This is a genomic window from Actinoplanes sp. HUAS TT8 (assembly GCF_051380535.1).
GTDB lineage: Bacteria > Actinomycetota > Actinomycetes > Mycobacteriales > Micromonosporaceae > Actinoplanes.
Window position 1 is genome coordinate 6,891,371 of sequence record NZ_CP195646.1, and the last position, 230,686, is coordinate 7,122,056.

General features: G+C 70.9%; 199 protein-coding genes (2 of these 199 cut by a window edge). 92 read left to right on the forward strand and 107 right to left on the reverse strand.

Annotation, left to right across the window (positions count from 1 at the left end; genetic code table 11):
- From ACSHV8_RS30445 to ACSHV8_RS30455, 3 genes are all read right to left on the reverse strand, one after another.
- A protein-coding gene (locus ACSHV8_RS30445) for a hypothetical protein (RefSeq protein ID WP_436521220.1) crosses the window boundary here: on the reverse strand, window positions 1-971 show its 5' portion. Its footprint begins 397 nt before the window's first position; 971 of the gene's 1,368 nt are visible here — the first part of the coding sequence; its start codon is at window positions 969-971; the stop codon falls past the left edge of the window.
- Window positions 972-1,109: 138 nt separating this feature from the next.
- The gene (locus tag ACSHV8_RS30450) at window positions 1,110-2,063 is read right to left on the reverse strand and encodes a sulfotransferase (RefSeq protein WP_436521221.1); all 954 of its coding nucleotides are present in this window, start codon (window positions 2,061-2,063) and stop codon (window positions 1,110-1,112) included.
- Between the two features lie 311 nt (window positions 2,064-2,374).
- Window positions 2,375-2,965: a TetR/AcrR family transcriptional regulator gene (locus ACSHV8_RS30455; RefSeq protein WP_436521223.1), complete on the reverse strand. Its 591-nt coding sequence runs from the start codon at window positions 2,963-2,965 to the stop codon at window positions 2,375-2,377.
- 121 nt (window positions 2,966-3,086) lie between these two features.
- Here ACSHV8_RS30455 and ACSHV8_RS30460 point away from each other — a divergent pair, with 121 nt between their 5' ends.
- A complete protein-coding gene (locus tag ACSHV8_RS30460) occupies window positions 3,087-3,965 on the forward strand; it encodes an alpha/beta hydrolase fold domain-containing protein (protein WP_436521225.1) in 879 nt (292 codons plus the stop codon).
- On the opposite strand, the gene ACSHV8_RS30465 is transcribed toward ACSHV8_RS30460, so the two are convergent.
- Entirely contained in the window at window positions 3,962-5,113 is a 1,152-nt protein-coding gene (locus ACSHV8_RS30465) for a serine hydrolase domain-containing protein (protein WP_436521227.1), read from the reverse strand. The genes ACSHV8_RS30460 and ACSHV8_RS30465 overlap by 4 nt on opposite strands.
- 226 nt (window positions 5,114-5,339) lie before the next feature.
- Here ACSHV8_RS30465 and ACSHV8_RS30470 point away from each other — a divergent pair, with 226 nt between their 5' ends.
- Window positions 5,340-6,230, forward strand: coding sequence for a Midasin (locus ACSHV8_RS30470; protein ID WP_436521229.1), 891 nt, complete (start codon window positions 5,340-5,342; stop codon window positions 6,228-6,230).
- Between the two features lie 75 nt (window positions 6,231-6,305).
- Window positions 6,306-6,782, forward strand: coding sequence for an NUDIX domain-containing protein (locus ACSHV8_RS30475; RefSeq protein WP_436521231.1), 477 nt, complete (start codon window positions 6,306-6,308; stop codon window positions 6,780-6,782).
- Window positions 6,783-6,896: 114 nt separating this feature from the next.
- Here the strand turns inward: ACSHV8_RS30475 and ACSHV8_RS30480 are convergent, their stop codons facing one another.
- Complete coding sequence (locus tag ACSHV8_RS30480; protein WP_436521233.1) at window positions 6,897-7,700, reverse strand: polysaccharide deacetylase family protein; 804 nt, start codon at window positions 7,698-7,700, stop codon at window positions 6,897-6,899.
- Window positions 7,701-7,853: 153 nt separating this feature from the next.
- Between ACSHV8_RS30480 and ACSHV8_RS30485 the strand changes: the two genes are divergently transcribed.
- Together ACSHV8_RS30485 and ACSHV8_RS30490 are read left to right on the forward strand one after the other, a co-directional pair.
- Window positions 7,854-8,399 (forward strand): GNAT family N-acetyltransferase, encoded by a 546-nt coding sequence (locus ACSHV8_RS30485; RefSeq protein WP_436521235.1) that lies wholly within the window; start codon window positions 7,854-7,856, stop codon window positions 8,397-8,399.
- Between the two features lie 64 nt (window positions 8,400-8,463).
- Window positions 8,464-8,955: a DUF1707 SHOCT-like domain-containing protein gene (locus tag ACSHV8_RS30490; RefSeq protein WP_436521237.1), complete on the forward strand. Its 492-nt coding sequence runs from the start codon at window positions 8,464-8,466 to the stop codon at window positions 8,953-8,955.
- On the opposite strand, the gene ACSHV8_RS30495 is transcribed toward ACSHV8_RS30490, so the two are convergent.
- Window positions 8,952-9,536 carry an SDR family NAD(P)-dependent oxidoreductase gene (locus ACSHV8_RS30495; protein ID WP_436521239.1) on the reverse strand — a complete coding sequence of 195 codons (585 nt, stop codon included), beginning with the start codon at window positions 9,534-9,536 and terminating at the stop codon, window positions 8,952-8,954. The two genes, ACSHV8_RS30490 and ACSHV8_RS30495, sit on opposite strands and share 4 nt — an antisense overlap.
- Window positions 9,537-9,722: 186 nt before the next feature.
- Here ACSHV8_RS30495 and ACSHV8_RS30500 point away from each other — a divergent pair, with 186 nt between their 5' ends.
- Entirely contained in the window at window positions 9,723-11,738 is a 2,016-nt protein-coding gene (locus tag ACSHV8_RS30500) for a methyl-accepting chemotaxis protein (protein WP_436521241.1), read from the forward strand.
- Between the two features lie 3 nt (window positions 11,739-11,741).
- Here ACSHV8_RS30500 and ACSHV8_RS30505 read toward each other — a convergent pair whose 3' ends face one another.
- Complete coding sequence (locus tag ACSHV8_RS30505) at window positions 11,742-12,911, reverse strand: GAF domain-containing sensor histidine kinase (RefSeq protein WP_436521244.1); 1,170 nt, start codon at window positions 12,909-12,911, stop codon at window positions 11,742-11,744.
- Window positions 12,912-13,169: 258 nt separating this feature from the next.
- Here ACSHV8_RS30505 and ACSHV8_RS30510 point away from each other — a divergent pair, with 258 nt between their 5' ends.
- Window positions 13,170-15,773: an alpha-amylase family glycosyl hydrolase gene (locus ACSHV8_RS30510; RefSeq protein WP_436521246.1), complete on the forward strand. Its 2,604-nt coding sequence runs from the start codon at window positions 13,170-13,172 to the stop codon at window positions 15,771-15,773.
- 35 nt (window positions 15,774-15,808) lie between these two features.
- Here ACSHV8_RS30510 and ACSHV8_RS30515 read toward each other — a convergent pair whose 3' ends face one another.
- The 6 genes from ACSHV8_RS30515 to ACSHV8_RS30540 form a co-directional block, all read right to left on the reverse strand.
- The gene (locus tag ACSHV8_RS30515) at window positions 15,809-16,351 is read right to left on the reverse strand and encodes an alpha/beta hydrolase (protein ID WP_436521248.1); all 543 of its coding nucleotides are present in this window, start codon (window positions 16,349-16,351) and stop codon (window positions 15,809-15,811) included.
- A 45-nt stretch (window positions 16,352-16,396) separates the two neighbouring features.
- Entirely contained in the window at window positions 16,397-16,798 is a 402-nt protein-coding gene (locus tag ACSHV8_RS30520; RefSeq protein WP_436521250.1) for a type II toxin-antitoxin system HicB family antitoxin, read from the reverse strand.
- A gap of 133 nt (window positions 16,799-16,931) precedes the next feature.
- The gene (locus ACSHV8_RS30525; protein WP_436521252.1) at window positions 16,932-17,876 is read right to left on the reverse strand and encodes a PfkB family carbohydrate kinase; all 945 of its coding nucleotides are present in this window, start codon (window positions 17,874-17,876) and stop codon (window positions 16,932-16,934) included.
- Complete coding sequence (locus tag ACSHV8_RS30530; protein WP_436521254.1) at window positions 17,863-19,038, reverse strand: aminotransferase class I/II-fold pyridoxal phosphate-dependent enzyme; 1,176 nt, start codon at window positions 19,036-19,038, stop codon at window positions 17,863-17,865. The genes ACSHV8_RS30525 and ACSHV8_RS30530 overlap by 14 nt, the downstream gene beginning before the upstream one ends.
- A gap of 45 nt (window positions 19,039-19,083) precedes the next feature.
- On the reverse strand, window positions 19,084-20,205 hold the full coding sequence (locus tag ACSHV8_RS30535) for an AI-2E family transporter (RefSeq protein ID WP_436521256.1): 1,122 nt from the start codon (window positions 20,203-20,205) through the stop codon (window positions 19,084-19,086).
- Window positions 20,206-20,237: 32 nt separating this feature from the next.
- Entirely contained in the window at window positions 20,238-22,622 is a 2,385-nt protein-coding gene (locus tag ACSHV8_RS30540; protein ID WP_436521258.1) for a DUF3616 domain-containing protein, read from the reverse strand.
- Window positions 22,623-22,835: 213 nt separating this feature from the next.
- On the opposite strand from ACSHV8_RS30540, the gene ACSHV8_RS30545 reads away from it, so the two are divergent.
- From ACSHV8_RS30545 to ACSHV8_RS30555, 3 genes are read left to right on the forward strand one after another with little or no spacing between them, the layout of a single operon-like run.
- Window positions 22,836-23,837, forward strand: a complete 1,002-nt coding sequence (locus ACSHV8_RS30545; protein WP_436536956.1) for a serine/threonine-protein kinase — start codon at window positions 22,836-22,838, stop codon at window positions 23,835-23,837.
- Complete coding sequence (locus ACSHV8_RS30550) at window positions 23,834-24,910, forward strand: hypothetical protein (RefSeq protein ID WP_436521260.1); 1,077 nt, start codon at window positions 23,834-23,836, stop codon at window positions 24,908-24,910. Before ACSHV8_RS30545 ends, ACSHV8_RS30550 begins: the two co-directional genes overlap by 4 nt.
- A complete protein-coding gene (locus ACSHV8_RS30555; protein WP_436521262.1) occupies window positions 24,907-26,484 on the forward strand; it encodes a substrate-binding and vWA domain-containing protein in 1,578 nt (525 codons plus the stop codon). Before ACSHV8_RS30550 ends, ACSHV8_RS30555 begins: the two co-directional genes overlap by 4 nt.
- Here ACSHV8_RS30555 and ACSHV8_RS30560 read toward each other — a convergent pair.
- The gene (locus ACSHV8_RS30560) at window positions 26,478-26,984 is read right to left on the reverse strand and encodes an ArsR/SmtB family transcription factor (protein WP_436521264.1); all 507 of its coding nucleotides are present in this window, start codon (window positions 26,982-26,984) and stop codon (window positions 26,478-26,480) included. The two genes, ACSHV8_RS30555 and ACSHV8_RS30560, sit on opposite strands and share 7 nt — an antisense overlap.
- 57 nt (window positions 26,985-27,041) lie before the next feature.
- Between ACSHV8_RS30560 and ACSHV8_RS30565 the strand changes: the two genes are divergently transcribed.
- Window positions 27,042-27,962, forward strand: coding sequence for a S41 family peptidase (locus ACSHV8_RS30565; RefSeq protein WP_436521266.1), 921 nt, complete (start codon window positions 27,042-27,044; stop codon window positions 27,960-27,962).
- A gap of 313 nt (window positions 27,963-28,275) precedes the next feature.
- Here ACSHV8_RS30565 and ACSHV8_RS30570 read toward each other — a convergent pair whose 3' ends face one another.
- Complete coding sequence (locus tag ACSHV8_RS30570) at window positions 28,276-28,866, reverse strand: TetR/AcrR family transcriptional regulator (RefSeq protein WP_436521268.1); 591 nt, start codon at window positions 28,864-28,866, stop codon at window positions 28,276-28,278.
- Window positions 28,867-29,066: 200 nt separating this feature from the next.
- On the opposite strand from ACSHV8_RS30570, the gene ACSHV8_RS30575 reads away from it, so the two are divergent.
- Genes ACSHV8_RS30575 through fahA form a run of 3 tightly spaced genes read left to right on the forward strand, consistent with a single transcriptional unit; the run spans window position 29,067 to window position 32,268 of the window.
- Window positions 29,067-30,242, forward strand: coding sequence for a homogentisate 1,2-dioxygenase (locus tag ACSHV8_RS30575; protein WP_436521270.1), 1,176 nt, complete (start codon window positions 29,067-29,069; stop codon window positions 30,240-30,242).
- Window positions 30,243-30,280: 38 nt separating this feature from the next.
- Complete coding sequence (locus ACSHV8_RS30580) at window positions 30,281-31,075, forward strand: hypothetical protein (RefSeq protein ID WP_436521272.1); 795 nt, start codon at window positions 30,281-30,283, stop codon at window positions 31,073-31,075.
- Window positions 31,072-32,268: a fumarylacetoacetase gene (fahA, locus tag ACSHV8_RS30585; RefSeq protein ID WP_436521274.1), complete on the forward strand. Its 1,197-nt coding sequence runs from the start codon at window positions 31,072-31,074 to the stop codon at window positions 32,266-32,268. Before ACSHV8_RS30580 ends, fahA begins: the two co-directional genes overlap by 4 nt.
- A gap of 425 nt (window positions 32,269-32,693) precedes the next feature.
- Here the strand turns inward: fahA and ACSHV8_RS30590 are convergent, their stop codons facing one another.
- From ACSHV8_RS30590 to ACSHV8_RS30610, 5 genes are all read right to left on the reverse strand, one after another.
- The gene (locus ACSHV8_RS30590; RefSeq protein ID WP_436521276.1) at window positions 32,694-32,996 is read right to left on the reverse strand and encodes a hypothetical protein; all 303 of its coding nucleotides are present in this window, start codon (window positions 32,994-32,996) and stop codon (window positions 32,694-32,696) included.
- A 635-nt stretch (window positions 32,997-33,631) separates the two neighbouring features.
- The gene (locus ACSHV8_RS30595; RefSeq protein ID WP_436521278.1) at window positions 33,632-34,792 is read right to left on the reverse strand and encodes a nitronate monooxygenase; all 1,161 of its coding nucleotides are present in this window, start codon (window positions 34,790-34,792) and stop codon (window positions 33,632-33,634) included.
- Window positions 34,793-34,988: 196 nt separating this feature from the next.
- A complete protein-coding gene (locus ACSHV8_RS30600; RefSeq protein ID WP_436521280.1) occupies window positions 34,989-35,633 on the reverse strand; it encodes an RDD family protein in 645 nt (214 codons plus the stop codon).
- 15 nt (window positions 35,634-35,648) lie between these two features.
- Window positions 35,649-36,053: a DUF2752 domain-containing protein gene (locus ACSHV8_RS30605; RefSeq protein ID WP_436521282.1), complete on the reverse strand. Its 405-nt coding sequence runs from the start codon at window positions 36,051-36,053 to the stop codon at window positions 35,649-35,651.
- 88 nt (window positions 36,054-36,141) lie between these two features.
- Window positions 36,142-41,322, reverse strand: a complete 5,181-nt coding sequence (locus tag ACSHV8_RS30610; protein WP_436521284.1) for a diguanylate cyclase — start codon at window positions 41,320-41,322, stop codon at window positions 36,142-36,144.
- A 156-nt stretch (window positions 41,323-41,478) separates the two neighbouring features.
- Between ACSHV8_RS30610 and ACSHV8_RS30615 the strand changes: the two genes are divergently transcribed.
- From ACSHV8_RS30615 to ACSHV8_RS30630, 4 genes are all read left to right on the forward strand, one after another.
- Window positions 41,479-42,111 carry a hypothetical protein gene (locus tag ACSHV8_RS30615; RefSeq protein ID WP_436521286.1) on the forward strand — a complete coding sequence of 211 codons (633 nt, stop codon included), beginning with the start codon at window positions 41,479-41,481 and terminating at the stop codon, window positions 42,109-42,111.
- 57 nt (window positions 42,112-42,168) lie between these two features.
- Window positions 42,169-42,966, forward strand: a complete 798-nt coding sequence (locus ACSHV8_RS30620; protein ID WP_436521288.1) for a M15 family metallopeptidase — start codon at window positions 42,169-42,171, stop codon at window positions 42,964-42,966.
- Window positions 42,967-43,049: 83 nt separating this feature from the next.
- Window positions 43,050-43,703, forward strand: a complete 654-nt coding sequence (locus ACSHV8_RS30625; RefSeq protein WP_436521290.1) for a hypothetical protein — start codon at window positions 43,050-43,052, stop codon at window positions 43,701-43,703.
- 198 nt (window positions 43,704-43,901) lie between these two features.
- Entirely contained in the window at window positions 43,902-44,645 is a 744-nt protein-coding gene (locus ACSHV8_RS30630) for an MBL fold metallo-hydrolase (RefSeq protein WP_436521292.1), read from the forward strand.
- 32 nt (window positions 44,646-44,677) lie between these two features.
- On the opposite strand, the gene ACSHV8_RS30635 is transcribed toward ACSHV8_RS30630, so the two are convergent.
- Window positions 44,678-45,799, reverse strand: coding sequence for a hypothetical protein (locus ACSHV8_RS30635; RefSeq protein ID WP_436521294.1), 1,122 nt, complete (start codon window positions 45,797-45,799; stop codon window positions 44,678-44,680).
- A gap of 408 nt (window positions 45,800-46,207) precedes the next feature.
- Here ACSHV8_RS30635 and ACSHV8_RS30640 point away from each other — a divergent pair, with 408 nt between their 5' ends.
- Together ACSHV8_RS30640 and ACSHV8_RS30645 are read left to right on the forward strand one after the other, a co-directional pair.
- On the forward strand, window positions 46,208-48,718 hold the full coding sequence (locus tag ACSHV8_RS30640) for an HAD-IC family P-type ATPase (RefSeq protein ID WP_436521296.1): 2,511 nt from the start codon (window positions 46,208-46,210) through the stop codon (window positions 48,716-48,718).
- A gap of 64 nt (window positions 48,719-48,782) precedes the next feature.
- A complete protein-coding gene (locus tag ACSHV8_RS30645) occupies window positions 48,783-49,601 on the forward strand; it encodes a hypothetical protein (RefSeq protein ID WP_436521298.1) in 819 nt (272 codons plus the stop codon).
- Here ACSHV8_RS30645 and ACSHV8_RS30650 read toward each other — a convergent pair.
- From ACSHV8_RS30650 to ACSHV8_RS30660, 3 genes are all read right to left on the reverse strand, one after another.
- Complete coding sequence (locus ACSHV8_RS30650; protein WP_436521300.1) at window positions 49,550-50,236, reverse strand: hypothetical protein; 687 nt, start codon at window positions 50,234-50,236, stop codon at window positions 49,550-49,552. The genes ACSHV8_RS30645 and ACSHV8_RS30650 overlap by 52 nt on opposite strands.
- Window positions 50,237-50,313: 77 nt before the next feature.
- The gene (locus ACSHV8_RS30655) at window positions 50,314-50,541 is read right to left on the reverse strand and encodes a helix-turn-helix domain-containing protein (RefSeq protein WP_436521302.1); all 228 of its coding nucleotides are present in this window, start codon (window positions 50,539-50,541) and stop codon (window positions 50,314-50,316) included.
- Window positions 50,541-51,068, reverse strand: coding sequence for a DUF2975 domain-containing protein (locus ACSHV8_RS30660; protein WP_436521304.1), 528 nt, complete (start codon window positions 51,066-51,068; stop codon window positions 50,541-50,543). The genes ACSHV8_RS30655 and ACSHV8_RS30660 overlap by 1 nt, the downstream gene beginning before the upstream one ends.
- 116 nt (window positions 51,069-51,184) lie before the next feature.
- On the opposite strand from ACSHV8_RS30660, the gene ACSHV8_RS30665 reads away from it, so the two are divergent.
- Window positions 51,185-51,733 carry a hypothetical protein gene (locus ACSHV8_RS30665; protein WP_436521306.1) on the forward strand — a complete coding sequence of 183 codons (549 nt, stop codon included), beginning with the start codon at window positions 51,185-51,187 and terminating at the stop codon, window positions 51,731-51,733.
- On the opposite strand, the gene ACSHV8_RS30670 is transcribed toward ACSHV8_RS30665, so the two are convergent.
- Together ACSHV8_RS30670 and lpdA are read right to left on the reverse strand one after the other, a co-directional pair.
- On the reverse strand, window positions 51,702-52,691 hold the full coding sequence (locus ACSHV8_RS30670) for a lysylphosphatidylglycerol synthase transmembrane domain-containing protein (RefSeq protein ID WP_436521308.1): 990 nt from the start codon (window positions 52,689-52,691) through the stop codon (window positions 51,702-51,704). The genes ACSHV8_RS30665 and ACSHV8_RS30670 overlap by 32 nt on opposite strands.
- Window positions 52,692-52,790: 99 nt before the next feature.
- Window positions 52,791-54,170: a dihydrolipoyl dehydrogenase gene (gene lpdA, locus ACSHV8_RS30675; RefSeq protein ID WP_436521310.1), complete on the reverse strand. Its 1,380-nt coding sequence runs from the start codon at window positions 54,168-54,170 to the stop codon at window positions 52,791-52,793.
- A gap of 154 nt (window positions 54,171-54,324) precedes the next feature.
- Here lpdA and ACSHV8_RS30680 point away from each other — a divergent pair, with 154 nt between their 5' ends.
- Entirely contained in the window at window positions 54,325-55,365 is a 1,041-nt protein-coding gene (locus tag ACSHV8_RS30680; RefSeq protein ID WP_436521312.1) for a TerC family protein, read from the forward strand.
- On the opposite strand, the gene ACSHV8_RS30685 is transcribed toward ACSHV8_RS30680, so the two are convergent.
- Window positions 55,297-56,871, reverse strand: a complete 1,575-nt coding sequence (locus tag ACSHV8_RS30685; protein ID WP_436521313.1) for an amidohydrolase — start codon at window positions 56,869-56,871, stop codon at window positions 55,297-55,299. The genes ACSHV8_RS30680 and ACSHV8_RS30685 overlap by 69 nt on opposite strands.
- Window positions 56,872-56,880: 9 nt before the next feature.
- The gene (locus tag ACSHV8_RS30690; protein ID WP_436521315.1) at window positions 56,881-57,489 is read right to left on the reverse strand and encodes a TetR/AcrR family transcriptional regulator; all 609 of its coding nucleotides are present in this window, start codon (window positions 57,487-57,489) and stop codon (window positions 56,881-56,883) included.
- 73 nt (window positions 57,490-57,562) lie between these two features.
- On the opposite strand from ACSHV8_RS30690, the gene ACSHV8_RS30695 reads away from it, so the two are divergent.
- On the forward strand, window positions 57,563-58,978 hold the full coding sequence (locus tag ACSHV8_RS30695; RefSeq protein ID WP_436521317.1) for a purine-cytosine permease family protein: 1,416 nt from the start codon (window positions 57,563-57,565) through the stop codon (window positions 58,976-58,978).
- 141 nt (window positions 58,979-59,119) lie between these two features.
- Here the strand turns inward: ACSHV8_RS30695 and ACSHV8_RS30700 are convergent, their stop codons facing one another.
- From ACSHV8_RS30700 to ACSHV8_RS30710, 3 genes are read right to left on the reverse strand one after another with little or no spacing between them, the layout of a single operon-like run.
- On the reverse strand, window positions 59,120-59,968 hold the full coding sequence (locus ACSHV8_RS30700) for a hypothetical protein (protein ID WP_436521319.1): 849 nt from the start codon (window positions 59,966-59,968) through the stop codon (window positions 59,120-59,122).
- 53 nt (window positions 59,969-60,021) lie between these two features.
- Complete coding sequence (locus ACSHV8_RS30705; RefSeq protein ID WP_436521321.1) at window positions 60,022-61,137, reverse strand: glycosyltransferase; 1,116 nt, start codon at window positions 61,135-61,137, stop codon at window positions 60,022-60,024.
- Window positions 61,134-62,090: a glycosyltransferase family 2 protein gene (locus tag ACSHV8_RS30710; protein ID WP_436521323.1), complete on the reverse strand. Its 957-nt coding sequence runs from the start codon at window positions 62,088-62,090 to the stop codon at window positions 61,134-61,136. The genes ACSHV8_RS30705 and ACSHV8_RS30710 overlap by 4 nt, the downstream gene beginning before the upstream one ends.
- 296 nt (window positions 62,091-62,386) lie before the next feature.
- Between ACSHV8_RS30710 and ACSHV8_RS30715 the strand changes: the two genes are divergently transcribed.
- The 3 genes from ACSHV8_RS30715 (at window position 62,387) to ACSHV8_RS30725 (ending at window position 66,856) form a co-directional block, all read left to right on the forward strand.
- Window positions 62,387-63,541 (forward strand): LCP family protein, encoded by a 1,155-nt coding sequence (locus ACSHV8_RS30715; protein WP_436521325.1) that lies wholly within the window; start codon window positions 62,387-62,389, stop codon window positions 63,539-63,541.
- Window positions 63,542-64,477: 936 nt separating this feature from the next.
- A complete protein-coding gene (locus ACSHV8_RS30720) occupies window positions 64,478-65,407 on the forward strand; it encodes a diacylglycerol/lipid kinase family protein (protein ID WP_436521327.1) in 930 nt (309 codons plus the stop codon).
- Window positions 65,408-65,599: 192 nt separating this feature from the next.
- Window positions 65,600-66,856, forward strand: coding sequence for a diaminopimelate decarboxylase family protein (locus ACSHV8_RS30725; RefSeq protein WP_436521329.1), 1,257 nt, complete (start codon window positions 65,600-65,602; stop codon window positions 66,854-66,856).
- Window positions 66,857-66,931: 75 nt separating this feature from the next.
- On the opposite strand, the gene ACSHV8_RS30730 is transcribed toward ACSHV8_RS30725, so the two are convergent.
- The gene (locus ACSHV8_RS30730) at window positions 66,932-67,264 is read right to left on the reverse strand and encodes a SelT/SelW/SelH family protein (RefSeq protein WP_436521331.1); all 333 of its coding nucleotides are present in this window, start codon (window positions 67,262-67,264) and stop codon (window positions 66,932-66,934) included.
- 57 nt (window positions 67,265-67,321) lie between these two features.
- The gene (locus ACSHV8_RS30735) at window positions 67,322-67,564 is read right to left on the reverse strand and encodes a hypothetical protein (protein WP_436521333.1); all 243 of its coding nucleotides are present in this window, start codon (window positions 67,562-67,564) and stop codon (window positions 67,322-67,324) included.
- 134 nt (window positions 67,565-67,698) lie between these two features.
- Between ACSHV8_RS30735 and ACSHV8_RS30740 the strand changes: the two genes are divergently transcribed.
- Together ACSHV8_RS30740 and ACSHV8_RS30745 are read left to right on the forward strand one after the other, a co-directional pair.
- Window positions 67,699-68,355, forward strand: coding sequence for a hypothetical protein (locus ACSHV8_RS30740; RefSeq protein WP_436521335.1), 657 nt, complete (start codon window positions 67,699-67,701; stop codon window positions 68,353-68,355).
- Window positions 68,352-69,452 (forward strand): calcium:proton antiporter, encoded by a 1,101-nt coding sequence (locus tag ACSHV8_RS30745; protein WP_436521337.1) that lies wholly within the window; start codon window positions 68,352-68,354, stop codon window positions 69,450-69,452. The genes ACSHV8_RS30740 and ACSHV8_RS30745 overlap by 4 nt, the downstream gene beginning before the upstream one ends.
- A 328-nt stretch (window positions 69,453-69,780) precedes the next feature.
- Here ACSHV8_RS30745 and ACSHV8_RS30750 read toward each other — a convergent pair whose 3' ends face one another.
- The 3 genes from ACSHV8_RS30750 to ACSHV8_RS30760 all read right to left on the reverse strand — a co-directional run bounded on the left by ACSHV8_RS30750 (window position 69,781) and on the right by ACSHV8_RS30760 (window position 71,673).
- Window positions 69,781-70,308, reverse strand: coding sequence for a pyruvoyl-dependent arginine decarboxylase (locus ACSHV8_RS30750; RefSeq protein ID WP_436521339.1), 528 nt, complete (start codon window positions 70,306-70,308; stop codon window positions 69,781-69,783).
- A 71-nt stretch (window positions 70,309-70,379) separates the two neighbouring features.
- Entirely contained in the window at window positions 70,380-70,808 is a 429-nt protein-coding gene (locus ACSHV8_RS30755) for a MarR family winged helix-turn-helix transcriptional regulator (protein WP_436521342.1), read from the reverse strand.
- Between the two features lie 4 nt (window positions 70,809-70,812).
- Entirely contained in the window at window positions 70,813-71,673 is an 861-nt protein-coding gene (locus tag ACSHV8_RS30760; protein ID WP_436521344.1) for an alpha/beta hydrolase family protein, read from the reverse strand.
- A 23-nt stretch (window positions 71,674-71,696) separates the two neighbouring features.
- Between ACSHV8_RS30760 and ACSHV8_RS30765 the strand changes: the two genes are divergently transcribed.
- Window positions 71,697-72,578 carry an endonuclease/exonuclease/phosphatase family protein gene (locus ACSHV8_RS30765; protein WP_436521346.1) on the forward strand — a complete coding sequence of 294 codons (882 nt, stop codon included), beginning with the start codon at window positions 71,697-71,699 and terminating at the stop codon, window positions 72,576-72,578.
- On the opposite strand, the gene ACSHV8_RS30770 is transcribed toward ACSHV8_RS30765, so the two are convergent.
- The 6 genes from ACSHV8_RS30770 to ACSHV8_RS30795 all read right to left on the reverse strand — a co-directional run bounded on the left by ACSHV8_RS30770 (window position 72,545) and on the right by ACSHV8_RS30795 (window position 80,351).
- On the reverse strand, window positions 72,545-72,985 hold the full coding sequence (locus ACSHV8_RS30770) for a hypothetical protein (protein ID WP_436521348.1): 441 nt from the start codon (window positions 72,983-72,985) through the stop codon (window positions 72,545-72,547). The two genes, ACSHV8_RS30765 and ACSHV8_RS30770, sit on opposite strands and share 34 nt — an antisense overlap.
- 11 nt (window positions 72,986-72,996) lie before the next feature.
- On the reverse strand, window positions 72,997-75,762 hold the full coding sequence (locus ACSHV8_RS30775; protein ID WP_436521350.1) for an AbfB domain-containing protein: 2,766 nt from the start codon (window positions 75,760-75,762) through the stop codon (window positions 72,997-72,999).
- An 8-nt stretch (window positions 75,763-75,770) separates the two neighbouring features.
- On the reverse strand, window positions 75,771-76,736 hold the full coding sequence (locus ACSHV8_RS30780) for an ABC transporter permease (RefSeq protein WP_436536958.1): 966 nt from the start codon (window positions 76,734-76,736) through the stop codon (window positions 75,771-75,773).
- Between the two features lie 2 nt (window positions 76,737-76,738).
- Window positions 76,739-77,698, reverse strand: a complete 960-nt coding sequence (locus ACSHV8_RS30785) for an ABC transporter permease (RefSeq protein WP_436521352.1) — start codon at window positions 77,696-77,698, stop codon at window positions 76,739-76,741.
- Window positions 77,688-79,199, reverse strand: coding sequence for a sugar ABC transporter ATP-binding protein (locus ACSHV8_RS30790; protein WP_436521354.1), 1,512 nt, complete (start codon window positions 79,197-79,199; stop codon window positions 77,688-77,690). Before ACSHV8_RS30790 ends, ACSHV8_RS30785 begins: the two co-directional genes overlap by 11 nt.
- Before the next feature lie 81 nt (window positions 79,200-79,280).
- Window positions 79,281-80,351 carry an ABC transporter substrate-binding protein gene (locus ACSHV8_RS30795; protein WP_436521356.1) on the reverse strand — a complete coding sequence of 357 codons (1,071 nt, stop codon included), beginning with the start codon at window positions 80,349-80,351 and terminating at the stop codon, window positions 79,281-79,283.
- A 419-nt stretch (window positions 80,352-80,770) separates the two neighbouring features.
- Here ACSHV8_RS30795 and ACSHV8_RS30800 point away from each other — a divergent pair, with 419 nt between their 5' ends.
- Genes ACSHV8_RS30800 through ACSHV8_RS30845 form a run of 10 tightly spaced genes read left to right on the forward strand, consistent with a single transcriptional unit; the run spans window position 80,771 to window position 90,501 of the window.
- Window positions 80,771-81,139, forward strand: a complete 369-nt coding sequence (locus tag ACSHV8_RS30800; RefSeq protein WP_436521358.1) for a response regulator — start codon at window positions 80,771-80,773, stop codon at window positions 81,137-81,139.
- Complete coding sequence (locus ACSHV8_RS30805; RefSeq protein WP_436521360.1) at window positions 81,039-81,536, forward strand: TadE/TadG family type IV pilus assembly protein; 498 nt, start codon at window positions 81,039-81,041, stop codon at window positions 81,534-81,536. The genes ACSHV8_RS30800 and ACSHV8_RS30805 overlap by 101 nt, the downstream gene beginning before the upstream one ends.
- Entirely contained in the window at window positions 81,524-82,867 is a 1,344-nt protein-coding gene (locus ACSHV8_RS30810) for a pilus assembly protein TadG-related protein (RefSeq protein WP_436521362.1), read from the forward strand. The genes ACSHV8_RS30805 and ACSHV8_RS30810 overlap by 13 nt, the downstream gene beginning before the upstream one ends.
- Before the next feature lie 23 nt (window positions 82,868-82,890).
- Window positions 82,891-83,751 (forward strand): RcpC/CpaB family pilus assembly protein, encoded by an 861-nt coding sequence (locus tag ACSHV8_RS30815; RefSeq protein WP_436521364.1) that lies wholly within the window; start codon window positions 82,891-82,893, stop codon window positions 83,749-83,751.
- Complete coding sequence (locus ACSHV8_RS30820; RefSeq protein WP_436521366.1) at window positions 83,752-84,921, forward strand: AAA family ATPase; 1,170 nt, start codon at window positions 83,752-83,754, stop codon at window positions 84,919-84,921. It begins immediately after the preceding gene.
- Entirely contained in the window at window positions 84,918-86,285 is a 1,368-nt protein-coding gene (locus tag ACSHV8_RS30825; protein WP_436521368.1) for a CpaF family protein, read from the forward strand. The genes ACSHV8_RS30820 and ACSHV8_RS30825 overlap by 4 nt, the downstream gene beginning before the upstream one ends.
- A 3-nt stretch (window positions 86,286-86,288) precedes the next feature.
- The gene (locus ACSHV8_RS30830) at window positions 86,289-87,263 is read left to right on the forward strand and encodes a type II secretion system F family protein (RefSeq protein WP_436521370.1); all 975 of its coding nucleotides are present in this window, start codon (window positions 86,289-86,291) and stop codon (window positions 87,261-87,263) included.
- A 1-nt stretch (window position 87,264) separates the two neighbouring features.
- Window positions 87,265-88,182: a type II secretion system F family protein gene (locus ACSHV8_RS30835; protein WP_436521372.1), complete on the forward strand. Its 918-nt coding sequence runs from the start codon at window positions 87,265-87,267 to the stop codon at window positions 88,180-88,182.
- A gap of 41 nt (window positions 88,183-88,223) precedes the next feature.
- Window positions 88,224-89,981: a sensor histidine kinase gene (locus tag ACSHV8_RS30840; RefSeq protein WP_436521374.1), complete on the forward strand. Its 1,758-nt coding sequence runs from the start codon at window positions 88,224-88,226 to the stop codon at window positions 89,979-89,981.
- A gap of 10 nt (window positions 89,982-89,991) precedes the next feature.
- Window positions 89,992-90,501 (forward strand): GAF domain-containing protein, encoded by a 510-nt coding sequence (locus ACSHV8_RS30845; RefSeq protein ID WP_436521376.1) that lies wholly within the window; start codon window positions 89,992-89,994, stop codon window positions 90,499-90,501.
- Here the strand turns inward: ACSHV8_RS30845 and ACSHV8_RS30850 are convergent.
- The 7 genes from ACSHV8_RS30850 to ACSHV8_RS30880 form a co-directional block, all read right to left on the reverse strand.
- The gene (locus tag ACSHV8_RS30850; protein WP_436521378.1) at window positions 90,488-90,892 is read right to left on the reverse strand and encodes a VOC family protein; all 405 of its coding nucleotides are present in this window, start codon (window positions 90,890-90,892) and stop codon (window positions 90,488-90,490) included. The genes ACSHV8_RS30845 and ACSHV8_RS30850 overlap by 14 nt on opposite strands.
- A gap of 10 nt (window positions 90,893-90,902) precedes the next feature.
- Window positions 90,903-91,346 (reverse strand): helix-turn-helix transcriptional regulator, encoded by a 444-nt coding sequence (locus ACSHV8_RS30855; RefSeq protein WP_436521380.1) that lies wholly within the window; start codon window positions 91,344-91,346, stop codon window positions 90,903-90,905.
- Between the two features lie 120 nt (window positions 91,347-91,466).
- The gene (locus ACSHV8_RS30860; RefSeq protein ID WP_436521382.1) at window positions 91,467-92,036 is read right to left on the reverse strand and encodes an Rv1733c family protein; all 570 of its coding nucleotides are present in this window, start codon (window positions 92,034-92,036) and stop codon (window positions 91,467-91,469) included.
- A gap of 396 nt (window positions 92,037-92,432) precedes the next feature.
- Window positions 92,433-93,761 carry a HupE/UreJ family protein gene (locus ACSHV8_RS30865; protein ID WP_436521384.1) on the reverse strand — a complete coding sequence of 443 codons (1,329 nt, stop codon included), beginning with the start codon at window positions 93,759-93,761 and terminating at the stop codon, window positions 92,433-92,435.
- A complete protein-coding gene (locus ACSHV8_RS30870; protein ID WP_436521386.1) occupies window positions 93,761-94,999 on the reverse strand; it encodes a DUF3500 domain-containing protein in 1,239 nt (412 codons plus the stop codon). Before ACSHV8_RS30870 ends, ACSHV8_RS30865 begins: the two co-directional genes overlap by 1 nt.
- Window positions 95,000-95,179: 180 nt before the next feature.
- Complete coding sequence (locus ACSHV8_RS30875) at window positions 95,180-96,637, reverse strand: alpha-amylase family glycosyl hydrolase (protein WP_436521388.1); 1,458 nt, start codon at window positions 96,635-96,637, stop codon at window positions 95,180-95,182.
- Between the two features lie 4 nt (window positions 96,638-96,641).
- Window positions 96,642-96,782 (reverse strand): hypothetical protein, encoded by a 141-nt coding sequence (locus ACSHV8_RS30880; RefSeq protein WP_436521390.1) that lies wholly within the window; start codon window positions 96,780-96,782, stop codon window positions 96,642-96,644.
- A 118-nt stretch (window positions 96,783-96,900) separates the two neighbouring features.
- Here ACSHV8_RS30880 and ACSHV8_RS30885 point away from each other — a divergent pair, with 118 nt between their 5' ends.
- The gene (locus ACSHV8_RS30885; RefSeq protein WP_436521392.1) at window positions 96,901-98,151 is read left to right on the forward strand and encodes a pyridoxal phosphate-dependent aminotransferase; all 1,251 of its coding nucleotides are present in this window, start codon (window positions 96,901-96,903) and stop codon (window positions 98,149-98,151) included.
- 171 nt (window positions 98,152-98,322) lie between these two features.
- On the opposite strand, the gene ACSHV8_RS30890 is transcribed toward ACSHV8_RS30885, so the two are convergent.
- Both ACSHV8_RS30890 and ACSHV8_RS30895 read right to left on the reverse strand, forming a co-directional pair.
- Window positions 98,323-99,309 (reverse strand): aldo/keto reductase, encoded by a 987-nt coding sequence (locus tag ACSHV8_RS30890; protein WP_436521394.1) that lies wholly within the window; start codon window positions 99,307-99,309, stop codon window positions 98,323-98,325.
- 37 nt (window positions 99,310-99,346) lie between these two features.
- Window positions 99,347-100,438: an ion transporter gene (locus ACSHV8_RS30895; RefSeq protein ID WP_436521396.1), complete on the reverse strand. Its 1,092-nt coding sequence runs from the start codon at window positions 100,436-100,438 to the stop codon at window positions 99,347-99,349.
- Between the two features lie 511 nt (window positions 100,439-100,949).
- Here ACSHV8_RS30895 and ACSHV8_RS30900 point away from each other — a divergent pair.
- Window positions 100,950-101,222, forward strand: a complete 273-nt coding sequence (locus ACSHV8_RS30900; RefSeq protein ID WP_436521398.1) for an excalibur calcium-binding domain-containing protein — start codon at window positions 100,950-100,952, stop codon at window positions 101,220-101,222.
- A 143-nt stretch (window positions 101,223-101,365) separates the two neighbouring features.
- Here the strand turns inward: ACSHV8_RS30900 and ACSHV8_RS30905 are convergent, their stop codons facing one another.
- From ACSHV8_RS30905 to ACSHV8_RS30915, 3 genes are all read right to left on the reverse strand, one after another.
- Entirely contained in the window at window positions 101,366-102,220 is an 855-nt protein-coding gene (locus tag ACSHV8_RS30905) for a geranyl diphosphate 2-C-methyltransferase (protein ID WP_436521400.1), read from the reverse strand.
- Window positions 102,217-103,200 (reverse strand): family 2 encapsulin nanocompartment cargo protein terpene cyclase, encoded by a 984-nt coding sequence (locus ACSHV8_RS30910; protein ID WP_436521402.1) that lies wholly within the window; start codon window positions 103,198-103,200, stop codon window positions 102,217-102,219. Before ACSHV8_RS30910 ends, ACSHV8_RS30905 begins: the two co-directional genes overlap by 4 nt.
- 176 nt (window positions 103,201-103,376) lie before the next feature.
- Complete coding sequence (locus tag ACSHV8_RS30915) at window positions 103,377-104,786, reverse strand: family 2B encapsulin nanocompartment shell protein (RefSeq protein WP_436521404.1); 1,410 nt, start codon at window positions 104,784-104,786, stop codon at window positions 103,377-103,379.
- Window positions 104,787-104,981: 195 nt separating this feature from the next.
- Between ACSHV8_RS30915 and ACSHV8_RS30920 the strand changes: the two genes are divergently transcribed.
- From ACSHV8_RS30920 to ACSHV8_RS30950, 7 genes are all read left to right on the forward strand, one after another.
- A complete protein-coding gene (locus ACSHV8_RS30920) occupies window positions 104,982-105,965 on the forward strand; it encodes a hypothetical protein (RefSeq protein ID WP_436521406.1) in 984 nt (327 codons plus the stop codon).
- A gap of 96 nt (window positions 105,966-106,061) precedes the next feature.
- The gene (locus ACSHV8_RS30925) at window positions 106,062-106,625 is read left to right on the forward strand and encodes a hypothetical protein (protein ID WP_436521408.1); all 564 of its coding nucleotides are present in this window, start codon (window positions 106,062-106,064) and stop codon (window positions 106,623-106,625) included.
- 116 nt (window positions 106,626-106,741) lie between these two features.
- Window positions 106,742-108,454, forward strand: coding sequence for an ATP-binding protein (locus tag ACSHV8_RS30930; protein ID WP_436521410.1), 1,713 nt, complete (start codon window positions 106,742-106,744; stop codon window positions 108,452-108,454).
- The gene (locus ACSHV8_RS30935; RefSeq protein ID WP_436521412.1) at window positions 108,451-109,644 is read left to right on the forward strand and encodes a GAF domain-containing sensor histidine kinase; all 1,194 of its coding nucleotides are present in this window, start codon (window positions 108,451-108,453) and stop codon (window positions 109,642-109,644) included. The genes ACSHV8_RS30930 and ACSHV8_RS30935 overlap by 4 nt, the downstream gene beginning before the upstream one ends.
- Window positions 109,645-109,675: 31 nt before the next feature.
- On the forward strand, window positions 109,676-110,242 hold the full coding sequence (locus ACSHV8_RS30940) for a hypothetical protein (protein ID WP_436521414.1): 567 nt from the start codon (window positions 109,676-109,678) through the stop codon (window positions 110,240-110,242).
- A gap of 232 nt (window positions 110,243-110,474) precedes the next feature.
- Window positions 110,475-111,191 (forward strand): TetR/AcrR family transcriptional regulator, encoded by a 717-nt coding sequence (locus tag ACSHV8_RS30945; RefSeq protein WP_436521416.1) that lies wholly within the window; start codon window positions 110,475-110,477, stop codon window positions 111,189-111,191.
- Window positions 111,192-111,294: 103 nt separating this feature from the next.
- Window positions 111,295-112,434 (forward strand): FAD-dependent oxidoreductase, encoded by a 1,140-nt coding sequence (locus ACSHV8_RS30950; RefSeq protein ID WP_436521418.1) that lies wholly within the window; start codon window positions 111,295-111,297, stop codon window positions 112,432-112,434.
- Window positions 112,435-112,441: 7 nt separating this feature from the next.
- Here ACSHV8_RS30950 and ACSHV8_RS30955 read toward each other — a convergent pair whose 3' ends face one another.
- The 3 genes from ACSHV8_RS30955 to ACSHV8_RS30965 are packed head-to-tail and all read right to left on the reverse strand — an operon-like array spanning window position 112,442 to window position 114,417.
- On the reverse strand, window positions 112,442-113,323 hold the full coding sequence (locus ACSHV8_RS30955) for a shikimate dehydrogenase family protein (RefSeq protein WP_436521420.1): 882 nt from the start codon (window positions 113,321-113,323) through the stop codon (window positions 112,442-112,444).
- An 18-nt stretch (window positions 113,324-113,341) separates the two neighbouring features.
- Window positions 113,342-113,563 carry a DUF397 domain-containing protein gene (locus ACSHV8_RS30960; protein ID WP_436521422.1) on the reverse strand — a complete coding sequence of 74 codons (222 nt, stop codon included), beginning with the start codon at window positions 113,561-113,563 and terminating at the stop codon, window positions 113,342-113,344.
- Window positions 113,560-114,417: a helix-turn-helix domain-containing protein gene (locus ACSHV8_RS30965; RefSeq protein WP_436521424.1), complete on the reverse strand. Its 858-nt coding sequence runs from the start codon at window positions 114,415-114,417 to the stop codon at window positions 113,560-113,562. Before ACSHV8_RS30965 ends, ACSHV8_RS30960 begins: the two co-directional genes overlap by 4 nt.
- A gap of 385 nt (window positions 114,418-114,802) precedes the next feature.
- On the opposite strand from ACSHV8_RS30965, the gene ACSHV8_RS30970 reads away from it, so the two are divergent.
- The 4 genes from ACSHV8_RS30970 to ACSHV8_RS30985 all read left to right on the forward strand — a co-directional run bounded on the left by ACSHV8_RS30970 (window position 114,803) and on the right by ACSHV8_RS30985 (window position 118,491).
- The gene (locus ACSHV8_RS30970; RefSeq protein WP_436521426.1) at window positions 114,803-115,090 is read left to right on the forward strand and encodes a hypothetical protein; all 288 of its coding nucleotides are present in this window, start codon (window positions 114,803-114,805) and stop codon (window positions 115,088-115,090) included.
- Complete coding sequence (locus ACSHV8_RS30975; RefSeq protein ID WP_436521428.1) at window positions 115,087-115,464, forward strand: helix-turn-helix transcriptional regulator; 378 nt, start codon at window positions 115,087-115,089, stop codon at window positions 115,462-115,464. Before ACSHV8_RS30970 ends, ACSHV8_RS30975 begins: the two co-directional genes overlap by 4 nt.
- A 96-nt stretch (window positions 115,465-115,560) precedes the next feature.
- A complete protein-coding gene (locus ACSHV8_RS30980; protein ID WP_436521430.1) occupies window positions 115,561-117,900 on the forward strand; it encodes a sensor histidine kinase in 2,340 nt (779 codons plus the stop codon).
- Between the two features lie 84 nt (window positions 117,901-117,984).
- Window positions 117,985-118,491 (forward strand): FBP domain-containing protein, encoded by a 507-nt coding sequence (locus ACSHV8_RS30985; protein WP_436521432.1) that lies wholly within the window; start codon window positions 117,985-117,987, stop codon window positions 118,489-118,491.
- A gap of 293 nt (window positions 118,492-118,784) precedes the next feature.
- On the opposite strand, the gene ACSHV8_RS30990 is transcribed toward ACSHV8_RS30985, so the two are convergent.
- Window positions 118,785-119,579 (reverse strand): isocitrate lyase/PEP mutase family protein, encoded by a 795-nt coding sequence (locus tag ACSHV8_RS30990; protein WP_436521434.1) that lies wholly within the window; start codon window positions 119,577-119,579, stop codon window positions 118,785-118,787.
- A 10-nt stretch (window positions 119,580-119,589) separates the two neighbouring features.
- Window positions 119,590-120,573, reverse strand: coding sequence for an NAD(P)-dependent alcohol dehydrogenase (locus tag ACSHV8_RS30995; RefSeq protein ID WP_436521436.1), 984 nt, complete (start codon window positions 120,571-120,573; stop codon window positions 119,590-119,592).
- A 93-nt stretch (window positions 120,574-120,666) separates the two neighbouring features.
- On the opposite strand from ACSHV8_RS30995, the gene ACSHV8_RS31000 reads away from it, so the two are divergent.
- On the forward strand, window positions 120,667-121,350 hold the full coding sequence (locus tag ACSHV8_RS31000; protein ID WP_436521438.1) for a TetR/AcrR family transcriptional regulator C-terminal domain-containing protein: 684 nt from the start codon (window positions 120,667-120,669) through the stop codon (window positions 121,348-121,350).
- A gap of 141 nt (window positions 121,351-121,491) precedes the next feature.
- Here the strand turns inward: ACSHV8_RS31000 and ACSHV8_RS31005 are convergent, their stop codons facing one another.
- Both ACSHV8_RS31005 and ACSHV8_RS31010 read right to left on the reverse strand, forming a co-directional pair.
- Window positions 121,492-122,721 (reverse strand): GAF domain-containing sensor histidine kinase, encoded by a 1,230-nt coding sequence (locus ACSHV8_RS31005; RefSeq protein WP_436521440.1) that lies wholly within the window; start codon window positions 122,719-122,721, stop codon window positions 121,492-121,494.
- A 66-nt stretch (window positions 122,722-122,787) separates the two neighbouring features.
- Entirely contained in the window at window positions 122,788-124,803 is a 2,016-nt protein-coding gene (locus ACSHV8_RS31010) for an ATP-binding protein (RefSeq protein WP_436521442.1), read from the reverse strand.
- A gap of 144 nt (window positions 124,804-124,947) precedes the next feature.
- Between ACSHV8_RS31010 and ACSHV8_RS31015 the strand changes: the two genes are divergently transcribed.
- The 7 genes from ACSHV8_RS31015 to ACSHV8_RS31045 all read left to right on the forward strand — a co-directional run bounded on the left by ACSHV8_RS31015 (window position 124,948) and on the right by ACSHV8_RS31045 (window position 132,266).
- Window positions 124,948-125,379, forward strand: coding sequence for an RrF2 family transcriptional regulator (locus tag ACSHV8_RS31015; protein WP_436521444.1), 432 nt, complete (start codon window positions 124,948-124,950; stop codon window positions 125,377-125,379).
- Window positions 125,380-125,382: 3 nt separating this feature from the next.
- Window positions 125,383-126,564, forward strand: a complete 1,182-nt coding sequence (locus tag ACSHV8_RS31020; RefSeq protein WP_436521446.1) for a globin domain-containing protein — start codon at window positions 125,383-125,385, stop codon at window positions 126,562-126,564.
- Window positions 126,565-126,642: 78 nt separating this feature from the next.
- Window positions 126,643-127,056, forward strand: coding sequence for a response regulator (locus ACSHV8_RS31025; RefSeq protein WP_436521448.1), 414 nt, complete (start codon window positions 126,643-126,645; stop codon window positions 127,054-127,056).
- A 36-nt stretch (window positions 127,057-127,092) separates the two neighbouring features.
- Entirely contained in the window at window positions 127,093-129,279 is a 2,187-nt protein-coding gene (locus ACSHV8_RS31030) for an ATP-binding protein (protein ID WP_436521450.1), read from the forward strand.
- A gap of 82 nt (window positions 129,280-129,361) precedes the next feature.
- A complete protein-coding gene (locus ACSHV8_RS31035) occupies window positions 129,362-130,606 on the forward strand; it encodes an ABC transporter substrate-binding protein (RefSeq protein WP_436521452.1) in 1,245 nt (414 codons plus the stop codon).
- A complete protein-coding gene (locus ACSHV8_RS31040; RefSeq protein ID WP_436521454.1) occupies window positions 130,603-131,469 on the forward strand; it encodes a carbohydrate ABC transporter permease in 867 nt (288 codons plus the stop codon). The genes ACSHV8_RS31035 and ACSHV8_RS31040 overlap by 4 nt, the downstream gene beginning before the upstream one ends.
- On the forward strand, window positions 131,466-132,266 hold the full coding sequence (locus ACSHV8_RS31045) for a carbohydrate ABC transporter permease (RefSeq protein ID WP_436521456.1): 801 nt from the start codon (window positions 131,466-131,468) through the stop codon (window positions 132,264-132,266). Before ACSHV8_RS31040 ends, ACSHV8_RS31045 begins: the two co-directional genes overlap by 4 nt.
- Here ACSHV8_RS31045 and ACSHV8_RS31050 read toward each other — a convergent pair.
- The 12 genes from ACSHV8_RS31050 to ACSHV8_RS31105 all read right to left on the reverse strand — a co-directional run bounded on the left by ACSHV8_RS31050 (window position 132,241) and on the right by ACSHV8_RS31105 (window position 143,997).
- A complete protein-coding gene (locus ACSHV8_RS31050) occupies window positions 132,241-132,573 on the reverse strand; it encodes an STAS domain-containing protein (protein WP_436521458.1) in 333 nt (110 codons plus the stop codon). The genes ACSHV8_RS31045 and ACSHV8_RS31050 overlap by 26 nt on opposite strands.
- Before the next feature lie 102 nt (window positions 132,574-132,675).
- Window positions 132,676-134,154 (reverse strand): PstS family phosphate ABC transporter substrate-binding protein, encoded by a 1,479-nt coding sequence (locus tag ACSHV8_RS31055; RefSeq protein ID WP_436521460.1) that lies wholly within the window; start codon window positions 134,152-134,154, stop codon window positions 132,676-132,678.
- A gap of 186 nt (window positions 134,155-134,340) precedes the next feature.
- Window positions 134,341-135,159, reverse strand: a complete 819-nt coding sequence (locus ACSHV8_RS31060; RefSeq protein ID WP_436521462.1) for an SDR family oxidoreductase — start codon at window positions 135,157-135,159, stop codon at window positions 134,341-134,343.
- Complete coding sequence (locus ACSHV8_RS31065) at window positions 135,152-135,730, reverse strand: dephospho-CoA kinase (RefSeq protein WP_436521464.1); 579 nt, start codon at window positions 135,728-135,730, stop codon at window positions 135,152-135,154. Before ACSHV8_RS31065 ends, ACSHV8_RS31060 begins: the two co-directional genes overlap by 8 nt.
- 71 nt (window positions 135,731-135,801) lie before the next feature.
- Entirely contained in the window at window positions 135,802-136,692 is an 891-nt protein-coding gene (locus tag ACSHV8_RS31070) for a sulfurtransferase (protein ID WP_436521466.1), read from the reverse strand.
- Between the two features lie 49 nt (window positions 136,693-136,741).
- Complete coding sequence (locus ACSHV8_RS31075; protein ID WP_436521468.1) at window positions 136,742-137,668, reverse strand: ABC transporter substrate-binding protein; 927 nt, start codon at window positions 137,666-137,668, stop codon at window positions 136,742-136,744.
- On the reverse strand, window positions 137,665-138,408 hold the full coding sequence (locus ACSHV8_RS31080; RefSeq protein ID WP_436521470.1) for an ABC transporter ATP-binding protein: 744 nt from the start codon (window positions 138,406-138,408) through the stop codon (window positions 137,665-137,667). Before ACSHV8_RS31080 ends, ACSHV8_RS31075 begins: the two co-directional genes overlap by 4 nt.
- On the reverse strand, window positions 138,401-139,150 hold the full coding sequence (locus ACSHV8_RS31085; protein WP_436521472.1) for an ABC transporter permease: 750 nt from the start codon (window positions 139,148-139,150) through the stop codon (window positions 138,401-138,403). The genes ACSHV8_RS31080 and ACSHV8_RS31085 overlap by 8 nt, the downstream gene beginning before the upstream one ends.
- A complete protein-coding gene (locus ACSHV8_RS31090; RefSeq protein ID WP_436521474.1) occupies window positions 139,147-140,151 on the reverse strand; it encodes an ABC transporter substrate-binding protein in 1,005 nt (334 codons plus the stop codon). Before ACSHV8_RS31090 ends, ACSHV8_RS31085 begins: the two co-directional genes overlap by 4 nt.
- A 73-nt stretch (window positions 140,152-140,224) precedes the next feature.
- Window positions 140,225-142,489 carry an FdhF/YdeP family oxidoreductase gene (locus tag ACSHV8_RS31095; protein WP_436521476.1) on the reverse strand — a complete coding sequence of 755 codons (2,265 nt, stop codon included), beginning with the start codon at window positions 142,487-142,489 and terminating at the stop codon, window positions 140,225-140,227.
- Between the two features lie 102 nt (window positions 142,490-142,591).
- Entirely contained in the window at window positions 142,592-143,791 is a 1,200-nt protein-coding gene (locus ACSHV8_RS31100; protein WP_436521478.1) for a hypothetical protein, read from the reverse strand.
- A 32-nt stretch (window positions 143,792-143,823) separates the two neighbouring features.
- Window positions 143,824-143,997, reverse strand: a complete 174-nt coding sequence (locus ACSHV8_RS31105) for a hypothetical protein (RefSeq protein WP_436521480.1) — start codon at window positions 143,995-143,997, stop codon at window positions 143,824-143,826.
- A gap of 332 nt (window positions 143,998-144,329) precedes the next feature.
- Here ACSHV8_RS31105 and ACSHV8_RS31110 point away from each other — a divergent pair, with 332 nt between their 5' ends.
- Window positions 144,330-145,337, forward strand: a complete 1,008-nt coding sequence (locus ACSHV8_RS31110) for an SDR family NAD(P)-dependent oxidoreductase (protein WP_436521482.1) — start codon at window positions 144,330-144,332, stop codon at window positions 145,335-145,337.
- A gap of 8 nt (window positions 145,338-145,345) precedes the next feature.
- On the opposite strand, the gene ACSHV8_RS31115 is transcribed toward ACSHV8_RS31110, so the two are convergent.
- Window positions 145,346-145,891, reverse strand: a complete 546-nt coding sequence (locus tag ACSHV8_RS31115) for a TetR family transcriptional regulator (RefSeq protein WP_436521484.1) — start codon at window positions 145,889-145,891, stop codon at window positions 145,346-145,348.
- A gap of 118 nt (window positions 145,892-146,009) precedes the next feature.
- Between ACSHV8_RS31115 and ACSHV8_RS31120 the strand changes: the two genes are divergently transcribed.
- A complete protein-coding gene (locus tag ACSHV8_RS31120; protein WP_436521486.1) occupies window positions 146,010-146,363 on the forward strand; it encodes a hypothetical protein in 354 nt (117 codons plus the stop codon).
- A 6-nt stretch (window positions 146,364-146,369) separates the two neighbouring features.
- Here ACSHV8_RS31120 and ACSHV8_RS31125 read toward each other — a convergent pair whose 3' ends face one another.
- The 7 genes from ACSHV8_RS31125 to ACSHV8_RS31155 form a co-directional block, all read right to left on the reverse strand.
- Window positions 146,370-146,666, reverse strand: coding sequence for a MoaD/ThiS family protein (locus ACSHV8_RS31125; RefSeq protein ID WP_436521488.1), 297 nt, complete (start codon window positions 146,664-146,666; stop codon window positions 146,370-146,372).
- Complete coding sequence (locus tag ACSHV8_RS31130; protein WP_436521490.1) at window positions 146,663-147,778, reverse strand: WD40/YVTN/BNR-like repeat-containing protein; 1,116 nt, start codon at window positions 147,776-147,778, stop codon at window positions 146,663-146,665. Before ACSHV8_RS31130 ends, ACSHV8_RS31125 begins: the two co-directional genes overlap by 4 nt.
- A gap of 25 nt (window positions 147,779-147,803) precedes the next feature.
- On the reverse strand, window positions 147,804-149,342 hold the full coding sequence (locus ACSHV8_RS31135) for a GAF domain-containing protein (RefSeq protein WP_436521492.1): 1,539 nt from the start codon (window positions 149,340-149,342) through the stop codon (window positions 147,804-147,806).
- Between the two features lie 72 nt (window positions 149,343-149,414).
- A complete protein-coding gene (locus ACSHV8_RS31140; RefSeq protein ID WP_436521494.1) occupies window positions 149,415-150,086 on the reverse strand; it encodes a response regulator in 672 nt (223 codons plus the stop codon).
- A 73-nt stretch (window positions 150,087-150,159) separates the two neighbouring features.
- Window positions 150,160-152,637, reverse strand: a complete 2,478-nt coding sequence (locus ACSHV8_RS31145; protein WP_436536960.1) for a DUF4118 domain-containing protein — start codon at window positions 152,635-152,637, stop codon at window positions 150,160-150,162.
- A 126-nt stretch (window positions 152,638-152,763) separates the two neighbouring features.
- Window positions 152,764-153,228, reverse strand: coding sequence for a universal stress protein (locus ACSHV8_RS31150; protein ID WP_436521496.1), 465 nt, complete (start codon window positions 153,226-153,228; stop codon window positions 152,764-152,766).
- 39 nt (window positions 153,229-153,267) lie between these two features.
- Window positions 153,268-153,939: an alpha/beta fold hydrolase gene (locus ACSHV8_RS31155; RefSeq protein ID WP_436521498.1), complete on the reverse strand. Its 672-nt coding sequence runs from the start codon at window positions 153,937-153,939 to the stop codon at window positions 153,268-153,270.
- A gap of 54 nt (window positions 153,940-153,993) precedes the next feature.
- Between ACSHV8_RS31155 and ACSHV8_RS31160 the strand changes: the two genes are divergently transcribed.
- The gene (locus ACSHV8_RS31160) at window positions 153,994-154,959 is read left to right on the forward strand and encodes a helix-turn-helix transcriptional regulator (protein WP_436521500.1); all 966 of its coding nucleotides are present in this window, start codon (window positions 153,994-153,996) and stop codon (window positions 154,957-154,959) included.
- A 19-nt stretch (window positions 154,960-154,978) separates the two neighbouring features.
- Here ACSHV8_RS31160 and ACSHV8_RS31165 read toward each other — a convergent pair whose 3' ends face one another.
- A complete protein-coding gene (locus ACSHV8_RS31165; protein WP_436521502.1) occupies window positions 154,979-155,893 on the reverse strand; it encodes an SDR family oxidoreductase in 915 nt (304 codons plus the stop codon).
- 59 nt (window positions 155,894-155,952) lie between these two features.
- Between ACSHV8_RS31165 and ACSHV8_RS31170 the strand changes: the two genes are divergently transcribed.
- Window positions 155,953-156,519, forward strand: a complete 567-nt coding sequence (locus ACSHV8_RS31170) for a TetR/AcrR family transcriptional regulator (protein ID WP_436521504.1) — start codon at window positions 155,953-155,955, stop codon at window positions 156,517-156,519.
- Here ACSHV8_RS31170 and ACSHV8_RS31175 read toward each other — a convergent pair.
- The 3 genes from ACSHV8_RS31175 to ACSHV8_RS31185 all read right to left on the reverse strand — a co-directional run bounded on the left by ACSHV8_RS31175 (window position 156,505) and on the right by ACSHV8_RS31185 (window position 159,878).
- Window positions 156,505-157,740 (reverse strand): SLC13 family permease, encoded by a 1,236-nt coding sequence (locus ACSHV8_RS31175; protein ID WP_436521506.1) that lies wholly within the window; start codon window positions 157,738-157,740, stop codon window positions 156,505-156,507. The genes ACSHV8_RS31170 and ACSHV8_RS31175 overlap by 15 nt on opposite strands.
- 89 nt (window positions 157,741-157,829) lie before the next feature.
- Entirely contained in the window at window positions 157,830-159,128 is a 1,299-nt protein-coding gene (locus ACSHV8_RS31180) for a hemolysin family protein (RefSeq protein WP_436521508.1), read from the reverse strand.
- A 114-nt stretch (window positions 159,129-159,242) separates the two neighbouring features.
- Window positions 159,243-159,878 (reverse strand): hypothetical protein, encoded by a 636-nt coding sequence (locus ACSHV8_RS31185; protein WP_436521510.1) that lies wholly within the window; start codon window positions 159,876-159,878, stop codon window positions 159,243-159,245.
- Between the two features lie 171 nt (window positions 159,879-160,049).
- On the opposite strand from ACSHV8_RS31185, the gene ACSHV8_RS31190 reads away from it, so the two are divergent.
- A complete protein-coding gene (locus ACSHV8_RS31190) occupies window positions 160,050-161,060 on the forward strand; it encodes a DUF2278 family protein (protein WP_436521512.1) in 1,011 nt (336 codons plus the stop codon).
- Between the two features lie 84 nt (window positions 161,061-161,144).
- Here the strand turns inward: ACSHV8_RS31190 and ACSHV8_RS31195 are convergent, their stop codons facing one another.
- On the reverse strand, window positions 161,145-161,813 hold the full coding sequence (locus ACSHV8_RS31195) for a hypothetical protein (RefSeq protein WP_436521514.1): 669 nt from the start codon (window positions 161,811-161,813) through the stop codon (window positions 161,145-161,147).
- A gap of 33 nt (window positions 161,814-161,846) precedes the next feature.
- Complete coding sequence (locus tag ACSHV8_RS31200; RefSeq protein WP_436521516.1) at window positions 161,847-173,375, reverse strand: ricin-type beta-trefoil lectin domain protein; 11,529 nt, start codon at window positions 173,373-173,375, stop codon at window positions 161,847-161,849.
- 109 nt (window positions 173,376-173,484) lie between these two features.
- Here ACSHV8_RS31200 and ACSHV8_RS31205 point away from each other — a divergent pair, with 109 nt between their 5' ends.
- The gene (locus tag ACSHV8_RS31205) at window positions 173,485-174,003 is read left to right on the forward strand and encodes a hypothetical protein (protein ID WP_436521518.1); all 519 of its coding nucleotides are present in this window, start codon (window positions 173,485-173,487) and stop codon (window positions 174,001-174,003) included.
- Between the two features lie 57 nt (window positions 174,004-174,060).
- Here ACSHV8_RS31205 and ACSHV8_RS31210 read toward each other — a convergent pair whose 3' ends face one another.
- The 3 genes from ACSHV8_RS31210 to ACSHV8_RS31220 all read right to left on the reverse strand — a co-directional run bounded on the left by ACSHV8_RS31210 (window position 174,061) and on the right by ACSHV8_RS31220 (window position 178,341).
- Complete coding sequence (locus ACSHV8_RS31210) at window positions 174,061-175,170, reverse strand: hypothetical protein (RefSeq protein ID WP_436521520.1); 1,110 nt, start codon at window positions 175,168-175,170, stop codon at window positions 174,061-174,063.
- 71 nt (window positions 175,171-175,241) lie between these two features.
- A complete protein-coding gene (locus ACSHV8_RS31215) occupies window positions 175,242-177,695 on the reverse strand; it encodes a sensor histidine kinase (RefSeq protein ID WP_436521522.1) in 2,454 nt (817 codons plus the stop codon).
- 73 nt (window positions 177,696-177,768) lie between these two features.
- Complete coding sequence (locus ACSHV8_RS31220) at window positions 177,769-178,341, reverse strand: TetR/AcrR family transcriptional regulator (RefSeq protein WP_436521524.1); 573 nt, start codon at window positions 178,339-178,341, stop codon at window positions 177,769-177,771.
- A 148-nt stretch (window positions 178,342-178,489) separates the two neighbouring features.
- Here ACSHV8_RS31220 and ACSHV8_RS31225 point away from each other — a divergent pair, with 148 nt between their 5' ends.
- On the forward strand, window positions 178,490-180,025 hold the full coding sequence (locus ACSHV8_RS31225; RefSeq protein ID WP_436521526.1) for a CocE/NonD family hydrolase: 1,536 nt from the start codon (window positions 178,490-178,492) through the stop codon (window positions 180,023-180,025).
- A 216-nt stretch (window positions 180,026-180,241) separates the two neighbouring features.
- Here the strand turns inward: ACSHV8_RS31225 and ACSHV8_RS31230 are convergent, their stop codons facing one another.
- From ACSHV8_RS31230 to ACSHV8_RS31240, 3 genes are all read right to left on the reverse strand, one after another.
- Entirely contained in the window at window positions 180,242-181,330 is a 1,089-nt protein-coding gene (locus ACSHV8_RS31230) for a hypothetical protein (RefSeq protein WP_436521530.1), read from the reverse strand.
- Between the two features lie 187 nt (window positions 181,331-181,517).
- On the reverse strand, window positions 181,518-182,030 hold the full coding sequence (locus ACSHV8_RS31235; protein WP_436521532.1) for a class F sortase: 513 nt from the start codon (window positions 182,028-182,030) through the stop codon (window positions 181,518-181,520).
- Between the two features lie 91 nt (window positions 182,031-182,121).
- Complete coding sequence (locus ACSHV8_RS31240) at window positions 182,122-183,501, reverse strand: hypothetical protein (RefSeq protein WP_436521534.1); 1,380 nt, start codon at window positions 183,499-183,501, stop codon at window positions 182,122-182,124.
- Window positions 183,502-183,661: 160 nt separating this feature from the next.
- On the opposite strand from ACSHV8_RS31240, the gene ACSHV8_RS31245 reads away from it, so the two are divergent.
- From ACSHV8_RS31245 to ACSHV8_RS31285, 9 genes are all read left to right on the forward strand, one after another.
- Complete coding sequence (locus tag ACSHV8_RS31245) at window positions 183,662-185,002, forward strand: serine/threonine-protein kinase (protein ID WP_436536962.1); 1,341 nt, start codon at window positions 183,662-183,664, stop codon at window positions 185,000-185,002.
- Window positions 185,003-185,017: 15 nt separating this feature from the next.
- Window positions 185,018-186,013 (forward strand): 3-oxoacyl-ACP synthase III family protein, encoded by a 996-nt coding sequence (locus tag ACSHV8_RS31250; RefSeq protein WP_436521536.1) that lies wholly within the window; start codon window positions 185,018-185,020, stop codon window positions 186,011-186,013.
- Window positions 186,010-186,744: a glycosyltransferase family 2 protein gene (locus ACSHV8_RS31255; protein WP_436521538.1), complete on the forward strand. Its 735-nt coding sequence runs from the start codon at window positions 186,010-186,012 to the stop codon at window positions 186,742-186,744. Before ACSHV8_RS31250 ends, ACSHV8_RS31255 begins: the two co-directional genes overlap by 4 nt.
- A gap of 6 nt (window positions 186,745-186,750) precedes the next feature.
- Window positions 186,751-188,187, forward strand: a complete 1,437-nt coding sequence (locus ACSHV8_RS31260; RefSeq protein WP_436521540.1) for a class I adenylate-forming enzyme family protein — start codon at window positions 186,751-186,753, stop codon at window positions 188,185-188,187.
- Window positions 188,184-188,936 (forward strand): glycosyltransferase family 2 protein, encoded by a 753-nt coding sequence (locus ACSHV8_RS31265; RefSeq protein ID WP_436521542.1) that lies wholly within the window; start codon window positions 188,184-188,186, stop codon window positions 188,934-188,936. Before ACSHV8_RS31260 ends, ACSHV8_RS31265 begins: the two co-directional genes overlap by 4 nt.
- Window positions 188,933-190,009, forward strand: coding sequence for a cytochrome P450 (locus tag ACSHV8_RS31270; protein ID WP_436521544.1), 1,077 nt, complete (start codon window positions 188,933-188,935; stop codon window positions 190,007-190,009). Before ACSHV8_RS31265 ends, ACSHV8_RS31270 begins: the two co-directional genes overlap by 4 nt.
- Window positions 190,006-190,896 carry an NAD-dependent epimerase/dehydratase family protein gene (locus ACSHV8_RS31275; RefSeq protein ID WP_436521546.1) on the forward strand — a complete coding sequence of 297 codons (891 nt, stop codon included), beginning with the start codon at window positions 190,006-190,008 and terminating at the stop codon, window positions 190,894-190,896. Before ACSHV8_RS31270 ends, ACSHV8_RS31275 begins: the two co-directional genes overlap by 4 nt.
- A 232-nt stretch (window positions 190,897-191,128) precedes the next feature.
- Window positions 191,129-191,749 (forward strand): TetR/AcrR family transcriptional regulator, encoded by a 621-nt coding sequence (locus ACSHV8_RS31280; RefSeq protein WP_436521548.1) that lies wholly within the window; start codon window positions 191,129-191,131, stop codon window positions 191,747-191,749.
- Window positions 191,750-192,117: 368 nt separating this feature from the next.
- Complete coding sequence (locus ACSHV8_RS31285; RefSeq protein WP_436521550.1) at window positions 192,118-193,104, forward strand: GtrA family protein; 987 nt, start codon at window positions 192,118-192,120, stop codon at window positions 193,102-193,104.
- Window positions 193,105-193,356: 252 nt separating this feature from the next.
- Here ACSHV8_RS31285 and ACSHV8_RS31290 read toward each other — a convergent pair whose 3' ends face one another.
- From ACSHV8_RS31290 to ACSHV8_RS31320, 7 genes are all read right to left on the reverse strand, one after another.
- Entirely contained in the window at window positions 193,357-193,923 is a 567-nt protein-coding gene (locus ACSHV8_RS31290; protein ID WP_436521552.1) for a TetR family transcriptional regulator, read from the reverse strand.
- 829 nt (window positions 193,924-194,752) lie between these two features.
- Entirely contained in the window at window positions 194,753-196,174 is a 1,422-nt protein-coding gene (locus ACSHV8_RS31295) for a hypothetical protein (RefSeq protein WP_436521554.1), read from the reverse strand.
- A gap of 126 nt (window positions 196,175-196,300) precedes the next feature.
- Window positions 196,301-198,058, reverse strand: coding sequence for an aa3-type cytochrome oxidase subunit I (gene ctaD, locus ACSHV8_RS31300; protein ID WP_436521556.1), 1,758 nt, complete (start codon window positions 198,056-198,058; stop codon window positions 196,301-196,303).
- A 179-nt stretch (window positions 198,059-198,237) separates the two neighbouring features.
- Entirely contained in the window at window positions 198,238-198,426 is a 189-nt protein-coding gene (locus ACSHV8_RS31305) for a hypothetical protein (protein ID WP_436521558.1), read from the reverse strand.
- 34 nt (window positions 198,427-198,460) lie between these two features.
- Window positions 198,461-199,072 carry a hypothetical protein gene (locus tag ACSHV8_RS31310; protein WP_436521560.1) on the reverse strand — a complete coding sequence of 204 codons (612 nt, stop codon included), beginning with the start codon at window positions 199,070-199,072 and terminating at the stop codon, window positions 198,461-198,463.
- 64 nt (window positions 199,073-199,136) lie between these two features.
- Entirely contained in the window at window positions 199,137-203,936 is a 4,800-nt protein-coding gene (locus ACSHV8_RS31315) for an RHS repeat-associated core domain-containing protein (RefSeq protein ID WP_436521562.1), read from the reverse strand.
- Between the two features lie 353 nt (window positions 203,937-204,289).
- Window positions 204,290-205,834, reverse strand: a complete 1,545-nt coding sequence (locus ACSHV8_RS31320; RefSeq protein ID WP_436521564.1) for a DNA polymerase IV — start codon at window positions 205,832-205,834, stop codon at window positions 204,290-204,292.
- A 46-nt stretch (window positions 205,835-205,880) separates the two neighbouring features.
- Here ACSHV8_RS31320 and ACSHV8_RS31325 point away from each other — a divergent pair, with 46 nt between their 5' ends.
- Window positions 205,881-207,149 (forward strand): alpha-hydroxy-acid oxidizing protein, encoded by a 1,269-nt coding sequence (locus tag ACSHV8_RS31325; RefSeq protein ID WP_436521566.1) that lies wholly within the window; start codon window positions 205,881-205,883, stop codon window positions 207,147-207,149.
- On the opposite strand, the gene ACSHV8_RS31330 is transcribed toward ACSHV8_RS31325, so the two are convergent.
- A complete protein-coding gene (locus tag ACSHV8_RS31330) occupies window positions 207,146-208,120 on the reverse strand; it encodes a pectinesterase family protein (protein WP_436521568.1) in 975 nt (324 codons plus the stop codon). The genes ACSHV8_RS31325 and ACSHV8_RS31330 overlap by 4 nt on opposite strands.
- A gap of 164 nt (window positions 208,121-208,284) precedes the next feature.
- On the opposite strand from ACSHV8_RS31330, the gene ACSHV8_RS31335 reads away from it, so the two are divergent.
- The 3 genes from ACSHV8_RS31335 to ACSHV8_RS31345 are packed head-to-tail and all read left to right on the forward strand — an operon-like array spanning window position 208,285 to window position 213,289.
- Window positions 208,285-210,372: a sigma-70 family RNA polymerase sigma factor gene (locus ACSHV8_RS31335; protein ID WP_436521570.1), complete on the forward strand. Its 2,088-nt coding sequence runs from the start codon at window positions 208,285-208,287 to the stop codon at window positions 210,370-210,372.
- Between the two features lie 59 nt (window positions 210,373-210,431).
- Complete coding sequence (locus tag ACSHV8_RS31340) at window positions 210,432-211,475, forward strand: AAA family ATPase (protein ID WP_436536964.1); 1,044 nt, start codon at window positions 210,432-210,434, stop codon at window positions 211,473-211,475.
- An 11-nt stretch (window positions 211,476-211,486) separates the two neighbouring features.
- Window positions 211,487-213,289, forward strand: a complete 1,803-nt coding sequence (locus tag ACSHV8_RS31345) for a vWA domain-containing protein (protein ID WP_436521572.1) — start codon at window positions 211,487-211,489, stop codon at window positions 213,287-213,289.
- Here the strand turns inward: ACSHV8_RS31345 and ACSHV8_RS31350 are convergent.
- Window positions 213,276-213,758, reverse strand: coding sequence for a hypothetical protein (locus ACSHV8_RS31350; protein WP_436521574.1), 483 nt, complete (start codon window positions 213,756-213,758; stop codon window positions 213,276-213,278). The two genes, ACSHV8_RS31345 and ACSHV8_RS31350, sit on opposite strands and share 14 nt — an antisense overlap.
- A gap of 90 nt (window positions 213,759-213,848) precedes the next feature.
- Between ACSHV8_RS31350 and ACSHV8_RS31355 the strand changes: the two genes are divergently transcribed.
- The 4 genes from ACSHV8_RS31355 to ACSHV8_RS31370 are packed head-to-tail and all read left to right on the forward strand — an operon-like array spanning window position 213,849 to window position 215,778.
- Window positions 213,849-214,238, forward strand: a complete 390-nt coding sequence (locus ACSHV8_RS31355) for a YccF domain-containing protein (protein ID WP_436536966.1) — start codon at window positions 213,849-213,851, stop codon at window positions 214,236-214,238.
- A gap of 16 nt (window positions 214,239-214,254) precedes the next feature.
- Complete coding sequence (locus ACSHV8_RS31360; RefSeq protein ID WP_436521576.1) at window positions 214,255-214,524, forward strand: GlsB/YeaQ/YmgE family stress response membrane protein; 270 nt, start codon at window positions 214,255-214,257, stop codon at window positions 214,522-214,524.
- Between the two features lie 46 nt (window positions 214,525-214,570).
- Window positions 214,571-214,981: a hypothetical protein gene (locus ACSHV8_RS31365; protein ID WP_436521578.1), complete on the forward strand. Its 411-nt coding sequence runs from the start codon at window positions 214,571-214,573 to the stop codon at window positions 214,979-214,981.
- The gene (locus ACSHV8_RS31370; RefSeq protein WP_436521580.1) at window positions 214,900-215,778 is read left to right on the forward strand and encodes an NYN domain-containing protein; all 879 of its coding nucleotides are present in this window, start codon (window positions 214,900-214,902) and stop codon (window positions 215,776-215,778) included. Before ACSHV8_RS31365 ends, ACSHV8_RS31370 begins: the two co-directional genes overlap by 82 nt.
- Here the strand turns inward: ACSHV8_RS31370 and ACSHV8_RS31375 are convergent.
- Window positions 215,775-216,374 (reverse strand): TetR/AcrR family transcriptional regulator, encoded by a 600-nt coding sequence (locus ACSHV8_RS31375; RefSeq protein WP_436521582.1) that lies wholly within the window; start codon window positions 216,372-216,374, stop codon window positions 215,775-215,777. The two genes, ACSHV8_RS31370 and ACSHV8_RS31375, sit on opposite strands and share 4 nt — an antisense overlap.
- Window positions 216,375-216,472: 98 nt before the next feature.
- Between ACSHV8_RS31375 and ACSHV8_RS31380 the strand changes: the two genes are divergently transcribed.
- Window positions 216,473-218,641: a glycoside hydrolase family 3 C-terminal domain-containing protein gene (locus ACSHV8_RS31380; protein WP_436521584.1), complete on the forward strand. Its 2,169-nt coding sequence runs from the start codon at window positions 216,473-216,475 to the stop codon at window positions 218,639-218,641.
- Window positions 218,642-218,904: 263 nt separating this feature from the next.
- On the opposite strand, the gene ACSHV8_RS31385 is transcribed toward ACSHV8_RS31380, so the two are convergent.
- Window positions 218,905-219,129: a hypothetical protein gene (locus ACSHV8_RS31385; RefSeq protein ID WP_436521586.1), complete on the reverse strand. Its 225-nt coding sequence runs from the start codon at window positions 219,127-219,129 to the stop codon at window positions 218,905-218,907.
- Between the two features lie 190 nt (window positions 219,130-219,319).
- Here ACSHV8_RS31385 and ACSHV8_RS31390 point away from each other — a divergent pair, with 190 nt between their 5' ends.
- Window positions 219,320-219,694: a response regulator transcription factor gene (locus ACSHV8_RS31390; protein WP_436521588.1), complete on the forward strand. Its 375-nt coding sequence runs from the start codon at window positions 219,320-219,322 to the stop codon at window positions 219,692-219,694.
- A gap of 9 nt (window positions 219,695-219,703) precedes the next feature.
- On the opposite strand, the gene ACSHV8_RS31395 is transcribed toward ACSHV8_RS31390, so the two are convergent.
- Window positions 219,704-220,678, reverse strand: a complete 975-nt coding sequence (locus tag ACSHV8_RS31395; RefSeq protein ID WP_436521590.1) for a permease prefix domain 1-containing protein — start codon at window positions 220,676-220,678, stop codon at window positions 219,704-219,706.
- The gene (locus tag ACSHV8_RS31400) at window positions 220,678-221,043 is read right to left on the reverse strand and encodes a PadR family transcriptional regulator (RefSeq protein WP_436521592.1); all 366 of its coding nucleotides are present in this window, start codon (window positions 221,041-221,043) and stop codon (window positions 220,678-220,680) included. The genes ACSHV8_RS31395 and ACSHV8_RS31400 overlap by 1 nt, the downstream gene beginning before the upstream one ends.
- Window positions 221,044-221,278: 235 nt before the next feature.
- Here ACSHV8_RS31400 and ACSHV8_RS31405 point away from each other — a divergent pair, with 235 nt between their 5' ends.
- From ACSHV8_RS31405 to ACSHV8_RS31420, 4 genes are all read left to right on the forward strand, one after another.
- A complete protein-coding gene (locus ACSHV8_RS31405; RefSeq protein ID WP_436536968.1) occupies window positions 221,279-222,271 on the forward strand; it encodes an IS481 family transposase in 993 nt (330 codons plus the stop codon).
- A gap of 309 nt (window positions 222,272-222,580) precedes the next feature.
- Entirely contained in the window at window positions 222,581-224,383 is a 1,803-nt protein-coding gene (locus tag ACSHV8_RS31410) for an anthranilate synthase family protein (protein ID WP_436521594.1), read from the forward strand.
- A 175-nt stretch (window positions 224,384-224,558) separates the two neighbouring features.
- On the forward strand, window positions 224,559-225,191 hold the full coding sequence (locus ACSHV8_RS31415; protein WP_436521596.1) for a type IV toxin-antitoxin system AbiEi family antitoxin domain-containing protein: 633 nt from the start codon (window positions 224,559-224,561) through the stop codon (window positions 225,189-225,191).
- A 138-nt stretch (window positions 225,192-225,329) separates the two neighbouring features.
- Window positions 225,330-225,602, forward strand: a complete 273-nt coding sequence (locus ACSHV8_RS31420; protein ID WP_436521598.1) for a hypothetical protein — start codon at window positions 225,330-225,332, stop codon at window positions 225,600-225,602.
- Between the two features lie 196 nt (window positions 225,603-225,798).
- Here the strand turns inward: ACSHV8_RS31420 and ACSHV8_RS31425 are convergent, their stop codons facing one another.
- Window positions 225,799-228,438: an MGH1-like glycoside hydrolase domain-containing protein gene (locus tag ACSHV8_RS31425; protein WP_436521600.1), complete on the reverse strand. Its 2,640-nt coding sequence runs from the start codon at window positions 228,436-228,438 to the stop codon at window positions 225,799-225,801.
- A 114-nt stretch (window positions 228,439-228,552) separates the two neighbouring features.
- Here ACSHV8_RS31425 and ACSHV8_RS31430 point away from each other — a divergent pair, with 114 nt between their 5' ends.
- Complete coding sequence (locus ACSHV8_RS31430) at window positions 228,553-230,376, forward strand: amylo-alpha-1,6-glucosidase (RefSeq protein WP_436536970.1); 1,824 nt, start codon at window positions 228,553-228,555, stop codon at window positions 230,374-230,376.
- Between the two features lie 101 nt (window positions 230,377-230,477).
- Window positions 230,478-230,686, forward strand: the 5' portion of a protein-coding gene (locus ACSHV8_RS31435; protein WP_436521602.1) for a GGDEF domain-containing protein. It continues 1,270 nt past the right edge of the window; the window shows 209 of its 1,479 coding nt (coding positions 1-209); the start codon lies at window positions 230,478-230,480; its stop codon lies beyond the right edge, outside the window.

A 230,686-nucleotide genomic window follows, 5' to 3' on the forward strand; every position in this document is an offset into this window, starting at 1 on the left:
GCGGCGACGGTCCGATACGGATTCGGTCGCGCGATCCGGCAGCTGTTGTCGGTGGCGCAGACCGTTATGTAGTGACTCGTCCGGGGGTCCCAGACGATCCGGGACGTCCAGGCGTGACTGCATCCGACCTCGAACGCGTCCTTGTTCCCGGTGGCCAGGGCGCCCGACGAGCTCACGACCTGCATCCGGTCGCCCTCGTGGATGTCGACGCAGCTGCCGTTCTTGACCGTGATGGCGACCCCGAAGTACGCGGCGTACGTCTTGCCGTCCGACGCCAGCCGCCCGTGGTGCTGGTACCACCAGACGAACCGGGCGCCGTCGTCGTACCCGGTCCGGCTGCCGGTCAGGTTCGTGACCTGGCGTTCCCAGACCAGCTTGCCGGACGTGTCGAAGCGGATCATGTGCATGGTGTTGCACGGGCTCGACGTTCCGCCGCAGAGCGGGGTGTCGCCACAGTTGCCCTTGCGGGTCAGCAGCAGCACGCCGCCGGTCTTGTCGGCCTGCACGTCCTGCAGGTCGATGCCGGTGAAGCTGGTCGGGGTGCCGATCAGCTTGTCGTCGCAGCCGAGGTGGCCCAGGTAGACCTTGCCGTCGGTGCCGAGCCAGGCCAGCCACGAACCGCCGTCGGGCCGGGCCGCGATCGCCATCGGCAGTTTCTCGGTGTCGCCCTCGCCGCCGTATCCGGTCACCTTGGACGGCAGCTTCACCTCGGTCACCCGGGTGACCGGTTTGGCCGACTTGACGCGTCCGCACGCGCCGGTCGCGGCCGTGGTGGCCGACGGTGGGGCCGGGGCCGACGCGCTCGGCGCGACCGATCCGGAGGGGGCGGCGGCGGCCGGAGCGGCAGCGGCGCCCGAGGCGGCGGAGGTTTCCGGGGCGGCGGCCGCGGCGGCGGCGACCGGATCGACGGTCTTCGACGACGAACAGGCGCCGGCGGTCAGGGCGAGGGCCACGGCCATTGTCGCCGTCACCCACCTCATGCTGGTTTTCCGCATCGTCTTAAACATTTCCTAAGGGGGATTTAAATCGCCTTTTAACCGCGACGGGGAATTCTCGCGGGAGGCGGACTTTACCGGTTCACCCCTGGACCGGCGACACGCGGGTCTTTATTAAAGAAAGCTCCTCGAATGGCGGGCCGGACGGTTCGGACGGCTGGTCCGGGTGCGGTATCCGTAGCGGTGCAGCAGCGGCAGGGCCAGTGCCGTCGCGGTCAGGCGCGGACCGGCCGTCTGCTCGTCGCGCCAGCGGTCGTCGGCGCGCAGCTCGACCTGGCCGGTGCGGAACCGCCCGGGGTTCCCGGCGATCGTGTGGTTGGCCTCCAGCGTCACCGTGGTGTCGCCGGTGAACGGGCCGCCGCCGGCGTCCGCCCCGGTGAAGTCGAGCAGGCCCTCGATGATGTCCCGGGGCGCGGCGACGAAGTCCTCGTAGCGCAGCAGACGGTACCGGCCCTCGTACGCGCCGGCCAGCCGCTCGGCCAGCGCGTTGCGGACCAGCCAGTGCATGGTGCTGGCGGCCGGGGCCTCCTGGTTGGTCATCGCCGACCGGCGGTCGGCCGGCGGGGCCGCGCGCATCCAGGAATGGGTGACCGCCCGCGGGTCACGGATCATGTGCAGGAGGTACGGCTCGATCCCGGCCATGCCGGGCAGCAGCGCGGCCGCGGACGGCACCTTCGACGAGTCGACGATCAGCCGCGCGCCCGTGACCTCGGCGATCGCGTGGTAGAGGCGGTTCGTGACCTGCCGGTACTCCTCGGCCTCGGGCGAGGTGGCGGCGCCGGTCAGCCCGGGCGTGTGCCGCACCCGGATCGCCTCGCGCTGCAGCTGGGAGATGTGCTCCGGGCACGGCCGGTCGGCGCCGAAGGCCACGTCCAGAATGGTGATCCACAGCTCGCAACGGGTGAAGAGCTGACCACATCCGCATTTGCGATTCTCGATGAGACCGCGGCTCCACAGGTAGAAGAGCTCGCCGGTGGAGAAGACCCCGTCGTACGAATTCAGGATGTTGTCGACGATGGTGGTGCCGCTGCGACCCCACCCGGCGATATACATAACCTTTAACGACATGTTGCAGAATCGTTCACAGATCGGGTTAACGGTAGGTGAACGAAGACCGAACGAGAGGTATCCTCGCCCTCGGAGGTCTCTATGCCTTCCTGTGCTTTCTGAGAACGGTTTTCCGGTGACCCCGGGAAGCGCGCGAGCTTCCGGGAGCACGTGGTCACACGCGGCATCGGCTTCCTCCACATCGGTACGGGCCTCTGCTCAGTATCACTTATTGCACAACTTTAAACGGACATTTCCGTTTTATCGCTGCACATCCCGAGCTGTAGGGGGTAACGCGTGGCATCGCCGGAAGACGCGGCCCGGAAAGGGAACTACGCGCGCAGGTAATTCATGAATGCGGACAAATGCCCCGCCACATCCACGGTCTCGTCATAGAGCCACTGTGCCTGAAGTCCCTCGATCAACGCGACCAGCTGCCAAGCCACCACGTCCGGATCCAGGCCGGCCCGCAACCGGCCCCGATCGCGCTCGCGCACGAGCAGTTCCCGTACGTCCTGATGGAACGACCGCTCACGGCGCCGGACGAACTCGTGCACCGGGTGATCGGGCGCGATCCCCTCGGCCAGCAGCGTCGCGTCCAGGTGCACCACCCCGCGCCGGGTCGCGTTGCGCCGGATCACCTCGGGCACCCCGTCGAACAGCCCGCGTTCCCGCAGCACCTGCTCCCGCCACGGCCGATCCCGCTTCTCGCGCTCCTGAAGGACGGCCTCCAGCAGCGCGTCCTTGGTGCCGAAGTGGTAGCGCAGCGACACGTGCGTGGTCCCGAGCTCCTCGGCGATCTGCCGCAGCGAGAACCGCCGGAACCCCTTCTCGGCGAACACGGCCAGCGCCGCGTCGACGATCTCGGCGCGCTTGCGCTCGCCGTTCGCGTAGGCGGCGCGTTTCCGCGCGGTCTCGGACATCGGCCCTGCCAGGCTCACGGTTGCGGTGGCCGACACGCTAGCAGAACCACAAGACCCTTTCCGGTACGGTCATCGACGTCCGGCCACGCGTCCAAGGTCATTTCTGGTACGAGGTGAGATCGTGACCGTTGAATTCGCCGATCCGCAGCGCCACCGCCCTCCGACCCCGGTGACGGAGGGTGATCGCGTGGCCTGGCGCGACGCCGTCGTCGCCGAGGTGCCCGGGTTCCGGCCGCTCACCCTGGACCTGTTCCGCCCGGTCGCCGCCGCCGGGCCGGCGCCCCTGATCATCTGGGTCCACGGCGGGGCCTGGCGCTTCGGCGACAACAAACGCGAGTCCCCGCAGCTGGTCGCCGGCCGGATCACCGAGCGTGTCCTGGCCGCCGGCTTCGCGCTGGCCCGGGTGACGTACCGGCTCAGCGGCGAGGCCCGGTTCCCGGCTCAGCTGCACGACGTCAAGGCCGCGGTCCGCTGGCTCCGGCGCCACGCGGCCGGACTGGCCCTGGACCCGGCCCGGTTCGGCGTCTGGGGCGAGTCGGCCGGCGGTCACCTCGCCTCGCTGATCGCCCTCACCGGCGACGACCCCGACCCGGTGCTGTCCGGGCCGGACCGTCTGCGGGGCGGTTCGGACGCCGTACGCTCCGCGGTGATCTGGTACGGCCCGAGCAACCTGTCCACCATGGGTGGCAGCCACGACGACCCCGGCTCACCGGAGAGTCTTCTGATCGGCGGCCCGGTCCCGGACCGGCCGGTCGAGGCCGAGGCGGCGAGCCCGGTCACCTACGTCTCGGCCGAGGCCCCGCCGATCCTGCTGGCCCACGGCCGGGACGACCGCGTCGTCCCGGCCACCCAGAGCGAGGAGCTGCACGAGCGGCTGGCCGAGCTGGGCGCCCCGGTCACGCTGCGGCTGGTCCCCGGCGCCGACCACTGTTTCGTCGGCGCCGACCTGGACCCGCCGGTGACCGAGGCCCTCGACCACTTCCGGGTGACGCTGGGCTAACTCATCGCGGCCACGATGATCTTCTGGGCGGTGAGCGGCTGCTCGCCGCCCATGGTCAGCGTGTTGACCGAGAAGGTCAGCCGCCGGCTCAGGTCCAGGGTCGAGCCCATCGCGTTGTTGTAGCCCGGCCGGTCGCCGGTCTTGCCCCAGATCTCCATCTCGCCGAACCGGATCTGCATCAGGCCGGCGCTGTACCGGGCCGGGGCCCCGTCCTCGTCCGGGTCGTCCGGTGCCCAGATCGGCGCCTTCGGGAGCGTCAGCATCTCGGCCAGCTGCCGCTTCGGCAGCAGATGCCCGCCGAGCAGCGCGACCAGGAAGTCGTCCAGGTCCCCGGTGGTCGAGATGATCTCCGCGGCGGCCCACTGCAGGGTCGGGTTCGACCTGGTCACGTCCACGTAGCTGGTCTTCCCGCCGGTGACGATCCGCTCGTAGCCGTGCGCGTGCGGCCCGGGGACGTCCAGCCGTGTCCCGGGCAGCGACGTGCCCCGCAGGCCGAGCGGCCGGATGATCCCGCGGCGGATCGCGTCCGCGTACGGCCGCCCGGTGACCCGCTCGATGACCAGCCCGGCCACGATGTAGCCGGTGTTGCTGTACGCCTGCCGGGTGCCCGGCTCGAACGGCGGCTCCACGTCCCACAGCACCTGCGAGCCCGGGGTGAACGTGTCGTACCGGTGCGCGAGGAACCAGTCCCGGTCCTTGTTCGGGATCGGTGCGCCGCTCAGCCCGTGCGTGTGGTTCAGGGCGTCCCGGACCGTCCCGGGGTAGCCCTCCGGCAGCAGGTCCGGCAGGTAGCGGCGCAGCGGCGCGTCGATGTCGACGAGTCCGGCCGCGGCCAGCTGCAGCACCGCCGTCGCGGTGAACGCCTTGGTCATGCTGCCGATCCGGAAGCGCCCGTCCCACGGCACCGGCTCGCCCGTGCCGATCCGCGCCTCGCCGGCCCGTCCGTGCCAGCGGCCGGCCGACCCCTCGACCCGGACCAGAGCGCCACTGACGTCGTCCCCCAGGGGGTCGATCGCGCCGGCCAGGGCCGCCGGATTCAGGGTGGGCACCGTCGAGGTCAAAGGCTTCTGCGCGTACGCCGGAGCCCCGCCCACCACCGCAAGCGCCCCGCCCGCCAGCACCCCGCCCAGCAGCGCACGTCGATTCATTCCGCACCTCCACGATGGACTCAAGATCGAGGTCAACCTTTCCCGACCGGGCCCGGCAAACCATCGGGGTCGATCCCGGACGCTCCCCCGAGTCCCGACCCGTAAGGCCGGCTCAGTAGCGGATCGGGAGCGGCTCCGGGGCAGGTCAGGTCGCAAACCACCACGGCGTCACCGAGCGCCCTACGGTGGTGACTCCCCGTACCGGTCGATCGGAAGGACCCCCCACGTGAACTACCGCCGTTCCGTCTCCGTCGCTGTCGCCGCGGCCACCGCAACCGTGACCATGCTGGCGATGTCCGGCGCCGCGCAGGCCGCGAGCTCGCAGAACGCGCTCAAGTCGAAGCCCGGCAACTCGGCTACCAAGGACACCGACAAGGACGGGATGCCGGACAAGTGGGAGTCGGCCAACGGCCTGAACCCCAAGAAGAACGACGCCAAGGCCGACAAGGACCGGGACGGGCTGAGCAACAAGGCCGAGTACAAGGCCGGCACCAACCCCCGGGTGGCCGACACCGACCGGGACGGCATGACCGACGGCTGGGAGGTCGGCAACCACCTCAACCCGCGTAAGGACGACGCCGACGACGACGCGGACGACGACGGGCTGACCAACGGCCAGGAGTTCGACCTCGGCTACAACCCGCGGGACGACGACAGCGACGGCGACGGTGTCTCCGACGGCGACGAGGACATCGACCAGGACGGGCTGACCAACGCGCAGGACTACCAGCTCGACTACGACCCCGAGGAGGCCGACTCGGACAGCGACGGGGTGAACGACGGCGACGAGGACATCGACGGCGACGGTCTGACCAACGCGCAGGAGTTCACGCTCGGCGACGACCCGGAGAGCACGGACAGCGACGACAACGGGACCCCGGACGGCGACGAGGACCACGACGGGGACGGGGTGAGCGACCTGGACGAGTTCGCCGCCGGGACCGACCCGCTGGACGGCGACGACTCCCCCGCGCCCTCGGACGACGACACTCCGGGCAGCGACGACAACGGGAGCGACGATTCCGGTGACGACAATTCCGGCACCAGCGGCATGTCGGTGACGGTCACCCCGGCCGCCACCGGATCAGGCCTGGGCCGGGTCAGCCAATGGCGGTGAAAAGCACAGCTCCCGCATTACTTCTCGTAACATTGCCGTCTCCCAATGCCTGAGGGTGGGGGCTAATCTGGCCCGGTGACCGCGAGCGACTACATCGCGACGCTCCCGTCGAAACGCATGGGCGCCGGCGCTCTGCTCTCCGACCAGTTCGGACGGGTCCTGCTGGTCGAGCCGGCCCACGGGTCGCACTGGGAGCTTCCGGGCGGCGCGGTGGCCGCCGGCGAGTCACCCCACGCGGCGACGATGCGCGAGCTCCGGGAGGCGCTCGGCGTGCTCGTCCGGGTCGGCCGGCTCCTGGTCACCGACTGGGTGGCGGCCCTCCCGGAGACGGCCGAGGGCCTGATGATGATCTACGACGGCGGGGTGATCACCCCCGACCAGACGGCCCGGATCCGGCTCTCCTACGCCGAGCTGCGCCAGTGGGGGTGGTGCACCCAGCAGGACGCGATCGACCTGCTGCCGGAGCACCTGGCCCGCCGGGTGATCGCCGCGGTGCGCGCCCGGGCCGACGGCGCCTGCTACTACCTGGAGAACGGCTACTTCGTGGCCTGACCGCCCCGGAACAGGCCCGGGGGCGGGCGCTTCAGGCCGTACGCCAATCGCGGTGTTGATCGGAAAATCGGACCGGCAGAGCCCTGGCCCGGGCTTCACCGCCGATGCCGCCCGTCAGTGCGGCGCGGCTCCGGATTTCTGGCCGGCCGCGATCAGGTCGGGCACGGTGACCATCCGGAAGCCGCGCTTGCGCAGGCCGTCGAACATGGCGGCCAGACCCCGGATGGTCACCAGGCGCCGGTCGTCGCCCTCGTCGTGGGCCAGGATGATCGAGCCCGGCCGGACCGAGTCGACGATGTCCTTGGCCTGGCCCATCGGGTCGTCGTGGAACATCTTCTCGCGCATCGCCTTGGACCAGAGGACGACGTCGTAACCCATCCGGTCGGCGGCCAGCATGGTCGACCCGCCGATGTGCCCGAACGGGGGACGCAGCAGCTCGACCGGGCGGCCGAACTGCTTCTTGATCTCGTCCTCGGTGCGGCCCAGCGACTGCAGGACACCGTTCAGGTCGAGGGTGGCCAGGTCGTCGTGGTTCCACGAGTGGTTGCCGATGGCGTGCCGGTCCATCCGGCCGCGGACCAGGTCGGCGTTGCGCTCCAGCCGGTTGCCGACCATGAAGAACGTGGCCGGGACGTCGGCGGCGTCCAGCGCGTCGAGGACCATCGGCGTCCAGTGCGGCGCCGGGCCGTCGTCGAAGGTGAACGCGACGAGCGGCTCGGTCGTCTCCACGTAGTAGCGGACCGCGACGTTGGCGTGGTGCACGGCGTCGAGCACGTCGGCCGCGGCCGCATACCCACCCGCGACCGGCGGCCGGTCCCAGCCGAGCCAGTGCGGGATCTCCCGGGCCCCGACCACGCCCGCGGCGATCCCGGCGGCGCCGGCCACGGCGGTGCGCAGGACCGCCCGGCGGCTCACCACCGGAACGACTTCGGAGTACGGACACACTCCGTATCTGGCGCCATGGTCAAACCCCCGTAAGCCCGGCATTGAGTCATCGGATTCTGTCTGACTGTGTCAAGTCCGCGGGGTTAACGACTGGCTACATAACCCCCGGCCTGGTACGAACTGGACGTGCCCGAGTCACCCAGATCACCAAAAGCAACCGTTCTGACGACCCCGCGAGTGGTCCTGCGCCCCTGGCGGGACGACGACCTCGACGCGATGGCCGCGATCACCGCCGACCCGGAGGTGATGCGCTACATCCACGACGGCCGCCCGCTCGACCGGGCCGCCACCGCCGAGCGGCTGGCCCTCTGGCGGCGGCACTGGGACGAGCACGGCTTCGGCCTGTACGCGGTGGAGCTGCGGGAGACCGGCGAGCTGGCCGGGTTCACCGGGCTCGCGGTGCCCACCTTCCTGCCCGAGATCATGCCCGCGGTGGAGATCGGGTGGCGCCTGGGCCGGCCGTACTGGGGGAAGGGTCTGGCCACCGAGGCGGCCCGGGCCGTGGTCAGCCGCGCGGGCACCGATTTCGGTCTGAAACGGCTGGTCAGCGTCCACATCGTGGGCAATGAGGCGTCGGCCCGGGTGATGGTGAAACTGGGCATGCGGCTGGAGCGGGAGACCGTGCAGCCGGACACCGGCCGGCCGTTGCGGGTGTACGCCCTGGACCTGTGACGGCGCCGCCGATACGCCCGACCGGAGGACGCGACGCCCGGCGACCGGCGGTAGCCTTCCGGACATGTACCCCTCGCCGCATGTCCGTGTCTCGGACGCCGAGCGTGAGGCGATCGTCGCCCGGCTGAGCACGGCCACCGCCGAGGGCCGGCTGACGGTCGAGGAGTTCAGCGAGCGCTCGCGGTATGCCTACGCGTCGCGGACCTGGGGCGAGCTGTCGGCCGTGCTGTACGACCTGCCCGTCGGCGACCTGACCGGCCCGCAGCAGCCCGTCGCCCCGCCGGCCGCGTCGGAGAGCAAGCTGCCGGTGCTGGCACTGCTGGCCGGCGCCCTGCCGGTGCCGCTGTTCCTGTGCGGGGGCGGGTCGCTGCTGGCCCCGGTCAGCTCGATCGCCGCCATCGTGCTCGGCGTCACGTCGCTGCGCGGGCCGGCCCCATTCGTCCATCGCGGGCGCGCGATGGCGATCACCGGGATCGTCCTGGGCTCGCTCGGCCTGCTCGGCGTGGGCCTGCTGGTCGCCGGCATGATCGGCGGCTGGTGGTTCTTCTTCGACTAGGGGCGTGACCGGCCCAGCAGCCGGTCGAGCAGGCGGACGTCGGAGCCGACCAGCACCCGGTACGAGTCCCGGGCCATCCCGTCCAGCACGTCCCGAGCCGCCCGATACGGCGCGGCGACCGCGTCGTCGACCGGGAACACCATCGCGACCAGCACGTTCGTCCCGGCGTGGGCCGACGTGAACCGCTTCGCGGCGGCCTTGGCCGCGTCCGGCTCCGGCGGTAGCGCGCGGGAGTCGCCGATGCTGACGAGATGCGCCTCCCGGCGGGCGCCGAGCAGCGGCAGGAACGTCCGCACGACCTGCTCGCCCGCCCCGGCACAGTGGATGACCCCGTCGACCGCGCTCCAGCGTTCGATCACCGCGGGCGGCAGCGCCTCGACCTCGGCCGCGTCGGTCACGTCGGCCAGGTGGGTGGAGAGCAGCAGCGGCGCGACGACCTGGCGGGCGGTCTCGGTCAGGGCGTCCGGATCGGCGTCGACCGCCGCGACCCGGGCCCCGCGCCGGATGGCTTCCAGGGTGACGGCCCGGCCGAGCTCACTGCCCGCTCCGGTCACCACCAGGGTCTTGCCCGCAACCCGCATGCCACAGCTCCCTTGGATAGTGACCGTGATCACGCTACTGCGGCCCGGTAAAGAAAGGCAACGGTCCGGTTTCGGGCTTTCTGCCGTACGGACGGCGAAAACCGGGAAGATACCGACAGGTGGTGTGAACGCGACGAGGGAGGCCGGACCCTGACCCCGAAACTGCCTCCCGCCCTGCTGCGCCCGGTGCTGGCCGTCACCGACCGGCTGCGTACCGGCATGCGGCTCGGCCTGGTCGTGCTCGCGCTGCTGGTGCCCGGCGCGCTGGCCACCGGCATGTACGCCACCGAGAAGGCCAAGGACCTGAACTTCAGCTCCAAGGAACGGCAGGGCGTCGCCGTGCTGAGCCCGATGCTCACCGCGCTGGCCGACACCGCGGCCGGGCGCAAACCCGACCTGGAGGCGATCCGCACCGCCGTCGCGGCCCACCCGGAACTCGACCTGGGCGACGCGATGACCGCGGTGCCGGACATCGGGGACGGCTCGGGCGACGCGCGCATCGCCACCGCGAACGGGCTGGTCGCGCTGATCACCACGGTCGGCGACAGCTCGAACCTGATCCTCGACCCGGACCTGGACTCGTTCTACGTGATGGACGCGCAGATCGTCCAGGTGCCGCAGGCGCTGCTCGCGGCCCTGCAGGCCGCCCACCCGGACACCAAGCTGACCACCCGGCAGGCCATCGCGGCCAAGGCGGTGCTGGCCGGGCGGCTGGAGGCGGCCGCCGACTCGCTGCGCCGGGACGTCACCACCGCGGCCAAGAACACCGACAGTTCCGGGCTGGCCAACCGGCTCACCCCGGTGCAGACCCTGGCCGACGCGATCAGCTCGCTGGACAAGCAGATCACCGAGACGCTGAGCACGCCGTCCGCGTCGGCCGAGCCGGTCGAGGTGGCCGACGCCGCCACGGCCACCGTGCGACCGCTGACCGGCACCCTCACCGACCTGCTGACCGGGCGCATCGACGACAACGCGATGGAGCGCAGCCTGGTCGTCGGCATCTCGCTCGGCGGGTTCCTGATCGCCCTGTGGTGTGCGGCCGGTGTCGTCTGGCGGACCAGCCACGACGTGCACCAGACGGTCGAGGCGGTGACCGCGATCGCCGGCTCGGACCTGGCGCCCCGGCCGCTGCCCGAGGGCCGCGACGAGATGGGCGACATCGGGCGGGCATTGATCGTGGCCCGGACCCGGCTGGCCGATCAGGAGGAGGCGCTGGCCCAGGCCGAGGTGGCCCGGGAACAGCAGCTGCGGGCCGGATTCCTGCACCAGCGGCAGGCCGAGGTCCAGTTCCGCCGGCGCACCCAGGACATCATCGACGAGTCGACCACGGTGATCGCCGAGGAGCTGCGGCAGGTGACCGACAAGGTCAGCGAGGTACGCACCGCGGCCGACGTGATCGACGACCGGATCAGCGTGGCCGACGCCGCGACCAGCGCCATCGTCGGTCAGGCGCATGACGCCGAGCAGGTCATCGCGTCGCTGGAGCACAGCCTGCGCCGGGTCGCGTCGACCGCCGAGCTGGTCACCGGGATCGCCCGGCAGACCCGGCTGCTGGCGTTGAACGCGACGATCGAGGCGGCCCGGGCCGGTGAGCTGGGCTACGGCTTCACCGTGGTCGCCGACGAGGTCAAGCAGCTGGCCATGCACACCGCCGAGTCGACCGACCAGATCCTGCGGACCATCGACGACCTGCGGCGCGACACCAACGCGATGTCCGAGACGATCACCACCATGATCGAGGGCATCGGCGGGGTGGGCAACGCGGCCACGTCACTGCGCACGGTCGCGACCGATCAGGGCACGCTCGTCGAGCGGCTGGCCGCGCAGATGACGTTCACGCTGGGCCGGGTCGACGAGATGACCGACCTGGCCAGCCGGCTGGAGCGTCGCGAGCACGACCGGATCGCCGCCGCCGGGCGGGTCACCCTGCACCGGCCCGGTCAGAGCAGCGCCCAGGCCACCCTGATCAACTTCAGTGCGGGCGGCCTGCGCTGCATCGTCAGCGGCGAGCGGCTGTTCACCGAGGGCGCCACCGTGGACGCCGAGTTGACCAGCGGCTCGGAGGGGACGATGACCGTGCACGCCCGGGTGGTCAACGTGGTCGACTCGCCCGGCCAGCAGGAGCTGGGCCTGCAGTTCCTGGTCACCGACGACGCCATGGCGCAGCGCCTGGTCGCCTTCTCCGAGCAGATGGTGGGGTAGGACTCACAGGGGACGGGCGGCCGGCAGAAGAATCCGGGCGGTGAGGCCCGCGCCCGGTGCGCTGTCCAGTCGCAGGACGCCGCCCTGGGCCTCGACGATGCGCCGGCTGATGGCCAGGCCCAGCCCGAGTCCCGGGGCCTGGGCCACCCGGGCCTCGTCGCCGCGCATGAACGGCGCGCCCAGCATCGCCAGCTCGGACGGGTCCAGCCCGGGACCGTGGTCACGGACCACGATGGCCGGCTGCGGGTGGGCCACCAGCGTCACCTCGACCGGCTTGCCCTCGCCGAAGCAGAGCGCGTTGCTGAGCAGGTGCCCGAGCGCGACCTCGATCAGCCGCGGATCGGCGGTGGCCCAGACCGGTCCGTCCGGACGGGTCACGTGCACCCGGTCGCTGCCGATCGCGGCGACCACGCCCGGGACGATCGAGCCGAGGTCGATCAGGTGGCGTTCGCCGACCGGCTCGTGCATCTGCTGGTTGACGGCGCGCAGCAGGTTCTCGACGGTCCGGCAGAGGCGGTCGGCGTTGCGGGTGATCGCGTCGACCCGGCCCTCGAAGCCGGTCGCGATCGCGCCCATCTCGGAGAGCAGTTCCAGGTTGCCGCGGATGCTGGTCAGCGGCGTACGGATCTCGTGGGAGATCGCCGAGACCACCTCGTCCTGATCGATGCCGGCCGGGAACGGCTGGGTGGTGACCAGGTGCCGCAGACCGGTCTCGGCGTCGACGCGGCGGGCGATCCGGGACAGCAGCCGGATGGTCGCCTCGGTGTGGCGGCGGCGCGGGGTGTCGTCGAAGACGCAGAGCGCGCCGACGATCTGCCCCTCGTGGTGCAGCGGCGCCGCACCCAGGAAGCGGACGTGCTCGCTGCCCCGGACCAGCGGATGGGTGGAGAGCCGGGGGTCGCAGGTGGCATCGTCGATCACCATGGTGTCGTTGGCGGCGGCGACCGCGTCGCACAGGGACATGGACTGCGGCACGTCGACCACGGTCTGGATGCCGAGCGTGGCCGCGAAGTGGGCGGCCCCGCCGCCGATCACCTTGAGCGCGGCCATCGGCGCCTGGCAGGCCTCGGCGGCGAGTTCCAGGACCTCGGGCACCTCGGCCACCGCGGCCCGGTAGCGTTCGGCGGCCGCGAAACGGTCCTCCGTCGGGCGGGTCCTCATCGGGACGGTCATCGCCTCTACCTCCGCTGGCTTCCACGTGCGGCCACGCGCCGTGGTCGCTTTCCTCTGCCTGGCGAGAATCGGCGGGCGGCCGGCCGGCCTGCGGGATCCCGGGGTTGCCATCGGGGAGCCGCATGTCTTTGCATATTGACGGAAAGCTCTTTCAAGACATGCAAGAACTTGCTACCTTCCGTTCACACGTGAACGCCGGATTTCCGGCTTGTCACGTCCTTGCTCAGCCCCGTCCCCCCGTGTTCCGGAGGCTCCGCCGTGTCCCGATTTCTCCGACGAGTACTGGCCGTACTCTGCGTGATCCCCCTGCTGGTGCTCGATGCACCGGCAGCACGCGCGGCCAACTCGGCCACCGTCTACTACAAGACCGCCTGGAGTCCGACCTACCTGCACTGGGCGCCGACCGGCGGCTCCTGGACCACGGTCCCCGGCGTGGTCATGGACGAACCGGCCTGCACCGGCTGGGTCCGCGAAACGGTCGACCTCGGCACGGCCACGACCTGGCAGGCCACGTTCAACAACGGCTCCGGGACGTGGGACAACAATTCCTACAAGAACTATTCCCTGGGTACGGGCGTGATCACGGTCAACGCCGGTGTGGTGACCGCGAACGCCGCCAGCCCGTGCGTCACCGCGCCCGCCGACACGACCGCGCCGAGCGCCCCCACCGGGCTCACCGCGACCGCGTCGAACACCACGGTGACGCTCGCCTGGACCGCCTCGACCGACGACGTGGGCGTGGCCGGCTACCAGATCATCCGGGGCTCGACCACGCTGACCAGCTCGACCAACGGATATTCCGACCGCGGACTCGCGGCCAACACCTCGTACACGTACGTGATCAAGGCTTTTGATGCCGCGGGCAACGTCTCGGCGGCCGGCGCGTCCGCGACCGTGACCACCGGCGACGCCGCGCCGGTCACCCAGGGCACCATGCTCGGCGGCGATCCGCGCAAGGACAGCATCTACTTCGTGCTGACCGCGCGGTTCTACGACGGCGACACGACCAACGACCGCGGCGGCAGCCAGAACGTGTCGTCCGGGAACGCGGCCGACAACGACCCGATGTTCCGGGGCGACTTCAAAGGGCTGGTCGACAAGCTCGACTACATAAAGGCGCTCGGCTTCTCGGCCATCTGGATCACGCCGGTCGTGATGAACCGCTCCGATTACGACTACCACGGATATCACGGCTGGGACTTCTACCGGGTCGACCCGCGGCTGGAATCGACCGGCGCGTCGTATCAGGATCTGATCGACACCGCGCACGCCAAGGGCCTCAAGATCTATCAGGACGTGGTCTACAACCACAGTTCCCGCTGGGGCGCCAAAGGGCTTTTCACCCCGACCGTGTACGGCGTCCGGGACAGTCAATGGAGCTGGTACTACCAGGAGAAGGTGGCCGGCAAGGAGTACAACCCGCTGGAGGAGAACAGCGCCGGATACCCGTACAACGGGGATCTGTGGAGCAGCACGGCACCGGCCGGGAACACCTGCCCGAACTACGGCACGCCGACCGGGGCGAAAAGCAAAGAGGGTTACACGCTCTACAACTGCCAGTGGCCGTCGCCGACCGCCTCGATGTTCCCGTCCACGCTCTACCACCAGTGCTGGATCGGGAACTGGGAGGGCGAGGACTCCCGGTCCTGCTGGCTGCACGAGGATCTCGCCGACTTCAACACCGAGAACGCGACCGTGCAGAAATACCTGATCGACGCGTACAACAAATACATCGACATGGGCGTGGACGGCTTCCGGATCGACACCGCCGTGCACATTCCCCGGGTCACCTGGAATCGCCGCTTCCTGCCCGCCCTCCACGACCATCTGGTGCAGAAGTACGGGGCGGCCAAGGCCGACGAGTTCTACGTCTTCGGCGAGGTCGGCGCGTTCGTCAACGACAAGTGGAACCGGGGCTCGGTCAACCACTCGGCGCAGTTCTTCACCTGGAAAGAGCGCAAAACCTACTCGGACGACGATGTGGCCGCGGCCCTCGAACAGTTCAACTACGAGAACAACCTGGGCACCGCGAACCAGCCGACCAGCACCAACGCGTTCCTCAACGGGAACAGTTACCACACGCCCGACCACAGCCAGTTCTCCGGCATGAACATCATCGACATGCGCATGCACATGAACTTCAGCGACGCGCAGAACGCGTTCAACAACGGCAAGGACTCCGACGACTCGGTCAACGACGCCACCTACAACGCGGTGTACGTGGACTCGCACGACTACGGGCCGAACAAGTCCCCGACCAGGTACTCCGGCGGCACCGAGGCGTGGGCCGAGAACATGTCACTGATGTGGACGTTCCGCGGGATCCCCACGCTGTACTACGGCTCGGAGATCGAGTTCCAGGCCGGCAAGCAGATCGACTGCGGTCCGTCCTGCCCGCTCGCCACCACCGGCCGCGCCTACTACGGCGACAACCTCACCGGCAGCGTCACCGCCGCCGACTACGGGGTCGTCTCCTCGGCCTCCGGCAACGTCGCCACCACGCTCTCGAAACCACTGGTCAAGCACCTGCAACGACTCAACCAGATCCGCCGCGCGGTCCCGGCCCTGCAGATGGGCCAGTACTCGACCGACGGCGTCTCCGGGAGCATGGCCTACAAGCGCCGCTACACCTCGGGCAGCGTCGACAGCTTCGCCCTGATCACGGTCTCCGGCGGGGCCACGTTCACCGGCATCCCCAACGGCACCTACGTCGACGCCGTCACCGGCGACCGCCAGGTCGTCACCGGCGGGACGCTGACCGTCTCCCTGAACGCCAAGGGCAACCTGCGCGTCTACGTCCTCGACCAGACCGGCAACCCGGCCCCGGGCAAGGTCGGCGCGGACACCACCTACCTCAAGTAGGAGACCCCGAGGCCCGGCGGTCCCACCGCCGGGCCTCACCCCTGAGCGGGCCAGCCGATCGTCTCCAGGAAGTCGTCGATCGCGCCGACGATCCGGCCGAGGACCGCGATCGAGTCGGCGACCGGGCCGGGAACGTACATACCGTGGTCGGCCTGGTCGATCTCCAGCACGTGCGGGGTCAGGCGCCGGGCCGCGGCGCCGTCCCACATGGTGTCGCCGGTGCCGCCCACCAGCAGGAACGGGGCGGTCGCCCGCTCCAGGGCGGCGACCACCCACGGGCTGTCGAGAATCGGCGTCAGCCACACCGCCGGCAGGGACCGCTCGGCGGCCAGGGCGGCGGCATTCGACCCGAGCGACTTGGCGATCAGCAGCGGGGAACCGCCCACGGCGTCGAGCACCGGTGTCACCTCGCCGACGACCCACGACTCGGCCGACGGATCAGCCGCCCACGGCGGCTCCCCGGACCACGCGTGCCGGTGCACCGTCGCCCCGCGCTCCTCGGCGACCGTCCCGGCATACATCAGCATCCCTGCCGCCGGCCCGAACATTCTCCCCGGAACCACGATCACATCAGGCATGCCGCCGACCCTATCCAAGATCGCGAATGCCTTCGCGAGCGGCTTCTATGCCGCGGCCGATCGGGAGGTGGCCCGGCCGCGGGCCGCGATCTGCGAAATGCGCTGGGGCGAGAGCCCGAGGAGAGCGCCCGCGTCCCGGACCGTGTAGCCGTCGCGCAGGAGCGCCCGCACGGCCGATTCGGTGGCCCGCTCCGCCTTCTCGCCGGCTTCCCGCGCGGCCTGCGGGGCGTGAAGGGCCTCGGCGACCGGGCCGGGAGACTCGGGGTGCACCTCGACCTCGATGGTCGCCGGGTCGACGCCGAGCATCAGCGCGATCGCCTCGCGGGTCATCGCGGCGACCTGATCGAGCCGCCGGGCCTGCGTGTGCACGCCCTTGAGCTCCGGCACGCTGACGGCCCACCAGTTGCCGACCCGCTGACACGTCGCGGAGTAGGTCTTCACTTCCACCAGTCCTCCCCGAGCTGCTCGTCGAGGTCTCGCATGATGCCTCGCGCGGTGATCTCGTTGATCTCCCTATGGCGCGGTATGACGCCTAGGCCAGCCCGCTAGACAATTCGAGTAAAGCGCACTAGACAGTCGCCTACGCCCTTCCGAGGAGATCAGCAAAGCCCGGAAGTGCGACGCCGCGGTGCTGGAGTTTGTGGCGGGCCATGCGGAGGCCGAGGTCGCAGGCCAGATCGAGCCGGTCGGGGCGGCGGGCCAGGACGGTCAGGAAGCCGGCGGCGAAGACGTCGCCCGCGCCCGTGTCGTCGACGATCTCCGCGGCCGGGAGCGGCTTATGCGGGAAGAACCGGCCGCCGGCCTCCACCCCGTCCGGGTGTTTGACCACCGCGCGACGCGGGTCGGGGTTCAGATTCGTCTGTTCGCGACGGTTCACCAGGACGTAGTCGGCGAGTGCGGCGATCTCCCGGATGGCGGTGGCCGCGCTGAGTGACCAGACGTGCCCGGGGTCGAAGCTGATCCGGGCCTCCGAGTTTGCCCCCTTGACCGCGCTGAGCAGCGCCGACAGCCGCGGAGCGGTGTGGTCGTCGAGGAACGACGTGACATGGACGATCCGGGTCGCGGCCAGGTAGGCCACCAATGCGCCGAAGTGCCGATCGAGGTGCTCGACGAAGTGGTCGTTGGCGCCCGCGTGGGTGAGCAGCGTCCGCTCGCCGTCCGCCGAGAAGGAGAAGCAGGTCCCGGAGAGCCGCCGCTCGTCCCGGAAGACCAGGCGCTGGTCGACGTCGCGGGGCAGTCCCGTCACCGGCGTACGGCCGGCCACCCCGACGAAGCCGAGGCGCAGCGGCGCACCGGTGCAGGCGATCGCCAGCACGGTGTTCAGCGCCGACCCGCCGATCGTGGTGGTCAGGCGGTTCGCCCCCACGGCGTTGATCGCCGTCTCGATCGTGGCCGCGTCGACGTGGTGCTCGGTCCCGGTTTCCCAGGTCAGGCCGGCTTCGCGCAGGGCGCTGGAGGCGGAGGGGCCGGCCAGGTGGTCGACGTTGATCGCGCCGATCCCGGTGACGTCCCTATCGAAGTGCACGGACGAACGTGCCGAGGCGCGTGAGGCCCTCGCGCAGGGTTTCCCGGGACGCCGCGTAGGAGAGGCGGACGTGGGTGTCCGCGGTGGCGGCGCCGAAGTCGCGGCCGGGGGTGACCGAGACGTACGCCTCCTCCAGGGCGCGGCGGCAGAACTCCCAGGCGGTCAGCCCGGTCGCGCTGACGTCGAAGTAGACGTAGAAGGCGCCGTCCGGCGGGACCGGTACCGGGAGGCCGATGCGGGCCAGACCTTCCAGTGCGATGGTGCGGCGGGCCAGCAGTTCCCGGCGGCGGTCCTCGCAGACGGCCAGGGATTCCGGAGTGAAGCATTCCAGGGCGGCCATCTGGGCCGGGGTGGACGCGCAGAGGAAGTAGTTCATGGCCAGGCGTTCGGCCGCCGGTACCAGTTCCGGAGGCAGGACGCACCAGCCCAGGCGCCAGCCGGTCATGCCGAAATACTTGGAGAAGCTGTTGATGACGATGGCGTCCGGGTCGGCCGACAGGATGCTGCGCGGCGGGTGGCCGTCCGGGGACGGGTCGGCCAGGTCCAGGTAGATCTCGTCGACCAGCCGCCAGGCGTCGCGGGCGCGGGCTTGGGCGCAGACCGCCACCAGTTCGTCGAACGGGATGGACGTGCCGGTCGGGTTGGACGGGCTGGCGACCATGACCGCGCGGGTGCGATCGGTCCACACCCGGTCGACGGCGGCGGTGTCGAGCTGGTAGCGGGACTCCGGGGTGGTGGCGGCGGTGACGACCCGGCCGCCGAACGTCTCGACCAGCGCCCGGTTGCAGGGGTACGACGGGTCGGCGACGATCACCTCGTCGCCGGGGTCGGTGGTCGCGGCGGCGGCCAGCAGCAGCGCGCCGGAGGCGCCCGGGGTGACGGCGATGCGGGCCGGGTCGACGGTCACGCCGTGGCGGTCGCGGTAGAAACCGGCGATCGCCTCGCGCAGGGCGGGCAGGCCGAAGGCCGGGGTGTACGGCAGTGGCCGCCCGTCCATGGCCTCGCGCATCGCCGCGCGGACGGCCGGGGGCGCACCGAAGTCGGGCTCGCCCAGGCCGAGCCGGGCGATGTCGTGCCCGGCCGCCTCCAACTCGCCCGCCCGCCGGCCGAACGCCATGGCGTGGAACGGTTCGACCGCCTGGGCCCGCTGCGACAACCTCATCGGCGCAGCATGACATCCGGCCCCGGCCGGGCGGTCGCCGACTCGCTACTCCACGGCCGGCTCGGGGACCGGATCGGGCAGCGGCTCGGGATCGGGTTCCGGGTCGGGGTCGCTGAGCTGCTCGCGGATGTACGCCCAGATCACCGAGATCAGAGCGGCCACCGGCACGGCCAGCAGGCTCCCGACGATCCCGGCCAGGTTGCCGCCCAGGGTCACCGCGAGCAGCACCACCCCGGCGTGCAGCCCGAGGCCCCGGCTCTGGATCATCGGCTGGAAGACGTTTCCTTCCAGCTGCTGCACCAGCAGGATGATGCCGAGCACGATGAGCGCCTTCACCCACCCGCTGAACACGAGCGCGATCAGGACCGCGACGAGTCCGGCGAAGACCGCGCCGACGATCGGGATGAACGCGGTGACGAACGTCAGCACGGCCAGCGGCAGCACCAGCCGCACGCCGACGATCCACAGGCCGAGCCCGATGAAGACGGCGTCGAGCAGGCCGACGAACGCCTGCGAGCGGACGAACGAGCCGAGCGTGTTCCAGGACCGGCCGGCGATCTCGGGCAGGTCGGTGGCCAGCCGGCCGGGGAGCTGGCGGCGCAGCCAGGGCAGGAAGCGCGGCCCGTCCTTGAGGAAGAAGAACATCAGGAACAGCGCCAGGATCGTGGTGACCAGGCCGTTGACGATCGTGCTGACCCCGGTCAGGGTGGCGTTGGCGATGCTGCCGACGCTGGCCTGCAGTTTGTCGATGGCCGTGTTCAGACCGCTGTTGACCTGGTCGTCGCTGATGTTCAGGGGCGGGCCGGAGGCCCAGTCGCGGACGGTCTGGATGCCGCCGACCACGCCCTGACCGAGCTCGCCGGACTGTTCCGAGACCGGCACCACGATCAGCACCACGATGCCGGCGACCAGGGCCAGGAACAGGAGCGTGACCAGGGACGCGGCCAGGGCCGGAGGCCAGCCCTTGCTGCGCAGCCAGCGGACCGGCGGCCAGGTCAGGGTGGTCAGCAGCAGGGCCACGACCAGCGGCCACAGCACCGACCAGGCCATCCCGAGCAGTTCCAGCACCACGTAGGTCAGCAGGAGGATCAGCAGGGTCTGTGCGGAGACCCGGGCGGCGTCACGCATCGCCGACCGGGTCTTCGCCGTGCTCAAGGTGCGCCCCATGTGGATCACCTTACGGAACGTGCGCTCCCTGATCAGCTCAGGGTGAACCACACGTCACGGGACTTCTTCCACTCCGCGTGGGTGAGGTCCTTGGCCTCGGTGCCGTCGCCGTACAGGTCGGCCGCGCCGGCATCGGTGAGCAGTTGCGCGCGGGCGCCGGCCACGGTCAGGTCGGGCACCGCGACGATCGCCTCCCACGCGCCCGCGTCGGCGGTCGGCAGGGACCGGACCAGCACCGGGGCGTGCGCGGCGACGCCGTCCCAGGAGTAGAGCGCGTACGGGTCACTGTTGTCGTCGGCCGCCCACGAGCCGGCGATGATCAGGTACTGGTCGTTCGCGTTCTTGCGGATGTCCCGGATCGTCAGGCCACCCAGGTCCATGGTGATCGGGGTGCCGAACGTCGCCTTGGTGAGCTTGTCCAGGTTGGTCACGGTGACGACGACCGCCTTCCCGCCGACGAGCGGGGCCCGGAAGCCGAGGTAGGCCGTCGAGGTGCTGCCCGGCGCGAACTCCAGGCCCTCCAGGTTGAAGCCGTCGATCTGCTTCGGGATGTTGCCCGCGGCGGCGCCGGCCGCGAAGCCGTACCGGTTGCCGTTGGCCTTGTCCCAGGCGATCAGGTCGTCGCGCAGCCCGTGGTAGACGCCGCCGAAGGTCAGTTGGGTCGACGCACCGGTTCCGGTGATCTTCGTGGTGAACAGTGCCGTGCGGTCCGGGCGCAGCTCGCCGCTCTTGCTGTTGCCCTGCGACCCGGCCCAGTAGACGGTGTCCCCGGCCCGGGCCGCGACCTCCAGGTCCATCTCGATGCTGACGCCCGCCTGGCTGCTGAAGTCCCAGGTGCGCACCGGCGCGCCCGAGGCGTCGCGGCGGTAGAGGCGCAGCACGTTCGTCTCGTCGTCGGCGGCGATCAGGTAGCCGTCGCCGGCGTCGATCGCGGCCGACGAGTCGCTGGCCCCGGTCAGGTAGCGGGTGTTCGCGGCGTCCTGCACGGCCGCCGACGCGGCCAGGTGCAGGGTGGTCGTCGCCGACTTGCCGTTGGGCGCGGTGACCTTGACGGTCAGGTCGGTGTAGCCGACGCCGCGCGGCGCGACGGCGATCTGCCGGGTGCCGCCGGTGCCGCTGACCGTGACGTCGGCGGTGGTCGCGACCGACGTCTTCGAGCTGGCCGATGCGGTGACGGTCAGGAGGTTCGCGTCACCTGCGCTCTGCGCGACGGTCGCGGTCACCGTCGGGTCACCCACACCCCCGACAGCACTTGAGAGGTACGTCGTGGAGAGCGCGATGGTCGGCGTAGCCGTGGACTGGCCGGCCGACGGGCTGACCGAGGCGCTCGCCGACGGGCTGGCCGACGGGGACGGGCTGCTCGCGGTCCCGCCCGGGGCGAACGCGACACCGCGGAACGCGATCCCGCTCGGGGCGGTGGCCACCGTCGTACGCGAAGAGGCCGAAGGCGACGAGGTGGACCTGGCCGAGTCGGTGACCTGCACCAGGGTGTTCTTGGCGCCGTCCCCGTTGATGCCGTAGAGGCGGGCGCTCGTGCCGTCGACCACCCCGGTCAGCCCGGTCCATCCGGAGGTGCTGGAGATCTTGCCCCGGCTGGTCCAGGTCGTGCCGTCCGAGGAGTACTTGTAGACCCCGACCGTCTCCTGCAGCACGTAGAGCGTGTCCGCGCCGGGCACCGAGGCGTCCCGGTCCAGGAGCGTGAACGAGATCGGCCCGGATCCGTCCGACCCGATCGCCACCACCCGGGTCGTGCCGCGGTAGAGGCCGGCCGACCCCTTCTCGCTGCCGAACCAGAGGTTGCCGTCGACGAGCTGCACGGTCCGCGTGTTGTCGAGCGCATCGGTGCCGCCGGCCAGCACGGTTCCGCTGCTCGCGCCCAGGTCGGCCTGGACCAGGCCACCCTTCGGACTGGCGGTGGCGCCGTGCCCGGTGACCCAGAAGCGGGTGCCGTCGGCGGTGACCGCGCCGCGCACCTTCTCCTGCGTGAACGACGTGCCGAGCGTGGTCGAGGTGTCCACCGATCCGGCGGCGTCCACGCGGGCGACGACCCGCGGCGCGGACGCCGTGGCCGCGCCCGGGACGGCCGAGTAGCCGGCCAGCGTCACGTAGCGGCCGTCGGACGAGCGGGCCAGGGCGCCGACCGCGGCCGAGTCGCCCTCCAGGGTGAACGGCCGGTTCGCGCCGGACGCGGCGACGGGCAGGGCGATCGCGGTTCCGTCGGCCGCGCCCGCGCCGGTGAGCCGGGTCAGCGTGACCGCGGTGGCCGACGAGGTGACCTTGACCTGCGAGATCAGGAGGTGGTCTGCGGCGGCGCCGGTGGCCGCCCACGCGCTGGTGGTGACCGCGACGGCCGAGCCAACGACGATCGCGGCGGCGGACGCGGCGGCCAGGCGGCGGCCTGTGTGCTGGGGGAGCAAAATTGTTGCCTTTCTTCACAGAGCAGTCGCCGCAGTGGATCGGCACTTCAAAAATTCAAATTCAAAGATTTCCATACGGAGGATGAACAGCACCGGACGCATCAAGATCGCCGATTGTTCACACGTTCGTGGCCTGGTGGGAGGGCGCGACGGTCCTACCATGACGGCGTCCCGCACCTACCTGCTGACTCTCCGGAGTGGAATGTGTCCGACATGGTCGGCCCGTACCAGAAAGTCACCCTGCTCGGGAAGGGTGGCATGGGTGAGGTGTGGGAGGCCGTCGACACGCGCACCCAGCGCACCGTCGCCCTGAAGATCCTCACGTCGGCCGCGCTGGCCGACCCTGACCTGCAGGGACGTTTCGTCCGCGAGATGCGCCTGGCCGCCGAGATCGAGAACCCGTACGTGGTGGCCGTCTACGACTTCAGCGTCGGCCCGCCGCCGTACATCGCGATGCGTCTGATCCGGGGCCGCAACCTGGCCACCGAGATCCGCACCGCGCCGCTCTCCCCCGAGCGGGCCGTCGACATCATCCAGCAGATCGGCACCGCGCTGTCGGCCGCGCACGACAAGAACCTGCGGCACCGGGACGTGAAGCCGTCCAACATCCTGCTCGACGCCGGGCACCGCAGCGGCTCCGACCACGCGTACCTGATCGACTGGGGCATCGCGCACCGGCTCGACCCGCAGGACCCGAACATCACGCGCGTCGGGCAGCTGGTCGGGACGCCGGCCTACATCGCGCCGGAACGCCTGCTGGGCGGCAACGCCGACCACCGCGCCGACATCTACTCCCTGGCCGTGGTGCTCTACGAGTGCCTGACCGGGCGGGTGCCCTACGGGCCGACCGGCATGTCGTTCCCGCTGCACGCGCATCTCACCGACGAGCCGAAGGACCTGCCCGACACGGTTCCGGACGCGCTGCGCGAGGTCGTCGAGAAGGGACTGGCCAAGGACCCGGACGAGCGGTATTCGAGCGCGACCGAGTTCGGCGAGGCGGCCTACCTGGCCGTGCACCCGGCGCCGGTCACCGCCCGTACGGGAAAAGGGTCTGGATCCTGGTGGCCTGTGGCCGGTGCCGGCATCGGCGCCGCCGCCGGCGGGATCCTGCTCGCCGCCGATCTGATCGACGCCCTCTGGGTGGTGCCCGCCCTGGCCGTCGCCGGAGCCGGGCTGATCTGGGGTTTCACACCGAACAGGGAAGGTAGGGCATGAAGGGGTTCGTGCGCGTGCTGGCGGTCGCGGTGAGCGTCGCGCTGATCCTGGTCGTCGGCTGGAAGCTGGGCCAGGGCCGCACCGGGACGGACGCGGCCACGTGTGCGGCCAAGGTGACCGAGGTGCGCGGGATCGTCGGCTCGGAGAAGGAGCCGTTCCTGCGCGACTCGCGGGTCACCGAGATCTTCAAATGCGCCGGGCTGCGGCTGCGGATCGACCCGACCGGTTCCCGGGAGATGGTCGACCTGCTGGCCGGGGACTCGGTGAAGTACGACTTCGCGTTCCCGTCGAGCACCCCGGCCGCCGAGAAGATCAAATCGGTGCTGAACGTGAAGGAGTCGTACAAGCCGTTCTCGTCGGTGATGGGCGTGGCCACCTTCAAGGACACCGCCGAGGTGCTGCGCCGGGCCGGGGTCGTGCAGACCGTCGGCGGCCAGGACGTCATCTCGGTGAGCAAGCTGATCGACCTGGACCGGGCGGGCACCAGCTGGAAGAAGCTGCCCGGCAACGAGTCCTCGGCGAACGGCAACGTGGTGCTGATGCGCACGACCGACCCGGCCGACTCGAACTCGGCGATCATGTTCCTGTCGATCGTGTCGGCCGTGCTCAACGGCGACAAGCCGGTCGCCTCGGCCGCCTCGGTCACGAAGGTCCTGCCCGACATGTGCCGGCTGATGGCCGACCAGGGGCTGAAGCCGGACACCAGCGGGGTGCTGTTCGAGGAGTACCTGACCGGCGGCCCGACCCGGACGCCGATCGCGCTGGTCTACGAGTCCCAGTTCCTGGACAAGGTGTCCACCCAGCGGGTGCCGCCGGACGGGCAGCACGTGCTGCTCTTCCCCAGCCCGACCGTGTACGCCTGGCACGAGCTGGTGCCGCTCAGCGACGGCGGCCGCAAGGTCGGCGAGATGCTGCGCGACGACGACACCCTGAAGGACCTGGCCGCCGAGTACGGGTTCCGGCCGCAGGGCCGCACCCTGGCCGACCGGCCCAATCCGCCGGTGGTGGTGGAGCCGCCGGCCTACAAGATCCTCGAAACGATGCTGGACCGGGCGGCGGGGTGTGCGGAGTGAGGCTGGTTCCGGTTTTCCTGGCCGTCGCCCTGCTCGCCGGCTGCACCTCCGCCAAGCCGGACGTCTCGCCCAGCCCGGGTCCTCCGACGACCCTGCGGGTGCTGGCCGGCAGCGAACTCGCCGACATGCAGCCGATCCTCGACGAGGCCGCGAAAGCCACCGGCGTGACCGTCAAGATGGACTTCATCGGCAGCCTGGAAGGGGCCGAGGCGGTCGCCACCGGCAAGGCCGACGGGAAGTACGACGCGGTCTGGTTCTCCTCCGACCGCTACCTGGAGACGATCCCGGAGGCGAAGAAGCGCCTCGGCACCGCGACCCGGATCATGGGCTCGCCGGTCGTGCTCGGCGTGCGCGCCGAGGCCGCCCGGCGACTCGGCTGGACCGGGGCGGTGACCTGGAAGGACATCGCCGCGGCGGCCGCCCGGGGCGACTTCACGTTCGCGATGACCGACCCGGCCAGTTCCAACACCGGATTCTCGGCGCTGGTCGAGGTGGCCACCGCGCTCGACGGCAGCGGGCGGGCGCTCGACGACGCCGCGATCAACCGGGTGGCCGCGCCGCTGACCGGCTTCTTCAGCGGGCAGCGGCTGACCGCCGGATCGTCCGGGTGGCTCAGCGACACGTTCGTGGAGCAGGGGTCGGCGCTGGACGCGCTGGTCACGTACGAGGCGTCGCTGGTCGAGCTGAACAGGTCCGGCAAACTCAAGGAACCGCTGACCATCGTCTACCCGGCCGAGGGCGTGGTCAGCGCCGACTATCCGCTGACCCTGCTCACCGGCGCGACGACCGCCGTGCGGGACGCGCACGAACGGCTGGGCGACTATCTGCGGACGGCCGCGGTGCAGCAACGGATCGGGGAACTGACCGCGCGCCGGCCCGCCGTGCCCGGGATCGCGCTGCCGTCCGGGCTGCCGGTCACCCCGGTCGAGCTGCCGTTCCCGTCGACCCGGCCGGCCGTCGACGGGCTGCTCACGGCGTACCAGGATCGGCTGCGCCGGCCGTCGCGGACCGTCTACGTGCTCGACGTGTCCGGCTCGATGAAGGGGACCCGGATCGCCTCGCTGAAAACCGCGCTGGCCGGGCTGACCGGGGTGAACACGTCACTGACGGGGACGTACTGCCGGTTCCGCAGCCGCGAGGAGGTGACCCTGCTGCCGTTCAGCGACCGTCCGAAGGCACCGGTGACGGTCACCGTGGACGCCGCGAACCCGCAGCCGTCCCGCGACCGGCTGCGCGGCGCCGTCGACCAGCTCAAGGTCGGCGGGGGCACGGCCGTCTACGACTCGTTGGTGGCCGCCTACCAGAGCCTGGACGCCGCCCGGGACAAGGATCGGTTCGTCAGCATCGTGCTGATGACCGACGGGGAGAGCAACCGGGGCAGCGATCTGGCCGCCTTCAAGAAATACCTGAGCTCGCGCGGGGCGGCGCAGCGTGTGGCCGTCTTCCCGATCATGCTCGGCGAGGCGGCCGAGGCGCAGATGAACGACCTGGCGACGGCGACCGGGGGCGCGGTGTGGGACGCGCGCAACGCCGATCTGACCAAGGCGTTCTGCCAGATCCGCGGCTATCAGTGAGGCTGTCCCTCTTCCACGGCCCGCCCTGATGCCGGCCGGTACACCGTCACCACCACGGTGTGCCGGTCGGCCTGCTCCTCGTCGATGCCGTCGACCAGCTCCTCCAGCGTCGCCGCGATCGCCCGCGCCTGCTCCCCGGTCAGCCGCACGTTGCGGATGCGGAAACCGAGCACGTCCTCGGCCGCGGCCATCTCGTCGGCCACCGCCCGCATCGCGATCGGGTCGGACTCCGGGCCGGAGAAGATGAAGCGGCGGGCGCTGCGCAGGTACCGATGCTCGGTGCCGCCGCGGACCGTCCGGGTCTCGGCGATGTGCACGAGACCGGCCTCCTGCAGCACCCCGAGGTGGTGCGCGATCGTGCCTTTGCGCTGGTCGAGAGCCCGGGCCAGCCGGCTGATGGTCGACGCCTCCCCGCCCAGCGCGAACAGGATCCGGTGCCGCAGCGGATGCCCGAGCGCCTTGTACTGCGCCGGCTCGGAGATCTCCAGTTTCTCGTCCACGAGCTAAGTGTCCGTGTTTCTTGACGCTTGGTCAAACGAGGTGATTGACTGCCCTCCATGCGTGAGGACGAGATCACCGAAGTCGTGACCAAGGTCGTGGACCTGGTCACCGAGCACTACGTGTTCCCCGAGGTCGCCACGAAGATCAACGCCGTGCTCACGGCCGCTCTTCAGCCGGCCGGCGCCGGGGCCGTCCGCTACCCGGACGGCATCGACGCGGCCGAGCTGGCCGCCCGGGTCACCGAGGACCTGCAGTCGATCAACGGGGACAAGCATCTGCGGCTGCTCCACAGCGAGGAACCGCTGCGCGACAACCACGGCGACGACGAGGCCGAACTGGCCGAGCTGACCGCGTGGGCGGCCCGCACCGGCGGCGGCATCGGCCGGGTCGAGCGGCTGGACGACAACATCGCCCTCATCGAGATCACCCCGATCTTCTTCCCGCCCACCGCCGCCGGCGACGCCATCGCGGCCGCGATGACCCTGGTCTCCGGCGCGTCGGCGCTGATCGTGGACGCCCGTCGCTGCCGCGGCGGCGTACCCGAGACGGTCGCCCTGTTCAACAGCTACTTCTTCGGCCCGGAACCGTTCCAGCTCGGCGGCCTCTACTTCCGCGCCGACGACACCGTCCACCAGTACTGGACCGTCCCCCACCTGGCCGGCCCCCGCTTCGGCCCGGACCGCCCGGTCGCGGTCCTGACCAGCGCCACCACCTTCTCCGGCGGCGAGGACCTGGCCTTCACCCTGCAGGAACGCCGGCGCGCCACAATCATCGGCGAGGTCACCCGGGGCGGCGCCCACCCCCGCGAGGCCTTCGCCGTCCACCCCCACCTGGAGACCACCATCCCCATCGCCCGCTCGGTCAGCCCCCTGTCGGGCACCAACTGGGAGGGCACCGGCGTCCACCCCGACATCCCCACCCCGGCGGCCGACGCGCTCCCCCGGGCCCTGGCCCACTTGCGCTCGGCTCTCCCCTGAAACCCCATTCCCGCCGTACGTCGTGAGCCCCCGCCCCGGCGTCGGGGCCGCAAGGTCCGCACCACTCGGCCCCCAGCCGCGCCACCGGATCTCGGCTGGTGCTCACGGTCGTAAAACAGGCCCGGAACAGCCGTGAGCACCAGCCGGGACCCGGCGCCCGCGGCCGGAGCCCTGACCCGGGACCAGGTCGCGAACCATCCGCTTTCGCCGGACGGGCGCCGGACGGCCCGGCACCGGGATCAGCTCGCGGCCGTGGACCAGCGCGGGGACCCTGCGGTTGGGGGCCGGGCTAGGACGTACGGGAAAAGTGGGTTTACGGGTTTTTGAGACGCCAGGGGCGGAGGCAGTGGTCGACCATGGCGAGCAGGCGGCTCGGGTCGACCATGGTCATGACGGCGTTGACCTGCTGGCCGAGGCAGATCGTGAGAAGCGTGTCGATGACGTCGGGGATCGGGAAGTCGGGGCGCAGTTCGCCGTCGGCGATCGCCTCGCGGAAGTGGTCGGCCATCTGGGTGGCCCAGACGTCGCCGAGCTCCGGCGCCTCCTCGATCTTGGAGTTGGCGGCGAGGCGGCCCCAGAAGCCGACGACCACGAACGCCTCGTCGAGCGTCTCCTTGGTCAGGGGCAGGATCTCGCGGATCATCGCGTAGAACGCGGCGAGCCCCCGCAGCCCCGAGGTGACCGCGGCGATCCGGGCGTTGGTGCGGTCGGTGATCCGCAGGTAGGCCCCGGCGGCGACCTCGTCGAAACCGTCGAAGTAGTGCCAGAGCGCGCCGGTGCCGATGTTCAGCTCGGCGGCGATGGCCCGGCTGGTGGCGGCGGCCAGCCCGTCGCGGGCGACGACTGTCAGGTAAGCCTCGATGATCTCGGAACGTCGCTGGTCGTGATCGACGATCTTCGGCACGTGATCCCCTTCCCGGCGTCAGGTTACCGGGATTTGTTCACAGTGCGAACCGGCCGGAACACTTGTGCGGTCTGTTACGGCTCCGTAAATTCCGTAGCACACGGAGTCGCCACCACCACCCCTGGTGACGACTGCATGTCCAGGGACCACTGCGGCGCGATCCGCCGGAGTGGTCCGCAGGAGGACCGGGAGGTCATCGCGTGGCGTTCTACCGGCAGGTGGGCAGTATCCCGCCGAAGCGGCACACCCAGCACCGCCGTCCCGACGGCGGGCTGTACGCCGAGGAGCTGGTCGGCGAGGAGGGTTTCTCCTCCGACTCGTCGCTGCTCTACCACCGCGGCATCCCGTCGGCCATCGTCGATGCGCGCCCGTGGACGCTGCCCGATCAGAGCCTGACCCCGAACGCGCCGCTCGTCCCGCGCCACCTGCGCCTGCACGACCTGGACTTCAAGGAGGCCGACCCGGTCACCGGCCGCCGGCTGGTGCTGGGCAACGCCGACGTGCGGATCTCGTACGCGGTCTCGACCGAGATCTCGCCGTACTACCGCAACGCGATCGGCGACGAGTGCGTCTACGTCGAGCGCGGCGACGCGACGGTGGAGACGGTGTTCGGCGCGCTGACCGTCGGCCGCGGCGACTACGTGATCATCCCGCGGATGACCGCGCACCGGTGGATCCCGACCGGGGCCGAGCCGCTGCGGACGTATGCGATCGAGGCGAGCTCGCACATCGCCCCGCCCGCGCGTTACCTCTCGCGTTTCGGCCAGTTCCTGGAGCATGCGCCGTACTGCGAACGTGATCTCCGCGGGCCGGTCGAGCCGCTGCTGGCCGAGGGCTCCGACGTCGAGGTCTACGTGAAGCATCGCGGCGGCGGGACGATCCACGTGGTGCCCGAGCATCCGTTCGACGTGGTCGGATGGGACGGCTGCCTGTATCCGTACGCGTTCAACATCGCCGACTTCGAGCCGATCACCGGCCGGGTCCACCAGCCGCCGCCGGTCCATCAGGTCTTCGCCGGGCAGAACTTCGTGATCTGCAACTTCGTGCCGCGCAAGGTCGACTACCACCCGCTCGCCGTGCCGGTGCCGTACTACCACTCGAACGTCGACTCCGACGAGGTGATGTTCTACGTGGACGGGGACTACGAGGCCCGCAAGGGTTCCGGGATCGGCAAGGGGTCGATCTCGCTGCACCCGGGCGGGCATTCGCACGGGCCGCAGCCGGGGGCGGTCGAGCGGTCGCTCGGGGTCGAGTTCTTCGACGAGACGGCGGTCATGGTGGACACGTTCCGCCCGCTGGATCTCGGCGAGGCCGGGCTCGCCTCGGACGACGGGCGTTATGCCTGGTCCTGGTCCGGCCGCGGCCCCGCCGCATGACCACTGACCTGGGTGCACATCTAGGCCTTTTTGCGCATATGTTCGACGATGCGGCGCTCTTCCCGCCCGGGAACGCGCCCATGGCCGCCGCCGTGCCCGCCCATCGCCGCGCACTCTCCGCGGCCCACGGCGAGCTGCTCGGACCGTTCGTCATCCCGGCCGCCCGCTTGGCCGAGATCGATCCGCATCTCGATCCCGACCGGCCGCCGCTGGACATCACGCTGATCGCCGCCCCCGCCGACCTGCCGGCCGCCGCCGGCCGGATCGCCGACAACCCGGGCCTGCGATTGGTCGCGGTCGAGACATCGGTCACGGTTGATGCAGATCAAACCCGATTTGCCGTACGGACATTGGCCGCGACCCTGCCCCCGGACATCCCGCGCGCTGTCGAGATCCCCCGCACCGACCGGCGCGACGAGGTCCTCGACGCGCTCGCCCACACCGGCTGCCGCGCGAAACTCCGCACCGGCGGCGTCCGCGCCGACCTGTTCCCGCCGCCCGCCGAACTGGCCGCGACCATCCGGGCCTGCGTCGAACGGGACATCCCGTTCAAGTGCACGGCGGGCCTGCACAACGCGGTCCGGCACACCGACCCGGCGACCGGTTTCGATCACCACGGGTTCCTCAACGTGCTGCTGGCCGCCCTCGACCCGTCCGAGGCCCCGCTGCGACGCACCGACACCGCGGCGATCGCCGCCGACCTGCGCGGCTGGTCACCGTCGGACGCCGCCCGCGCCCGCTCGATCTTCACCTCGTTCGGCACGTGCGACGTCGCCGAACCCGTCCACGACCTCGTCCGTCTCGGCCTGCTCCCGGAGAGAATCACAGCATGACCTGGCTCGACCTGCCCGAATCCACGGGATTCGGGATCACCAACCTGCCGTACGGCATCTTCACCTCGGCCTCCGGCCCGGATCGGCCGCGGACGGGGGTGGCGATCGGTGATCACGTGCTGGATCTGGCCGGGCTGACCGGGGATCCGGTGCACGCGACCGGGACGCTCAACGCGTTCATGGCCCAGGGCCCCGAGTCGTGGGCGTCGTTGCGATCCATGATCACCGCCTGGCTGACCGATCCGGCCCATCAGGAGCGGGTCACCCCGCATCTGCTGCCGCGGGACTCGGTGAGCCTGCGGATGCCGTTCGAGGTCGCCGACTACGTCGACTTCTACAGCTCACGGGACCACGCGGAAAACCTCGGGCGGATGTTCCGGCCCGGATCGCCCGCACTCACCCCGAACTGGAAACACCTGCCGATCGGCTACCACGGCCGGGCCGGAACGGTACAACCGTCGGGGACACCCGTGGTCCGCCCGCAGGGCCAGTACCGCACCGACGACGGCCCGCGATTCGGCCCGTCCCGGCGACTCGACATCGAAGCCGAGGTCGGATTCGTCGTCGGCGTGCCCTCGACCCTCGGGACGCCCGTGCCGGTGCACGATTTCTCCGCGTACGTCTTCGGAGTCTGCCTGGTCAACGACTGGTCGGCGCGGGACCTGCAGGCGTGGGAGTACGTGCCGCTCGGCCCGTTCCTGGGCAAGTCGTTCCTGACGTCGGTGTCCCCGTGGGTGGTCCCGCTGGCCGCCCTGACCGCCGCGCGCACCAAGCCCCCGGTCCGCGACGAGCCGCTGCTGCCGTACCTGGAGGACGGCGACGAGCCGTGGGCCCTGGACCTTTCCCTCGAAGTCCGCCTGAACGGTACGGCCGTGAGCCGACCGCCGTTCCGCGGCATGTACTGGACCGCGGCCCAGCAGCTGGCGCACATGACGGTGAACGGCGCTTCGCTGCGCACCGGCGACCTGTTCGCCTCCGGAACCGTGAGCGGCCCGGACCCGTCCGAGCGGGGCTCCCTGATCGAACTGTCCTGGAACGGGGCGGAGCCGCTGGCCCTGCCGGACGGCTCGACCCGCACTTTCCTCGAGGACGGCGACGAGGTCACCATCACGGCCACGGCGCTGGCGGTGGACGGCGGGCGGATCTCGTTCGGTGAGGTGGTCGGGCGGGTCCGGCCCGCGCCCTCGGCCTGATCTGCCCCTAGTCGCTCGCCCCCGCTGCCCCTCATCCACCCCTTCGCCGGCACCGCTCCTCACCCCAGCCGGCCGCTTCTGGCCCCCATCGAACCCCGCCTCAAAATAGGGGCCGCAGAAGTGGTCGACCGCAAATACCGGAGATAAGCTAGAGCCCGGTTCCCGCCACCTCAAAAAGGCGACGGAAACCGGGCCCACCCCCAGCAAAGTTATTGTTTCCGAGATCTATTCGCGGCCCTCATCATAAAGCCGATTCCGCGTCGACATCGAAGCCCCGATACGGTCAGATCCGGCCAAGGAAAACGCAGCCTCGCGGCGGCTAGTGTTTGCCAGCCGGCCAGGGCCCGGGTTCGACCTTCTACTGGTCATCGGATCGGTGTTGATCACAGATGGCCACGGCAGGTCGTCGGGCCCGTCGAAGGGGATCACCGGACCAGCAGCGTGTAGTTGGGCGCCACGCCGGTGCGGCACCGATAGGAGACCCAGACGCGCATGGCCACGCCGTCAGCTCCGACCCGGTCGCACTCAGCCTGCGGATACGCAACCTGGTTGTACAGCGCGGTGTAGACCACCCGCTCCCTCGCCGCCTGCACAAACCTCGGCGTATAGGTGATCACCAGGTCGTCACCGGCGAACCCGGACCGGGTCGAGGCGTCCACCCAGACCCCAGCCGCCTCACCACCGGTGCCGATCACCGCCGCCCGCCCGACCCCGTAGGTTCCGAGCACACCGGTCACCGTCACCGACCCGGCAGGCGCCCCGGCACCGGCTGTCGCCGCCGACCCGGCTGACACTCCTGCGCTGCTCACGCCATTTAGCCCGGCAGGCGCCCCGGCACCGGCCATCGCCGCCGACCCGGCTGACGCTCCTGCGCTGGTCACGTCGCTCAGCCCGGCAGGCACCCCCGCGCCGACGGGAGACGCAGCATCGGGCACCGCCCCCGGCCCGGCAGCTGCCCTGACACTGACTGCCGCCTCTGTCCCGGCGGACGCGCCGGCCGGGACGGGCGCGGCCTGGGCGACGCCGGGGATGAGCACGGCCGGGATGATGCCCGCGAGGAGCATACTGCGCATTTTCGTGAGTCCTTTTCACCAATTGCGCCGCGGGGATCTCCCGCACGCGATCGGGCGGCCGACCGGATGGTTCTTCACCCGGCCGACCTGAATCCCAGAAACGAACCTACACCGAGAATATGACCCAATGTCGCGCAGGGACGAGAACAACCTGTGAAGTATTAACGGTCGTTAATGTTGACAATTTTTCGACCCGCCCTGAACATCTCGCACGGTGCGGCCGGCGGCCCTGAGGAAGCGACAGAGCGCCGGCACCAAAGCGGCCGGACGACGCCGGTCGGGAGCCGGGTTCAGCTCTGGAGGTCGTCGATCAGGGCCGCGACCGGTGCCGGGCGGGCCGACGCGTAGCCGACGCCGGCCCACAGGTTCAGCGCTTCCGCGTCGCCTGCACGAGCCGCCGCCGCCCGGATCGGGGCCGTCAGGTGGTGGATCGCCGGGTAGCCGACCGGCGCCACCGCCGAATACGTGTCCACGAAGCGGTTCCGCAACGCCCGCGCCGGCTGGCCGGTGAACGCGCGGGTCACCACCGTCCCGCGGCCCTCGGCCGAGAGCGCCGGGTCCCCTGAGCGAGCCGAGCGCGCCGAATCCGCCGGGCGAGACGAGGGAGGCGGGAGAGCCGAGGACGGTGAGGACGGTGAGGTGGCCGCGAGCATTGCGGCGCGCTGGGCGGGGCGGGTTCCGGCCTCGTCGGCCAGCAGGAACGCTGTCCCGCACTGGACCGCCGCCGCGCCCGCCGCCAGCAACGCGGGGACGGCGCCGCCCACGGGAACGACACTGCCCACGGGAACCGCGCTGCCCGCGGCGACGGCGCTGCCCGCGGGCACGGCACCGCCCGCGGCGACGACAGGGCGGTCGGTGACGGACAGGACCTCGGCCAGCACCTCGGCCGTGTCGCGTTCTCCGCGATAAGTGTCCGGGCTGAACGTGGACGAGTGCCCGCCCGCTCCCCCGCCCTGGGTGATCAACCCGTCCGGCGCCACGGCCAGCGCCCGGCGGGCCTCGTCGCCGCTGGTCACGGTGATCAGCACTGCCGTTCCCGCGGCCTGCAGCGCGCGCACGACCTCGGCCGGTGGTACGCCGAACGTGAAGCTGACCAGCGGCACCCGATGGGCCACGGCGAGTTCGACCTTGGCCGTGAAGTGGTCGTCGTCGGTGGCCCGGACCGGTGGCAGTTCGACCTCGTAGCGTTCGGCTTCGGGGCGCAGCACTTCCCGGTAGCGTTCCACGGCGGCCGGGTCGGTGAGCGGCGGCATCGGGACGAAGATGTTCAGGCCGTACGGGAAGGGGAAAGCCCGCACCGAGCGGACCTCGACCTCGACGGCTTCCGGGGTTTTGTAGCCGGCGGCGAGGAAGCCGAGTGCGCCGGCCCGGCCGGCGGCGATGACGAGTTCCGGCGTGGTGGGCCCGCCGGCCATCGGCGCGACGACGACCGGCCGCAGCAGCTCCCGCATACCGCCAACCTACCGCCCGCACGACCGCACACCGCCGACCTACCGCCCGCACGACCGCACACCGCCGACCTACCGCCCGCACGACCGCACACCGCCGACCTACCGCCCGCACGACCGCACGCTGCCCGCCTACCGCGCGCACGACAGAGGGCCCCGCCCGGCGTGATCGCCGGGCGAGGCCCCCGAGGTGTCGTTGTTACTTGACGACGACCGTGCTGACGATCTTGTCGGCCAGCGTCTGCTTCTTGGCGTCCCAGAGCGGGAACAGGTAGCCGATGAGGCAGATGATGCCGTCGACGATGTGCGCGAGGTCACGCAGGAACGCGAAGCCACCGCCGATGGGCTGGCCGGTGTTGGCGTTCACCAGGCGGATGCCGAGCGCCTTCTTGCCCCAGCTCTGCCCGGTCTTGCCGGCCTGGTACCACCGGTTGTAGCCGGACACGACGAACGCGATCAGGGCGAAGATCCAGTACAGCCCGTTGTACGTCGGCAGGCCGGTCACCGGGTCGGTGTCCCGGCCGATGATCTCGCCGATGATGGTGATCGGCGCCACGGCGAAGCCGTCGATCAGGTACGCGCCGACGCGCTGGAGCCAGCTGGCGTAGCCGGAGACGCCCGGCTGGCCGTAGCCGGGCGCACCGCCGTAGGGCGGCTGCTGACCGTATCCGGGCTGACCGTAACCGGGCGGCTGCTGGCCGTAGGGCGGCGGCTGCTGACCGTACGGCTGCTGCGGCTGCCCGTAGGGCTGCTGGGGCTGCTGGCCGTAGGGCTGCTGCGGCTGGTCACCCTGGCCGTAGGGCGGCTGCTGACCGTACGGGTCGCCGGGCGGAGGATATGTCATCTCGAAGTCCTTTATTCAGGCCCAGCTCACGCCGAGCCGGTGCAGTTGGAAGGCCCAGCTTGCCGCGGCCAGTAGTCCGGCCAGCCACCCCGTCCGCCGGCGCCCGGCAGGCGAGAAAGGCTTCGGGGGAGCCAGCACACCGGTGGCGCGTAATGCCACCAGCGGCCCGACCGCGACCGCGAGGGCGGCCAGACCGAAGATCACGGGGTTGGCCTGGAACGCCGCTCCGAGATCGCCGCGCACCAGCGCGACGGCCGCGGTGGTCAGACCGCAGCCCGGGCACGGCACGCCGGTCAACGTCCGCAACATGCAGGGGACACCTACACCGGTACGGGTCGTGAAGGCGGGCCACAGCGCGGCGGCCCCGGCCACGAGCACGCCGAAGCCACCTATCCGTTCCGGGACGGAGAAGACTCGCAACGGCACACCTCGTGATCAAGGGAAGGGCGCACCGATGATAAGGGGCGACGTCGATGCCTGGCGACCCTGTTCACCAGCACTTCTCTCCTCAGTCGGCCATGACGCGGTTGCGGCCCGCCTCCTTTGCCCGGTACAGGGCGTGATCGGCCCGAGCGAGAAGATCGTCCAGCGCGGTGTCGTCGTCACCCAATCGAGTCAGGCCGATGCTGATGGTAATCGGGAGCGGGCCCGCCTGGGTGGGGATCGGCTCTCCTCCGACAGCGACGCGGACCCGTTCGGCGAGCACGGTGGCCTCACCCTCGTGGTCGGGCAGGACGATCGCGAACTCCTCGCCGCCGTAGCGGCCGAGCACGTCGGAGTGCCGCAGGACGGCCCGGATGCGCCGGGCCACGGTGCGGATCACCTCGTCGCCGACACCATGGCCGTACGTATCGTTGACGTTCTTGAATTTGTCGATGTCCAGCATGGCCGCCGCGAGCGGACGCCCGTTGCGGGCCGCGGCCTGGACCAGCGCCCCGGCGACGGCGTAGAAGTGCCGCCGGTTGTGCTGCCCGGTCAGTTCGTCGGTGGTGGCCAGCTCCTGCACCCGGCTGAACAGGCGCGCGTTGTCGTAGGCGGTCATGCCCTGCGAGGAGAGCGCGGCCGCCACCTGCCGGCTGGTGTCGTCGAGCGCAGTGCCCCCGAGCAGCGCCAGCCCGGCCCGCCCGTCGCGGCCGTCGAGCGGCACGGCCAGCGCCGCCGGGTCGCCCGCGAGCAGGCGTTCGCGCAGCTTGCCGGTGCTCGCCGGGTCGAGCAGGGCCGGTTCGGTCAGGCCGGCGAGCAGGGCGACCTCGTCGTCGGTCAGGCGCAGCCCGGCCAGCTCGGCCGGTTCCAGGACCTCGCCGTCCGGGGTCACCAGGCAGCCGGAGGTGGCCCCGAGTGAGCCGCGCAGGGTGCTGCCGAGCCGGCGCAGCAGCCGGTCCGGTTCCAGGATCCCGGTCAGCTCGGCCAGGCTGGCCCGCAGCATCTCGGCCAGGGCCTGCTGCTGTTGCGCGGCCTGCACGGCCAGGTGCAGCTGGGCCGCCCGGGCGGTCTCCAGGGAGATCGCCACGTGGCTGCTGACCGCGGTCAGCACCTCGACGTCGTCGTCGGTGAAGATGCCCCGGGCCAGGCGGCTGTCCAGGTAGACGACGCCGACCAGGCGGCCCTTGAACTGTACGGGCGCGATCAGGATGCTGCGCAGGCCGTGCACGACGGCGCTGCGGGAGCCGAGCGCGGCGCCCTGCTCGGTGCCGGTGACCACGACCGCCTCGCCGGACTCGGCGACCCGGCGGACCAGGGTGGCGCCGTAGTCGATGGTGTCGGTGAGGTCGCCCTGGGCGTCGCGCCCGGCGAACCGGACCGGCTCGCCGGCCTCGTCGAGCAGGAAGAACAGCGCCCGTTCGGCGCCCAGGATGCGCAGCATCTCGTCGAGCGCGACCTGGGCAAGCTGTTGCGGGTCGAGGACCGTGGCGGCCGCGGTGCTGACCTGCTGCAGGGCTTCCAGCCGGCGGTTGCGGCCGTTGCCGGAGCCGCGGCGCTCGGCGACGGTACGCCGATGCGTGCTCGCCCCCTCGTCGACCCCGAACTCGGTGCGGGTCTGCCGTCGCCGCTGCTCCCAGCCGTGGAAGACGGCCAGGCCGAGCGCCGCCCGGGCCTGCCGGTCGGCCTCGTGGCTCTGCCCGAGCGCGCGCATCGCGCGGGCCCGGATGCGGTGCAGCTCGTACTGGGCCATCGGGGCGTCCAGGACGCGGGCCTGCTTCTCGGCCTCGTCGGCCAGCCGGATGCCGCGCTCGTGGTCGCCGGTGAGCTGGCAGAGCGAGGCCTGGCACATCGCGTACGAGAGTTTGATCAGCGGGGTGCCCCCGGCCCGGCCCAGGTCCCGGATCGCCTGGACGGTCTCGGCCAGCCGCGCGGCCCGGTCCTCGTCGCTGCTGTAGCGCAGCCGGATGAGCCGGGAGTGCGCGTAGAACACCAGGATCCACTTGTGCTGGGCCATCAGGTCCCGGTGGCGGAAACCGAGCTCGGTGAACTCCTTCATGACGGCGTCGAACGGCTCGCCGACCTCGCCCTGTTCGAGCAGGACGCTGGCGTTGGCGGTGAGGATGTTGGCGCGCTGCACGCGGGTGCCGGTGCCGGGCGGGAACGCCTCGCGCAGTTGCTTGAGGGCGGTCGCGGCCTCGCCGAACCGGCCCTGGTAGGCCGGGATCATCGCGCCGAGCATGGCCAGTGACGTGCCGTAGGCCATCTTCGGGTCGGCGACGCCGCGCAGGCCGCGCTCGTACTCGCGGGTGGCGTCGGCCGGGTAGCCGCGCAGCAGCTGCCGCAGCCCCTGGGAGGCGTGGCCGGGGACCAGCTGGGCCGGCTCGTACCAACGGGCGTGCTGGGTGATCGCCTTCTCCCAGGCGGTGCCGTCGTCGTAGCCGCCGAGCAGTTTCGAGCAGCCGCGGATCCACTCGACGTAGGCGATGAGCGCGGGATCGCCCAGCCCGGCCGCGACCTCGGTGGCCCGGCGCAGGCAGCGTTCCCCGGTGCCGCGCAGTTTGGCCAGCGACATGACGTAGCCGACCAGGGCGTACACGCGGGCGTACTCCGGGCTGGGGCCGAGGCGGTTGACCGCGTACATGGCCCGCAGCGCGAGGACCCCGGCCTCTTTCAGCTTCAGCCCGATCGCGGCGGCGTATCCCCCGGCGTCCAGCACGGCGGTCAACGCGGCGAGCGCTTCGCGCCGCCGGCCTTCGGCATTTCCGAACCCGATTCGCGTACGGCGGACCGCCCCGCCCGCGAACGCCGACCCGAGCGTCGACACGACGAGCGCCAGGCTGTTGCCGGGCAGCGGACGGCCCAGCTCGCGCAACGCGTCCTGGACCGTCTCCAGCGCCCGGGTGTCGTTCCAGAGCGTGTGGTCGAGCTCGACGCGGGTGATGAACATCCGGGCTCGCAGCAGCCGGTCCGGTTCCCCGGCCAGCGCCCGTTCCAGCATCGCGTCGGCCTCGTCGAACCGGCCGGCCCGCAGGTACGCCTTGGCCAGCGGGTGCAGCAGCCGGGTGCCCGGCGCCGGGTCGCCCTCGACGGCGTCGGTCAGGTAGCCGATCGCGTCGGCCGGGGCCTGGTCGGCCAGCGCGCGCAGACCGGCGTCGGCCGCGGCCCGGCGGCGGGCGGCTTCCGGGGCGGCGTTGCCCGCACCCTGGTAGTAACGCGCGAGGGTGTACGCGTGGGCCTCGTCCCGCAGTTCGGCCGGCAGCCGGTCGTAGGCGGCGGCCAGCGTCGCGTTGCACCGGCACAGCTCGCCCGGGGTGAGCCGGTCGAGCAGGTTCTCCCGCAGTTGCGGGTGGACGAACGCGTACCAGCCGCCCGGGCGCACCTCCAGCACGTGCCGGTCCAGTCCGGCCGCGAGCGCGGTCAGGGTCGCCGCCTCGGTCGCGCCGGGCAGCCCTTCCGGCCGGAACCGGACACCGGCCACCGCGGCCGTGGTCAGCAGGTCCAGGACCGGCACGGACAGGCCGTCGAGCCGGGCCGCGAGCAGGTCACGGACCCCGGCCGCGGACGGCAGCGCGTCGGCGCCGGCGCTGTCCAGCCGCCACGTGCCCCAGAGCGGGCCGAGCAGTCCGGCGTCGAGCAGCCGCATCAGGTAGCTGACGACGGCCAGCGGGGTGCCGTCGGTGCGGACCGTGACGTGCCGGGCCAGCTCGGCCGGCACCTGGGCGCCGGGCAGCCGGGAGGCGACCACCTCGGCCACCACCGCGGGCGGCAGCGGGGTGCAGGTCAGCTCCAGCGTGCCGGGCACGCCCAGGTCCACCTCGCCGGGGCCGGCGGCGTCCGGGCCGACGTCGGTGAGCAGCACCAGCAGCGGCAGGGCGGGCAGGTCGGGGGCGAGCGCGGCCAGCAGCTGCCGGGTCGCCGAGTCCAGCCGGTGGGCGTCGTCGATGACCAGGATCATGCCGTCGGCGCGGCGGGCCAGTTCGCCCAGGAAGACCGCGCCGGCCCCGAAGACGTGCTCGTCGCCGGCCGCGGCCTGACCGGACGCGTCGAGCAGGCCGAGGTCACCGAAGAGCTTGACGACCTGGGCGACACCGGCCGCGGTGGCCGCCTCGACGATGTTCTTCTCGGCGTACGCGCGGGCGTCGGCGGGCAGCCGGTGGATCCGCGCCATGGACGCGCTCACGGCCTCGCGGAGCACGGCCAGCGGCGCCGGCTCGTCCGGGCGGCACGTGCCCGAGAGCACCGGGCAGCCGTCCTCGGCGGCCAGGGCGGCGGCCTGCTCGGCCAGCCGGGTCCGGCCGGAACCGGGCGTGCCGTGGATCAGCACGACACCACCGAGGCCGGCCCGGGCCCGCTCCCAGCGCCGGGCCAGACGGTCGGCCTCGGCGTCGCGCCCGCACAGCGGCCAGCGACTGGCCGCGGGCTCCTCGGCGGCCGCCCCGCCGGGGCAGTGCCGCAGCGCGGCGAGCAGGCCGGCCGCGTCCGGATAGCGGTCGTCCGGATCCTTGGCCAGGAGTCGATGCACCACGGCGGCCAGCGCGGGATCGATATCAGGACGCATTTCCCGTACGTCGGGAACGGGCGCCGCCAGGTGCAGGCGCAGCAGTTCCCCGACGTCCTCGGCCTCGAACGGCAACCGCCCGGTCAGGCACTCGAAGAGCACCACCCCGAGCGAGTACAGGTCGGAGCGGCCGTCGACCGGCCGGCGCAGCATGCCGGACTGCTCCGGCGAGGTGTACAGGAACGTCCCGACGGCCTGGTCGGAGTCCTCCCCGGCGTCCCGCCCGAGTTGGGCCAGACCGAAGTCGATCAGCTTGGCCCGGCCGTCCTTGTCGATCATGATGTTGTCCGGCTTGATGTCCCGGTGGACCAGCCCGACCCGGTGCGCGGCGGCCAGGCCGCGGGCCAGCTGGGCGGCCAGCCCGACCGACCGTTCCTGATCGAGGACGCCGTAGACCAGCAGCTCGGACAGGGCGCCGCCGGACAGGTGCTCCAGCACCAGGCCGGGCACACCGTCCACCTCGCCGACCGCGTGCACACCGACCACGCCCGGGTCGTCGATGCAGGCCAGCAGGGCGGCCTCACGCTGGAAGGCGGTACGGATCTCGGGCAGCTCACCGGCGTCGGCGAGCGGGCGCTTCAGCGCATAATCGCGGTCGCCGCGCCGTACATGGTGCACCATGGTGAACGCGCCGCGTCCGAGCTCGTCGACCAGCTCGAGACCGGTCAGCTCAGCGCTGCTGGGGTGCGACTGGGGGGTTTCCGTCACCGAAAGCACTCATTCCGTAGCCGTCTGCACTCCTGCTGATCGACCGGCTCCTCCGGAACCTGAACGTTCCCGCCGGGGCTCCCACCCCGTACGTCGAAAGGATTTTGATTTTCTCCTCCTAGCCGCCGCACAGGCGGTGTGCCGAGCATCGAAGGCATGACGATTCTGCTTCTCCTTCTGCTGATCGGCGCCGGCGCGACGCTCCTGCTGGCCGCCGGCGGGCGCCGCGGCGCGACCGTCCGGGAGGACACCGCGCTGTCGGACGCGCGCGCCGACGCCGGCCGCTGGTACGAACGGCTCGGCGGCCAACTGGTCAACCTCCGCGACGACGGCGGACTGGCCCGGCAGGCACTCGTCGACGCGACCGAAAGACATCAGGCCGCCGGCGGTCAGCTGGCCCAGGCCCGCACCGTGACCCAGTTCCGTCTCGCCCGGGAGACCGCGCTCGAAGGCCTGGCCTACGTGCGGGCCGCGCGGATCACCATGGGCCTCGACCCCGGCCCGGAACTACCGCCGCCGGACCTGGCCCGCGGCGCCGGCGTGGTCACCGCCGAGCAGGACCTCTACGGCGGATACCGGGTGGCCCCGCGAGCGAGCACGGCAACCCCGCACTACTACCCGGGCGGATTCCGGGACGGCATGCCGATGCCGGCCGGCTGGTACGCGACCCCGTGGTGGAAGACCGCCCTGGCCGCGGGCGCGGGCACACTCGGCGGGATGCTGCTCCTGGATTCGATCATGGGAATGGGGCACCACCACGGGCCCGGCCCCGGCCCGGACTTCTTCTGAGTTGGTGTCCGGGCGTTCGGCTGCGGCACCGACGTTCCGGACCCGACCCTGAAAAGCGTGCTGAAACCCCTTCTCGCCGCGCTTCTCGCACTGCCCCCACTCGTCGCATCCCCGCTGTCGGCCCGGCCCACCCCGCCCGCGTCCCCGATCCCGGCGGCCCACATCATCCGGCCCGGCGACACCCTCACCGCGATCGCCCGGCAATATCACCTCACCGTCCGTGACCTGCGAACCTGGAACAACCTTGAGGACGACATCCTGCGGCCCGACGGCGCCCTGCTCCTGTCCGACACTCATCAGATCCGGCCGACCTGGAGCACCTGGTCCGAGACGCTCACCCCGGCCCCCGCCCCGGCCGCCGCGAACTGCCCCGTGCCCGCCTCGGAACTACGGCGCGTCTGGGTCAAGTACATGGACTTCGACGGCGCCATCCACGACGGCAGCCTGATCGTCAACCGCACCATCGTCCCGGCCACGCAGAAGGCGTTCGCCCTCCTCTACGAATGGCGCTTCCCGATCATGGTGATGGAGCCGATCGCCCAGAACATGCCCGGCCTCACCGACAAGTCAGTCCTGACCGGCGGCTACGAATGCCGCACGGTGGCCGGCACGACGAGGTGGTCCCAGCACGCGTACGGCCTGGCCATCGACATCAACCCCCGCCAGAACCCGATGATCCGCGGCACCTACCTCGACCCACCCCACAGCGAACCCTGGATCCCCCGCGCCCCCTACCGCACCGGCATGATCCACCCGTCCGGCGCCGAGAAGGCCTTCACCACCAACGGATTCGCCTGGGGCGGTCGCTGGAACACGCTGAAGGACTACATGCACTTCAGCCCCAACAACCTCTGACCGGCCCGACCGTCACGCCGGGCCCGGCGGCCCCGATCGGCAACCGCGTCCGGGCGAGCCTCACCGCCCCTAGCGTGAGAGCCATGCGACGAATCACGACGTTCGGACTGGTCACGGCCTTGATCGCGGCCTTCGGCACCCCGGCCGTGGCCGGCCCGCCCACCGCCGAGCAACTTCAGGGTGCCCTGCTCACCGCCGCCGAGGTACCGGCCGGTTACGTCCTCGACGGACCGCCGCGGACCGAGACCAGGCAGTTCGGGTACGGCCGGCCGTGTGACGACGACGACGGCAACGGTCCCGAGGTGCCGGAGGTGACCGCGGTCGAGCAGTCCTACGATCTCGACAGTATCCGCAGCGTGGAGATCACCCTGGCCGCGCCGGGCTCGCACTCGGCCCGGGAGTTCGTCCGCGGCCTGGCCGACCGGGCCGTCCGCTGCCCGCACGACTACCTCGGCATGTACGACGTCGACAAGTCCTACACCGGCCTGCCGCTGCCCGCGCTCGGTGACGCCGCGGCCGGCCTCGCCACCGTCATCAACGGGCAGGTCAGCGGCTCGGACGACGTCACCCCGATGCCCCCGTCGCACGAGCTCTCGGCCGCGGTCGCCGTGGGTGACCTGGTCGCGTTCTTCGACATGACGAATCCGGCCACCGCCGACGTCGCCGTTTTCGTGGAGCTCGTCTCCCGGAGCGCGGCCAAACTTGTCCGGGTCAAGGACCGGTTCCCGGCGGGTTAGGCAGTGACCTGGGCGAACCGGATGTGGGCCGGGAGTTCCCCGGTCAGCGGACCGCCGGCCACAGCGCCACCGAGAAGAACCACGCGTTGGTGCTGAGCAGCTGGAGCCGCTGGTCCGGACAACGGGACAGGCATTCTCGTAACGATGAAGGCCGATTTCAGGATCCCGCGACCACGCTGTGTGGGGTAGGTATGGAACATGACCGTCTTCCGGATCAGCCGCCGACGACTATTCGTGACCGCCGGGGCCGGCGTCGTGAGCCTGGCCGTGGTCAACACCGTGAGCGCGTGCTCGACGTCCTCGCCACCGGCCGAGCCCGTCCTGACCTCGGACGCTCCTCTACCGCAGTCCACCGCCCTGCCGACCGGCTGGCACCGCGTCGACCGCAGCTACGTGTCGGCCTACCTGCTGCTCCGCGGCAAGGAGGTGGCGATCGTCGACACCGGGACGCAGGGTTCGGCGTCCGCGATCGAGGACGGGCTGAAGGCGGCCGGCAGCGGCTGGTCGGCGGTCAAGCACGTCATCCTGACGCACTACCACGACGACCACATCGGCGGCCTTGAGGGAGTCGAACCGCAGGTCAAGGCCACGATCTACGCGGGCGAGTTCGACTACGGCAACATCATCTCGGACAAGCCGATCAAGCCGGTGCGCGACGGCGAGGAGATCTTCGGGCTGCGGGTCGTCAACACGCCCGGGCACACCCGCGGGCACATCTCGCTCTTCGAACCGGACACCGGGACGCTCGTCGCCGGGGACGCGCTGCGCACGCAGAACGGGCTGGAGGGCTCGGACCCGCAGTTCACGACCGACCCGACCACGGCGGTCGCCTCGGTCAAGATGCTGGCCGCGCTCGACGTCAAGGCCATCCTGCCCGGCCACGGCGAGCCGCTCACCTCCGGCGCCAAGGAGGCCTTGCAAAAACTGGCGGCGTCCCTCTGACTCGAGGTCCGCCGCCAGGTCACGGTCGCTTCTTATCGCCGCCGATTAAGTTTTTGTACGGCGGTTCGCGTGATCGCCACGAGTTCGCGCTGATCCGGCTGTTCCAGGTTGGCCAGCAGGACGGTGAGCGCTACGCCCCGCACCGACACCGCGATCATCTTCCCGTGCACGGTGACGCGCGGGCTGTTGAGGTCGACCTCGAAGCGCACGCCCGCGGTCCGGTTCCCGAACCTCGGCACCGTCAGCGGGTAGGTGGCCATGTGCAGCGCGTCCGGCGTGCCGGGCCGTCCCTCGTCGTAGGTCGGGCAGCGCCGCGGCGCCTCGGCCACCGCGGCGACGACGTCGGCGGCGGCGCGGTCGCCGGCCGGGTTGAGCGCCTCGATCAGGACCGGCCCGGTCTCGCCCTTCATGTAGGCGACCCGAACCGTGTCCCCCTGGCCCCCGGCCTGGGGGTTCGGGTGCCCCGGCGGCGGGGTCGGGTCCACCAGCGGCCCGGTCGGGTCGGCCCGCGGCCCGGTCGGCGGCGTGGCCGGATTCGTGCGCGGCCCGGTCGGCGGCGTGGTCGGAGTCGTGCGCGGCGCGGCCGGGCTGGTGCGCGTCCCAGTCGGGTTCGCCTGCGGTCCAGTCGGGTTCGCCTGCGGTCCGGGTGGCGGGGTGACGGCGATCCGCGGGCTCGGGTGCACCGGAAGCCCGGGACCCTCCGGGGCACCGGACGCGACCGGCCGGTTCAGCGCCGACGGCTGGTCCGGCTTCTTGTCGCAGGCCCCGATCTGGGATCCGGTGTCCGCGAACGCCTTCAACGCGTCCGGCACCGGCACGTACCCGCGGGGCAGGTCACCGGTCGCGAGCAGGGCATCCGTGAGCCCGCCGGGCCCGGGGTCGCCGGTCGTGACGAGAAGCCGGGCCGCACCCGGGAACGTCGCGCCGCCGCCCGTCTCCCCCACGGCCAGCGACGGCGCGGCCGCGTCGGCCATCAGCTGTGCCAGTGCGGTGTTCCTGGTCGGCGTCCAGGTCGACCTCGGCGCGGTGTCCGATGCCGTTGTCCGGGTGGCGGCGACCGCCGCCTGACAGGTGAGGCCGAACCCGGCCGTGACCGCGAGAGCCAGCGGCACCCCGACCGCAATTTTGACCGTTTTATGCCGAATAATCTGCATTTGACCACACTAGCCGCGCCCGCTCAGCCCAGGCGCCGTATTACGCGAGAACCAGCCACCGCGCCCCACCCGCCACGGGAAGCCGCAACGGCCGCCACAACCCGAGCCGAGCCAACCGAGCAGGGCCGGGTCCGGAGCAGGGGCCGGAGCAAGCCACGCCGAGCCGGAGCAAGCCCGGCCGGGCCGCCGGGGCCGGCCGGGCCAGGCCCCGGCTGGCGGTCAGGGCTGTTTTGGCCCGGAAATACAGCCCTCAGCGCCAGCTGGGGACCGTGAGCCGCGATGCCCGGCGGAACCGGGCTGGGCCTGGCGGGCGGGCCACGGTCGGGACGCTGCAAACCACGGCGGGTCGCGACCCCACGTCGTACCGAAATGGGGTTTTTGAATGGTTTGGGGTGGGACGATCCCAGGATGGAGCAGGACGTGCTGGCGGCACCGGTCAGCGGGCTGACCGCGGGCGAGGCGGCGGCCCGGAAGCGGCGGGGCGAAGCGAACACGCAGGTCAAAGGCGGTTCGCGCAGCTACGTGGAGATCCTGCGGACGAACGTCTTCTCGTTCTTCAACATCATCCTGTTCGTGATCGGCGTCGCCCTGCTGGCGCTGCAGCGGTACAGCGACGCCCTGATCAGTGTCGGACTCGGCCTGATCAACGCGGTGATCAGCGCGGCCCAGGAGATCCGGGCCAAGCGCAAGCTCGACCGGCTCCAGCTGCTCGACCGGGGTGCGGTCGTGGTGATCCGCGACGGCGCCGAGCTGGCCGTGCAACCGGACGAGGTCGTGCGGGGCGACGTCCTCAAGGTGGGCGCGGGCGATCAGATCGTGGTCGACGGCCCGCTGCTGGACGGTGGGCGGGTCGAGGCCGACGAGTCTCTGCTGACCGGCGAGTCCGACCCGATCGCCAAGGAACCCGGTGATGATTTGCGGTCAGGCAGCCTCTGCGTCTCCGGTGAGGGGCGGCAGTTGGCCCGGGATGTCGGGGTGAACAGTTACGCCGGGCGGCTGACCGCGGAGGCGCGCCGCTCGACCACCGACCGCACGCCGTTGCAGCGCCGGATCGAGTTCATCGTCCGGCTGGTGATGGTCCTGACCGCGCTGATGAGCGGCGCCATCCTGGCCCAGGCGGCGATCGAGGGGTTCACGCTGCTGCGGGTCGTGCAGATCACCGCGGTGCTGTCCGGGCTGGTGCCGTACGGATTGTTCTTCCTGATCGCCCTCGCCTACACCGCCGGCGCGGTCCGGATCGGCCGCGACGGCGCCCTGGTGCAGCAGGTCAACGCGGTCGAGTCGGTGAGCAACGTCGATGTCGTGTGCACCGACAAGACCGGCACCCTGACCACCGGGCACCTGGCCGTCGACGAGATCCTGCCGATCGGCGAGCGTGAGTACGCCGAGGTCGCGGACGCTCTGGGCGGCGTCGCCCACAACGTGACGACGCCGAATCTGACCGCCCTGGCGCTCGCCGCCGAGCTGCCCGGGCCGGCCTGGGAGGTTCGCGACGAGGTGCCGTTCGCGTCGTCGCTGCGCTGGTCCGGCCTGGTCACCGACGAGGACACCTGGGTGCTGGGCGCCCCGGACGCGCTGGCCCCGCGACTGCGGAAACCGCTGCCGCCGGACGTGATCGCCCAGCGGACCGGGCGCGGCCTGCGCGTGCTGCTGCTGGCCCGGGCCGAGGAGTCCGGAGCGCCGCTGCGGGACGCCGATCAGAAGCCCGAACTTCCCATGCTGGAGCCGTACGGCCTGGTCGCGCTCGGCGACGAGCTGCGTCCCGAGGTCACCGACACGGTCCGCAAGTTCCGGAGCGGCGGCGTCGACCTGAAGGTTCTCTCCGGGGACGACCCGCGGACCGTCGCGGCGATCGCGGACCGGGCCGGCATGGACGCCGGCGAGCCTGTGCCCGGCGCCGACCTCGACGGTCTGGACGACGCCGAGCTGGACGCGGTGGTCGCCCGGACCACGGTGTTCGGCCGGGTCGCGCCCGAGCACAAGGAGCGCATCGTCCGGTCGCTGCGCCGGCAGCGGCGGTACGTCGCGATGATCGGCGACGGCGTGAACGACGCCCGCGCGCTCAAGCAGGCCCACGTCGGGGTCGCCATGCGCAGCGGCAGCCCGGTGACCCGCGACGTCGCCGACATCGTGCTGGTCGACGACTCGTTCGCGGTGCTGCCCCCGGCCCAGGAGGAGGGCCGCCGGATCATCAACGGGATCGGGATGTCCCTGTACGTGTTCATGGCCCGGGTCGCCAGTCAGGGCCTGGTCATCCTGGCCGTGACGATGCTGGGGCTGGGTTTCCCGTACTCGCCCACCCAGGTCGGGCTGACCCTGTTCACGGTCGGCGTGCCCACGTTCTTCCTCACGTTCTGGGCCAAGCCGGTCCCGCCGGACAAGCGGCTGTTCGTGAGCATGGCCCGGTTCGTCCTGCCCACCTCGATCATCACGGCCGGTGTCGGCACGGCCGTCTACACCGCGCTCTACGAGGCGATCTCGCACGGGTTCGGTTCCGGTCGCACGCCGGCCGAGGTGATCGACCAGTTCGAGCGTTACACCGGTCTGCAGTACGGCGTCGACACCGATTTCGCCACCGCCTCGGCCACGATCGCCGCGCAGACCGGCCTGTCGACGTTCTTCTGCTTCGCCTCGTTCATCATGATCCTGTTCCTGGCCCCGCCGAACCGGGTCTTCGCCGCCTGGACGCCCCCGACCGACGACAAACGCCCGGCGCTCCTGGTCGGCGGCCTGGTCCTGGCGTTCCTGATCGTCATCAACGTCCCGGTCCTGTGGACCTACTTCGGCCTGATCGGGCCGGCCCGGCCGGTCGCCTCGATCGTGCCGCCGGCGCTGCTGATCTGGTTCCTGTCCCTGAGCGCGGCGTTCCGCTTCAAGCTCCTGGACCGGGCCCTCGGCGTCCACCACCTTCACCGCTGACATTCAAGAACCCGATTTTCCCGTACGGCGACAGAACCGCGCCCGGGCCGGGTAAAGCGTCACCATGACTCCCCGCCCGGTCCGCGCCCTCACGGCCCTGCTGATCGCCACGGCCGTGGCCACCCTCGTGGTCGAGCTGCTGAACTTCTGGTACGCCCCGGACCACGGCGTCGGTTTCGCGGTGCGGACGGGCTGGGCTCTCGTCCGCACCCTCGGCTGGTTGATCTTGATCGCTCAGGTCCGCCGGTCGCGGGCCACCGCCAAACCGCTCGGCCTGATCCTGGCCATGACCACCCTGTTCGCCGTCGGCCGTCTGATCGTGCCGACCTCGGGCCGGCCGGCGCTGCCCGGCCTGATCAGCTTCGGGGTGCTCACCGTTCTCTGCGTGACCGTGGTGACCCTGCTCTACCGGCACCCCGGCATCGACGCCCATCTGGTCAACCAGCCGCGCCGGCCGGTCCTGACCCGGGAGGGGCTCAGCTTCCGCGAGGCGCCGCCGGGCGACCCGTGGGTGCTGACCGCCCGGCTGGCGTCCTTCAGCTACAGCCCGTTGATGCTGGTCCCGGCCCTGGTCGCGGTCGGCACCCTGCGACACCGGCTGGAGTGGACCTTCGCGGTGATCCTGTGGATCCTGGCCGGCATCGCGGTCAGCTACGCGGCCCTGCTGTGCGCGTTCTTCCTCGGCCGGGGCAGTCACCGGGCCCGCACCACCCTGGTCGGGGTGACCCTGGCCGTGCTCGCCTTCGACCTGCCGCTGTGCGCCGTCCTGCTGGGCCTCGACGGCCTGATCCGCGACGGCGCCCCTTTGGTCGTCGCGGCCGGGTTGACCCTCTACGCGCTGCGGCGGACCGCCCGGCCCCGCACCTGCACCACCGCGAGCTGATCCTTGACCCGGACGAGTTTCGCCCCGCCCGCGGTGACGAGCTCCATGAACCTGGCGTCGTCGGCCGTGGTGGCATCGTCCAGCTGGTAGAGCTCGACCAGGTCACCCACGACGACCACGGCCGAAAGGTCCCGCGACGGGGGCCTCCGGGTGACGTCGGCCGAGCCGCCGACCTGCCCGCTGATCACCGTGACGATGCCGGTCGACGCGTCACCCACCGCCGGCAGCTCCAAGCGGGTGTAGTCCTGGTGGACGCCGTACGTGTCGATCCAGTCCGGGCACTGGACGGGCTGGTCGGCCCAGCCCCGGAAGAACTCGGCGGCCAGGTACCAGCCCGGTGCGGCAACCGTGACCCGCACACTGCGCAGCCGGTCGAGAGCGTATGACCGGCTGACCGCGGGCACCTCCGGCCGGTCGGGGCCGTCGCCGCCGTCGGGGTCACACGCACGTCCGTACCCGAACGCCCTCGTCACCGTCTGCGGCGGCCCGGCCAGGGTGTAGCCGGCCGGCGTCTCGGCCGCGGTGAGCAGAGCCCCCTGAAGTTGCCCGGCCGTCGGCGCCCCGGCCACGGCCGGCCCCCCGAGGGCCGCAATCAAGGCCGTGACCAGGACCGACGTCGTGATGATTCGTCGCATGACGTCCACGCTAGGCGGCGGGCGGCATCGCCCGGGCCCAGTTGCCGTTCGAGCCCGGGGCGACCGTTCGAACCCGCCTAGGCCGGGTCACGGACGGTGAACAGGTCGCCGGGGCGGCACTGCAGGGCGTCGCAGAGGGCGGTCAGCGTGCTGAACCGGATCGCCCGCGCGCGGCCGTTCTTCAGGACCGAGAGGTTGGCCAGGGTGATCCCGACCCGGTCGGCGAGCTCGGTCAGGGTCAGGCCACGGTCGGCGGCCAGCTTGTCGATGTGGACCTCGACCCGGTGCGACTCCTCCGGGGGCATCAGATCACCTCGTCCAGTTCGGCCCGCAGGTCCTGCCCGCGGCCGATGATCTCGCCGACGGCCAGCATGCCGAAACCGGTGACCATCCAGATGGCGATGCGGGCCGGGTCGAACTCGGCGTAGTTGCCACCGGTGCCGACCGTGCCGCTGAGGGCGAACCGCGCCAGGAACTCCAGCAGACTTGCCGCCGGGCCGCCGACGAGCAGGAGCCATCCGACGGTACGGAGTTTGCGCACGGTCCCGCCGCTGAACAGCGGGTCCCCGCGCCGCGCCCGCCCGACGAGCCGGTGCAGCAGCACGAGCATGGCGGTGGCCAGCAGATAGGTGGGCAGGGCGCCGGCCGCGGAGAGCACGAGCTGGGTGACGGTCGGGTCGGTGACGATCACGTCGGCGGACGTCGCGTCGGTGGTGACGGCGACCGCGTCACGCGCGACGGTGGCGACGGTGCCGAGGACGCAGACGGTTCCGGAGCCGAGGGCGGCGATCAGCAGGACGCGGTGGAACTCGGTGAGCCAGTCGGTCTTCACGACGTACCCCCTTATCGTTTTTCGATACATCGATAATCGATAAGCCATCGTCGATTGTCAAGGGCCACGCCTACGCGGGATTGACTCGTGTCAAGGGGCGCTGGTAGGCACAGACTGTGCCCTTCCTGTGGTCCTACACCGACACTCTGGCCGCCGGCGACGACGGCTGGTGGCGGGCGGCGACCCGGCACGCCGCCGATCTGCTGGAGGCCGACCACTGGTGGCTGGACCCGCCCGCGCTGGTCCCGGTGCAGCATCTGCTGGTGGAGACCACGGCGCTGCTGTCCTACGCGCTGGCCCGCAGCCGGGACGCCGATCCGGGCACGGTGACCGGCCGGCAGCTGGCGGCGTGGGCGGCGGCCCGGCCCCTGCCGATCCTGGACGAGACGGTGCCGGACACCGTCGAGGGCTCGATCTCGCTGCTGCAGTGGAGCAAGATCTTCGAGGAGCAGCGGCTGCGCCAGCAGAACGACCTGGCCAAACTCCTGCGGGCGGCCGGTCACCGGCTGCCCGGCACCGACGATCCGGTCACCGAGCTCTGGCAGGATCTGGTCGATCGGGAGAACCCCGGGCGACGGTACGGACTCGGCTCGCGCCTGCCCGGCCCGGCCCTGACCCTGGGGCTCGGCGCCGTCATGCAGCAGTTCGACCGCGGCGCAGCGTGAGGTGGGCGGCCAGTCCGGCCGGCAGGATCAGCCAGAACGAGATCACGCGGTAGATCAGGACGATGCCCGCGGCGGTGGCCTGCGGAGCCCCGGCGGCGATCAGCCCGGCCAGCATGCTGGTCTCGATCAGGCCGATGCCACCGGGGGTGAGCGGGATCTGCCGGACGACCTGGACGGCCAGGTAGATCAGGGCGAGCCGGCTCCAGCCGATCTCGGCGTGCAGTGCGTCGGCCGCGAAGAGCAGGCACGACATGTCCAGCAGCCAGTTGATCACGCCGGCCAGGGTCACGGTGAGCCACGTCCGCAGGGGAACCGAACGGGCGTCCCGGAGCGCCCGGGCCACCGCGGGCCGGCGGAGCAGCCGGGCCGGCCGGCGGGAACGCTCACCCCCGGCGGGACGACGGGCCGGGACCGGACCCCGGACGGCTCGATAGATCCCGTAGAGGACAGCGGCCGCGACGACGGCCGCGGTCACCGCCGGGGACCAGGTCGCGGCGTACAGCAGCGTGAGCGACAGGACGGTGACGACGGTGGAGATCAGGGTCGCGGTCGCCGAGATCGCCGTGGTCGCGCCGTGCCGCCGATAGACCTGGAAGGCGTACGCGGCCGACGCCGCCGACCCGGCCGGCAGGGCCATGCTGAGCGCCGACCGCACGTACGTCATGGCCACCGCCCGCCGCGGCGGCACCCGCACCCCGAACGCGGCCAGCAGCCGGCGCTGCTGCTCGGCGTACGCGACCTGGGACAGCACCCCGGCGGCCAGGGCCGACGCCGCCCACCACCAGCCGGCCGCCCGCAGCGCGTCCAGGAACTCCCCCGGATCGGGCAGCCGGCCCCGCAGCGTCCCGACGGCGACGACCGTGACCAGCCCGAACGCCAGGTAGCCGAGCCACCGCCGCCGGGCTCGCGCCGGCGCCGGAGCGGTCGCGGGCGTCACGGGCTCGGCAGTCAGGGTCACCCGTTCAGCGTTCCCGACCGACGAGCCCGAGTCGTCATCCCCCGGTAGGTATTACCGGATACCGCGGGCGCGGTACATACTTCCGGCGGCGTAGGCCGATCAGAAGTTGATCATGTGGCCGGCCAGGCCGTGGATCGCTTCCTTGACCGCCTCGCTCAGGGTCGGGTGGGCGTGCACGTTGCGCCCGACCTCGTTGACCGTCAGGTCCCACTGCTGGGCCAGGGTCAGCTCGGGCAGCAGCTCGCTCACGTCCGGCCCGATCAGGTGGGCGCCGAGCAGCTCGCCGTACTTGGCATCGCTGATGATCTTCACGAAGCCGGTCGGGTCGCCGATGCCGTGGGCCTTGCCGTTCGCGGTGAACGGGAACTTGGCCACCTTGACGTCGAAGCCCTGCTCGCGGGCCTGCGCCTCGGTCCACCCGAAGCTCGCGACCTGCGGCTGGCAGAACGTCACGCGCGGGATCATCCGGTAGTCGAGCGCCATCGTCTCGGCCCCGGCGATCGTCTCGGCGGCGACCACGCCCATCGCCTCGGCGGCGTGGGCGAGCATCAGCTTGGCGGTGACGTCACCGATCGCGTAGATGCCGGCCACGTTCGTCCGGCCGAACTCGTCGATCTCGACCGCGCCCCGGTCGGAGACCTTGACCCCGGTGTTCTCCAGACCGTAGCCCTCCACGTTGGGCTTGAAGCCGATCGCCTGCAGCACCTTGTCGGCTTCCAGGACCTCGGTCTTGCCGTTCTTGGAGATGGTGACGCGGACCGCGTCCGAGCCCTCCTCGATACCCTCCACCTTGGTGCCGACGCGCACGTCGACGCCGAGCTTGCGGTACTGCCGGGCCAGCTCCTTGGAGACCTCCTCGTCCTCGAGGGGCAGCATGCGGTCGAGGAACTCCACGATGGTCACGTCGACGCCGTAGTTGCGCAGCACGTATGCGAACTCGACGCCGATCGCGCCGGCGCCGACGATGACGACACTGTCCGGCAGGACCGGGTCGAGGATCTGCTCCTCGTACGTGACGACGCGGCTGCTCAGCGACGTGCCCGGGACCAGGCGGGTGCTCGCGCCGGTGGCCAGGATGCAGTTGTCGAACGTGATCGTCCGGTCGCCGACCCGCAGCGTGCGCGCGTCGGTGAACTCGCCCCGCCCCTGGATCTCGGTGATCCCGTTCTTCTTCATCAGGTAGTGCACGCCCTTGACCCGCCCGTCGGCGACCTCACGGCTGCGCTGGTGGGCGACCGAGAAATCGAAGGTCACCTTCCCCTCGATGCCGAAGGTCTGCGCCTGGTGGTTGAAGATGTGCGCCAGCTCGGCGTTGCGCAGCAGCGCCTTCGACGGGATGCAGCCGACGTTGAGGCAGACGCCGCCCCAGTACTTGTCCTCGACGACGGCGGTCCGGAGCCCGAGCTGCGCGCCGCGGATCGCCGCGACGTAGCCCCCCGGCCCGGCGCCCAGCACGACAAGATCGAAATGTTCGCCCATGTCCCGACAGTACTGCGACCCCCGGGACCGGATATCCTTTCGGCGAGGGGAGTACCTCCGAACGCGACGTGGCGGTCATCACGGATGTGTCATCACATCCCCGCGCGCCGGCCTGCGTCACATCGCCGCAGGTGAGGGAGACCTCGGACGTTTCATGATGTCCGAGGGAGACTCTGTGTCATCGATAGCCTCGCCCACCCTGTGGGCCGTCACCGTCGCGGTGCTGCTCGCGCTGCTGGCCGCCGACTTCGTGGCCACCCGCCGCCCGCACGAGGTGAAGATCCGCGAGGCGGTCGGCTGGTCGCTCTTCTACCTCGCGCTTCCGGCGGCGTTCGGGGTCATTGTCTGGATCGGGTACGGACAGAGCCCCGCCGTCGAGTTCTACACGGGTTACGTCGTCGAGAAGTCCCTGTCGGTCGACAACCTGTTCGTCTTCATGCTCCTGCTCACGGCGTTCGCCGTCCCGGCCGCCCTGGCCCAGCGCGTGCTGCTCTACGGCATCGCCGGCGCGCTCGTGCTGCGCGCGGTGTTCATCGCGCTCGGCGCGGCCGTCCTGCACTCCGGCGCGTGGGCGTTCGTGCTGTTCGGGGGCATCCTGATCGTCACCGCGATCAAGGTGCTGCGCGACGCCCTGGGCGGCGGCCAGCACAGCGTCGACGTGGAGAACATGCGCAGCGTGCGGCTCATCCGGCGGTGGATGCCGGTGACCAAGGACTATCGGGGCGGGGCACTGTCCGTACGGGAAAATGGTCGTCGTGCTCTGACCCCGCTCGCCGTGGTCGTCGTCGCCGTCTTCATGACCGACATCGTCTTCGCGGTCGACTCGGTCCCGGCCGTCTACGGCGTCACCGAGGACCCCTACCTGGTCTTCGCGACCAACGCGTTCGCGCTGCTCGGGCTGCGGGCGCTCTACTTCGTGCTGCGCAACGTGCTGGACCGGCTGCGCCACCTGAACTACGGCCTGGCCGCGATCCTCGCGTTCATCGGCGGGAAGCTGATCCTGCACTGGGCGCACAAGGTGTGGCCGGAGTCGGTGCCCGACGTGCCGACCGTGCTGTCGCTCGCGGTGATCGCCGGCGTGCTGGCCACGGTGACCGTGACCAGCCTGATCGCCAACAAGCGGGACTCAGAGGTCGCCGGCCCGGAAGGTGACACGACCACCGGTCACCGTGAGCCGGACCGGCAGCTCGGCTAGCTCGTCGTCGGGGACGCGCAGCGGGTCGTCCGCGAGCACGGTCAGATCGGCCCGCTGACCCGCGGCGAGACGGCCCGCACCGGCGTTGACCGTCATGCCCTGCAGGGCCTGCAGCGGCGTCAAGCCCTGGTCCGGCCGGTGCGGCGGCTGGGTCAGGTCGCGGGCCGGGCGGCGGTGGCGGGCGCCGGCCATCACGCCCAGCGGCGGGTAGGGCGCGATCGGCCAGTCCGAGCCGAGGACGACGTTCGCGCCGGCCTCCCACAGGTCGCGGCAGCGCCAGGCCCGGTTCGCGCGCTCCTCACCGAGCCGCCGGGACCAGTTGTCCGTGTGGTCGGCCCGGGTGAACTCGCAACAGTGGGTGGGCTGCATCGATGCCGTGACGCCCAGTTGCTTGAAGCGCGGGATGAGGTCGTCCGGGAGCGTCTCGATGTGCTCGATGCGGTGCCCGGCTTTTCCGGACACGGCGATCGCGTCGAGAGTGTGACGCACCGCCGCGTCGCCGATGGCGTGGGTCGCGGTGGGCACGCCGGCCGCGCTCAAAGCCAGAATCACTTCGGTGTACGTGGTGGGATCGGGCCAGTACGCGTGGGTCGACTCGCCGTGGCAGTCCGGCTTGTCCAGCCACGCGGTGCCGTTGTCGATCGTCCCGTCCATGAACAGCTTGACCCCGTCGACCCGCCACAGCGCGCCGCCCTCGCCCTGCGCCGCGATCAGCGCGTCGACGTCCGGTGAGTGGGGTCGGCACCACGGCGCCAGCCGCAACCGCAACGGCAGCTGACCGTTCTCGTCCAGGGCCCGCAGCACGGCCCGCTCGGCCGGGTCGCCCTCCATCATGTGGCCGCCGGTGAGCCCGGACGCGGCCATCCCGCGCAGCACCTCGGCCACCCGGGCACGGAACTGCACGTCGGAGAGCTGCGGCGCGGCCTCCTCGACGAGCATGCCGGCCGGCTCCTCCAGCAGCAGGCCGGTCGGGCGTCCCTGCTCGTCGCAGACGACCTCGGCGGCCTCGTCGAAACGGCGCGGACCGGTGACCCCGGCCAGCTCCAGGGCGCGATGACTGGCCAGGGTGGAGTGCGCGTCGAAGAGCCGGAGCACGGCCGGGACGCCGTCGAGAACGGAGCCGATCGTGTCGGCGCTGATCGGCTGGTCGCCGAAGACGTTGGGGTCCAGGCCCCAGCCGTGCAGCCACTCCCCCGGGGCCAGCACGCGGCGGGCGCGGGCGAGCTCGGCGCGCAGTTCGGGCAGGTCCGTGCAACGGGACAGGTCGGCACCGCGGGTCAGGTCGGCGCCGGAGACCGGGTGGCAGTGGCCGTCGATCAGGCCCGGGATGACGACCGCGCCGTGCAGGTCGATCACCGTGCCGGTGGGGCGGGTCCAGGTCCGTACGTCGGAATCGTCATTGATCGCGACGATCCGGCCGTCCGAGGCGGCGAGCGCCGTGTGCGGGAGGAACGCGCCGGTGACCGGGTCGAGCAGGCGAGCGTTGAGGAGAACTAAATCGGTCACGGTGGTTCCCTAGAGCGTTCCGGCGGGCAGGCCGAGCTCGCGCTCGGCGGTCATCACGGCGAAGGCGGCGGCCTCCGGAGGAACATCACCGACATTGACGTACGTACTCACGCCGTCGATCGCGACCAGGATGCGTGTGGCCGCCGCGCCGGCATCGGCGGCGGTGAAGCCACCGGCGGCGACACCGTCCGCGATCAGTGCCGTGAGCCGCGCGTGCCAGTTGTCCTGCTGGCGGTTGACCTCGGCGTGCAGCGGCGGCCGGTACCGGCTGAGGTGACGTGCGTTGAGCCACAGACGGCTCACGTCGTCGAACATCTCGCCGATGGACGCCTCGAAGAACCATCGGAAACGCTCCAGGGGTGCAGCGTCCGAGGGCGGCAGCAGCTCGTCGAGCTCGGAGGAGGCGGTGGCCCCGAACGCCTCGGCCACGAGCTCCTCGGCGACCGGGAAGTAGTGGCTGATCAATCCCGGACGCACGCCGAGCTCGTCGGCGATGCGCCGGAGCGTGATGCTCTCCAGCCCCTCGGCCAGGGCGACGGTGCCGGCGGCCCGGACGATCTCCGCCCGGCGATCTTCCGCGGTTTTACGTGTCCGTGACGGAGAAGGGCTTGACGACATGCATCGCAGGCTATTGGGTGTGTGACCAATAAGCAATTGTTCGCCTGACCAATAACGCACCGCGGGAGGTCCCATGCAGCCGACCACCGACGCTCTGCCGGTTGACCGAGCAGGCCATATCGAGGCACGCGGCATCGAGCACATCCCGGACGACGAGCGCCACGGCAGCCCGCGGGAACTGTTCGCGCTCTGGGCCGCCCCCAACGTCAACTACGTCTCGCTGATGCTCGGCGGCTCGCTCACCGCACTCGGACTCGGCTGGCCCGCCGGCCTGGCCGTCACCGTGCTCGGCAACCTGTTCTGGGTGCTCATCGGGATCCTCGCGGCCAGCGGCACATCGTCCGGCACCCCCAGCGAAGTGGTGTCACGGACCATGTTCGGCATCCGCGGGAACCGGGTGAACATCGCGATCACCGGGTGGCTGCTCTGCGTCTCGTACATCGCGCTGAACCTCGCGGCCGCCGCACTGGCCGCGTTCGCCCTGGCCGGAGTGCTCGGCTGGGACCCCGGCACGCCCGGACAGGTGGTGCTGGTGATCGCGATCGCGGTGGTCACGCTGACCCTCAGCGTCTACGGCCACGCCACCATCACCCGGCTCTACCAGCCGTTCTCGGTGGTGCTGGCCGGCGCGTTCGCCATCCTCGGCGGCTTCATCCTGGCCCACACCAACTGGGACTGGCGGCCGGCCGAACCACTGCACGGGACGGCGCTCGTCGCGACATGGATGGCCGGGATCGCGATCATCGCGTCCGGGCCGCTGTCGTACCTGAACAGTGCCGACTTCGCCCGCTACCTGCCGCACGACACCCCGGCCCGGTCGGTCGCCGGCTGGACGTTCCTCGGCGCGTTCCTGCCCAGCACGATCATCTCCGGGCTGGGCGTACTGGCCGGGACCGTGATCGACATGGCCGACCCGCAGACCACCCTGCGGGCCGTGCTGCCCGGCTGGTTCTACCCGATCTTCCTGCTCACGGTGGTGCTCGGGCTGATCGCCAACAACGCGATGACCGCGTACAGCTCGGGCCTCGCCCTCCAGGCCCTCGGCGTGCGGCTGCGCCGATCGATCTCGGTCCTGCTCGACGGGACCGTCGGCATCCTGGTCACGCTGTACGCGCTGTTCCTCTCCGACGACTTCCTGGACACCGTGAGCCAGGCCCTGCAACTGTCGATCGTGGTGGTCGGGCCGAGCGTGGCCGTCTACCTGGCCGACCTGCTGCTGCGGCGCAACCGGTACGACGGGGTGGCCCTCGGGGACGAACGGGCCGGATCGCCGTACTGGTACTCGGGCGGGGTCAACTGGCACGGGACGGCGGCACTGCTGGCCGGGATGCTGGCGGCGGCGCTGTGCGTGGACACCGACCTCTACCTCGGGCCGGTCGCGAAAGCCCTGGCCGGGATCGACCTGTCCCTGCCGGTGGGGATCGTGGTGGCGGGCGGGCTCTATGCGCTGCTCATGCGCAACCGCGTACTGGTGCCGGTCAGCGCCTGACTTCTCGGGCGGCCGGCCGAGGCGTTTTTTCGGCCGGCCCGGCCCCGCGAGCTGCCAGCCGGCGGCCACGCTGCGACATTCCTGCCGACCTGGGTCCCGGGCGGGGCCTCGGCGGGCATTTTCGTGCGGATTGCCGGCGGGTCAGATGAAGTTGACGGCGCGGTTCAGGATGCTCAGCACGACCGCGGCGATCAGCATGCCGGAGACGATCTTGACGGCGGCGCGGCCGTTGCGCTCGTTGCGGCGCCTCGCGAAGATCGCCAGGACCAGGCCGACGACCGAGATCAGCGGGGTGATCAGCAGGATGCCGGCGCCGCCGAGGACGTAGGCCAGGATGCTCAGAACCTGACTGTCGGACTGCTGCCCGTAGCCCGGGTAGTGCTGCTGCCCAGGGTAAGGCTGACCAGGGTAGGGCTGTCCCGGATACGGCTGACCGGGGTAGGGCTGACCGGGATACGGCTGACCGGGGTAAGGCTGGCCCGGATACGGCTGGCCCGGATACGGCTGGCCCGGATACGACTGACCGGGTGCACCCGAGTAAGGCTGGCCGGGGACGCCGGAGTGCGGCTGGTTCGCGGGCGGGCCGTAGGGCGAGGGCGGCGCGTAGCCGGTGGCCTGTGTCGGCGGCGTGTAGGCCGGCGGCGGGGGCGTGAACGGCTCGGCCTGCGTGGGCGGCGTGTAGGACGACGGGGGCGGCGTCGGGGTGAACGGCTCGGTCACGGCCGGGGCGGCCGACGTCGGCATCGGGGACGTCGGCGGCGGCGTGTGGAACGCGTCGCCCGAGAACGGGTCACCGGTGGTCGGGCCGGTGTACGGGTCGACCGGCACGCTGTACGCCCGCGTCGGCGGGTGCTGCGGATCCGCGGGCGCGGCCAACGGGTCCGGGAACGCCCCGACCGGGGGCGCCGCCGGGGCGCTGACCGGACGGCCGCAGCCCGGGCACCGGCCGACCGTCGGCGCCGCCGGGGAACCGCAGTGCGTGCAGATCATGTTCACCTCTCCAAGGCGCCGGCCGGCGGGGAGGCAGGCGGCGCCGCGCGTGGTCAGCGGCTGGTCAGCGTAGCGCCCGCCGCCACCTCGTCATAAATGTCCTCCAGCCGCCGGGTCTGGTCGGTGAGGTCGAACCGCGCGGTGATGTGCTTGCGACCCTGCTCGCCGAGCCGCCGCTGGAGATCCTCGTCACCGAGCAGCCGGGTCAGCGACACGGCCAGCGCGGCCGGGTCGGCCTCGGGGCTGAGCAGGCCGCTCTCGCCGTCGACGACCGCTTCGGGGATGCCGCTGTGCCGGGTCGCGACCACCGGCAGACCGAGCGCGGCCGCCTCCAGGATCGTGGTCGGCAGGCCCTCGGTGTCACCGTCCGGCGCGGTCTTCGACGGGCAGGCCAGCAGCCGGGACTCCAGCAGGTGCTGTTTCACCTGCTCGGGGGTCTGGCCGCCGGCGAACGTGACGTCCACGCCGAGTTCCTCGGCCCGGGCCCGCATCGCCGCCATCAGCTCGCCGTCGCCGATCAGCAGTGCCCGGGGGCGCGGCTCGATGCTCGCCAGCGCGGTGATCAGGTCGTCGACGCCCTTCTTGGCGACGAACCGGCCGATGAAGACCACGTCCCACTTCTTCGGCGGCGCCGGGACCTCGGACGGCACGGCGATGCCGGTGTAGTGCACCCGCACCTTGGCCGGGTCGGCGCCCCACTTGATCGCCTGGCCGCGGATCACCTCGGAGACGGCGATCACCAGCGACGCCCGCTGGAACACGGTCTTCAGGTTCCGCCGGTACCGCACACCCTTGGCGCCGGAGCTGGACGGCTGCCGGGTCACGTCGTGCCCGTGCACGGTGACGATCAGGGGCACGCCGAGCTGCTGGGCGGAGTGACTCACCAGCCAGCCGTCACCCCCGAAATGGGCATGAACCAGATTCGGACGTACGGCGGAAAGCGTCTTTTGAAGTTGCGGAGACGTCCCGGTGAGCCGCAGTCGGAGGAAACCCGCACCGTCGGGGAAGGCGATCACGTCGTCGGGGCGGGACAGGACCGACTCGTGCCTGGTCGCGCCGACGTAGGCCGGTGTCCAGCGGGTCAGCGCGTCGGCCTGGTTGCGCACGAAGGTCTCCGAGCCGGGCAGCATCGAGCTGCGCCAGATCGCGACGCGGCGCTCGGCCGTCACTGCTGTTTCTCGTCGTTCTTGTTACCGCGGCTGACCACGACGTCGCGCAGGCGGTGCCGGACGCTCGGCGGCAGGGCCCAGATCTGCATGTGCGTAAGGTAGTCGACCGCGGCCGGCTCGCCGTGCTCCCGGGCCTCGGCGAGCAGCTCACGGAAGAGTTTGCTGTCCCGGGTGGGCGCGGCCATCGAGCTGAGGACACTGAGCGTGAACGCCGCGTAGGCGCGCGGGGTGAACAGGTCGCGGCTGTTGCGCAGCCACTCCAGCTGCTCGCGCCACGGGTTCTCCAGGCTGATGCGCTCGCGGTTCTCGTCCTGGTGCCAGAGGACCAGCGGCTCGTCGACGTAGATCAGCCCGGTGCCCGGCTCCTTCATCGCCCGCAGCGTCCAGTCCAGCTCCTGGGCTCGGCGCAGGCCGACGGTGAACGGCACCTGGTGCCACAGCGCGGTCGGCGCCATGATGCAGGACGTCTGCACGAACCCGTCGCCGTAGAACAGACCGCGGCGGACCAGCAGGTACTCACTGATCGGCTCGCCCGGCTCGGGCAGGCGGCGCGGCATGATCGTGTCGGCCCGCGGGGTCCGGCTGATCATCCGGCAGGCGACCACCGGGGACTCCAGGCCCGAGGCGGCGGCCAGCTCCAGCTGCCGCTCGATCTTGGTGGGCAGCCACTCGTCGTCGTCGTCGAGCATCGCCGTCCAGCGGCCCCGGGCGGCGCGGGCGCCGGTGTTGCGGGCGTTGGGGGCCTTGCCGCGCTCGGGCAGCACGATCACACTGAGACGCGGATCACCAACTTCGCCCAGAGCGGCCGCGGTGGCCTCGTCGGGACCGTCGACCACGACGATCACCTCAAGGTTCTGGTGTGTCTGCCCGAGGGCGCTGCGCACCGCACGGACGGCCAACTCCGGACGGTTACACGTCGGAATGACGACACTGACATCCGGCTCTGGGGACATGGTGACTCGCTTTGGGCAATTATGTCGGAACCTCGGGGGCCCGGGGCCGTCTGGACCGTAGGTCCCCTTGGTATTCCGATGGTTAACGGAAGGTGTCCAGTTGGGGTGTAACAGGGAAGCAACCGTCAGCGACCATGAGGGGTTCGGGCGCGACGTTCACCTTCCGGCAACCTTACGCTAAGAAAAAATCCACCTTCCGCAGGCAATCTTTCCGCCTGCGGCGCCCGTCTTCATGGGTGGAACGACCGTCCTAGATTGCCAGGGGCGGAACGACCGCCCCGATTAGAGGAGACCCCTTGCGTTCGACCAGCAAGAGACGCCGCACCCCCCGCTGGGCGTTCTGGACCGTGGTCTTCGGTTCATTGCTGCTGGTGGCCGGCGGTGGCGGAGCGATCGGTCTCAACGCGACCATCGCCGCGGCCACCTCCTCGGTCGGGCAGGAAGGGCTGCTCGGTTCGGCCAAGCCGGCCGAGGAGAAGAAGAACGCGAGCCTCGACGGCGCCAAGAATCTGCTGCTCGTCGGCATCGACCAGCGCCCCGACCAGCTCAACGGTGAGCCGCTGCGCTCCGACTCGATCATCCTGCTGCACATCAACAAGGACCACAGCAGCGGCTACCTGATCTCCCTGCCCCGCGACAGCTACGTCACCATCCCGGCGTATGACAACGGCAAGCAGAAGTGGGGCGGCGGCAAGGCCAAGATCAACGCGGCCTTCGCCTTCGGCACCCGCGGACTGACCGGCAACGACGCGCTGCAGCACGGCTTCGAGCTGCTCACCATGACCGTCAAGGAGCTCACCGGCATCACGCCGGACGCCGGGGCGATCATCGACTTCCAGGGCTTCCGCGACGTGGTCAACGTGCTCGGCAAGGTCTGCATGTACGTCGACACCACGACCACCTCGATCCACCTGGGCAAGACCAAGGACGGCAAGACCGCCAAGCCGTACGTGATCAATTCGGACGGCACGCTGCGCAGCAAGATCTCGGGCGTGACGCCGAACACGTACACCAAGGGCAACCACTGCTTCAACCCGAGCCAGGCGTTGGACTTCGTGCGGCAGCGCGACCTGCTGGAGGACCACTCGCTGGACTACGGGCGTCAGCGGCACCAGCAGCAGTTCTTCAAAGCGATCATCAACCAGGCGCTCAAGGACGGCCTCGACTCGCCGACCAAGCTGCCGAAGCTGCTGAACGCGTTCGGCAAGTCCATGACCGTCGACAACGGCGGCATCGACCTGGCCGACTGGGCGCTGTCGATGCGCAGCCTCAAGCCCGACAAGCTGCTCACCATCAAGACCAACGCCGGCAAGCTGAACTCGGAGAGCGTCCCCGGGGTCGGCAGCGTGGAACTGTTGAGCCAAGACAGCATGGACCTGCTGAAGTCCATCAAGAAGGACCAGATCGACACGTTCCTGCTGTCGCATCCGGCTTTCATCGCCAACACCTGAGTTCGTTGCGCTTTACGGTGCCCCGCGGCCTTCCGGCCGCGGGGCACCGCCGTTTCCGACCTCCGTCCCAGGCCACCCCCACCACCCTCACACCAGACCACCACCCCACCGCCGTGCCCAGCCACCCCCGCGCCGCCCTCCCCGGCCGCCGCGCCACGCCTCGGCGCCCGGCCGCCCCGGCCACGTTCCAGCGAGCCCCGCCCCACCCCGCCGCGCCACACCACGCCCCACTGCGCCCCACCCCGCCGCGCCACACCACGCCCCACTGCGCCCCACCCCGCCGCGCCACACCACGCCCCACTGCGCCACACCACGCCCCGCCCCGCCGCGCCACGCCCCGCCGCGCCGCGCCACGCCAACGCCCCACCGCGCCACGCCATGCCCGGCCGCGCCACGCCATGCCCCGCAGTGCTTCTCGCCGCGCCGCCGCGCCGCGCCCGGCTCTATCGCGTTGCCCGCTGGGGCGGTGACGGGTATGCCCGGGCCCGGCGGCAGCCGTGAGCACCAGCCGAGACCAGGCAGCTGGCACTCACGGCTGCTTCCAGGCCCCGGACACGACCCTCAACACCAGCCGAGACCAGGCAGCTGGCGCTCACGGCTGGCTCCGGGCCCCGGACACGACCCTCAACACCAGCCGAGACCAGGCAGCTGGCGCTCACGGCTGGCTCCGGGCCCCGGACACGACCCTCAACACCAGCCGAGACCTGGCGGCTGGCGCTCACGGCTGGCTCCGGGCCCCGGACACGACCCTCAGCGCCAGCTGAGGCCTGGCGGCTGGTGCTGAAGGCTGGCTCCGGCAGCTGGTGGGACCCTCGGCGCCAGCTGGGAGCGGGTGGCTGGGAATGGGGCTGTTTGGGCTTGGGGGGCATCGGCGGGGCGGGGTGGGGTGGGGGCGCGTGGAAAGTGGGGGTGGGGGTGGGCGGATAGGGTCGGCGGGTGCGGAGTAAGTGGGAGCACAGTGAGGACATTCGGCGGGGGCGGCGGGCCGTGCTCGTCGTCAATACGCGGTCGCGGCGGGGGCGGCTGCTCTACGAAGAGGCTCGGCGGCGGCTCGTCGAGGCCGGGTTCGAGCTGCTCGGGGCGTATGCGATGGAACGCGCCGGCGGGCTGGAGGAACTGATCTCCGAGGGGCTCGACAAGGAGCCCGACCTGCTGATCGCCGGGGGTGGGGACGGGACGATCAGTACCGCGGGGCGGATGCTGGCGCACCGGGACGTCGCGCTGGGGCTGCTGCCGCTCGGTACGACGAACAACTTCGCCCGGACGGTACGGATCGCGCCGGACCTCGATGCCGCGATCGCCACCCTCGTCGACGGCAAGGTGATCGACGTGGATCTCGGGGTGGCCGGGGATCTGCCGTTCACCAACCACGTCGGGATCGGGCTGTCGGCCGAAGTCATGATCAGCGCACCGCCCCGGTTGAAGCGGGTCGCGGGTCGGCTCGCCTACCCGGCCACCGCGCTCGGACTGCTCGCCCGGCATCGGCCGGTCCGTGCCGTCATCCGGGCCGAGGGGCGCGAGCTGCGATTTCACACCCATCAGGTGTACGTCGCCAACGGCGGCTTCCATGCGGGCCGGCCGATCACCGCGGACGCGCACGCCGATGACCGGCTGCTCGTGGCGTACCCGGTGGGTGGGGCGAGCCGGCGGGAACTGCTCCGCGAGACGGCCCGGAACGCGGCCACCGGGCATCGCCGTACCCTGCATGAACGTCCTTTTCTGGCGGTGCGGGAGCTCTGGCTGGAGACGGATCGGCCGGTCGCGGTCGAGGTGGACGGCGAGCCCCGCGGCATGACTCCGATGCGGATCGCCGTCGACGCGAACGCGCTGCGCATCATGGCGCCCGCCGACAGCCCCGACCTGTAGCCCGGCGCCCGGTAAGAGCCCTCGCAAGGCTGGTTCTCAGGTGTGCTTCAACGCCCGCGGAACAACCCTCAGGACCAGCTGGGGAGGGTGACGCGGGCGACGCACATCGGGAACGTCAACAAGTGCGGGTGGAGCGTGAACGTCGCGTATTCAGATCTTTTCGGGGTGCGGGGTGGGGCGGACGCTCGCGGTATGACGTTGTCTGAGATTTTGCCGTCGCTGGGGGCTTCGCTCCGGCCGCGACTCGACCCCGCGGACTGGCCGCTGAGCGCGCGCTGGAACGAGCCGGGAGACCTCATCGTCGGTGGGGTGCGGGTGGCCGGGCTCGCCGCCGAGCACGGTACGCCGGTGCATGTGGTGGACGAGGCCGATGTGCACAGTCGCTGTGCCGAGTACGTAGCGGCGTTCGGGGTGGGTGCGGTTTCCTGCAGCGCCAAAGGGGGGCTGCTGGCCGGGGCTGCTCGGTGGATCGCCCGGGACGGGCTGGGCTGCTACTGCGGTTCGGCGGCGGATCTGCGGACCGCGCTCGGGGCGGGGATACGGGCGGATTCGCTGGCGTTGTTCGGGAGCGGGAAGTCCGTCGCGGATCTGGAGGCGGCGCTGGCCTGCCGGGCGGCGGTCGTGGTGGGTTCGGCGGCCGAGGTGGACGCGGTCGCGGCCCGGTCCCAGGAGGGGCAGCGGGTGCTGTTGCGGGTCCGGCCGAGCGCGACCCAGCGGGGCTATGGGGCTCCGGCCGGCGGGGCGCGGCGGGGATACGGGGTTCGGGTCGGTAGTTCGGCGGCGGTTGCGGCGGTCGCGACGGTGCGACGGTCGCGGAAACTGGTGCTGGCCGGGCTGGACTGTTCGCTCGGGCATCGACTGAACCGGTTCGGGACGTATGAGAGTTTTCTCCGGGAAGCGATCGGGTTCGTGGCGCGACTGCGCAGGCCGGTGCCCGTGTTCAACCTCGGCGGCGGCCACGCCGCCGATCTTCCGGTGGGCATTTTCGCTGCCAGGTTGCGGGCGGTCGCCCGGGTCACTTCCGAGGGGTACGGGATCGAGCCGCCCGAAATTCACGTGTCGCCGGGGCGGGGGCTGCTGGGCCGGGCCGGGATCACGGTGCATCGGGTGGTGGCCGCCGGGGACGGGGTGATCGGCCTGGACGGGGATGTTCCGGACTGTCTGCCCGGGGCGGACTGTGCCGGGGTGCACACCGCGGCCCTGATCGGACGGGCGTCGCCGAAACCGGGGCGGGCGTTCACGGTTCGCTGCGGGGATGCGGTGGTGGCCGAGGCGGAACTGCCCGCGGACGTGCACGAAGGGGATCTGGTCGTGCTGTCCGGGACGGGGGCCTACCACCAGCGGCGGGATGCCTACGTGGGGCGGCCGGCCGTGATTGCGGTCCGCGGTGGGCGGGCCCGGACGCTGCTCCCCCGCGAGACGGTCGACCGCATCCTGCACGACGCCTGACCCCGGCCGCCGACAGGATGTGCCGGGCGGCCGGCACCGATGGCGCCGGGCCCGACGCGGGGTCCCACGGGTGAGTCAGGAGTCGCCGGGTACAGCGGCGGCCGGGTCGGGATCGGTGGGGGTGGACGAGGAGCGGTCGGAGTGGCCGAGGTCGCGACCGGGGGCCACACGATCGCGGACCATGCGCTTGAGCTGGGCGAGGTCGGGGAAGCCGTCGGGTTTGCGGTTCCACAGGATCTCGTCGTCGAGGCGGACCTCGAAGACGCCGCCGATTCCGGGGACCAGGGCCACCTCGCCGAGGTCGCGCGGGAACGTGGTGAGCAGTTCCTGCGCCAGCCACGCGGCTCGGAGGAGCCAGCGGCACTGTGTGCAGTATTCGATCTCGAGGCGGGGCGTCCGGGTCGTCACAACGATCGAGTATGCCGGGCCCCGCCGGCCGGATGGCCGGACATGCGGAGCAGGAGGTCAGGCGCGGGACGGGCGGAGCAGGCAGAGGAGGATCGCGAAGGTGGCGGGTGCGGCCACGAGCAGGGCGTTCACTGTGGACCAGTCGCCCTGGTCGTAGGCGACGGCCAGTGGGAAGGCGAAGCCGGCGATCAGGAGCGGGCCGAACCGCCAGGCCCGGGTGCGTGGCGTGCGGGCCGGGGAGGACAGCTGGAGGAACATCGCGGCCGAGGCCGTCCAGATGCTCAGAACGATGACAACCACGCCCACCATGGTAAAGATCAAAACGGGCATATGTGCACAGAGGGTAAGTCTGACGTGACAACCGGTTGCCTCACGTCGCCACAGCCCTTACTTTCACGGAACAGCGTTTCCACTGACGGAACGAGGTGCCGTGGATGGTCAGTACGATCTTCGCCCTGATCGCTGTCGCCGAGATCGCGCTGCTGGTGCAGCTGGGTCGCGGACGGACGGGCTGGGCCACAAGGCTGCTGGCCCTCGTCGTTCTCGGGCTCGTCTGGGACAACCTGGTCATCGCGGCCGGGCGACTGATCGGAACCGGACCGCTGCTGGAGGGGCTCTCGGTCCCCCGGTTCGTCACGCACGCGCTGTTCGTGCCGCTGCTGATCCCGGTCGGGGTCGGGCTGGGCCGCCGGTTCGGGGTGCGGTGGCTGGGCGGGCGAGCGGCGCCGGCCGGGTTCGGGGTGCTGACCGCGCTGATGATCGGGCTCGGGGTGTGGCAGGACGTGGTGGTGCTGGATCTGGAACCGGAGGTCTACGGCGACACGGTCCGGTACACCAACGCGGCGTCGAGCGGGCCGCCGATCCCGGCCGTCGTGGCGATCTGGGTGCTCATCGCCGTCGGGGTCGCGGTGCTGGCCCGGGCGCGATGGCCGTGGCTGCTGGCCGGGGCGGTGGGGATGCTGGTGGCGGCCGGGGCCGGCTTCGCGGTGCCGTGGCTGGGGAATCTCGGGGAGTTCGGGCTGGCTCTGGGTCTCTGGTGGACGGCGGTGAACGAGCCGATCAGGGAATCCTCTGGCAAAGTTGTCGGATGACACCCAAGATTCGCTCGTATCTCTCGCACTGGACGATGTACGTGCCGGTGCTGGCCATCGCCGCGCTCGTGCTGACCTGGGGGCGCGACCTGCCGCCGCCCGTGGTCGCGCTGGCCGCGGCCCTGCTCGCCGGGGCCGTGCTGGCCGCCGTGCATCACGCCGAGGTGGTCGCGCACCGGGTCGGGGAACCGTTCGGGTCGCTGGTGCTGGCCGTCGCGGTCACCGTCATCGAGGTCGCGCTGATCGTCACGCTGATGATCAGCGGCGGGGAGAAGTCGCAGTCGCTGGCCCGGGACACCGTCTTCGCCGCCGTGATGATCACCTGTAACGGGATTCTGGGGTTGTCGCTGCTGGTCGGGGCGATCCGGCGGCGGGTCGCCGTGTTCAATCCGGAGGGCACCGGGGCGGCCTTCGCGACTGTCGCGATGATCGCGACGCTCAGTCTGGTGCTGCCGAGTTTCACCACCAGCCGGCCGGGGCCGCAGTTCTCGCCGGCTCAGCTCGGGTTCGCGGCGGCCGCGTCGCTCGGGCTCTACCTGCTCTTCGTGGCCGTGCAGACGCGGCGGCACCGGGACTACTTCCTGCCGATCACGACCGAGGGCCGGGTGGTGGACTCCGAGGAGCACCTGGATCCGCCGAGCGGGCGGGCCACTCTGATCAGTCTCGGTCTGCTGCTGCTCGCGCTGGTCGGGGTGGTCGGCCTGGCCAAGGGCGTGTCGCCGGCGATCGAGTCGGGCGTGGCCGACGCGGGGCTGCCGCAGTCCGTGGTCGGCGTGGTGATCGCGCTGCTGGTGCTGCTGCCGGAGACGATCGCGGCGGTGCGGGCGGCGAGCCGGGACCGCATGCAGACCAGCCTGAACCTGGCGCTCGGGTCGGCCATGGCGAGCATCGGGCTGACGATTCCGGCCATCGCGGTGGCGATGATCTGGATGAAGGGGCCGCTGCTGCTCGGGCTCGGCGGGACCCAGATGATCCTGCTGGCGCTGACCGTCGTGGTGGGGACGTTGACGGTGGTGCCCGGTCGCGCCAACGTGCTGCAGGGCGGCGTCCACCTGAGCCTGCTGGCCGCGTTCCTGTTCCTGGCCGCGAGTCCCTGACCCCGGGCCCTGACCCCGGGCCTGGCTCCGGGCCCGGTCGCCGTCGGGAGAAGCAGTGTCGGCCGTGGACAGGTTTGTTGCTCTGACCGCAACCACCCGCGGAGAGATGAGCCCCAAAACCTGTCCACGGGGTGTTGTGGTTTGACCGCAACCACCCGACCACGTCGCCCTTCCGGGCCTCGCGTTCTGGGCGCGCCAGAGCCCTGCGAGGGTCGGAAGGGTCCCCGCGGGAGCGACGGTCTGTACCCCGGCGGACCTAGGACATAAAAGATTTTGACCGTAAAAAGGGCCTCGTCCGCGAATGGACGAGGCCCTTGTCGAAACAGCGTCAGTTCATGCCGGGCGGGTCGGTGGCGCGGATGCCACGCCAGGCGGCGGTCTCGTAGGGGGCGAGGACCAGCACGCACACCGGTTCGCCGTCGCTGACCGCGCCGTGGACCACGAAGTCCGGGCCGTCGAACTCGTCCTCGTGGCCCTTGACCAGGTCGCCCAGGCTGGCCTTGATCGCTTCCCGGACGAAGGCCTCACTGGTGCCCTCGTGCTCGACGAACAGGCCGCCCAGCCCGTCGCGGCGCTGCACCCAGCCGATGCCGGCCCACGCCTCCTCGCCCTTCTGCGAAGCGTGCTGCTCGGCGTAGACGCAGTACAGCTTGTCGCCCCACGCCCCGACCGGGACCGGCGCCTTGCCGCTCGGGTCGACCGAGGTGGCCGGCGGGATGACGCTGGACAGGCGGACGAGGTTGTAGAAACCGCACTCCATGGTCACCAGGGCGTCGTGGAAAGCGGCCAGCGAGGTGGTGCCCCGCCCGACGGCGCGGACGACGGGGATCTGGTCGTAGACGACGGAGTCAGCCATGGGTCTCCTCAAGGGCGGATCGGGAAGTGGGCGCCTTGCGACACCACACTTCGGCGATCCGGACCTCGGGTTTAGGGGATGTTCGGGGTGGAGACGCGGGTCACGTGCTCCAGCCAGCGCTGGACGACCGCGATCTCGGCCTCGTCGAACCCGGCCGTGAGCTGCACGTTCAGGTCGTCGACGAGGCCGCGCGCGTGCAGCACGGCCTGGTGGCCGCGCGGGGTGAGGGCGAGCCGCACGGCGCGGGCGTCGGCCGGGTCGGGTGAGCGGGTCACACAGCCGCCGCGTTCCAGGCGGGTGACCAGGCCGCTCATGCCGGACGGGGACGCGCCGAGGGCGGCGGTCACGTCGCCGATCAGGGCGTTCTCGTGGCCGGCGAGGTAGAACAGGACGCCGGCGCCGGACGCGCCGATCCCGGTGTCCCCGGAACGGGCGTCGATCCAGCGCCGCACGGCACGGTCGGCGTTGAAGAGCAGAAAGATCAGGCGAGGCAGGCGCACGCGGTCATCTTGACGCCTTCTCCGCGTGGGCGTGCAACCAGGCCAGCAGTTCCGGCCAGACGCGGTCGCGCATGGGCCGGCGCATCAGGCCGTGGTGGCCGATCATCGGGACGCCGCCGGCGGCCGGGGTGTAGGTCCGCCGTTCGACGTTCGCACTGGTCAGGTGCCCGGTGAGCGCGTCCATCTGTACCGGCGTGGACCACGGATCGTCCGAGGTGCCGACGGCCAGGACCGGGCCGGTCAGGGTGGCCGCACGCTCGGCCGCGCGCATCGACGGGTCGTCGAAGAAATAGTTGTCCATCCGGGCCCAGCCGCCCCACTCGGTCATCGCGGTGGCCGGCAGGTCCTCGCCGAGGCCGAGGCGACTGGCCGGCACGTAGCCGAGCAGGCGCCCGAGGGCCGGGCCGAGCACGTGCAGCATGACCCGGACGCGGATCCGTTCGAGCCGGCTCGGGATGGTGCGCACGGCGGCGATGTGCGAGGCGACGATCACCGAGGCGGCCAGGTCGGGGCCGGCGGCGCCGAGGGCGATCACGTGGCCGCCGAGGCTGTGGCCGACGGCGAGGCGGGGCAGGCCCGGGAAGCGTTCGGCCGCCCACGCGGCGACGGCCGGGGCGTCGACGCCGATCCAGTCGCGCATGCCCAGGTCACGGTGGTCGCGCGGGGAGCCCGAGAGGCCGGTGCCGCGGTAGTCGTAGGTGACCGTGGCAATCCCGTTCTCGGCGAGGTAACCGGCGAACGCGGCGTAGAAGCCCTGCGGTGTCGCGGTGGCCGGGTGCACGACCAGCACGGCCCGCGGCTTGTCCGGGGCGAAGACCGTGGCCGTGATCGCGCCGCCGGTCGCGACCGGGATCTTATTTCGCATGCGAAATAACGTAACATCCTCCAATGCCGATCTTGTATGCCGCTGTGGTGGCCGCCACAGTCATCGCCGGTCATCGACTGGTACCCAACACGGTCGGTCATCTGGGCAGCCTGATCGAGGCCTTCCTGCCCTGGTCGGTGGTGATCGTGCCGGTTCTGCTGGCGCTGCGACGATCTTGGCTGGTGCTGCTGCCACTGCTCGCCTGGCTGATCACTTTCGGAAGCTACGTGCTCCCCCACCACGCCGGAACGCCGGATCTGATCGTGGTGCAGCACAACGTCAGCGACGAGAACCCGGACCCGGGCGGGACCGCTCGGGCGCTGCTCGCGGAGCATCCGGACCTGGTCGGGCTGGAGGAGGTGCTGCCGGAGAACGTGCCCGCCTACGCGAGCGTGCTCGATGCGGAACTGCCGTTCCACACCGTTCAGGGGACGGTGGCGCTGTGGTCGCGCTATCCGCTGGTGGGCGCCGCGGCGATCGACATCCGGCCGCACGACCTGGGCGCGGACTGGAACCGGGGACTGCGGGCGGTCGCTCAAGCGCCGTCCGGGGAGATCGCGGTCTACGTGGCGCACCTGCCGTCGGTGCGGATCGGGGCCACCGGCTTCGGCTCGGGTCGCCGGGACGAGAGCGCCCGCAAGCTGGGCACGCTGGTCGGCGCCGACGCGACGTCACGGTTGCTGGTCATCGGGGATCTGAACACCACGGTGTACGACCGTGGGCTGCGGCCGATCACCCGGACGCTCACGGCGTCACCGGCCGACTTCGCGCTCACCTGGCCGGCGTCCGCGCCCGTGGCCCGCATCGATCAGGTGCTGGCGCGGTCGATGACGGTGACCCGGCTGACCGCGCTGCCCCGGACCGGCAGCGATCACCGGCCGCTGGTCGCCGGGATCCGCTTCTGATCGGCGACCGCCATCCCGGCCGCGGCGATCGCCCCGGTCAGCCCGCCGATCGCGCACATCCACAGGCCCGGGCCGATGGTCGTGCCGGTGTCGGCGGCGACCAGGGCGGCGGTCATCGACGTCAGGTGCCGGCTGTCCCAGGCGCCGAGCGCGAACAGGATCAGGCCGGCGCCGACCGAGAAGACCGTCTCGCGGGCGGGCAGGCGGTCGCCGCGGACGGCCGGAACCGCGTACCCGGCCAGGACGACACCGAAGAACGCGGTGAACAGGTCGGACAGGAAGCTTCCGGAGACCTGGCTGCGGCCCTCGGCCGGGAAATCCACATACGCCCACGGGAGGAACGAGCCGATGACGGCGGCGAGCCCCGCGGCCAGCATCAACCACGCGAGAACTCGCCGAACCGTCATGACTCGTGAACCTACGCCCAGCCCGCCACCACGTTCCACGAGGAGTCGGCCGAGAGCTGCTGCGGGCGGTTGCGGTCGGCGCCGACACCGGCCGAGATCCAGGCCTGCGAGTCGAAGTGCCGCAGGTAGGAGCCCGGGAAGTTGATCGACTCGAAGGTCACTCCGGTGCCGCCCAGACCGGGGCGGGCACAGAAGGTGGCGTCCGAGGCGAACAGGGCCGAGCCGTCGTTGGCGGCCAGGCGGATCCGGCTGTCGGCGTGCCGGAGGAACCGGCCCGGATAGTTCACCGACTCCAGCGAGTAGCAGGACGAGTCGGCCAGGCCGTGACGCAGGGTGAACGTCGCGTCCTGCTTGAGGAGCACGGCGCTGCCCGCATCGACGTGCTCGGTCCAGCCCAAGCTGTCCGCGTGTCGCAGGTAGCGGTCGGTGAAGCCCCAGGTGGTGACCTGCAGCGAACGCCGTACGTCGAAGGGAAGGATCGTCGAACTGCGCCACTGGGCCGGGTCGGAAACACTCCAGGTGGCGTCGGCGGCGAACCCGGCGGAACCGTCGTTCGCGCCGAGCACGACGTTCTCCGACCGGTGCCGCAGGAACGAACCGGGGACGCCGTACGCCTCGAACGACGTGCCGCCGGCGGCGAGACCGGCCCGCGTGCACCACGTGGCGTCGGCCCGGAACGTGCCGCCGGTGTCCGGGTCGATCCGGACCTGGCCGTTCGCGTGCCGCAGGAACCGGCCGGGGAAGTTGACCGATTCGAACGAATAACACCGAGGATCGGAAAAACCCGCGACGGTACGGAACGAAGCGTCCTGCCGAGCCGTGTCCCCACTGATCACATCGGTCCGGGCCGGCGAGTCGGCGTGCCGCAGGAACCGGTCGGTGTACCCGGCCGTGGTGACCCGGAACGAGCGCACGTGCCCGAGTGTGAGCGGCACGGCCGCGTTCAGGTTCTTGGACGCGGTGATCAGGCCGGTCAGCGCGGTCCGGACCTGGTTGGTGTCCACCTTCTGCACCCGGCGGTCGTAGGTGTAGAGGCCGTTGTACTCGCCCTCCACGTCGGTGATCTCGGTGTAGACGAACCCGGACAGACCCTTCGAGGTCATCAGCCGCTCGGAGTCCCGGATCATGCCGGTGAACCGGTCGTTGAGCTGTGCGTTCGACGCCATCTGCTCGTAGGCGAAGTACTGCCCGTTCGGGCTGTACTCGTGGCCGGGCGTGCGCAGCCCGAGCCCGCCGAACTCACCGAGGATCGCCACCCGGGTCGAGCTGGGCACGGGCGAGTCGGGGCCGGTGTAGACGTGCCAGTCGATGATGTCGCCGGTGCCCGGATCGCCCTTGGACGCGCAGCAGTTGAAGCCCGAGTGCGGGTTCATCAGCCGGGTCGGGTCGTAGTTCTTCAGATCCCGGGTGATGCGCTGGGTGTCGGCCAGGTTCCACTCGCCCCAGCCCTCGTTGAACGGCACGTACGTGATCACGGCCGGGCTGAACCGGTGCTCGTCGATGATCTCGCGGGCCTCGGACTCGTACTCGGCGATCTGCGCGGCCGACTTGGTGGCGTCCCCGCCGGACGGGATGTCCTGCCAGACCAGCAGGCCGAGGCGGTCGGCCCAGTAGTACCAGCGGGCGGGCTCCACCTTGATGTGCTTGCGGACCATGTTGAAGCCCAGGTCCTTGTGCTTCTGGATGTCCGAGGCGAGGGCCGCGTCGGTGGGCGCGGTGTACAGGCCGTCGGGCCAGAAGCCCTGGTCGAGGGTGCCCGCCTGGAAGACGAACTCGCCGTTCAGGGTGGGGCGCAGGACGCCGTTGACCAGTTTGGTGCCGACCTCGCGCATACCGAAGTAGTTGGTGACCTGGTCGACGGTGGCGCCATTCGCGTCGCGCAGCGAAACGCGCAGGTTGTACAGGTACGGATCGTCGGGCGACCAGAGCCGGGCGTTCGGGACCGGGACGGTGAACTCGGTGGCGCCGCTGGTGGTGGTGCCGACGACGGTGCTACCGGCCAGGGCCTCCGCCACGATCGACGTGGGGGCACCGCGGGTGAACACGCGCACCGTGACCGTCTTGGCTGAGATATGCGGATATATGTCGACCGAGTAGATCGAGGTCGGGGCGGTCGGCTCCAACCAGACCGTCTGCCAGATCCCCGAGGTGGGCGTGTAGAAGATGCCGCTCGGGTTGTTCGTCTGCTTCCCGGCCGGCTGCTCCTCGCCCCGACCGTCGGTCGGGTCGTAGACCCGTACGATGATCTCGTTGTTCCCGCTGGTCAGAGCGTCGGTGATGTCGACCTCGAAGCGGTCGTAGCCACCCTTGTGGCTGGTCACCAGGCGGCCGTTGACCCAGACCGTGGCCTCGTAGTCGACCGCGCCGAAGTGCAGCTGCGTCCGGCGCCCGTTCCACGCGGCCGGGACGGTGAACGTGCGGCGGTAGAACATCAGGTCCCGGGCGTCGTTGCGCATGATCCCGGAGAGCGCGGACTCCACCGGGTACGGCACGAGGATGCGCTCGGGAAGCGTCTGCCCGATCGGCGGCGCCGCGTTGCGGTCGACCGTGTCCGGGTTCAGGAACTGCCACTCGCCGTTCAGCGACTGCCAGTCGGTCCGCACCATCTGCGGGCGCGGATATTCGGGGAGCGGATTGCTGGTCGAGACCTGATCGGTCCAGGGAGTGGTGAGCGGCGGAGTCTTGGGGGTGACGGCCGCGGCCGGGCTGCCGGTGGCGACGAGACCACCGGCAACCAGGGCGAGAGCGGCCACCGCTCGGAGGACGAGGCGGCGCATTCTGCTCCTTAGGGACTTCTTCTAGCCCGTACGAGATAGGTCTGAGCCACAACCACAGCGGCCAGGAACCCACCGCTGATCACCTGTTGCCAGTTGCTGTTGACGTTGCCGACCTGGTTGATCAGGTTCTGGATCACGCCGAGCAGCAACACACCGGCGACAGTTCCGGCGATGGATCCGGAACCGCCGGTGAGCAGGGTGCCGCCGATGACCACGGCGGCGATCGCGTCGAGTTCCATGCCGCTGCCGAGCACGGTGACGCCGGAGCCGAGCTTGGCCGCGTTGATCGCGCCGGCCAGCCCGGCCAGCAGGCCGGAGAGCAGGTAGACCCAGACCTTGATCCGGCGCACCGGCAGGCCCATCAGCGCGGCCGCGTCCTCGCTGCCGCCGATGGCGTGCACGGCGTGCCCGAACCGGGTCCGGTTCAGCGTCAGGATCCCGATCCCGACCAGGACGGCGGCCACCCACACGGGCAGGCCGATCCCGAGCAGCGTCCCGGTGCCCAGGTCGTGGAAGACGTCGCTCCGGACCAGGTAGGTCGTCGACCCCTCGCCGCTGATGCTGCGCATCAGCCCGCGGGCGCCGAGGAGCGCGGCCAGGGTCACGATGAAGGGCGCCATTCCGGTTCGAGAGATCAGGATCCCGTTCAGTACGCCGATGGCACCGCACAGAAGCAGCGGCGCCGCCAGCGCGGCGACGAAGCCCCACTGCGACGCCCAGGCGGCGACCACCCCGCCGAGCACGTAGAGCGAGCCGACCGAGAGGTCGATGCCGCCCGTGATGATCACGAAGGTCATGCCGAGCGCGATGAGCATCGGCGGCGCCGCGGCCACCAGGATCGTGCCGGCGTTGTCCAGGCTGCGGAAACCGGGGAACGTGGCCAGGCTGATCACCACCACGGTGACCAGCACCGCGAGCGCGCCCTGGCGCTGCACCAGGCCGCTGCCCCGGAAAGCGGGCACGGAGATCGACATGGTCACCTGGTCCTCCTCTCCCGGGCCACGTAGACCGCGACCAGGATGATCACGGCCTGCACCATCTCGGTGGTGGACGGCGGGAGATCGTGTTTGATCATGGTGGCGACCACAAGTTGCATGAGCAGGGCGCCGGCGACCGTGCCCAGCACCCGTACCCGGCCGCCGGTGAGCGGGGTGCCGCCGACGACCACCGCGGTGATCGCCGAGAGCTCGATGAGCAGGCCGACCGCGGACGCGTCGCTGGACTGGATGCGCGAGACCGAGAGCAGGCCGGCGATCGAGGCGAGCACCGCGCAGAAGACGTAGACGCCGATCAGGACCCGCTTGACCGGGAGACCGGCGAGCTCGGCGGCCGGCCGGTTGCCGCCGACCGCGAGGAGCCGGCGGCCGAACACCGTGCGCCGGACGACGAACGCGACGAGAAGGACCAGCAGCGCCGCGATCCACACCAGCACGGGCACGCCGAGCAGGTCCCCCGAGCCGAGATAGAGCAGGTCCTCGTTGCGGATGTCCTTGAGCCGGCCGCCCGAGACCACCACGGCCAGGCCGCGCCCGCCGACGAACAGGGCCAGGGTGGCGACGATCGGCTGCAGGCCGACCTTGGCCACCAGCAGGCCGTTGACCAGGCCGACGGCCACGCCGGCGAGCAGGGAGACCAGGATCGCGGCCAGGACTCCGTACCCCAAGTAAAGGGGTATGAAAGCGGCGGCGAGCGCCATGACCGAACCCACCGAGAGGTCGATGCCCTCGGTACCGATGACCAGGGCCATGCCGAGCGCGACGATCACCACCGGCGCCGCCTGGATCAGCTGGATCCGCAGGTTGCTCAGGGTCAGGAAGTACGGGGTGAAGGCGACGTTGAAGACGATCAGCAGCAGGATCGCGGCGTAGACGCCGTAGCGCGGCAGCCACGCCGGGTTGAACGTCAGCCGCGGGCGGGTCAGGGTCTCAGTGGTCATCCGCGGCCTCCGCGATCGTGGCCATCAGGGCCTGGGTGGTCACCCGGTCGCCGGTGAGGGTGCCGACCACCACGCCGTCGCGCAGCACCACCACCCGGTCCGCGCCCTCGACCAGTTCCTCGGCGTCCGAGGAGACCAGCACGACGCCGAGCCCCTCGGCCGCCAGCTCGTCGATGAGCGCCTGCACCTCGGCCTTGGCGCCGACGTCGATGCCGCGGGTCGGCTCGTCCAGCAGCAGCACCTTCGGGCCGGTGGCGAGCAGGCGGGCCAGCAGCACCTTCTGCTGGTTGCCGCCGGAGAGGTCGCCGACCACCTGGTCCGGGCTGGACGCCTTGATCCGCAACCGGCTCATGTAGGTGGCCACCACCTCGTCGATCCGGCGGTCGCTGACCAGGCCGAACCGGGTCATCCGGGGCAGGATGGCGAGCGCGATGTTGTCCCGGATCGACAGGCCGGGGACGATCCCCTCGGCCTTGCGGTCCTCCGGCTGGGTGGCGACCCCGGCCCGGACCGCCTTGACCGTGCTCGGCCGGCCCAGCGGGACGCCGCCGACCTCGATCTCGCCGGAGTCGATCGGGTAGGCGCCGCCGATCGCCTTGACCGTCTCGCTGCGGCCGGCACCGAGCAGGCCACCGAGGCCGACGACCTCACCCGGGCGCACGTCGAAGCTGATGTCGCGGAGCCGGGGGTGGCTGGTCAGGCCGGTGACCCGCAGGACCGGGTCGCCGGCCGGTTGCTTGGTCTCGGCCGCGTCGGTGAAGTTCGTGAAGTCCTCGCCGAACTCGCGGCCCAGCATCAGCGAGACGAGCCTGCGCCGGTCGAGGTCGGCCATCCGGCCGGTGTGCACGAGCCGGCCGTCGCGCAGGATCGTGACCGCGTCGCACACCTGGTAGAGCTCGTCCAGCCGGTGCGAGACGTAGACGATGCCGATGCCCGCGGTGTGCAGCTCGCGGATCACGCCGAACAGCGTCTCCACCTCGCGCGGCTCCAGCGACGAGGTCGGCTCGTCCATCACCACGACCCGGGCGTCGACCATGACGGCTCGGGCCAGCGCGACCATCTGCTGCGCGCCCAGCGCGAGCGTGCCCAGGCGGCGGCGCACGTCGGTGCGCACGCCGTAACCGGCCAGGATCTCGGTGGCCTCGGCCACCATCCGGGCCTCGTCGAGCAGGCCGAACCGGTTGCGCGGCTCCCGGCCCAGGAACAGGTTGTGGGCCACGCTCATCAGCGGGACGAGGTTGACCTCCTGGTAGATGGTCGAGATGCCGGCGCGCTGGGCCTCCAACGGGGTGGCGAAGCGGGCCGGCTCACCGCGGTAGCGCAGTTCGCCGCCGTCCGGCTGGTAGACGCCGGTGAGCACTTTGATCAACGTCGACTTGCCGGCGCCGTTCTCCCCCACCAGCGCGTGGACCTCGCCCGGGTTCAGGGTGAAGTCCACCCCGTCCAGGGCGCGTACGCCGGGGAAGATCTTGGAAACGCCGGAGACTTCCAGCAGCGCCATGCGCCGCCCTCCTCGTGGCCGTGCCGGGCCGGCGCCCGGTTTTTGACCGAGCGCCGGGTTTATCCGGATAGGAAGCGCTCTCTAGTAGGCGCTGCCGATGTCGGTCTTGGCGTTGGACTCGTCGTACGCCCGGTCCTGGATGACGACGTCCTGGCCGACCGGCTCGCCGCCGAAGAACTTCGTCGCGGTCTCGAAGGCCAGCGGGCCGAAGCGCGGGTTGGACTCGATGACGGCGGAGAACCAGCCGTCCACGATGCCCTGCACCGCACCCTTGGTGCCGTCGATCGAGACGATCTTGACGTCGCCGGCCTTCTTGCCGGCCCCCTTCAGCGCGGTGACCGCACCGAGCGCCATCTCGTCGTTCTCGCCGTAGATGCCGTTGATGTTCGGCTTCGACTGCAGCAGCTGCTCGGCGACCTTCTGCCCGTCCTCCCGGGAGAAGTTGCCGGTCTGCTCGAACGAGATCTTGATGTCCGGCGCGACCTTGGCGATCTCGTCCTTGAAACCGCTCGTGCGCAGCGTGGTGACGTTGTTGCCGGGCGCGCCGAGCAGGATCGCCACCTCGCCCTTGTTGCCCAGCGCCTTGGCCATCGCGTCGGCCGCCCGCTTGCCCTGCTCGGCGAAGTCGGAGCCGATGAAGGTCAGGTAGTCCTTGCAGGCGGTGGCGTTGATCTTCCGGTCGATGGTGATGATCGGGATGTGCTTCTGGGACGCCTTGGCGAAGACCGAGTCCCAGCCGTCGGAGTTGAGCGGGGCGATCACCAGCAGCTGGACACCGCTGTCGATCATCTGCGAGACGTCGGCGATCTGCTTGTCGAACTTCGAGTCCGCGTTCGAGGTCTTGAGGTTGGTGATGCCCAGCTTGGCCGCCTCGTCCTTGATGGACTGGGTCTCGGCGATGCGGAACGGGTTGGCCTCCTTCTCCGACTGGGAGAAGCCGACCGAGGCGGTCTTCAGGTCGATCTTGGATGCCCCGTACTGGTCCAGGGTGCAGGTCGCGGCGCCGGCCGAGGCCGACTGGACCACCTGGGCGGCCGACGGGGCCGGGCCCGCGCCGGTGGTGGTCCCGGAGTCCTCGCTCTTGGCGCAGGCGCCGGCGCCGAGCAGGAGTGCGGCCGCCGCGAACGTGGCGGCAACGGTCTTAGGGCGCACGAAACTGACGTTATTGAACATGGGGCCCCCTCAAAGCCAACGGCTTCACACGCAAACGATGGTGGATCACTCACTCGTCCGATCAGGAACCAACACATTCACCCATCGACGCTCTTGATCTGTCAAGACCCCGAACTGTAACCGGGGCGAAACGTGACATCAGCGCAACGTAGTGAGCGTTAACACGGACAGTGCGGGGGTGCCGGCCGGAATTTGCTATCGGGCAAATGTTTACGAAGTGCACGAAACGCGACGTAAATCCGGTCGGCGGCCCATTTTCGAAAAGCGCATCCTTTCGCCGGGCCGCTGGATAGCGTTAATGGAGGCAACGACGGGAGGAGTCGCTGCCGGATTCCTCGTGCACCGGGAGAGGAATGATGTGGAAAGCCACTGAACGGCAGGGGCCGGTCGTCCTTCTCGTGGAGGACGACGAGGACCTGCGTGAGCTAGCCGCACAGATGCTGGAGATGCGCGGGTTCGACGTGCTGGTCGCGAAGGACCCGGTCAGCGCCATCATGACCTGTCGGGTGCACAGCGGGCCGATCGACGTGCTGCTCACCGACTTGGGTCTGCCAGGGGTCTCGGGCGGCGAGCTCGCCCGCTCGGCCTCCGAGGTCCGGCCGGGCATGAAGATTGTCTACGTCTCCGGTGTCCCGGAGGAAATCGCCATCAAGAAAGGGCTGATCCGTGCCGGGTCGCCATTCGTGGCGAAGCCGTATACGGCGGACCGGCTGGCCGGGATGTTGCGTATGGTTCTCGCCCAGGGAGCGGAGAGTTCCGCGCGATAACCGGGACCGGGGCGCCGCGGCGCTGGAGACCGCCATCGTGATGCCGGTGGTGCTGCTGATCCTGTTCGGCATCATCGACATGGGCCGCCTGCTGCAGCAGTACATCCAGCTGACCGAGGCGGCCCGGGAGGGCGCCCGGCTGGGCGCCCTCAACGGAACCGTGGCGCTGGTGCAGGCCAAGGTCAACGGCATCGTGGGCACCACCGCCGCGCCGTCGGTGACCCAGACCATCACGATCTGCGCGGCCAACTCGCAGGCCGGCACCGACGCCAAGGTCGTCCTGACCCGGCCCTACACCCCCATCACACCGATGGTGGCGCTGGTCAAGCTGGTCGGCGGGCAGACCATGGGGACGATCACGATGAGCGCGACCGGCGTGATGTCATGCGTCGGCTGATCCGCGCCCTGGTGCGCGCACTGCTCCCTCCCCGCGGCGAGCACGGCGTGATCACCGCGCTGGTCGCTGTGCTGGCCGGGACCGGGGTGCTGCTCGGGATGGCCGCGCTGGTGATCGACATCGGGGCGCTCTACGCCGAGCGGGAACAGCTGCAGAGCGGCGCCGACGCGGCCTCCTGGAAGGTCGCCCAGTCCTGTGTCGCCATGCTGCCGGCGCTGTGCACGGTCGCCGGGGCCACCGCGACCGCGCAGACGACCAACGCGCAGACGTACGCCAACCGGAACGCCAAGGACCTGGTCTCGGGCATGCAGCTGTGCATCAACGTCGTGTCGGCGTCCGGCGTCACCACCAAGGACCCGAACTGCCCGGCGACGTGGAACACCCCGGTCACCTGCCCGGCACTGCCGGTCTCCAGCGGGCCGTTCAGTTACGTCGAGGTGCGCACGACCACCCGCAACGCCGACGGGACGACCGTGGTGCCACCGCTGTTCGGGCAGGCCATCGCCGGGACGCCGTACACCGGGGCGATGATGGGAGCCTGCGGCCGGGTCGCCTGGGGTGTCCCGGCGGTCGAGGACACCTTCGCCTTCGGCATCTCGAAGTGCGACTTCCTGCGGATGACCAACAACAACACGACCAACTTCGCCCCGCCCCTGCTCGGCGGCCTGAACCCGCTGCTGCAGGGCACCGGGGTGTACTCGCTGCTCGGCCTCTCCAGCCCGAGCGTCAACTATGTCGCGATCAGTAACGGCATCCTGTCGACGTCCTGTCCCACCACCATCACCGAGACGGTCGCCGGCTACGCCTGGCTGGGTCAGCCGAACGGCTCGACCGCGCTCCTGGGCATCCTGCCCGTGCATGCGCCCGACCCGACGACGTGCAACCTCGCCGACATTCCGGCGACCAACGGGTCGGTCGACAGCTGGGTCGGCGGGTTCACCATCAGCCTCAGCAACGCCAGCGCGGCGACGACCTGCATCAACAAGTTGAACTCGTACGTGGCCTCCGGGCAGCCGGTGCTGGTCCCGATCTTCGACCGGCAAGCGTCGCTGATCAACCTGCTGCCGTCGTACTACCGGGTGATCGGCTTCGCTCCGTTCGTCTTCACCGGGTACGAGACGCTGGTCAGCGGCCTGGGCGGGCTGCTCAACGGGGTCCTGGCCCCCAACTCGTCGCTCAACACGGTCGTCACGGGAGTACAGAAGGTGGCGTGCGCGCTGCAGTCCTGCGTCTACGGCTACTTCACCAAGACCCTGGTCACCGACCACGTGCCCACGCAGTTCGCGACGTCGCCGAACTTCGGGGCCACGGTCATCGGCCGTACGGGGTGACCTGTGCTTGAGAGGGTGAAGTCATGCGACGGCGTCTGCTGATCCTGCTGGCCGCGCTGGTGCTGGCCGGGATCAGCGGCGTGGCCGTGCTCTCCTACGCCCGCACGGCCGACCGCCGCGCGCTCAGCGGCAAGGAGGGCACCTGGATCCTGGTCGCCAAGCAGTACATCCCGGCCGGGACCAGCGGCGCCGAGATCCGGACCCGCGGCCTGACCGAGCGGCTCCTGGTCCCGACCGTCACGGTGCCGACCGGCGCGCTGAACACCTGGGACGGCGCCCTCGACCGGCTGCAGCTCGGCGCCGACCTGCAGCCCAAGCAGATGATCATGCAGACGCTGTTCGTGCAGGTCCAGCCGTCGCCGTCGCACACCGGGCGGATCCCGGTGCCCCGCAAGTCGCTCGCCGTGTCGGTCTCGCTGAACGTGGCACCGCAGGTGGCCGGCAACATCACGCCCGGCGACCAGGTCGCGGTCTACTACACGTTCCAGGTCAAGGTCCTGATGGACAAGGACAAGGAGACCATCCCGATGACCGAGCTCCTGCTGCCCAAGGCGCGGGTGATCACCATCGGGGAGGCGACGAAACTGCCGCAGGCCACGACCACACCGTCGTCGGCCCCGGCCGGGGTCAGCCCGACACCGGGTCCGAGCGTGTCGGGCACCGGCGGGGCGGTCGCCGGCAACGTCAACCAGGCACTGTCCAGCAACGGCACCAACGTGGGCGAGGCGGTCCAGAGGTACGTCGTGACCCTCGCCGTCGACGACACCGACGCCCTGCGGCTCGTGCACGCCGTCCAGAGCGGGCAGCTCTACCTGGCGCTGCTCGGCCCGAACGCCACCGCCAGCACCGGCCCGGCCGTCGACACCAGCTGGGTGGTCAACTAGATGAGCCTGTACGTCTACGTGGAGCCGGACGAGGAGCGCCGGACGCACTGGGGCAACGACTTCCGCGCCATCGGCGGCACCATGCTCAAGAGCATGAGCGAGCTGGAGTCCTATCTCCCCCGCTATCCGGAGACCCTGCTCGTGGTCATCGGGGCGGAGGTCGACCTGGACGAGGCGCTGATGTTCACCGCGTACCAGCGGCTGCAACGCCCGGTCATCGGGGTGGTGCTGATCCGCAAGGTGATCGCGGCCGACGCGGTCCTGCGCTGTCTGCAGTCCGGCATCCGGGAGCTGGTCTCCGAGGAGGACGAGGAGGGCATCCGCAACGCGACGGTACGGTCGGTCGACCTGTCCAAGGCGTTGAGCACGAGCATGCGCGGGGCCGGCGATCACGCCCCGTACGCGCGGGTGGTCACGGTCTTCGCCGGGAAGGGCGGCTGCGGGCGCAGCGTGGTCGCGGTCAACCTGGCCGTGGCCCTGGCCGGCGGCGGCCGGCGGGTGCTCATCATGGACCTGGACCTGCAGTTCGGCGACGTGGCGATCATGATGAAGCTGTCCCCGGAACGCAGCATCGCCGGCGGCCTGCAGATGGCCGGGCGACTGGACGAGCCGGGACTGAGATCGATCGTCACGACGTACCGTCAAGGGCTTGATGCCCTTCTCGCCCCGGCCAGTCCGGCCGAGGGTGAGCAGGTGCGGCGGGAATTCGTGGTCGAACTGCTGGACGTGGCCCGCCCGCTCTACGACTACATCGTGGTCGACACCCCGGCCGTGGTCACCGACCAGGTGCTGGCCGCGCTGGACATGTCCGACTGGTTCGTCCCGATCGTCACGCCGGACCTGCCGACGCTCAAGTCGGTCCGGCTCACCTCGGAGATGTTCGACCTGCTGGACTACCCGAAGGACAAGCGGCTGCTGGTCTTCAACCGGGCCAACACTCAGGTCGGTCTGAGCCCGGCCGAGGTGGAACTGGCCGTCGGCATGCCGTTCGCGGTGCAGGTGCCGTCCAGCCGGGACGTGATCGTCTCGGTCAACCAGGGCGAGCCGATCGTCATGACCGATCCGCTGCACCCGGTCAGCCGGGGGATCCGGGAGCTGGCCGACCGGGTCACCGGCGTCGAGGCGGCCCCGCAGCGCCGCCGCGGCTTCCTCGGGAGGTTGTTCAAGTGAGTCTCTCCAGCCGCCTGGGCGGTGCCAACACTCCCCCGGCCCCGCCGACCGAGCCGCGCGGCGGCGAACGCTACCGGGCCGCCGGACGCCAGCCGACCGACCAGGTCGGCGAGGTACGGCTGCGCATCCAGCGCCGGCTGGCCGACGAGCTCGGCCCGACCCTCTACAGCAACAACCAGAGCGAGGACCTGGACGCCCGGGTCCGCGACGCCCTCAACGAGCTGCTGGCCCGCGAGGAGACCCCGCTCTCGGGCGCCGACCGGGCCCGGATCACCCGCGAGGTGACCGACGAGGTGCTCGGCCACGGCCCGATCGAGTCGCTGCTGCGCGACACGTCGGTCACCGAGGTGATGGTGAACGGGCCGCACTCGGTCTACGTCGAACGGTTCGGCCGCCTGGAGAAGACCAACGCCGAGTTCGACGACGAGCCGCACCTGCGCCGGATCATCGACCGGATCTGCTCCCGGGTCGGCCGCCGGGTCGACGAGGCCAGCCCGACCGTGGACGCCCGCCTGCCCGACGGGAGCCGGGTCAACGCCGTGGTCCCGCCGATCGCGCTGGACGGCTCGTCGCTGACCATCCGCAAGTTCGCCGCGGTCCCGCTGACCGTCGGCGACCTGCTGCAGTACGGCACGCTGACCCGTCAGGCGGCCGAGTTCCTGGACGCGTGCGTGCGCGGCCGGCGCAACATCGTGGTCAGCGGCGGCACCGGCTCGGGCAAGACCACCGTCCTCAACATCCTCTCCGGCTTCGTGCCGACCGACGAGCGGATCGTCACCATCGAGGACGCCGCCGAGCTGCAGCTGGTCCAGGACCACGTGCTGCGCCTGGAGTCGCGCCCGCCGAACTCCGAGGGCCGGGGCACCATCACCACCCGCGACCTGGTCCGCAACGCGCTGCGGATGCGCCCGGACCGGATCGTGGTGGGCGAGGTCCGCGACGCCGCCGCGCTGGACATGCTGCAGGCGATGAACACCGGGCACGACGGCTCGCTCACCACGCTGCACGCGAACGCGCCGCGCGACGCGCTGTCCCGGCTGGAGACGATGGTGCTGATGGCCGGCATGGACCTGCCGATCCGCGCCATCCGCGACCAGATCAGCTCCGCAGTCGACCTGATCCTGCAGGTCAACCGGTTCAAGGACGGCACCCGCAAGGTCACCCACATCACCGAGGTGGTGGGCATGGAGGGTGACGTCGTGACGCTGCAGGACCTCTTCCTGTACGACGCGTCGGCCGGCACCGAGCTCCCGGGCGGCGTCGGAGTGCTGCGCACGACCGGCATCCGCCCCCATTTCACCGACACCCTTCAGATGTACGGCGTGACCCTCCCGTCCACGATGTTCGCGGCCCGGAGGCGCTGAGTCATGAGCGATCCGACCATGGCTCTGATCGCGGCCGTCGCCGCCGCGGCCGCCGCCGTGTTCGTGATCGTCTTCGTGATCCTGCAGGCCACGCTGGGCAAGACCCCGATCCAGCGCCGGCTCGCGGCCCTGCGGCAGTTCTCGGTGCACCGCGAGACGCAGTCGGACCCGCTGCTGCGCCGGATCATCGTCGCCCAGGGCCGCCGGGTCGAACGGCGTCCGGGCCTGTTGCGGCTGGCCGAGCGCAGCGCCCCGCTGCTGGACCGGCTCGGCGGCAAACTGCGGCCGTCCGAGTGGCTGGTCATCCGGGCGATCGCCGCGGTCGTCGTGGCGATCCTGTTCGGCCTGCTCCTGAGTCCGCTGTTCGGCCTGCTCCTGGGGCTGCCGGCCGGTTTCCTCGGGTCGAACACGGTGCTGCGGGCCCGGATCCGCCGCCGCGAGCAGGCGTTCTCGGACGAGCTGCCGGGCGCCCTGCAACTCATGATCAGCTCCCTGCGGTCGGGTTTCACGCTGCACCAGTCGGTCGAGGCGGGTGTCCGCGACGACGACGGGCCGGTCGCCACCGAGCTGCGCCGGGCGCTGTCCGAGACCCGGATCAGCGGCGACTTCGAGGACGCCCTGGAGCGCATCGGCGACCGGATGAACAGCGCCGAGATGATCTGGCTGGTCATGGCGTTGCGCCTGCAGAAGGAGGTGGGCGGCAGCCTGGTCGAGGTCATGCAGACCACCGCCGACACCATGCGCGAGCGGGCCTACCTGCGGCGGCATGTGCGGTCGTTGTCCGGCGAGGGGCGCGTGTCGGCGTACGTCCTCGGGGCCATGCCCTTCCTCGCCGCAGGCGGCATCTGGGTGACTCAGCCGACCTACCTGACTCCGATGTTCCACCAGGCGATCGGCATCATCATGCTGGCCGTCGCGATCACGCTGATGGCGATCGGCGCCGTCTGGCTGCGGGCCGTGGTCAAGGTCGAGGTCTGAGGTGACCGGGTACGTCATCGCGGTCGGCGCCGCCCTCGGGATGGCCGCCGCCGTGCTGCTCGCCGCGACCGCCGCCGTCCTGCCGGCACCCCGCCGCGACCGGATCCTGCGTGCCCTGGCCCAGTACGGCACCAGCGGCGCGATCCAGATCGAGACGAGCCACCCGTTCACCCGTCGGGTGCGCTCGATCACCCGGATCGTGGTGGAACGGCTCGGCGACGCGGTCACCTCGGACCGCGACCGGCACCGGCTGGTGCAGAGCCTGGACTACGCCGGCAACCCGGTCGCCTGGCCGCTGGCCCGGGTGATCCGGGTCCGGCCGCTGGCCGCGGTGGCCACCTGCGGGTTCGGCGCGGCGGTGGGCCAGTCGGTCGGCGGCGGCTCCGGCGGGCTGCTCGGTGCCCTGCTCGGGCTGGCCGGCGGTTTCCTGCTGCCCCGGATCCTGCTGCACAACGCCGGGATCAAACGTCAGCAGCAGCTCCTGCGCTCGCTCCCGGACGTGATGGACGCGCTGGTCATCGGCGTGGAGGCCGGCCTGGGCCTGGACTCGGCGATGGACCACGTGGGCCGCAGCATGACCGGTCCGATGTCCGACGAGCTGCGCCGAGTACTGCAGGAGATGCGGCTCGGCGTCTCCCGGGCCGAGGCGCTGCGCTCGCTCTCCGCCCGGACCACCGTCCGTGACCTGAAACGCCTGGTCACCGCCCTGGTGCAGGCCGGCGAGCTGGGCATCTCGGTGGCCAACATCCTTCGCGAGCACGCCCAGGACCAGCGGGTCCGGCGGCGGCAGCGGGCCGAGGAGATGGCCCAGAAGGTGCCGGTCAAGCTGATCTTCCCGGTGATGTTCTGCATGCTGCCGGCCATCTTCGTGATCCTGATCGGCCCGGCCGTGCTGCAGCTCATCAAGTCCTTCCAATAGCAGCGGCTAAGCCACCCGGCGAGAACTGCCGATCAGAGGGCGTGACCGCTCTGATCGACCTCGAGCTCCCGGACTCGGAGCAGGCCCGGTTGGCCGCGCTGCACGAATATCAGCTGCTCGACGAGCCGGCCGACGACGAGCTGGAGGCTGTCGTCCGGGTCGCCGCCATGGTCGCCGACGTCCCCCAGGCCACCCTGAACCTGATCGACGCGAACCGGCAGTGCCAGCTCACCGCCATCGGCTTCGAGCCCGGGGAGCAGCCGCGCAGCGAGTCGATGTGCGATGTGCACTTCCTGGCCGGGGAGACGATCCAGATCCCGGACGCGAGCAAGAACCCGTTGTACGCGAGCAATCCGTATGTGGACGGGCGGCTGGGCAGCGTCCGGTTCTACGCCTCCACATCATTGATAACCCCTTCCGGGTACGTGCTCGGCACGCTCTGCGTGTTCGAGGAGCACCGGGTGCGGACGCTCAGCGAGCGGCAGATGGCCCGGCTGGCCGACCTCGGCGAGATCGTGGTCGGACTCTTCGAACGTCGCCGGCAGGCCCGGCTCGCGGCCGATCTGACCGCGCGGGCCGAACGCGCCCACAAGTTCATCGACACCATGCTGGAGACGGTCGAGGTCGGGATCGCGGCGGCCGACGAGCACGGGCGGATGACCGTGCTGAACCGGACCGCCCGCCGCTGGGCCGGCATCGAGGACGACCACACGACCCCGCTCGAAGAGGTCCGCCCGCACTTCCGCATCTACCGGCCGGACGGCGTCACCCGGCTCGGCCCCGGCGAGGGACCGCTGGCCCGGGCCATGCGCGGCGACCCGATCGACGGCGCCGAGATGGTCATCGAGACCGCCGACGACGAGCGGATCACGGTGCTGGCCACCGGCCGCAGCCTGTACGCGGACAGCGGCGAACGGATCGGCGCGGTCGTCGCGCTGACCGACGTCACCCAGGACCGCGTCTACCGCCGGCGGCTGGAACAGGCGCACGCCGAGGTGGCCCAGCGCGAGGAACAGCTGCAGGCCGCGGTGATCGAGCTGGAACGGTCCAACGACGAGCTGGAGGGGTTCGCCGCCGCGGTCAGCCACGACCTGGTCCGGCCCCTGGCCGGCGCGCACGGCTACCTCGACCTGCTCGACGAGGAGTACAGCGACCAGATGGACGCCCGCGCGGCCAAGTGGGTCGGCGGGGCCCTGCGCGCCGTGGAACGGATGCAGCAGCTCGTGCAGGCGCTGCTCAGCTACGCCCGGGCCGGTCACGCGCCCTGCCAGCCCGGCGAGGTCGACCTGAACGCCGTGGTCGACCAGGTGAGCGCCGACCTGCGGACGCTCATCGAGACCGCGGGCGCCGAGATCGTCGTGCAGGGCGGACTCCCGATGATCACCGGGGACAAGACGTTGCTGCGCCAGCTGCTGCAGAACCTGGTCGACAACGCGATCAAGTACCGGCACCCGGACCGGTCCCCGGTCGTGCAGATCAGCTGCACGGTCGAACCGGACGGCTGGCACCTGTCGATCGCCGACAACGGGATCGGCATCCCGGCCGAGCACCGGGACCGGATCTTCGACATGTTCGCCCAGGTCGACCCCGACTCGCGCAAGGGCCACGGGATCGGGCTGTCCACCTGCCTGCGGATCGTCGAACGCCATAACGGGGTGATCCAGTTGGACGATTCCCCCAGCGGCGGAACGGTCGTCCGGCTGACGCTGCCGATGGTTCAGCAACCGGACCGCACCCGAGGGCCCAACCCGTTCGCACCGGACGGGCCGGATCTTGGGTCGCACACGGACATCGGTTGAAAGGATCCTCATGTCAGTGACGGCCTTCGAGACCTGCTCCCTGGACGTTCTCGTCGACACCCGGTCCGCCACCGTGAACGACCTGTTCCTGACCAGCCTGCTGTGCCGGGACCGAATGCGGGTGATCCTCGACGACATCGCCGAGCGGCTGGACGTGCCGATCGCCGGGGTCAACCTGGTCCGCGAGGACGCGGTGCTGTTCGCCGCCGCGACCGGGGCGCCGGGCTGGCTGGACGCGATGGGCGGCGTCCCGGCCGAATGGGCCCCCTGCCACCGCGTCGCCGACCAGGACACCCCGCTGACCATCGGCGACCTGCACGCCGACACCTGGGGCTACTTCTCCCCGGCGTCGCTGTTCGGGCCGGTCCGCGCCTACACCGGGGTGCCGCTGCGCGCCTACGGCCTGGTCGTCGGCACGTTGTACACGATGGCGCAGACCCCGGACGCGTTCGGGGCGGACACCGTCGCCGCCCTGGAGAACCGCGCCGACGAGGTCCTGCACATCCTCATCCCTGGTTGATCCGGATCAGGTTCCCGGCCGGATCACGAAAAGCACAATCGCGGATCCCGTACGGCTGATCGGCCGGCTCCTGCACCACGTCCGCGCCCGCGGCGACCAGCCGCTCGAACACGCCGTCGAGATCCTCGGAGGCCAGGGTCAGCGCCGCGAAACTGCCCTTGGCCATCAACTCGGCGATCACCCGCCGCTCGTCGTCCGTGATGCTCGGGTCGACGGCCGGCGGGTGCAGCACGATCGACACCGGCTGCCCCTTCGGCCCGACCGTGATCCAGCGCATGTCGTGGTAACCGACGTCGTTGCGCACCTCGAAACCGAGCACGTCCCGGTAGAAACCGATGGCCGCCTCCGCGTCGTCGTGCGGGAGGAAACTCGCGTGAATCCTGATGTCCATGCCGACCATGCTAGGAACGCGGCGCGGCCCGCACTTCTCGATTCCTGACCGGTCTGGTCACCTGTTTCGCCACGCACGCCGGGATGCCCTCGGTGGCGTCGGCGGCACTCCTGCGATAGGCGCTCGGCGAGATCCCGACCAGCTGGCTGAACCGGGTGCTGAACGTGCCGAGCGACGAACACCCGACCGCGAAACAGACCTCGGTCACACTCAGATCGCCGCGGCGCAGCAACGACATGGCGCGCTCGATGCGGCGGGTCATCAGATATCCGTACGGCGACTCGCCGAAGGCGGTCCGGAATTCGCGGCTGAGATGGCCGGCGGACATGTGCGCGCCCCGGGCCAGGGCCTCGACGTCGAGAGGCTGCGCGTAGTCCCGGTCGATGCGGTCCCGCACCCGGCGCAACCGCTTGAGATCGCGCAAGCGCTGCTCGTGGCTGGTCACGCCGCCCATCGTAAAACTTTTCGCGAAGCCTTCAACGCCGGCGAGAATCGCGGCTCCAGCCAGGACTTTTCGCGGAGCCTTCAACGCCGGCGAGAATCGCGGCTCCAGCCAGGACTTTTCGCGGAGCCTTCAACGCCAGCGGGGATCGCGGCTCCAGCGCGGGCCGACCTCGGCCCACTCCCGCGCCCAGGCCCGATCCCGGCGGCGGTCCAGCAGCCCCCGGCCGGTCCGGTGCGCCACCGCCAGCACCCCGACCAGGCCCATGACGGCGGCCACGGCCAGCAGGATCGCCTGCGAGACCGGGCTGTGCCGGCCCGGCGGGACGTGCAGCCGGCCCGCGTCGTCGACCCAGACCGCGACCCGCGCACCGGCCCGCGCCGTCGCCTCGGTCTGCACGATCCCGCTGCGCGACGAACCGTCCGGTGCCGTCCAGGTCGCCCGCGCGGCCTGCGGGGCGGCAGTCGGCCCGCCGGTCGGGCCGTCCGTCCCGGTGGCGTCCTCCACCAGCACCGCGTCGACCCGGAAGACGTGCGTCCGCTCCCACTCCCGGGCCCGCACGTCCGACCGGTACCCGGCCGTGCCGGCCCACCAGGCCAGCAACGGCGCCGCCGCCAGGAACGTCAGCACCAGCACGAACACCAGCAGGTTCTCCAGCCGATCCTCACGGCGGCGCAGGACGTTGGTGTCCCAGCCGATCATGTACTCGCTCCCTCTCCCCTTCGGGGAAGTCCCTCTGGGGAAGCATCACCCGGTCCCTTTAGGGGGAAGCATCACCCGGAGGCAAGGCCCGGCGACGCACATCGCCGCACTGGCCGCAACTCTTTCCACAGCGACGAGTTGTCCACAGGGCGCCGGCATGATCTTGGCGTTCTGCCGGACAATTACGGGTGGCGGTCAGCCCCCGGGGTGGGTGGGGTTTGTGGCCGCGGTGTGCTCCGTCATCGGCTGAGCAACGCCGCACCACCTCACCCCGGCCACCTCACCCCGGCCACGCCCCGCCACGCTGCCCGGCCGCACCACACCGCTTCGCCCCGGCCCCGTCACCCCGCCCGGCCTGTCCGCCTCTCGGGGCCGCCGGCCCGTAACGGCCGTTGCTCACACTCGGGCCGGCTCGCGTGTGGCGGGCTCGCCCGAATCCGAATCCGAATCCGAATCCGAGCCTGAACCCGACCGGGCCCGGCCCCGCTCGGCCACGCTCCACCCCAGCGCGGCCACCGAGGCCACCGCCAGCACACCCACCAGCGCCCCGGGACGGGCACCGAGCCCGTCCGCCGCCGACGCCACCGGGTTGGGCAAGCCCAGCCGCGCGATCAGCCAGCCGCTCGCCGCCACCCCGGTCAGTCCGGCCCCGATCAGCCGGAACGGCCGACCGGCCCGGGTCCGGGCGACCACCACCAGCACCGGCAGCGCGAGCGCGACCAGGACCAGCTGCACCGCTTCGATGCCGAGGTTGAAGCCGAACAGGCTGAGCGCCAGCCGCCCGGTGGACAGCTGCATCTCGGCCAGCGTGAACGAGAACGCCATCCCGTGGCCGAGTCCGAAGAACCCGGCCACGGCCGCTTCGCGACCAGGAAAGAGCGGGCGTACGGCGTGCACCGCCCCGACCAGGATGCTGGCCGCGATGAACGCTTCCACCGGCCAGGCCGGAATGTCCAGGTGGGTCAGCGCGCTCACGGCCAGGGCCACCGAGTGACCGATCGTGAATGCGCACGTCGTCCGCCCGATGCGGCCGGCCGCGGCCCGCGCGCCGACCAGCCCGCGCCAGCGCCCACCGGCGGCTGACAGCGGGGCGGGCAGCAGCAGGATCAGCAGGAAGAGCAGGTGATCGGTGCCCGCCAGGATGTGGTGGCCGCCGAGTTCGGCCATCGCCACGAACCCGGACCACCAGCTGCCGGCTCCCAGGTTCACCTGAAGCGCGGCCACCGTCATGGTCCGGTTGTCGATCTGGATCGTGCCGACCTGGGTCGAGGCCGAGCCGGTGACCTGTCCGGACGCCCAGTCCTGGCGGACCGAGACGAGCACGGTGTGGGTGACGACCTGGTGGACGATCACGTCGTACGCGAAGGTGAAGTGCCTGATGTCGGCGCCGGCCGGCGGGGTCAGGGTCGCCGTCGCCGTGACCTCCTGGTACGGGCCGGTCGACGTCTGTTCGGCCGAGCTGAGCGCGAGGTCGCCGACGGTGACCGTCCAGGGCCAGCCGTCGGTGGTGACCGGTTTGATGTGCGCGGCCAGGTAGGACGGGATCGGCTCGTCCTTGCGGGCGATGTCCAGGTCGCCGGCCGGCAGTTCGAGGTGCGCGGTCACCGACGTCTCGTGCACGTCGAGCAGGACCACCGAGTGCGGCATGGGATGCGCCGAGGCCGGCGACGCCCCGAACAGGAGCGCCGCCGTCACCACCAGCGCGGCGATGAATGCCCGACGCATCAGAAGGAGAACTCTCCGCCGTAGTCGCGGGTGTGGTCACGGTAGACGGTGTGGTAGTGGATCTGGGTGTTGTAGACCACGCCGTTCTGGCAGACGAATTCGATCCAGACGCCCGGCCCGTCGATGCGGACGTAGTCGCCCTGCGTGTCGTAGTCGGTGCCGCCGGAGATGCCGACCACGGTCTTGTCCAGCTCGGACTCGTAGATCTTCATCAGCTGCTGCGCGGTCGCGGCGTCGCTGATCGACACCCACGCCTTGATCGCGTTGAGCACGAGCTGCTTCTGCCGGGGCGAGAACGTCTTCACCGGCACGCCCTCCTTGGTCGCCGGGAACTGGCCGTCCTTCTGCGGGCCGACCAGCACGTCGCCGAAGGACTCGGCCATGGTGGCCGCGGTCTTCTGCTTGGCGGTGAGACTCGCGGTCAGTGCCGCGATCGCGTTCTTCTGACTCGCCATCGCCTCGACGGTGGCGCCGGTGGTGCTGTCGGTGTAGCTGATCGGCTCGACGCCGATGAAGAACGGGCTGGCGCTGGTGACCTTGCCCTTGGTGTACGTGAGGTGCACGGCCAGGTGGTGGCCGCCGAAGTTCAGCTCCCACGTGCCGGTGGCCGACGGGGCGCCGAGGAAGGCCAGGTAGTAGTAGCCGCTGCCGTAGGTCAGGCCCGGCCCACCACTGCCGCCGCCACCGGTCGGCGGCTGGCCCGAGCCGGACGGCGCGGGAGCGGGTTCGGCCGAGGCCGACGGGTCCGCCGACGGCGGGGTGCCGCCACCGCCGCCCACGGAACCGCTGGAGTCGGCGGCCAGCAGATCATCCGCCGCCATGATCTTCTTGACCTGGTCGAAGCCGGTGCCCTGACCGGTGCCGGCCGCCGCCTGGAGCACGGCCTTGGCCGCGGTCAGCTGCACGTCGGTGAGGGAGCCCAGCTCGATGCCGGGCCGGCAGGTCCCGGCGCACGGCAGGTTCGACCAGGCGGTCGCGTTGGCCTGGGTGAAGTCGAGGACCACCTCGGCCTTCTGGTCGTCGCTGAGCGTGGCCAGGAAGTCGTCGGCGGCGGCGACCACACCGGGCACACCCTTGTAGGGCCCCTTGGGCACGGCATTTGTCCGGCCGGCGGAAGGGGCGGCCGGGCCGGTGGCCGCGTTGGCCGTGGCGATGCCGGCGCCGAGCACGGCGAGCGCGGTCGCGGCCAGGGCGAAGCCCCGCCAGCGCCGAGTTCCGCGGGCCTTTTCGTCCGTCACGGAAATACTCCTCAGAGAAAGATGGGGATGGGTCACAAGATTGTTGACAACCCCATCGAGAGAGCACAACCGAATGGCGCCTATGAAGTTCCCGTCAGCAACCTGTCAATATGGCCTTACCTGCGAAAATGCTGAAAAGAAATTCGCACAGCAAACGCATATGAGGGCCATAAGAAATTGCTAGGAAAGTGTGAGTACGTGGAATCCCCACGGCGGCAGATCGACATAGAGCCCGTCGGTCGCCAATTCACTGCCGGACCTCTCGAACACCCGCCCGTCCATCCGGTCGGTGATCCGCCACGCGCGCCCGGCCAGCCCCGGCCAGGGCAGCTCGACCCGCCCCTGCGACGCGTGCCACGAGAAGTTGACCACCACCAGGGCCGAGTCCCAGGACCAGGCCAGCAGGTCCCGGTGCGACGGGTTGTCCGGCCAGCCCAGGGTCGGCAGCAGCCGCCACTCCCCCTGCCGGACGCTCGCCGCCACCTCGATCAGCCGGTGATGGAAGTCGCGCAGCCCCGGGTCGACCGGCTCGTCCGGGTAGCGGCCGAGGAAGACCGGCAGATGCGTACGCCGCCCCTCGAACTGCCCGTCGTGCCAGAGCGCGGCCCCGGGCAGGGTCGCCATCGCCACCGCCGCGGCCCGGTTCCGCCCGGCCGGCATGCTGGCCGCGGCTCGCGGCTCGTCATGGTTCTCCAGGAACCGGATCAGCCGGTCCTGATAGTCCCGCCCGGCCGCCAGGTGCTCGCGGACCGCGGCCGCGTCCTCGTGCGCCAGCCGGTCGTAGAGCCGCTTGTCGTAGCAGAAGTCGAAGCCCTGCTGCTGCAGCAGCCACTCGGTGTCCCAGTAGACCTCGGCGATGAGCACCACCTCGGGGTGGCGCTCGCGCAGCCGTCCGATCAGGTCCGGCCAGAACTCCGCCTCGGGCGGCGGGCCGGCGTATCGACCCCACGTACGCGCAAAAATGTCGTTGGTGAGAAGCATGGCCATGTCGCACCGCATGCCGTCGCACTGCTCGGCGATGTCGGTCATACCGGCCAGGGTGGCCTCGCGCATGCCGGGTGAGAACGCGTTGAGCTGGGCCACGTCGGGCCAGGGCGGGAAGTAGGGGTCGCGGCCGTGCGCGATCACCCGGCCGCCCGCGTGGAACCAGCCGGTCGGGTCGTCGGCCAGGTCGGTCTCGGTGCCCTGGATGAACCAGTCCGGGTGCCGGGTCACGGCCGGGTGGTCCGGCGCGACATGGTTGGGCACGTAGTCCAGGATCAGCCTCAGCCCACGTTTACGCAGCTCGGCGCGGGCGACCGCGAGCCCGGCGGGACCGCCCAGGCGCTCGTCGGCCCGGTAGCGGCGGACACAGTAGGGCGAGCCGACCACGTCCTCCGGCGTCAGGTCGGGCAGCGCGTGCCGGAACGCCCGCTGCAGCCCGTCGTTGACCCGGGCCACCGCGAGACCGGCCGGGCTGCGCTCCCAGACACCCATCAGCCAGACCGCGTCCATGCCGCGGGTGGCCACCTCGTCCCACACCCAGGCGGGCACGTTGGCCAGGGTGACGGGGCGGCCGAGCCGCCGGGCCAGGCCGGTCAGCCACGGCCAGGTGTCGATCTCGTAGATCGCCGGTGCGGCCGGCCAACCGGTCTTCACGGTGTCAGCCTAGCCTGGGCGGCTGCCCGGAACGGCCGATCGACACCCCTGGTTCGGGGCGGGGCACGGCCCGCGCGTCGTCGGTGACGGTCACCGAACCCAGCACCACGAGACCGATCAAACCCGTACGCAGGAGCGCCCGCATGTCGTTCCTTTCCTCCGGCTTAAACCTCCGCGAGGATCAACGATGTTGTGAACGATCGGGCTGCGACCCCCGTATCCGTCGGCGGCAAAGTCACCGACAGACATCGGGAGGACACCACATGGCACGGACCGGAATCGACACCTCGATCCTGCACAAGGGATCGCACAGCGCTTCCTACTTCGACCTTGCGAGGGCGGCCGGCGAAGGCGCGGAGATCGTCGACTTCTGCATCCCGTGCAACCCGTACTTCCCGACGCCGGAGATGTTCGACGAGCTCACCCGCGAGCTGAAGAGCATCCTCAAGTACTACCCGAGCGACTCGGCCACCATCACCAAGAAGCTGGCCAGTGTCCTCAACCTGCACCCGCAGACGGTCGCCATGGCCAACGGCTCGACCGAGCTGATCACCTGGATCGACCACCTGCTGGTCAAGGAGAGCCTGGCCGTTCCCATCCCGACGTTCGGCCGGTGGACCGACCAGCCCCTGGAGACCGGCAAGCGGGTCGACATGTTCCCGCTGCAGGAACGCGACGGCTTCCGGCTCGACCTGGAGGAGTACGTCGAGTTCATCCGCGAGCGCCGCTCCCGGGTCGCGGTGGTCTGCAACGTGAACAACCCGGACGGCAACTACCTGCCGCGCCGCGACATCATCCGCTTCATGGACCAGCTCAGCGACCTGGACCTGGTCGTCATCGACGAGTCGTTCATCGACTTCTCGGACGCCGAACGCTACCCGTCGGTCGGCCCGGACGCGGTGATCCGCCCCAACGCGGTCGTCCTCAAGTCGCTCGGCAAGAACTTCGGCCTGCACGGCATCCGCTTCGGCTACATGCTGGCCAACCCGGCGATCGCCGGCAAGATCGCCAAGATGCTGCCGAAGTGGAACCTCAACTCCCTCGCGGAGAAGGTCGTCCACATGATCCAGGACCACGAGATGGAGTATGAGGAGAGCCTGCGCCTGCTCAGCCGCGACCGCCGCTCGATGGGCCGCGAGCTGCAGCGCATCCCCGGCCTCACCGTCTTCCCCTCCCAGGGCAACTTCTACCTGGTCAAACTCCCCACCGAATGGTCCGGCGTGGCGCTGCGCGACTTCCTCGTCGCCAATCACGGCATCATGACCCGCGAGTGCGGCAACAAACTGGGGATGACCAGCCAGTTCATGCGCCTGGTGGTCCGACCCGGCGCCGACGTCGACCGCCTCGTCGACGGCATGCTCGACTACTCGCAGCGCTTCCACGGCCGCTCGGTCTACGACGGCGACCAGCTGGAGAGCACGAGCCGGCGCTGGGCCGAATCCTACGAGGACCAGCGCAGCGAGCGCGCCGACCGCGGCACCGAGTACACCGCCCGCCGCGCCGCGGTCAGCTGAGACAACCCAAGATCACATTCTTCATTGCCTCGGTCCGCCGGGGTACAGACCGTCGCTCCCGCGGGGACCCTTCCGGGCTGAGCAGGGCGCTGGCGCGCCCAGAACGCTCAGCCCGCAAGGGCGACGTGGTCGGTTGGTCGCGGTCAGGGCAACCGACCCGCCGACCCCGTCTCAGAGATTGGTCATGCTCTCCATCTGCTCGGTGTAGCGGTCGCCGACCACCTTGACGTCGGCCGCCGCCGCACCGATCTCGTCGAGGTCGGCCGCGGTCAGGGTCAGCTCGGCGGCGCCGAGGTTCTCGTCCAGGCGCTCCAACCGGCGGGTGCCCGGGATCGGCACGATCCACGGCCGCTGCGCCAGCAGCCAGGCCAGCGCCACCTGAGCCGGCGTCGCCCCCTTGGCCGCACCGAGCCGCCCGATCACCTCGACCAGCGCCTGGTTCGCCTCCCGGGCCTCGGCCGAGAACCGCGGCAGCCCCTTACGCATGTCGTTCTCGGCGAACACCGTGTCCGCCCCGATCTTCCCGGTCAGGAAGCCCCGGCCCAGCGGGCTGAACGGCACGAACCCGATCCCCAGTTCCCCCAGCGTGTCCAGCAGCTCGTCCTCGGGCCGCCGCCACCACAGCGAATACTCACTCTGCACCGCGGTGACCGGCTGCACGGCGTGCGCCCGCCGGATCGTCCCGGCCGCCGCCTCGGACATCCCGAAGTGCCGCACCTTGCCCGCCTCGATCAGCTCCCGGACCGTGCCCGCGACCTCCTCGATCGGCACCGCCGGGTCGACCCGGTGCTGGTAGAACAGGTCGAGCGTGTCCACCCGCAGCCGCTTCAGCGACGCCTCGGCGACCTTGCGGATGTTCTCCGGCCGGCTGTCCGTGCCCGGCTGCTGCTTCCCGTCGGCGTCGATCACGAACCCGAACTTGGTGGCGATCACCACCTGCCCCCGGAACGGCTCCAGCGCCGCCCCGACCAGTTCCTCGTTGACCCACGGCCCGTACACCTCGGCGGTGTCGAACAGCGTGACCCCACGCTCGACGGCGGCCCTGAGCAGGGTGATGTTCGCGTCCCGGTCCGGCCCCGGCCCGTAGCCGTGGCTCATCCCCATCGCGCCGAACCCGATCGCCGAGACCGTCAGCTTTCCCAGTGTCCTCTGCTGCATGATCCCAAGCTAGTCCGCGGCGACGCGACCGCCGACCCTACGCGGGATCGGCCGCCCTGGTGTGCACCACGGCCGGCTTGTGCCCGTGCACGGCCAGCGCGTGCGCGGTGTCCCGCCCGCCGGCCAGGTTCGCCGTCAGCTGAGCCTCCAGCGCGTCGACCGCCGCCCGTAGTTGCGCCAACTGCACCCGCACGTCCACCGCCCCCGCCGGCAGAGCGGGCGCCGGCTGCGACCCGGATGCGGGCTGCGCGACGGGCGCCGACTGCTGGACCGGGTGCGGGGCAGGGGCCGGCTGCGGGGCCGGGCCGGGGTGGGGCGGCGGCGCCGGGTCGCTCGCCAGGACGGTCACCGAGGCCGCCTCGGGCATCGGCCCGGACGGCCGGGACGCCACCTTGTGTCCCGGCTCGTGGGCGGCCCGTTCCGCCTCGTGGGCCTCCTGCAGCGCGGTCAGCACCACCCCGACCAGCAGGTTCGTCAGCAGATAGCAGGCCGTCACCATGTAGGACACGTAGTAGAAGACCGCCCACTCGGTCACCTCCCGACCGGCCTGCAGCGTGTCCGTGATCCCGTCCAGCGACAGCAGCAGGAACAGCGTGAGCATGGCCTGCCCCACGGTCCCGTACCGCTCCGGGAACGCGTGCCCGAACATCATCCAGCCGAGCATCGCGTACCCGTACAGCAGAAGCACGGTGACCAGCAGGAAGCTCGCCAGCCCGGGAAGACTCCGCCGGATGCCGACCAGGATCACCCGCAGGCTGGGGAAGAGCCGGAACGTCCGCACGATCCGGGCCAGCCGCAACAACCGCAGCAGCGTCACGTTCTCCCGGACCCCGGGCAGCAGCGGCGCCACCACGATGGCCAGGTCGAACAGATTCCACCGGTCCTTGAAGAACCCGGCGGGCGCCCTCAGATGTGATCCGAACCGGACAAGCAACTCCAGCACGAACCCGACCACACACAGGTATTCCACGACCCGCAGCTCAGCCCCGGCCGCCCGCACCACCGGCGTGTACGTCTCCAGCCCCAGCGTCGCCGCATTCACCACGATGACCGCGAACCCGGCCCCGTTGAACCAGGACGCCTCCACCACCCTCGCGCAGCGAGCCGCAATCCCCCGGGTAACGCTCATGATCGGTCGCTGCTCCCTCGGCCGAACCGGTAACGCCCAGACCCTATGACAGCCAATTCCGGGCCGGACCAACCACCCACCAGGTTCACTACCGGACACCACCCACCCGAGTGAGTACACCCCCGAACCCCCAGCGCCGCAGAAAGCCGCACTTCCCGCCCGCTCGCTCTCGGCCACGCCGGTCGCCACGTACGTCCGCAGCCGCCGCAGCGTCGGGTGCGAATGCCGCGAAAGGCCGGCCCCGATTCCACCCAGCCCGCGGCTCGCGCTCTCAGCTGGTGCTCACGGCTGTGATTCGACCGGAAAACAGCCCTGAGCACCAGCCGGGACCGTCGGCGCGGCTGGGGCTGAAGTGGCGACCACAACGCCCCGGCCGTGGGCCGAACGGGCGAACGCGCGGGTGGCGACATGGCGGACCGCGCCTCGGCCGTTTGCCGAAAGGGGTGACCACATTCGGTCAGCGACGGCGTGGGTGCTTAAAGTGACCGGCAGTTCGTCGATGGGGAGAATGATGCGGAAGCTGATTCGTGGGGTTGTCGTGCTGGCGCTCGTGGCGGGCGGGGGCGCCGTGCTGGCGACGCCGGCCGACGCCGCGGCCAAGACCTTCAAGAACTGCACCGAGCTGAACAAGAAGTACAAGCACGGGGTCGGCCGTAAGGGCGCCAAGGACAAGGTTCGTGGCTCGACCAAGAAGGTCACCACGTTCTACGTGAACACTGCCCTGTACAACGCCAACAAGAAGTCGGACCGCGACAAGGACGGCATCGCCTGCGAGAAGCGCTGACGCGTCAGCGGAGGCCTTCTTCAGCCCGGGCCTCGGTCGGCGCCAGTGCGCTGGACAGGGGGTCCGGGCCGTGTCGATCAGGGGACAAAAAACCGCCGCCGGGGGCTGTGCGCCCCCGGCGGCGGCAATTCCGGCCGGGCTGGTCAGACCCGGTCGGCGGCGATCAGGAGGTAGTGGAAACTTCCTTCCTTGTACGCCGTGAGGAAAGCCTCCTCGATCCCGGTGGCGACCTCGGACCGGGCGCGCATCTCCCAGTACGGAATGGTCGCCGCGGTCAGGTCGACCACGTTGATCGGGACGAGATCGTGCGCCGCGAGCGCCTTGAAGTAGTCGCTGCGCGGGTGGATGTCGCAGGTGTAGTGCTCGTTGATCTTGCTGACCGACTTGGAGCGCCGGCCGGTCACGTCGTTGGCGCAGCCGGTGATGCAGACGTAGCGGCCGCCGAAGCGGAGCATGCGGGCGAATTCCGCGTACAGGTCGAACAGGTCGACGTACATCGTCGTCTCGTTGGTCCAGATCGCCTGTCGGCTGTTCGAGGCGATGCCGGAGTCCAGCATGTTCCGGAAGTGGAACTTGACCTGGTCGTCGACGCCGCGCAGGGCGGCCTGCTCGTTGGCGAATCCGACCTGGTACTCGGAGATCGACACCCCGTCGACCCGGCAGCCGAACCGCGCGTTGGCCATGATGCTGGTGCCGCCGCGCCCGGACCCGCCGTCGAGCAGCGCGTCGGTCGGCGCGATCGGCCCGAGATGGTCGAGCAGCACGTCGGCCTGCGCACTCTCCAACCGGTGCAGCTCGGCGATGATGCGCTGCTCACGACCCTCGGCCGGGCCGTCCAGGACACCCCAGTTGGGTTCGCCGACGCCGTAGTGGTGGTGGTAGAGGCCGTCGACCTCACCGAGCCGGAGGTTGACCGGGTCGACCTGGTTGGTGTTCCAGTACCGGGCCACCGAGCGCTCGAAGTCGGTGCGCAGCGGGGAAAGGGCGGTCGTCGTCATGACTTCTCCTCCTTGGAATCGTGATAGCGGCCGCTGGTCGCGTGCCACTCCCGGCTGCCGCCCAGCCACGCCCAGGTGTCGGCGAGGAAGCGGCGCAGGGTGGGCGATCCGGACGCGCTCAGGTGCGCGGCCTGGGTCACGAACGTGTCCATCAGCTCGTTGTGGATCTTCACCGTCCGGAGCACCGCTTCCCGGTGGCTGATCCGGTCCTCGGCGACGAGCACGTTCGGCAGGTTGTGATCGGTCTCGGACTCGTTCTTCCCGGAGTAGAGATCGTTGATCAGCACGGCCGCGTTGGCGGCGGTGGTGAACGCCTCGCGGACGTCCGGGCGGAAGTACTCCTCGGGCGGGAGCTCGTAGCCGCCCAGCACGTCGATCAGGATCATCGGCGGCAGGTAGCTGTTGAGGTGCCGCTGCACCAGGTACTCCCAGACCGGCGGGGTGCGCCGGTTGGCGTGCCAGTCGGCCTCCTGCGTCCAGGCCAGGAACAGGATCGCCATCTGGTGCTGGAAGCGGGCCATCTGGGCCACGGTCGCGTACTCGGCCAGGTGTTCCATGGCGCTGCGGAACGCCACCGAGATCGGCTGGAGTTTGTGGTGCTCCGCCATCTCGGCCGCGTACTTGCGCGGCAGCGAGGCCGGGTCGACCACCGTGTACAGGTTGGCCAGCCGCGAGCCGACCACCATCGGGTCGGCCCCCAGGGACACCTCGTCCACGTAGTAGTCGTCCGTCGCCCACTCCGCGACCAGGCATTTGGTCGCGGCCAGGAGACGGTCCGGGTCGCTCGTGGCCGGGTGGGCGAGCATCATGTACCGGCCGAAGTTGGCCGCCCGCAGCTTGTCGAGGCGGCCGGGATAGATCCCGATCTCCTCGGCCCACGTCACGACCGCCTGGTTGACCTGCTCCCCCAGCGCGCGGTCGTCCCGCAGCGGCCCCGGGCAGAACAGTTGCGGCTCGTCCTTCTCCGAGGGTTTCGCCACGGGCCGGAAAGCGCGCGCCGCGGACGTTCCAAGACCATTCAGACCAAGATCGAATTGCCGGGGTACGGGTTTCAACACCGCACCGAGGTCACCCGGGGGTGCCTGGGTGAAATCGGACAGGATCGCGCGACCGAGTCCGGACGTGGAGGGCGGCGCCAGCAGTGTGCCGATCATGATCAGTGCGACAGTTCGACGTGGTCCAGGATGCCCAGCGCGTCCGGCACCAGGACCGCCGCCGAGTAGTACGCGCTGACCAGGTACGACATGATCGCCTGCTCGCTGATCCCCATGAACCGCACGGACAGGCTCGGCTGGTACTCGTCCGGGATGCCGGTCTGGTGCAGCCCGACCACGCCCTGGTCGGCCTCGCCGGTCCGCATGGCCAGGATCGACGTCGTGTGCGTCTCGGTCACCGGGATCTTGCCGCAGGGCAGGATCGGCACCCCGCGCCAGGACAGGAACGTGCCGCCGTCCTGCTCGACCATGGGCGGGTAGATCCCGCGCTTGGTGCACTCCCGGCCGAACGCGGCGATGGCCTGCGGGTGGGCCACGAACATCTTGGTCGCGCGGCGCATGCTGAGCAGCTCGTCCAGGTCGTCCGGGGTCGGCGGGCCGCCGCGGGTGTGGATGCGCTGCCGCAGGTCGGCGTTGTGCAGCAGGCCGAACTCGCGGTTGTTGATCATTTCGTATTCCTGGCGCTCCCGCAGCGCCTCGACGGTCAGCCGCAGCTGCTGTTCGAGCTGGTTCATCGGCTCGTTGTAGAGGTCGGCGACCCGGGTGTGCACCCGCAGGACGGTCTGGGCGACGCTCAGCTCGTACTCGCGGGGCTGCTCCTCGTAGTCGACGTAGGTGCCGTCGAGCTGCGGCTCGCCCTTGTGCCCGGCGGCCACCTTGATCGCGGCCTCGCCGTGCTTGTTCTGCGGACGGCGGTTCTTGGCCCGGAACCGTTCGACGTGCGAGCGCAGCTGGTCGCTGTGTTCGAGGATCGCGGTGAACTCCCGGCGCGGCAGGGTCAGCAGGGTCACCGCGGTCATCGCCTTGGCCGTGTAGTCCCAGATCCCGGCGTCGTCGGTCAGCGCGTGCTCGCCGAACGCCTCGCCGTCGGCGACCACTCCCAGGTTGACCGGGTCGCCGTACGCGCCGACGCCGATCTTGCTGACCTTGCCGTGCGCGATCAGGTAGACCTGGTCGGCGACCGAGCCGAACTCGACGATCACCTGGCCCGGCTCGTACTCCTGCTGCACGAACTTGTCGGCCATGGCGCCGAGCGCCTCGACGTCGTCGAACTCGCTGAGCACGGACAGCTCGCGCAGTTCGGCCGGGACGACCCGGACCTGCGCACCGACGTTGGTGAAGCTGAGCCGGCCGTCGCCGATCCGGTACGTCATCCGCCGGTTCACCCGGTAGGCGCCGCCGCCGACCTGCACCCAGGGGAGCTTGCGCAGCAGCCACCGCGAGGTGATCTCCTGCATCTGCGGAACCGTCTTGGTGGTGGTCGTCAGGTTCCGCGCGGCCGCCGTGCTGAGGCTCTGCCGCCGATGTTCCTGCTCTTCGTCGCGGATCTCGGACTGCGTGGGAGTCGCCACCGCTCGTACCCCGTTCGTCGGTTTTCATTCCTGGTGTCTCTTGGTCGTTCTATCGCACCGTCCGGGGACTTTGTCGGGTTTCACGGAATCTGCACACGTGCTCTGACCAGCACTTCTAGGCTCAATCGCCATGGGGACGATCACTTTCGTGGCCCCGCCGTGGCTCGCCCATCCCGTGTAGAAAGGACACCTCCGGTGTTCCGTGCTCTCCTCGCCACCGCCTCGCTCGCGGCCGGCGTCCTCACCGCGCCCGGCGCCGCGTTCGCCGCCGACACCGTCACGCAGCTGACCGCGGCCGAGATGTCGGCCGCGCTCAAGGGCGTGTCCGGGACGACCGCGCCGGCCGAGCTGCCCGGCTACGGCGGCGACGTCCAGATAAGCCTCACGATCGACGGCCAGAACCAGAAGGGCACGGCCAAGTTCGGGACCGACCCGGTCCACGGGCTCGGCTACCTGACCGTGACCGGCGCCCTGGGCGGGATCGGCTCGTACGCCCAGGCCGGAAAGGGTCAGTGGCACCAATTCACCCTCCCGACCGAGCGCGCCGCCGTCGCGATGGCCGGTCACCCGGCTGCCCGGTACCTCTTCGTGCCCGACCCCAAGCTCAAGCTGGACGCCTGGACCGCCGAGAACCTGCCCGGGCCCTCCTCGGTGGTGACCCAGGACTCCCTGCACGCCGGCACCAAGACCGTGCACGACGACGGTACGACCGATTACGCCTACGCCGACGACGAGAAGGTCGCGATCACCTTCAGCACCGACACCCACGGGGTGCTCGTCAGTGCCAAGATCGCCGACCCGGACGTCAACGAGACGTTCGCCTGGAGCTACGGCCCGCAGACGATCACCCTCCCGACCTCGGCCCAGACCGTCGGCCAGTGGCTGCTCAACCGGGCCATCGCGTACCTGGACATGGCCGGCAAGGTGAAGCGGGCGGCCACCGGCAGCGCCGCGATCGTCGAGAGCAAGTCCAGGAAGAAGACCGTCAAGGTCGCCAACCTGCGCTCCTGGACCCGGGCCGAGGTCAAGTCGATCAACAGCACGTTCGGTGTCAACGTGCTCGTGGTCGCCGACGTCAAGGGCGGCGTCCGGATCAGCGCGACCAACCCGTTCACCAAGGCCACCGCCGCCTGGACGGTCAAGGCCTCCGGCAAGCACGCGGTCGCCCGCAAGGCCTGATCCGGATCGGTTCCCGATTTTCGGCGAACCGCCAGATGGCGCGCTTCGCGGCGCCGGGGATAGCCGCTGGTCACGGTCGCTGCGACAGTGCGAGGGATGAGACCTTTCGCGCGTACGTCGTCAGCCTGCGTGCTCCTGGCACTGGGCGCCTGCACCGCTCCCGATCCCGGCGCCGCCCCCGCGCCGCCCGCGTCCGCACCGCCGGTTCCCGCGACTTCCGCGTCCGTGGCGCCCGCGTCCATGGCCCCGGCGCCCGTCGCGGCGGGCACCTGCGACGCCGGCATCAGCACCGAGGCGCTCCCGGAATGGGCCCGCGCCGGGTTCACCGGCGACGGTTCGGGCACCCCGCACCGCCTCGGCGACAACGGCGACCTGATGGCGGTCACGTTCCGATACCCGCCGGTGGCCGACCCGGCCACCGGCACCAAGATCCTCTGGGTGTCCCGTCTCCCCGTCGAGACGGCCGGCCCCCTGGTCATCGACGCGGTCCGCACCGACGGGCAGACCGCCCACCAGGAACTGCCGAACGGTGCCGGCCCGTCCAGCGTGATGATCCCGGCGGCCGGCTGCTGGGACCTGACCCTCACCTGGTCCGGCCACACCGACCACATGCGCCTGCGTTTCGTCACCGAGCCCCCGCCCAGCCCCTCCCACCGCTGACCGCCCGCCCGGCCGGTCCCGGGTCGCCCACCGGGTCGCGGGCCGCGGCTCAGGTCCGGGTTCGCGGGACCGATAGGCCTCGGAGCGAAATCGGCCCGCGGAGGGAGGCAGTGGTGATGTCGTACCGGCTTTCGCTGCTGCGCACCCTGCTGTTCACCGTCGCCTACGCGCTGGCCTGCTTCGCCGGTCGGCTGACGGTGATGGACTCGACCAACCTGAGCCTGGTCTGGCCGGCCGCCGGCGTCGCCGTGATCTGGTTCTGCGCCCAGCGCCAGGCCCGGGTCAACTGGCCCGACGTGGTCGCGTTCGCCCTGATCACCATGGTGATCAACATGGCCACGGGCGCGCCGCTGCGGCTCGCGCTGGTGTTCGTGATGGCCAACCTGCTGCAGGTGGCGGTCTTCCTGATGCTCTTCCAGCGCTGGTGCCCCGGCCTCTGGGGCACCGGGGGCACCCAGCCGTTGCGCGGCCCGCACGACCTGTGGGGACTGCTCGGCGCCTCGTTCACCGCCACGCTCTCCGGCGCGACCCTCGGCCCGCTGGCGATCTGGCTGCTCACCGGCGAGTTCTCGTGGGCCGCGGCGTGCGTCTGGCTGGCCCGCAACACCGCGAGCGTGCTGCTGCTCGGCGCGGTGGTGCTCAGCGTCGGGCACGCCGCCAACGCGTACCGGGACCGGCACGGCCACCTGTGCGGCTGGTGGCGGCACGGGCTGTCGCTGCTGGCGGTGACCCCGCGCCGGCGCATCGCCGAGTACCTGGCGCTGGTCGCGACGACCGCGGTCGTGTACACGGCCGGTTTCGGCCTGGGCCGCGGTCTCCCGCTCACCTTCGTCCTGATCAGCGTGACCGTCTGGGCCGGCATCCGGCTGGCCACGCCCTACGTGGCGCTGCACAGCCTGGTCACCGCCGCCATCGCGGTGGTCTTCACGCTGCACGGGATGGGCCCGTTCGCGGCGGTCCACGACAACGCGGCCCGGGCGTTCCTGGCCCAGTTCTTCGTCACCCTGATCGCCGTGGTCGGCCTGGCCCTGGCCCTCGGCCGCGACGAGCGGGACGCCCTGATGGCCGAGCTGGCGGCCGAGAAGGCGGCCCTGGCCGCGCACCGCGACGAACTGGCCCGGTTCGCCGGCGTGGTCGCGCACGACCTGCTCAACCCGGTGACCACGGTCGAGGGCTGGAGCGAGGCGGCCGCCGACGCGCTGGACGGCGTGCCCGGCGTCGACCGCGCCCGCGACGGCCTGGACCGGGTGCATCGGGCCGCCGTCCGGATGCGCAACATGATCAACGGCCTGCTCGACTACACCACCGCCCGCGACGCCCAGGTGGCGCCCGCCCCGGTCGACCTGGACGAACTGGTCGACGAGATCACCGTGGCCCGGGTCGACGCGGCGATGGCGGCCGGCCAGCCCCGGCCGCGCTTCGCGGTCGGGGAACTGCCGGCCGTGCACGCCGACCCGGTGCTGGTCCGGCAGCTGCTGGACAACCTGATCGGCAACGCGATCAAGTACACCGCGCCGGACGTCGTCCCGGCCCTGACCATCACCGGCGAGCGCGCCGGCGACCTGGTCCGGGTCAGCATCGCCGACAACGGCATCGGCATCCCGGCCGGGCAGCACGAGGCCATCTTCGGCAACTTCCACCGGGCTCACCGGACCTCGGCGTACGCGGGAACCGGTCTTGGTCTGGGAATCTGCCAGCGGATCGTGGAACGACACGGCGGCACCATCACGGCCGCCGACAACCCGGGCGGCGGCTCCCGGCTCACCTTCACCCTGCCCGCCGCACCGGCCCTCAGCAAAGTCGGGCCCGAGCCGATGGTCAGGCTATGAGCGACGAGGTCAACGACGAGGCTCGGCTGGCCGCGCTACGGACCTACCAGGTGCTGGACCGGCCCCGGCCGCCGGTGCTCGACGAACTCACCCGGCTGGCCGCCACCATGTTCGACACCCCGATGGCGGCCGTGTCGATGATCGACCGGCACCGCCAGTGGTTCGCCGGCAACGTCGGCCTGGCCGACCAGGAGACGCCGCTCGACGTCTCGTTCTGCGCGACCATCGTCCCGGCCCGCAAGCCGCTCATCGTCCCGGACGCGACCCTCCACCCGCGCTTCTCGTCCTACCGCAACGTGATCGGCGCCCCCAACATCCGGTTCTACGCCGGCGCCCCGGTGATCGACCGCGAGGGTTACGTGCTCGGCGCGATGTGCGTGATCGACGACGAGCCGCGGGAGGTCGCCGACCGGCAGGTCGACGCGCTCAGCACGTTCGCCGGGCAGGCCGCCGCGCACCTGGCCGCGATCCGCAGCCGGTTCCAGATGGCCCAGCTCGGCGACCACCTGGCCCGCGCCGCCCAGCGCGAGGAAGACCTGGTCGCGACCATCACGCACGAGCTGCGCACCCCGGTCACCAGCATCCAGGGCTACCTGGAACTGCTCGCCGAGAACGAGGAACTGGAACCGTACCGGCGGCTGATCGAGCCGATCCACCGCAACGGGCAGCGCCTGGTCGCGATGGTCGACCACATCCTGGCCGGCACCCGCCCGCACGACGCGCCACTGCCCGCCCCGGTCGGGGTGGTCGACCTGAACGACGTGCTCGCGGCCGCGCTGCGGTCCTGCCGGCCCCTGGCCGCGCTGCGCGCCGAACCCCTCGACGTGCGGATCGGGCCGCCGATCCGGGTCCGCGCCGACCTGGCCCGGCTCGCCCACGCCTTCGAACAGCTGCTGCGCAACGCGATGCTGTTCACGCCGGGCGACCGGCCGATCATCGTCCGGGTCACCGGCCGGACCCGGCCCGCGGTGGAGATCGAGGACTGCGGGGTGGGGATTCCGGACGAGGAGCTCCCGTACGTCTTCGACCGCTTCTACCGCGGCCGGCACGCCCGCGACCAGGCCGTCCCCGGAGTCGGCCTGGGTCTGACCATCGCGCGGGGCGCGATCGCCGCGCATCGGGGAACACTCGAGGTGACCAGCGACATGCGTGGCACCACCGCTCGGGTCACCCTCCCCGGCGCGGGCTGAGCACCGATACGGTAGGTGGATGGAGCCGCGGATGACCCCCGACGACGTCGTCGCGGCGATCATGCGGCGGCTCGCCGAGCAGAAACGCGTCGTGCCCGGATACGTGATCCGCGACGCGGTCGAGGCGATGCTGCGCCGCCGCTTCCCGGACGCCCCGCTGGCCGGCCTGGCCGTCCCGTCCGAGGTCGCGGCCGAACTGGTCACCGGCTTCGCCGACGGCGCCGCCATCGTCGAGGACGACTCGGCCACCATGCCGGCCGTGCTCAGCGGCGACGAGACCGGGCGGCTCCTGGCCGGCCTCGGCCTGGCCGTGCACGTCGCCGCCTTCAACCTGGACCGCGACCGCCTGCACGTCGCCCAGATCCTCAACGGCTCGGCCGCGGCTCTGGTCGCCCTGGGCGCCGCGTCCCGGGCCGCACACGCCGACGGGACCTCGGCCGTGCTGCTCTCCCCGGCGACGCTGCGGACCGCGCGGACCACGATGATCGCCGTGCTGCAGGGCGTCCGCAGTCGCGGCTGGCAGGCTGAACATCTGGACCCGGTCGCCACCACCACGATGTTCACCGACGTCCTCACGATGCTCGGCGCGGTCCCCTGACCTGCCCCATCACTGCCAAAAACCCTTCTTGTGTACGGCCACAGCCCCGCCACAGCCCCGCCGCGCCCCGCCCCGCCGCGCCCCGCCGCGCCCCGCCGCGCCCCGCCGCGCCCCGCCGGGTGGTCGCCGGGTGGTCGCCCGCTTCGGTTCCGAGCCGCGCCGGACACCGCGACGGGTTGGCGGGGACGAACATGTTCGCTACGATCGTGTTATGAGTCCTCGTCGTGTTCCCGTGAGTCGCCGTGACCGACCCGCCAAGGCGCCGCTCAGCCGGGCCGGGGCGGTCGCCGTGGCGCTGCGGATCATGCGCGAGGAGGGGCTGGAGAAGGTGACCATGCGTCGCCTGGCGGCCGAGCTGGACACCGGGCCGGCCTCGCTCTACGTGTATGTGGAGAACGTCGCCGAGCTGCACGGCGCGATCCTCGACGAGCTGCTGGCCGACCTGCCGCGGCCCGCCGCGGGCGCCGGGGAGCAACAAAGGGCGGAGATGCCGCGGGCCGGCGCCGCACCCGGGGAGCGGTGGCGGGCCGAGCTGATCGAGCTGATGTGCGCGTACACGGGCATGCTGTTCGGGTATCCGAGCCTCGCCCGCTCGGTGCTGACCCTGCGGCCGTCGGGGCCGCACTACGTGCGGTTCGTCGATGCGATTCTCGGGCTGCTGCACGAGGGCGGCGTCCCGGTCGGGCAGGCCGCCTGGGGGGTGGACCTGCTGTTGCAGCTCGGCACCGCGAGCGCGGCCGAGCACGGGACGCGCGGTGAGCTGGTGGACGCCGAGGACGAGGCACGGTTGTTCGCGATGGCGCTGCGGGAGGCTTCCGGGCCGGAGCACCCGAATGTCGCCCGGGCCCGGGACGAGCTGTTCTCGGGCACCGGGCCGCAGCGGCTGCGCTGGGCTTTCACGGCACTGATCGCGGGCATCGAGAGCGTGGCTACCGCCGTACGCGAATGATGGGATTTTGGGGTTTTGAAGGCTTTTTCATATCTCTGAAGAACATGTTCGTCAGGAATACGTTCGTTAGGCTGGAATACACCTACTGACCTGGAGGAACACCATGACCACACCGATCACCATCGTCGGCGCCGGGCTCGGCGGACTAACCCTCGCCCGGGTGCTGCACGTTCACGGTATCGCCGCCACCATCTACGAACTGGACGCTTCGCCCGAGGCCCGCACCCAGGGCGGCATGCTCGACATCCACGACTACAACGGGCAGGTCGCGATCCGGTCGGCCGGCCTCCACGACGAATTCCGCAAGATCATCCACCCGGGCGGGGAGGCCACCCGCATCCTCGACAAGCACGGGACCGTGCACACCGACGAGCAGGACGAGGGCGACGGCACCCGGCCCGAGGTCGACCGCGGTGACCTGCGGAAAATGCTGCTGGACGCGCTGCCCGACGGCACGATCCGCTGGGGGGCCAAGGTCACCGGCGTCCGCGGTCTCGGCGACGGGCGGCACGAACTCACCTTCGCCGACGGCGACACCGTGACCACGGACGTGCTGGTCGGCGCCGACGGGGCCTGGTCCCGGGTGCGCCCGCTCCTCAGCGACGCCAAGCCCGCGTACGCCGGGATGTCGTTCGTCGAGGTCGACCTGCGCGACGCCGACACCCGCCACCCCGGGCCGGCCCGGACCGTCGGCGGCGGCATGCTCTTCGCGCTCGGGCCCGGCAACGGCTTCCTGGCCCACCGCGAGACCGACGGCAGCCTGCACATCTACATCGCGCTGACCAAACCGGCGGACTGGATCGACGGCATCGACTGGACCGACTCCGACAAGGCCAAGGCGCTGCTGGTCGACGAGTTCCACGACTGGGCGCCCGAGTTCCACGCGCTGATCACCGAGGCCGACGGCGCGCTCGTCGCCCGCACGATCAACGCGCTGCCGACCGAGCACCGGTGGGCGCGGGTGCCCGGCGTGACCCTGATCGGCGACGCCGCCCACGTGATGTCGCCGTTCGCCGGCGAGGGCGCCAACCTGGCCATGCTCGACGGTTCCGCCCTCGGCGAGGCGCTGGCCGCGCACCCCGGAAACATCGAAGAAGCGCTTTCGGCGTACGAGCGTGAACTCTTCCCGCGCAGCGCCGAAGCGGCCGGCGAAGCGGCCCGGAACCTGGCGCTCTGCTTCGACGCGAACGCGCCGCACAGCCTGCTGGACCAGTTCGCGGCGTACGAGCAGGACGCCCGCTGACCGGACGTCAAGGACGCAGCGGGGCGGCGAGCTCGGCGAAACGGCGGGCGGTCGCGACCTCGTCGGCCAGGCCCAGGATCGGCCCGAGCGCCGCCGCCCAGCCGTGACAGAACAAACCCCAGCCGTCGTACGCGATCAGGTCGTCACGCTCCCGGGCCTGCCGCAGCACGGCCAGGTCACCGCGGTAGTTCAACTCCCACACCACGGCACCGCCGGGAAACCGGACGCGGGCCGAGACCGGGCTGCCGGGGCGATCCTTGCCGAGACCGGTCGCGTTGACCACGAGCGTTCCCGGCGGCGCCGACTCGACCGGCTCGTCCCACGGGCCGGGGCCGGTCAGCACGTCGAGGACCACGCCGGAACGGTCGGCCCACGGCTCCAGCACGTCCCGCAGGTGCCGGCCGGCCGCCGCGTCCCGGTCGGCGAAGATCAGCCGCTTCGGCAGCTCCGGGCGGGACAGCAGGTGCCGGCCGAGCGCGATCGCCGTCCCGCCCGCACCCAGGCAGATCACCTGCTCGCCGGAGGGCCAGATCTCGTCCACGACCCGGCCGGTGGAGAGCGGGTCACGCGCGTACGCAAAAAGGGTCTTCGCCTCTTTCCGCAACGTGTTGACCTCGCCGCACTCGGTCGCCAGCGGATCAAGCCCGCCGATCAGATCCCGGGCGGCCCGCAACACCGCCAGCTTGTGCGAGGTGATCACCGCGCCGAGCGCGTCGCCGTCGTCCCGCAACTCCCCGACCAGCGCCCGATAGCTCTCCGGCGGCGCGCCGAGCGGCAGATCCCGCCCGACCAGCCGGACGTCACGCCCCAGATCACCCATCCAGAGCGGAAACGCCTGATTGATCAGCGACTGCCCGGTGGACACCCCGACAAACCACACCGTCGACATGCCCCCACGCTAACCGCCTCAGAGCAACCCTTCGTCCTTGATCCCGGCGACGAACGCGGCCCGCTCGGCCGGCGTGAAGAACAGAATCGGCCCCTCCGGATCCTTGCTGTCCCGCACCGCGAAACCACCATCGGCCAGATCAGTCACCTCGACGCAGTTCCCACCGCTGTTGCTCCGGCCACCCTTGCGCCAGACGGCGGCATCGCGGTCGAACATGTCGGCATAGGTCTTCTCGCTCATGTTTTCCCTCCCTCCGTCGTCGCCGCTTTGATGATCCTCAGGGAATCGTTTGGCGGCAACGCCTTGGCAAGAACATCCTCCCAGGCGTCCCGGTACCCGTCGATTTCGGCTGGATCATCCAGGTAGATGGTCGTCATCCGAAGGTCGATACAGATCACCTGACCAGCGGCCGAGTCGGCGAAGCGAAGAATCTGGAATCCACCCTCCATCGGCATGCACGCACCGGCCGACCAGGGCACGACCTGAACCGTGACGTTCGACCGCTCGGCCGTCTCCGCGAGATGGCGAAGCTGTTCGCCCATCACCTGCCGACCACCGATCATCTGATGCAGCGCGTTCTCACCGATGATCGCGTGAAAGTTGGGCGCGCCGGGACCACGCAGAAGAGCCTGCCGTTCCATGCGCGCCTCGACCCGGCGGTCGGTCTCGGCATCGTTCTGCCCGGTTCGATGTATGGCGATCAAGGCACGCGCGTAGGACTCGGTCTGCAACAGACCCGGAACCAGCACCGGCTCCCACGAGTGCATACTCGCGGCCTCGCCCTCCAGGCCGAGGTAGGTCGCGAACTGTCTCGGCAGGACATCGGTATAGCGGTGCCACCAGTTGCGGTGCCGGCTCGCGGCGGCCAGCTTGACCATCGCGTCGATCAGCTCCACGTCCTCCACACCGTAGAACGCGACCAGGGCGCGAACGTCTCGCGGCGGGATGGTGGAGATGCCCCGTTCGATGCGGCTGACCTTCGACTTGTGCCACCCGAACTGGTTCGCCACCTCCTCCATGGTCAGCGGCGGCTTGTGCTCGGTCCTCAGCTTGCGCAGGGCCGCGCCGAGGCTGCGACTGCTTGCTCCGCCCATGTCACCCTCCGTTGCAGGTGCGCCCAGTGTTGCAAATGATCCAGATCGCCTCGGAGTTGCATCCCTCGTTCGAGTTGCACTTCTTTGCGTGTTGCGATCCTGAGTTGCAGAGAATAGCGTGTTGCACATAAACAGTGATGGCTATCCATGATCAGCGGAGCGTCGCCGAAATCCTTCACAGGTAGGGGGAACCGTGCTCAGACGAGTTTCACGCAGGTGGGAGAGGCTGCCGTGATCGCCGTGATCGCTGCTGTCGTGGCCTTGGCCGTGGGATACCTGGGCGGTGTCCGACTCGGGCGGGTCAGCGGCCGCTGGTGCACCCGGTGTGGCCAGACCCGTGAATGCCTGGTCTGTGACCGCGGCTGGATCGTGGAACGGAGGAACGATGCTCCGGGTAAGTGAACTGAACGCCGCCCTCAAGGCTCAGGGAATCGACGCCGACGTGCTGGTCGACCTGGACGGAATACCGCTGGCCATCCGCGGGGTCCGGCTCGACGAGCGGCGGGGTGTCATTCTGCTGGAGCTGTGCCGGGCGGAGTCGCGGGCCGGGTTGCGCCAGTTCGTCGGGCGCGCGGACGCGGCGATCCACGCGGCCGGCGGGCGACCGGAGCATGCGGTGCGTCACAACGCTCGCGGCCACTACGAGCTGCTGCGCTCGGGCGAGCCGGAATGAGCCGCGACACGGGCGGGCTGCCGCAACTGATGGGAACCGGCGAGATCGGCAAGCGGCTGGGCCTGAGCCGCCAGCGGATCCAGCAGCTGGCCGACACCGCCGACTTTCCGGAGCCGTTTCAGGAACTGGGCATGGGGCGGGTGTGGCTGCGGCCCGAGGTCGAGGCATGGATCGAGGTGTGGCGGGCCGGTGCCCCCGCGGTCGAGCCGGGCGGATCGGTGGAAGGGATCACGCGGTTCGTCGCCGAGCGGGTTCTCGACTGCCTCGGCGAGCGGGGCTGGGCGTTCGCCGGCGACGAGCACATCGAACCGCTGGCCGGGATGTTGCGGCGGTTCCTGGTGGAGGCCGGGATCGAAGTGAGCGGCCGAGGGTGAGAAGTGGTGGGGCAGGGCTCACGCCGTACCGAATAATTGTTTGAAGGAAGGCAAGTATCGGCTCAGGTCGCGCGGTGGGCTGCCGAAGAACCGAACATGGCGGTGCGTCGGGTGGACGATCCGGAACGGGTCGCCGCCGTGCGGGGGACCGGGCTGGTGGAAGCCGCCGAGTCGGCCGGGCTGCGACGGCTGACGCGGCTGGCGTCGCGGCTGCTCGGGGCACCGACCGCGCTGGTGTCGCTGGTGCTCGACGACCGGCAGGTGTTCGCGAGTCATCTGGGGCTGCCGCCGCGGTGGGCCGCGCTCGGGCAGACGCCGCTCACGCACTCGTTCTGCCAGCACGTGGTCGACGCCGACCGGCCGTTCGTGGTGGCCGACGCGCGGGAACATCCGCTGGTCAAGGACAACCGGGCGATCGACGAGATCGGGGTGATCGCCTACGCGGGCATGCCGATCCGGGTCGACGGGCAGATCCTCGGCGCGTTCTGCGCGATCGACAGCACCCCGCGGGCGTGGTCGGAGCAGGACCTGGCGGTGCTGGAGGACCTGGCGGCGGCCGTCTCGTCGGAGATCGAACTGGTCCGGGCGGCGCAGCACGCGGAGGAGACTTCCGCTCTCGTACGGCGGATCCTGGAGGTCTCCCAGGACGCCTACGTCGCCATCGACGCCGACGGTCTGGTCCAGGAATGGAATCCGGCCGCCGAGCGCCTGTTCGGCTGGGTGCGCGAGGAAGCCGCCGGCGCCGACCTGAGCAAACTGGTCGTGCCCGAGGAACACCGCGAGGCGCACCGGCGCGGACTCGACCGGGTGCGCGAGACCGGCACGTCGGTGCTGGCCGGGCAACGTCTGGAGCTGCCCGCGATCGACCGGAACGGGCGGGTCTTCCCGGTCGAGTTCACCCTCCAGGCCACCAACATCACCGGCGGCCGGCCGGTGTTCCACGCGTTCCTGCACGACATCAGCGACCGCCGCACCACCGAGGAGCAGCTGCGCCGCCAGGCCGAACTCATCGACGCGGCACCGGCGGCGATCATCGTGCGTGACCCCGGCGGGACGATCCTCTTCTGGAATCAAGGGGCCGAGCAGATGTACGGCTGGCCGGCCGCGGCCGCCGTCGGACGCAACATCCACCGGCTGCTGTCCACCCGCTTCCCCACCCAGTTGCCGGACGTCGAACGCGCCCTGGAAGAAACCGGATCCTGGGCCGGTGAGCTGGAACACCGGCGCTCCGACGGGCAGGTCGCGGTCGTGCTCAGCCGGCACGTGTCCCGGTCGTCCGCGGACGGCGCCGGGGTCGAGATCATCGAGACGAACACCGACATCACCGGCCGCCGTCGCGCCGAAGAGGCCCGGGAGGAGAGCGAACAGCGCTTCCGGGTGCAGTTCCACCAGTCCACGATCGGGCAGGTGATCGTCGGGCTGGACGGGAACATCCTGCACGTCAACGACGCCTACGCACGGATGGTCGGGCGGTCGCCGGTCGACCTGGCCGGATACGGCGTGATCCTGCTGACCCACCCGGACGACCGGGACGGCGACACCGAGGCGCTGGCCGGGCTGTTCGCCGAGGAGAGCGACTCCTACGAGCGGGTCAAACGTTTGCTGCACGCCGACGGTCACGCCATCGACGTGCAGACCGGGGTGCGCCTGATCCGGGACTCCGACGGGCGGCCGCTGCACCTGATCGGGATCGTCCAGGACATCACCCAACAGGTGCAGGCGCAACGCGAACGGGACGCCGCGCAGACCGTCCTGGCCGAACGCAACGAACAGCTGCAGCGCGCCAACCAGCTGAAACTCGACCTGATGGGGATGCTGTCGCACGACATCGGCACACCCCTGACCGCGATCATGGGCTACGGCGAGGTGCTCAGCGACGCCGAACTCCCGCCATTCCTGGCCAACCTCACCACCCGCATCATCACCGGCGCCCACCGGATCGACGAACTGCGGCACAACGTGCTGGCGATGTGCAAACTCGACGCCGGCGAACTGTCGACCGTCCGCCGGCCGGTGCCGCTGGCCGCCGCGCTGCGGGACGCCGCCGACGCGGCCGACACCGCGGTGCCGATCTCCTGCCCGGACGGGGTGACGGTGCTGGCCAACCCCGCACATCTGCGCCAGATCGTCGTCAATTTCCTGACCAACGCCCGGAAGTACGGCGGTGGGGCCGTCCAGATCGCGGCCACCGCCGACGACGAAGCCGGTTCGGTGGAGATCGACGTGCACGATGCCGGCGCCGGGGTGCCCGAAGAGCTGCGGTCACGCCTGTTCGAGCGCTATACCCGCGCGTCCGACGCCACGGCCGAAGGGCATGGGCTGGGGTTGCACATCGTCGCCAGCCTCGCCGAGGCGAACGGCGGGCGCGTCTCCTATCGGCCGGACTCCCCCACCGGCAGCATCTTCACCCTTCACCTGGAGCTCGTCCCCCGCTGACGTGCCTCCGGCCCCGCGGCCCAGGCGGGGTGGCTTCGGAAATCGGGTGACGGCTCGGGTGGGGATGTGCGAGGGTCCGACCCCATGGAACCGATCAGCGAGGCAACGATCCGAGCCTCGTTCGTCAACTGCAGCAAGGGCGAGGCATCGCGGATCAAACTGCCCGCCGACTTCCGCGAAGCACCCTGGGCCGACCTGGACTTCTTCGGCTGGATCGACCCGTCCGCCCCGCAGCGCGCGGCGATCGTCGTCCCCGGCCCCGACCCGATCGCGATCCTGCTCCGCCGGGCCGAACGCGGCGGCGGCTCGGGAAGCGCGGCCCGCTCCAGCATGTGCCAGGTCTGCCTCACCGACCATTCGGCCGGCGGGGTGAGCCTGTTCACGGCACCCCTGGCCGGAGCCGCCGGTCGCAACGGCAACTCGGTCGGCGAATACCTCTGCTCCGATCTGGCGTGCTCCCTCTACCTCCGCGGCAAGCGGCAGCCGAGGATGCGCCTGGTCCGCTTCGAGGAAACCCTCACCCTGCCCGAGAAGATCGACCGCGCGTTGCTGAAACTCACCGCCTTCACCACCCGCATCACCGCCGCCTGACCTCAGACGATCCGAACCTCCAGCCGCCCACCGGTGGACCCGGCCAGCTTCGAGACGTCACCCGGGTCACCGGTGAGGATCCCGGTTCCCCTTCTCGGCCGCCACCAGCGCGCCCGTGTCGTAGACCAGACCCCGGGGCTTGCGGCAACCCTCAACGCCAGCCGACCGCTCACGGCTGCACCGCGGGGGTTGAGGCGACCCTCAGCACCAGCTGACTGTTTGCGGCTGGTGATCGCGGCTGGGTCGCGGGGGTTGAGGCGGCCCTCAGGGCCAGCTGGGTGGTCGGGGGTGGGTCAGGTGGGGAAAGTGGTTTTGAGTTCGGTGGGGGTCAGGGCTCGGGTGCGGAATGTTGTGGTGCCGGAAGTGAGGAGTTCCTGGGCGGCGTCGCGCAGGGCGCCGTAGGCGGCCCAGGCCAGGGCGCCGCCGGTGGAGACTCGACGGACGCCGAGGGCGGCCAGTTCCGGGACGGTGGGGGCGCCGCCGACGGCCAGGACGTTCAGCGGGGCCGGGACCTCCTTGACGACGCGGGTGATGTCGGACGGGGTGCGCAGGCCCGGCGCGTAGACGACGTGGGCGCCGGCCGAGTGGTACGCCTGCAGGCGGGCGACGGTGTCGTCCAGGTCGTCGTGGCCGTACAGGTGGTTCTCGGCGCGGGCGGTGAGGACGATGCCGTGGCGGGCGCATGCCTCGGCCGCCGCCGCGACCCGCTCGGCGCCGGTCGTCAGGGTTTCGATGCGGTCGGTGGCCGGGTCGTAGTCCTCGATCGAGATGCCGGCCGCACCGGCGGCGGCCAGCAGGTCGATCGTCTCCCGGATGCCGGCCGCGGTGTCGGCGAAGCAGCGCTCGGCGTCGACGTTCAGCGGGACGGTGACCGCAGCGGTCAGCGCGGCCACGTGCGCGACCAGTTCGTCCCGGGTGACGTGCTGGTCCGGTTTGCCGAGGGTGGCCGCGAACCCGGAGGACGTGGTGGCCAGCGCGGCGAATCCCAGGCCGGCGAGGAGGCGGGCCGAGCCGGCGTCCCACGGGTTCGGCATGATGAACGTGCCGGTCTCGTGCAGTTCCTTGAAGCGCTCCCGCACCGCAGTCATGCGAACGACCCTAGACGGTCAGGATCACCTTGGCCCGGGCGTGTTCGGTCTCCAGGTAGTGGATCGCCGCGGCCGCCTCGGCCAGCGGGAACGTCCGGTCGATGGCCGGGGTGACCTGACCGGATTCGGTCAGGCGACGCAGTTCGTCGAGGATCTCGCGGCTCGGGTCCGGGGTCGGGGTGATGATCCGGCGTCCGCGGAGGAACGGGGCGGTCAGTTTTCCCCGGATGAACAGCGGCATCGGGCCGATCAGGCTGCCGCCGGTGGAGACGCCGCCCCCGGACAGGACCAGCGTGCCGGTCGGCGTGAGCCGTCGCAGCAGGTCACCGAGGCGGCGGTTGCCGACCAGGTCGAGGATCACGTCGTACTGTCGCTGGATCTTGACGAAGTCGTCGGCGGTGTAGTCGATGACGTGGGTGGCGCCGAGGCCGGCGACCAGGTCGGTGTTGCGGGTGCGGCAGACGGCGGTGACCTCGGCGCCGAGGGCCCGGGCGATCTGCACGGCGAACGTGCCGACGCCGCCGGACGCGCCGTTGATCAGGATTTTCTGGCCGGTGGCGAGGCCGGACTCGCGGAGGCAGACCAGGGCGGTTCCGGCCGCCAGGGGCAGGGCGGCGGCCTCGGCGAAGGTCAGGTTCGCGGGCTTCCGGGCGGCGAAGTTCTGGGGGACGCAGATGTACTCGGCGAAGGCGCCCTGGGCGTGGCTCGGGTCGGCGAAGACCTCGTCGCCCTTGGCGAAATCGGTCACGCCGGGGCCGACGTCGATGACCTCGCCGGCCACGTCGCGGCCGCGGATGCGGCGGTTCGGGCGGGTCAGGCCCATGGAGGCGCGCATCAGGTACGGGTCGCCGCGCATGAAGTGCCAGTCGTAGGCGTTGAGGGCGGCCGCCCGTACGCGAAGAAGAATGTGATCTTGGTGGGGGGCCGGGGTGTCGACGTCGGCCAGCCGGAGCTGCTCGGGGCCGCCGTATCTGTCCTGAACGATGGCTTTCACGGTGATCTCCTCTCGGGGTGTACGGCGTACACCTTCAACACGAGAGTAGGTGTACGGCGTACACCCGTCAATCGGCCGGATTAGGGTTGGCACGTGGATGTCGAGGAGCGGCGGATCCCGCTCAACCGGGAGCGGGTGCTGCGCGCCGCGCTGGAACTGGCCGACCGCGTGGGTCTCGAAGCGCTGAGCATGCGGAATCTGGCGCAGGAGCTCGGTGTGGTCCCGATGGCGTTGTACAAGCACGTGGCCAACAAGGACGAGCTGCTGGACGCCATGCTGGACGCGGTGATCGCCGCGATCGTGCCGGACTCGACCCCGCCGCCGGAGCCCGGATGGAAGGTCGCCGTGCGGGAACGGGTGCTCGGCGCGCGGCAGGCGCTGCTGCGGCATCCGTGGGCGTGGCGGCTGATCGACTCGCGGACCGATCCGACGCCGGCGATGCTCGCCTACCTGGACTCGGTGATCGGGCTCTTCCTGGCCGGCGGGTTCACCGCGGACCAGACGCACCACATCGTGCACGCCCTGGGGACGCGGATGCTCGGCTACACCCAGGATCTGTTCGTCGACTCGCAGCCCACGCCGCCCGAGGTGCAGAAGGAGATGGCGCGGGCGATGGCCGGCCGCTACCCGAACCTGGCCACGATGGCGATGGCGGCGGCCCACGACGAGTCGTCCATCGTCGGGTCGGGGTGTGACGACCAGTTCGAGTTCGAGTTCACGCTCGATCTTCTGCTGGACGGCTTCGAACGGCTGCCCGGCCGAGGTTCTGTGCTCTGACCGCAACCACCCGACCACGTCGCCCTTGCGGGCCTCGCGTCCTGGGCGCGCCAGCGCCCTGCGAGGACCGGAAGGGTCCCCGCGGGAGCGACGGTCTGTACCCCGGCGGAGATGGGCAAAAAAAAGCTTTTGAAGTTCGCTTCACAGCTCCGGATACGGGCCGGTGGCCGGGACGGCGATGCTGATCGTGGTGCCGACGCCCGGGCGGCTGGTGATCGTGACCTCGCCGTCGTGACCCTCGCTGATCGATTTGACGATGCTCAGGCCCAGGCCGAGGCCTTGGACCTCGTTGCGTTCGGCGTCGGCCGAGCGGCGGAACGGGGCGAGCACGCGCGCCTGGTCCTCCTCGCTGATGCCGACGCCGGTGTCGCGGACCAGCAGCATGGCGTGACCGTCGCGGGCCTCGGCGCGGACCGTGATCGTGCCGGCGTCGGTGAACTTGACCGCGTTGAGGATGAGGCGTTCCAGGGCCTGGCCCATGCGGCGCACGTCGACGTCGGCGAAGACCTTCTCATCGGTCTCGGCGGTGATGATCAGGCCTTTGGCCTCGGCGAGCGGGCGGTTCGCGTCGACCGAGGTGCGGGCCAGGACGGCGAGGTCGGCCGGTACCCGGGCGAACTCGCGGCTGTCGGCGCTGACCTGGGCGGCCAGGAGCATGTCGTTGACCAGGGCGAGCAGGCGGTCGGAGTTGCGCTGGACGCGCTGCAGGAAGCCGTCGCGGCTCTCCGAGGGCAGTTCCGGGTCGCCGAGCATCTCGAGGTAGCCGTTGATCGCGGTGAGCGGGGTGCGGAACTCGTGGTTGACCCGGGCGATGAACTCGTCCTTGATCTGCTCGGCGCTGCGCAGGCGCTGGTGCAGCACATGCATGTCGCGGGCGTATTTGCGCAGTTCGAGCTGGGTGACGACGTGCCGGGCGAGGGCGCGCAGGCCGTGACGCTGGGCCGGGGTGAGCGAGCCGGGCACCGAGTCGGCGACGCAGAGCGTGCCCAGCGCCTTGCCGTGCGGGGTGATCAGCGGCGCGCCGGCGTAGAAGCGGATGTGCGGGTCGCCGGTGACCGTGGGGCAGTTCGCGAAGCGCGGGTCGAGGCGCGCGTCCGGGACCTGCATGACGTCCTCGTCGAACATCGCGTGGGCGCAGATCGAGGTGTCCCGCGGGCCCTCGCACACGTCCGTGCCGACCCGGGCCTTGAACCACTGGCGGTCGGCGTCGACCAGGCTGATCAGGGCGATCGGCTTGTCACAGAGCTGCGAGGCCAGCGTCGCGATGTCGTCGAAGTCCTGTTCGGCGGTCGTGTCGAGGATCTCGTAGCTGCGGAGGGCGGCCAGGCGCTCCTGTTCCAGCGTCGCGCCGGCGTACTGCGTGCCCGCCATCCAGATCTCCCTTGAGCCGCGTTCCCTTACTGCTATTGGTCGGTCGGCGCACGCCGGTGATGAGGGCTACCTGGGGTGCAGGGCGGTCGCCCCGGAGACCTGCGGACGTTGCTGCCACTGGTTCTCCAGGGTGCGCGCGTACGCCGAGCGCCCGGCCGGCAGCGTGAACGTCATCCGGGTGCCGGCGCCGTACGGGTTGGCCGTCGCCTCGATCGTCCCGCCGTGCCGCTCCACGATCCGCTTGCAGACCGCCAGTTCCAGCCCGGAGCCGCCGTGGCCCTCGCCGCGGTGGAAGTTGGTGAAGACCGCCTGGCGCATGCCGGCCGGGATGCCGCGCCCGTTGTCCAGGATGTCGATGCGCAGCATGCCGTTCGGGGCGGGCTGCGCGGAGACGTTGATCTGGGACGGGACGCCGGGGCCGGCCAGGTCCAGTGCGTTGTCGATCAGGCTCTCGAACAGTTGCCGGGCCAGTACCGGGTCGGCGTCGACGGCGTCGAGCGGGCCGAAGGTGAACTGCGGGGGCAGCTTGCCGCTGCTCTCGGCCTGGTCGTACCGGCTGTTGGCGATGTCGCTGAGCAGCAGCTGCAGGTTGATCGTGGTCGGCATCAGCTTGCCGTCGCGGGCCGCGGTGTAGGCGAGCAGCCCGTTCAGGAACGTGCGCATGCGCGCGGCGGCCCGCTGGATCCGGCTGACCCGTTCGGCCGGCTTGTACCCGGCGAGCTCGGCTTCGAGCACCTCGGCCCAGCCCTCGATGGTGGTCAGCGGGTTGAGCAGGTCGTGCGCGACCACCCCGGCGAACGACATCAGCTCGTCGCGGTGCCGGCGGTCGGCGGTGACGTCGTGGAAGACCACGACCACGTGCTCCAGCCCGCCCGGGCTGGCCAGGCGGGCCACGTTGAACCGGACGATCCGGCCTTCGGGGACGGCCGCGTTGCGGATCAGCACGTCCATCGGCTGGACGTCCTGGCCGGCCAGGGCCCGCTGGTAGGGCAGTTCGGCGTCGGTCAGCGGGGTGCCGTCGGCGTGGAAGAAGCCGTAGTCGCTGCCGAGCGCGGCGCCCCCGGCAACCTGGTTGGTCGTTCCGAGCAGCCGGCCGGCGGCCGGGTTGCGCAGCACCAGGCGCCCGCTCTGGTCGAGGATGGCCAGGCCCTCGGTCATCGAGTTGATGATCGTGGTCATCAGGCCGGCCTTCTCGGTGGCCTCGTGCTCGGAGGCGCGCAGCCGCTCGATCAGCCCGGTCCGCTCGTCGCGGCTGAACGCCAGCGACAGGCCGACCAGGGCCAGGATCCCGATGTAGAGCTGGACGATCAGCGGCCCGGAGCCCTCCACCGAGTACGGGCCCTGGTCGTGCAGGGTGAACACGGCGGCGGTGGTGCCGAAGACCATCACGTGCCCGATGGTCAGGACGGTGGGCAGCCGCAGCGCCGCCCACACCGTGATGGGCAGCAGGGCGAACCCGATCGGCAGGTCCTGGTTGACCGAGAACACGTAGAAGTAGGCGGCGGCCGAGATGGCGTAGACCAGCACCGCCTCCATCCAGACGGGCCGGTTCGGCGGCAGGTCACGCAGCCGGTGGGCGGCGGCGCCGAAGACCAGCACGCTGACGATGTCGCGGACCAGGAAGACGGCGACGTCGGTGGGCGCGACGTCACCCTTGATCACCTGCCCGCCGAGGGCGCCCAGAGCCGTGCCCGCCAGGGCCGCCGCGGTCGCCACCATCAGCACCCGAACCAGGTCGTTCAGGCTGCCCAGGGGCCGTCCCCCGGCGGTCCAGACGCCGGGCAGCCAGCGGGCCGCGGCGATCGCGAAGACGAGCGCCCCGATCATCGCCGCCACCCCGCGGACCAGGGCCAGGCCCACGTCGACGCCGGTGACCGCGAGCGCGACCGCGGTGAGTACGGCCAGAACCACCGGATCGACCCAGCGCCAGCGTGCCTCGGTGCGGTTGACCAGCCAGACCGCGGCGACCGCGGTGGCCGGCCAGACAACCGGCATGGCGTCCGGTTTGCCCAGCACGGTCAGCTGACCGGCCACGATCGCGACGGCGTAGAGGGCCGCGAACCAGGCCGTGCTGGGCAACATCCGAAGACTCATAGGGGATCGCCTCGCGTGTGCTCGACTGCTCTAAACCCCAGTTCGGCACGGACGGCGAATCGCTGAACATCCGGGACGTGAGGACTCTCTCAAAGAGGTATCTCAAATACCTTTTTGGCGTACGGTCGACTCGTGCGACTGAACCGTTCCACCGACATCGGTCTCCGCGTCCTGATGCTCAGCGCGGTGTCGGCCGACCGGCTCACCGTCGACGAGCTGGCCGAGTCCCTCGCCGTGCCGCGCAACCACCTGGCCAAGGTGGTGCAGACCCTGCAGCACCGCGGCCTGCTGGAGACCGTCCGCGGCCGGGGCGGCGGCGTGAGGCTGGCCGCCGCGGGCCGCGACGAGTCGGTCGGCGCCCTGGTCCGCGCCCTGGAGGGCGAGACCGAGGTGGTCGACTGCGACGGCGACCCGGCCTGCCCGCTGCGGCACAACTGCCGGCTCCGGGGCGCGCTGCGCGTCGCTCAGGAGGCGTTCTACGCCGCACTGGATCCGATCACGATCGGCGATCTCGCCGCGCCCCCGGTGCGCGAGACGCTGCTCAGCATCTCCCCCTGGAGGTAAGCAATGCTGTCCGCAACCAGCGTCCCCGTCGTCGAGGCGACCCTGCCCGTCGTCGGCGCGCACCTCGACGCCATCACCGGCGAGTTCTACTCGACGATGTTGGCCGAGAACCCGGAGCTGGCCAACCTGTTCAGCCGCAGCGCGCAGGCCACCGGCGAGCAGCGGCAGGCCCTCGCGGGCGCGGTCGCCGCGTTCGCCGCGCACCTGATCGGCGCCGGGCCGGACGCGACGGTCTTCGACCACATCGTCGAGCGGATCGCCCAGCGGCACTGCGCCCTCGGCATCCGCCCCGAGCAGTACACGACGGTCGGGAAATACCTGCTCCGCGCGGTCGGCACGGTGCTCGGCGACGCGGTCACGCCGGAGATCGCCGCCGCCTGGGACGAGGTGTACTGGTTGTTCGCCGCGCGGCTGATCGGCCGGGAGGCGCGGATCTACGCCGCGGCCGGCGTCGAGGGCACCGACCCGTGGCGCGACTACCTGGTGGTCAACCGGATCGCCGAGGCCGACGACGCGGTGTCGCTGCTGCTCGCGCCGGTCGACGGCGGGCCCGCGCCGCACTTCGTCCCGGGGCAATATGTCACGGTCGCGGTGGATCTGCCGGACGGCTCGCGCCAGCTGCGGCAGTACTCGCTGTCCCAGGCACCGAGCGCCGGGACGCTGCGGATCACGGTCCGCCGGGTCCGCGGACGCGCCGGCGCACCGGACGGGCTGATCTCCGGCTTCCTGCACGACCGGGTCGAGGCCGGCGACAAACTGCGGCTGAGCCAGCCGTACGGCGATCTGGTCCTGACCCCCGGAGATTCACCGCTCCTGCTGGTCAGCGCCGGGGTCGGGATCACCCCGATGGCCGCCATCCTGGACCACGTCGCCCGCACCGCCCCGACCCGCGAGGTGGTCGCCGTGCACGCCGACCGCAGCGCCGAGCGGCATCCCCTGCGTGCCGACATGGAGCACCACGGTGCCCGCCTCCAGACTTTCCAGAGCCAGATCTGGTACGAGGAGAGCACCGGCCGCCTCGACGTCGACGAGATCCCGCTGCACCCGGAGGCCGAGGTCTACCTGTGCGGCCCGGTCCCGTTCATGCAGCACGTGCGGGCCGGCCTGCACCGGCGCGGGGTGCCCGACGACCGGATCCGCTACGAGGTGTTCGGCTCCGAGCAGTGGCAGTCCGCATCCCAATAGCAACTTCGGTTTGCCTGGCGGGGGCGGATCCGGGGCCGATGTCTGCGGTCACCTCACCCGGAGTCGTTAGGAGTCACCATGACGGTCGTCCTGGAAGCCGCCCCCACCGTCCGCCCCATCCTGGCCGGCCCGACCATCCTGGTCGTCGACGACGACGAGAGCGTGCGTGACCTGGTCAGCTTCAAGCTGCAGATGGCCGGGTACCACACGGTGACCGCCGCCGACGGCTGCACGGCGCTCACCGTGGTCGGCGAGACCCACCCCGACCTGGTGATCCTCGACATCGTCATGCCGGGCATGGACGGGCTGAGCGTGTGCTACCGGATGCACGCCGACCCGGCCACGGCCGACATCCCGGTGATCATGCTGAGCGGCTCGGCGACCGAGACCGACATCGACCTCGCCTACGTCTCCGGCGCTGAGGAATACCTGGCCAAACCCCTCAACCCGGCCGATCTCGTACGGCGGGTCGGATGGCTCCTTCCCTCGTGAGCTTAGGGATGGGCGCCCGGGTCCGATTAAACGGACGTGAGGCGTGGTCAACCATGGTGGCGGGCCGCCGCGGTCAGCGCACTGGTGGCCGTGGCCGGCTGCGCCATGTCGCTGGGCGCCGGTGCGGCGCTGCGCCGCGACGAGCGGACCGACGGCGACATCCAGATGGACCGGAGGGCTGCGGCCGCGGTCACCGCGATCCAGGGCGAGACCCGCCGCTACCTGGACACGCTGCGCACCACCGCGGCCGCGGTCGGTGCCCAGCCGCTGCTGACCGCGAGCGAGTACGCCGCGATCACCGCCCCACTGCAGTCCATGAAACTGGCCGGCGCCACCTCGATCGCGCTCGTGGTGCCGGCCGGCAACGACGACGTGGCCCGCGTGCAGCAGACCTGGCGGGAGCGCGGCGCCACCGGGCTCACCCTGCGGCCGCAGGGCTCCGGCGACCACGCGTTCTCGGTGCTGGCCACCCAGCTCGACGGACGGTCGGTGACCGGCGGGCTGGACATGATGCAGGCGTCCGCGCCGGCCTCGGTGCTGGCCGAGTCCCGCCGCACCCGGCAGGCCGCGATCTCCGACACCTACCAGCTGCTCGTCGACCGGAGCCTGCCGAGCGCGCAACGGCAGAACTCGTTCGTCCTGGCCGCCCCGGTCTACCAGGGCCCCCGGGCGACCTTCCTGGGCTGGATCCTGCTCGGCGTACGCGGCCAGGACTTCATGGGCGCCACCCTGAACGCGGCCGGCCGGGACCTGGCCGACCTGTGGCTGGAAGCCGGCAACGCGGACGGCCAGGTGGTCACGGTCGCGACCATGCACCACGCCACCACCGGCGGCGTCGACCTGCGGCGGGTCGCCAACGTGCCGGTGGCCGACTCGACCTGGACCATGCACCTGGCCGCGAGCCGCCGCGACCTGCCCGGCGCCGACACCGGACTGCCCGTGGCCGTGGCCGGCGGCGGACTGCTGCTCACCCTGGTCTTCGCCGCCCTGGTCTGGGTGCTGACCACCGGCCGGGACCGCGCCCGGGAACGGGTCCGGGCCCGGACCAGCCAGCTCGTGGCCGAACAGGCCGAGACCAAACGGCAGGCGGTGTTGCTGCGCGCGGTCCTCGACGGCATCAGCGACGGCGTCGGCGTGATCGGCCCGGACGGCGACTTCCTGCTGCACAACCCGGCCGCCCGGGAGATCCTGGGCCAGGAGGAGGACGTCTCCGGCGGGGCCGAGGTCTGGCAGGAGCACTACGGGCTGTACCGGACCGACGGGACCAGCCCGTTCCCGGCCGAGGAGATGCCGCTGTTCCGGGCCCTGGCCGGGGAGAGCGTCGACCACGTCGAAATGGTCGTGCGCAACGCCGTCCACCCGGACGGCCGCGTCATCAGCGTGTCGGCCCGGCCCATCGACACCGCGACCGAACGGCGCGGGGCGGTCGCCGTGTTCCACGACATCACCGACCGCAAACGGGTCGAGACCGAGCTGCGTGGCTTCGCCGGGGTGGTCGCCCACGACCTCAAGGCGCCGCTGACTCTCGTCAACGCGTACGCCGAACTGGTCACCGAAGCCCTGGACGACCTGGCCGCCGGGGCCGGCGCGCCCACCCTGGAACAGGCCCGCAAGGGCACCGCCAAGGTGATGCACGGCGCCGCCCGCATGCAGCGGCTGATCACCGAACTGCTCGATTACACCGCGGCCCGCGACGCCACCCTGCGGGTCGAACGGCTGAGCATGCGCGCCCTGGTCGACGACGTGGTCACCACCCGGACCGACGCGCCCGACCAGGAGGCCGACGGGCGGCCGGACGTGTTCGTCGGGCCGCTGCCGGACGTCTACGCCGACCCGGTGCTGCTGCGCCAGGTGGTGGACAACCTGGTCGGCAACGCGATCAAGTACACGCCGCCGGGCCAGGCCCCCCGCATCGACATCACCGCCCGCACCGACGAGGACGGCGGCGTCCGCGTCCGCATCGCCGACCGCGGCATCGGCATCCCGGACGGCGAACACGCCGCCGTCTTCGACAGCTTCCACCGGGCCAGCAACGGGATCGCCCACCCGGGCACCGGCCTGGGCCTGGCCATCTGCCGCCGGATCGTGGAACGGCACGGCGGGCACATCGACGCCGGCCCGAACCCGGGCGGCGGCACGATCTTCGCCTTCACCCTGCCGGGCGCGGTCGCCTACGGCCCGGAGACGGTCGAGGAGATCCGCGACGCGGTCCCGGCGAACTGAATCGACGCGACTATTGCCTGTTCACGTGCACATGCCCTAGATCACCTTGTTGATCTATAGGAGATGTGCAAATATCTCGGGCATGCCCATGCCTTCGCGTCGATCCCTCAACCGCCGTGACCTGTTCCGGCTCACCGCCGGTGTCGGCGCCGCCTCGGTGCTGGCCGCCTGCGCCGGCCCGGGCGGCGACAAATCCTCGTCCTCCTCGTCGGCCGGACCGATCTCCTTCGCCCACTGGCGGGCCGAGGACAAAGAGGTCTTCGCGCAGATCATCAAGGACTCGAAACTCGACGTACGGCAGGACATCTCCCCCTCGAACGACTACCAGAGCACGGCCCTGCAGAAGATCCGGGGCGGCGCGGTCGGTGACGCGTTCACCGCGTTCCGCGGGGCGCAGTTCCTGGAGATCGCCAAGGCCGGCGTCTGGTCGGACCTGACCGGCAAGCCGCTCGTGCAGAAGTACGAGCCGAACCTGATCGCCGCCGGCACGCAGGACGGCAAGCAGCTCGGGTTGCCGTACCAGCTGGTCTTCAACACTCCCCTGGCCAACCGCGACCTGGTCACCGAGACGCCGAAGGACTGGGACGGCTTCCTGGCGCTGCTGGAGACGCTCAAGGGCAAGGGGGTCACGCCGATCGCCTGGCCGGGCGGCGACGCGGCCAACGCCGGTCAGCTGCTCAACGTCATGGTGGTCAACAACGCGCCGACCGACGACGCGCTCGGGAAGATCGAGACCGGCCAGGCGAAGGTGACCGACGACTGGTTCCTCACCGTCCTCAAGCAGTATCAGCAGCTCACGCCGTACTTCCAGAAGGGTGCGACCGGGACCAGCAGCGACGCCGCGCTGGCCCTGTTCGCGCAGGGCAAGGCGGGTCTTCTCGCCACCGGGTCGTTCCAGGTCTCGGGCGTGCGCAAGCTCGGCGCGACGTTCCCGATCGACCTGCTGGCGCCGATCACGACGACGGCCGACAAGGCGAAGTACGAGGGCGTGTTCAACGCGACGTTCATCCTGGGCGTGAACGCGAAGTCGTCCAAGCAGGACGCCGCACAGGCCTGGCTGGACAAACTGTCCGACCCGGCGGTGGCCGGCGTCTACGCCAACGGCACGGCCCAGCACGTCACGGTCAAGGGTGTGGAGTACACGAACGCCGACCTCAAGGCGCTCGCGCCGTGGCTGACCAAGAAGACCGCGCTGGCCCCGCGTTTCCAGTTCAGCAACCTGGACGTCCGCGGTGCCGTGGAGAACGCGGCCGTGCAGGTGGTCGGCGGCAAGAGCCCGGAGGAGGCCGCCGAGGCCGCCCAGAAGGTCGTCGACCAGAAGAAATGAGGAGCAGCCGCGCCCTCTACCTCTTCGCGGTGCCGGCCCTGGCCCTGTACGGCGGGTTCTTCCTGCTGCCGGCCGTGCAGGGTCTGCGCTACGCCACCACCGACTGGGACGGCTACAGCTCGTCGTTCCACCAGGTCGGCGCCGAGAACCTGACGACCGTGGTGTCGAACGACGACCTGTTCCGGCACGCGCTCACCAACAACCTGAAGTTCCTGCTGGTCGTGGTGCTCGGGCAGACCGCCCTGGCCCTGCTGCTGGCGGTCCTGCTGGCCGCCCGCAGCCGGGGCTCGACGTGGCTGCGCGCGCTGTTCTTCCTGCCGACCGTGCTGAGCTCGGTGTCGGTCGCGTTCATCTGGAAGTTCGTCTACGACCCGAACTTCGGGCTGGCCAACGCGCTGCTGCGGACGGTCGGGCTGGGGCGCTTCGAGTCGTCGTACCTGGGGAACGAGAGCACCGCGATCCTCTGGGTGGCGGTGGCCCAGGTCTGGTTCCACGCCGGGCAGATGATGGTCGTCTACATCGCCGGGATCAACCAGATCCCCGACGAGCTGTACGACGCGGCCAAGACCGACGGGGCCGGGCGGTGGCAGCAGTTCCGGCACGTCACCTGGCCGATGGTGGCGCCGGCGACCGCGCTGGTGGTGGCCTACACGACGCTGCAGTCGTTCAAGGCGTTCGACCTGATCCTGGGTCTGGCCGGGAACCCGCCGCGGTCGAGTCTGGACGTGCTGGCGACCCGGATCTACTCGACGTTCGCGAACTCGCAGCTCGGGTACGCGGCGGCCGAGTCGATCGTCTTCATGGTCGCGATCGCGCTGGTCACCTTCCTGCAGAATCGAGCGGCGAAAATGGCCCACGGATGAAGAAACTCGTTCTCGCGGTCTACGCGCTGCTCATCGTCGTACCCCTGGTGGTGATCGTGGGTGGCAGTTTCAAGACGACCCAGGATCTGTTCGCGTCGCCGTTCGGCCTGCCGACCCGGCCTACGCTGGACAACTACGTCACCGTGCTGGAGAAGCAGGACCTGCTGCGGGTGCTCGGCAACAGCGTTCTCGTGGTCGCCGTGTCGGTGCCGGTGACGCTGCTGCTGGGCAGTCTGGTGGCGTTCGCGGTGGCCCGGCTGCCGCGGTGGCCGTCCCGGATCCTGTTCGGGATCTTCGCGCTCGGGCTGGCCGTGCCGGCCCAGGCCGTGATGATCCCGCAGTACGTGCAGTTCGACCGGCTCGGCCTGCGCAACAGCCTGACCGGGCTGATGCTGATCAACGTGGTGGTGACGCTGCCGGTGGCGGTCTTCATCCTCAGCGGGTTCATGCGCACGCTGCCGCCCGAGCTGTTCGAGGCGGCCGAGATCGACGGGGCCGGGGCGTGGGCGGCGTACCGCCGGATCGCCGTGCCGGTGGCCGCGCCGTCGCTCGCCGCCACCGCGATCTTCCTGGTCGTCATGCACTGGAACGACCTGTTGTACCCGCTGCTGTTCATCGACGACCCGTCGAAGCGGACGCTGCCGCTGGCCCTGCTGGACTTCCAGGGCGAGTACCTCACCGAGTACCCGCTGCTGTTCACCGGGGTGGTGGTGGCCAGCCTGCCGATGGTGCTGGCCTACGCGTTCCTGCAGCGCCACTTCGTCGCCGGCATCACCGCCGGTGCGGTGAAGGGCTGACCCGCTGACGGGGGACCCCCGCGGCGGTCAGACGGTCGGTCACGGCCCCACTCGGGCTGCACACGAAGACCGGCACCTGGTGGTCGTCGCCCAGATCGCAGGCGGCGACCACCGAGCCCAGCTCGATCGGATCCGGTTCGGGCACATCGCTCAGGTCGACGATCAGTCTCAGTGGGCGCACCCGGCGCAGCGTGTGCACCAGCGCGTGGCGGAATTCGTCGGCGCGCTCCGGATCACCGGCCCCGTGGGGGCAGATGACCACGCTGCCGTCGTCATCGGTATGAATCTCCAGGACAGAACCAAGCATCGGAGCACCCTCCGTCACCTTGCGTTCAGCTGCCGGCCCACCATACGACCGGCGTGCGAGCTCCGTCGATCACCCTCACCGTGACACCACCTCCCCACCGTCTCACGCCGGCTGGCAGCGTGCCGGATTCGCCAGTTCAGGGCACGGGCGCAGGCCGCGCGAGCGCAGGATGTCGGAGCCGACCTGGGTGGTCAGGAACCGCAGGAAACTGGCGCCCAGGGAGCGGGCGGCCGGCTCCCCGATCGTGTACGCGTACTCGGTCTCCCAGAACGGATACAGGTGCGCGTCGGCCTCCTTGACCGTCGGCGGCTGGTCGTCGATCCGTACCGTGATCACGCCTTTCTCGCCGGACGCGGCCCCCGCCTCGCTGTAGCCGAGCGCCCCGGCCGTCGACGCCACCGTGTCGAGCACTTTCTCGGTGTCGCCGACCTCGCAGATGAAAGCCTTGGCGTCGGCGCCGCGGGGGCAGACGTCCACCGTGGGCGGTGCCTCGGTGACGTCGCCGAGCACGCGCGCCTTGAACGCGGCCCGGGTGCCCGACCCCCGGTGCCGGGTGATCAGCCGGATCGGCCGGTCGGCGCCGCCGACCTGGTTCCAGTTGGTGACCTTACCGGCGTAGATGTCCTTGATCTGGGCCAGGGACAGGTCGCGGACGCCGGCGTCCGGGTTCGCGACCAGCGCGAACAGGAAGAAACTGATCGGGCGGCCGATGAGCGCCGGCATCCCGTCCGCCTTGCGCCCGTCGGAGAACGCGAGGACCTCGCCCGCGGTCCCGGCCCGGCCGCGGTCGTCCAGCGTGGAGACGCCCTCGCCGCTGCCCTCCATCGCGAAGTCGAACGACGCGCCCGGGCACAGGTCCCCGTACGCGTCGGCCGCCTCCTCGACGATCGGCTTGAACGCGGTCGATCCGTACACCGTGAGGTGCCCGGTCGTGCAGTCCAGCGGTGCGCCGCTGTTGCTGCGCAGGAACACCACGAGCTGCGCGACGACGAGCACGGACAGGAAGCTGACCAGGGCGATGATGCGTTTCGGGGTGCCGATCCGGCTCTGCGTCTCGGCGATCCGGCCGTCCTTGATGTCGCCTTCGAGGATCGGCGGGCCGGGCTCGCCGGTGATGCCCGGGACGCGCTCCAGGGCGGCCAGCACCTTGTAGTGCGCGGACCGGTTCATCGGCACCCGGGGCAGCTCGATCACGCCGCCGGCCGGGTGCTTGTCGGTCTCGTGCCGGAAGCTGGTCCGCAGGTCGCGGAAGTTCGCGCGCAGCGAGTCGTTGCTCAGCTCGGTGATGACGGTGCCGACGACCGTCCGGTTCGGGAAGAAGAACCGGACGCCCACCCGGTCGTCGTCCAGCGCCACGTAGTCGTGCGTGTCGATGTAGGTGAATCCGTTGTTCTCCACCCGCAGCAGCACCAGCGAGGCGTGCTTGAGCGGGACGCCGTGGTTCTGCAGCTCCAGCAGCGCCCCGGGCAGCTCGGCGTCGGTCTCGGCGACGTTCGTCGTCGTGGTGTCCATCTGCACCCGGTAACCCAGGCGTTTCCGGCCTTTGAGGACGAACTCGTAGAACGCCGCGACGCTGGGCACCACCACACCGAGCGACGCGAGCGCGACACTCCACCAGAATTCGATGACCGCCTCCGCACCGACGTGAAGGCTCTCGATGCTATGCCCGTCGATGCGCCGAATCCGCAGGTCACGCCCAGTCTTCAGCCAACGTTCACGGTTCTCTCACAACCCGGGGATCAAGACCGGTTTCCCGTACGGCCATGATCACGCCAGCAGATCGGCCACGCTCGTCGCCGGCCGTCCGGTCAGGTCGCTGATGTCGGTGGTGACACCGGCCAGCTCACCCGCCGCGATCGCCGTGTACGTCGACACCCACGCGTCCACCTGCCACCCCGGAGCCCCGTAGGACGCCCGCGACGCGTACGCCTCCTCGATCGTCTCCGCGTGATACTCGGCCCCGACGATCGCCGCGATCTCCCCCAGGGTGAGCGCCTCGGGCCCGGTCAGGTCGTACGTGCGCCCGGCGTGCGCCCCCGGATCCCGCAGCACCGCCACCGCCGCGTCGGCGATGTCGTCCTGCGCGACCGCGGCCACCCGCCCGTCGCCGGCCGGCCCGCGGATCACCCGGTCCGCCCCGGCCAGCATGGGCAGGAAGTCCGCGTACAAATTGTCCCGCAGGAACGTCGCCGGCAGCCCGGCCGCGCGGATGTGCTGCTCGGTGGCCCAGTGGTCGCGGGCCAGCGTGAACGTCGCATCCGGGGCCGCACCGAAGAACGAGATGTAGACCAGGTGCCGGACCCCGGCCGCGGCCGCCGCGTCGATGAACGTGCGGTGCTGGGCGACCCGGTCCGGGGTCTCCGAGGCCGACACCATCAGGACCGTGTCCAGGCCGGCCAGGGCGGCTCGGCAGGCGTCGCCGTCGGCGAACGGCGCGACGCCGGCCTCGGCACCGGGCAGTTGCGGCGCTCGCGCCACGTCCCGCACCAGCAGTTTCTGCCGTACGCCGAGGGCCGCCAGCCGTCGCGCCACCCGCCCGCCGAGCTGCCCGGTGGCCCCGGTCACGCCGATCAGTTGATCACTCATCCCGCCATCCTGCACCGGGCTCCTCGTTCTCGACGACCAGATCGGCGGTCACGTTCCCGTTCGCGTAGAACGCGTCCTCGTGCGCCGCCCAACGCTCCCAGTGCGGGGCATAGGTCTCCCCGTCCCGGGCCAGGGCGCGCCGCTTGCGCAATCCGGGGTCACTCCTCAAAAAAACAATGCCGCTCACGTACGGCCTGAGCACCGTCGCACCCGAACCGACCCCCTCGACGACCAGCCAGTCCGCGTCCGGCACCGGGTGCTCCTCGGCGTACTCGTGCGCGGCCCAGTCCCAGCGCCGCCAGCTCGCCGGCCGGCCGGCCGCGAGCGGCTCCAACACCCAGGCCCGCAGGTTGGCGACCGCCGTGTCCAGGCCGTCCCACCCGGCGTACAGGTCGTCCATGTGGATCAGCGGCGCCCCCAGCCGGTCCGCGACCGCCCGCGCCAGACTCGTCTTGCCCGAACCGGACCGGCCCTCGACCGCCAGCACCCGCCGCGCCCCGGCCGACGGCTCCCGCCCCCGCGCCCAGTCCACGACCCGCTCGACCGCCACCTCCGGCCACACCTCGCCCACCGTCACCCCCGCCCGGCTCGCTCTCCCCGCCGCCTCACCCACTTCGGCCACCGCTCTTGCCGCCGTGCCGCTCACTCCGGTCTCCCGGCTCGACCGAGCTCGACGGGCAGCGCCGGATCGGCCGACCACTCCTCCAGTGAACCGTCATAGATCGCCACATCACTACGCCCGACCACGGCGAGCGCCAGCGCGACAACGGTCGCCGAGATCCCCCCACCGCAGTACAACCACACCGGCGCCGGATCCTCCACGAGGCCACCGAGGGCGACGCGCAGTTCCGCCTCCGGCCGGAACTTCCCGTCCGCCCCGGTCAGCGACCGAGCCGGAACGTTCCCACTACCCGGAATGTGCCCCCGCCGCGAGTACCGCGTGGGCACCTCCCCGGCATACGCCTCCGGATTGAGCGCACAGAGCACCGTCGCGTCGAGGTCCCCACCCAGCCACCCTTCCAGGTCCCCTTTCCCCACCCACCGTCCCTCCCGAACCCGCACCGTCAGCCTCCCCAGCCCCCGGCCGGCGCCCACGGATGGGTCGTCGGGGGTGGCGGCGGTCGGGAGGCCGGCGGACTGCCAGGCCGGGAAGCCGCCGTCGAGGACGTAGGCCTCGATGCCGAGCCAGTCGAGGAGGTACCAGAGGCGGGCGGCCCAGAGGCCGCCGGCGCGGTCGTAGGTGACGATCGGGAGGCCGTCCCGGGCGCCGAGATCGGTCAGGGCCGCGGCCAGGGCGGCCGGGGACGGGACGGCGAAGTGGTAGGGGGCCTCCGGATCGCTCAGGGCGTGCAGCAGGTCGGCGTGGCGGGAGCCGGGGATGCGGGCGGCGTGCCAACCGGCCAGGCCGGAGACCGAGCGGTGGTCGCCGTCGTGCGCCGCCGAGGCCAGGTCGACGGTGGCGTCCAGGATGAGGACTTCGCCGCGCTGACGCCGTACCTCCACATCGGTGGCCGAGAGGAGCGGACCGGTCATCGCGAGGCCTCCCGGAGTGGGGCGGAGATCGCGTCCAGGAGCGAACCGGTCATCGCGGGACCTCCTCGACCAGGGACAACGCCGCGGGGTGGATGGCCTGGCGCCAGTCGAAGGCCGGCGGGAGGATCGCGTTGGCGGCCAGCCAGCCGGTGTAGGGCGTCATCAGCTCGGGACGGATGTCGCCCCAGCGGTCGCCGTGCCACCAGGTCGGCGCGATCAGGTCGAGCGAGCGGGCCAGGATCGTGCGGGGGAAGTACGGGATGACCCGGTCCAGCACGTCGAGGGTGCCGATCGGGTCGTCGGTGGCGGCACGGTAGCCGCGTGCGGTGACCTCCAGGAACGTCGCCAGCAGCGACGGGTCGGTCAGCGCGGGCCCGACGCCGAGCAGGTAGCTGTGGTACGGCGGCGCGCCGATCTCGTCGACCGGCCAGACGATCCGTTCCGAGCCCGGGAGCTGGGCGAACAGTGCGTCCCAGGCCCAGTATCCGCCGAAGGTGGCGTCGACCGTGCCGACCGCGATGTCGTCGACGCTCAGTTCGCGGTATCCGCTGTCGACCAGTTCGACCGCGTCCGGGTCACCGCCGTCGGCCGCGATCAGGTGCCGGACCATGGCCACGCCGCGCGGGGTCGGGTTCAGCGCGAGGCGCTTGCCCGCCAGGTCGCGGGGCCGGGTGATGCCGCGCCCGGCCACCGTCTGGATGGTCTCCATGCCCCGGTGGTTGATCGACGCGACGCCGTGCAGCGGCTGGCCGGCCGCGCTGCGGACCAGCAGCCGGTTGGTCGGGAAGACCCCCAGGTGGGCCTCGCCGCGGGCCAGGTGTTCCAGGGTGTCGCCGCGCAGCGGGTCGAAGACGGTGAGCTCGACGTCGAGGCCGGCGTCGCGGTACCAGCCGTGGTGGCTGGCCGCGTAGAGACCGGCCGCGTTGGTCCACGGGTGGAAATATTCGAGCATCACGCGTACGTGGGTGAGGGTCATGACGGGCTACCTGTCAGCAGATCGGTGAGGCGGCGGCGCAGTTTGACGAAGTCGGGGTCGTCGACCACGTCGGCGCGGCGGGGACGGTCGAACGGCACGATGATCTTCTCGAGGACCGTGGCCGGGCGGTGCGAGAACGCGTAGACGGTGTCGGAGAGCAGCAGCGCCTCCTCGATGTTGTGCGTGACGAAGAGAACCGAGCGGCGGTTGGCCTCCCAGATGTCCAGCAGCCAGCGATGCATCTCGGAGCGGGTCATCGCGTCGAGCGCGCTGAACGGCTCGTCCAGGCAGAGGAGTTCCTGGTCGGAGATGAGGGCACGGAGGAAGGCGACGCGCTGCTGCATGCCGCCGGAGAGCTGATGGGGGTACGAGCGGGCGAAGCCCTCCAGGCCGACGCGGGCGAGCCATTCCCGGGCCAGCGATTTGTCGGCCTTGCCGGCGATCTCGCGGGCCAGGACGACGTTGGCCTCGATCGTGCGCCAGGGCATCAGGGCCGGCTGCTGCGGCATGTAACCGATCAGGCCACGGCGGCCGACGGCGTTCACGCCGTTGATCTCGATCGTGCCCGCGGTCGGCGTGAGCAGGCCGCCGATGAGGTGAAACAACGTGCTCTTCCCGCTGCCGGACGGGCCGACGATCGAGACGAACTCGCCGTCCCCCACCGAGATGTCGAGATTTTTCAGGACCTGGAGGTCGCCGAAACTATGGTCGAGCCCGGCCACCCGCAGTGTGTCAGACATGGCGACGCCCCTTCACGGTAAGCCTCTCCAGCAGCGCGACCAGACCGAAGATCACCAGCGCGAGCACGACCACGACGGCGATGGCGACGAACATCCGATCCGCCCGGAATGCGGACTTCTGGAGGATCATGTACCGCCCGATGCCCTTCTCGCTCCCGAGCCACTCCGAGATGATCGCGCCGAACACGCTGTACGTAGCCGCGATCTTGAGTCCGGAGAACATCGTCGGCAGCGCGTGCGGCCACTGCAGCTTGGTGAACAGCTGCCGCCGGTTCGCCCCGCTCATCAGCAGGTAGTCGGCGATCAGCGCGTCACTGCGGCCGAGCCCGTCGAGCGTGGCCACGGCCACCGGGAAGAAGCAGACCAGCACGATCACCACGATCTTGGGCGCCAGGCCGAAGCCGAGCCAGATCACCAGCAGCGGGGCGAGCGCGATGATCGGCACGTTCTGGCTGATCACCAGCAGCGGGTAGACGGCCGCGCGCAGGACCGGCACCAGGTGCAGCACGACGGCGATGAGCAGACCGGCGGCGACCCCGGCGAGCAGGCCGTACAGGGTCAGCTCGGTGGTGGCCAGGGTGTGCGTGATCAGCGTGTCGCGCTGGTCGACGGCCGCGGCCCAGATGTCGGCCGGGCTGGGCAGCAGCCACTTGTCGATCCCGGACACACCGGTGTAGACCTGCCACCCGGCGAGCAGCAGAACCAGCGTGATCGCCGGCGGCAGCCACTTACGCCAGGTCATGCCGACGGAAGGAATTCATTGGTGTACGCCTTCGACGCGTCCACCTTGGCGGTGAGCACCTTCTGGTCGTAGAGCCACGCGCTGAAGTCGGTCCACACGGTGTCCTTCTGCTCGCCCCAGCGCGCCGCGTCGTCCTGGTACTTAGGGCTCAGCCACTCCTGGCTCTTCTTCACCAGGTCGGCGTCCAGGTCGGGCGCGGCCTTGAGCAGGATGTCGGCGCTTTCCGACGCGTTCTTCGCGGCGTACGTGTACCCCTGCGACACGGCTGCGGTGAAGTCCTTCACCAGCTGCGGGTCACTGCTGATCCGCTTCTCGTTGGTGATCAGGATCGGGGTGTAGAAGTCCAGCGCCTTGTCGTAGTCCTTGACGTACTGGATGTTCACCGGCGCGCCCTTGAGCTCGGCGTTCACGCCGTCCCAGCCGTAGAAGATCCACTCGAAGTCGATGCCCTTCTTGGTCGCGGTGAGGAAGTCGGCCTCACCGACGTTGACCACCTTGACCTTGTCCGGGTCGCCACCGTCGGCCTTGACCAGGGTCTTGAGCAGCGGCTCCTCGATCGCGCCGCCGTAGCCGCCGTAGGTCTTCCCGGCGTACTGCGCGGGGCGGGTCAGGTTGCGGTCCTTGGGCGACGCGAAGCCGGACGTGTTGTGCTGGATGACCGCGGCGATCGAGACCAGCGGCGCGCCCTCGGCCCGGGCCTGGGTCAGCGCCTCCTGCGCACTGATCGCGAACGGGATCTTGTCGGCCGCGACCAGCGAGGCCGGGTCGGCGTCGCCCGGCTGAACGATCTCGACGTCCAGGTTGTGCGCCTTGAAATAGCCCTTGGCCTGGGCCACGTACAGCCCGGTGTGGTTGGTGTTGGGCGTCCAGTCGAGCGCGACCTGGATCTTGCGGACCGTGCCGGCGGCCGCGGGTTTGTCGTCCTTGTCCCCGCAGGCGGCCAGGGCGACGGTAAGGGTGGTGCCCGCGAACGCGGCGAGGAGACTACGACGGTTGATCATGAAGGGCAACGTACGGACGTAACAGCCTGTTCACCAGTGAGAAGTGGCCCGCATTACAGACCCATCCCACATATCAGACTGAATTACTAGGAGATAGCCGCACGACCACCCACTTCGACGTGGGGGTACCGCTCTCCTCGGCCTGCGAGTCGAGCGGAACCAGCGGGTTGGTCTCCGGGTAATACGCCGCGACACAGCCCTTGGGTGTGTCGTACTCCACCAGGCGGAAACGGGCGGCGTGCCGCTCCTCCCCCTGCCACTCGGAGGTCAGGTCGACCAGATCGCCGTCGGCGAACCCGAGCTCGGCCAGGTCGGCCGCGCTGATGAAGACGACCCGGCGGCCCGAGTAGACCCCGCGATACCGGTCGTCGAGCCCGTAGATCGTGGTGTTGAACTGGTCGTGGCTGCGCAGCGTCTGCAGGATGAGACGCCCCTCGGGCACGGTCATCACCTCCAGCGGGCTGACCGTGAAGACGGCCTTGCCTTCCGGGGTCGGGAACGTGCGCGAGTCCCGCGGCGGGTGCGGCATGGTGAAGCCGCCGTTGTCGATCTTGGTCGCGTAGTCGTCGCAGCCCGGGACGACCCGGCCGATCCGCTCCCGGATGCGCCCGTAATCCTCGGCGAAGTCGGCCCACGGGATGCCGTGCCGGTCGCCCAGCGTGGCCTGGGCGATGCCGCAGATGATGTCGACCTCGGAGCGCAGCAGCGGCCCGGCCGGCTCGGACCGGCCGCGGGAGGCGTGCACGGCGGACATCGAGTCCTCCACCGTGATCCGCTGCACCGTGCCGCCGGTCAGGTCCTGTTCGGTGCGGCCCAGGGTGGGCAGGATCAGCGCTGTCCGCCCGGCCTCGATGTGGCTGCGGTTGAGCTTGGTGGAGATCTGCACGGTCAGCTCGGCGTCGCGCATCGCGGCCGCGGTCACCTCGGTGTCCGACATCGCGGCGACGAAGTTGCCGCCCAGGGCGAGGAAGACCTTGGCCCGCCCGTCCCGGAACACCCGGACCGCGTCGGCCGCGTCGACCCCGTGCTCGCGGGGCGGCTCGAAGCCGAACTCGGCGCTCAGCCGGTCGAGGAACGCGGCCGGCGGCTTCTCCCAGATGCCCATGGTCCGGTCGCCCTGCACGTTGGAGTGCCCACGGACCGGGCAGAGGCCGGCCCCGGGCTTGCCGATCATGCCCTGGAGCAGGGCGACGTTGACGAACTCCTTGATCGTGGCGACGGCGTTGCGGTGCTGGGTGATGCCCATCGCCCAGCAGTGGATGATCCGTTTTGACGAGGCCAGCATGTCGGCCGCGGCCTCGATCTCGGCCCACTCCAGGCCGGTCGCGGCCAGCACGGCCTCGCGGTCGACCTCGGCCACGTGCTTGGCCCAGGCGTCGAAGCCGACCGTGGACGACGCGATGAACTCCCGATCGGCGACACCGCGCTCCAGCAGCAGGCTGCCGATGGCCTGCCAGAGGGCCAGGTCACCGTTGGACCGGATGCGCAGCAGCCGATCGGCCAGGCCGGTGCCGCCGCCGACCAGGCCGCGCACCTTCTGCGGGTTGTCGAAGCGGAGCAGGCCGGCCTCGGGCAGCGGGTTGATCGCCAGGATCTTGGCGCCGTCACGCTTGGCGATCTCCAGCGCGGTGAGCATCCGCGGGTGGTTGGTGCCCGGGTTCTGCCCCGAGACGACGATCAGGTCGGCCTGGTGCAGATCCTCCAGGGTGACCGAGCCCTTGCCGACACCGATCGTGCGCATCAGCGCGCTGCCGGTCGACTCGTGGCACATGTTGGAGCAGTCGGGCAGGTTGTTGGTGCCGAGCGCGCGGGCGAAGAGCTGATAGACGAACGCGGCCTCGTTGCTGGCCCGGCCCGAGGTGTAGAAGACCGCCTCGTTCGGATCGGCCAGCTGCCGGAAGTGCGCGCCGATCAGGGCGAGCGCGTCGGCCCAGGAGATCGGCTCGTAGTGGGTGGCGCCCTCGCGGCGGATCATCGGATGCGTGAGCCGGCCCTGCTTCTCCAGCCAGTGGTCGGTCTGCTGGGCCAGCTCGGCGACCGGGTGCGCGGCGAAGAAGGCCGGCCCGGCGGTGTCCCGCGTGCCCTCCCAGGCGACCGCCTTGGCACCGTTCTCACAGAACTCGGCGGCGTGGCGGTGCCCCTGCGGGTCGGGCCAGGCGCAGCTCATGCAGTCGAAGCCGTCGTGCTGGTTGAGGGTGCGCAGGTTGCGGACCGTCTTGCGGACGCCCATCTTCTGCACGGCGTTGGCCAGGCTCAGCCGCACGGCCTTGAGCCCGGCCGCGTGGTCGGCCGGTGCTCCGACGCGCAGCCGGGCTTCTTCCTCATCGATCGGCGCCATGCCGCAAGTCTGCCCCCTGCCCCTGGGGCAGAGTCCAGTGGTCCCGGCAAGATTAGGTTCTGTCTCGCGGATCACAGCCGATCAGCGGGACGGGACCTCGGCTCACGCGATCTCCTGGCGCAGCTCGGCCAGCACGGCCGGGGACGGCCAGTCGTCGACCCGATAGCGGGCCGGCGCGAGCAGCGGCTCGGCCTCCAGCCCGACCCGTTCGGCCACCGCGTCCCACGGCGCCCGGAACTGCGGGCCGGCGTCCGGGTGCACGAACGCGATGGTGTCGGCCTTGGGCAGCAGCGTGCTGACCCCGGCGGTCCACACCGCGATGGTCTCCGGCACGCCACCCACCGGCTCGGCCGCGAGCAGCCCGCCGACGTGCACCTCGACCCCGGCCTGGGCGTACTGCTCGGCCAGCCAGTTGGTCTGCCCGTGATACTCGGTCAGGGCCAGCAGCGTCTCGGCCCGCCGGGCCGACAGGTGGTGCGGGTGACCCAGCGGCGGCGTGTAGGCGGCCGCCCGCCCCTGCGCCCCGGCCACGTAACCGACCGGCGACAGGCTGCGCGGCGCCTCCTTGAAGTGCTGGTCGACCAGGGCGTAGAACGGCTCGGCGGTGCTCTCCGGCAGCGGGCAGAGCAGCAGCGTGTTGTTGTCCGGGGCGAAGGCCAGCACCGGGCCGCCGAGCCGCTCGCCGACCTCGGCCAGCCAGCCCGGGGCGAGCAGCAGCGAGGTGAAGTACGCGTCGCCGTCGTCGAGCATGCTGATCAGCGGCTGCCCGCTCGGCCAGGGCTGGTCCAGCGACGTCCGGGCCATCTCGGCCAGGTTGGCGCGGGCCGCGGCGAAGACCTCCTCGGCCGAGACGCCCCACTCGTCGACCCGGTCCGGGACGACGTAGGCCATCGCGTCCGGCTGGTCGACCACGACCAGCTCCTTCAGGTACGGCAGCGCCGCCCGGGAGATCGGCGGGCGCATGCCGGGCGGACCGGCCGACCCGAACGTGACCGGGCGCAGGACGGGACGCAGTTTCGGCCGTACCGAATCCCAATCGTCCTGTGGCGGCGGAGCCGCCATGATGCGAACCAGTTTGGCCAGGCGCTCCCGGCGTTCGGCCTGCGTCGCGCCCTCGGTCTCGCGGAAGATGTTCGCCAGGTAGAGGTGCGCCGGCCCGTTCGACCCGGTGCGGTAGATCGCGATGGCGAAGTCCTCCGGCCGCTCGATCGCGCGTTCCACCCCCGGAGTCTGCCGGGCGACGCGGAGGGCCAGCGCCGCGAATCGGCGGCGGGGGGAGACGAACCGGTCCAGCAATCCCACGGCGGAACCCTAGCCGACCCGGAGCGCCGAGATCAGGCTCGGCCGGGGGAACCGGCCGGCGGGGCGATGTCGGTGAGCGCCTGGTCGAACCGGGCACGGTCGCCGGGATCGGTCATCGTGAAGTCCTCCAGACGCGCGTCGAACCACTCCGGCCAGGCGTGCCGCACCCGGTCGAACCGCTCCTGCCCGGCCTCGGTGAGACGCACCGTGTCACCGTCCAGTCTGGCGTATCCGGCCTGGCCGAGGCCGGTGAACGCGGGTTACCGATCTCGGCCGGCGTCCGCCGGAGGCGCGCGACGCGGAGGGCCGGCGGGGCCGCGCCCGCAGGTGCGGGTGGGTCCGTCCATCCCCCGGGCCCGCGACGGGATGAGCCGGCCGGTGAGGACATCGTCGAGCACGATCCGGCATGTCCGCCTTTGCGCATGGTGTCACTGCCGCTTTCCCCCGTTTTCCGGTCCGGACGGACGGCCCTTCCGCCGGCCCGGCTAAGTAAACTAAGTTGACTTCGCATCCCCCCTCCGCGCGAAAAGGACGAACCATGGCGAACACCCTCACCGCCTCCAGCTCGATCGGCGACTGGCTGGCGCACCCGGAGGGCGGCCCCGCGCTGCGCGGCCTGCTCGGCCAGGGCGGCGCGTTCGACGAGTCGCAGCTCAACCCGGTCCGCTCGCTCCCGCTGGGACAGCTCGTCGCACTCAGCCAGGGCCAGCTCCCGCAGGAAGCCGTGGACGCGCTGGTGCTGCAGGTCAACGGCGGGGTGGCCCCGGCCGAGGACACCGACGGCGGCGCCTGGCGCGAGCAGGTCACCGCCGGGCGCTTCGGCGGCAAGACGGTGATCGTCACCGGCGCCGCCTCCGGCATCGGCCGGGCCACCGCCTCCCGCATCGCCCGCGAGGGCGGCCGGGTCATCGCCGTGGACATCACCGCCGACGGTCTCACGACCCTGGCCGAGGAGCTGGGCGACGCGATCGTCCCGGTCACCGCGGACATCACCAGTGACGCCGGGATCGCCGACATCGTCGCCGCGGCCGGCGACCGGATCGACGGCCTGGCCAACATCGCCGGCGTGGTCGACGACTTCACCCCGGTCCACGAGACCTCGGACAAGGTCTGGGAGCGGGTCTTCGCGGTCAACGTCGACGGCGTCTTCAAACTCACCCGCGCGGTCGTCCCGGCCATGCTGACCGCCCGCCGCGGCGCCATCGTCAACGTCGCGTCCGAGGCCGCGCTGCGCGGCAACGCCGCCGGGGTCGCCTACACCGCCTCCAAGCACGCGGTCGTGGGCATCACCAAGAACACCGCTTTCATGTACGGCGGTGAAGGTCTCCGGGTCAACGCGGTCGCCCCGGGCGGGGTCGCGACCGGCATGCGGCCGACCGACCAGTCACCCTACGGTCTCGGCAAGACCGGCCCGTTCCTGCAGCTCATCCCCGGGGTGGCGGCGGCCGAGCACCTGGCCGCGTCGATCACGTTCCTGCTCAGCGACGACGGCGTGAACCTCAACGGTGTCATCCTGCCGTCCGACGGCGGCTGGTCCATCCAGTAGGGGACCGATCAGGCCGGGGTGATCAGCTGCTGGAGCAGCCCTCCGTAGCGGGTCACCAGGTCATCCGGGTCGGCGGCGACCAGCTGGGCGTCGCCGACCACCCACAGCGCGTAGAGCAGACCGCCCACCACGGCCGCGGCCAGCCGCGCCCGCAGGTCGGCGTCGTCACCGGTCAGGCGGGCGCGCAACGGCCCGACGAACGTGTGCTCGTGGATGCTCTGCAGACGTTCCTTGATCTGCGGCTCGTTCGACCCCCGGACCAGGGCCAGGTACACCCCGCGGATGTCGTCGTCGGCCAGCAGCCGCGCGACGAAACGCTCGCCGAACTCGGCCGGCGGCACGTCCAGCATCGGCTCGTCGTCGATGGTGAGCTGCATGGTGTCCAGGAACAGCAGCTCCTTGCTGCCGAAGTGCCGGATCACCAGCGCCGGGTTGCTCGCCGCGAGCGCCGCGATGTCCCGCACCGACGTGCGCGAGTAGCCCCGCTCGCGGAACAGCCGGGTCGCCGCCGAGCGGATCTCCTCGCGGGTCGCCGCACCCGTACGCCTCACCATGCGCCGATCGTAGGCCGACACCCGCCCGCGGTCGCTTTCCCCAATCCGGGAGAGCGACCGCGCCCCACATGGTCAGCTGGTCGTGACGACGTACCGGAATAGGGAAAGGACGAGAAAAATGCGAACCGCGACCAGAATGGCGGCCGTGGGCGGCGGGATCCTCGCCGCCCTGGTGATGACCGCCGGGCCGGCCCAGGCCGGGCCGAAGGGTGACCCGGATGTCCGGGCCGCGTGCGACACCTTCAACCGCATCGGTGCCCGGACCGGCCTCTGGGCCCACCACGACTGTGCGAACTGGCGCGTGAACCGCGGCAGCTCGGTGCTGATCGTGAACAGCAGCGGGATCCGGGCCGGGGCCTGGGCGCACGGCGACTGGCCGTTCGACTTCGGCAACCTGCCCCAGGTCATCAACCTCAACGGCCTGGACGGTCCGCGGACGATCCCGATCGTCCCGAACCGGCCGCCGCGCTGAACCGGCTCAGCCGCCGGCCATCGCGCCGACCACCATGAACGGTTCTTCGCCTGCGACGACCCGATCCGGCAGCACCGTGTCGGGCGGGTCGTTGGAGAGATCCTCCTCGCAGGCGAAGAACCGGACGAGCGGCCGCCGCTGCCCGGTCCGCCGGTCCCGGATCGTGCCGGTGAGCATCGGATAGTCCCGTTCCACGGCGTCCAGCACGGCCCGCTGGGTGACCGGCCCGGCCACCTCGACCCGGACCTCCTTCGCACTGCGGGCCAGGGTCCGCAGGTGAACCGGGAGCACGACCCGGATCACGGCAACACCTGCACTTCCACCGACAGTACGGGCGGCAGGTCGCGCACGATCGCCGTCCAGGTGTCCCCGCTGTCGGCCGACGCGTAGACCTGCCCGCCGCTGGTGCCGAAGTAGACCCCGCACTCGTCGAGCGTGTCGACCGCCATCGCGTCCCGCAGCACGTTGACGTAGCAGTGCGCCTGCGGCAGTCCCGCGGTCAGCGGCTCCCACTCCTCGCCGCCGGTGCGGCTGCGATAGACGCGCAGCTTGCCGTCCATCACGTAGTGCAGGGAGTCGCTGGTGATCGGGACGACGTAGATCGTCTCCGGTTCGTGCGCGTGCACCCCGATCGGGAAGCCGAAGTCGGTCGGCAGGTTCCCGCTGATCTCGCGCCACCGGCCGCCCGCGTCGTCGGTGCGCATGACGTCCCAGTGCTTCTGCATGAAGAGCGTGTCCGGCCGGGACGGGTGCATGGCGAGCCGGTGCACGCAGTGCCCGACCTCGGCGTCCTCGTCGGGCAGGCCCTCCGAGCGCAGGCCCGCGTTGATCGGCGACCAGGTCGCCCCGCCGTCGTCGGTGCGGAACGCCCCGGCGGCCGAGATCGCCACGTACATCCGCTCGGGGTCGGTCGGGTGCAGCAGGATGGTGTGCAGGCAGAGGCCGCCCGCGCCGGGCTGCCATCCGGGGCCGGTGGGGTGCTGCCGCAGCGCGGTCAGCTCCTCCCATTTCTGGCCGCCGTCGGTCGACTTGTAGAGGGCCGCGTCCTCGGCGCCGGCCCAGACCGTGTCCGGGTCGGTGAGCGACGGCTCCAGGTGCCAGATGCGCTTGAACTCCCACGGGCGCGGGGTGCCGTCGTACCAGAGGTGGTCCCCGACCGGGGCGGTGTAGGTGAAGTCGTTCCCGACCGCCTGCCAGTTGCGCCCGCCGTCGTCCGAGCGCTGCAGGATCTGCCCGAACCAGCCGGAGGTCTGCGACGCCCAGAGCCGGTCGGGCTCGGCCGGGGAGCCGTTGAGGTGGTAGATCTCCCAGCCGGCGAAGTGCGGCCCGTCGACCTTCCAGTCCTGGCGCGTCCCGTCCGAGGTCAGGAGAAACGCGCCCTTGCGTGTGCCTACCAGTAAACGAACGCCAGTCATTGACCCACTGTGCCCGAAAAAACGCCTAGCCCTCCAGAGCACGCGCCATTTCAGCCTGTTCAGCGAGGACCTCGTTCATGCGGACCTGGACCGCGTCCATCTTGCCGATCGTCTCGCTCGTGGTGTGGATGCCCGCCGCGACCGTCTCGGCGCTGGCCTGGATGCCGGCGATCTGCTCGGCCACCTTCTGGGTCGCCTCGGCGGTCTCCCGGGCCAGGTCCTTGACCTCGCCGGCCACGACCGCGAAGCCCTTGCCGGCCTCGCCCGCGCGGGCCGCCTCGATGGTGGCGTTGAGCGCGAGCAGGTTCGTCTGCTCGGCGATCGACTCGATGATCTTGATGACGTCGCCGATCGCGGTGGACGCCTGACCCAGCGCGGCCACCTCGGCGGTCATCGCCGAGGCCCGGGTGACCGCCTGCTCGGCGACCGCGGTGGCGTCGCCGCTGGCGTTGCGCAGCCGCTCGACGGTGTCCAGCAGGGCCCGGGCGTTGGCGGTCGCCCGCTCACCGGCGCGCAGCACGTCGAGCCGCTGGTTGACCAGCTGCTGCACGTTGCGCAGGGCGGCCGCGCGGGACTCGGACAGGTCGATGTACTCGGTGGTGAAGAAGTCCATCGTGCCGACGATCCGGTCGTGGCTCATGATCGGGAAGCAGACCCCGGAGCGGACCCCGGCCCGGCCGGCCGCGGGGGCCCGGACACAGTCCGTGAGGTCGGCCAGGTTCTTGACGAAGACCAGGTCCCGGGCCCGCCAGGCGCGACCGGAGAGCCCGACGCCCTCGGCGAACGTGGCGGCCAGCGTGACCTTGCGGAACTCCTCACCGGCCGAACCGGACTCGACCTGGAACTTCAGCACGTTCTCGTCCGGATCGACCTCCCAGTACGACCCGTAGGCCCACCCGAACGCCTTGCGCACCGCGTCCAGGGCGGCCCGCAGCGCGCTCTGGCTGTCCTGGGCCGCGCCGAGCTGGTTGACGACGGTGGTGACCGCGATCCGGTCGTCCGACGCCTGCCGCAGTTCGGCCGCGGCGACCGCGCTGGCCCGGGCCCGCTCGGCGATCCGGGCGATCGCGGCGAACTTCTCCCGGCGGGCCGAATCCAGGTAGAGCGGCGTGGCCGAGTAGTACTCGAGCACGGCGATCACCTCGTTGCCCCGGGTGACCGGCAACGCGACCCCGGCGACCATCCCGGCCCGCATCGCCGCCTCGCAGCGCCGGCAGTCCCCGCAGTCCTCGGCCGTCTCGGCCTGGGCCGGCTGGCGGGTGCGGAAGGCCCGGCCGATCAGTCCGGTGTCGGTCCGCACCGTCGGCCCGGTGGTGGTGGCCGCCACCTGCGGCTTGATCCGCCCGACCTCGTGCAGCAGCCGCAGCTGACCACCCTCGGTGAGCCAGATGGCGCCGTAGCCGAAGTCGTACGACTCGACCGTGCTGGCCACGGTGATCCGCCAGGCGGTGGTCTCGTCGATCGCCGAGTCCAGGGCCAGCACGAGTTCCTCGAGCGCCTCCACGTCGCGAGGAATAGGTCGCGTGACCTCCGGGCTGGCCTCCCGGGAACCGAACCACCGCACGTGCCACTCCTCCGCCGTTCAGAACTGTCACCCGAACAATCGGCCCGTTCGCGCGGAGATGTAGCAGAAAGTTCAGGGCCGGAAGCGATATCCCATACCTGGCTCGGTGAGCAGATGCCGCGGGCGGGCCGGGTCCTCCTCCAGCTTTCGGCGCAGCCGGGCCATGTACTGCCGCAGGTAGTTCGTCTCGGTCTGATACTGCGGTCCCCACACGTCGTGCAGCAGCTCGCGCTGTGTGATCAGTTTGCCCGGATGCCGGACCAGATGTTCGAGCAATTGCCATTCCGTCGGAGTGAGTTTCACGTCGCCACTGATCGAACGGTCCGCGAGATTGATGTCGAAAAGACCGATTTTGACGTACGGGGATTCCGCCTCCGGCGGCTGCACCCGACGGGTCACCGCGCGGATCCGGGCCAGCAGTTCGTCCAGCCCGAACGGCTTGGTCACGTAGTCGTCGGCGCCGGCGTCCAGCGCCTCCACCTTGTCGGCGCTGCCGGCCCGCCCGGAGAGCACGATGATCGGCACGGTCGTCCAGCCCCGCAGGCCGGCGATCACCTCGGCGCCCTCCATGTCGGGCAGGCCCAGGTCGAGCACGACCAGGTCCGGGTGGAAGTGAGCGGCCACGTGCAGGGCGGAGGCGCCGTCGCGGGCGGTCTCCACCTCGTACCCCCGCGCCTTGAGATTGATCCGCAGCGCCCGGACGATCTGCGGTTCGTCGTCGACCACCAGAATTTTCGTGCTCATGCCGCCACCTCCGCTGCGCTCCGGCGTCGCCATGAGTTGATTACTGAGCCTGATGATTCGGTCGCAAGCTCCCTCATGCGGAAGCCGGCAGGGCAAGGATCATGGTGAGGCCGCCTCCGGGGGTCTCTTCGGGGGTGAGGGTGCCGCCCATCGCCTCGGCCAGGCCCCGGGACAGGGCGAGCCCGAGGCCGACGCCGTTGTGGTTGTCCCGGTCGCCGAGGCGCTGGAACGGCAGGAAGACATCGTCCCACCGGTCCTCCGGGATGCCCGGCCCGTGGTCGATGATCCGCAGCTCCACGGTGTCGCCGTGACTGCTGCCGGTGACCATCGGCGGCCGGTCCGGCGGGCTGTAGCGCAGCGCGTTGGCGATCACGTTGACCAGGACCCGTTCCAGCAGACCGGGGTCGGTTTCGAGCAGTGGCAGGTCATCGGGCACACGCACGGAAACCCCACGGCCCTCCGGGCCGAGATCATCAAGCGCCCGGGGTACGACCTCCTCCGCCCCCACCGAGATCCGCGTCACGCCCAGCGCCCCGGACTGCAGGCGGCTCATGTCGAGCAGGTTGGCGACGAGCCGGTCCAGCCGGTCGAGCGACTCGTCGGCGGTGGCCAGCAGCTCGGCCCGGTCCTCCTCGTCGAACTCCACCTCGGCGCTGCGGAGTCCGGCCAGCGACGCCTTGGCGCTGGCCAGCGGCGTCCGCAGATCGTGGCTGACCGCGGCCAGCAGCGCGGTCCGCAGCTTGTTCGCCTCGGCCAGCGGTTTCGCGGTGGCCGCCTCGGCGGCGAGCCGTTCCTGGCGCAGCGCGACCGCCGCCTGGGCCGCGAACGCCTCGACGATCCGCCGGTCGGACGCCTCCAGTGTGTGACCCTTGAGCAGCACCAGCAGCCCGTCGTCGGCGGTGACCACGACGTCCGCGCCGGCCGGATCGGTGCAGACCGGCCCGCCGACCGCGGCGACCATCGCGCCGTTCTCCAGCAGCGCCACCGACTGCAGGGCGAACGTCTCCCGCAGCCGGTCCAGCAGCGCGACCAGCGGCCGCTGCCCGCGCAGCACCCCGCCGGCGACCGCGGCCAGGGTCTGCGCCTCGGCCGAGGCCTGCGCGGCCTGCCGGGTCTTGCGGGCCGCGGTGTCCACGACCAGGCTGACCGCGACCGCGACGACCACGAAGATGGCCAGGGCCAGCAGGTTCTGTCCCTGGGCGATGGTGAACCGCCCGTACGGCGGGGTGAAGAACCAGTTCAGCAGCAGGGACCCGGCGACCGCGGCGAGCAGCGCCGGCCAGAGTCCGCCGATCAGCGCGACGCCGACCACCCCGGCCAGGAACAGCAGGATGTCGTTGACCAGAGGCGGGTCCGGCACGGCGGAGAGCACGGCGGTGAGCAGGGGCAGGCCGAGCAGCGTGGTGGCGAAACCGGCGATCCGGCGCCCGCGGGACAGCGCGGCCGGCATCCGTTCCCGGCGCCGCCCCTGGCCGGCCCGTTCGTGGGTGACCAGGTGCACGTCGATCGAGCCGGAGAGCGCGGTGGTGGAGTTGCCCACCCCGGCGGTGAGCAGCTGGGCGAAGCGGCCCCGGCTGGACGCGCCGAGCACGATCTGGGTGGCGTTGACGCCACGGGCGAACTCCAGCAGCGCCCGGGACACGTCGGCCCCGGAGACCTGGTGGTAGGTCCCGCCCAGGCTCTCGGCCAGGACCCGCTGCCGGGCCAGCACGGCCGGGTCGGCCCCGGCCAGCCCGTCGTTACGGGTCACGTGCACGGCCATCAGGTCGGCGCCCTTGGTCCGGGCGGCGATCCGGGCCGCACGCCGGATCAGCGTGTCGCCTTCCGGGCCGCCGGCCAGCGCCACCACCACCCGTTCCCGGGTCTCCCAGGTGGCGTCGATGTCGTGGTCGGCCCGGTAGCGGTCCAGCTGGTCCTCGACCTTGTCGGCCAGCCAGAGCAGGGCCAGTTCCCGCAGGGCGGTGAGGTTTCCGGTACGGAAGTAGTTGCCCAGCGCCGCGTCGATCTTCTCCGGCTGGTAGATGTTGCCGTGCGCCATCCGCCGCCGCAGCGCCTCCGGCGTCATGTCGACCAGCTCGACCTGCTCGGCCGCGCGGACCACGGCGTCGGGCACGGTCTCGCGCTGCTCGACACCGGTGATCCGGGCCACCACGTCGTTGAGCGACTCCAGGTGCTGCACGTTCACCGTGGTCAGCACGTCGATGCCGGCGTCCAGCAGCTCGCGCACGTCGGCCCAGCGCTTGGCGTGCCCGGAGCCGGGCACGTTGGTGTGGGCCAGTTCGTCGACCACCGCGAGTTCGGGCCGCCGGGCCAGGACGGCCGGGAGGTCCATCTCGGTGAAGGCCACGCCGCGGTAGGTGATCTCGCGGCGGGGCAGCACCTCCAGGTCACCGATCATCGCCGTGGTGTGCTTGCGGCCATGCGTCTCGACCAGGGCGACGACGACGTCGGCGCCCCGCTCGGCCCGGCGGTGGGCCTCTTCGAGCATGGCGTAGGTCTTGCCGACGCCGGGGGCCGCGCCCAGGTAGATCCGCAGTTCGCCGCGCGCCACAGTCATTTCCCGCCGTTGTGCCTATCCTGTCGGTCAAGTGTGCCGACCATGACGGGAACGGCCGAACTGTTCACGCGTCACTGACGCTCACCGGTGGGATTTTGACGTTCTGTTCACGCGACGCTCTCACACCTCGTCGGCCGGCCAGACCAGCAGCACCCGGCACGGCGCGTGGTCGACGACGAACCGGCCGGCCGGGCCGAGGCTCTTCGGCCCGGCCCGGTGCGTGTCACCGTCGCGGGCCACGACCAGCACGTCCATCCCGGTGCAGGCGGCGACCACCTCGTGCTCGACGCGCCCGCGCAGGAAGACGGTCTCGGCCGGCCGCCCGAGCCGGTCCCGCGCGGCCGCCATCAGGTCGGACTCGGCCGCCTGCCCGGCCGCCTCGACGGCCTCCCCCGGGTCGCGGCGACCCCGGTTCGGCCAGCCGCCGCGGCCCAGCAACCCGGCGTAGGCGGCGTGCGCGCCGGCCGCGATGGCCGGGTCGAGCACGTGCACCAGCGTCACCGCGTCGTCCCGGCCGGCCAGTTCCCGGGCCGCGTCGACCGCCGCCGGCCACACGCCCTCGCGTACCCACACCAGCACGTTCATGCACAAAAGACTCTCAGCCCGGCGCGCCGCCCGCCACTTTTACAGCTCCGCGATCAACCGGGCCAGCTCGGCCGGACGGGTCAGCATCGGCCAGTGCCCCGAGTCGATGTCCACCAGATCCACCGATTTCGCCCGCGCCAGCTCGGGCAATTCCCCGGCGTCCAGCCATTCGCGGGCCTGCTCAGGGGTGAATTCCGGACAGACCAGGCTTACGGGTACGTCGTAACGACGCTCGTCGGTCAACCGGACGACGCCCCGGGCCACCCCCTCCGGGACCGGCTCGGCCACCGACTCGAACGCCGCCCGCGCCGGCGCGTCCAGGTCGGCCGCGTCCGCGCCCTCGAACGGCTCCCAGCCCGGGAACGCCATCACCCCGCCGTCGATCGGGAAGAACTCCGCGTAGGTCTCCCCGTCGGCCCGCGGGAACCCGCCGATCATCGCCACCCGGGAGACCCGTTCCGGACGGGCGTCGGCGGCCAGCCAGGCCAGCGAGGACGCGGCCGAGTGGCCGACCACCACGGTCGCGCCGGGCGCGGCATCCACCACGGCCAGCACCGCCGCCGTCTGGTCGTCGAGGGTGGTCCCGGGGCCGACCGGCAGGGTCACCGCTTCGGCGTCACGGCCCAGCTCGGCCAGCGCGGCGACGACGTCCGACCAGGCGCGGGCGGGCAGCCACAGGCCACCGACGAGAACGATCTTGTCTGCACTCATGGAGAGCAAAGTAGAACGGATTCCGGACGATTGGCTTCCGGTACCGTGCGCGGTGTGCCGGACGGTTCCAGCCCCACCGCGCGGGCCCTGCAGACCCTGGAGATCCTGCGGTCGCGGCCCGGCACGACCGCGGCCCGGCTCGCGGCCGATCTCGGGGTGACCGAGCGGGCCGCCCGGCGCTACGTCGGGATCCTGCGCGAGGCCGGCATCCCGGTCGAGTCGGTGCGCGGGCCGTACGGGGGTTATCGCGTCGGGCCGGGCATGCGGCTGCCCCCGGTCACGTTCACCGCCGAGCAGGCGCTGGGCCTGGTCATGGCCGTGCTCGACGCCAGCAACGCCGACGAGCTGGTGGGTGCGGCGCTGGGGAAGGTGATCCGGGCGTTGCCGCCGGGCGTGGCTGGGCAGGCGGCGTTGTTACGGACGTACGCGGCAATCGCTCCTGACCCGACAGCGGCCCGGACCGATCCGGCGACCGCGAGCACGCTGGTCACCGCCGTCGCCGAAAGGCGGCGGGTCGTCGTCGGCTACCGCAGCGAGCGCGGCGGCGAGTTCGAGGCCGAGGTGGATCCGTGGGCGGTCGTGGTCCGCTACGGCCGGTGGTACCTGCTGTGCCACTCGCATCGCGCCGACGCGATCCGGACCTATCGCATCGACCGGATCCGCACCGTGCGCCAGACCCCGCACCCGTTCACCCCGCCGGACGGGCTGGATCCGGTCAAGGTGCTGGAGGAGAACCTCGGCAAGGGTTGGCAGTACCCCACGCGGGTGCTCTTCCACGCACCGTTCGAGCAGGTCATCCCCTATATCCGGCCACCCATGGGCACCCTTGAGGCGGCCGGTGACCGGTGCCGGCTGACCGGGAGCACCCGCAACCCGGCGATGTACGCGCAGGAGTGGCTGCCGCTGATCCCGTTCGGCTTCACCGTCGAGGACGGGCCGGAACTGCACACGGCCGTCGCGGCCGTGGCCGCCCGGTTCGCCGCCGCCGTGGCCTCGCGGCCGGACGACGAGGACCGATGACGGCCACGCCCGCGAACGGTCACGCGAAGTAGTGGCCGGCGGCCAGATCCTCCAGCAGGGTCGGGTGGGTCGGCTTCCAGCCCAGGAGCTGCTGGGTCGCCTCGCTGGACGACCGGGAGTCGATCGCGAACAGCCGGCCGATCCAGCCGAAGTGCTCGTCGACCCGGCTGTCCGGAATTGATTCCACCGGCACACCCAGGCCGCGGCCGATCGCCTCGGCGATGTCCCGGCTCGTGACCCCCTCCTCGGCGGTGGCGTGCAGGATCGTGCCGGCCGGTGCGTCCTCGACCGCCAGGCGCACCAGCGTCGCGGCGTCGAGCACGTGCACGGCCGGCCAGTGGTTGGCGCCGTCACCGACGTACGCCGCAATGCCCTTGGTCCTGGCGATCTGGGTCAGATGAGCGACGAAACCGTGGTCACCGGCACCGTGCACGGTCGGCGCGAAGCGGGCGATCAACGGCCGCACGCCCCGGTCGGCCAGGGCCAGCGCGACCAGGGCGTTCGCCTGCCGCGGGTGGCCGGCACCGTCCGGGACGTCGTGCTCGGTGGCCACCCGGCCGCCGCCGAGTCCGAGAACCCCGGAGGCGATCAGCAGCGGACGGCCGGTGCCCTCCAGCCCCTCCCCCAGCGCCTCGATGGCCCTGCGGTCGGTCTCCAGGGCGTCGGCCATCCGTGAGAAGTCGTGGTTGTAACCGAGGTGGACGACGCCGTCGGAGTCGGCGGCCCCGGCGCGCAGCACCTCCGGGTCGTCGATGGTGCCGCGCCGGACCGCGGCGCCGAGCGCGGTGATCCGCTCGGCGGCGGCGTCCGAGCGGGCCAGGCCGGTGACCCGGTGACCGGCCTTGATCAGTTCGGCGACGGTGGCGGAGCCGATCCAGCCGCTGGCGCCGGTGACGAAGACGTGCATGACGACCTCCACGAAGCGTGATGTCACTTGATGACATGAACCATAGCGCAAGTGATGTCAGTTGGTGACATGACTAGGATCACGACATGGCGCGATGGGAGCCGGGAGCCGGCGGACGGCTGCGGGAAGCGGCGATGGAGCTGTATGTCGAACGCGGCTTCGAGCAGACGACGGTGGCCGAGATCGCCCAGCGGGCCGGCGTCACCGCCCGCACGTTCTTCCGGCACTTCACGGACAAGCGCGAGGTCCTCTTCGCCGGCTCGGAAGACCTGGTCACAGCCGTGGACCGGGCGGTCGCGGACGCACCCGCCGAGGCCGGCCCGATGGCCGTGGTGGCGGCCGCCCTGGACGTCGCCGGCGGCTTCCTCGGTCAGGACCACGAACGCAGCCGGCAGCGTCAGTCGATCATCGAGGCCAACGCCGAGCTGCGCGAACGCGAGCTGATCAAGCTGGCCAAGATGGGCGCGCGACTGGCCGACGGGCTGCGGGCGCGCGGCGTCCCGGACCCGGAGGCCGAACTGGCCGCCGAGTCCGGGCTGGTGGTGCTGCGGGTGGCGTTCGGGCGCTGGGTGTCCGAGAACGATCCGGGTGACCTGCAGACGCTGATGCGCGAGACGCAGGCCTCCCTGAGCGAGGTCCTAACCGGCTGTTGAGGTCAGGCGCAGGCCCGCCCAGAGCGCGAGCACGGCCGCGACCAGCGATAACGGGACGGTGGCGAGGCCCAGCAGCAGGAACTCGGACGTTCGCGGCGCGGCGTCGCGCGCGTGCAGGATCCGGCGCCAGAGCAGGGTCGCCAGCGAGCCGACGTAGGTCAGGTTCGGCCCCACGTTCACCCCGATCAGCACGGCCATCAGCAGCCCGGGCGAATGCGCGGCGGCCGGCAGCAGGACCAGGGTCGCCGGCAGGTTGTTCAGCACGTTGGCCAGCACCGCGGCCAGCCCGGCGACGACCAGCAGCCCCACCAGGTCGGCGTGCCGCGGCACCAGCCCGTCGATCCACTCCCCCAGGCCGTTGCTGCGGACCGCGAGCACGACCACGCCCAGCCCGAGCACGAACGCGCAGAACGTCGGATTCGCCTCGGCGACCAGGGTGCGCACGCGCAGCCGGCGGAACAGCGGGACCGCCAGCGCCGCCGCGCCGGCCGCCGCGACCCAGGCCGGCTGGACCCCGAGCGGCTGCAGCCCGGCGAACCCGGCCAACGTCGCCGCGAGCACCACCAGGGCATACCTCGGCGCGGGACCGGGCGGCGGCGGCTCCGAGGCCTGCCCGTGCAGGTCACGGGCGAAGAAGAAGCGGAAGATCACGTACTCGACGGCGACCACGGCGATCCACGGCACCGCCATCAGCGCCGCGAACCCGGCGAAACTCAGACCGCTCGCCGCGAACGCCAGCAGGTTCGTCAGGTTCGACACCGGCAGCAGCAGCGACGCCGAATTGGCCAGGTGCGTGCAGGCGTAGACGTGCGGGCGCGGACGCACCCCGGCCCGCGCGGCCACGGTCAGCACGACCGGGGTGAGCAGCACGACCGTGGCGTCCAGGCTGAGCACCGCGGTGGTCACCGCCGCCGCCACGAAGACCGCGGTCAGCAGCCGCTTCGGGCGGCCCCGGCCGAACCGGGCGACGGCCGAACCGGCCCACTCGAAGACCCCGTGCTCCTCGGCGAGATGCGACAGCACCAGGACGGCCGCGAGGAAGAGCACGGTCGGGAGCAACTCCCGTACCTCGTGGAAAGCGTCTCCCGGGGAGACCAGGCGGAAAACGACGCAGATCAGCGCCGCGGGAACCGCGGCGACAGCTTCGGGAAGACCGCGCGGCCGGGCGACGGCGAAACCGAGCACCGCGCCCAGCAGCACGAGCGCGACGATCGTGGACACCGCCGCACCCTGCCCGATCCGCCCCGCCGACAAACCAGCGGGGTCGGCCCCGATAAAGTCAAAAAACGCCTATTCGGTACGGAATCAGCTCACGCCACGGTCGCCGGATGTTCACTTTCCACGCGTCGCAGCCGCAACCGGGTGATCGCCCGGCCGGTGATCTCCACCACCTCGGCCGTGTGCCCGTCGATCGACACGGTCTCGCCCGGCGTCGTCGGGATGTGGCCGAGCCGAGCCAGGATCAACCCGGCGACGGTGGTGTAGTCCCCCTCGTCCTCCTCCTCGATCTCCACGCCGATGTCCGGCAGATCGTGGATCGGGAACGTGCCCGGCAGCAGCATCGCGCCGTCGTCCTCGTGGACCACCGACTGCACGTCCCGGTCGGTCTCGTCGTAGATCTCGCCGACGATCTCCTCGACCAGGTCCTCCATCGTGATGATCCCGTCGATCGCGCCGCGCTCGTCCACCACCAGGGCGAACTGCTGACGCTGGGTGCGCAGCTGGCGCATCGCGTCGGCGATCTTCAACGTCTCGGGCAGGAACAGCGGGGTGAACACGTGGTCGATGACGTGCCCCTCGGAGCCGATCAGGTCCCGCAGGTGCACCACGCCGAGCACGTCGTCCAGGCCGAGCGGCCCGGTCACCGGTGCCCGGGAGTGACCGCCCTCGACCAGGCGCCGCAGGCCCTCGGGGGACTTCATCACGGCCGGCAGGATCAGCACGTCCCGGCGCGGGACCAGGATCTCCCGCAGCGTCCGGTCGGCGATCTCGAACGCGCCGCTGATGATCGTGCGCTGCTCCGGGGTGAACTCCTGCTGCTGGGCGACCATGTCGCGGATCTCCTCGGTGCTGACCTCCTCCCGCCCCGCGTCCGGGTCGCCGCCGGCCATCCGGACGACCAGGTCGGTGGCCTTGCCGAGGAACCAGATCACCGGGCGCGACAGCATCGCCAGCACGTCGAGCGGACGCGCGACCAGCAGCGCCCAGCCCTCGGCGCGCTGCATGGCGACCCGCTTGGGCGCGAGCTCACCGACGACCAGGGTGAAGAACGTCAGCACGATGGTGATGACGAAGATCGCGGCCGGCTCGGCGGCCGTGCCGAGGAACCCGAGCGGGCCGATCAGCGGCTGGGCCAGCGAGACGGCCGCGGCCGCCGACGCCAGGAAGCCGGCCAGGGTGATGCCGATCTGAATGGTGGCGAGGAATCGATTCGGATCCCGCGCGAGGCGGGCCAGAGTGCGCCCGGTGCGGGTCTGCCGCTCCAACCGCTGCAACTGGCTCTCCCGGAGGGAGATCAGGGCCATCTCACTACCGGAGAAAGCGGCGTTGAGCAGCACCAACACCACGACGAGGACAACTTGCCACCCATATCCGCCCACGGCGGACATCAACTCCTTCGCTGAGGTCTCCCGCTCGGCGCCACGCTCCGGCGCCGAGTCAGGTCAAAGTACCCAGCGAACCTGAACGCCATTCTCAGGAACGGTTCTTTTTCACCGGTCGTCTCAACGGTTGTCCTCCTGCAGGACCTTCTCCCAGGTGATCGTCTTGCCGAAGACGAACGCGGTCGTCGCGATGATCGTCGTGCCGGCCAGCAGCAGGACCGGCCCCCACGCGGTGGCGTTGTAGCCGCAGAAGTCGTTCAGCGGCGTCGTCGGCAGCGACAGCGCCCAGACCAGGTAGGCCGACGTCGCCGCGGCCGACTCCACCAGCGGAACCTTGAACCGGGCGTTCGGCGCCACCTGCTTCTGACTGCGGTAGGACAACCCGATCGTGAGCAGCACCGTCGCCACCGCCAGCAGGATCAGCCAGACCCAGCGCGAGGTGTAACCGGCGTCGCACGCGGCACCCCCGGCCGGCGCGGTGACCGTGCCGAGCGCGGCCTGCACGGCCAGATAGACCGAGATCGTCTCGGTCGGCACGTACTTCACCAGCTGGGTGAGCACCGACCCGGCCACACTCGTCCCGGCCGAGCTGCGGGCCGCGTTCTCCCCGGCGATCTTGGCCGCGCCCGCCTCGGCCCCTCGGGACATCTCGTCGGCGGTCACCGCGGCCGCCGTCGCGGCCGCCGCCTTCGGGGATGCGCCGGGCGTGCCCTGCAACCGCAGAGCGGCGTCCTCCGCCATCGATGACAGGCTCACAGCGCCCTCCCCGGTCCTATTCGCCTTTGTCGAAATCGAGGCGACATTAGAACCGGCCCCTACACCTGTCAATGAATTCCACGTGTCCGTCAGACGACGCCGGATCTACCTGTCCATACTGGAAGATCGGACGATTGACCGGCCTCCGGGCCGCGGTGTTGACTGCGCGTCATGCCGATTAAGCGGTACGGCGTTCTACGGGCCGCCGTCATCGATCGCCGGATCGAGACCACCGACACTCCGCATTACCAGATCCACTTACGCGCGTCCGGCACCGACTACCGGGCCGCCGTCAACGTCCGCTCCCAGTCGTCCCCGCCCGACCTGCTCCACCTGGCCGTCGACAACTTCACCCACCCGGTGCTGGCCCAACTGGGCGCCCTGCCGGACGGCTTCACCGAGCTGGAGAGCCGCCCCGGCGGCCCCGCCCTGGACTACATCCGCAGCAACCTGTTCCAGCGCCAGGACATGCACCCGGTCCCCACCGCCGAACCCGGCCCGGAGAACGACCTCGGCGATTTCCTCGACCATTACGTCAGCCGCGCCCTCGGCGACCCCACCGCCCGCGCCTACATTTTCGGCCAGGCCTGGGGCCCGGAAACCATCGCCGACAAGATCTTCCATTTCGCCCCCGGCAACGGCGTCCACGACATCCACATGAACCAGGGCAACGACGGCCGCTTCGCCGGCGACGACGGCGTCTTCCAGGACGGCGGCCTGCTCCTGCAATTCGGGGAGCGGTGGGTGGCGATCTTCCTGGCCTTCCAGAACCAGGCCTGGCACACCGACGACATCACCGGCCACCGCCTGCCCGAGATCCCGAACCCGGGCCCCGCCCCGACGCCCGGCCCCGGCGAACCCGACCACGTGGTCCGCATCGTCGCCGCCCTGGCCAACCCGATCGGTCCCGCCCCCGAGCCGGAGACGGTCACCCTGCTGAACGCCTCCCCGTCCGCGATCGACCTGACGGGTTGGTCCCTCCTCGACCGGGCCAACAACCGTTTCCCGCTCCAGGGTTCCCTCCCGGCAGGCGCCACCCTCCAGGTCTTTCTGGCGCCCCCCATTGCTCTGGGCAACCGAGGCGGCACGATCACCCTCTTGAACGCCCAGTCCCTGAAGGTCGACGGAGTCGCCTACACCGCCGACCAGTCCACCAAAGAAGGCTGGACCATCATCTTCTAAACAACCGACCCGCTGCAGCGCATGCCGCCTACACCGACCGCCTCTCCCGAAGCAACATTGCAATGGCTCGATCAGCGACGCGAGTTAGCTGGATGCGTGTAGCCGGAGAGCCGCGACAACCTCTCGACTAAAATCGTCACAAAGAGCAAGAAGTTCCTGCCCCTCCGGCGCGGCAAATAACTCTCGCGCCGACGTCATGCCCACCGCATCATGGCACCTATACTCGATTTCCAGGTTCCGGCGTCCGAAATAGCCGAGCCCATATCCGACCAGATCCTCGCCAGCCATGCCGAGATAGGACTGCCGGTCACCCTCAGCTGGATCAGCTTCAGCCGACAACTCGATAATCTCGTCCATATAGTTGCCAACCTTACGAGGGATTTCGACAATCGCCCGAATTTGCTCGGCTTCAAGACCCTCCCAAGCCTCGTGCAATAGATCTATAGCCATGACTGCGTCCAGTTGAATCTCCTCCACGACTGTGGGCTCGATCTCATCCTCCCAGAGGGGCGCAGCACTCTCCTCTTCTACAAGACCATTGAACTCGTCGGCCCATTCTGCGCTGCCAAAGTCCCGAGGGGGCCGCACGAGAGCCTCGAACCAAGATCGATCAAACCCCCAGTCCTCGGGGAAGTCGAATTCCAGCAATGGGGCATGGAGTCGCCTGATTGCCAGAAATGCCACCGCAAAACGCTGCCAGCGATCTATACCATCAATCCTGCTGGTAAGCGAATCGTCGTCGTTCCAGTCCATCTCCACACACCCCATCACAATCTCTCGCCAAGATCAGCCGAGGCTATCCTTGAACGCGTTCCACGCATCGCGGTTGCGCCATACATACATGGACTGCCCAAGAATTTTCTTTTTGGTGCCCCGCGTGGATGGCCCAACCATAGCCGCACCGACCAATCCGAGAAATGTCTCGCATCCGTCTGGACTGCATGAGTTCCTATTGACGCCGCCGGCGATCGGGTTGAGTCCCTCCATAGCAACACTGTAAGCGCCGTTCTTCTCCGCATGCATGCCAGCGATATTCTCACCGATCATGATATTCGGACGTCCCTGAGCATCCAACTTTACGAGCTTGTTGATGTAGGACAGCTGTTCCCTGGCCAAACCCTTGCCGTTTGAGTTGACTACCGCCACCAGCGACCCGTCCCCCCGTGATGCGACGGTAACCGACGTGGTCTTCCACACCTCTCGCAACTTCCACCACGAGATCTGGCTGTGAATGTCATCGGCGGTTTGCTTTGCCCACTGGGCGAGCTGTTCCGCACTACAGCTGTTGTTGTGAACCAGGACCGGTTCATCACCAGCGAAGACGTAGTACGTATGGATGTCCGCGACGGTGAGGTCGCGCATAACCTTCGCACCGGCGAAGTCGTTGACGTCGGTGACGTACTGGAGCTCGCCGTCGGGACCGACCAGCGTGGATTCACCGGGGACCAGATCCGCGGCATCCACCCAGTTGCCGGTGGTCGCATCCCAGAAGGGATGGTGCGCGGTGGTGTGCAGTACTGCAGATTCGGTGGGGCCGCGAGTACTTCGGCCGCCCTTGCCCTCACTCTGGACTGCCGTCTTCTTGGCCGAGTCAACCGGCTGGTCCGACACCGTGACGTCGGTCAGATCATGGTCGCGGTTGGCGTGGAGCAGCGTGACCTGTCGCGGGCTGACCTCCTCAGTGACTGGATCTTTAGTCAAAACCGTGTCGCCGACGGTGATCTCGGAGATCGGCCGAGCCGTGCCGTCCGCCATCACCACTCGGGTAGACGGCTCGAAGCTGTGCTGTGGCGGGCAGGTTTCGGGCGCGTCCTCGCGTTTGCCGTCTTCCTTACGCTCCGGCTCGTTGTCCCTGTTGCGATCCTGCTTCTGCCGGTCCTGAGTGCGGTCGCGTTCCTTCTTCGGTTTGGCGTCAGACGGCTTGTTGGACTTCTTCGGGTCGTGCTTCGGCTTGGGCGGCGTGGCCGGCTTGGAGGGCTTGGGCTTGGGCTGGGGCTTCGGCTTCGGCTTGGGCTTCTTCTTGGTCGGGGGCTTGGGCTTCTTCTTGGGGACCTTCGGCTTCTTCGGGATCTTCTTGGTGACGTCGTTGAGGACCTTGCGGGCCGCGTTCATCAGGTCCTGGGCGCGGCGCATCATGGTGCGGGCGCCTTCGACGATGCGTTTCCACATCTTGAAGCCGGACATCGCCCGGTCGATGGTGCGCCAGATGGTTTTGGCGACCTTGGCGACCTTGAGTGGGCCCATGAAGTTGGTGGCCAGGTCGAAGCAGTCCCAGGCGCTGCCGCCGATGCAGCCGACGACCGCGTTGTAGCCGATCAGATCGAGCAGCATGCCGATGCCGACCTGGAGCAGGATGTCGAGCAGCGGGGTGTTGCTTTCGCGTTCGGCTCGCTGGTAGTCGGCTTCCTGCTGGGCGATCTGGGTGCCGGCCGCCTTCATGTCGCGGTCGCGCTGGGCCATCGCGTCGTTGTACTGGGCGAGTTCGGCCTGGTACTGCTTCATCGCGCAGGCGTAGTCGTATTCGCCGCACTTGCCGTCGACGCCGTTGCCGGTGGTGTCGGTGTTGGTGAGCGGGTTGCCTTCGGCGTAGGCGAAGCGGTTGGCCGCGCCCGAGGTCGGGTTCGGCGAGTTGCTGGCGGTGTCGCGGGTGTCGAACGTGCCGGTTTCCGGGTCGTACCAGCGGGCCATCATGTTGACCTTGCCGGTGCCCTGGTCGGTCCACTCGGACTGGTAGCCGAGTTTGCCGAGCATGCCGCCGCTGGCCAGGACCTTGCCCCACGGGTCGTAGCTGACCGAGCCGGGGAGGGTGGTGCCGGTGGCGGTGAACTCGCCGACGACGTCGGTGTGCAGGTCGGTCCAGGCGTAGCGGCCGGTGGCACCGGACTTGACGCCGGCGAGGCCGTCACCGGGGTCCCGGATGTAGGCCGTGGTGCCGTCGGCCGCGACCGTGTTGGACAGCCCGGTGTAGGTCAGGTTCGGCTGGACGACGCGCCCGAGTCCGTCGTACGCATAATTGCTTGTGCCTTGGGAAATGACCTGGTTGAAGGCATCGGTGACCGTGTTGGTGGCCACGCCGCCCTTGGTGGTGGAGCGCAGGGTGCCGCGGGCGGTGTACTGGTAGGCGGTGCCGTCGGAGTCGGAGACCAGCTGGTTGCGCTGGTCGTAGACGAACGTCTTGCTGCCGGCCTGGAGCCGGTTGCCGGACTTGTCGTAGGCGTAGACGACCGGGTTGGTCCCGTTGTCCCACTGCGTGAGCCGGTTGGCCTGGTCGTAGCTGTAGGTGTTGGTCGACGCGCCGTTGAAGCCGGTCGTCGTCTTCTTGGTCAGGTTGTCGTTGAGGTCGAACCCGTAGGCGATCTTCGCGACGGTGGCGCCGGCCGACGTCTTGAGTTCGTCCGATGTGAGCTGGTGCAGATCGTTGTAGCCGAACGTCCGGGTGTTGCCGCCGCCGTAGGTGATCGACTTGACCTGGGACATGTCGTCGTACTGGTACGTCTGGGTCAGCCCGGCGCCGGTGTTGGCCAGTGTCGCCAGGCGTCCGGCCCCGTCGTAGACGTAGGACGTGGTTCCGGCCCCGTCGGTGCGGGTGGTCAGCCGGCCGTCGTCGTCGTACTTGTAGCTGGAGGCCCCGGAGATGCCCGTGATCTCGGTGACCAGTCCCCGGTCGTCGTAGGCGACGGTCGTCGCTCCGGCCGAGCCGGTGAGCGAGGTGACCCGGCCGACCTTGTCGTACTCGAAGACCCGGTCGACGGTGGTGGCCTGCGCCCCGGTGCCGGAGCTGCGGTGCAGGCGGCCCATGTTGTCGTACTCGGAGGTGACGCTGACGCCGCCCGGCGAGTCGACGCGGGTGAGCTGCCCGCCCTCGTTGTAGGTGAGGGTGAACGTCCGGCTCTCGTCCGACGCGGTGGTCGTGGTGGCCGGCTCGACCTGGGTCGCGACCAGGCCCCACGGGTTGTACGTGGTGACGAACAGGTTCTCCCGGCCGTCGGAGTACCGGGTCTGCTGCCCCGCCGCGTCGTACCAGAAGCGGGTCTTGATCTCGTCGCCCGAGCTGATCGGCTCGTGCTGTGTGGTCATGCGCCCGAGGACGTCGTACTCGAAGGTCTTGGTGATGGTCTTGGCGTCGGTCGACGAGATCACGTTGCCGAGCAGGTCGTAGCCCTGCTTGACCTGACGCAGCTGGACGTCGGCGGCCGAGTACTCGGCGCTCGCGGTGGTCCGTCCGGCCAGGTCGTAGGTGGCGGTCGTGTACGTCTTGTCCGGCGCGATCACCCGGACCGGCCGGCCGAGACCGTCGTACCGGGTCTCGGTGATCTTGCCGGCGCCGTCGGTCGAGAACGTCTGCTCACCGGCGCTGTTGTAGGTGAAGGCGGCGGTGACGTTGCCCGGCGACTTGACGCCGGTCGGCCACGGGCCGTTCCCGTACGTGTAGTTCGTGGTGAGAGGCGTCGCGCTCTGCCGCACCTCCTCGGTGGAGGTGACGGTCCGGTCCAGGTAGTCGTAGGTGGCGCTGCCCCGTCCCCCGGCCGGGTCCTCGTGCGAGAGCAGGTTGCCCTCGGTGTCGTACTCGTACTTGCTGAAGTTGCCGTCCGGCGCGGTGACCTTGGTGGTCCGGCCGAGCTGGTCGTACTCGTAGCGGGTGGCCCGCAGGAACGGGTCGAAGCTGGCGACCGGCTGACCGACCGCGTTGTACTCGGTCTTGGTGACCGGCGTGATCGGCGTCGTCGAGCCCTTCGGGGTGTAGGCGGGCAGCGCGGTCTCGATCAGCCGGCCGACACCGTCGTACTTCGCCGTGGTGATGCCGCCGTTGGCGTCCTCTTCCTCGGTGGGCTCGCCGAACGTGTTGTAACCGACCTTGGTCACGGACCGCATCATCGTCAGTACGCCGTCTTTGTTGGTCGACTCCGCCGGCGCCGCGACGGTGACCACGGCCCGGCCGGCCGAGTCGTTCTCGATGTCGGTCCGGGTCCCGGCCGCGTCGAACATCGCGGTGGCCGAACCGTCGACGTCCAGGTCCGCGCTGGTCCGGACGACGCGAGCGTCCGCGCTGGGCGCGGTCCCGGCCAGAAGCTGGCCGATCTCGGAATCGGACAAGGCTTTCTGGTACGTCTGCAGGTCGTCGATCAGGCCGGAGAAGTACCCGCTGTCGGCGTTCTGCGCGCCGACCAGCAGCCCGGTCGCCCGGTTGTTGAAGTCGGCCGTGACGCTGGCCAGTTGCCGGCCGCCCACGTACAGCTTGGCGGTCGACGTGGTCGGGTCGACGGTGACGGCCAGGTGGGTCCAGGTACCGGCGACCGCCTTCTCCGACGCGGTGGCGCTCACCCAGCCGGTCGTGCCGTCGGGCTTACGGACGGCCAGGTTGATCTGCCAGGACTCGGTGTCCTTGTCGTACAGGAGCTTGAGAGCGGAGCCGCCGCTGTCCCCGGGCAGCGACACGACGAACCGGTCGTCGGAGGCGTCGTTCACCTTGGCCCAGGTGCTGATCGTGTACGGACGCAGCGTGTCGACCGGCGCCCGGCCGCTGATGCCGGCCTGGGTCGCGGTGAACGAGGCCGCGCCGTTGCGTTCGGTGGACCAGGCCACGTTGCCGGTGACCGCACCGGCGTTGTTGCCGGCCGTGTCGGCGGTGAGAGCACCGGACGACTGGTTCATCGGCCAGCGCAGGGTCGGGGTGAGACCGGTGGACAGATAGGTGGTCTGCTGCTGGGCCCGGCCGAGTCGGTCGTACGCCGTCTCCGACGAGCTCAGCACCGTGTCACCCTGCTTCAGGGTGGTGCTGACCACCTCGTCTTCAAGCGAGTAGCCGTAGACCGTGCTGCGGTTCAGACCGGCCGGGTCCAGCGTCGTGGTGTGGTTGCGGCCGGCGTTGTCGTACTTGCGCTCGGTGACGGTCAGCCCGTTGTTGGTGGTCTGCTTGCTGAGGTTGCCGGTGGCGTCGTACTCGTTGCGTTCCTCGACGTACGACTGGCCGGTCGTCGGGTCACGCTGGGTGACGGTGACCAGCAGGTTGTTGTCGGTGTAGGCGTAGTCGGTGACGAAGCCCTTGGCGTCGACCTCGGAGGCCAGCCGGCCCGCCGGGTCGTAGGTCAGTTTCCGCACCGAGAGATCGGAGACGTTCCCCTTGGCGTCCTTGTAGGCCTTGACCACGGTCTCCAGCTCGTTGCCGACCGCGTCGTACTTGGTCACGACCTCGCTCAGGTCGGCGTGGATCTGCGACGTGACCCGGCCGAAGGCGTCGTAGCCGAGCTTGAGTTTGTTGCCCAGCTCATCGGTCTCGCTGACCTTGCGGCCGTACGTGTCGTAGCCGTAGGCCACCGTGCGCGACGCGTCCCCGCCGGTCGCGTCCGACACCGTCTCGGCCGCGAGCAGACCGTCCACCGTGTAGCTCAGGGTGGTGACCGGCGTGTGAAGTGCGCTGGAAACCCGGTTCAGGACGGGCGGGTCGGTCCGGGTGATCACCCGGTCCGAGCGGTCGTGGGTGAAGGTCGTGACGTCGGTCGTGGTCGCGCCGACCTGCAGTTCCTTGACCGTGCGGCCGATCCCGTCGTACTCGTAGCGGGTGACCATGCCGGCCGGGTCGGTGACCTCGGCGATGTCACCCGACGCGGAGTACAGGATGGTCTGCACGCCGCCGCCCGGCTTGACGATCCGCCACGGCAGGCCGGCCGGAACGGTCGCGCCGTTGTAGCCACCGGCGGTCGAGCCGTCGGTGTAGGAGATCGCCGTCTTGCGGCCCAGCGGGTCGACCATTCCGGTGCGGTTGCCGGTCGCCGTGTCGTACGTATAGGTCGTCAGATATGTGTTGTCGGTCGCCGACGCGGAACCGGTGCCGCGCTGGGTGAGCACCCGGTCGTTCATCACGCTGAACGCGGGGTTCTCCGTGGTGGCGTCCGGATAGTAGGTGTTGTAGCTGGTCGAGCAGCGGTTCGCGGAACGGTCCTGGCAGGTGGTGACCGAGACGACGTTGCCGCGGACGTCGTACTCGTTGACGGTCATGTTCCCGTTCGGGTCGGTGACCGTGCGCAGGTAACCCTTGCCGGAGTAGCCGTAGCGGGTCTCCTTGCCGAGCGCGTCGACGTCGGCGACCTTGCGGCCGAACATGATGTCGTTCACGACGGTGGTCTTCGAGTTGTCCGGACCGCCGAGCGTGTAGTTGATCTGCCCGGTCGCCTGCGCCTTGGCCGCGTCACGGGCCTTGAACTGGTTCCCGACCTGGGCTTCCTCCAGCTCGGAGCGGTAGAACGCGACCTCGGCGACCGCGCCGTTGTAGTAACGCCGGCCGGTGGTGGTGTCGCCGTAGACGGGCCACGCGGCACTGTTGTACCCGGCACCGACGTAGTAGTCCGGCTGGGTGGCCGGCGCGGTGAACGCGGTCCCGCCGGCCCACTGGATCTTCTGCCCGTCCAGGTACAACGTCTGGGTGGTGTTGTTGACGGTCAGCGCGACGTGGTGCCACTTGCCGTCGATCACCGTGCTCCGGCCACCCAGGCCGAACCACCAGTCCTGGTCCTGGGGCACGCTCGGGATGTCGGTGACACAGGACGAGATCACCAGGTTGACGCCGTCGAGCGGGGTCCCCGGCTTGTAGAAGGGCCGGGTCAGGCACATGCCCGAGTTCGGGTTCCGGAAGCCGCCGGAGCTCTTCATCGCCTTGAACGGCTGCCAGATCTGTCCCACACCACCGGTGCACGTGCTCATCTGGACCTCGGTGCCGTCGACCTTCGCGGCGCCCGCGACCTCGAGACATTTACCGAGCGCCCGGACGGTGCCGTTCGCCTCCAGCGACCAGGTCTGCGATGCCGTGCCGTTGCACGTGTAGATCTGGACCGGGGTGCCGTTGGCCGTGCCGCCGTTCTCCACGTCCAGGCACTTGCCGGGCTCGCCGGCGTTGATCGGCCCGGTCGGTGAGCTCGACGGCGCCACCGCCCGGACCCCGCCGTTGCCGTCGATCCAGATGGTGGGCATGGTGACCCGCCCCGAGCCCGCGACCGATTCGCCGAGCAGCGGGCCGGCCGTGTTCTCGGTCCGGAACCACATCGACACCGAGGTCGCGGTGGCCTGGCCGGTCCCGGCGACCGGGAGGACACCGGCCGGCAGGTCCACGTAGGAGGTCTGGAGCTCGTCGAACGACGCCGACGAGTCGGCCGTGCTGAACGGACCGGTCCCCGGGTTGGAGGTGACGCCGGAATAGGTTGCCGTGTCCCCGTTGACCTGGTTCACCGCGTCGATGGCACCGGTCTCGGCCATCCGCCAGTAGTTCGTCGGCGCACCACCGAGGACCGCGCTCTCGTGCACCTTCGAGGTGCCGGTGACGGTCGGGGTCGCCGGCGTCCACACCGACCCGTTGCCGTCGGTCAGCTTGCTGACCCGGCCGGTGACACCGTCGTAGACCACCGTCGAGGCGGCCTGGCCGGACTGCCGGTTGACCTGGGTCAGCGGCTTGACCGCCCCCTTGGCCCCGCGCAGATCGGCGACCACCTGCTTGTCGACCTCGGTGTCGTAGTACGCCACCTCGGCGATCGAACCCTTGAAGAAGTCCGCGGTGCCGGCGTTGCTCTTGCCGTTGTCATGCGACTGGTTCGGCCAGCCACCACCGAGAAAACCCGTTCCGATGTACGAGATCGCGGCGCTCATGTCCTGCACGACCACGCCGGTCTCGGTGACCGGGACGGTGTCGTCGTCGAGGTAGAGCTCCTGCTTGTTGCCGGCGGCGCTGAGCACGACGTGGTGCCACTTGCCGTCGGCCACCGCGACCTTCGACTTGAGGGCGGTGTGGGTACGGGCCACGAACGACTGGTCCGGCTTGCGCGTCTTGCCGCACGTCCAGGTCAGCAGCTGCGCGTCGGTCACGTTCCCGGCGCCCTGCGAGTCGAGGCAGAAGCCACCCGCATCACCGACGATCTGTCCGTCGGGCCGCACGTCCCAGATCTGGCTCGCGGCACCGTTGCAGCTGAAGGTGACGATGCTCTTGCCGATCTCCAGGCCGCTGCCGATCGCGTCGACGCACTTGACCGCGCCGCCGGTGGTGACCTGCAGCTGACGGCCGGCGGTCCAGGTGAAGTTCTGGTTCGCGGTGCCGGCGCAGTCGTCGAGCACGATCCCGGCGTTGTTCGCCGAGTTGTTGTCCTTGACGCTGAGGCACTGCCCGTTGCCGTACGCGGTGAGGCTGCCCAGCGAGGCGCCCACCTTCGGGGCCTTCGGGAAGCTGCCCATCAGGTAACCGTCGGAGCCCAGGTAGAGCGTCGGGTTGAAGGCGCCCTTGGTGGTGGACGTGTTGGACGCGGCCGCGTCCCACGACTGTCCGTAGAGCACGCTGTCCCCGCCACCGGCGGGCGCGTTGAACCACAGGCTGACCGCCTGGTTGGACGTGTCCCCGTCCAGGTCGGCCGGGACCTTGACCAGCGAGGACGTGCCGTTGAAGCCGGCCGCCGTCGCCGTGGAACCGCTCAGCGGGCCGGTCTGTCCCAGCGTCACGCCGCTGTACGTGCCGTTGTCGACACCGGCGTTCTCCAGGACCGAGCTGGCCGCGGTCGTGCCGCTGCCCTCGGTCAGCCGCCAGTACGAGTACGGCCGGGAGTTGCCGACCGCGGACGGGAAGCGCGACCCCGTCCCGTACTGGTAGGTGTGGCAGTTGTTGTAGTCCGACGGCGCGCAGACCTTGGTCAGGTTGTTGCCGGCGTACTCGTACTTCCAGGTGTTGGCGGTGTTCCAGTCACCACCGGCCACCGGGTCGGTGTAGACGTCGGTCACCCGCGGCGGGGAGGCGGTGTTCCAGGTGAAGCCGAGCGACCGGCCCGACGCCGAGGTGATCTTCGTCAGCCGGCCGCCGCTGTAGAAGAATTTCTCCGTACGTCCGGCCGCGTCCTTGATCGCCGACAGCGCGTACCGTCCGGCCGCCAGCACCTCGGTGAACTCGTAGGTGGTGCCGTCCTTCTCGGTCAGCCGGTATCCGGCGTTCGCGCCGAGGCTGACGAAGTTGGCGTTCGGCCCGGCGGGCGAGGTGAAGGTGCCGTCGTTGTTGCGTCCGAACGCCAGGTCACGCCCGTTCGGGTAGGTCACGACGACGCTGTTGAGAACCGTGGAACCGCTCGGCGCGGTCACGTTCCGGTCGACCGCCTTGGCGTCCAGAACACTGGACCAGCCGGCACCGAAGGCCTGGTCGATCCGCGGGTCGATGCTGTTGTAGGAGCGGACGATCTCCAGGGGCGGCCCGACCGTGTTGATCATCGCGTCGCGGGAGGCCGTGGTGAAGTTGCCGACCACCGGGTCGTAACCCTTGTCCGGGTTCTGCGCCAGACCGGAGGTGACCGCCGGCTGCGGCACCTGCGTGTTGAGCAGATGCTGGGTCGCGTACTTGGCGTTGTCCAGCAGACCGTCGTAGACGACGGCCTTCCAGTAGTAGGTCTCGCCCCACTTCAGGACACCGGCCGGCACCGTCCAGCGCTTCGTGGCGATCTTCCCCGAGGCGGCGATCTGGGTCTTGGCGTCCTTGCCGTAGACGAAGAACTGGTACTTCAGCGAGTACGGCCAGCTGTCGGAGTCGTGCGCCTCGGCCAGCAGCTCCGGGGTCAGCGTCGCGGCCGACGCACCGTAGGCCGGGTACTGCTGGTCGACCTGCGGAATCTCGTTGTCGTCGTAGGTGATCTCGAGGTACGGGTCCTTGCCGAAGTCGGTGTCGCGCGAGGTGAACCGCTTGAACGCGGTCGAGTCGGTCTCCGACGCGGTCAGGGCGAGACCGTAGTTCGGCGCCGCGCCGATCGTCCACAGGTTGATGGCCTGCGGGTCGAGCGACACCGTCCGCCAGGCGCCCTTGGATCGGTCCGCACCCGTGTTGGTGCAGGCCGGGGAGTTGTTGGTGATCTCCAGGGTCCCGATCGCGGACGAGTAGGCCGGCGTCGCGCTCAGGTTGCCGTTGCCGATCGCGGCCTGGCTCCAGTTCTCCAGGATCCGCCGGACGTAGACCGGCTTGAAGTTCGTGCAGTCGTACGACCAGGTGTGGTACAGGAAGAGCTTCGCGCCCTTGACCTGGGTACCCTTGAAGTCCTTGTCGAAATCGGACAGAGCCATGAACGACCGCGAGACGGTGTCACCGCCGTCCCAGGTGCCGACCGGCAGGTTGTTGTCGTACGCGTGATTGTTGGTGCCGGTGTTGGTGTCGACATACGTGTCGCCCGTGTCGTACGTCTCGTACACCGTCGGGTCGATGCGCACCGGGTACTGCCGAGCGGGGTCGTTGAGCCACGTCGCGTCGGCGATCACTTTCAGGGCTTGCTTGCCGTCGACCGTCGTCAGTTCGTACCGGACGGCGGCGGACTGGGCGGGGGCGCCGGACTTCGGGTCTACCTTCGAGTCCTCCATGTACCCGGGTGGTCCCCGCAGCGCGACCTGGCCCTTGGCGTCGACCAGGATGAGCGAGCCGTCGTCCTGCGGCTTGACGGTCAGACCCTGCAACGTCAGCGGGAAGACCCACTCGTTGCCGGCCGCCGGCGACTTGAGGACGATCGTCTCCTTCAGGCCGCCGCCGATCGTGCGCAGCTCCAGGTCGGTCTCCGGCAGAATTCCCGGGTACGTGGCGGTGGATCCGCTCACGACCGCGGGCACGTCGGCCGCGCCGGCCAGGTCGTAGGCGAACTTGGCGCCGGAGGCGGTGGTGACCGACGCCAGCGCATCGCCCGGGGCCGCCGAGGGCGCCGCGGCCGAGGCCGAGGGGGCGGGCGACGGCGACGCGGCCGGTGCCGCCGCCGTGACATCGCCGGTGCCGGTGGCGCCCAGGGTCACGTCGACCGAGTTGGCGGTCATCGCCAGGCGCTTGCCGCGCCGGGTCAGCGTCGTGTCGATCGGCTGGTAGGAGCCGTCCGCCGCCCGGTAGTTGACCTTCGTGTCGTGGACCTGCCGGGTGATCGACCCGTCGGCGTTCTCGAACTCGTCGACCTTGGCGGTCGACTTCTTCGGCAGCCGCTTGCTGGTCTTCGCGTCGAAGCTGTTGGGGCCGCCCTTCTTCGGCGCGGTCCAGCGCTTCTTCGCCTCGGGGTCGGGCAGGTCGGCGTCGACCGCGCCGAGGCCTTTGCCCGGCTTCGAGCCGGAACCACCGTCGGCGTGGGTCTTCCCCGCCGAGACGTAGTGGTCGACCTGGCCGGCACCGTGGCCCGGGTCCTGACGCGGCACGCCGGCCACGGCGGCCAGTACGGGCGCCTGGCGCAGCCACGACAGCAGCCCGGCCAGCGGGAAACTCCCGCCTTCCGGCACCGCACCGGCCGGCAGTCCCATGGCCAGCATCACCGCGACCGCGGTGACGACAGCGATCCGCCGTCTCATCCGAGCCCCCGCTCTCATGATCTGTTCACAACGCGGGCACAGCATGAGCGACGCAGATCGACGCAGACAAGATCTTGATTTCTCGGGCCTGATGGTTTTGACTGCGCCGATGTTCACGGGGGTTCGTCCACGCACGACGCGGCGATTCGCCGCACTGATCGCCGGCGGCGTTCTCGCCGCTCTCGCCGCAGGCATCGTCACCTGGGTCCTCTGGCCGGAACCGGAGCCCCGCCAGCGGGAATACACCGACGCGACCGCCTGTCTGCTCACCGACGAGCAGGGCATCACCGGTCCACAGGCGAGCCCGGTCTGGTCGGTGATGAGCGAGACCTCGGCGGCCACCCTGGTCCGGGTGCAGTACCTCTCGGTGATCGGCCCGCAGGACGCCGGGAACGCCGGAACCTACCTGGCCTCACTGGCCGCCGGTCGCTGCTCGATCGTCGTCGCGGTCGGGGACGCGCAGGTGGCCGCGGTTGCGCCGACCGCCAAAACGTTTCCCGCGGTCAGCTTCGTGTCGGTCGGCGGGGGCACGGCGGGCGACAACGTGACGGTCGTCCCGGACAGCTCGGCCGACACCCTGCGTGACGAGATCAAGCGGTTGGTCGAGTCGCTGGCCCCACGCGACTGACTCCACACCGAAATGTGGCGCCCCCGGTCCGGGGACGCCACATTTCTCTCTGCTTCATCAGAGGTTCAGCATGATCCCGTTGGTGAGCGAGCTGGTGTTCTGGACACCGTCGATCTTGATCGGGCTGCCGGAGAGAAGCTTCACATAGACGCGCATGATGAAGTACTGACCGCAGTTCGGGTCGACATCGACGGTCGTGTTCATGAACGCGGTGAAGTGGTGGGCGTCGTCGCGCACGTTGTTGGTGACCGTCGTGGCCGGCGGGGTGTAACAGGCGTGCGAGTTGTCCGTGCCCAGCTGGATCACGTCCAGGCGGAACTGCACCGCGGAATAGCTGTTCGCAGTACGTGCCAGGCGGTCCGACTCGGGCACGCCGTCGCATGAGGCGGTGGACTTGTAGCAGGTGGTGACCAGCACGTTGGCGTAAGCCTGCACCTTCGTGACGCCCGGCCCGTAGGCCCACTTCTTGACGGTCGAGCCGTCGTTGTAGAACACGAACACGTCGGACTTGCCGCCGGTGCCGAGGAAGGTGCACTGCGAGCCGGCCTGGGAGTTGCCCTGGCTCGCGCACGGCAGGCTCTCCCACGCGCCCGCGCCGACCTGGTTGTCGCTACTGGTCTGCAGGTACGTCTTGCCGCCGGTCACGACGCCGAGGTGGTAGCCGGTGATGCTGCTGCTCGCCGTGAGCCCGTTCAGGCTGCAGATGAACCGGCCGGTGTACGGCGCGGTGAACAGCTTGTCGACCAGCAGGGGCAGGTGGCCGGTTTCCGCGTACGACGCGTCGGAGCCCTCGTGGTTGCGCGACGAGACCGCCCGGTTGCCGATCTCGTCGGTCAGGTCGGTGCTCGGGGTGCACCAGATGGCGGCGTTGAACGCCACCACACCCGTCGTGGAGCTGACCGTCTCCAGGCGTCCACGCAGGTGCCGGTGCTCACCGGCGACGAGGTCCAGCGCGACGGTGATCACGTTCGTGTAGGTGGCGGACGCGCCCGCCGCGGGCGGGTAGATGTTGAGGCTCGCGGTCCGCGACACCTGGTCAACCGTGCCCTTGTCGGCCATGGCCGGGGCCGGCAGCAGTACGGCCACCAGCCCCAACAGGGCCGCGATCACGGTATTCCGACGTAGATTGCGCACGTTCTCGATCCCCGATTCGTCGATGTCGGTCACTTGATCGGGGACCGTACGCCAATCGGGCAACCGACGATCATCGGGGTCGCGAACGCGCCGCGTCGGGACGGTCAACCGACGGCGGCCTCCACCACGAAGACCGATCCGCCGCCCGCGCGGGGCTCGTAGTGCACGTCCCCGGCGTTGGCCCGGGCCAGACTGCGCACGATGTAGAGCCCCAGCCCGGTCCCCCGGACCGTCCCGGCGGTGTCGTCGGCCCGGGACAGCCGGTCGAACAGGCGGGGCCGGAACTCCTCGGGCACGCCCGGACCGGCGTCCTCGATCCGCAGCCGCACCCGATCCCCGGTCACGTCGACGCGCAGCGCGCTCGCGCCCCCGGCGTACTTGGTCGCGTTCGACAACAGGTTCACCACCACCTGTTGCAGGTGGGACGGGTGGAAGAGGACCTCGGCGTCCGGCCCGAGGACCGGCAGGTGGCGGTTGTCGGTCGCTTCCAGGGCGCGTTCCACCTCCGTACGCAAAGAAAGCTTTTCCCGTACGGCATTGATGTTGCCCGCATCCACGGTGACCATCGCCAGGACCTCACGGACGATCTCGTCCAGCCGTTCCGCCTGGCGGTTGATGACCTGGATCTGCCGGGCGTAGGGGTCGGCCGGGTCCATGGTGCCGACGAGCATGTCGCTGTAGCCCAGGATCGACGAGAGCGGATTGCTGATCTCGTGCCCGAGCATCCCGATCATGTCGAGTTTGAGCCGGTCGGCGGCCTCCAGTTCGAGGTTGCGCTCGGAGAGGTCGGCGGCCGCCTGGTCGCGGGCGCGTTCGGCGGCGCGGCGGGCCGAGATGTCGGTGGCGACCACGATCAGGTGTTTGGGGCGGCCGTCGGAGCCGCGGACGACCGAGATGGTGGCCTCGGCGTCGAGCCAGTGCCCGCCGGCGTGCCGCAGGCGCACCTCGTGGGCGTACGAGTCGGCCTCCCCGGTGAACAGCCGCGCGACGTTGCGGTGGGCCGCGGCGGCGTCGTCGGCATGCATCAGCTCCTCGATCGTGCGCCCGGCCAGGTCCTCCACCCGGCGCCCGAGCATCCCGGCGAACGCCTGGTTGACCGCGATCAGCGTGCCGTCGAGCCCGCGCACCACCTGGCCCACCGCCGACTGGGTGAACTGGGCGCGGAACCGCTGCTCGTTGAGGGCGACCGCCTGCTGGGCGGCCCGGGCCGCGCTGACATCGGTGTTGATCTCCAGAACCTGCACGTCGCCGCCGTCGGTGGGGCGGTGCACGACCTGGCGGCTGAGCACGGTGACGGTGCGGCCGGCGGCGGTGAGGTGTTGCATCTCGCCGTCCCAGTGCCCGTCGCGTTCGATCGCCGCCATCTGTGAGTCGAGCGTGGTGTCGCCGATGAACGTGGTGTTGAACAGGCGGTGGGTGATCCGGCCCAGGGCGGCGTCGGCCGACCAGCCGTAGAGGCGCTGCGCCCCGGTGTTCCACCAGAGGATCTCGCCGGCCAGGTCGCGCGCGATGACCGCGGCCGGGATCAGTTCGAGCAGCCGCGCCTGGCGCTGCATGGCGGCGTCGGCGGCGCGGCTCGCGGTCACATCCTCGACCTGGACCACGACGTACGGCTGTTCGGCACCGGCCGCGTCCCGCACCCGCGCGATCCGGACCACCACAGCGGCGACCTGGCCGTCCTTGCGCAGGCACCGTCGGTCGACCTTCATCGTCTCCAGGTCACCGGCCACCATCTTGCGCAGCGCGGACTCGGCCACCGACGCGTCGTCCGGGTGCTGCAGGTCCTGGAACGCCATCGTGACCAGTTCCTCGCCGGAGTACCCGGTGATCTCGGTCATCGCCGGGTTGGCCTCGAGGAACATTCCGAACGTACGGTCGCCGATGCTGCACAGGGCCAGTCCGAGCGGCGAGCTCTCGAAGGTGTGCCGGAAGCGGGTCTGCACGGCCTCCAGCGCGGCCAGGTTCGCGGTCCGCTCGGCCAGCAGCGCGACGTTGGCCTCGTAGTCCTCGGCGTGCCGCAGTGCCGCGCCGACCGTGCCGGCGACCAGTTCCAGGTGGTGGGCGTCGTCGGCGTCGAACGCGTTGGGCCGGCTGCTGGCGATCTTCAGTACGCCGATCGGCCGGTCGCCGTGGAAGAGCGGGGTGACGCACATCGAGCGGACGCCGGTGGCGCGGCAGATCCCGACGCTGGCCCGCTCGTCGGTCTCCACGTCGGTGCAGTGCGTGGGCCGCCGATCGGCCAGCGCGGATCCGCTGACCGAGGCGGCGATGGTCTGGTACTTGCCGACGTGCTCGGCCAGGGTGCCGGCGCCGGCCACGTACCGCAGCAGCTCGTCCTCGATCAGCTCGACCATCGCGCCGCAGGACGCCGGGAACGCGGCGACCGCCTGCTCGGCGGCGACCTTGAGCACGCGCTCGCGGTCCTGCGCGACGGCGGTGACCGCCCGCTGGGCCTCCACGGCGGCCAACAACGCCCGGGTACGCCGGTCGGCGCGCTCGGCCTCGCGCCGCCGCTCCAGCTCCGTGTGCTCCGGAGCGTCGATCTCGGAAACCCGCACCCGTCCCCCACCCTGTCGTTCCCGTCCGAGAGGAGGTATCGGCGGTCCGGCGAGGGACTTGAGCGCGCGGGCGTCAGTCGGCCGCGGTCAGGCAGATCCCGTCCAGCATCAGATCCACCGAGCGGTCGGCGGCGGCCCGCGCGCCGGCCGCGTCGCCGGTGGCCTCGGCGACCCCCTGGACCATGGTGAACAGCAGCGCCAGATCCTCCGGGACCAGGTCGGGACGGACGTGGCCGTGCTCGCGGGCGCGGCGCAACGGTCCGCCGAGCGCGGCCAGGGCGCGCTGCCGGAAACGGTTCTGGGTGGGCTCGTCGAGCCGGCGGATCAGCACGACCAGGCCACGCATGGCGATCTGGGTGTGCAGCACCGAGCGCAGCAACTGGCGGAAGAGCTCCGGGTGCGCGGCCAGCCCGGCGGCGGCCTCCTCCAGGCGTTCCAGCTGGTGCTCGATGACCGCGGCGGTGAGCGCGGGCCGGTCCGGGAAGTGGCGGTAGAGCGTGGCCTGGCCGACGCCGGCCCGGCGGGCGATCTCCGGCATCAGGGCGACCGGGTCGCCCTCGCTCAGCACCTCACTGGCGGCCAGGACGATGGCCGCACGGTTGCGCTGTGCGTCCCGGCGCCGCGTAGTCGGGGTTCCGTAGAGCAAGGTCACACCCCCTTACCGACCAGTCACGTTACCGGTCGGTAACGAGAATGTCATCACCTTCACTTTCTCGGTACGGGTTCCTACGCTGCCGCCACGACGCCCCCATCCCCAGGAGCCCGCCGTGATCTCACGCCGTTTCATATCTGTTTTGAGTGGATTGTTCCTGATCCTCGCGGTGCTCACCGGCACCACCTCGCCCGCCTCGGCCGCGACCACCACGAGCTTCCAGGCCGTGGACATCGCCGGATCGGACGGTGTCACCCTCAAGGCCAACTGGATCGCCCCCACCAGCAGCGGGAAACATCCGGCGATCGTGTTCCCGTCCAGTTGGGGACTCAACGACGCGGAGTACCTGGCCCAGGCCAAGATCCTGGCCGGCAAGGGCTACGTCGTCGTCTCCTACACCCCGCGCGGCTGGTGGTTCTCCGGCGGCACCATCGACACGGCCGGCCCGCTGGACATGGCCGACCTGTCGAAGGTCCTGGACTGGGCGATCGCCAACACCGGGACCGACCCGGCCCGGATCGGAGCGGCCGGCATCTCCTACGGGGCCGGAATCAGCCTGCTCGGAGCGGCCGCCGACAAACGGATCCGCGCGGTCGCCTCGCTCAGCGGATGGTCGGACCTGGTCTACTCGCTCTACTCCGGCAACACCCGGCATCTGCAGTCGTCCGGCCTGCTGTCCCTGGCCGCGCAACTGGTCGGCAAACCCAGCACCGAACTCACCCGGGTGCTCAGCGACTTCAACGCCAACAAGAACGTCGACCTGATCAAGGCGTGGGGCAAGGTCCGCTCGGCCGACACGTACCTGGACGCGATCAACGCCAACCAGCCGGCTGTACTGCTGGCCAACGGCTGGGGCGACTCGTTCTTCCCGGCGAACCAGCTCACCGACTTCTACGGCAAGCTCACCACCCCCAAGCGCCTGGAACTGCGACCCGGTGACCACGCCATCGCCGAACTCACCGGCGTGCTCGGGCTGCCCAACGACGCCTGGCAGAGCCTCTACGACTGGTTCGACCACTACCTGGCCGGCGCCGACAACGGCGTCGAGGCCGAGCCCGGCGTCCAGGTCGAACCGCTGAACGCCGACTACGAGTCGTACGCCTCCTGGTCGGCCCTGACCGGCCCGAACCGCCGCTACGGTCTCGGCCGGATCCGCCTGCTCGACGGCACCGGACTGCTCGGCGGCGCGACCACCACCGGCTGGACCAAAAAACTCCCCGCCGACAAGGACACCATCGCCGACGGCGGCGTCGTGCTGCTGACCAACGGCGCGTCGGCCATCACCGGGATCCAGCCGACCATCTGGCTCCCGTTCGTCGACCGCACCCGCGCCGGCGTCTGGGCGGCCGAACGCCCGTCCACCGTGCAGCACATCCGCGGAATCCCCAAGGTCCACCTGGAACTCACCGGCGCGGCCACCACCGGGACCGTGGTCTCCTACCTCTACGACCTGGACGCGCTCGGCAACGCCAAACTGATCACGCACGCCCCGGCGACCTGGACGGCGGCGACCGGCAGCGTGGACGTGGACCTGTTCGCGACCGCCTACGACCTGCCCGCCGGGCACTCGCTGACCCTGGTCGTGGACACCGTCGACCCGCTCTACTACGACGAGAACCCGTCCGGCGCCTCAATCACGATCGCCGGCGGCTCCTACGTGGACGTCCCGATCCGCTGACCCCGGCCAGGGCCGCACCCCTGACCAGACGTTGAGCGCCGGCCGTCGGCAAGCGTCCGGCGCTCACGGGTGCCTCGCGGGCCCCGAAACAGCACCCAGCGCCAGCTCGGCGAAACAAGCTGGCGCTCAGGGCTGCTCCGACCGCCCGAACACAGCCGCCAGCACCAGCTGAAACCCGGCGGCCGACGGTCGGGGCTGGGGTGGCTGAGGCCGGGGTTAGTCGGGGTGGGGGCGGTTGTTCTGGGGTGGGACCGGGGACTGGCCTCGGGGGTGGGGGCGCATCCGGACGGGTTGGGGAGAACCGGGAGGCGGGGTAGTCGGGGACAAGGGCTGCGGCAGCGGTGGGGCGCCGAGCAGCACCGCATAGGGGGAGGTAGGGGCGGCCGGAGCTGGTCGGGGGCGGCGACGGGAACGCAGGGTGAGCAGGAGGAATGTCAGCAGGATGGCGGCGGTGGAGGCGGCCAGGAGCCAGTACTGCTGGGTCCGGGGGCTCGGGGCCGGGGGCGGCTCGCCCAGGGTTGTCGAGGTGGAGAGGATCACGTCGCCGGTCCGGACGGATACCGAGACGTGGGCCGGGAGCCGGGCCGGGGACGGGAAGCGAACCAGGTAGCGGGCGCTGAGCGTGGTCTCGACCTGGTCCAGCGCGGACACCACGACCGGGGAGCCGGCCGGGGCGAAGAAACCGCCCGTTTCCGCGGTCGCGGATGACCAGTATCGGTCGGGGTCGGAGGCGCCGACCACGACCAGCAGGATTCCCGCGGATCGGAAACGGGCGGCCAGCTGCGCGGCGGTCAGGCCGGGTACGCCCTCGGCGGTGGTGTAGAGCAGCGTTACCCGGCGGCCCACGTCCGTACCGGAAAATTGTTCTGTGGCAAGCGTGAGGGCCGCCTCGGTGTCGCGGTCGCCGGTGGAGTGGATCGTGTCCAGGGCGCGCACCACGCCGGTGGGGCCTCGCAGCGGGCCGGTGACAAGTGTTGCCGGCCGGCGGTCGGCGATCACCACGGTGCGGGCCCGGGGCGGGGCGGCCAGGCTGAAGCGGGCGGCGGCGCTGAGCCAGCTCGGCCGGGAGCCGGCGCCCGCGGTCGAGGCGTCGACCACTATGGACGTCGCGAGGTCGGCGGAGACGACCGGGACGAGTTCGGCCTTCTGCGGGGTGCCGTCGATGTTCACGGCAATCGTCGGTTTTGTTCCGGCCGGGGCGGCGCTCAGGTCGACCACCAGAGTCGTCGAGCCGCCGCCGGAAAGTTCCGCGTTGATGGGCAGCGGCGCTGCCGCATTCCCGGAAAAGGGCGCAAAAGCCCCCACGGGTTCACCCGCATCAGCCGTCGGCAGCACCGTGTTCGGACGCACACCCGCCGCCGGGGACGAGGACGCGGGGGACGACGCGAGCGCGGCCGGGGGGAACAAGGCCGCGGAGGGCGCGATTGCGGTGGCGGCGGTGGCGATGGTCAAGGGCGGGAGGAGAACGGCGGCGAGGAGGGCCGCCGCGCGGTCAGGCCAGGTCGGCGAAGGCGATGACATTGTCCCGGTAGCTCCCTCGGGATCGGTCGAAGCTGCCTCCGCACGTGACCAGCCGCAGCGTCGGATCGAGCGTCGGGGCATAGACCAGATCGGTCGGGAAGCGCACCTTCGCCACCTGTGACACCCCGGTGATCCGGAATGTCGCGGTGGTCCCGTCGGAGCGGTCGACCCGGACCTCCGTCCCCACCGTCACCCCGCTGAGCCGCGCGAAGATGCCCGGCTCGGTCTTCGAGTCGACGTGGCCGAGGATCACCGCCGGGCCGGGCTGGCCGGGGCGCGCGCCGAGGCGGTACCAACCGGCGACGCCGACCGTCGCGGGCACCTCGACCTCGCCGTCTTCGCGCAGGCCCAGGCCTTGGATCGGGCTGTCGACGCCCAGTGCCGGTATCCGCAGCCGCACCGGTTCGGCGACCTCGGGGAACGTCTGCTCGGACCGGAACCCGGCGGCGACGAGCGGCACCGGCGGCGAACCGATCGGGGTCATGACCGGCCTCGGCACGGGCTCGGCCGCGAGGACCCAAAGAACAAGAACAACAAAGAGCCCTTTCCCGTACGGAACGAGCGCCCGCCACATCTCAACGCCCCGCCCCACCCGGACCGTAGGTGGAGTCCGCGGCGCCACCGAAGAGGCCGGCGCGCAAGGGAACGCTCGGGCCCACCCCCGATGTCGCGAGCCCCCCGAATCCGGTCTGCGGGCCGCCGACCGGAAGGCGCCCGGCAACCGTCGCCCCGAACGCGTCGGCCAGGTCCCGCGCCATGTCGAACCCGTGCCGATACGTCTCCCGCGCGACCTCGTGCGCCGTCCCGTAGTCCCGGGCCGCGTAGGCGTCGGCGTGCCGCAGCAGCATGTCGTCGTGGGCCCGGAACGCCGCGGTCAGCCCGGTCGCGTCCATCCGTTTGCCGGTCACCTCGCTGAGCAGCGCGCCCATCCTGTCCTCGTACCCGCGAAGGTTGGTTCGGGCCCGCTCGCGCCCGGCGCTGTCGGATCCGGCCAGCGCCGCCGAGTAGGCGACGAGTTGTTCGACGTGGTAGCCCCAGATCTGCTGGAACCGGCGGGCCGTGGCCGCGCCGAACAGGGTGTCCATGGCGGCGACGAGGTCGCGGGTGTTGGCGTTGATCCCGGCGGCCGCGGCGGTGAAGTCGGGGGTGTTGGTGACGGCGGCCCGGGTCACGTCCTCGACCAGGACGACGTGTTCGGCCAGCAGTTCGCCGAGTCGGGACCGCAGGCGCCAGACCGGTTCGCGCAGGGCGGCCCGGTCGCGGGGCGGGAGCAGCGCGTCGGCCAGGACGCCGCCCAGTTCATACATGTGCTGGTAGCCCTCGCGGTAGTCGCGGTCGGCGGTGACGTAGTCGCCGGTCGCGTACGCGTCGACCTGTTCGGTCAGGTGCCGCACGTGCATGTCGAGGGCGTGGTGGGCGGCGGCCGTGGTGAGTCGTCCGTGGGAGGCGCCGGCGAAGAAGCGGCTGAGTTCTTCCTCGTACTCGGTCAGTTCGGCCCGGGCGTGGTGGCGGGCGTCGTCGTCCTGGGCGGCGACGGCGCTGGCGTAGGCGACCAGTTCGACGACGTGCTCCGACCACAGGGGACCGAACCGGCCGACCATGGCCGGGCCGAAGAGCTGCCGCATCAGGGTGGTCATGGCGTCGGTGTTCTGGCCGAGCGCGGCGTTCGCGGCCTGGACGAAGTCGGCGTCGCCCCGGATGCGGCTGCGCATGAGGTCGGCCGCGAGGGCGGCGTGTTCGGCGAGGAGCGCCTGGAGACGTACAGCCGAATCCGGCGCAGCCGGCGCCGCAGCCGTGACCGGCGCCGCAACCGCAAGCACCGCCGAGCCGGGCCTCGGGGCCGAAGCGGCGAGCACCGCCGAGCCGGGCCCCGCGGCCGAGGCCGCGCGCACGGCGAAACCGGACCCGGAGACGGGCAGGCCGAGAAGGACGATCCAGGTCAGAACACGCCGCATCCGCCTCACCGCCCGGGAACGTCCACGAAGGAGGCCGCACCCGACACTACGCCGCGCGGCGTTCCCCGGACCGCCCGATATCCGACACGCCAACGACGGCTACGCAAGGTAGCGTCCTGATTACTGTTTGCCGATATCGGGGGGTGCGGCATTGGTCACGGTGCAAACGGTCATCGCCGGGCGCTACCGGATCATCCGGCCCCTCGGCTCGGGTGGCATGAGCCACGTCTGGCTGGCCCACGACGCCGTCCGGCACGTCGACGTCGCGATCAAACAGTGCACGGTCCCGGGTGGACTGCACCCGGACCAGCAGCACGTGGTGCGCACCTGGGCACTGAGCGAGGCGCAGGCCGTCGCCCGGGTCCGGCACCCGCACGTGATCCGCACCCTGGACGTGCTGCCCGACCCCGAGGGCCCCTGGCTGATCATGGAACACGTGGCCGGCCGCTCGTTGCAGCAGGTCATCCAGGAGCAGGGCCCGCTGCCACCGGCTCGGGTGGCCCGGATCGGCCTGGCCGTGCTGGACGGGCTGACCGCGGCGCTGCGGGCCGGGCTGCTGCACCTGGACGTCAAGCCGGGCAACGTGCTGATCGGCCCGGACGGCCGGGTCGTGCTGATCGATTTCGGACCGGCGGTGACCGCGGCCGGCGTCGCCGCGCTGACCGGGGCGCGGGTGGTGCTCGGCTCGCCCAAGTACATCGCGCCGGAACGCCTCTTCGACCGGGTCTCCAGCGCCGACTCGGACATGTGGTCGCTCGGCGCGACGCTGTATCACGCGGTGGAGGGGCGGCCGCCGTACGCCCGCGGCAGCACCGCGGCCACGTTGCGCGCCCTGGCCGAAGGCCCGCCGGACGCCCCGCGCCGGGCCGGCCCGCTCACCCCGGTGCTGGCCGGGCTGTTGCGGCACCACCCGGCGGCCCGGATCAGCCCGGCCGAGACCGCCGAGCTGCTGCAGCGTGTGATCACCCCGCCCCGGTCGCGGATCCGGCGCCGGGTGCCGGCCCTGGCCGCCGCGGTCACCCTGGTCGGTGCGCTGGCCGTCGGCGGCAGCGCGCAGGGCGGGGAGCAGCCGGTCGCCGTCACCGCACCGGCCGGGTTCACCCGGTGGTCGGACCCGACCGGTTTCCAGGTCGACGTCCCGGCCGGTTGGACGCCGAGCCGGGCGGCCGGCGCGGTCAGCTTCAGCGATCCGGGCGAGCGGTCCACGCTGCGGATCAATAGGTGGACGCACCCGCCGGACGACGTCGTCGCCGCGTTCGTCGCCGAGGAACGCGCCGTCCACCTGCCCGGCTATCGGCGGGTCCGGATCGAGGCGCTGCTGGAGCCGCCGGACGCGGTGTGGGAGTACACGTACACCGACCCGGGCACCGGCCCGATGCGCGCGGCCCGCCGGGTGCTCACCGACGGTGACGACACGTACGTCGTGGAGTGGCGCACGCCACGTACCGAATGGGCAGCTGACCTGCCCAAACTGTCGACCGTCCTGGAGTCGTTCGGCTAGGGCACAATGCACGCCATGTATGTCGGGATCACCGGGGTGGGCGCGTACCTTCCGGAACGCGAGATCACCACGGGCGAGTTGCAGGACGGCGTGGCCGCGGCCGGCGGGGTGCGCCTGCCCCGCGGGCTGTTCGCCCGGCTCACCGGCATCGAGCGGCGCCGCGTCGCCGGCCCCGGGGAGTACGCGTCGACCCTCGCCCTGCACGCCGCCCAGGCCGCCCTGGCCCGCGCCGAGCTCGACCCGCTCGACATCGACCTGCTGCTGTTCGCCTCGGCGTCCCGGGACATGGTCGAGCCGGCCACTGCGCACATCGTGCAGACCGCGCTGGGCTCCCGCGCGCACGCGCTCGACGTCACCAACGCCTGCAACAGCTTCGTCAACGGCATCGACCTGGCCCGTTCGATGATCCTGGCCGGCCGGGCCCGCCGTGCCCTGGTCGTCACCGGCGAGACCCCGACCCGGGTGATGCGCAGCCGGGTCGACAGCCTGGAACAGGCCCGGCGCGCGTTCGCCGGGTTCACCTTCGGCGACGCCGGTGCGGCCGTGGTGGTCGAGCCGGTGGAGCGCGGCGGCATCCTGGACATCGACACCGAGACGCATTCGCAGCACTGGACGGTCGGCGGCATCCCGGGCGGCGGTTCGCGGCATCCGCGCGGGGACGAGCACACGTATTTCGCCGGCGACGGGCACCGGCTGCGCGGCGTCTTCGAGAAGGTCGGCGCCAGCATCCTGGACCGGGTCCGGGCGCGTACCGGGTTCGAGCACACCGACTACGCCAAGATCCTGGTGCACCAGGTGACGCTGCCCTACCTGGACCGGTTCGTCGAGGTCACCGGCGTGCCGCGGGACCGGCTCGAAGTGACCGTGACGGGGCTGGGCAACGTGGCCAGCGCGACCCTCGGCGTACAGCTGGCGCGGGTCTTCCCTGATCTTCAGCCCGGTGACAAGGTGCTGTTCATGGGGCTGGGCGGCGGTGTCAGCATCATGACCATGGTGTGGGAGTGCTCGTGACGCTCTGGGTGATCGTCCCGGCGTTCAACGAGGCGGCCCGGATCAGCGCCACCCTGTACGCCCTGGCCGCGCAGACCGACCACGACTTCACCCTGCTCGTGGTCGACAACGGGTCGACCGACACCACCGCCGAGGCGGTCCGGGCGTTCGCCGGGTGCGCGCCGTTCCCGGTCCACGTCCTGGCCGAGCCGGAGAAGGGGGTGGGCTGCGCGGTCGACACCGGTTTCCGGCACGCCATCGCGGCCGGCGCCGATCTGCTGGCCCGCACCGACGCCGACTGCCTGCCCCGCCCGGGCTGGGTCGCCGCGGCCCGCGCCGCCCTGACCGGGGGCGCCGGCATGGCCTGCGGCAAGATCACCGCGCGGTCCGACGAGCACGGGCCGATCGGGCGCGCGATCTTCGCCACCCTGGTCGGGCTGGCCGCCGCGTTCGGCCGGATCCGCCCGGCCCACCGCGGCGACGGCTACCTCGCGCCGTACCGGATGCACGCCGGCAACAACATGGCGATCACCGCCGAGCTGTACCTGGCCTGCGGCGGCATGCCCCGCCGCCCGTCGCCGACCGACCGCACGTTCCTCAACCGGGTCCGCGCGACGACCGCCGCGATCGCCTACCGCTCCGACATGATCGTGGAGAACTCGACACGGCGCCTGCGCGCCTACGGGATCGTCGGCACCGCCAAGTGGTACCTCGACCAGGGCAGCGGCCCGCGCACCCCCGACCCCCGGTGACCGAGCATGCTCAGTGAACTGATCGCCGGCCTGCGGCCCGGCGACGACACCCCGGCCTTGCTGGGACGCCGCCGGATCACCCGGGGAGACCTTGCTCAACTGCTTCAGCGGTACGGCGGAGCCCTGCACGCCCGCGGCCTGCGCCCCGGCGACACCCTCGGCGTGGCCGTGCGCCCGGGTCCACGCGCCCTGGCGATGCTGCTCGCCGCGTACCGGATGGGCCTGCGCGTCGCCGTCCTCGACCCGGCGGCCGGCCCGGACGTCCTGCTGGCCCGTCTCGCCCTGGCCCGGCCGTCCCTGATCGTCGCCGACGCGGCCGCGCAGGCGGTCGCGAGCTGGGCGGCGCCGCTCGCCCGCCGGGCCGGCCTCGCCCTGCCCGACCTGTCCCGCCTGGCCCCGACCGTGACCGTCGGCCGCCGCCTGCCCGGTTCGGCCCCCGCGCTACGCGCCGGCGGCCCACCCCCGCCGGCCTTCGACGGGGACGGCGACGCCGTGATCATCTTCACCTCGGGTACGACCGCGAGCCCGCGCGCCGTGGTGCACACCCGCGCCGGCCTGGGCACCGGGATGCGGGCCGTCGCCGACCTGGTCCGCCCCGAGGCCGGGGTGCCGATCCTCGGTGGCATGTTCTTCGTGCTGGTCCCGTCCCTGGCCTCCGGTGCTCCGGTGGCCGTGCCGGCCCGGCGCCCGGCCGCCCTGGCCCGGCAGATCGCGTCACTGCGACCGCAGGCCACCTACCTGACACCACCCCAGCTGCGGGCCGCGCTGGACGCCGGCGTCCCGTTCCGCGGCCGGGTCTACAGCGGTTCCGCACCCGTGTCGTCCTCGCTGCTCGGTCGGGTCCGGGCGGCCGGGGCCGACGAGGCCTGGTGCGTCTACGCGCTGACCGAGGTCTTCCCGGCCGCCGCGATCGAGGCCACCGCCAAGGCGGCCCACGACGGGGACGGGGATCCGGTGGGTGAGCTGCTGCCCGGCGTGCGCGCCCGGCTGACCCCGGCCGGGGAACTGCAACTGGCCGGGGCCGGGGTCTGCGACCGCTACCTCGGGGCCGAGCCGCACGAGTGGGTCTCCACCGGCGACATCGCCCGGGTCGGCGGACGGAACGTCGTGCTGGCCGGGCGGGCCAAGGACATGATCCTCAGGCGCGCCGAGAACATCTATCCCGGCCTCTACGAGCCGTCGCTGCACGTCCCCGGCGTCTCCCTCGCGGTCCTGGTCGGCGTACCGGCCGGGGACGGCGACGAGGACGTGGTGGCGATCGTCGAGACCACCCCCGGAACCGACCGCGCGCAGGTCGAGGCCGCCCTGCGGGAACCGTTGCGGCGGATGGGGGCGGCCCGGCCGGACCGTGTGCTCTTCGCGCCGGTGCCGCTCGCCGGGCGCTCCCGCAAACCCGACCGGATTGCTGCCGCGGCCCTGGCCACGTCGGCGGTACGGCCGTGAGGACGCTCGCGGTGATCGTGCCCGCCTACAACGAGGGACGGTCGATCGGCGTGACCCTGGCCGCCCTGGCCGCGCAGACCGACACCGACTTCACCCTGGTCGTCGTCGACAACGGCTCGACCGACGACACCGTCGCCGTGGTGCGCGCATGCGACGCGCCGTTCCCGGTCGAGATCGTCCGGGAGGACGAGCGCGGCGCCGGGACCGCCGCCGACACCGGGTTCCGGCACGCCATCGCGCACGGCGCCGTGCACCTGGCCCGCACCGACGCCGACTGCCGGCCGGCCCCGGACTGGGTCGCCACCGCCCGGCGCCACCTGGACTCCGGCGCCGAGCTGGTCTGCGGGCGCAGCGTGCCCCGGGCCGACGAACGGCCGTCGTTCGCCGAGCGGCACGTCTTCCCGGGCGTGGTGCGGGTGGCGGCGCTGTACGGGCGCTTCCGGAAGGACCATCGGCGGGCTGAATTCCGTACCCCCTATGTCTTGATCCATGGTCACAACCTGGCCATCACCGCCCAGCTGTACCGGCGCTGCGGCGGCACCGCACGGGAACGTCTCGAGGACGGTTCGGAGGACGTCACGCTGCTCAACCGGGCGCGCCGGCACACCGATCGGATCGTCCGGGCCGAGGACCTGGTGGTGGAGAACAGCCTGCGCCGGCTGCGGGCGTGGGGCGCGCGCCGGACCCTGCTCTGGTACTGGGACCGGCGCTGGCGCCCGCCCACGTCCGGCGAGGTGCACGTCCGATGAGCCGGGCCCGGCGGCGCGACCGCCGCGTCTACCTGCTCAGCCATCCGGTGCTGTTCGCCCTGCTGGCGGCTACCCGGCGCCGGCCCGCTGCGAGGATCGGCGGGACGGTTCTCGCGCATTCCCGGGAGGCGTTCCGGGACGGGCTGACCCGGGTGCCGCTGGACCGCACGGCGGCCGGGACCACCGGCGGGGCGGCCGGCGAGCTGACCGGCGGCGAGCTTCTGTTCAATCAGGACGGTGACCGGCATCGGGGATCCCGGCGGGGACTCGGCGAGGCCCTGAGCGCGGACGGGGTGGAACGGCTCCGGCCGGTCTGGGCGGCCGTCCTCGAACGCCGGCTCGCGCCCCTGGCCGCCGGCCGGCGGATCGACCTCGTCGACGTGACCGCCGAGATGGCCGGGGCGACCGCGGCCGCGCTGCTCGGGATCGACGTCGACCCGCTGGTCCTGGCCGGGGCCGCCCGTGACGCGGCCGCGGCCGGGGCCCGCGAGCACCTGCCGGGGATCCCGTGGCCGGGGGCGCGGCGGGCCGCCCGATCCGCGACCACCCGCCTGACCGGCCTGCTGAACCCGGCCGGCAACGACGATGCCGCGCTGGCGGCGATGCTCGCGGTGGCCGCGATCAACACGACCGTCGCCGCCCTGCCCCGGGCCGCGGCCTGGTGCGCCGACGACGACCTGTGGTCCTACGCGGAGACCGCCCCGGACGCGTTGACCTCGGAGATGCTGCGGGTCACCGCGCCGACCCCGCTGCTCCCCCGGGTCGCCGCCGGAGCCGGAACGGTCGGTGCCTGCCCGGTCCGCCCCGGCGACCGGCTGATCCTGGTCACCCGGCACGCCGTCGACGCCCACCGCACCGACCCGTGCCCGGCCGAACCCGCACCCGCGCACGTCGCCCACCTGGTCTTCGGCGCCGGATCGCACGCCTGCCCGGGCGCTCGCCTGGCCCGGCTCCAGCTCACCGACGCGCTGCGCGCTCTCGCCGTCCACCGTCCCCGGGTCGTCGCCGCCCGGGTCGATCGTCGCAGCGCCCTGCCCGGCTGGTCCCGCCTGATCCTGGCCCCCACCCGATGAGGGGCCTGCGGGTCGCGGTCACCGGCGCGAGCGGCTTCTGCGGCTCCGTCGTGGCCCGCGCCGCGGCCCGGGCCGGCGCCGACGTGATCACTCTCGGACGCCGACCCGGCCCGGTCGGCGAGCACCGGTACTGGGACGCCACCACGGCCGCCCCCGACCTCACCGGCGCCGACGTCGTGCTGCACCTGGCCGCGGCGGTCGGCGACCCGCCACCCGGACGGGCCACCACCTTCCACGCGGTCAATGTGGACGGAACCGCCCGCCTGCTCGCCGCGACCGGGCGACGGCCACTCGTCTGGGTCAGCAGCGCCAGCGTCTACACCGCCGGCGCCGGACCGATTCGCGAGGACCATCCGGTGGGCGGGCTCACCGCGTACGGGAAAACCAAAGCCGCCGGGGAAAGACTCGCCCGGGACGCGGGAGCCGTGATCCTCCGGCCCCGCGCGGTCTACGGCGCGGGCGATCCGCACCTGCTCCCCCGCCTGCGCCGGGCCGTGCGCGGCGGACGCGTCCTGATGCCCGGCCCGGACATCCCGCTCAGCCTGACCGCCGTCGAGAACCTGGCCGACGCGTGCCTGGCCGCGTCCGGCTGGCCGCCGGGCGCCTACAACATCGCGGACGCCGAGCCCTACCGGCGTGACACGGTCGTCGCCGCGGCCTGCGGTGTTCCGGTCCGGCACGTCCCGCTTCCCCTGGCCCGGGTGGCCGCCGCCGTGGCCACCGAGATCTCGCGGCTCACGCGTCGCCCGCCGGCCCTTTCCCGGTACGGCCTGGAGCAACTCACCGTTCCGGTCGTCCTGGACATCACGCGGGCCCGGGGTCAGGGCTGGATGCCGCGCCGCACGTTCGCGGACTACCTCGCCGACAATCCGCCCTCGGCTCCCTGACAGCGTCGCCCGGTCGCGTCGCAGCCGGTCGGGTATCCATCGCGGCCCGTCGGGCATCCTAGGAGGATAGGACCATTCCCCTGGCCTGGCGCTCATTCGGGAACGGTCGGTTTCGGAAATCTCCGGGGTTTTCCAAGGCTTGGGACGCCCCGTGGAAACACGCTGTTCCCATATTGACAGCAACGATCACACCCGGATGATGTTCACCGGCCCATTCATCCGAGGGAGTTTCATGATTCCGACGAGCGCCGCGCACGTAGCGCCGGCCGCCCGCCGCCGGGGCCGCCCGCCGGACCCGCACGCCCGATCCCGCATCCTCGCCGCCGCCGAGGGCCTGCTCGACGAGGCCGGATACCTGAACGTCACGATCGACGAGGTGGCCGGCCGCGCCGGCGTCTCCAAGAAGACGGTCTACCGTTTCTGGCCGCACAAACCCGCCCTGATCTGCGACCTGATCGTGGAACGTTCCGCGGTCCTGCCGGTGCCCGACACCGGCGACACCCGCGACGAACTGGCCACATTGTTCAGCCTGATCATCGAGTACCTGACGGCCGGCCCCGGCAGCACGATGACCCTGCTCGTCGCCGCCACCAGCGACGACCCGGACATGCTGGCCAAACTGCGCGAGCAGGTGGTCGCGCCGCGCCGGGACATCGCCCGCAACGTGCTGCAACGCGGCATCGGCCGCGGCGACCTGCCGGCCGATGTGGACATCGACGCGGTCCTCGACCTGTGGCACGGCCTGGTCGCGTACCGGATGACCGGCCGCCCCGCGGCCCTGCCCCGCCACACCGTCGAGCAGCTGGTCGATCTCGCGATGAGCGGCCACGTCCCCCGCCTCCCCCACACCTGATCAAAACCCGCGCCGCCTCGGCTGTCCTCCGGGCCGCGGCGCGGGTCACTCTTCGCCGCGATTTCCAAGACGATGGCGACGTACGGACATGGAGCCGCCCCGAAACATGGCGTCGCCGATCGGAAACGGCCCGATAACGGCAAGGTTGCATTCTCGGCGAACGTCCGCGTGGCGTACGCCAGAAATCGCCCCGGCAAATCGGTTTCTTCTACCCTGAATCGGTCCGCGAAACCGGACAGAAGCCACCTCGCACCGCCACCAAGCGATGGCGCAGGGTAACCCGCATCACGCTGTCAACGTCGTTGACAGGGGGCGTCAACGATGTTGACACTACGTCGGTAATCGTCGCTGTCCGAAAGCGTTCAGTCATGCCCAGTCCATCCGGACGGCTCGCCCGCCCACCCGCGTGGAACGCGACCGTGCCCCGCCAGCTCCTGTGGTTCATGCTGGTCGGCGCGCTCAGTACGGTCCTGCAGACGATCGTCTACGTCTCCGTGCGCGAGATCCTCGCCGCGACCTGGGCGAGCTGGCTGGCCCTGCTCGTGGTCACCCCCGCGAACACCGAGGCCCACCGCCGCATCACGTTCAACGTGACCACCACCGCGATCGGGCGCCTGCACTGGGAAGCCGGCCTCACGTCGGTCGTCGTGTACCTGGCCAACCTGGCCGCGGCCCCGTGGTTCGCCGGGATCGCCGGACCGCACCCGTCGTCCCTGACCGAGTCGTTGATGCTGGCCCTGACCGGCAGCCTGGTCGGCGGCGTCCGCTACGTCATCCTCCGCGGCTGGGTCTTCGCCGCCCGCCGCCACACTCCGGCCGCGGCCTCCGCTCCGGTCTCCACGCCGGCTTCCACTCCGGCCTCTTCCCCGGCCGACTCACCGCACGCCGATTCGCCGCACGCCGACTCGTTGCAGGCCGACTCGTTGCAGGCCGGCTCTTCCCTGGCCGATTCACGGTCGGCCACCGTGGCTCCCGCCGGCGACACCAGGCCGGCCCGCCGCAATGCGCTGCGGGGTCGTGCACTGCGCTTCCGCCCGAACGCCGCCCCGGCCCAGGCCGCGACTCCGGTCGCCGCAGTCACCAACACTCCCGGCCCCGCGGCCACCGCCGTGGCCCAGCCCGACGCTTCCGGTGCGGCTTCTCGTGAGGTGCCTGTCCTGACCGGCACTTTCCCCGCCTACCCGTCGACCGGCAACATCACGGCGGCGCTGGCCTGCCTGGGCACGTTCGCCCCGATCCCGACCGACCGCCTGTGCCTCAGCCAGCCCAACACCGGCGTGCTGAACCAGCGCCCGCCCGGCCGCCTCCGCACCTGGCACCGCAACCGCCGCCAGCACCTCACCGCCCGCAGCTGACCCCAGCACCTCGCCGCCCTCAGCCGGCCCCCAGCACGGCGCCTCGGCAACCGGACTCCAGCACCGTGCCCCGCAACCGGGCTCGGTCTCCGCACTGCCCGCAACCGGGCCCAGCTCCGCACTGCCCGCAAGCCGGCCTCCCAGCACCTCGCCGCACCGCCGAACCGCGAGGCCGAGGCGCCGGCTTCGACCGTCGGCCGTGTCGGAGTCAGTGATCGGAGGCCGGGTCGGGGTCAGCGGCCGGATGCCGGGTCAGTGGTCGGAGGGCGGATCGGCGCAGGTCAGGAGGCGCTGGATGGCGTCGCCGTACAGCGTGACGATGGCGTCGCGTTCGGCGCAGACCAGCACCGGATCGCCGACCAGCCAATACGCGTTGATCAGCCCGGCAAATTGAGCCGCGGCCAGCCGGGCCCGCAACTCCGGATACGCCCCACCGATACGTTCGGCGAGCGGGCTGACGAAGACGTCGTGCATGGAAGCGCGCAACCGCTCCTTGATCTCCGGCCGGTCCGACGCGCTGAGCATCGCCCGATACACCCCGGCGACCGGGCTCCCCGCGCCCTCCAACACATACCGCACCAGTTCCCGGCCGATCGATTCGAGCGGCCCGGCCAGGATCGCCGTCAGATCCCCGGACACGGAAACGGTCGCGAGGAACAGCCCTTCCTTCGACCCGAAGTGCCGGATCACCAGCGCCGGATCACACCCCGCGGCGGCGGCGATGGCCCGCACCGTGGTCGCACCGTAACCATCCCGGACGAACAGCTCCCCGGCCGCTTGGCGGATCGCGTCCCGAGGCGGGAGGTTTTGCGGTGGCACCCGATCATCTTATGGCGGATTCTCAACCCGCCCACCGGCCCCACCGGCAGTCTCCCGGGGGTCTTCCGGCCATTCCCGGAGATTCCGCCCCGACCGAGTCCACCACCGGCGGCGCCGGCTGCCTCCGCCCCGAACAGGTCCAGGATGCCGGAGCCGCCCTCCTCGAAGGCGCCTCAAGATCGGCCGCCCGGCGCCACCGACACAACCCACCCACCCCACTGGGGGAGCGCCCAGACACCATTGTCCCGCGAAAGCCGAAGATCACGTGGCCGCCCTGTGGACAACCCCTCGGTGTGGATAACCCGAAACGAAGTACCGGCGGCCGGTCACCGAAGCGAATCCCCACGTCAGTGGGGCGGTGACCGACCGCCGGAGTACGTCGCCGGGCGGGTCTTGCGGGCCGACCCCCATCGGTCCGCGTGACCCGCCCGGCTCAACGAGCAACTTCCTCGGTAGACGCGGACCCAACCATGCTCACGGCCGGAAGGCAACTACCTGCCCGCGTTTCGGATCCCGCCGCCGGTTCCGGAACCGTTCACGCCGCCACGACGGGCCAAAATCGGACGTGGCAGGCCAGGTGGAGCATCGCGCCGGCGCCCGGCGTGGACGAGACCCGGCCCCGGGCGCCCGAGCAGGCCGAGCAGCCCGAGCAGGCCGAGCAGCCCGAGCAGGCCGAGCAGGCCGAGCAGGCCGAGCAGGCCGAGCAGGCCGAGCAGCCCGAGCAGGCCGAGCAGCCCGAGCAGGCCGAGCAGCCCGAGCAGGCCGAGCAGCCCGAGCAGGCCGAGCAGCCTGGGCGCCCGAGCAGGCCGGGCGCCCGACGGCCGAGCGGTCAGCGACCGGCCGCGTGCGCACCCGTCCGGCGGCGACGGGTCAGGAAGAGCGCGCCCAGCCCGCCCACCACCAGCGCCAGCCCGGCCGCCCCGACGGCGGCGACGTTGGAGCCGGTCAGGGCCAGGGCGCCGGATCCGGGTGCCCCGGTGTCCGGGTTGCCCGCGGCGACCGCCGGGGACGACGTGGCCGGGGTGGACGGGCGCTTGGAGGTGGCTCCGGGGACCGGCTGGTCGACCGGCTGGTCGGTGCCGGGCGAGTCGTCGGCCGGTGCCTCGTCGCGGGGGACCACGGCTCCGACCCGGCACGGCGCGGTGGCCGACACCGACAGGTATCCCAGGGCGACGTCGAGCAGGTGGGCCGACCCGAGCGTGACCTCCACGCGGAGGGACGCCGCTTCCGCCCGTACGCCGGTCTCGGTGATCTTCCGGGTCGGCTCGCCCAGCGAGAGCCGGACCGCGAGCAGGGACGCCGGACGATCGGCGGCGAGTTTGCCGAGCAGGCTCAGCGAGACGCTGGAGTGGGAACTGTCCAAACCGGTCACCGGCTGGCCGGCGTGGGTGATCGACAGGACGGCCGGTTTGTAGTGAACCGCGGAGTTCTTCCGGTCACCGGAGGCGATCGCCTCCAGCGTCGGCTGGTTGATCACCTTGGCCGTGATCTCCTGCGGTGTTCCGCCGAACAGGGTCAGGTCGCTGAGGGAAACTCCGGCCCCGGAGCGTACGGCGATCCGCCCGCCCCCGACTTTGACCAGGTCGGTGGCGCTCTGGGTCGATCCGGTGGGCCCGACCTTGAGCAGGCTGGTCCGGCTGGAGACGTGTGTGAGGTCGTTGACCGCCTGGATGGCCGGGCTGGTGCCGGCGCCGCCGAGGATGCTCAGCCCTTCGATCATGGTGGCCGCGCGGGTCAGCGGGCCGACCTTGCCGCAGTGGTACTTATCGGTCCAGGTCGCTTCGGCGGTGGCCCGGCCGAGTTGGGCCGTGGCCAGGCCGCCGGCGTTCAGGGCGGCCAGGGCGACGTCGGCCGGGCCGTCCGGGCCGCCGGGGGCGACGTGGTTGGCGGTCGCGTTCTCCAGGGGCAGCCCGGGGAGTTTCATGCCGAGCAGTTTGGCGTCGGCGTAGCTCGCGGTGGCGACCGATCGGCCGCTGCGGGTGCTCGCCAGGACGTCGCTGTGGGCGGGGGCGAGCCGGACGTCGGCCAGGGCGGGCAGGCCGGGGGCGAGCGGGCCCGGGTCCAGGACGGTGATCTTGGCGAGGTCGGCCTGGGATGTGGCGGTGAATTGCCCGATCGTGCAGGCTGTTCCACCGGCCGACGCCGGGGCCGCCGGGACGGTCAGCGCCAGGGCGGCGACTGCCGCGGCGGCGGCGGGCGCGGCGCCGCGGGGGCGGCGCGGCTGGGGGACAGGGCGACGGGCGATCGACATGAAGCATCCTTCCGGACATAGGAGGAAGTGTCCGACGTTTCATCGGACGAGCCCCAAATCCGGCTACGGCGGGCGCGGCAGTCACTCACCATCCGCGCACACCGTCAAATGCGCCTATCTCCCGTTTTAGTCCGAATTTTCCGAGCGGCGAGCCGTGTCGCGCGCCGCTTCCCGCTCCTCGGACCGGTCCTCCCCGTGCAGGAGCGACCCCTCCTCCGGCGTCCCCCCGATCGCATCCACGGCCAGATGCGGGAACTTCAGGTCGAACGCCGGCCGCTCCGACCTGATCCGCGGCATCCGGTCGAAGTTGCGCAGCGGCGGCGGGCACGAGGTGGCCCATTCCAGCGAGTTCCCGTACCCCCACGGGTCGTCCACGGTCACCGCCTCCCCCGCCCGGTACGACTTCCACACGTTGTAGAGGAACGGCAGTGTCGCCGCCCCGAGGATGAACGACCCGATCGTCGAGATGGTGTTCAACGTGGTGAACCCGTCACCGGGCAGGTAGTCCGCGTACCGCCGGGCCATCCCTTCGGCGCCCAGCCAGTGCTGCACGAGGAAGGTGGTGTGGAACCCGATGAACGTCAGCCAGAAGTGGACCTTGCCGAGCCGGTCGTCGAGCATCCGCCCGAACATTTTCGGGAACCAGAAGTAGATGCCGGAGAAGACCGCGAACACGATCGTCCCGAACAGGACGTAGTGGAAGTGCGCCACCACGAAGTACGAGTCGTGCACGTGGAAGTCGACCGGCGGTGACGCCAGCAGCACCCCGGTCAGGCCGCCGAACAGGAAGGTCACCAGGAACCCGATCGCGAACAGCATCGGCGTCTGGAACGTCAGCTGCCCCCGCCACATGGTGCCGATCCAGACGAAGAACTTCATTCCGGTCGGCACCGCGATCAGGTAGCTGAGCAGGCTGAAGAACGGCAGCAGGACCTGACCGGTGGCGAACATGTGGTGCGCCCACACGCTCATCGACAGCCCGGAGATCAGCAGGGTGGCCGCGACCAGCGGTTTGTACCCGAACACGGGCTTGCGGCTGAACACCGGGATGACCTCGGTGATGATCCCGAAGAACGGGAGGGCGACCACGTACACCTCGGGGTGGCCGAAGAACCAGAACAGGTGCTGCCACAGCATGGGGCCGCCGGTGTCCACGTTGAACACCTGGGCGCCGAGGATCCGGTCGGCGGCCAGGGCGAACAGCGTGGCGGCCAGGAACGGGAACACCAGGGCCACGAGCAGGCTGGTGAGCAGGATGTTCCACGTCATGATGGGCATCCGGAACATGGTCATCCCGGGCGCGCGCAGGCACAGGATCGTGGTGATCATGTTGACCGCGCCGAGGATCGTGCCGAGCCCGGAGATGGCCAGGCCGACCACCCACATGTTGCCGCCGGTGCCGGGCGAGTGGATCCCGTCGCTGAGCGGCACGTACGCGGTCCAGCCGAAGTCGGCCGCGCCGCCGGGCAGCGCGAACCCGGCCACCGCGATGGTCCCGCCGAACAGGTAGAGCCAGTAGGCGAACGCGTTGAGCCGCGGGAACGCCACGTCGGGCGCGCCGATCTGCAGCGGCACGATGTAGTTGGCGAAGGCGAACAGGATGGGCGTCGCGAACAGCAGCAGCATGATCGTGCCGTGCATGGTGAACAGCTGGTTGTACTGCTCGGGCGACAGGATCTGCATGCCCGGCCGGGCCAGCTCGGCCCGCATGAGCAGCGCCATCAGGCCGCCGACCAGGAAGAAGCCGAACGCCGTGACCATGTACAGGATGCCGATCTGCTTGGCATCGGTCGTGCGGATCGTGCGAGCCAGCCACGACCCGCGCACCTGCCGGCGAACCGGCCAGGGGCGGGTCTGCACCGGCCGCGGCGCGACGGTGGTCATCTCGGGCCTCCTGCGGTGATGCGCTCGATCCGTTCGTACTCCCCCGGTCCGGCCTTGCCAACCGCGTCACACGCATCGTTCTCGGTCAACCCCTGGTCGATGCGCCATCCGCACATCCAGGCACAAAACCCCCAAGATCAAGACCGGTTTCCCGTACGGCGTGAGCACCGCCCCGCCGCTCAGGGCAGGCGGCGGCGCATCAGGCCGATGACCAGGACGAGCTGCAGGACGGCCAGGGCCACGGCGGCGAAGCCGAGCAGCGGCCGGCCCGAGACGAAGGCGAAGATCGCCCCGCCGATCCAGAAGACCAGGAAGATCATTCGTGCCCAGGCCGGTCCCCACGACCGGTTCCGCGTCTCCGCCGCCATGGGACTCCCCTTCTGTGTGTCCGGAGTGGAATCGTCACGTGCCCGAAGAGGCACCGTACTGCTGGAGGTAGGCGCGGGCGCGCTCGGCGAGCGAGCCGTACACCAGGACGGCCGCGGCCACGATGAGCCCGGCCGGCAGGTTCGGGATCCCGACCAGGGTGAGCAGTGAGTCCGGCAGCCGGATGATCAGCACGACGGTCATGGCCGAGGTCAGGAACGCGGCCAGGCCGGGCACCATGATCGAGGCCAGCCCCTCGGACCGGGCCCGGGCCGCGGCCAGCACCACGTCACGCTCCTCCGGCGCCGCCTCCCGCCGCTCGGCGATCACGGCCTGCCACCGGCGGAGGTCCGGATCGGACACGCCGCGCAGCGGTGGCCGGCTCCAGCCCTCCGGCACCCCGGCCGGCACGAAATAACGGGCCCGGGCCACCAGCGCCCGGAAGAGCACGGCGACGAGGCCGACCTCGGCCAGTTCGTACAGGACCGGCGCGTAGATGTTCCCGACGTCGTCGGCCCGGCGCATCAGCAGGGCTGCCCCGGCCGCGACGGCGAGCAGCACCACGGTCAGCCCGATCGGCGCGACCGGCGCGTACCGGGGCAGCGGGCGATGCGTGCCCGGAGCCGGTGGACCTTGCAAGTCAGCCATGGCGCCCCCTGCCGTGAGCCGGTGGCGGGCCCGGCCGAAGCCGAACCCGCCACCGGCGCCGTCACTATCCGAAGATGCTGGTACCCAGATCCACGATGTCGAAGATGTTTTTGTAGTCGGCGATCTGGTCGGCCTGCTCCTGATAGCCGGCCGCCTGCAGTGCGGCCATGGTGGCGACCACGAGGCAGGCGACCACCTCCTCGGCCGCGCTGACCGCCACGTTGCCCCCGGTGATCAGGCCGATCGCCAGGGCGCTCAGGTAGGCGTCGGCCAGCCCCGCGCCGCAGCCCGCGAGGGCGGCCAGCGCGATGTCCTGGAAGTCCAGCCCGGACGGATCCGAGTGGTTGACCGGGTTGCATCCGGCGTAGGCGTACGAGAGGTCCCGGCCGCTCGGGTCCCGCTGGGTGAAACGACCGAGGCCGGCGTCGTAGTACCGCGCGCCGAACTTGGTCAGGCCGGTGGGGCCGTCGTAGAAGCCGCTGACGTACCGCCACGGGTTGGCTACCTGCTGCGACGCCGACAGCGGCACGCCGTACGGGTCGTAGGTGTAGGAGTTGACCTTGGTCGCGCTCGTGTCGACCAGGGCGACCACCGACCCCTGCCCGTCGACCAGGTAGTAGTAGCGGGCCCCGTTCGCCCGCAGGCTGATCAGGTTGCCGCCGTTGTCACGGGTGTAGAAGCTGGACGTTCCCGGCGACGGCTCCACGTCGTCCGGTCCGACGGCACCGGTGATCGTGCCGGCCGGCTGCAGCGACGTCGCCGAGGCCACCCCCAGTGCCGAGGTCGCGTAGGTGACGCTGCCGGCCCGGCGCCGTTCGGTCTGCTCGGCGCCGCCGTAGGTGAGCGGCTGGTGCACGGACTTGCCGGGCGCGGTGATCGCGGTCGTCTGGTTGTTGACCGTGTTGTAGGTCAGGTTCCAGCCCGACGACGACCCGGTCAGGTTGCCGTTCGCGTCGTACGTGTAGCTCGTCGACCCGCCCGTGGTCAGCTCGTGCGCGTCGTTGTAGCCGTACGCCGTGGTGGTGCCGTTCTCGGTCTTGGTCGTCCGGTTGTAGTTCGCGTCGTAACCGTAGGAGCGCGACCAGCCCGGCCCGGTGGCCGTGGCCAGCCGGTTGAGCTTGTCGTAGCCGTAGGTCGTGGTCCCGGTCAGGTCGGTCACCGACTGGCGCAGGGCGGTGTCGGCGCCCGACTTGGCGTAGACGTAGCTGAACGAGGTCAGCTTCGCGGCGGTGGCGTCGTTGGTCGCGGTGATCGACGTCTGCCGACCGGCCTTGTCGTACTTCATCTCGACGGTCACCCGCGGCGAGGTCGGCAGGTACATGTAGCGCCGCCGGTTGTTCTCGTCGTAGGTGAAGGTGACCGGCCCGGACGCGCCCGGCTCCTGCATCGAGGTGAGCAGGTTGACCTGGTTGTAGGCGTAGGTGACCGCACCACCGGCGTCGGTGAACCGGGTCAGGTTGCCGTTGCGGTCGTACTCGTATCCGATCGCCGTGGCGCCCGGCGCCTGCTTGCCCGTCGGCCGGCCGAACCGGTCGTAGGTGAGCAGCGTGATCCCGCTCGGGTCGGTGAGCCGGACCAGGTTGCCGTCCCGGTCGTAGTCGTAGTCGACGACCTTGCCGTCCTGGAACGTGACGGTGTCGACCCGGTCCAGCTGGTCGTAGGTGTACCTGGTCTTCTGGCCCTTGCCGTCGGTCTGCTCGCCGACCCGGGACAGCGCGTCCGGGACCACGACGATGTCACCGAGCGGCGCCGGGTTGTCCACCTTGACGAGGTTGCCCTTGGCGTCGTACGTGTAGTTGGTGCGCACGTCCGTGGCGTCCTCGCGCCACTTCACCGTGCCATCGGCGTTGTACTCGGACTCCTCGATCTCCTGCCCCGGGTACTGCGAGCTCTCCGACCCGGTCTTGTTCCCGGCCGCGTCGTAGGAGTAGGTCATCGTGTTGCCCTGGGCGTCCTTGGAGCCGGTGGGCGAGTTCGGGTGCGTGGTGTTGTTGTAGGTGAGGCTCGACGTGGCCCCGGTGGCGATGCCGACCGAGCTGAGGTTCCCGCTGTTCGGGTCCCAGCCCACGGTCGCGGTGTTGGTCAGCGCGTCGGTGAGCGTCTCGACGTTGTCGTTGGCGTTGTACTTCTTGCCCTGCTTGTGGCCGAGCGCGTCCTTCACCTCGGTGACCCGGTCACGGGTCTCGTAGGTGTGCGTGGTGATCCCGTCGGTCGTGTCGCCGGTGCTGTTGCCGTTCGGGTCGGTGATCTCGGTCTTGCCGGCCGAGTAGGTGAACGTCCAGCGGGCGGTGTCCGGGCTCCCACCCGGGTTGGTCTGCTCGAAGTAGTCGATCATCCGGGACGTGTCCGGCTCGTAGCCGAGGTTGGTGACCCGGCCCTCGGGCGTGGTGATCTTCGTGAGCCGGTCGTCGGTGTAGTCGAAGCGGGTGACGCCGTTGGCCGCGTCGGTCACGGTCTGCAGGTTCTGCGAACCGTCGTAGGTGTAGCTGACCCTGCGGTTGGCCGGGTCGGTCACGGACGCGAGCCGGCCGGCGGCATACGCGAGAGTCGTGACCCGGTCCTGGCTGTCGGTGATCGTGGTGACGTTGCCGCTGCCGTCGTACCCAAAGGTGATCTTGTTCTTGTTCTTGTCGACGCTGCGCAGCAGGCGTCCGGTGGAGTCGGCGAAGTAGAAGCTCGCCTCGCTCTTGTCGAACTTGAGGCGGAACTCGCCGTCGGTGGTGCTGCGGGTCAGTTTCGCGTCCAGGCTGGACGGGGTGCTCCAGGTGTTGCTCGCCGAGTTGATGAACTTGGCGGTGAACCCGGTCGGCGCGGAGTAGGTGATGTCGGCGGTGGCGTGGTCGGTCTTGGAGAACGCCAGCCGCACGTCCTGCGCGGTGCCGAGCACCCAGCCCTTGCCGAGCGTCGACGTGGCCGTGGAGCGGGAGTTGTAGTAGCGGTCCAGGGTCAGGTCCAGCCCGGTGCCGTGGATCTGCAGGTCGGTGTTCTGCAGCAGCAGGTTGCCGTTGGCGACGTTGACCCGCAGCTTCAGCCGGTCGGTCAGGTTCTGGTCCTGGAAGGAGAAGCGACGCTGCTCACCGGTGGGCGAGCCGTCCGAGGTGGTCATGAACCGCCACGCCGACCAGGGACCGGCCAGGCTGCCGTCGTGGGCGCGGGCCCGCCACTTGTACGTGGTGTTGGCGTCCAGCTTGCCGCTCGGCACGGTCCAGACCGACTCGCTGCCGTTCGACACGGTCGAGCCGGAGCCGGAGGTCTTGAGGGTGGCGCCGGTGCGGTCGTAGACCTCGAAGTCGACCCGGCCGGTGCCGCCGTCCGGGTCGCTGAACACGCCCTTCATCTCCGGAGTACGAGTGCCGGTCTCGGTGGCGTCGCCCGGCTGCAGCTTGGTGACGTCCAGCGCGTCCGGGTAGCTGTTGTAGGTGACCACCGCGTACGGCTGCTGGCCCTGCTGGTCCGAGCTGGACGGCTGGCTGGAGCGGAACTGCTTGAAGCCGATGCTGTTGGTCGAGGTCTCGTCGGTGGCCTTCAGTCCCATGAACGCCGTGGACTTGTTCGCCGTGACCGCGTGCTGCAGGAAGGTCAGGCCGTTGACCGAGACCCAGCCGTCCTGGCAGGAGGAGCTGAATCCCTTGGTCGCGGTGCTGGTCACCTCCTTGGTGCGCCAGGCCGGCTGCGTGGCCCAGCGGGTCGCCGACGTCGCCGCGTCCGTGGTCCACACCTCCCACTGCGCGGCCGTGCACGACTGGGAGTACCAGTTGTAGAAGTTGAAGGTCGCGGCCGTGACCTGGCGGCCCAGCAGGGCGGAGGTGTTCCAGCCGATGAACGACCGGGCGATGGTGCCCGAGGTCAGGCCGAGCTGCAGGTCGTTGGCCCCGGACCGGTCGACCGTGTCACCCTCCTTCACGTAGGTGTCGAAGGAGACGCCCAGGGGGTTGATCTGCGGGTCGACGGTCACCGGGTACACCGTCGCCGGGTCGGTGAAGAAGTCCTTGGCCGGGCTCAGCGTCAGGTCGGTGCCACCGGCCGGGCGGGCCTTCTGCTTCACCGGGACCTTGGCGACGCGCTTCGGGGCGCCGGTGGCCGGGTCGATCGTGGCGTCCCACATCTCCGGGGTCGGCGACGTGCCCACCGTCTTGCCCTTGGCGTCGGTGAACACCAGCCCGCCGTCGCCGTCGGACTTGCTGGTCAGACCGGGAGCGAGCACCGGGAGCTGCAGGGACGCCACACCGGCGGCGGCCGCCGCGTTCTTGACGACGAAGAACTGCTCGACGCCGGTCTGCGAGGCCTCGACGACCAGGTCGACGCCGGGCCGCACCTCCGGGTAGGTGGCGCGGTTGCCGTCGAGGACCGGCTCGGCCAGCGCGCCGGTCCAGCCGATACCGACCCGCTCGCCGCCCACCTCCACGCTCAGCAGCTCGTGCTCGCCGGCGCCGGCTTTACCCGACAACCGCAGGTGACCCGGGTGGGCCACCGGCGCGATCTGACCATTCGCCTCCGCCCGCATGGTCAGATCGATGGGCGTCCAGTCGCCGGTCGCGCCCCGCATCCGCACCGGACCGGCGTAGATCTTCGCCGTCCAGGTACCGTCCGGGTTCGCGACGACGTCCTGGGTCTCCGACCGGGCGCCGGCGTTTTCCACCGGCCTACCGCAGGCCCGGGCCGCGGCCATGGCCGCCGTCTCGTCCGGCTGCGCGATCGAGCAGTCGAGAGCGGCCGGCGGTGCCGCCGGGGACCCGGGGACCGCCGGAGCAGCCGCGGCCGGCCGGGAGACGGTCGGGACCGTGGCCGCGACCACCACCAGCGCGACCGCGGCGGCGGTCAGAGCGGGTCGTCTTTGTGGCGATCGGAAAAGGGCATGACTCATCGCCGGACCTCCTAAGTCCTGGATAAGCATTGATGATCGCCAGTATTTAAACGGCTTCCACTGTGGAATTCAACGAATACTTTCCGTGGCCGAGCCATGCCCACAAATCGGCCTAAAAGCTGACTGATCCACGAGCCCGCGGCCGGGTTGATCACCCAAGGTGGTGATCTGAGTCACTCACGATCGTCGATGCCGATTGCCGTTCCGGCTGTTGTTGCATTCCTCACTTGGCCAGCGAGGATCTGTACGGCCTGGTATTCGAGGATGAAATCAGGACACGTTTGCCATCGCATTCGATGGGCACAGTAAACAAACCGGGCAGATCCACCGAACGGTGACCCATCCGGGAAAAGTCAAGAAATCGCCCAGACCGGCGGGTCGGTGGGGTGCAGGTGGGGATCGTCGACGGCGTAGGTGCGGACCGGGCCGCGCGGGGTCAGCGGACCCTCGAAACGAATCGTCACCCGGCCGAGGCCGCTGCCCTGCACCCAGCCCGCGCCGAGCTCGTCGTGGCGCACGTCCTGCCCCGGCCGCCACACCACCGGTCCGGCGTCGGTGGCCGGCTCGGGCTCGGTCATGTCCAGCGCCGCCGTGGCGAGGACAGGCGGCTCCGGCCCGTCCAGGCCGGGCTCGGTGGGCAGCGCGACGGCGAGCGGCACGCCCGCAGCGACGGCCGGCGGCACAGCGGCGGCATCGGCGGGCGACCCGACCCCGGTAGCGGCGGGCGACGTGGCCCCGGCGGCGGGCGTGGTGGCCACGGCGGCGGCGATGGCGGGCTCGTCCGGGAGGTCGGCGGCGGCCGTGAACAGGTCGTGGATCGGGTCGGTTTCGGTGAACAGGTCGTCCTGGGCGAAGTCGGTCAGGGTGGAGACGCCGACGCCGAGCAGGCGGATGCCGCCCGACGTGTCGACCTCGGTCAGCAGGCGGCGGGCCAGCTGGGCGACCAGGCGGCCGTCGTCGGTCGGGTGGTCGCGGGTGAACGCCCTGGTCACCGTCGTGAAGTCGCCGTGCCGGACCTTGATGTTGACGGTGCGGCCGGCCAGGCCGCCGGAGCGCAGGCGGCCGGCGACCCGGGCCGACAGCAGATCCAGCTCGCGTTTGAGCCGGACCGGGTCGGTGACGTCGATGTCGAACGTCTCCTCGGCCGAGACCGACTTGGCCTCGCGCTCGCTGACGATCGCGCGGTCGTCCTGCGCGCGGGCCAGGCGGAACAGGCCCGTGCCGTGGGCCTGGCCGAACCAGTCGACGAGCAGATCCAGCTCGACCGCGGCCAGGTCGCCGACCGTGCGCACGCCGGAGCGGTGCAGGCGCTGCTCGGTGGCCGGGCCGACGCCGCCGAGCTTGCTCACCGGCAGCGGGTGCAGGAAGGCCAGCTCCTGGCCGGGGGCGACCACGGTCAGGCCGTCCGGCTTGTTCAGGTCCGAGCCGATCTTGGCGAGCAGTTTGGACGAGGCGGCGCCGATCGAGCCGGTGACGCCGCCGGTGACGACCGCGATCCGGGCCTTCAGGTCGGTGGCCAGGGCGGTGACGCCGGGGAGGCTGAGGTCGGTGTCGGTGGCGGCGAGATCCACGTATGCCTCGTCGATGCTGACCTGCTCGACCAGCGGGGACACCTCGGCCAGCAGCTGCATGACGACCTGGCTGGTGCGCTTGTAGGCGGCGAAGCGGGGAGACAGGTAGGCCGTGGACCAGGGCGCGAGCCGGCGGGCCTGGGCCATCGGCATGGCCGAGCGCACCCCGAAGGCTCGGGCCTCGTACGACGCCGTGGAGACCACGCCGCGGCCGGCGACCCCGCCGACGACGACCGGTTTGCCGCGCAGGGAGGGCTTGTCACGCTGCTCGACCGCGGCGAACATCGCATCGAGGTCGACATGCAGAATGCTCGGATCCCCCCTCACGACCCGCAGCCTACGCAGCGGGTACGACATTTCGAGGAGCCCCGCGATGCCGGACGACGGACTGGCCCGACAGTCGACGATCTACCGCGCCGGCACGCTGGGGCGCCGCCCGGTGGTGCCGACCGATTTCGCCGAGCTGGAACGCCGCGCGAGGAAGGTCAGCAGCGCCGAGGCCTGGGCGTACGTGGCCGGCGGGGCGGGCGAGGGCCGGACCATGCGCCGCAACCGGGCGGCGTTCGACCGGTGGGCGATCGTGCCGCGGATGGCGGCCGGCGCGGTCGACCGGGATCTGTCGATCGAGCTGTTCGGGACCCGCCTGCCCAGCCCGTTGCTGCTGGCCCCGGTCGGCGCGGGCGCGCTGATGGGCCGGGACAGTGACGTCGCGATCGCCACCGGGGCGGCCGCGACCGGGACGCCGTACATCTTCTCGAATCAGGGGTGCAACCCGATGGAGGAGTCGGCGGCGGCGATGGGCGACACCCCGCGCTGGTTCCAGCTCTACTGGAGCAAGGACGAACGGCTGGTCGACAGCCTGATCGCGCGGGCCGAGCGGATCGGCGCCCGGGCGCTGGTCGTGACCCTGGACACCACCGTGCTGGGCTGGCGGCCGCAGGACCTGAACCTGGGGTCGCTGCCGTTCGCCAAGGGGCTGGGGATCGCCCAGTACACGTCCGATCCGGTGTTCCGGGCGATCGCCGCCGAGCGGGCCGAGCAGCCGCGGGAGCGGCCGAAGGTGACGCTCGGCGCGATCCGGGCGCTGATCGCGATGGCGCGCAACCACCCCGGCTCGTTCTGGGCCAACCTGCGCTCGCCGGAGCCCCTGGCCAGCGTGGAGACGTTCCTCGACATCTACTCCAACCCGGGCCTGAACTGGGATCACCTGGCGACGTTGAGACGGCGGACCGGTCTTCCGGTCGTACTCAAGGGGATCTTGTCGGTCGAGGACGCCCGGCGCGCCTTCGACATCGGGGTCGACGCGATCGTCGTCTCCAATCACGGCGGGCGGCAGGTCGACAACGCGGTGGCGTCCCTGGATGCCCTGACCGCGATCCGGGCCGAGGTCGGGCCGGAGCGGACGCTGCTGTTCGACAGCGGCATCCGCACCGGCGCCGACGTGTTCACCGCTCTGGCCCTGGGCGCCGACGCCGTGCTGCTGGGCCGTCCGCACCTGTACGGCTTCGCGCTGGCCGGCGCGCACGGCGTCGCCGAGGTGATCCGCAACGTGGTCGCCGAGCTGGACCTGACCATGGCCCTGACCGGTGCCCGCTCGATCGCCGGCATCACCCGGGAGTCGGTCACCCAGGTCCCGGGCTAGCCGATCGGATTCCAGCCGTCGGTGCCGGCCAGGTACTTCTGCGGGGTGTAGCTCGCCGCCTGCGCGGCGGTGAGCTGCGGCCGGTTGCTGTTGGTGGTCGCGCCCGCGCCGGTGTTCGCGTACTCCTTGAAGCGCGCGTTCGGCCAGGCATTTCCCGACATGTTGATCCAGGGCTGGGCGGCCGCGACGGTCGCGCTCAGGCTGGTCTCGCGGAAGACGACCTGGCCGGCCGGCCGCCACGGGCGTCCGAGCTGGGTGGTCGCGTTCGTCTTGCCGGTGACCGTGGACTTGTAGAACAGGAAGCCGTACGTCTGGGTGGCCGGCGTGCTGGCCGCGGTGATCGGTCCGCCGGTGGTCCGCTTCTCGTAGATCTTGCAGGCGTTGAAGACCGCGGTCCCGCCGCCGAAGATGAAGTCGACCGTGCCCTCGATGTAGGCGCCCGCGAAGTACGCCCGCGCGCCGTCGTTGACCAGCAGGGTGTCCTGGTCGCCGAGCAGCTTGACCGAGTTGAACTGGGCCCGCCGGCCGTCGACCCGCAGCGCGACCGCCTGGGTGCCGCTGGTCAGGCCGGTCTCGTCGAAGTCGTTGGCGACGGTCAGGTTCCGGGCCAGGAAGTCGTCGCCGTAGACGTACATCGTCGGGGTGGAGAACGTGCCGTAGGTCGCGGCACCCCGGTTGTTGACGATCACGACGTCATCGGCCGAGGTTCCACCGCCGACCAGCGTGATGTGCGACTTGGCGGCCGGGACGGTGACGATCTCGCGGTAGGTCCCGGGCTTGATCGTGATCGTGCCGCTGCTCACGGCGTTGATCGCGGCCTGCACGGTCGTGTACTTCCCGGTGCCGTCGGCGGCGACCGTGTACGTGGTCGTGGTGGCCGCGTCGGAGGGGAGCACGGCGTAGGCGATCGCGGCCGCGGGGACGGCCGCGAGCAGGGTCGCCAGGGCGACCTTGCGGGATGTTCTCGACAAAACGCTGTCCTTTCGGGGAGCAGCCGCCCCTGGGGGAGGGCGACGTTCCGTAGATGCGGGCACGCTCCCACCGACAACAAAAATCTTGGAAAGAATTTTTGACGGCCCTCGGAAAGCCGTGCCACGATCAGCGCCCTCACACCTTCGAGCGGGAAGAGCGGGCGGTGGCGGAGACTTCGGCGACGGTCGTACGGGACACCACGCGCCTGGTCGGCGACGCGCAGGCCGGTGATCTCGGTGCCCTGGACCGGCTCGTCACCGGGCACCTGCCGCTGGTCTACAACGTGGTCGGGCGGGCCCTGGACGGGCACCCGGACGTCGACGACATCGTCCAGGAGACGATGCTGAAGGCGATCCGCAGCCTCGGCACGCTGCGCCAGCCTGACCGATTCCGGTCATGGTTGATCGCGATCGCCTACCGCCAGATCCAGATGCATCTGCGGTCGCGCAAGATGACGCTGCTGCGCCGCCACCCGGAGCCGGTCGACGTGCCCGACCCGGCCGGCGACTTCGCCGAGCGGACCACCGCCGAGCTGGTCGTCACCGAGCAGCGCCGCGAGCTGGCCGAGGCCGGCCGCTGGCTCGAGGACACCGACCGGGAGCTGCTCGCGCTCTGGTGGCAGGAGGCGTCCGGCCGGATCGACCGGGCCGAGCTGGCCGCCACGCTGGGCGTCGCCCCCAAGCACGCCGCGGTCCGCGTGCAGCGGATGAAGGCGCAGGTCGACCTGGCCCGCGGGGTGGTCCGGGCGCTGCGGGCCCGGCCGCTCTGCCCGGAGCTGTCGCACCTGGTCCGGTTCTGGGACGGCACCACCGACTCGGTCTGGCGCAAGCGGCTGGCCCGGCACGTGCGGGACTGCGCGAGCTGCCGGGTCCGGCAAGGTGGCCTGGTCCCGCCCGAGCAGCTGCTGCTCGGCATGGTCGCGCTGCCGGTGCCGATCGCGCTGACCGCGGCGCTGCAGGCGGCGATCCACGGCGGGTCGGCCGCGCCGGCGATGGTGACCGCGGCCAAGGGGACCGCGCTGATGGCCGCGCTGCAGAACAAGGTGCTGGTGGCGGCGACGGCGACCGCGGTGGTGGGCGGCGGTTTCGCGTACGCCGTCCACCACTCCCCCGCCGATCCGGACGCGCCCCTGTCGGTCGCGCCGCCCGCGGTCACCGTGACCGCGACCACGGCGTCCGCTCCCCGGCCCAGCGCCGCGCCGACGTCGGCTGCCCCGTCCGCAAAAGTAGCGACAAAAGCCGATATCTACGTCGCGCCCGACGGCAGCGACGACGGTGACGGCAGCGCCGCGCATCCCCTCGCCACCGTCGCCAAGGCGGTGGCGACGGTCCGGCCCGGCCAGACGATCGCGCTGCGCGGTGGCACGTACCGGACCACGAGTCCGATTACGATCACGACCAGCGGCACCGCCGCGAAGCGGATCACGATGCTCGCCTACAGCGGCGAGAAGCCCGTGCTCGACATGTCCGGCATCCCGGCCGGCAAGTGGGCGATCACCCAGCGGGCCGACAACTGGACGGTCCAGGGGCTGGAGATCACGGGCGCGCCCGACCAGGCGTACGTCTGCGGTGGTTGTGAAAATGACGTCTTCAAGAACCTGGCCATTCACGGCAGCGGCAGTGCCGGTCTGATGCTGCGCGACGCCGGGACCGTCGGCAACCAGGTGCTGGACAGCGATTTCCACGACAACCAGGGTTCCGGCCTGGCCGTGCAGTTCGGCGACGGCGACGGCAACCAGCTGCGTGGCAACCGGGCCTTCGGCAACCGCGGTGACGGCATCAACCTGGGCGACTTCGCGAACGCGGTGACCGTGCAGTACAACTGGTCGTTCCGCAACGGCGCGAACGGTTTCGCGGTCGGCGGCGGCACCCCGTCGGCGGCGGCCGCGCACACCGTCCGGCACAACGCGGCCTGGAACAACGGCGGGCACGGCTTCGTCGACGAGGGCAACCCGGCGCCGCTCACGCTCGGCAACAACACCGCCTACCGCAACACCGGTCTCGGCTTCGCCGTCACGACCGCGCCGGCCACCCTCCGCTACGACGTCGCGGTCGGCAACACCCAGGGTGAGCAGGGTCTTTCGGCCACGGCGAAACAGACCCACAACAGCTGGCAGGGCGAGGCGGCCACGTTCCGGTCGGCCGATCCCAAGGTCGCCGAGGGTTCCCGGACGGCCGGTGGCGCGCTGCCGAGCACCACGTTCCTGGCCACCACGAACGGCGCGGGCGCGTCGATGACCGGCGGCGATTAATCGGCTGCTCGCGATGGCCCGGGCGCGGCACACTGGCCGCCATGCACTCCGCGATCACGGTGACCCCGGCCCAGCTGCCCGACCTGCTCCTGCACGTCGCGGTGGTCCGGCCCGTGTTCGTGTGGGGCGCCCCCGGCATCGGCAAGAGTGCCCTGGTCCGGAACTTCGCCGCGTCGCTCGGGCTGGAGTGCGTGACCCTGGTCGGCACCCAGCTGGCCGCCGAGGACCTGATCGGGGTCCCCGAGCTGCGCGACGGTCGCAGCCGGTTCGCGCCGCCCGAGTCGATCGCCCGCGACGAGCCGTACTGCCTGTTCCTGGACGAGCTGAACGCGTCCGCGCCGGAGGTGCAGAAGGCGTTCTACTCGCTGATCCTGGACCGCCGGATCGGGGCGTACGAGTTGCCGGCCGGCTCGATCGTGATCGGCGCGGGCAACCGGGCCAGTGACCACGCACTCGCCCGCCCGATGGCGTCGGCCCTGGTCAACCGCATGATCCACGTGCACCTGCGGGCGGACTGGACGGACTGGGCGAACTGGGCCGGGACCGCCGGCATCCACCCGTGGGTGCTCGGTTACCTGACCGAGCGCCCCGATCACCTGTGGTCGGCGCCGCCCAAGACCGAGGAGACGTTCTCGACGCCGCGCAGCTGGCACATGCTCTCCGACGCGCTGCACTCGTACGGCGACGGGCTCGGCGAGGAACTGGTGACGATGCTGGCCGCGGGCACGCTCGGGCCGCAGCACGCGACCGCGTTCGCCGGCTACGTCAAGATCGTCCGGCATCGGTACGGGCTGGACGCGATCGTCCGCGGCGACGCCGGCTGGCCGTCCGCCCCGGCCGACCGGGACCTGCTCTACTTCCTGGCCGAGGCGTTCCGCGCGCGGCTGGTCAAGGACCTGCCGGCGTCCAAGGACCACGTCCCGGCCGGCCTGCGCCAGTTCGCCCACCGGGCCAAGGCGATGCTGGTCGAGCTGGCCGAGCTGTCGCTGGAGTGCGGGCGCCTGGTCATCGCCCCGGACCCGTCCGGCCGGCCGGTGCTGCCGGCCTGGTTCCTGGTCGAGATCAGCCGCGACCTGCCGCGCCTGGTCGCGGCGCGGACCTGACGGCGGCCGGGATGGCCCGCCGCCCCGACCAGCCGGACCCGAACACGACCGCCTTCCACCACGCCTGGAACGTCATCGGCAGCAACCACATCTTCACGCCGATGACCGACAGCGGCTGCACCTACGCGGGCGCGACCGCCCGGTTCACCGAGGGCGGCCTGCCCGGCATCGCCCAGGTCGACGCCGATGGCGTGATCCGGGTCAACCGGCACCGCCGCCTGGAGCGGGAGGAGTGGGAGTGGGTGATCGCGCACGGCCTGCTGCACCTGGGTTTCGGTCACACCGCGCCGGGCGCGCTGCCCGACGACGCCGCCCGGGCCGCGGCCTGCGTGGTCGTGAGCCGCTTCCAGCGCGAGGTCAAGCTGGGCCGGGAACCGCAGCCGCTGCCCGATCCGCTGCCGTCGGGCGACGAGACCGCGCTGGCCGAACGGTGGCGGCGCAGCGGTGTGCCGGCCGAGATGGCCGGGTGCGGCACGGCGGCGCCGGACGTGATCGCGGTGCGCGACGACTGCGCGCCCGGCCGGGGCCGCGGTGTCGACTGGTCGCAGCGGTTCGCGGCCGGGCTGACCGAGGCCGCGACCGCCGGCATCGAGGTGGCCGGGGGCGCGCGGCGCTGGGCCGACGGCTCGGGGCCGCACCGCACGGCGTACGAGCTCGCCTTCAGTTGGTTCCTGCAGCACTACCCGCTGCTGGGCGGGATCGCGGCCGGGTTCACCCTGGTCGACGACGTGGAGCTGGCCCGCTCGGAGGGGATCGCGATCGCCGCGGTGTCGGCCGGGGCCGGCGAGATCTACGTCAACCCGGTGCGGAACCTGAGCGAGCGGGAGTGGCGGTTCGTGCTGGCCCACGAGATGCTGCACGCCGCGCTGCGACACGGCGACCGGGTCGGGCACCGGGATCCGTACCTCTGGAATGTCGCCTGTGATTTCGTGATCAACGGATGGCTGGTGGAGATGGGCGTCGGCGTGATGCCCGACGGGCTGCTGCACGACCCGGAGCTGACCGGGGCGAACGCGTCGGCCGAGGCGGTCTACGACCGGATCGCCGGCGACCTGCGGCGGATGCGGAAACTGGCGACGCTGCGGGGCAAAGGTGTGGGCGACCTGCTGGGCGAGCCGCTGCCCTGGTCCGGGCGCCGCGGCGGCGGCCTGGACCTGGACGAGTTCTGCCGGCGGGCGCTGCTGACCGGGCACGCGTACCACGTGAGCAGCGGCCGCGGGCTGCTGCCGGCCGGGCTGGAGGAGGAGATCCGGGTCCTCGAACAGCCGCCGCTGCCGTGGGACGTGCGGCTGGCCCGCTGGTTCGACGAGCACGTGCCGGTGGTCGAGCCGCGGCGGTCGTACGCCCGGCCGTCGCGCCGCCAGGCGTCCACCCCGGACATTCCGCGCCCCGGCCGCCACCGTCCGGAGGAGATCGTGCCGCGGGCCACCTTCGGCGTGGTCGTGGACACCTCCGGCTCGATGAGTCCGCAGCTCATGGGCAAGGCGCTCGGGGCGATCGCGTCCTACGCGACGGCCCGGGACGTGCCCGCGGCGCGGGTGGTGTTCTGCGACGCGACCGCCTACGACGCCGGGTACCTGCCGGTCGAGGAGATCGCCGGGCGGGTCCGGGTGCACGGTCGCGGCGGCACGGTGCTGCAGCCGGCCATCGGGCTGCTCGAACGGGCCGGCGACTTCCCGGCCGACGGGCCGATCCTGGTGATCACCGACGGGCACTGCGACGTGCTGCGGATCCGGCGGGCGCACGCCTACCTGATGCCGCGGGGCGCCCGGCTGCCGTTCACGCCGCGTGGTCCCGTGTTCAGCCTGCGCTGATCGTCAGCCGGTAGTCCGGGTGCGGTTCCGTGTCGGGTTCGGCGTTCGGGCCGCCCGCCGCGGTCGCGCGCAGCAGCAACGACGTACCGTCGGCGCAATTGACCCGCAAGCCCAGCGGAACCTTGCCGCGCTCAGCGACCGGGCCCAGGTCGGCGAGCGCGACCAGCTCCCAGGAGCGGAAGGCGGACGGGCGGGCGGCGTCGAGGAGCTGGGCGGCGAAGACCACGGCCCGGGAGGCCCGGCGGGACGGCGGCGGCAGATTCTCCGGTACGGGCATGGCCGTCTCCCCCGGCCAGACCGCGCCCCACAGGTACGCGAACGAGCCGGTGTCGTAGCGCAGCCGCAGCCCGGCCGGCGAGGGCCCGCCGGGCGCGGCGTCGGCGCCGAACCGCTCCACCGCGGCGATCTCCGGGTGACCGCTCGCGACGTGGAGTTCCTGCAGCAGATCGAGGACCTGGACGAGGTGCACGGCAGTAGCCAACGCCGGTCCGGGCCGGGGCCGGCGTCCAACCTGTGCGACATGGTCGGGGCGTACCCCTACGGGTGGCCACCCGGGTTCATGCTGTCGCTTGTGCGCTTCATCCTCAACGTTCTCTGGTTCATCTTCGGCAGCGGCTTCCTCATGTTCCTCGGCTACGGCCTGGCCGCCCTGATCTGCTTCGCGCTGATCGTCACCATCCCGTTCGGGGTCGCGGCGGCCCGCATCGCGGTCTACTCACTGGCCCCGTTCGGCCGGACGGTCGTGGACCGCCCGGGCGCCGGGGTCGGCTCCGGCCTGGCCAACATCCTCTGGGTGGTCCTCTTCGGCTGGTGGATCGCGCTGCACCACATCGTGATCGGCGTCGCCCAGTGCGTGACGATCATCGGCATCCCGTTCGGTATCGCGAACTTCAAGCTCGTCCCGGTAGCGTTCTGGCCGCTGGGCCGCGAGATCGTCGACGTCCCCTGACCCGGAAGGTTCAGCAATGGAGATCAACGGCATCTTCACCGGAATCGTCTTCGGCCTGATCATCGGCATGCTGGGACGCGCGGTCGTCCCCGGCAAGCAGAACATCGCGCTCTGGGCGACGCTGCTGGTCGGCGTCGTGGCCGGGCTGGCCGGCACGTTCCTGGCGGTGGCCTTCGGCGTCGACGACACCGACGGGATCGACTGGATCGAGCTGGCCCTGCAGGTCGGTCTCGCGGCGATCGGGGTGGCCCTGGTCTCCGGCGCCGGTCGCCGCCGCCGGCTGTAGGGCCAGTCGAACGCGGTGGCGGCACGGGCACGGTAGGTTTTCGGTCATGGCCCGCGTACGCGCCGCACTCTATCTGGACTTCGACAACGTGTTCAGCGGACTGATCAAGCAGGACCCGGACGTGGCGATCCAGTTCGCCAAGGACCCGGCCGCGTGGTTGGTCCGGCTGACCACGTCACTGACCGTCGACGGCCCGCGCCGCTGGCTGATCCTGCGCTGCTACATGAACCCGGGCGGCTGGGTGCCCAACCCGGACAGCGAGGCGGCCCAGCCGCGGCTCTACTACTCGCAGTTCCGGCCGTTCTTCGTCAACGCCGGCTTCGAGGTGATCGACTGCCCGCGCCTGACCACACCAAGAACGCGGCCGACATCCGGATGGTGGTCGACGCCGTCGACGCCGTCGCCGACCCGGTCACGTTCGAGGAGTTCGTCATCGCCTCCGGCGATTCCGACATGACCCCCTTGCTCGTACGGCTTCGTCGCGCCGACCGGCGCACCACGATCGTCTCGCCGTCCGACGCGGCCGAGGCGTTCATCGCCGTCGCCGACCGGCTCATCACCAGCCAGGAGCTGCTCGAACTGGTCCAGGGCGAGCCGGTCGAGCTGGACGAGGCGCCGGTCGCCCCCGGCCCGGTCTCCTACGACCAGTTCCGTGATCTGGTCACCTGGCGTTACGACTCCGCGACCGGCCCGCTCAACCTGGCCTCGCTCGCCCACGACCTGCGCCGCCAGCTCGGGCCCAGCGTCGACGACACGAACTGGTTCGGCAACGGCGGGTTCGTGCGCGCCCTGGAAAGCCTCAGCCTGCCCAGCGCCAAGTTCTCCAACCACTTCCTGTGGGACTCGGCCCGGCACGAACCACCGGAGTCCGGGGTCGCCACCGGGCCCGCGCCGGAACCCGTCGGGCGCCTGTCGGCGCTGCTCAGCCTGCCCCGGCTGGCCAAGGAGATGTGGCCGCCGATCTACCAGGCGCTGGCCGACTACGCCGGGGAGCACCACTTCAACCTGACCGAGGCGACACGGTGGGCCCGGGACCAGCTCGCCTCCCAGGGGGTGGACGTGAGCCGCAGCGCGATCGCGTTCGTGACCCGGGGGACGGCGTTCGGCGGGGCGCCGCTCTACCGCCAGCCGCCGCCGGCGGCGGCCGAGATCGCGACGGCCTTCGCCGACAACGTGCTGAACCGGGCCGAGGCGGCGGCGATCGCGCTCAGCGACGACGAGATCGTCGAGGTCAGGGCCTGGTTGGGCGCCTAGAACAGGGCCTTGGCGGCGGCGGTCCAGGTGACGACCAGATCGATCCCTTCGGGATCTCTCAACCATTGGATCTGCAGGCCGTCCATCAGCGCCATCACCTGCCGGGCCACAATCTCCGCTTCCCGTACGCCATGGGCCTGCGCCAGCAGCGTCATGGCTTTGATCGTGCTGTCCTGGCGGGCCTGGAAGTAGTCGTGGGCCGGGTGGTCGGGCGCCAGCGACTCGGCTTCCAGGACCGCGAACAGCCGCACGATCTCGGGCTGGGCGGCGTTGCGCCGGACCAGGGCGAGGCAGATGTCGGGCAGCGGGACCACCCCGGGCAGCTCGTCGATGGGCCGGCCGAGGTCGGCCGCGAGCGCCCGGTGATCCTCCGCGTCGCGCAGTTCCAGGACGGCGACCAGCAGGTTGTCCTTGGAGCCGACGTGGTGCAGGAGGCCGGGGACGGTCAGGCCGCAGCCGTCGGCGACGTCCTGCATCGACAGCCCCCAGAAGCCGCGTTCGGCGATCAGCCGGGTGGTGACGTCGAGGATCTGCCGGCGGCGCTCGGCGGCGGGCAGCCGGGTCCGGTCGCGGCGGCGGGGCGGTACGGCGTTCACAGAGTCTTCCCATCGGCGGCCTCTTGCCCGTGAGCCGGGGCGAAGTTATGTTACCAAGTAGTTAATACCTACTAGGTACTCAGTAAGGGCGGCCGATCATGACTTCCGAGCTCAGCACCGCCGAGCAGGCGGCGCTCACCAGCGGCAGCGACTTCTGGCACACCACCGCCGTCGAGTCGGCGGGCCTGCCCGCCCTCACCGTCACCGACGGTCCGCACGGGGTGCGCATGCAGGCCTCCGAGGGCGACCTGCTGGCCGGGGTCCCGGCGACCTGCTTCCCGCCGGCCGTGGCCGGCGCCTCCACCTGGGATCCGGAGCTGCTGCGCCGGATGGGTGAGGCGCTCGGCGACGAGTGCCGGGCCATGGACGTGGCCGTGCTGCTCGGGCCCGGCGTCAACCTCAAGCGCAGCCCGCTCGGCGGCCGCAACTTCGAATACTTCTCCGAGGACCCGATCCTGACCGGCGTCCTCGCCACCGAGTGGGTGCGCGGCCTGCAGAGCAAGGGGGTCGGCGCGTCGCTCAAGCACTACGCGGTGAACAGCCAGGAAACCGACCGGATGCGGGTCAGCGCCGACGTCGACGAGCGCACGCTGCGGGAGATGTACCTGCGCGCGTTCCACCGGGTGGTGACCCGGGCCCAGCCGTGGACCGTGATGTGCGCCTACAACAAGGTCAACGGGGTGTATGCGAGCGAGCACCACTGGCTGCTGACCGAGGTGCTGCGCGACGAGTGGGGCTTCGAAGGCCTGGTCGTCTCCGACTGGGGTGCGGTCGTCGACCGGGTCGCGGCGGTCCGCGCCGGGCTCGACCTGACGATGCCCGGGCCGGACGCGGCCGGCGACCGGGCCCTGGTCGACGCGGTCGAGAACGGGACATTGGAGGCGGCCGCTCTGCGGAGGTCGGCTGATCTCGTACGGGAAATGATCGTGAAGGCCGGGAAGCGCGAAGCCGGCGCGTACGACGCCGCTGCCCACCATGATCTGGCCCGGGAGATCGCCGGCCGGGCGATCGTGCTGTTGAAGAACGACGGCGGGATCCTGCCGCTGGGCGGGCAGAGCCTGGCCGTGATCGGCGAGTTCGCCCGGACGCCGCGCTACCAGGGTGGGGGCAGCTCGCAGATCACGCCGACCCGCCTGGACGACGCGCTGACCCAGATCCAGGCCTCGACCAGCGCGGCCGTCACGTTCGCGAGCGGCTACGACGACATTCCCGCGGCCGTCGAGGTGGCCCGGGGCAGCGACGTCGCGCTCGTCTTCGTGGGCAGCGTGCACGAGACCGAGGGCGCCGACCGGGAATCGCTGGACCTCCCGGCCGAACACCTGGCGCTGATCGAGCAGGTCTCCGCGGTCAACCCGAACACCGTCGTCGTGCTCTCCAACGGCGCGGTCCTGGTGACCAGCCCGTGGGAGGCGCGCGTGCCCGCGATCGTCGAGGGCTGGCTGCTCGGGCAGGCCGGCGGCAGCGCGATCGCCGACGTGCTCTTCGGGCGGGTCAACCCGTCCGGGCGGCTGGCCGAGACGATCCCCGTCAAGCTGGCCGACCACCCGTCCTACCTGGACTTCCCCGGCGAGCACGGGCACGTCCGGTACGGCGAGGGGCTGCACGTCGGATACCGCGGATTCGACGCGCGGGAGCAGGCGGTGTCGTACCCGTTCGGGTTCGGGCTCTCCTACACGACGTTCTCGTACGGGACCGCGTCCGGCGACGGGCTGGAGATCCGGGTGCCGGTGACCAACACCGGATCGGTCGACGGGCGCGAGGTGGTGCAGGTCTACGTGAGCCTGCCCGGCTCGTCGGTGCGGCGGGCCCCGCGCGAACTCAAGGCGTTCGCGAACGTGGCGATCCCGGCCGGCGCCACCACCGAGGTGGTGCTGACCGTCGACCGGGCCGACCTGGCCTACTGGGACGTCCGGCTCGGCCGGTGGATCGTCGAGGACGGCGACTACGTGTTCGAGATCGGCGCATCCTCCCGGGACATCCGGGCCACCGTGACCCGGCACGTCGACGGGGACGCGGTGCGGGTGCCGCTCACCGCCGACTCCAGCGTCGGCGAATGGTTCGCCGACCCGCGCGGCGCCGAACTGCTCGGCTCACTCTTCGCCGAGGCGGCGGCCGGGGCCGGGGACTCGACCATGGCGGCCATGGCCTCCGACCCGGGGATGCTGCTGATGCTGAACAGCCTGCCGCTGAGCCGGATGGCCATGTTCCCGGGCAGCCCGTTCAGCGCCGAAGCCCTGACCGGCCTGATCAAGGCGGCCAACGAGTAGACCCGGACATCAAGAAAGCCCCAGCCGATCACGGCCGGGGCTTTCTTGGTTGCTCAGAGGTCGAACTCGCCGCCCGCGAGCACCCGCCGGGATCGAGCCCTGAGACCCAGCCCGCGGGTCCCGGCTGGTCGTGAGGGCTGCCTCAACGACCCGGAGGCAGCCCTCACGACCAGCCGGACGCGGGGGTCGCGGGGCGGCCCGGTGCCGGGACCGGGCCGCGCCCCCGGTCCCACGGGACCGTGCTCACTTCCGTACGCGCGAAATCAGGCGGCGAAGGCGAGCCGGACGGCGGACCGGGCCCACCGCATGCGGCCGATCGCACAGTCCGGATGTTCCCCGAACTCCTGCGCGACCAGTTCGGCGCAGCCGTGCTCACCGAGCCGGCTCACCGTCGTCGTGATCGCGTCGCGGATGACCTGCACTGTCGGATCCTGCGAGCGCTGCAGGTCCGAGACGAAGAGCGCTTCGGTCCGAACGTGATCGAGCATCGCTGTCATCGGTTCCTCCCGGTCCGGTTCGTAGCGGTTGCGGGATTCAGCACACTCCGGCCGGGTGGCAGACCGGGCTCTCCTGGGTTGCAGCCCGGTTGCACGGCACAATCCCGGCTTCCGCACGACATAGCGCCAGATGAACGGATATTGTCTTCACAGAGAGTGACGCCGATCGAGGGGAGCTGCCGTGACCACGGTCCTGGTGGCCGACGACGACGCCGACATCCGCGACCTGGTTGCCTTCAAGCTGGAGCAGGCCGGTCTCGAGGTGATCACGGTCGGGGACGGCCAGGCCGCGGTGGAGCAGGCCCGCGCGCATCGCCCCACCCTCGCGGTGCTGGACGTCTCGATGCCGTTGCTGTCCGGGATCGAGGTGTGCCGCATGCTGCGCGCCGACCCCGCGACCGCCGGGATGCTGATCATCATGCTCACCGCCCGGGTCCAGGAGCAGGACGTCGAGGGCGGGTTCAGCGCGGGTGCGGACGACTACGTGACCAAACCGTTCAGCCCGCGCGAGCTCGTGTCCCGGATTCAGGCACTGCTCACGCGGGCTCGAACGTAGTGGCCGGGCCTAGCTGAAGTCGTAGCTCCCACCGGTGCCGGGCACCTTCGCCGGGATCCCGCGCCGGGCCCGCTCGGCCCGCAGGATCGTGTCGACGATGTCCCAGAGCCCGCCGGCCACAAGGATCACGATGATCGTCGTGCTGGTCCAGCCCTGCACCTCGCCACCCCGGATGCGGTCGAGATCGTGGAACGCCGGGTTGAAGAACCGGTCGGTGGCCAGCAGCCACACCAGCGGAACCGTGGTGACCACGGTCAGCGCCGCGTTGACCAGCGCCACCGCCCGGGTCCAGGTGCCGATCCGGTGCACCCACACGTGGTAGAAGGCGCGCAGGACGAACAGCGCGATCATCACCGGCCACCAGAACGCCCAGTTCGCCGGGTCGAGCGCGGGCACGTCGGAGAACATGAACTGCTGCGTCACCAGACCGGCGATCAGAATCGTCACCCACACGATCCCGGTGACCATCGGGCCGAACGTGGCGCGCTGACCCTCGTACTTCGGAAGGTCGTCGAGCGACCAGTTGACCTTGAAGGACGTCTTGGCGCCGGTGCGCTCCAGCAGCCAGACGACCGCGGTCACCCAGAAGCAGATCTGCGCCCCGATCGTGATCACCCCGGAGACCGCGCTGCCGATGATCTTCCCGATGTTCGGATCGTGGTAGATCTGCACCGTCACCCCGACCGCGACCACGATCGGCAGGATGGTCAGCAGCATCGTCCGGACCAGCCGCCGCCAGAGCGGATAGAACTCCGGCCCGATCAGATAGGCCGGGCGCCCCGCATACTGATCGGCCAGCCGATCCGGATCACCCAGCTCGGTCAGTGTCGTCGCGACCGCGGCCTCCCGGCTCTCCCCGGCCTCGACCCGGGCGTCGACCGCGTCCTCGATGGAGGCGCGCAGCTCACGGTCGATGTCGGCGCGCTGCTGCTCCGGGATGCGGCGCAGCGCGGTGAACACGTAACGATCGACGATGTTGGCCATTACTCGCTCCCCAGGTCTTCGGTCTTCTTGTCTTCGGTCTTCGACAGGTCGCCGATCGCGGCGTCGAGCCGGGCCCACTCGCCGCGCAGCGTCCCGGCCAGGGCGTCACCCTGCTCGGTGGTCCGGTAGAACTTCCGCGGCCGGGCCTCGTCGGTGTTCCACTCGCTGGTCAGCAGCCCCTGCGCCTCCAGCCGGCGCAGCAGCGGATAGAGCGTGTTCGCCTCGACCTCGAAACCGGCCTGCGCCAGCGTCTCCAGCAGCGAATATCCATACCCCGGCGTCCGCAGGACGGTGAGGCTCGCGACGACCACGGTGCCTCGCCGCAACTCCTGCAGATGCCCCGCTAGCGTCGCATCCATTGTCATGCCAGAAACGATACTGTGCCTCACACACTATGGCAACCCAATACAGCAAAGTGCCGAGACACGACCCAATCCGAAGATCAAATTCTTCATGTCCTAGGTGTGATGTCCGGGGACGTTGGTCGAGGAAATGTAACCACTCGATCTGAGGATCGGGGCTGGATCTTGTGAACAGATGAAGGCCTCCGGCTGTGCAGTGGAGCTGTCTAGACAACCACTGAGCAGGCTGGAGGCCTTCATGTCCCACGCTAACGCCGCGTTGACCCCGCGGGCGCGATTGCGGCTGGCGCGTCTGATCGTGGATGACGGCTGGTCACCCGCACGAGCGGCCGAACGCTACGACGTGTCCTGGAGAACGGCCGCGAAATGGGCCGCTCGTTACCGCGCCGAGGGCGAAGCCGGCATGACCGACCGCTCGTCACGCCCGCACCGGCAACCGAACCTGACCCCGGCGCCGACCGTCCGCAAGATCGTGCACCTGCGCCGCAAACAACGCCTCGGCCCGGTCCCGATCGCCGATCAACTCGGCCTGGCCGCCTCCACCGTCCACGCCGTCCTGCGCCGGCGCCGCCTCAACCGGCTCTCCCACCTCGACCGCGGCACTGGCGAACCGATCCGCCGCTACGAACACGATCAGCCCGGTGACCTGCTGCACGTCGATGTCAAGAAACTCGGCAACGTACCCGACGGCGGCGGGCACCGCTTCCTCGGCCGTGTCCAGGGCAGGAAAAACAAGGCCGCCACGCCCGGCAAACCCCGCAACCGGCACCACAACCCGCTCATCGGCACCGCATACGTGCACACCGTCATCGACGACCACTCCCGCGTCGCCTACGCCGAAATCCACGACGACGAAACCGCGATCACCGCCACCGGCGTCCTGCAACGCGCCGTGGCCTGGTACGCCGAACGCGGCGTCACCACCCGCCGGGTGCTGTCCGACAACGGCTCCGCATACAAATCCCGGCTCTGGCACACCACCTGCCACGACCTGGGCATCACCGTGAAAAAGACCCGCCCTTACCGGCCACAGACCAACGGCAAGATCGAACGCTTCCACCGCACCCTGGCCGACGGCTGGGCCTTCGCCAAGCTCTACACCTCAGAGAAGGCCCGCCGCGCCGCGCTACCAGCCTTCCTTCACGACTACAACCACCACCGACCCCACACCGCCATCGGCAAACGCGCACCCATCACCCGGTTGAACAACCTGGCTGGACATCACACCTAGGTCCGCCGTGGTCCGGACCGCCGCTCCCGCGGGGACCCTTCCGGTCCTCGCAGGCCGCTGGCGCGGCCAGAACGCGAGGCCCGCAAGGGCGACCTGGTCGGGTGGGCACGGTCAGAGCAACAAACCCGTCGACCCGCGGCAGAGGGTTTTGGGTTATAGTCCCGGGCATGAACGCGCGCTTGAGCATGTGGTGGCCCGCCTGACGGCGGCCACACTTCGCGCGTAACCACCCGCGGCCGCCTCGTCGAGGCGGCCGTTTCGCATGGCCCGGACTCGGCGCGGCGGTCGCCCGGCCCGGAACGAGGAACCATGCCCTTCGCACTTCTGCACCGCGACGGCGCCGAGCACGTCGAGGTGCTCACCGGCGACATCATCACCGTGGACACGCTGGCCGGCATCCCGCTCGAACCCGGGCGGGAGGTGCTCGCCGTCGTCCCGTACCGCCAGATCGCCGAACGCGGCTTCGACTGCGTCGACGACGGGGCGCCGCTGGAATGCCTGCTCGTGGCGTCCCGCGAGACCCGGCCGCTGAGCGACTTCCCCGCCGGTGAGCTGCGGGTCTCCGGCGGGCGCTTCGACCTGGACGACGACGAGTACGGCGCGATCGTCGAGGACGTGCTGCGCGACGAGATCGGGCACGGCGAGGGCGCCAACTTCGTGATCCACCGCGTGTTCGAGGCGAGCGTCGACGGCGATCCGGTGGACGCCGCCCGCGCCGCGTTCGGGCGGCTGCTGGCGAGCGAGCAGGGCACGTACTGGACGTTCCTCGTGCACACCGGCACCCGGACGCTGGTCGGGGCGACACCGGAACGGCACGTCAGCGTCAACGACGGCATCGTGATGATGAACCCGATCAGCGGCACGTTCCGGCACGGCTCGGGCGAGCTGATCGACTTCCTGCGCGACCCGAAGGAGGTCGAGGAGCTGTACATGGTCCTCGACGAGGAACTCAAGATGATGGCGACCGTGGCCGAGCACGGCGGGCAGGTCGCCGGGCCGTACCTCAAGCAGATGTCGCATCTGACCCACACCGAGTATCTGCTGGCCGGGCGCGGCTCGCTGGACGTGCGGGAGGTGCTGCGGGAGACCATGTTCGCGCCGACCGTGACCGGCAGCCCGATCGAGAACGCGTGCCGGGTCATCGCCCGGCACGAACGGCGCGGCCGCGGGTACTACGCCGGGGTGCTGGCGCTGCTGTCCGTTTCCGACGACGGCGTGCAGTCGCTCGACGCGCCGATCCTGATCCGCACGGCCGAGATCACCCCCGGCGGCACGCTGCGGGTTCCGGTCGGGGCGACCCTCGTGCGGCACTCGACGGCGGCAGGCGAGGTGGCCGAGACCCACACCAAGGCGGCCGGTGTGCTGTCCGCTTTAGGGGCGGCGACCATTCCGGTCCGGACATCGCCCCCGCCCGCCGCCGGGGAGTCCGAGCTGCGCGTGCTGGCCGATCGGAACGTGGACCTGGCCCGGTTCTGGCTCGACTCGCGGGAGGAGGGGGCGCTCGCCGTGCCGGCGCTGACCGGGCGGTCGGCGGTGATCGTGGACGGGGAGGACACGTTCACCGCGATGCTGGCCCATCAGCTGAAGGCGCTCGGCCTGGTGGTCTCCGTGGTGCCGTGGTCGGCGCCGCTTCCCGCGGCCGACCTGCTGGTGGTCGGGCCCGGGCCCGGCGATCCGTCGTCGCCCGACGACCCGAAGATGGCGGTCATGCGCGAGGTCGTGGCGTCGCGGCTGGCCTCGGGGCGGCCGCTGTTCGCGGTCTGCCTGGGGCAGGAGTTGGTGGCGTTGCACCTGGGGCTGTCGCTGTTCCGGCGGGAGGAGACCTATCAGGGGCTGGCCCGGGACGTGGATCTGTTCGGGCGGGTGCGGCGGGTCGGGTTCTACTCCAGCTTCGCGGCGGTTTCCGCGGTGGATGCGATTTCCTCGCCGTACGGGCCGGTGGAGATCGCCCGGGATCCGGTCGACGGGGCCGTGCACGCGCTGCGGGGCGGGTCGTTCGCCGGGGTGCAGTTCCATCCGGAGTCGGTGCTGAGCCGGGACGGGATCGACGTCCTTCGTGAACTTCTGCCGCCTTTGACGGCGGAAGTGGTTAGTCCGCTCACGAACGGGTAGCGATTATGGCGTCGGTGGTCCAAGGGGATCGAGAGCCTCACCTTGGGCCACCGACCCTGTCGTGTCCTCCGGTCGCCCCCGTGCCGCGCCGACCCCGCAGGTGGCCGGCTCGGTACCGGTCCGGCGTCGTCCACAGGGGCTGGAAACGGCCGGCCGGAGCGCGAATGCTGGGCTCATGACCGGAACCGTGTGCGCCCCGCGCAACGCCCAGACCCTCGGCGCGATCCTGCGCCGGCAGGACGGCGTGATCACCTGGCGGCAGGCTCGGCAGCAGCTCAGCGAGAAGGCGATCCGCCATCGCGTGCGGACCGGGCGGTGGCGACGGGTGCACCGCGGGCTCTACCTGACCGGCGACGACCTCGGCCACCGGCAGCACCTGTGGATCGCCAGCCTCGGCGCCGGCAACGGACGGCCCGCGCTGCTCGCCGGCCTGACCGCGCTGAGACACCTGGGCCTGGGTGGGCCCGGCGACCCCGCGGTGCACGTGCTCGTGCCCGCCAACCTGCCCGACCGCGACCCGCCACCGGCCGTGCGGGTGCACCGCACCCGCCGGTTGAGCAGCGTGGACGTCTGCCCGACGAGCACTCCACCGTGCACCACGGCGGCCCGCGCCCTGGTCGACGCCGTCGAATGGGCCGAGGACCGGCTCGACGCGATGCTCGTGCTCGGCGAGGTCGGCCGGCGGCGCCTGGTCAGCCCGGCCCAGGTCCGCCCGGTTCTGGCCCGGCTGCCCCGGCTGGCCCGCCGCGACCTGATCGAACGCACGGTCTTCGACGGCGAGTGGGACCGCCCGATCCGCGCCGGGTAGGGAGACCGGAGGCGACACGGCCGGGAACGGGAGATCATCCGGTGGGGTGAAAAGGCCACGCGGGCCGGGGCTTGCGGGGTTTACTGAGCGTTGGTCGACGGGTATCCGCACGGCGTCGCTGACCTCCGGAGGACTACCTTGGCCGAGCCACACGTCACCCTTGATCCGCAATCGCTCAACCCGGTGGAGGAAAAGCTGCGCGGGCCGTTGGAGGACCAGCTCAGTTCGGCCCTCCAGGCGGCAACCGTGAAGGTTCGCCAGCACTATGCCGGGGAGAGCGTCGAACAGGTCACCTCGATGCTCCTGGACCAGGCGCGGGCCGGCCTGCACCCGGACATCGCCGCGGGCTTCCACCCCGACCACGAGCAGCTGCGCCACGTCGCCGAGGCGATCGTCACCCAGGCGCACTGAGAACGACGCGAAAGGGCGCCCCGAACACCTCGGGGCGCCCGCGGGTGTGTGCGCGACCTGCTCAGCTCCCGCGGGCGGCTCGGCCCGCGCGAGGCCTGCCCCTTGGCGGTGCCGACGGAGCAGCGCACCTGGTCGACCGCGGCCAGGTGGACCGTGGTCCTGACGCAGAGGTCCGGCCTGCGCCGGTTGCTTCACCCTACGGAGTTTTTTTCGCCGAGCGCAGGGTCAGGATCAGGTCGACGACCAGGGCGCTCCAGCCGGTCTGGTGCCAGGCGCCGAGGCCGGCCCCGTTGTCGCCGTGGAAGTACTCCGGGAAGACGATCAGGTCTTTCCAGTCGGGGTGGGTCTGGAACAGGGTGGTGGCGCCGTAGATCGGGCGATGGCCGTCCGTGTCGGGCACGAACAGGGCGATGAGCCGCCGGGACAGGTCGTCGGCGACCTCGGTGAGCGACATCTTGACCTGGGAGCCGGTCGGGTACTCGACCCGCAGGTCCTCGCCGTAGAAGTCGGCGAACTCGCGCAGCGCCTCGACGAGCAGGTAGTTGACCGGCATCCAGACCGGGCCACGCCAGTTCGAGTTGCCGCCGAACAGGCCGCTGGTGCTCTCGGCGGGCTCGTAGCCGACGGTGAAGTCGGAGCCGCCCAGCGACACCGTGAACGGTTTCTCCAGGTGGGCCCGGGAGAGCGTGCGAAGTCCGTACGGCGAGAGGAATTCCTCGGGATCGAGCAGCCGCGCCAGGATCCGCAGCAGCTGCTCCTGGCCGACCATGCTGAGCAGGCGCTGCCGCCGCCGGTCGGCCCCGCCCAGGCGCCGGGCGCTGATCACGTCGCCGTAGTCGGTCTGGCTGTGCAGCATCCACCGCACGCGCGCGTTCACCTCGGGCAGCCGGTTCAGGGTGTCCGAGGTGAGCCGGGTGGTCGCGGCGAGCGGGAGCAGGCCGACGATCGAGCGGGCCTTGAGCGGCACCTTGTGGCCGTCGGGCAGGCGCAGCACGTCGTAGAAGAAGCTGTCCTCCTCGTCCCAGAGCCCCTGCCGGTACGCCGCCTCGGCGATGTACGTGAAGTGCTCCAGGAACTTGGTGGCCATGTCCTCGTAGGCCCGGTCGTGCAGCGCCAGGATGATCGAGATGTCGAGCAGGTTGAGCGCGTACATGGCCATCCAGCCCGTGCCGTCGGACTGTTCGAGCACGCCGGCGACCGGCAGCGCGGCCGAGCGGTCGAACGGGCCGACGTTGTCCAGGCCGAGGAAGCCGCCCTCGAACACGTTGTTGCCGCCGACGTCCTTGCGGTTGACCCACCAGGTGAAGTTGAGCAGCAGCTTGTGCATCACCTTGGACAGGAAGTCGTAGTCACGGCCGCCGTCGATCTCGAAGACGCGCAGCGCGGCCCACGCGTGGACCGGCGGATTCACGTCGGCGAACGACCACTCGTACGCGGGAATCTGGCCGTTGGGGTGCATGTACCACTCGCGGAGCAGCAGTAGGAGCTGGGACTTGGCGAAGCCCGGGTCGACGCGGCTGATGCTGACGCAGTGGAAGGCCAGGTCCCACGCGGCGTACCAGGGGTATTCCCACGGGTCCGGCATGCTGATGACGTCGAAGCTGTTCATGTGCCACCAGCCGTTGTTGCGGCCGTAGCGCCGGCCCGGTGGCGGCGGCGAGTTGGCCGGGTCGCCGACCAGCCACTGCTTGACGTCGAAGTGGTAGAACTGCTTGCCCCACATCAGACCGGCGATGCCCTGCCGGGCGACCGCGGCCTCCTCGGTGGACGCGCCGGCCGGGATGATCTCGCCGAAGAACGCGTCGGCCTCGGCCCGCCGGTCGCGCATCACCGCGGCCCACTCCCGGCCCAGGTCGAGCGGCGGCGAGGGCGCGTCGGTCTGCGCGAGGCGCAGCCGGATGGTCCGGCTCTCCCCCGGCTTGCAGGTGATCTCGTAGTGCAACGCACCCTTGGTGCCCACGCCGTTCGGATTCACCGTCGGCATGTCGGAGATCAGAAAATCATTGATCCCGTCCTTCGGGTACGGACTTCTCCCCGGCAGACCCCACAGCCGCTGCGCGTTGGTCTCGTTGTCGCAGACCAGGGCGGGCGGCTTCCCGTCGGCGTCCAGGGTGATGTGGCCGATCGACCGGTGCCGCCCGGCGATGCGCCCCGGCGTGCCGGTGAGCGACGGCTGCGGACGGTTCGGCAGCCCCCACGACCACGTGTTGCGGAACCAGAGCGTCGGCAGCACGTGCAGGGTGGCCTTCTCCGGGCCGCGGTTGGAGACGGTGATCGCGATACACATGTCCCGCGGGCCGGCCTTGGCGTAGTCGACGGTCACGGCCCAGAACCGGTCCTGGTCGAAGATGCCGGTGTCGACCAGCTCGTACTCGCTCTCGGTCCGCGAGCGCTGCCCGTTGACCCGGACCAGCTGGTCGTACGGGAACTCGGCCTGCGGATAGTGGTAGCGCCACTTCATCCACGAGTGGGTCGGCGTCGAGTCCTGGTACCACCAGTAGTCCTTGGCGTCCTCGCCGTGGTTGCCGCCGTCGCCGCCGAGGCCGAACATCCGCTCCTTGAGGATCGGGTCCTGGCCGTTCCAGAGGGCGAGCGCGAAGCAGAACGTCTGCCGGTCGTCGCAGACCCCGGCCATGCCGTCGTCGTTCCACCGGTACGCGCGGGAGCGCGCGTGATCGTGCGGGAAGTAGTCCCACGCCGTCCCGTGCTCGCTGTAGTCCTCGCGGACCGTGCCCCACGCCCGCTCGGAGAGGTAGGGACCCCAGGCGCGCCACGGCTGCTCGCCGGAGTCGGCCTGGGCCAGCCGATCCCGCTCCGACACGTCCGTTCTCACCATCCCCACGAAATTACGGTCAGGAGTCGATCACACTGAGACTGTCACGGTCTGGTGTCAAGTGTGTCGGCCTCGCCGATTCTTCCCCATGGTCGGAGGTTCCCTTCCTTGTCCACCGTGCGGCCGATCGCCTTCGGACCACAGGTATGTACGGATCTGACCAGCGGCTCGACTCGGGAATGGCTCCTACCCGACGGGCTCGGCGGCTATGCCATGGGGACCGTCACAGGCCTGCGCACGCGCAGGTACCACGGGCTTCTGATAGTGGCCGGGGCAACACCGGCGTCCCGCATGCTGGGCCTGGCGTCGCTCGACGCGGTGGTGACGCTGCCGTCCGGCGCCCGGGTGCGGCTGGGCTGTCACGAGTGGTCGAGCGGCGTGGTCGAGCCGCGCGGACACGAGCTGCTGTCGTCGTTCGCCCTCATCGACGGGGTGCCGCGGTGGCGGTGGCGGATCGGCGACGTGGTGATCGAGCGGGAGATCGCGACCGTGCACGGGCGGGCGGCCGTCTCGGTCGTCCATCGGCAGGTGGCCGGCGGGCCGGCCCAGATCACCCTGGAAGCACTCTGCGCCTGGCGGGACGCGCACGCCGAGCAGGGTTCGTCGATCGCGGTCGCCGCGGCCGCCGACGGCTGCGTCGTCGAGGGCGCCTACCGGATCGCCGGGCCGGGCTTCGCCTCGGCCGGCGAGTGGTTCCGCGGCGTCCGTTACCGCGAGGAGGCGGCGCGCGGCCTTCAAGATCAAGAGAATTTATGGTACGCGGGCAGCTTCCACTCCTCGCTGGAAAGCCCCGTGGAGGTCCTCGCCTGGGCCGGCGACCTGTCCACTCCCCCGCCCGCCGGGGTGGCCGTGGACGCGGCCCGCCGCCGCAACCGTGAACTGGTCGCCACCGCCGATCCGGCCGACGCGGCGCTCGTCCTGGCCGCCGACGCGTTCGTGATCAAGGGCCCGGACGTCGTCGCCGGGTACCCCTGGTTCGGTGCCTGGTCGCGCGACACGATGATCAGCTACGAGGGGCTGTTCCTGTCCACGGGACGGTTCAGCCTCGGGCGGGAGCTGCTGCTCTCGTACGCCGAAACCCTCTCCGAGGGGATGCTGGCCAACACCGCGGACACCGGCAGCGTGGAGTACAACACCGCCGACGGGACACTGTGGTTCCTGCACGCGGTCGACCGGCACGCGACCGTCACCGGCGACGACGACCTCCCGTCACAGCTGCGGCCGGCCCTGCGGGCGGTGATCGAGCACCACCTGGCCGGCACCCGCTACGGCATCCGGGCCGACCCGGCCGACGGGCTGCTCGTCCAGGGGGCCCCGGGCGAAGCCCTGACCTGGATGGACGCCCGCGTCGACGGGGTGCCGGTCACCCCGCGGGCCGGTAAGGCGGTCGAGATCAACGCGCTGTGGATCAACGGGCTGGCCACGCTCGGCGACACGTTCGCGCCCGTACTGGCGAAGGCCCGGACCGGTTTCGCCCGAGCCTTCCCCACCCTGTCCGGGCAGCTGCAGGACGTGCTCGGCGATCACACGCTGCGCCCGAACCAGCTCCTGGCCTGGTCGCTGCCGCACGCGCCGCTGCGACCGGACCCGGACGTGCTCGCGCGGATCGGGGCGGCGCTGCTCACCCCGATGGGGTTGCGCAGCCAGGCGCCGGGCAGCCCGGGATATCACGGGCGGCACGCGGGCGGGCCGGGGGAACGGGACACGGCGTACCACACCGGGACGGTCTGGCCGTGGCTCACCGGCCCGTACGTCGAAGCCTGGCATCGCCTCGGCGTGGAGGTTCCCGACGTCCTCCTCGACATCGAGCGGCACCTGGAGGAGTACGGACTCGGGTCGATCTCGGAGACCGCCGACGGCGACGCGCCGCACGCCGGGACCGGCTGCCCGTTCCAGGCCTGGTCGGTCGCCGAACACCTGCGGGCGCGATCCTTCCGGTAGCTCCGGCAACCTCCCGGAGGCCGGCAACTTCCCGGGGCCGGCAACTTCCCGGGGGCCGGCATCGCACCCGATCTGCAACCGGCAGCACCGACGCTTGGGCCATGGATCGGATTCGGCCCTGGCGGCTGTGGCTCGTCGTCGTCGCCGTCTGCGCGCTGATCCGCTGCGCGGGACAGCTGGCCGGTCTCCCGTACCTGGCCTACGAACTCGCGTACACGACGGTCACCTGCAGCACCCCGATCATGATCGTGATCGGGATCCTGCTGAACCGGCCGGCCCGCCCGGCCGGCTGGATCGTCCTGGCCCTCGG

Bases quoted from the DNA above. Each gene is read 5' to 3' on its own strand.
- ACSHV8_RS30450 (WP_436521221.1), bottom strand. From the start codon at position 2,063: ATGTCGTTAAAGGTTATGTATATCGCCGGGTGGGGTCGCAGCGGCACC.
- ACSHV8_RS30455 (WP_436521223.1), bottom strand. From the start codon at position 2,965: ATGTCCGAGACCGCGCGGAAACGCGCCGCCTACGCGAACGGCGAGCGC.
- ACSHV8_RS30465 (WP_436521227.1), bottom strand. From the start codon at position 5,113: ATGAATCGACGTGCGCTGCTGGGCGGGGTGCTGGCGGGCGGGGCGCTT.
- ACSHV8_RS30490 (WP_436521237.1), top strand. From the start codon at position 8,464: ATGTACCCCTCGCCGCATGTCCGTGTCTCGGACGCCGAGCGTGAGGCG.
- ACSHV8_RS30495 (WP_436521239.1), bottom strand. From the start codon at position 9,536: ATGCGGGTTGCGGGCAAGACCCTGGTGGTGACCGGAGCGGGCAGTGAG.
- ACSHV8_RS30505 (WP_436521244.1), bottom strand. From the start codon at position 12,911: ATGACCGTCCCGATGAGGACCCGCCCGACGGAGGACCGTTTCGCGGCC.
- ACSHV8_RS30515 (WP_436521248.1), bottom strand. From the start codon at position 16,351: ATGCCTGATGTGATCGTGGTTCCGGGGAGAATGTTCGGGCCGGCGGCA.
- ACSHV8_RS30530 (WP_436521254.1), bottom strand. From the start codon at position 19,038: ATGAGGTTGTCGCAGCGGGCCCAGGCGGTCGAACCGTTCCACGCCATG.
- ACSHV8_RS30535 (WP_436521256.1), bottom strand. From the start codon at position 20,205: ATGGGGCGCACCTTGAGCACGGCGAAGACCCGGTCGGCGATGCGTGAC.
- ACSHV8_RS30545 (WP_436536956.1), top strand. From the start codon at position 22,836: ATGGTCGGCCCGTACCAGAAAGTCACCCTGCTCGGGAAGGGTGGCATG.
- ACSHV8_RS30550 (WP_436521260.1), top strand. From the start codon at position 23,834: ATGAAGGGGTTCGTGCGCGTGCTGGCGGTCGCGGTGAGCGTCGCGCTG.
- ACSHV8_RS30565 (WP_436521266.1), top strand. From the start codon at position 27,042: ATGCGTGAGGACGAGATCACCGAAGTCGTGACCAAGGTCGTGGACCTG.
- ACSHV8_RS30580 (WP_436521272.1), top strand. From the start codon at position 30,281: ATGTTCGACGATGCGGCGCTCTTCCCGCCCGGGAACGCGCCCATGGCC.
- fahA (WP_436521274.1), top strand. From the start codon at position 31,072: ATGACCTGGCTCGACCTGCCCGAATCCACGGGATTCGGGATCACCAAC.
- ACSHV8_RS30595 (WP_436521278.1), bottom strand. From the start codon at position 34,792: ATGCGGGAGCTGCTGCGGCCGGTCGTCGTCGCGCCGATGGCCGGCGGG.
- ACSHV8_RS30600 (WP_436521280.1), bottom strand. From the start codon at position 35,633: ATGACATATCCTCCGCCCGGCGACCCGTACGGTCAGCAGCCGCCCTAC.
- ACSHV8_RS30615 (WP_436521286.1), top strand. From the start codon at position 41,479: ATGACGATTCTGCTTCTCCTTCTGCTGATCGGCGCCGGCGCGACGCTC.
- ACSHV8_RS30625 (WP_436521290.1), top strand. From the start codon at position 43,050: ATGCGACGAATCACGACGTTCGGACTGGTCACGGCCTTGATCGCGGCC.
- ACSHV8_RS30630 (WP_436521292.1), top strand. From the start codon at position 43,902: ATGACCGTCTTCCGGATCAGCCGCCGACGACTATTCGTGACCGCCGGG.
- ACSHV8_RS30635 (WP_436521294.1), bottom strand. From the start codon at position 45,799: ATGCAGATTATTCGGCATAAAACGGTCAAAATTGCGGTCGGGGTGCCG.
- ACSHV8_RS30640 (WP_436521296.1), top strand. From the start codon at position 46,208: ATGGAGCAGGACGTGCTGGCGGCACCGGTCAGCGGGCTGACCGCGGGC.
- ACSHV8_RS30645 (WP_436521298.1), top strand. From the start codon at position 48,783: ATGACTCCCCGCCCGGTCCGCGCCCTCACGGCCCTGCTGATCGCCACG.
- ACSHV8_RS30650 (WP_436521300.1), bottom strand. From the start codon at position 50,236: ATGCGACGAATCATCACGACGTCGGTCCTGGTCACGGCCTTGATTGCG.
- ACSHV8_RS30655 (WP_436521302.1), bottom strand. From the start codon at position 50,541: ATGCCCCCGGAGGAGTCGCACCGGGTCGAGGTCCACATCGACAAGCTG.
- lpdA (WP_436521310.1), bottom strand. From the start codon at position 54,170: ATGGGCGAACATTTCGATCTTGTCGTGCTGGGCGCCGGGCCGGGGGGC.
- ACSHV8_RS30680 (WP_436521312.1), top strand. From the start codon at position 54,325: ATGATGTCCGAGGGAGACTCTGTGTCATCGATAGCCTCGCCCACCCTG.
- ACSHV8_RS30690 (WP_436521315.1), bottom strand. From the start codon at position 57,489: ATGTCGTCAAGCCCTTCTCCGTCACGGACACGTAAAACCGCGGAAGAT.
- ACSHV8_RS30695 (WP_436521317.1), top strand. From the start codon at position 57,563: ATGCAGCCGACCACCGACGCTCTGCCGGTTGACCGAGCAGGCCATATC.
- ACSHV8_RS30700 (WP_436521319.1), bottom strand. From the start codon at position 59,968: ATGATCTGCACGCACTGCGGTTCCCCGGCGGCGCCGACGGTCGGCCGG.
- ACSHV8_RS30710 (WP_436521323.1), bottom strand. From the start codon at position 62,090: ATGTCCCCAGAGCCGGATGTCAGTGTCGTCATTCCGACGTGTAACCGT.
- ACSHV8_RS30725 (WP_436521329.1), top strand. From the start codon at position 65,600: ATGACGTTGTCTGAGATTTTGCCGTCGCTGGGGGCTTCGCTCCGGCCG.
- ACSHV8_RS30740 (WP_436521335.1), top strand. From the start codon at position 67,699: ATGGTCAGTACGATCTTCGCCCTGATCGCTGTCGCCGAGATCGCGCTG.
- ACSHV8_RS30745 (WP_436521337.1), top strand. From the start codon at position 68,352: ATGACACCCAAGATTCGCTCGTATCTCTCGCACTGGACGATGTACGTG.
- ACSHV8_RS30750 (WP_436521339.1), bottom strand. From the start codon at position 70,308: ATGGCTGACTCCGTCGTCTACGACCAGATCCCCGTCGTCCGCGCCGTC.
- ACSHV8_RS30760 (WP_436521344.1), bottom strand. From the start codon at position 71,673: ATGCGAAATAAGATCCCGGTCGCGACCGGCGGCGCGATCACGGCCACG.
- ACSHV8_RS30765 (WP_436521346.1), top strand. From the start codon at position 71,697: ATGCCGATCTTGTATGCCGCTGTGGTGGCCGCCACAGTCATCGCCGGT.
- ACSHV8_RS30770 (WP_436521348.1), bottom strand. From the start codon at position 72,985: ATGACGGTTCGGCGAGTTCTCGCGTGGTTGATGCTGGCCGCGGGGCTC.
- ACSHV8_RS30775 (WP_436521350.1), bottom strand. From the start codon at position 75,762: ATGCGCCGCCTCGTCCTCCGAGCGGTGGCCGCTCTCGCCCTGGTTGCC.
- ACSHV8_RS30780 (WP_436536958.1), bottom strand. From the start codon at position 76,736: ATGTCGATCTCCGTGCCCGCTTTCCGGGGCAGCGGCCTGGTGCAGCGC.
- ACSHV8_RS30785 (WP_436521352.1), bottom strand. From the start codon at position 77,698: ATGACCACTGAGACCCTGACCCGCCCGCGGCTGACGTTCAACCCGGCG.
- ACSHV8_RS30790 (WP_436521354.1), bottom strand. From the start codon at position 79,199: ATGGCGCTGCTGGAAGTCTCCGGCGTTTCCAAGATCTTCCCCGGCGTA.
- ACSHV8_RS30810 (WP_436521362.1), top strand. From the start codon at position 81,524: ATGCGTCGGCTGATCCGCGCCCTGGTGCGCGCACTGCTCCCTCCCCGC.
- ACSHV8_RS30815 (WP_436521364.1), top strand. From the start codon at position 82,891: ATGCGACGGCGTCTGCTGATCCTGCTGGCCGCGCTGGTGCTGGCCGGG.
- ACSHV8_RS30820 (WP_436521366.1), top strand. From the start codon at position 83,752: ATGAGCCTGTACGTCTACGTGGAGCCGGACGAGGAGCGCCGGACGCAC.
- ACSHV8_RS30830 (WP_436521370.1), top strand. From the start codon at position 86,289: ATGAGCGATCCGACCATGGCTCTGATCGCGGCCGTCGCCGCCGCGGCC.
- ACSHV8_RS30845 (WP_436521376.1), top strand. From the start codon at position 89,992: ATGTCAGTGACGGCCTTCGAGACCTGCTCCCTGGACGTTCTCGTCGAC.
- ACSHV8_RS30850 (WP_436521378.1), bottom strand. From the start codon at position 90,892: ATGGACATCAGGATTCACGCGAGTTTCCTCCCGCACGACGACGCGGAG.
- ACSHV8_RS30855 (WP_436521380.1), bottom strand. From the start codon at position 91,346: ATGGGCGGCGTGACCAGCCACGAGCAGCGCTTGCGCGATCTCAAGCGG.
- ACSHV8_RS30860 (WP_436521382.1), bottom strand. From the start codon at position 92,036: ATGATCGGCTGGGACACCAACGTCCTGCGCCGCCGTGAGGATCGGCTG.
- ACSHV8_RS30865 (WP_436521384.1), bottom strand. From the start codon at position 93,761: ATGCGTCGGGCATTCATCGCCGCGCTGGTGGTGACGGCGGCGCTCCTG.
- ACSHV8_RS30880 (WP_436521390.1), bottom strand. From the start codon at position 96,782: ATGCGGGCGCTCCTGCGTACGGGTTTGATCGGTCTCGTGGTGCTGGGT.
- ACSHV8_RS30885 (WP_436521392.1), top strand. From the start codon at position 96,901: ATGGCACGGACCGGAATCGACACCTCGATCCTGCACAAGGGATCGCAC.
- ACSHV8_RS30890 (WP_436521394.1), bottom strand. From the start codon at position 99,309: ATGCAGCAGAGGACACTGGGAAAGCTGACGGTCTCGGCGATCGGGTTC.
- ACSHV8_RS30895 (WP_436521396.1), bottom strand. From the start codon at position 100,438: ATGAGCGTTACCCGGGGGATTGCGGCTCGCTGCGCGAGGGTGGTGGAG.
- ACSHV8_RS30900 (WP_436521398.1), top strand. From the start codon at position 100,950: ATGCGGAAGCTGATTCGTGGGGTTGTCGTGCTGGCGCTCGTGGCGGGC.
- ACSHV8_RS30905 (WP_436521400.1), bottom strand. From the start codon at position 102,220: ATGACGACGACCGCCCTTTCCCCGCTGCGCACCGACTTCGAGCGCTCG.
- ACSHV8_RS30925 (WP_436521408.1), top strand. From the start codon at position 106,062: ATGAGACCTTTCGCGCGTACGTCGTCAGCCTGCGTGCTCCTGGCACTG.
- ACSHV8_RS30930 (WP_436521410.1), top strand. From the start codon at position 106,742: ATGTCGTACCGGCTTTCGCTGCTGCGCACCCTGCTGTTCACCGTCGCC.
- ACSHV8_RS30935 (WP_436521412.1), top strand. From the start codon at position 108,451: ATGAGCGACGAGGTCAACGACGAGGCTCGGCTGGCCGCGCTACGGACC.
- ACSHV8_RS30940 (WP_436521414.1), top strand. From the start codon at position 109,676: ATGACCCCCGACGACGTCGTCGCGGCGATCATGCGGCGGCTCGCCGAG.
- ACSHV8_RS30950 (WP_436521418.1), top strand. From the start codon at position 111,295: ATGACCACACCGATCACCATCGTCGGCGCCGGGCTCGGCGGACTAACC.
- ACSHV8_RS30955 (WP_436521420.1), bottom strand. From the start codon at position 113,323: ATGTCGACGGTGTGGTTTGTCGGGGTGTCCACCGGGCAGTCGCTGATC.
- ACSHV8_RS30960 (WP_436521422.1), bottom strand. From the start codon at position 113,563: ATGAGCGAGAAGACCTATGCCGACATGTTCGACCGCGATGCCGCCGTC.
- ACSHV8_RS30965 (WP_436521424.1), bottom strand. From the start codon at position 114,417: ATGGGCGGAGCAAGCAGTCGCAGCCTCGGCGCGGCCCTGCGCAAGCTG.
- ACSHV8_RS30970 (WP_436521426.1), top strand. From the start codon at position 114,803: ATGCTCCGGGTAAGTGAACTGAACGCCGCCCTCAAGGCTCAGGGAATC.
- ACSHV8_RS30975 (WP_436521428.1), top strand. From the start codon at position 115,087: ATGAGCCGCGACACGGGCGGGCTGCCGCAACTGATGGGAACCGGCGAG.
- ACSHV8_RS30980 (WP_436521430.1), top strand. From the start codon at position 115,561: ATGGCGGTGCGTCGGGTGGACGATCCGGAACGGGTCGCCGCCGTGCGG.
- ACSHV8_RS30985 (WP_436521432.1), top strand. From the start codon at position 117,985: ATGGAACCGATCAGCGAGGCAACGATCCGAGCCTCGTTCGTCAACTGC.
- ACSHV8_RS30990 (WP_436521434.1), bottom strand. From the start codon at position 119,579: ATGACTGCGGTGCGGGAGCGCTTCAAGGAACTGCACGAGACCGGCACG.
- ACSHV8_RS31005 (WP_436521440.1), bottom strand. From the start codon at position 122,721: ATGGCGGGCACGCAGTACGCCGGCGCGACGCTGGAACAGGAGCGCCTG.
- ACSHV8_RS31010 (WP_436521442.1), bottom strand. From the start codon at position 124,803: ATGTTGCCCAGCACGGCCTGGTTCGCGGCCCTCTACGCCGTCGCGATC.
- ACSHV8_RS31020 (WP_436521446.1), top strand. From the start codon at position 125,383: ATGCTGTCCGCAACCAGCGTCCCCGTCGTCGAGGCGACCCTGCCCGTC.
- ACSHV8_RS31025 (WP_436521448.1), top strand. From the start codon at position 126,643: ATGACGGTCGTCCTGGAAGCCGCCCCCACCGTCCGCCCCATCCTGGCC.
- ACSHV8_RS31035 (WP_436521452.1), top strand. From the start codon at position 129,362: ATGCCCATGCCTTCGCGTCGATCCCTCAACCGCCGTGACCTGTTCCGG.
- ACSHV8_RS31040 (WP_436521454.1), top strand. From the start codon at position 130,603: ATGAGGAGCAGCCGCGCCCTCTACCTCTTCGCGGTGCCGGCCCTGGCC.
- ACSHV8_RS31045 (WP_436521456.1), top strand. From the start codon at position 131,466: ATGAAGAAACTCGTTCTCGCGGTCTACGCGCTGCTCATCGTCGTACCC.
- ACSHV8_RS31050 (WP_436521458.1), bottom strand. From the start codon at position 132,573: ATGCTTGGTTCTGTCCTGGAGATTCATACCGATGACGACGGCAGCGTG.
- ACSHV8_RS31060 (WP_436521462.1), bottom strand. From the start codon at position 135,159: ATGAGTGATCAACTGATCGGCGTGACCGGGGCCACCGGGCAGCTCGGC.
- ACSHV8_RS31070 (WP_436521466.1), bottom strand. From the start codon at position 136,692: ATGACCGGTCCGCTCCTCTCGGCCACCGATGTGGAGGTACGGCGTCAG.
- ACSHV8_RS31075 (WP_436521468.1), bottom strand. From the start codon at position 137,668: ATGACCCTCACCCACGTACGCGTGATGCTCGAATATTTCCACCCGTGG.
- ACSHV8_RS31080 (WP_436521470.1), bottom strand. From the start codon at position 138,408: ATGTCTGACACACTGCGGGTGGCCGGGCTCGACCATAGTTTCGGCGAC.
- ACSHV8_RS31085 (WP_436521472.1), bottom strand. From the start codon at position 139,150: ATGACCTGGCGTAAGTGGCTGCCGCCGGCGATCACGCTGGTTCTGCTG.
- ACSHV8_RS31090 (WP_436521474.1), bottom strand. From the start codon at position 140,151: ATGATCAACCGTCGTAGTCTCCTCGCCGCGTTCGCGGGCACCACCCTT.
- ACSHV8_RS31095 (WP_436521476.1), bottom strand. From the start codon at position 142,489: ATGGCGCCGATCGATGAGGAAGAAGCCCGGCTGCGCGTCGGAGCACCG.
- ACSHV8_RS31110 (WP_436521482.1), top strand. From the start codon at position 144,330: ATGGCGAACACCCTCACCGCCTCCAGCTCGATCGGCGACTGGCTGGCG.
- ACSHV8_RS31115 (WP_436521484.1), bottom strand. From the start codon at position 145,891: ATGGTGAGGCGTACGGGTGCGGCGACCCGCGAGGAGATCCGCTCGGCG.
- ACSHV8_RS31120 (WP_436521486.1), top strand. From the start codon at position 146,010: ATGCGAACCGCGACCAGAATGGCGGCCGTGGGCGGCGGGATCCTCGCC.
- ACSHV8_RS31130 (WP_436521490.1), bottom strand. From the start codon at position 147,778: ATGACTGGCGTTCGTTTACTGGTAGGCACACGCAAGGGCGCGTTTCTC.
- ACSHV8_RS31140 (WP_436521494.1), bottom strand. From the start codon at position 150,086: ATGAGCACGAAAATTCTGGTGGTCGACGACGAACCGCAGATCGTCCGG.
- ACSHV8_RS31150 (WP_436521496.1), bottom strand. From the start codon at position 153,228: ATGAACGTGCTGGTGTGGGTACGCGAGGGCGTGTGGCCGGCGGCGGTC.
- ACSHV8_RS31155 (WP_436521498.1), bottom strand. From the start codon at position 153,939: ATGAGTGCAGACAAGATCGTTCTCGTCGGTGGCCTGTGGCTGCCCGCC.
- ACSHV8_RS31170 (WP_436521504.1), top strand. From the start codon at position 155,953: ATGGCGCGATGGGAGCCGGGAGCCGGCGGACGGCTGCGGGAAGCGGCG.
- ACSHV8_RS31180 (WP_436521508.1), bottom strand. From the start codon at position 159,128: ATGTCCGCCGTGGGCGGATATGGGTGGCAAGTTGTCCTCGTCGTGGTG.
- ACSHV8_RS31190 (WP_436521512.1), top strand. From the start codon at position 160,050: ATGCCGATTAAGCGGTACGGCGTTCTACGGGCCGCCGTCATCGATCGC.
- ACSHV8_RS31195 (WP_436521514.1), bottom strand. From the start codon at position 161,813: ATGGACTGGAACGACGACGATTCGCTTACCAGCAGGATTGATGGTATA.
- ACSHV8_RS31200 (WP_436521516.1), bottom strand. From the start codon at position 173,375: ATGAGACGGCGGATCGCTGTCGTCACCGCGGTCGCGGTGATGCTGGCC.
- ACSHV8_RS31205 (WP_436521518.1), top strand. From the start codon at position 173,485: ATGTTCACGGGGGTTCGTCCACGCACGACGCGGCGATTCGCCGCACTG.
- ACSHV8_RS31235 (WP_436521532.1), bottom strand. From the start codon at position 182,030: ATGACCCCGATCGGTTCGCCGCCGGTGCCGCTCGTCGCCGCCGGGTTC.
- ACSHV8_RS31240 (WP_436521534.1), bottom strand. From the start codon at position 183,501: ATGCGGCGTGTTCTGACCTGGATCGTCCTTCTCGGCCTGCCCGTCTCC.
- ACSHV8_RS31250 (WP_436521536.1), top strand. From the start codon at position 185,018: ATGTATGTCGGGATCACCGGGGTGGGCGCGTACCTTCCGGAACGCGAG.
- ACSHV8_RS31260 (WP_436521540.1), top strand. From the start codon at position 186,751: ATGCTCAGTGAACTGATCGCCGGCCTGCGGCCCGGCGACGACACCCCG.
- ACSHV8_RS31270 (WP_436521544.1), top strand. From the start codon at position 188,933: ATGAGCCGGGCCCGGCGGCGCGACCGCCGCGTCTACCTGCTCAGCCAT.
- ACSHV8_RS31275 (WP_436521546.1), top strand. From the start codon at position 190,006: ATGAGGGGCCTGCGGGTCGCGGTCACCGGCGCGAGCGGCTTCTGCGGC.
- ACSHV8_RS31280 (WP_436521548.1), top strand. From the start codon at position 191,129: ATGATTCCGACGAGCGCCGCGCACGTAGCGCCGGCCGCCCGCCGCCGG.
- ACSHV8_RS31285 (WP_436521550.1), top strand. From the start codon at position 192,118: ATGCCCAGTCCATCCGGACGGCTCGCCCGCCCACCCGCGTGGAACGCG.
- ACSHV8_RS31295 (WP_436521554.1), bottom strand. From the start codon at position 196,174: ATGTCGATCGCCCGTCGCCCTGTCCCCCAGCCGCGCCGCCCCCGCGGC.
- ctaD (WP_436521556.1), bottom strand. From the start codon at position 198,058: ATGACCACCGTCGCGCCGCGGCCGGTGCAGACCCGCCCCTGGCCGGTT.
- ACSHV8_RS31305 (WP_436521558.1), bottom strand. From the start codon at position 198,426: ATGGCGGCGGAGACGCGGAACCGGTCGTGGGGACCGGCCTGGGCACGA.
- ACSHV8_RS31310 (WP_436521560.1), bottom strand. From the start codon at position 199,072: ATGGCTGACTTGCAAGGTCCACCGGCTCCGGGCACGCATCGCCCGCTG.
- ACSHV8_RS31315 (WP_436521562.1), bottom strand. From the start codon at position 203,936: ATGAGTCATGCCCTTTTCCGATCGCCACAAAGACGACCCGCTCTGACC.
- ACSHV8_RS31325 (WP_436521566.1), top strand. From the start codon at position 205,881: ATGCCGGACGACGGACTGGCCCGACAGTCGACGATCTACCGCGCCGGC.
- ACSHV8_RS31345 (WP_436521572.1), top strand. From the start codon at position 211,487: ATGGCCCGCCGCCCCGACCAGCCGGACCCGAACACGACCGCCTTCCAC.
- ACSHV8_RS31355 (WP_436536966.1), top strand. From the start codon at position 213,849: ATGCTGTCGCTTGTGCGCTTCATCCTCAACGTTCTCTGGTTCATCTTC.
- ACSHV8_RS31360 (WP_436521576.1), top strand. From the start codon at position 214,255: ATGGAGATCAACGGCATCTTCACCGGAATCGTCTTCGGCCTGATCATC.
- ACSHV8_RS31365 (WP_436521578.1), top strand. From the start codon at position 214,571: ATGGCCCGCGTACGCGCCGCACTCTATCTGGACTTCGACAACGTGTTC.
- ACSHV8_RS31370 (WP_436521580.1), top strand. From the start codon at position 214,900: ATGGTGGTCGACGCCGTCGACGCCGTCGCCGACCCGGTCACGTTCGAG.
- ACSHV8_RS31380 (WP_436521584.1), top strand. From the start codon at position 216,473: ATGACTTCCGAGCTCAGCACCGCCGAGCAGGCGGCGCTCACCAGCGGC.
- ACSHV8_RS31385 (WP_436521586.1), bottom strand. From the start codon at position 219,129: ATGCTCGATCACGTTCGGACCGAAGCGCTCTTCGTCTCGGACCTGCAG.
- ACSHV8_RS31395 (WP_436521590.1), bottom strand. From the start codon at position 220,678: ATGGCCAACATCGTCGATCGTTACGTGTTCACCGCGCTGCGCCGCATC.
- ACSHV8_RS31400 (WP_436521592.1), bottom strand. From the start codon at position 221,043: ATGACAATGGATGCGACGCTAGCGGGGCATCTGCAGGAGTTGCGGCGA.
- ACSHV8_RS31405 (WP_436536968.1), top strand. From the start codon at position 221,279: ATGTCCCACGCTAACGCCGCGTTGACCCCGCGGGCGCGATTGCGGCTG.
- ACSHV8_RS31410 (WP_436521594.1), top strand. From the start codon at position 222,581: ATGCCCTTCGCACTTCTGCACCGCGACGGCGCCGAGCACGTCGAGGTG.
- ACSHV8_RS31415 (WP_436521596.1), top strand. From the start codon at position 224,559: ATGACCGGAACCGTGTGCGCCCCGCGCAACGCCCAGACCCTCGGCGCG.
- ACSHV8_RS31425 (WP_436521600.1), bottom strand. From the start codon at position 228,438: ATGGTGAGAACGGACGTGTCGGAGCGGGATCGGCTGGCCCAGGCCGAC.